At 30.8% G+C, this 230,686-nt stretch carries 156 protein-coding genes and 2 pseudogenes (1 of these 158 cut by a window edge); 78 read left to right on the top strand and 80 right to left on the bottom strand.

Annotated elements, in window-relative coordinates; translation table 11 throughout:
* The 10 genes and pseudogenes from H527_RS21285 to H527_RS0102540 all read left to right on the top strand — a co-directional run.
* A pseudogene (locus tag H527_RS21285) lies at positions 1-255 on the top strand (IS4 family transposase); the annotation flags it as partial.
* 149 nt (positions 256-404) lie between these two features.
* Positions 405-2,351 (top strand): threonine--tRNA ligase, encoded by a 1,947-nt coding sequence (thrS, locus tag H527_RS0102495; RefSeq protein WP_027411240.1) that lies wholly within the window; start codon positions 405-407, stop codon positions 2,349-2,351.
* A 68-nt stretch (positions 2,352-2,419) separates the two neighbouring features.
* Entirely contained in the window at positions 2,420-2,938 is a 519-nt protein-coding gene (gene infC, locus H527_RS0102500; protein WP_081414534.1) for a translation initiation factor IF-3, read from the top strand.
* Positions 2,939-2,999: 61 nt separating this feature from the next.
* Entirely contained in the window at positions 3,000-3,197 is a 198-nt protein-coding gene (gene rpmI, locus H527_RS0102505) for a 50S ribosomal protein L35 (protein WP_027394180.1), read from the top strand.
* A gap of 117 nt (positions 3,198-3,314) precedes the next feature.
* Complete coding sequence (gene rplT, locus H527_RS0102510; protein ID WP_027411242.1) at positions 3,315-3,659, top strand: 50S ribosomal protein L20; 345 nt, start codon at positions 3,315-3,317, stop codon at positions 3,657-3,659.
* Between the two features lie 1,131 nt (positions 3,660-4,790).
* Positions 4,791-5,600 (top strand): TrmH family RNA methyltransferase, encoded by an 810-nt coding sequence (locus H527_RS0102520; protein ID WP_027411243.1) that lies wholly within the window; start codon positions 4,791-4,793, stop codon positions 5,598-5,600.
* An 86-nt stretch (positions 5,601-5,686) separates the two neighbouring features.
* A complete protein-coding gene (locus H527_RS0102525; protein WP_027411244.1) occupies positions 5,687-6,919 on the top strand; it encodes a M48 family metallopeptidase in 1,233 nt (410 codons plus the stop codon).
* Between the two features lie 106 nt (positions 6,920-7,025).
* On the top strand, positions 7,026-9,233 hold the full coding sequence (locus H527_RS0102530; protein WP_027411245.1) for a RelA/SpoT family protein: 2,208 nt from the start codon (positions 7,026-7,028) through the stop codon (positions 9,231-9,233).
* A 154-nt stretch (positions 9,234-9,387) separates the two neighbouring features.
* Positions 9,388-9,855 carry a Fur family transcriptional regulator gene (locus H527_RS0102535; RefSeq protein WP_027411246.1) on the top strand — a complete coding sequence of 156 codons (468 nt, stop codon included), beginning with the start codon at positions 9,388-9,390 and terminating at the stop codon, positions 9,853-9,855.
* A 3-nt stretch (positions 9,856-9,858) separates the two neighbouring features.
* The gene (locus H527_RS0102540; protein ID WP_027411247.1) at positions 9,859-11,130 is read left to right on the top strand and encodes an adenylosuccinate synthase; all 1,272 of its coding nucleotides are present in this window, start codon (positions 9,859-9,861) and stop codon (positions 11,128-11,130) included.
* 853 nt (positions 11,131-11,983) lie between these two features.
* Here H527_RS0102540 and H527_RS21290 read toward each other — a convergent pair.
* Positions 11,984-13,132 carry a TolB family protein gene (locus tag H527_RS21290; RefSeq protein WP_051316602.1) on the bottom strand — a complete coding sequence of 383 codons (1,149 nt, stop codon included), beginning with the start codon at positions 13,130-13,132 and terminating at the stop codon, positions 11,984-11,986.
* Positions 13,133-13,524: 392 nt separating this feature from the next.
* Between H527_RS21290 and H527_RS21295 the strand changes: the two genes are divergently transcribed.
* The 7 genes from H527_RS21295 to H527_RS0102580 all read left to right on the top strand — a co-directional run bounded on the left by H527_RS21295 (position 13,525) and on the right by H527_RS0102580 (position 23,357).
* The gene (locus H527_RS21295; protein ID WP_155837791.1) at positions 13,525-15,366 is read left to right on the top strand and encodes an OstA-like protein; all 1,842 of its coding nucleotides are present in this window, start codon (positions 13,525-13,527) and stop codon (positions 15,364-15,366) included.
* A gap of 61 nt (positions 15,367-15,427) precedes the next feature.
* On the top strand, positions 15,428-16,618 hold the full coding sequence (locus H527_RS0102555) for an aspartate aminotransferase family protein (RefSeq protein ID WP_027411248.1): 1,191 nt from the start codon (positions 15,428-15,430) through the stop codon (positions 16,616-16,618).
* Between the two features lie 313 nt (positions 16,619-16,931).
* Complete coding sequence (locus tag H527_RS0102560; RefSeq protein ID WP_027411249.1) at positions 16,932-18,323, top strand: tetratricopeptide repeat protein; 1,392 nt, start codon at positions 16,932-16,934, stop codon at positions 18,321-18,323.
* Between the two features lie 85 nt (positions 18,324-18,408).
* Positions 18,409-19,374 (top strand): DUF368 domain-containing protein, encoded by a 966-nt coding sequence (locus H527_RS0102565; protein WP_027411250.1) that lies wholly within the window; start codon positions 18,409-18,411, stop codon positions 19,372-19,374.
* A 3-nt stretch (positions 19,375-19,377) separates the two neighbouring features.
* Positions 19,378-20,397, top strand: a complete 1,020-nt coding sequence (locus H527_RS0102570; protein ID WP_027411251.1) for a DUF368 domain-containing protein — start codon at positions 19,378-19,380, stop codon at positions 20,395-20,397.
* A 2-nt stretch (positions 20,398-20,399) separates the two neighbouring features.
* On the top strand, positions 20,400-21,131 hold the full coding sequence (locus H527_RS0102575) for a shikimate dehydrogenase family protein (protein ID WP_027411252.1): 732 nt from the start codon (positions 20,400-20,402) through the stop codon (positions 21,129-21,131).
* A gap of 141 nt (positions 21,132-21,272) precedes the next feature.
* Positions 21,273-23,357 carry a DUF349 domain-containing protein gene (locus tag H527_RS0102580; RefSeq protein WP_081414535.1) on the top strand — a complete coding sequence of 695 codons (2,085 nt, stop codon included), beginning with the start codon at positions 21,273-21,275 and terminating at the stop codon, positions 23,355-23,357.
* A 294-nt stretch (positions 23,358-23,651) separates the two neighbouring features.
* Here the strand turns inward: H527_RS0102580 and H527_RS0102585 are convergent, their stop codons facing one another.
* From H527_RS0102585 to ruvX, 13 genes are all read right to left on the bottom strand, one after another.
* Complete coding sequence (locus tag H527_RS0102585; RefSeq protein ID WP_027411254.1) at positions 23,652-23,861, bottom strand: hypothetical protein; 210 nt, start codon at positions 23,859-23,861, stop codon at positions 23,652-23,654.
* Positions 23,862-24,205: 344 nt separating this feature from the next.
* The gene (locus H527_RS0102590) at positions 24,206-25,666 is read right to left on the bottom strand and encodes a RagB/SusD family nutrient uptake outer membrane protein (RefSeq protein WP_027411255.1); all 1,461 of its coding nucleotides are present in this window, start codon (positions 25,664-25,666) and stop codon (positions 24,206-24,208) included.
* A gap of 19 nt (positions 25,667-25,685) precedes the next feature.
* Positions 25,686-28,760: a SusC/RagA family TonB-linked outer membrane protein gene (locus tag H527_RS0102595; RefSeq protein ID WP_027411256.1), complete on the bottom strand. Its 3,075-nt coding sequence runs from the start codon at positions 28,758-28,760 to the stop codon at positions 25,686-25,688.
* A 799-nt stretch (positions 28,761-29,559) separates the two neighbouring features.
* The gene (locus H527_RS21300) at positions 29,560-31,077 is read right to left on the bottom strand and encodes a helix-turn-helix domain-containing protein (RefSeq protein ID WP_155837792.1); all 1,518 of its coding nucleotides are present in this window, start codon (positions 31,075-31,077) and stop codon (positions 29,560-29,562) included.
* A gap of 287 nt (positions 31,078-31,364) precedes the next feature.
* Entirely contained in the window at positions 31,365-32,141 is a 777-nt protein-coding gene (mazG, locus tag H527_RS0102605; RefSeq protein ID WP_027411257.1) for a nucleoside triphosphate pyrophosphohydrolase, read from the bottom strand.
* A gap of 11 nt (positions 32,142-32,152) precedes the next feature.
* A complete protein-coding gene (locus H527_RS0102610) occupies positions 32,153-33,097 on the bottom strand; it encodes an NAD(P)H-dependent flavin oxidoreductase (RefSeq protein WP_081414536.1) in 945 nt (314 codons plus the stop codon).
* Positions 33,098-33,133: 36 nt separating this feature from the next.
* Positions 33,134-34,321 (bottom strand): tRNA 2-thiouridine(34) synthase MnmA, encoded by a 1,188-nt coding sequence (gene mnmA / locus H527_RS0102615; protein ID WP_027411259.1) that lies wholly within the window; start codon positions 34,319-34,321, stop codon positions 33,134-33,136.
* A gap of 132 nt (positions 34,322-34,453) precedes the next feature.
* On the bottom strand, positions 34,454-35,143 hold the full coding sequence (locus H527_RS0102620; RefSeq protein ID WP_051316613.1) for a toxin-antitoxin system YwqK family antitoxin: 690 nt from the start codon (positions 35,141-35,143) through the stop codon (positions 34,454-34,456).
* Between the two features lie 145 nt (positions 35,144-35,288).
* On the bottom strand, positions 35,289-37,172 hold the full coding sequence (yidC, locus tag H527_RS0102625; protein WP_027411261.1) for a membrane protein insertase YidC: 1,884 nt from the start codon (positions 37,170-37,172) through the stop codon (positions 35,289-35,291).
* A 99-nt stretch (positions 37,173-37,271) separates the two neighbouring features.
* The gene (gene pyrG, locus H527_RS0102630; RefSeq protein WP_027411262.1) at positions 37,272-38,906 is read right to left on the bottom strand and encodes a CTP synthase; all 1,635 of its coding nucleotides are present in this window, start codon (positions 38,904-38,906) and stop codon (positions 37,272-37,274) included.
* A 205-nt stretch (positions 38,907-39,111) separates the two neighbouring features.
* A complete protein-coding gene (locus H527_RS0102635; protein ID WP_027411263.1) occupies positions 39,112-39,537 on the bottom strand; it encodes a DUF5606 family protein in 426 nt (141 codons plus the stop codon).
* Between the two features lie 180 nt (positions 39,538-39,717).
* Positions 39,718-40,308, bottom strand: a complete 591-nt coding sequence (def, locus tag H527_RS0102640) for a peptide deformylase (protein WP_027411264.1) — start codon at positions 40,306-40,308, stop codon at positions 39,718-39,720.
* 26 nt (positions 40,309-40,334) lie between these two features.
* Complete coding sequence (gene ruvX / locus H527_RS0102645) at positions 40,335-40,745, bottom strand: Holliday junction resolvase RuvX (protein ID WP_027411265.1); 411 nt, start codon at positions 40,743-40,745, stop codon at positions 40,335-40,337.
* A gap of 127 nt (positions 40,746-40,872) precedes the next feature.
* Between ruvX and H527_RS0102650 the strand changes: the two genes are divergently transcribed.
* The 3 genes from H527_RS0102650 to H527_RS0102660 all read left to right on the top strand — a co-directional run bounded on the left by H527_RS0102650 (position 40,873) and on the right by H527_RS0102660 (position 43,629).
* A complete protein-coding gene (locus H527_RS0102650; protein ID WP_027411266.1) occupies positions 40,873-41,688 on the top strand; it encodes a 2,3,4,5-tetrahydropyridine-2,6-dicarboxylate N-succinyltransferase in 816 nt (271 codons plus the stop codon).
* 75 nt (positions 41,689-41,763) lie between these two features.
* Positions 41,764-42,825 (top strand): glycosyltransferase family 9 protein, encoded by a 1,062-nt coding sequence (locus H527_RS0102655; RefSeq protein WP_027411267.1) that lies wholly within the window; start codon positions 41,764-41,766, stop codon positions 42,823-42,825.
* A gap of 24 nt (positions 42,826-42,849) precedes the next feature.
* Positions 42,850-43,629: a glycosyltransferase family 2 protein gene (locus tag H527_RS0102660; protein ID WP_035087257.1), complete on the top strand. Its 780-nt coding sequence runs from the start codon at positions 42,850-42,852 to the stop codon at positions 43,627-43,629.
* A 3-nt stretch (positions 43,630-43,632) separates the two neighbouring features.
* Here the strand turns inward: H527_RS0102660 and H527_RS0102665 are convergent, their stop codons facing one another.
* A complete protein-coding gene (locus H527_RS0102665; protein WP_027411269.1) occupies positions 43,633-44,412 on the bottom strand; it encodes a protein kinase family protein in 780 nt (259 codons plus the stop codon).
* 211 nt (positions 44,413-44,623) lie between these two features.
* Between H527_RS0102665 and H527_RS0102670 the strand changes: the two genes are divergently transcribed.
* The 8 genes from H527_RS0102670 to H527_RS0102705 all read left to right on the top strand — a co-directional run bounded on the left by H527_RS0102670 (position 44,624) and on the right by H527_RS0102705 (position 52,259).
* Positions 44,624-45,697: a glycosyltransferase family 4 protein gene (locus H527_RS0102670; protein ID WP_027411270.1), complete on the top strand. Its 1,074-nt coding sequence runs from the start codon at positions 44,624-44,626 to the stop codon at positions 45,695-45,697.
* A 489-nt stretch (positions 45,698-46,186) separates the two neighbouring features.
* Positions 46,187-46,756, top strand: a complete 570-nt coding sequence (locus H527_RS0102675; RefSeq protein WP_027411271.1) for an L-threonylcarbamoyladenylate synthase — start codon at positions 46,187-46,189, stop codon at positions 46,754-46,756.
* An 8-nt stretch (positions 46,757-46,764) separates the two neighbouring features.
* Entirely contained in the window at positions 46,765-48,189 is a 1,425-nt protein-coding gene (locus H527_RS0102680; protein ID WP_027411272.1) for a CCA tRNA nucleotidyltransferase, read from the top strand.
* 65 nt (positions 48,190-48,254) lie between these two features.
* Entirely contained in the window at positions 48,255-48,611 is a 357-nt protein-coding gene (locus tag H527_RS0102685) for a four helix bundle protein (protein ID WP_027411273.1), read from the top strand.
* Positions 48,612-48,679: 68 nt separating this feature from the next.
* A complete protein-coding gene (locus H527_RS0102690; protein WP_027411274.1) occupies positions 48,680-49,696 on the top strand; it encodes a COX15/CtaA family protein in 1,017 nt (338 codons plus the stop codon).
* A gap of 42 nt (positions 49,697-49,738) precedes the next feature.
* Positions 49,739-50,248, top strand: a complete 510-nt coding sequence (locus tag H527_RS0102695) for an IS1096 element passenger TnpR family protein (protein ID WP_027411275.1) — start codon at positions 49,739-49,741, stop codon at positions 50,246-50,248.
* A gap of 106 nt (positions 50,249-50,354) precedes the next feature.
* Complete coding sequence (locus tag H527_RS0102700) at positions 50,355-51,413, top strand: nucleoid-associated protein (RefSeq protein WP_027411276.1); 1,059 nt, start codon at positions 50,355-50,357, stop codon at positions 51,411-51,413.
* 72 nt (positions 51,414-51,485) lie between these two features.
* Positions 51,486-52,259, top strand: coding sequence for a sulfite exporter TauE/SafE family protein (locus H527_RS0102705; protein WP_027411277.1), 774 nt, complete (start codon positions 51,486-51,488; stop codon positions 52,257-52,259).
* A 630-nt stretch (positions 52,260-52,889) separates the two neighbouring features.
* Here H527_RS0102705 and H527_RS0102710 read toward each other — a convergent pair.
* A complete protein-coding gene (locus tag H527_RS0102710; protein WP_027411278.1) occupies positions 52,890-53,957 on the bottom strand; it encodes a hypothetical protein in 1,068 nt (355 codons plus the stop codon).
* A 206-nt stretch (positions 53,958-54,163) separates the two neighbouring features.
* Between H527_RS0102710 and H527_RS0102715 the strand changes: the two genes are divergently transcribed.
* The 7 genes from H527_RS0102715 to H527_RS0102745 all read left to right on the top strand — a co-directional run bounded on the left by H527_RS0102715 (position 54,164) and on the right by H527_RS0102745 (position 60,638).
* The gene (locus tag H527_RS0102715; protein WP_027411279.1) at positions 54,164-55,063 is read left to right on the top strand and encodes an ABC transporter ATP-binding protein; all 900 of its coding nucleotides are present in this window, start codon (positions 54,164-54,166) and stop codon (positions 55,061-55,063) included.
* Positions 55,064-55,067: 4 nt separating this feature from the next.
* Positions 55,068-55,904 carry an ABC transporter permease gene (locus H527_RS0102720; RefSeq protein ID WP_027411280.1) on the top strand — a complete coding sequence of 279 codons (837 nt, stop codon included), beginning with the start codon at positions 55,068-55,070 and terminating at the stop codon, positions 55,902-55,904.
* A 243-nt stretch (positions 55,905-56,147) separates the two neighbouring features.
* Positions 56,148-58,154 (top strand): excinuclease ABC subunit UvrB, encoded by a 2,007-nt coding sequence (gene uvrB / locus H527_RS0102725; protein WP_027411281.1) that lies wholly within the window; start codon positions 56,148-56,150, stop codon positions 58,152-58,154.
* A gap of 58 nt (positions 58,155-58,212) precedes the next feature.
* A complete protein-coding gene (locus H527_RS0102730) occupies positions 58,213-59,232 on the top strand; it encodes an adenosine deaminase (RefSeq protein WP_027411282.1) in 1,020 nt (339 codons plus the stop codon).
* Between the two features lie 108 nt (positions 59,233-59,340).
* Positions 59,341-59,685: a 5-carboxymethyl-2-hydroxymuconate Delta-isomerase gene (locus H527_RS0102735; RefSeq protein WP_027411283.1), complete on the top strand. Its 345-nt coding sequence runs from the start codon at positions 59,341-59,343 to the stop codon at positions 59,683-59,685.
* 33 nt (positions 59,686-59,718) lie between these two features.
* A complete protein-coding gene (locus H527_RS21305; RefSeq protein WP_051316604.1) occupies positions 59,719-60,042 on the top strand; it encodes a winged helix-turn-helix transcriptional regulator in 324 nt (107 codons plus the stop codon).
* Positions 60,043-60,116: 74 nt separating this feature from the next.
* Positions 60,117-60,638 (top strand): flavodoxin family protein, encoded by a 522-nt coding sequence (locus H527_RS0102745; RefSeq protein WP_027411284.1) that lies wholly within the window; start codon positions 60,117-60,119, stop codon positions 60,636-60,638.
* Positions 60,639-60,657: 19 nt separating this feature from the next.
* Here H527_RS0102745 and H527_RS0102750 read toward each other — a convergent pair whose 3' ends face one another.
* Complete coding sequence (locus H527_RS0102750) at positions 60,658-63,042, bottom strand: TonB-dependent receptor (RefSeq protein WP_027411285.1); 2,385 nt, start codon at positions 63,040-63,042, stop codon at positions 60,658-60,660.
* 261 nt (positions 63,043-63,303) lie between these two features.
* On the opposite strand from H527_RS0102750, the gene H527_RS23005 reads away from it, so the two are divergent.
* From H527_RS23005 to H527_RS0102765, 3 genes are read left to right on the top strand one after another with little or no spacing between them, the layout of a single operon-like run.
* Positions 63,304-64,353: a sensor histidine kinase gene (locus H527_RS23005; protein ID WP_051316605.1), complete on the top strand. Its 1,050-nt coding sequence runs from the start codon at positions 63,304-63,306 to the stop codon at positions 64,351-64,353.
* Positions 64,354-64,383: 30 nt separating this feature from the next.
* Positions 64,384-65,142 carry a LytR/AlgR family response regulator transcription factor gene (locus H527_RS0102760; protein ID WP_027411286.1) on the top strand — a complete coding sequence of 253 codons (759 nt, stop codon included), beginning with the start codon at positions 64,384-64,386 and terminating at the stop codon, positions 65,140-65,142.
* A 9-nt stretch (positions 65,143-65,151) separates the two neighbouring features.
* Positions 65,152-65,754 (top strand): DUF2306 domain-containing protein, encoded by a 603-nt coding sequence (locus H527_RS0102765; RefSeq protein ID WP_027411287.1) that lies wholly within the window; start codon positions 65,152-65,154, stop codon positions 65,752-65,754.
* Between the two features lie 84 nt (positions 65,755-65,838).
* On the opposite strand, the gene H527_RS0102770 is transcribed toward H527_RS0102765, so the two are convergent.
* The 3 genes from H527_RS0102770 to H527_RS0102780 form a co-directional block, all read right to left on the bottom strand.
* The gene (locus H527_RS0102770; protein ID WP_027411288.1) at positions 65,839-66,024 is read right to left on the bottom strand and encodes a type II toxin-antitoxin system antitoxin; all 186 of its coding nucleotides are present in this window, start codon (positions 66,022-66,024) and stop codon (positions 65,839-65,841) included.
* 3 nt (positions 66,025-66,027) lie between these two features.
* Positions 66,028-66,882 (bottom strand): SPFH domain-containing protein, encoded by an 855-nt coding sequence (locus tag H527_RS0102775; RefSeq protein WP_027411289.1) that lies wholly within the window; start codon positions 66,880-66,882, stop codon positions 66,028-66,030.
* 166 nt (positions 66,883-67,048) lie between these two features.
* Positions 67,049-67,483, bottom strand: a complete 435-nt coding sequence (locus tag H527_RS0102780) for an Hsp20/alpha crystallin family protein (RefSeq protein ID WP_027411290.1) — start codon at positions 67,481-67,483, stop codon at positions 67,049-67,051.
* A gap of 358 nt (positions 67,484-67,841) precedes the next feature.
* Between H527_RS0102780 and H527_RS0102785 the strand changes: the two genes are divergently transcribed.
* Positions 67,842-68,105, top strand: coding sequence for a DUF1456 family protein (locus H527_RS0102785; protein WP_027411291.1), 264 nt, complete (start codon positions 67,842-67,844; stop codon positions 68,103-68,105).
* 119 nt (positions 68,106-68,224) lie between these two features.
* Complete coding sequence (locus H527_RS0102790; protein WP_027411292.1) at positions 68,225-69,829, top strand: class I SAM-dependent methyltransferase; 1,605 nt, start codon at positions 68,225-68,227, stop codon at positions 69,827-69,829.
* Positions 69,830-70,046: 217 nt separating this feature from the next.
* Here H527_RS0102790 and sucC read toward each other — a convergent pair whose 3' ends face one another.
* Together sucC and H527_RS0102800 are read right to left on the bottom strand one after the other, a co-directional pair.
* Positions 70,047-71,240: an ADP-forming succinate--CoA ligase subunit beta gene (gene sucC, locus H527_RS0102795; protein WP_027411293.1), complete on the bottom strand. Its 1,194-nt coding sequence runs from the start codon at positions 71,238-71,240 to the stop codon at positions 70,047-70,049.
* A gap of 151 nt (positions 71,241-71,391) precedes the next feature.
* The gene (locus H527_RS0102800) at positions 71,392-72,027 is read right to left on the bottom strand and encodes an LON peptidase substrate-binding domain-containing protein (RefSeq protein ID WP_035087293.1); all 636 of its coding nucleotides are present in this window, start codon (positions 72,025-72,027) and stop codon (positions 71,392-71,394) included.
* A 152-nt stretch (positions 72,028-72,179) separates the two neighbouring features.
* Here H527_RS0102800 and lysA point away from each other — a divergent pair, with 152 nt between their 5' ends.
* Positions 72,180-73,412: a diaminopimelate decarboxylase gene (gene lysA, locus H527_RS0102805; protein WP_027411295.1), complete on the top strand. Its 1,233-nt coding sequence runs from the start codon at positions 72,180-72,182 to the stop codon at positions 73,410-73,412.
* A 247-nt stretch (positions 73,413-73,659) separates the two neighbouring features.
* Here lysA and H527_RS0102810 read toward each other — a convergent pair whose 3' ends face one another.
* The 4 genes from H527_RS0102810 to guaA form a co-directional block, all read right to left on the bottom strand.
* On the bottom strand, positions 73,660-73,884 hold the full coding sequence (locus H527_RS0102810; RefSeq protein ID WP_035087260.1) for a DUF3820 family protein: 225 nt from the start codon (positions 73,882-73,884) through the stop codon (positions 73,660-73,662).
* Between the two features lie 14 nt (positions 73,885-73,898).
* Complete coding sequence (locus tag H527_RS21315) at positions 73,899-74,435, bottom strand: DUF922 domain-containing protein (protein WP_035087263.1); 537 nt, start codon at positions 74,433-74,435, stop codon at positions 73,899-73,901.
* Between the two features lie 403 nt (positions 74,436-74,838).
* Positions 74,839-76,995, bottom strand: a complete 2,157-nt coding sequence (locus tag H527_RS0102820; protein WP_081414537.1) for a LysM peptidoglycan-binding domain-containing protein — start codon at positions 76,993-76,995, stop codon at positions 74,839-74,841.
* A gap of 50 nt (positions 76,996-77,045) precedes the next feature.
* Complete coding sequence (guaA, locus tag H527_RS0102825; protein WP_027411298.1) at positions 77,046-78,575, bottom strand: glutamine-hydrolyzing GMP synthase; 1,530 nt, start codon at positions 78,573-78,575, stop codon at positions 77,046-77,048.
* Between the two features lie 372 nt (positions 78,576-78,947).
* Between guaA and H527_RS0102830 the strand changes: the two genes are divergently transcribed.
* On the top strand, positions 78,948-79,232 hold the full coding sequence (locus tag H527_RS0102830) for a hypothetical protein (protein ID WP_027411299.1): 285 nt from the start codon (positions 78,948-78,950) through the stop codon (positions 79,230-79,232).
* Positions 79,233-79,251: 19 nt separating this feature from the next.
* Here the strand turns inward: H527_RS0102830 and bshC are convergent, their stop codons facing one another.
* Positions 79,252-80,847 (bottom strand): bacillithiol biosynthesis cysteine-adding enzyme BshC, encoded by a 1,596-nt coding sequence (gene bshC / locus H527_RS0102835; RefSeq protein WP_027411300.1) that lies wholly within the window; start codon positions 80,845-80,847, stop codon positions 79,252-79,254.
* A gap of 222 nt (positions 80,848-81,069) precedes the next feature.
* On the opposite strand from bshC, the gene H527_RS0102840 reads away from it, so the two are divergent.
* The 6 genes and pseudogenes from H527_RS0102840 (at position 81,070) to H527_RS0102870 (ending at position 89,480) form a co-directional block, all read left to right on the top strand.
* Complete coding sequence (locus H527_RS0102840; protein WP_027411301.1) at positions 81,070-83,556, top strand: M14 metallopeptidase family protein; 2,487 nt, start codon at positions 81,070-81,072, stop codon at positions 83,554-83,556.
* Between the two features lie 16 nt (positions 83,557-83,572).
* Positions 83,573-85,744 (top strand): M3 family metallopeptidase, encoded by a 2,172-nt coding sequence (locus tag H527_RS0102845; RefSeq protein WP_027411302.1) that lies wholly within the window; start codon positions 83,573-83,575, stop codon positions 85,742-85,744.
* A gap of 940 nt (positions 85,745-86,684) precedes the next feature.
* Entirely contained in the window at positions 86,685-87,419 is a 735-nt protein-coding gene (locus tag H527_RS21320; protein ID WP_051316606.1) for a hypothetical protein, read from the top strand.
* Between the two features lie 141 nt (positions 87,420-87,560).
* Entirely contained in the window at positions 87,561-88,283 is a 723-nt protein-coding gene (locus tag H527_RS0102855) for a hypothetical protein (RefSeq protein ID WP_027411303.1), read from the top strand.
* A 151-nt stretch (positions 88,284-88,434) separates the two neighbouring features.
* Positions 88,435-88,813, top strand: a pseudogene (locus H527_RS24525) (M3 family metallopeptidase); the annotation flags it as partial.
* Positions 88,814-89,291: 478 nt separating this feature from the next.
* Complete coding sequence (locus H527_RS0102870) at positions 89,292-89,480, top strand: hypothetical protein (protein ID WP_027411306.1); 189 nt, start codon at positions 89,292-89,294, stop codon at positions 89,478-89,480.
* A 185-nt stretch (positions 89,481-89,665) separates the two neighbouring features.
* On the opposite strand, the gene H527_RS0102875 is transcribed toward H527_RS0102870, so the two are convergent.
* Positions 89,666-91,459: a hypothetical protein gene (locus H527_RS0102875; protein ID WP_027411307.1), complete on the bottom strand. Its 1,794-nt coding sequence runs from the start codon at positions 91,457-91,459 to the stop codon at positions 89,666-89,668.
* 191 nt (positions 91,460-91,650) lie between these two features.
* Between H527_RS0102875 and H527_RS0102880 the strand changes: the two genes are divergently transcribed.
* Positions 91,651-92,286: an acetyltransferase gene (locus tag H527_RS0102880; protein ID WP_323054102.1), complete on the top strand. Its 636-nt coding sequence runs from the start codon at positions 91,651-91,653 to the stop codon at positions 92,284-92,286.
* A gap of 60 nt (positions 92,287-92,346) precedes the next feature.
* On the opposite strand, the gene rimO is transcribed toward H527_RS0102880, so the two are convergent.
* Positions 92,347-93,663 carry a 30S ribosomal protein S12 methylthiotransferase RimO gene (gene rimO, locus H527_RS0102885; RefSeq protein WP_027411309.1) on the bottom strand — a complete coding sequence of 439 codons (1,317 nt, stop codon included), beginning with the start codon at positions 93,661-93,663 and terminating at the stop codon, positions 92,347-92,349.
* Between the two features lie 177 nt (positions 93,664-93,840).
* Here rimO and H527_RS24380 point away from each other — a divergent pair, with 177 nt between their 5' ends.
* On the top strand, positions 93,841-93,978 hold the full coding sequence (locus H527_RS24380; protein WP_155837793.1) for a hypothetical protein: 138 nt from the start codon (positions 93,841-93,843) through the stop codon (positions 93,976-93,978).
* A gap of 250 nt (positions 93,979-94,228) precedes the next feature.
* Here the strand turns inward: H527_RS24380 and H527_RS0102890 are convergent, their stop codons facing one another.
* From H527_RS0102890 to H527_RS0102935, 10 genes are all read right to left on the bottom strand, one after another.
* Positions 94,229-95,902 (bottom strand): amidase family protein, encoded by a 1,674-nt coding sequence (locus H527_RS0102890; protein ID WP_027411310.1) that lies wholly within the window; start codon positions 95,900-95,902, stop codon positions 94,229-94,231.
* A 101-nt stretch (positions 95,903-96,003) separates the two neighbouring features.
* The gene (gene ftsY / locus H527_RS0102895; RefSeq protein WP_027411311.1) at positions 96,004-96,957 is read right to left on the bottom strand and encodes a signal recognition particle-docking protein FtsY; all 954 of its coding nucleotides are present in this window, start codon (positions 96,955-96,957) and stop codon (positions 96,004-96,006) included.
* Between the two features lie 130 nt (positions 96,958-97,087).
* A complete protein-coding gene (locus H527_RS23445) occupies positions 97,088-97,240 on the bottom strand; it encodes a DUF4295 domain-containing protein (protein WP_081414538.1) in 153 nt (50 codons plus the stop codon).
* 6 nt (positions 97,241-97,246) lie between these two features.
* On the bottom strand, positions 97,247-97,429 hold the full coding sequence (rpmG, locus tag H527_RS0102905) for a 50S ribosomal protein L33 (RefSeq protein ID WP_027411312.1): 183 nt from the start codon (positions 97,427-97,429) through the stop codon (positions 97,247-97,249).
* Positions 97,430-97,454: 25 nt separating this feature from the next.
* Complete coding sequence (gene rpmB, locus H527_RS0102910) at positions 97,455-97,694, bottom strand: 50S ribosomal protein L28 (protein WP_027411313.1); 240 nt, start codon at positions 97,692-97,694, stop codon at positions 97,455-97,457.
* A gap of 636 nt (positions 97,695-98,330) precedes the next feature.
* On the bottom strand, positions 98,331-99,572 hold the full coding sequence (locus tag H527_RS0102915) for a competence/damage-inducible protein A (RefSeq protein ID WP_027411314.1): 1,242 nt from the start codon (positions 99,570-99,572) through the stop codon (positions 98,331-98,333).
* A 2-nt stretch (positions 99,573-99,574) separates the two neighbouring features.
* Positions 99,575-99,913 (bottom strand): Hpt domain-containing protein, encoded by a 339-nt coding sequence (locus tag H527_RS0102920; RefSeq protein ID WP_027411315.1) that lies wholly within the window; start codon positions 99,911-99,913, stop codon positions 99,575-99,577.
* Positions 99,914-100,525 (bottom strand): fumarylacetoacetate hydrolase family protein, encoded by a 612-nt coding sequence (locus H527_RS0102925; RefSeq protein ID WP_027411316.1) that lies wholly within the window; start codon positions 100,523-100,525, stop codon positions 99,914-99,916. It lies immediately after the preceding gene.
* A gap of 24 nt (positions 100,526-100,549) precedes the next feature.
* Positions 100,550-101,326 (bottom strand): 3'-5' exonuclease, encoded by a 777-nt coding sequence (locus tag H527_RS0102930; protein ID WP_027411317.1) that lies wholly within the window; start codon positions 101,324-101,326, stop codon positions 100,550-100,552.
* Positions 101,327-101,407: 81 nt separating this feature from the next.
* Positions 101,408-102,094, bottom strand: a complete 687-nt coding sequence (locus H527_RS0102935) for a metal-dependent transcriptional regulator (protein WP_027411318.1) — start codon at positions 102,092-102,094, stop codon at positions 101,408-101,410.
* A gap of 51 nt (positions 102,095-102,145) precedes the next feature.
* Between H527_RS0102935 and H527_RS0102940 the strand changes: the two genes are divergently transcribed.
* The 7 genes from H527_RS0102940 (at position 102,146) to H527_RS21325 (ending at position 107,935) form a co-directional block, all read left to right on the top strand.
* On the top strand, positions 102,146-102,940 hold the full coding sequence (locus H527_RS0102940; RefSeq protein WP_027411319.1) for a transporter: 795 nt from the start codon (positions 102,146-102,148) through the stop codon (positions 102,938-102,940).
* Between the two features lie 8 nt (positions 102,941-102,948).
* Positions 102,949-103,866, top strand: a complete 918-nt coding sequence (locus H527_RS0102945) for a metal ABC transporter solute-binding protein, Zn/Mn family (RefSeq protein WP_051316607.1) — start codon at positions 102,949-102,951, stop codon at positions 103,864-103,866.
* A gap of 47 nt (positions 103,867-103,913) precedes the next feature.
* Positions 103,914-104,654, top strand: coding sequence for a metal ABC transporter ATP-binding protein (locus tag H527_RS0102950; protein ID WP_035087267.1), 741 nt, complete (start codon positions 103,914-103,916; stop codon positions 104,652-104,654).
* Positions 104,655-104,738: 84 nt separating this feature from the next.
* On the top strand, positions 104,739-105,119 hold the full coding sequence (locus H527_RS0102955) for a four helix bundle protein (RefSeq protein WP_027411322.1): 381 nt from the start codon (positions 104,739-104,741) through the stop codon (positions 105,117-105,119).
* A gap of 99 nt (positions 105,120-105,218) precedes the next feature.
* Positions 105,219-106,349: a metal ABC transporter permease gene (locus H527_RS0102960; protein WP_027411323.1), complete on the top strand. Its 1,131-nt coding sequence runs from the start codon at positions 105,219-105,221 to the stop codon at positions 106,347-106,349.
* On the top strand, positions 106,342-107,502 hold the full coding sequence (locus H527_RS0102965) for a metal ABC transporter permease (protein WP_027411324.1): 1,161 nt from the start codon (positions 106,342-106,344) through the stop codon (positions 107,500-107,502). The genes H527_RS0102960 and H527_RS0102965 overlap by 8 nt, the downstream gene beginning before the upstream one ends.
* Positions 107,503-107,581: 79 nt before the next feature.
* Positions 107,582-107,935 (top strand): hypothetical protein, encoded by a 354-nt coding sequence (locus tag H527_RS21325; protein ID WP_051316608.1) that lies wholly within the window; start codon positions 107,582-107,584, stop codon positions 107,933-107,935.
* Between the two features lie 10 nt (positions 107,936-107,945).
* On the opposite strand, the gene H527_RS0102975 is transcribed toward H527_RS21325, so the two are convergent.
* From H527_RS0102975 to recR, 6 genes are all read right to left on the bottom strand, one after another.
* Positions 107,946-108,677, bottom strand: a complete 732-nt coding sequence (locus H527_RS0102975) for a GNAT family N-acetyltransferase (RefSeq protein WP_027411325.1) — start codon at positions 108,675-108,677, stop codon at positions 107,946-107,948.
* The gene (locus H527_RS0102980) at positions 108,674-109,123 is read right to left on the bottom strand and encodes a DMT family transporter (RefSeq protein ID WP_027411326.1); all 450 of its coding nucleotides are present in this window, start codon (positions 109,121-109,123) and stop codon (positions 108,674-108,676) included. The genes H527_RS0102975 and H527_RS0102980 overlap by 4 nt, the downstream gene beginning before the upstream one ends.
* Positions 109,120-109,749, bottom strand: coding sequence for an NAD(P)H-dependent oxidoreductase (locus H527_RS0102985; protein WP_027411327.1), 630 nt, complete (start codon positions 109,747-109,749; stop codon positions 109,120-109,122). Before H527_RS0102985 ends, H527_RS0102980 begins: the two co-directional genes overlap by 4 nt.
* A gap of 73 nt (positions 109,750-109,822) precedes the next feature.
* Positions 109,823-110,422, bottom strand: coding sequence for a Crp/Fnr family transcriptional regulator (locus H527_RS0102990; RefSeq protein WP_027411328.1), 600 nt, complete (start codon positions 110,420-110,422; stop codon positions 109,823-109,825).
* Between the two features lie 205 nt (positions 110,423-110,627).
* Complete coding sequence (locus H527_RS0102995; protein WP_027411329.1) at positions 110,628-111,962, bottom strand: dihydrolipoamide acetyltransferase family protein; 1,335 nt, start codon at positions 111,960-111,962, stop codon at positions 110,628-110,630.
* Positions 111,963-112,191: 229 nt separating this feature from the next.
* The gene (gene recR / locus H527_RS0103000; protein ID WP_027411330.1) at positions 112,192-112,812 is read right to left on the bottom strand and encodes a recombination mediator RecR; all 621 of its coding nucleotides are present in this window, start codon (positions 112,810-112,812) and stop codon (positions 112,192-112,194) included.
* A 151-nt stretch (positions 112,813-112,963) separates the two neighbouring features.
* Here recR and H527_RS23845 point away from each other — a divergent pair, with 151 nt between their 5' ends.
* From H527_RS23845 to secA, 4 genes are all read left to right on the top strand, one after another.
* Positions 112,964-113,125: a hypothetical protein gene (locus H527_RS23845; RefSeq protein WP_155837794.1), complete on the top strand. Its 162-nt coding sequence runs from the start codon at positions 112,964-112,966 to the stop codon at positions 113,123-113,125.
* Between the two features lie 5 nt (positions 113,126-113,130).
* The gene (locus H527_RS0103010) at positions 113,131-113,706 is read left to right on the top strand and encodes a cob(I)yrinic acid a,c-diamide adenosyltransferase (RefSeq protein WP_027411331.1); all 576 of its coding nucleotides are present in this window, start codon (positions 113,131-113,133) and stop codon (positions 113,704-113,706) included.
* 136 nt (positions 113,707-113,842) lie between these two features.
* Positions 113,843-114,064, top strand: a complete 222-nt coding sequence (locus H527_RS0103015; RefSeq protein ID WP_006989959.1) for a DUF2795 domain-containing protein — start codon at positions 113,843-113,845, stop codon at positions 114,062-114,064.
* A 234-nt stretch (positions 114,065-114,298) separates the two neighbouring features.
* Positions 114,299-117,655: a preprotein translocase subunit SecA gene (secA, locus tag H527_RS0103020; RefSeq protein WP_027411332.1), complete on the top strand. Its 3,357-nt coding sequence runs from the start codon at positions 114,299-114,301 to the stop codon at positions 117,653-117,655.
* A 128-nt stretch (positions 117,656-117,783) separates the two neighbouring features.
* On the opposite strand, the gene H527_RS0103025 is transcribed toward secA, so the two are convergent.
* From H527_RS0103025 to H527_RS0103045, 5 genes are all read right to left on the bottom strand, one after another.
* Positions 117,784-118,656 carry a type IV pili methyl-accepting chemotaxis transducer N-terminal domain-containing protein gene (locus tag H527_RS0103025; RefSeq protein WP_081414539.1) on the bottom strand — a complete coding sequence of 291 codons (873 nt, stop codon included), beginning with the start codon at positions 118,654-118,656 and terminating at the stop codon, positions 117,784-117,786.
* A gap of 485 nt (positions 118,657-119,141) precedes the next feature.
* Entirely contained in the window at positions 119,142-119,789 is a 648-nt protein-coding gene (locus H527_RS0103030; protein ID WP_155837795.1) for a hypothetical protein, read from the bottom strand.
* Positions 119,790-120,168: 379 nt separating this feature from the next.
* Positions 120,169-121,545: a hypothetical protein gene (locus tag H527_RS0103035; protein ID WP_027411335.1), complete on the bottom strand. Its 1,377-nt coding sequence runs from the start codon at positions 121,543-121,545 to the stop codon at positions 120,169-120,171.
* The gene (locus tag H527_RS0103040; protein ID WP_027411336.1) at positions 121,529-122,134 is read right to left on the bottom strand and encodes a hypothetical protein; all 606 of its coding nucleotides are present in this window, start codon (positions 122,132-122,134) and stop codon (positions 121,529-121,531) included. Before H527_RS0103040 ends, H527_RS0103035 begins: the two co-directional genes overlap by 17 nt.
* On the bottom strand, positions 122,118-122,663 hold the full coding sequence (locus tag H527_RS0103045; protein WP_027411337.1) for an RNA polymerase sigma factor: 546 nt from the start codon (positions 122,661-122,663) through the stop codon (positions 122,118-122,120). Before H527_RS0103045 ends, H527_RS0103040 begins: the two co-directional genes overlap by 17 nt.
* Before the next feature lie 257 nt (positions 122,664-122,920).
* Here H527_RS0103045 and H527_RS0103050 point away from each other — a divergent pair, with 257 nt between their 5' ends.
* Complete coding sequence (locus tag H527_RS0103050; protein ID WP_027411338.1) at positions 122,921-123,475, top strand: DUF2911 domain-containing protein; 555 nt, start codon at positions 122,921-122,923, stop codon at positions 123,473-123,475.
* 62 nt (positions 123,476-123,537) lie between these two features.
* Entirely contained in the window at positions 123,538-124,614 is a 1,077-nt protein-coding gene (meaB, locus tag H527_RS0103055; protein WP_027411339.1) for a methylmalonyl Co-A mutase-associated GTPase MeaB, read from the top strand.
* 136 nt (positions 124,615-124,750) lie between these two features.
* On the opposite strand, the gene H527_RS0103060 is transcribed toward meaB, so the two are convergent.
* From H527_RS0103060 to H527_RS0103075, 4 genes are read right to left on the bottom strand one after another with little or no spacing between them, the layout of a single operon-like run.
* Positions 124,751-125,044, bottom strand: coding sequence for a hypothetical protein (locus tag H527_RS0103060; protein ID WP_027411340.1), 294 nt, complete (start codon positions 125,042-125,044; stop codon positions 124,751-124,753).
* A gap of 27 nt (positions 125,045-125,071) precedes the next feature.
* The gene (locus H527_RS0103065; RefSeq protein ID WP_027411341.1) at positions 125,072-126,049 is read right to left on the bottom strand and encodes a deoxyhypusine synthase family protein; all 978 of its coding nucleotides are present in this window, start codon (positions 126,047-126,049) and stop codon (positions 125,072-125,074) included.
* Positions 126,036-126,974, bottom strand: a complete 939-nt coding sequence (gene speB, locus H527_RS0103070; protein WP_027411342.1) for an agmatinase — start codon at positions 126,972-126,974, stop codon at positions 126,036-126,038. Before speB ends, H527_RS0103065 begins: the two co-directional genes overlap by 14 nt.
* On the bottom strand, positions 126,964-128,364 hold the full coding sequence (locus H527_RS0103075; protein ID WP_027411343.1) for an arginine decarboxylase: 1,401 nt from the start codon (positions 128,362-128,364) through the stop codon (positions 126,964-126,966). Before H527_RS0103075 ends, speB begins: the two co-directional genes overlap by 11 nt.
* A 454-nt stretch (positions 128,365-128,818) precedes the next feature.
* Between H527_RS0103075 and H527_RS21330 the strand changes: the two genes are divergently transcribed.
* Both H527_RS21330 and H527_RS0103090 read left to right on the top strand, forming a co-directional pair.
* Positions 128,819-130,342 carry a BCCT family transporter gene (locus tag H527_RS21330; RefSeq protein ID WP_051316609.1) on the top strand — a complete coding sequence of 508 codons (1,524 nt, stop codon included), beginning with the start codon at positions 128,819-128,821 and terminating at the stop codon, positions 130,340-130,342.
* A gap of 39 nt (positions 130,343-130,381) precedes the next feature.
* Positions 130,382-132,628 (top strand): transglycosylase domain-containing protein, encoded by a 2,247-nt coding sequence (locus H527_RS0103090; RefSeq protein WP_027411344.1) that lies wholly within the window; start codon positions 130,382-130,384, stop codon positions 132,626-132,628.
* A 120-nt stretch (positions 132,629-132,748) separates the two neighbouring features.
* Here the strand turns inward: H527_RS0103090 and H527_RS0103095 are convergent, their stop codons facing one another.
* The 9 genes from H527_RS0103095 to H527_RS0103135 form a co-directional block, all read right to left on the bottom strand.
* Positions 132,749-133,327: a phosphatase PAP2 family protein gene (locus H527_RS0103095; RefSeq protein WP_035087272.1), complete on the bottom strand. Its 579-nt coding sequence runs from the start codon at positions 133,325-133,327 to the stop codon at positions 132,749-132,751.
* Positions 133,328-133,336: 9 nt separating this feature from the next.
* Positions 133,337-133,564, bottom strand: coding sequence for a hypothetical protein (locus tag H527_RS0103100; protein ID WP_027411346.1), 228 nt, complete (start codon positions 133,562-133,564; stop codon positions 133,337-133,339).
* Positions 133,565-133,640: 76 nt separating this feature from the next.
* Positions 133,641-134,726, bottom strand: a complete 1,086-nt coding sequence (locus H527_RS23010) for an OmpA family protein (RefSeq protein WP_027411347.1) — start codon at positions 134,724-134,726, stop codon at positions 133,641-133,643.
* Between the two features lie 103 nt (positions 134,727-134,829).
* Complete coding sequence (locus tag H527_RS0103110; protein ID WP_248601255.1) at positions 134,830-136,239, bottom strand: MATE family efflux transporter; 1,410 nt, start codon at positions 136,237-136,239, stop codon at positions 134,830-134,832.
* A 111-nt stretch (positions 136,240-136,350) separates the two neighbouring features.
* Entirely contained in the window at positions 136,351-136,992 is a 642-nt protein-coding gene (locus H527_RS0103115; RefSeq protein WP_027411349.1) for a hypothetical protein, read from the bottom strand.
* A gap of 10 nt (positions 136,993-137,002) precedes the next feature.
* Positions 137,003-137,689: a HupE/UreJ family protein gene (locus tag H527_RS0103120; protein WP_027411350.1), complete on the bottom strand. Its 687-nt coding sequence runs from the start codon at positions 137,687-137,689 to the stop codon at positions 137,003-137,005.
* Between the two features lie 12 nt (positions 137,690-137,701).
* Positions 137,702-137,920, bottom strand: coding sequence for a hypothetical protein (locus H527_RS0103125; protein ID WP_035087274.1), 219 nt, complete (start codon positions 137,918-137,920; stop codon positions 137,702-137,704).
* A 113-nt stretch (positions 137,921-138,033) separates the two neighbouring features.
* On the bottom strand, positions 138,034-139,422 hold the full coding sequence (locus tag H527_RS0103130) for a M20/M25/M40 family metallo-hydrolase (RefSeq protein ID WP_027411352.1): 1,389 nt from the start codon (positions 139,420-139,422) through the stop codon (positions 138,034-138,036).
* Between the two features lie 9 nt (positions 139,423-139,431).
* Positions 139,432-140,310, bottom strand: coding sequence for a PPK2 family polyphosphate kinase (locus H527_RS0103135; protein ID WP_027411353.1), 879 nt, complete (start codon positions 140,308-140,310; stop codon positions 139,432-139,434).
* A gap of 518 nt (positions 140,311-140,828) precedes the next feature.
* Between H527_RS0103135 and H527_RS0103140 the strand changes: the two genes are divergently transcribed.
* From H527_RS0103140 to H527_RS0103160, 5 genes are all read left to right on the top strand, one after another.
* Positions 140,829-141,644 carry a helix-turn-helix domain-containing protein gene (locus H527_RS0103140; RefSeq protein ID WP_027411354.1) on the top strand — a complete coding sequence of 272 codons (816 nt, stop codon included), beginning with the start codon at positions 140,829-140,831 and terminating at the stop codon, positions 141,642-141,644.
* A gap of 77 nt (positions 141,645-141,721) precedes the next feature.
* Positions 141,722-142,096, top strand: coding sequence for a VOC family protein (locus H527_RS0103145; RefSeq protein WP_027411355.1), 375 nt, complete (start codon positions 141,722-141,724; stop codon positions 142,094-142,096).
* A gap of 603 nt (positions 142,097-142,699) precedes the next feature.
* Entirely contained in the window at positions 142,700-143,011 is a 312-nt protein-coding gene (locus tag H527_RS0103150) for a YciI family protein (RefSeq protein ID WP_027411356.1), read from the top strand.
* A 12-nt stretch (positions 143,012-143,023) separates the two neighbouring features.
* The gene (locus H527_RS0103155) at positions 143,024-143,416 is read left to right on the top strand and encodes a nuclear transport factor 2 family protein (protein ID WP_027411357.1); all 393 of its coding nucleotides are present in this window, start codon (positions 143,024-143,026) and stop codon (positions 143,414-143,416) included.
* Between the two features lie 675 nt (positions 143,417-144,091).
* Positions 144,092-144,877: a hypothetical protein gene (locus tag H527_RS0103160; protein WP_027411358.1), complete on the top strand. Its 786-nt coding sequence runs from the start codon at positions 144,092-144,094 to the stop codon at positions 144,875-144,877.
* A gap of 89 nt (positions 144,878-144,966) precedes the next feature.
* On the opposite strand, the gene H527_RS0103165 is transcribed toward H527_RS0103160, so the two are convergent.
* On the bottom strand, positions 144,967-147,018 hold the full coding sequence (locus H527_RS0103165) for a dipeptidyl-peptidase 3 family protein (RefSeq protein ID WP_027411359.1): 2,052 nt from the start codon (positions 147,016-147,018) through the stop codon (positions 144,967-144,969).
* Between the two features lie 92 nt (positions 147,019-147,110).
* Between H527_RS0103165 and H527_RS0103170 the strand changes: the two genes are divergently transcribed.
* The 3 genes from H527_RS0103170 to H527_RS0103180 all read left to right on the top strand — a co-directional run bounded on the left by H527_RS0103170 (position 147,111) and on the right by H527_RS0103180 (position 150,198).
* Positions 147,111-148,145 carry an SRPBCC family protein gene (locus tag H527_RS0103170; protein WP_027411360.1) on the top strand — a complete coding sequence of 345 codons (1,035 nt, stop codon included), beginning with the start codon at positions 147,111-147,113 and terminating at the stop codon, positions 148,143-148,145.
* A gap of 149 nt (positions 148,146-148,294) precedes the next feature.
* Positions 148,295-148,660: a fluoride efflux transporter CrcB gene (crcB, locus tag H527_RS0103175; RefSeq protein WP_027411361.1), complete on the top strand. Its 366-nt coding sequence runs from the start codon at positions 148,295-148,297 to the stop codon at positions 148,658-148,660.
* 434 nt (positions 148,661-149,094) lie between these two features.
* Positions 149,095-150,198 carry a porin gene (locus tag H527_RS0103180; protein ID WP_035087276.1) on the top strand — a complete coding sequence of 368 codons (1,104 nt, stop codon included), beginning with the start codon at positions 149,095-149,097 and terminating at the stop codon, positions 150,196-150,198.
* Between the two features lie 81 nt (positions 150,199-150,279).
* Here H527_RS0103180 and H527_RS0103185 read toward each other — a convergent pair whose 3' ends face one another.
* Positions 150,280-150,894: a DUF1684 domain-containing protein gene (locus H527_RS0103185; RefSeq protein WP_027411363.1), complete on the bottom strand. Its 615-nt coding sequence runs from the start codon at positions 150,892-150,894 to the stop codon at positions 150,280-150,282.
* Positions 150,895-151,023: 129 nt separating this feature from the next.
* Here H527_RS0103185 and H527_RS0103190 point away from each other — a divergent pair, with 129 nt between their 5' ends.
* Positions 151,024-152,247: an MDR family MFS transporter gene (locus tag H527_RS0103190; protein WP_027411364.1), complete on the top strand. Its 1,224-nt coding sequence runs from the start codon at positions 151,024-151,026 to the stop codon at positions 152,245-152,247.
* A gap of 559 nt (positions 152,248-152,806) precedes the next feature.
* Here the strand turns inward: H527_RS0103190 and H527_RS0103195 are convergent.
* From H527_RS0103195 to H527_RS0103235, 9 genes are all read right to left on the bottom strand, one after another.
* Positions 152,807-154,459 carry an MBL fold metallo-hydrolase gene (locus H527_RS0103195; protein ID WP_027411365.1) on the bottom strand — a complete coding sequence of 551 codons (1,653 nt, stop codon included), beginning with the start codon at positions 154,457-154,459 and terminating at the stop codon, positions 152,807-152,809.
* Entirely contained in the window at positions 154,434-155,144 is a 711-nt protein-coding gene (locus H527_RS0103200; RefSeq protein WP_027411366.1) for a thioesterase II family protein, read from the bottom strand. Before H527_RS0103200 ends, H527_RS0103195 begins: the two co-directional genes overlap by 26 nt.
* 291 nt (positions 155,145-155,435) lie before the next feature.
* Complete coding sequence (locus tag H527_RS0103205) at positions 155,436-156,350, bottom strand: cupin-like domain-containing protein (protein WP_051316610.1); 915 nt, start codon at positions 156,348-156,350, stop codon at positions 155,436-155,438.
* A gap of 405 nt (positions 156,351-156,755) precedes the next feature.
* Positions 156,756-182,330 carry a non-ribosomal peptide synthase/polyketide synthase gene (locus tag H527_RS0103210; protein ID WP_027411368.1) on the bottom strand — a complete coding sequence of 8,525 codons (25,575 nt, stop codon included), beginning with the start codon at positions 182,328-182,330 and terminating at the stop codon, positions 156,756-156,758.
* 244 nt (positions 182,331-182,574) lie between these two features.
* On the bottom strand, positions 182,575-185,682 hold the full coding sequence (locus H527_RS0103215; RefSeq protein WP_027411369.1) for a cyclic peptide export ABC transporter: 3,108 nt from the start codon (positions 185,680-185,682) through the stop codon (positions 182,575-182,577).
* 237 nt (positions 185,683-185,919) lie between these two features.
* A complete protein-coding gene (locus H527_RS0103220) occupies positions 185,920-186,834 on the bottom strand; it encodes a dimethylarginine dimethylaminohydrolase family protein (protein ID WP_027411370.1) in 915 nt (304 codons plus the stop codon).
* A gap of 51 nt (positions 186,835-186,885) precedes the next feature.
* The gene (locus tag H527_RS0103225; RefSeq protein WP_027411371.1) at positions 186,886-204,480 is read right to left on the bottom strand and encodes a non-ribosomal peptide synthase/polyketide synthase; all 17,595 of its coding nucleotides are present in this window, start codon (positions 204,478-204,480) and stop codon (positions 186,886-186,888) included.
* Positions 204,481-204,573: 93 nt separating this feature from the next.
* Positions 204,574-216,015, bottom strand: coding sequence for a hybrid non-ribosomal peptide synthetase/type I polyketide synthase (locus H527_RS21340; RefSeq protein WP_035087278.1), 11,442 nt, complete (start codon positions 216,013-216,015; stop codon positions 204,574-204,576).
* A 2,794-nt stretch (positions 216,016-218,809) separates the two neighbouring features.
* On the bottom strand, positions 218,810-219,274 hold the full coding sequence (locus H527_RS0103235) for an Lrp/AsnC family transcriptional regulator (RefSeq protein ID WP_027411372.1): 465 nt from the start codon (positions 219,272-219,274) through the stop codon (positions 218,810-218,812).
* 231 nt (positions 219,275-219,505) lie between these two features.
* Here H527_RS0103235 and H527_RS0103240 point away from each other — a divergent pair, with 231 nt between their 5' ends.
* The gene (locus tag H527_RS0103240) at positions 219,506-219,889 is read left to right on the top strand and encodes a hypothetical protein (RefSeq protein WP_027411373.1); all 384 of its coding nucleotides are present in this window, start codon (positions 219,506-219,508) and stop codon (positions 219,887-219,889) included.
* 615 nt (positions 219,890-220,504) lie between these two features.
* Here H527_RS0103240 and H527_RS0103245 read toward each other — a convergent pair.
* Positions 220,505-223,951 (bottom strand): methylmalonyl-CoA mutase family protein, encoded by a 3,447-nt coding sequence (locus tag H527_RS0103245; RefSeq protein WP_027411374.1) that lies wholly within the window; start codon positions 223,949-223,951, stop codon positions 220,505-220,507.
* Between the two features lie 280 nt (positions 223,952-224,231).
* On the opposite strand from H527_RS0103245, the gene purU reads away from it, so the two are divergent.
* Positions 224,232-225,086 (top strand): formyltetrahydrofolate deformylase, encoded by an 855-nt coding sequence (gene purU / locus H527_RS0103250; RefSeq protein WP_027411375.1) that lies wholly within the window; start codon positions 224,232-224,234, stop codon positions 225,084-225,086.
* Here purU and H527_RS0103255 read toward each other — a convergent pair.
* Complete coding sequence (locus H527_RS0103255; RefSeq protein ID WP_027411376.1) at positions 225,081-226,037, bottom strand: MBL fold metallo-hydrolase; 957 nt, start codon at positions 226,035-226,037, stop codon at positions 225,081-225,083. The genes purU and H527_RS0103255 overlap by 6 nt on opposite strands.
* Positions 226,038-226,210: 173 nt before the next feature.
* Between H527_RS0103255 and H527_RS0103260 the strand changes: the two genes are divergently transcribed.
* Both H527_RS0103260 and H527_RS23850 read left to right on the top strand, forming a co-directional pair.
* On the top strand, positions 226,211-226,924 hold the full coding sequence (locus H527_RS0103260) for a DUF4197 domain-containing protein (RefSeq protein WP_027411377.1): 714 nt from the start codon (positions 226,211-226,213) through the stop codon (positions 226,922-226,924).
* Positions 226,925-227,246: 322 nt separating this feature from the next.
* Positions 227,247-227,423 (top strand): Lacal_2735 family protein, encoded by a 177-nt coding sequence (locus tag H527_RS23850; protein WP_155837796.1) that lies wholly within the window; start codon positions 227,247-227,249, stop codon positions 227,421-227,423.
* A gap of 12 nt (positions 227,424-227,435) precedes the next feature.
* Here H527_RS23850 and H527_RS0103270 read toward each other — a convergent pair whose 3' ends face one another.
* The 4 genes from H527_RS0103270 to H527_RS0103285 form a co-directional block, all read right to left on the bottom strand.
* Complete coding sequence (locus H527_RS0103270; protein ID WP_027411378.1) at positions 227,436-228,218, bottom strand: alpha/beta fold hydrolase; 783 nt, start codon at positions 228,216-228,218, stop codon at positions 227,436-227,438.
* 84 nt (positions 228,219-228,302) lie between these two features.
* The gene (locus H527_RS0103275) at positions 228,303-229,100 is read right to left on the bottom strand and encodes an ABC transporter substrate-binding protein (protein WP_027411379.1); all 798 of its coding nucleotides are present in this window, start codon (positions 229,098-229,100) and stop codon (positions 228,303-228,305) included.
* Between the two features lie 358 nt (positions 229,101-229,458).
* Complete coding sequence (gene pyrF, locus H527_RS0103280; RefSeq protein ID WP_027411380.1) at positions 229,459-230,280, bottom strand: orotidine-5'-phosphate decarboxylase; 822 nt, start codon at positions 230,278-230,280, stop codon at positions 229,459-229,461.
* A gap of 24 nt (positions 230,281-230,304) precedes the next feature.
* Positions 230,305-230,686, bottom strand: the end of a protein-coding gene (locus H527_RS0103285; protein WP_027411381.1) for an NAD(P)-dependent oxidoreductase. The gene runs 827 nt beyond the window's last position; 382 of the gene's 1,209 nt are visible here — the last part of the coding sequence; its start codon lies off the right edge, out of view; it ends in the stop codon at positions 230,305-230,307.

Consider the following 230,686-nt stretch of genomic DNA (forward strand, 5'->3'; position numbering starts at 1 on the left):
CAACAACTACATATTAAATCTTTTATCGGAACTACCCAAAATGCCGTGATGATACAAATTTGGACTGCTCTGATCACAATTCTTATCTTAAAAGCGTTAAAAACACAAGCAAAACATCCTTGGTACTTGTCTAATTTAGTAGCCTTCATAAGACTTAACCTTTTTGTAAAGGTTAACCTCCATAAATGGCTCGACAATCCGTTTCAGAAAAAGCAACCTCCGCCAAATCAATATATACAAGGGGTTCTTTTTTGAATATTTACTTAAATATAGCGATAGGTATGTAAAATGGCTAAAATTTTTATGATACAAATTTATTTAGGACAGGATTGGAATTAAATACATATATATATTGTATGAGGTTTATTATCGTATTATCTTTGTGTCTTTAATAATTCGAAAAAATGATCAAGATTACGTTACCAGATGGTTCAATTAGGAACTACGACAATATTGTTACAGCAATGGATGTTGCAAAAGATATTAGTGAGGGATTTGCTAGAAATGTAATTTCTGCGAAGTTTAATGAAACTACTATTGAGACCTCTACTGAATTGACTACTGACGGTACTCTTGTTCTATTTACGTGGAAGGATGATGAAGGTAAAAATGCTTTTAGACACTCTACTTCTCATGTTTTGGCTCAAGCTCTTGAAGAATTATACCCTGGAGTTAAATTATCTATTGGACCTGCTATTGACAATGGTTTTTATTACGATGTAGACTTAGGGGAAAAAATGATTTCTGAAAAAGATTTTAAGTCTATAGAAGATAAAATGCTTGAGATCGCAAGAGGTAAGCATGAATTTAAAATGAGATCCGTATCTAAAGATGATGCCTTAAATAAATACAAAAAAGAAGGTAATGAATATAAGGTTGAACTAATCGAAAATCTTGAAGACGGCACTATTTCTTTTTGCGATCATGATACTTTTACCGACTTATGCCGTGGAGGACACATACCAAACACTGGCCTTATAAAAGCTGTAAAGATCATGAGTGTTGCAGGAGCATATTGGAGAGGAGATGAAAAGAACAAACAATTAACTCGAGTTTATGGGACTTCTTTTCCTAAGCAAAAAGATTTAAAAGAGTATTTAGAATTACTTGAAGAGGCTAAAAAACGTGATCATAGAAAATTAGGCAAAGAACTAGAACTTTTTACTTTTTCTCAAAGAGTTGGTCAAGGTTTACCTCTTTGGCTCCCAAAAGGTGCTGCCTTACGAGATCGCTTAGAACAGTTTCTGAAAAAAGCACAAAAAAAGGCGGGGTATGAAATGGTAATAACTCCACACATAGGTCAAAAAGAATTATATGTTACTTCTGGTCATTATGCTAAATATGGTGAAGATAGTTTCCAGCCGATCAATACTCCTAATGAAGGGGAAGAATTTTTACTAAAACCTATGAACTGCCCTCATCATTGCGAGATTTATAATAGCGGTCCTTGGTCCTATCGAGATTTACCTAAACGATATGCGGAATTTGGTACTGTATACCGATATGAACAAAGTGGTGAGCTTCATGGGTTAACTAGAGTAAGAGGTTTTACTCAGGATGATGCACACATTTTTTGCACACCAGATCAACTAGATCAAGAATTCAAGAAAGTAATAGACTTAGTTTTATATGTTTTTGGATCTTTAGGGTTTGAAAACTTTACTGCTCAAGTATCTGTAAGAGATTTAGAAAACCCTGACAAGTATATAGGAGATGTAGAAAACTGGGAAAAAGCAGAAAATGCTATTATAAACGCGGCAAAAGACAAGGGTCTTAACTATGTAATTGAAAGCGGCGAAGCAGCTTTTTATGGCCCTAAACTTGACTTTATGGTTAAAGATGCCTTAGGAAGAAGCTGGCAATTAGGAACTATACAAGTAGATTATAATTTACCAGAGCGTTTTGATTTAACTTATAAAGGTAGCGACAACGAATCACATCGACCTATTATGATCCATAGAGCTCCTTTTGGTAGTATGGAACGATTTATTGCTATTCTATTAGAGCACACTGGAGGTAATTTCCCATTGTGGTTAATGCCAGAACAGGCTATTATACTATCTATCAGTGAGAAATATGAAAAATACTCCGAAAAAGTTTTAAATTTGTTAGAAAATGACGAAATTCGCGCCCTTGTAGATAATAGAAATGAAACTATAGGAAAAAAGATTCGAGAAGCAGAAATGAATAAATTTCCGTATATTATCATTATAGGAGAGCAAGAAGAAAACAACAACACCATCTCTGTTCGCAAACATGGAGGCGAAGATCTAGGTACTATACCTATTGATGAGTTTTCTAAAATGGTAAGTAAAGAGATTAATAGTACATTAAAACCGTTTAACGGATAGTAATAAAATATAAGTTTAATTTAAATTATTAAGTCATAGCAATTAGAAGAAGAAGGTCTCAAAAACCACTGAGAGTAATCAAAGAAGATGCACACAGAATCAATCATAAAATTCGTGTTGAAGAAGTACGTCTTGTAGGTGATAATATAGAAGTTGGTGTTTATCCGATAAAAAAGGCTCTACAATTTGCCGAAGAGCAAGAACTTGACCTTGTTGAAATTTCACCTAAAGCAGTGCCTCCTGTTTGTAAAATAATGGATTATAAAAAATTCCTTTATGAGCAGAAGAAGAGAGACAAAGTCTTAAAATCAAAGGCTACTAAGGTGATCATCAAAGAAATTAGATTTGGCCCCAATACAGATGAACATGATTACGAGTTTAAGAAAAAACACGCAGTTAAGTTTTTATCTGAAGGAGCTAAATTAAAAGCTTACGTATTTTTTAAAGGACGTTCTATTATATACAAAGATCAAGGGCAAATTTTGTTACTTAGATTAGCGCAAGAATTAGAAGAATACGGAAAGGTAGAACAAATGCCTAAACTTGAAGGTAAACGAATGATTATGTTTATCGCACCAAAAAAATAAAATATTTCTGGAAACAGAAATTATTTAAAATAATAAGTGAGATTATAAAAACAAGGATACAATGCCTAAAATGAAAACCAAATCTAGTGCAAAAAAGCGTTTTAAGCTTACTGGCACTGGTAAAATCAAAAGAAAGCACGCTTTTAAGAGTCATATTCTGACAAAAAAATCTAAAAAGCGTAAGCTTGCTTTAACGCACTCAACATTAGTGCACAAAAGCGATGAAAATAGTATTAAAGAGCAATTACGTTTAAAGTAATTTACACTTTTTAATCAGGTTAAAATTAATACAAACCAAGGAGTTAGGCTATTTAAAAGAATTCAAGTTTTATGTTTTTTAAATTATTGAATCGCCTACTACTAAAAAATTTAAATTATGCCAAGATCAGTAAATTCTGTTGCAAAAAGAGCTAGAAGAAAAAAAGTTCTTAAGCAAGCTAAAGGTTACTTCGGAAGACGTAAAAACGTTTGGACAGTAGCAAAAAATGCGGTTGATAAAGCGATGCAATATTCGTACAGAGACCGTAGAAATAAAAAGAGAACCTTTCGTGCCTTATGGATCACTCGTATTAATGCAGGTGCCCGTATGTACGGTATGTCTTATTCTCAATTCATGGGTAAAGTAAAAGCTAATAATATCGAGTTAAACCGTAAGGTTCTTGCTGATTTAGCTATGAATAATCCAGAAGCTTTTCAAGCAATTGTTGAAAAAGTAAAGTAATTTTCTCTTTTAGTAATATAATACTCATCTCACTTATAAAAAAAATCTCGCATTTAATGCGAGATTTTTTTATATCTACTTAGTAAAAAACACTTCATCGTAAAAACTACATTTTAACGACTACTAATAAAGATAATCGCTTTTTTTATTATTTTTTAAAAACAATAACCATGGAAAGAAATAGTTATCTACCCATATCTATAAAATTCTTTACTAGTCATAAAACATTATCATAAATTGCAAAAACTCTAGTACGATTCTATGATTAATCGTTTAATTTTGAAACACATTATTATAAATAAAATAGAGTTTACAAAATAACCCTCGTTAGATGATAAAGAAACGGTTTAAAACAATAATTCTCTCTAAAAAAACTACGTTTCAGAGAAATCAAGAAAAACATGAAATTATAGATCTAATTGATTTTTTTATGGAAAAAAGTTAATAGCTCTTCTAATCCATCTAATTTAAAAACCAAAATAAAAATTTTTAAAGCCTCTCCCCTTTCTAAAAGAATCAAAAAACTTACTAAAAATATATTTATCCGTAGAAGAATTTATTACCAGAAAAAGTTTAAACAACGATCATGAAATTATCCGAAGTGTTCTTGATATTTTTATAGAAGAGACTACCAAAGGCTATAGTAAATTAGAAGGAGATTTTAAAGAAAATGATATTGATGAAATAGAAGAAATTTCACAAATAGCACATAATACCATTTGTAGTTTGAATTTATTGGAAAAGAAAATTAATATTTTTTTGTTTCAGTGAAGAAGAAAAGCTTATGCTAGACTCGATCTGGTATTAAGCATAGCAGGGCTACGGTTTATTTTTATTCTGATACTGAGGCGGAAAAAACATTTTATTACGGTAAATTCAAATTATAAATGGTATAAGGTCAAATCTAGTTTTAAAACAATTGGGTTTCAAAAAAGAAGCTTCTGTTTTAGAAAAAATAGAACACCTGGTTAAAAATGAAACAGAATTTAATATCCTATTAAAACATTTTAATAAATTAAATAAACCTTATCCCAAAATCATTCAAGAAGTTAAACAATTCATTAAAGATTTATCTTCTTGAAATATCTAAAAAAGAAAACATCTTTTTTAGATATTAGTATATTTGCTATTATGCAAAACCAGATAAAAAGCTTACAGAATGATAAAATAAAATTTCTCACCCAACTTAAAGAAAAATCAAGAGTTCGTAGGAAAGAAAAACTTTTTATTATTGAAGGCAAACGTGAAATTATTTTAGCTATACAAGGAGGGTATGAGGTAACACAACTATATTATTGTCCTTCTATTATTAATGTTAAAGAAGTTTTATCTATAGTTACAACTTTCAAAAATAAAGTTGAGCTTTTTGAAATTACTATAGAGATATACCAAAAGTTGGCATATAGAGTAACTACAGAAGGAATAATAGCATTGGTTGTTAGTAAAGATACTAGTATCGAAAACTTTGTCTTGCCATCCAAAAACCCACTTATTCTAATAGCTGAAGCTCCAGAAAAACCAGGTAACATAGGTGCGCTACTTCGTACAGCAGATGCTGCTCAATTAGATGCTGTATTGATTGCAGATCCAAAAACCGATATCTATAATCCTAATATTATACGATCTAGCGTAGGGTGTATATTTACTAACAATATAGCTACAGGATCGACTTTTGATATTATAAATTTCTTAAAAAAACAAAAGATACATATTTATGGTGCCGCTTTACAAGCATCTGTAGACTATCATACGCAAGACTATACACAACCTACTGCTATAGTCGTTGGTACAGAAGCCACTGGCTTAAGTAATTCTTTTTTAGAAAACACTACACAAAACATTAAAATACCAATGAGTGGTATTATAGATTCGATGAATGTTTCTGTAGCTGCTGGAATACTCATTTTCGAAGCAAAGCGACAACGTGGTTTCAATAATTAAAAGATAACAATAATATTTGAAATAAATTAAAATTCATTATCTTACGATTTCCTACATCCCCCAAATCTTTAAAACCTTTAAAACTAATGACCCCATATTTCCTGTTTTGTTTATTAATTACCATTATCCTCATTGTATTTTTAATAGATTCATTATTAGATATACTTAATGCTCGACATTATAACAATCAAATTCCTGAAGAACTTATAGATGTTTATCCTAAAGAAGAATATGAAAAATCTATTGCTTATAAGCACGAAAATTTTAAGTTTAAATTAGTTTCTTCTACAATTTCACTTATAATAATGCTCCTATTTTTTTTTCTTGATGGTTTTGCTTGGGTAGATAGTATTTCAAGAAGCTTTTCAGATAATCCAATTATTATTGGTTTAGTTTTTTTTGGAATAATAATGATCGGTAGTGATATTCTCTCTACACCTATCATTTATTATAAAGTTTTTGTCATTGAAGACAAATTTGGGTTTAACAAAACTACGATAAAAACCTTTTTTATTGACAAAATAAAAAGCATCATAATGACAGTTATTGTTGGTGGTGTACTTCTAGCATTAATTTTATGGTTTTATGAAATTACAGGAAAATATTTCTGGATATATGCATGGATATTAGTTTCTATATTTACATTAATAATGAATATGTTTTATGCCAAACTTATTGTTCCTATCTTTAATAAACAAACTCCTTTAGAGCCAGGAGAACTTAGAGACACTATAAAAGCATATTCTAAAAAAGTTGGTTTTCAATTAAAAGATATTTTTGTCATTGATGGTTCTAAAAGAAGTACTAAGGCAAATGCATATTTCTCTGGTTTTGGTAGCGAAAAGAGGATTACTTTATACGACACTTTGATTAAAGATTTAAATAACGAAGAAATAGTAGCTGTACTAGCACATGAAGTAGGACATTATAAGAAAAAACATGTTATTGTTAATTTACTCTTATCAATAGCCGTTACAGGATTAACATTATGGTTTTTATCTCTTTTTATATCTAATCCTCTTCTTTCTGAAGCTCTTGGAGTAAAAATTCCTTCTTTTCATATTGGACTTATTGCGTTTGGAATTTTATATAGTCCGATTTCAGAAGTTACAGGATTAATAGTGAACATGGTATCTAGAGCTTTTGAATATCAAGCAGATAATTATGCCAGAGATACTTATAACAGTGAGGCTTTAATAAATAGTTTAAAAAAATTATCTAAAAATAATTTAAGCAACCTTACACCGCATCCTGCTATGGTATTTATTCATTATTCACACCCAACACTTTTACAAAGAATTAAAAACTTAAGGAAATAAATCCATTACTTAAGTACTTGGTGGTTACATTTCTTAATTGTACTTTTAATTATGAGAAATACTAATACTCGATACTTAATAGGGCTTTATTAAAAAACTTTATGTTATGACTGAGGCTGCTATAGACGAAGAAAATAAAAAAATTGCTAAGCAATATAAAGAACTACTCCGTATAAGCTATAGAGATTTATCTAAAGAAGATAAATCCCTTATACGACAAGCATTTGATATTGCTGTAGATGCACATAAAGATCAACGCCGAAAAAGTGGAGAAGCTTATATTTTTCATCCTATTGCGGTTGCAAAAATCGTTGCTAGCGAAATTGGATTAGATGCCACATCTATAGCTGCTGCATTACTCCATGATGTTGTTGAAGACACCGAGTACACACTGGTAGATATTGAACAAATGTTCGGGGAAACTGTTGCTAGAATTGTAGACGGTTTAACTAAAATTTCTTCTTTAAAAAAGGATAGAGATATATCCTTACAAGCAGAAAATTTTAGAAAAATGCTTCTTACTCTTAATGATGATGTAAGAGTTATTATTATTAAAATAGCAGATCGTTTACATAATATGCAAACTATGGATTCTATGCGTGCTGACAAACAAGTAAAAATCGCATCAGAAACATTATACATATACGCCCCACTAGCACATCGTATAGGTCTATATAATATTAAAACAGAGCTAGAAGACTTAGGACTAAAATATACAGAACCCGAAGTATATAAGGATATTCTAGAAAAAATAAAAGAAAGCAAAGAAGAGCAAGACGACTATATAGAACGCTTTTCAAATAAAATAAAAGAAGGACTCGACAAAGAAAACTTAAATTATCAGATTAAAGGAAGACCAAAATCCATTTTTTCAATACGAAGAAAAATGGTTAAACAAAACATAGCTTTCGATGAAGTATATGACAAATTTGCCGTACGAATAATATACAAATCAGATATTGAAAATGAAAAATTCTTAGCTTGGAAAATATATACTGTAGTAACAGATTACTACAGACCTAATCCTATTAGATTAAGAGACTGGATTTCTCAACCTAAATCTACAGGTTATGAAGCACTACATATAACAGTTATAGGTCCGGATAGTAAATGGGTTGAAGTACAGATTCGAAGCGAACGCATGCACGAAATTGCAGAAAAAGGATATGCCGCTCATTATAAGTACAAAAATAACGAGGAAAAGCAAGATCAAGAAGGTTTAGATGGATGGTTAGATAGATTACAGGAAGCTTTAGAAAACTCTGAAACAAATGCTGTAGATTTTGTAGAAGAGTTTAAGCTTAATCTATACGCTAAAGAAATATTCGTTTTTACCCCAGAAGGAGACCTCAAGTCTTTACCTAAAGGTGCTACTGCCCTTGATTTTGGTTTTAGTGTGCATACTGAAGTTGGTTTAAAAACTCGTGGAGCAAGAGTTAATGGTAAATTAGTACCTTTAAGTCATCTATTAAAAAGTGGAGATCAAGTAGAAATCATCACCTCTTTAAAATCAAAACCATCTTCTAATTGGCTGGATTATGCTACTACAGCAAGAGCTAGATCAAAAATAAAATCAGCTTTACGAGATGAGAAAAAACAAATTGCCGAAGATGGTAAAGCTATCTTAAAGCGTAAACTTCGCTCTCAGAAAATAACAATGAGTGAAAAAGTAGTCAATGAACTCGTTCTTTATTTCAAACTCAAAACAAGTTTAGATCTATTTTACAGAGTAGGAATAGGAACTATCGATAATCAAAAAATCAAAGAGTTCGCTACCACCAGAAGTAATGTTTTTATGAATTTTATTAAAAATAGAATTCGACGGGGTAACGTTAAAGACATAGATAAAGAAGAAATTACATCTAAATATGATCTTCTAGTTTTTGGTAAAGATTCAGAAAAATTAGAATACAAATTATCTAACTGCTGTAACCCTATCCCAGGAGATGATGTTTTTGGATTTATAACGGTCAATGAAGGTATAAAAGTTCATAAAAACGATTGTCCAAATGCTTTACAGCTACAAAGTAATTATGCCTATCGTATTATTTTATCAAAATGGATTGATTCTAGCCAAGAAGAATTCAAGGCTGTCATCAAACTTAATGGAATTGATAATATCGGAGTAGTAAATGAAGTTACTCAAATTATTTCAAATAATATGCATCTTGCCATTTACAATATGAATTTTGATACTAATGATGGTGTTTTTACAGGTAAAATTACTGTAGGAGTTAAAAATAAAAATACTTTAAAGACAGTCATGAAAAACCTTTCTAAGATTAGCGGTATTGACAAAGTTGTTAGAGAATAGAATAATTTTATGAAAAAGTATAAATCATAAACCATTAAAGCTTAATATTAATAACATGTATTTTTAAAACTGCTATTTTTAAAAGGTTAAAATAATCGTTTTAAAATCGCAGCATCCCTAATAAAAAATAATGTAACTTTGCCTTTTTAAACGTATGAGTACTAAAGCAACTACACAGAACGATCAAATTATTGTTAAAAACGTGTTTACCAGCTTCCTAGAAGAAAATGGACACAGAAAGACACCCGAAAGATACGCTATACTTCAAGAAATCTATGAAAGTGATGAACATTTTGATATAGAATCTTTGTATATCAAAATGAAAAATAAAAACTATCGGGTAAGTCGTGCTACACTATATAACACTATAGAATTATTGCTAGATTGTAAATTAGTGAGAAAACACCAATTTGGTCAAAATCAAGCTCAGTACGAAAAATCTTATTTTGATAGACAGCATGATCACCTAATCCTAACAGATACAGGCGATGTATTAGAATTCTGCGATCCTAGAATTCAATCTATAAAGAAAACAATCGAAGAAATTTTTGATGTAGATATTACAAATCATTCTTTGTATTTCTATGGAACTAAAAAGAAATCAACTAATCAAGACAACTAACTAATGGCAGTAAATTTATTACTTGGTCTTCAATGGGGAGACGAAGGTAAAGGAAAAATTGTAGATGTTCTCACAAAAGATTATAATATAATAGCACGATTTCAAGGAGGTCCCAATGCTGGGCACACGCTTGAGTTTGATGGAATAAAACATGTATTACACACTATTCCTAGCGGTATTTTTCATGATAAAGCAATTAATTTGGTTGGAAATGGCGTAGTAATAGATCCTGTTATTTTCAAAAAAGAACTAGATAACCTAGATAGGTTTAATTTAGATTATAAGTCTAAATTATTAATTTCCAGAAAGGCTCATCTAATACTTCCAACACATAGAATATTAGATGCAGCTTCTGAAGCCTCTAAAGGAAAAGCTAAAATCGGATCTACTCTAAAAGGAATTGGCCCTACTTACATGGACAAAACAGGTAGAAACGGTATTCGAGTAGGAGATTTAGAACTTAACGACTGGAAAGACCGTTATCGTTCTTTAGCTAATAAACATGAAGCTATGATTGACTTTTATGACGCTTCAATCGAATATAACCTAGAAGAGTTAGAAAATGAATTTTTTGAAGCTGTAAAAACATTAAAGACATTAACTTTTATTGATAGTGAAGAATATTTACATCAAGCACAAAAAGAAGGTAAAACAATTTTAGCAGAAGGAGCGCAAGGATCTTTATTAGATATAGACTTTGGAACCTACCCTTTCGTAACTTCCTCAAACACAACTGCAGCAGGAGCCTGTACTGGCTTGGGTATCGCTCCAAACAAGATCAAAGATGTTTTTGGTATATTTAAAGCATACACTACGCGAGTTGGCAGTGGACCTTTTCCTACTGAATTATTTGATGAAGATGGGGAAACAATGGGGCGTATAGGCAATGAATTTGGAGCAACAACAGGAAGAGCAAGAAGGTGTGGCTGGTTAGATTTAGTAGCCCTTAAATATGCTGTACAAATAAATGGAGTTACACAATTAATAATGATGAAAGGGGATGTCCTAAGTGGATTTAATACCCTAAAAGTATGTACCGCATATAAATATCAAGGAAAAACAATCACCCACCTACCCTACAATATAGAACCTGAAAATATAACACCTATCTATACTGAAATAAAAGGATGGGCAGAAGACCTCACTGGTATGACAGAAGCTTCTCAATTACCTAAAGAACTAAACGACTATATTTCATTTTTAGAAAAAGAGCTAGAAACACCAATTACAATTGTTTCTGTAGGACCAGATAGAAAACAAACAATACATCGGTAAAAAAAGATTAATATAAAAATGAGGTATTGAAAATTCAATACCTCATTTTTATATTAATTACTAAATGTTGAGGATAACGCTCAAAAGATTGATTTGAAGCTCCGTTATTTAGGATTATATTATTGATCATGTATTCACTGCTAATCCTGTATTTTTGTTTCTTATAGCCAACGTTACTCTTCTAAAACCCTCTACCCCATTTTGTATGCATTGATTAGAAAAAAAACTGTAAAACTATACCTATAATTTTCACTATTTAAAGCTGTTCCTGTAGGATGCTTTAAAACTCTATTTGTTGCATTAGGTAAGTTTGTAGAATTAAACTATCCCATTACAGAAAACCTATCCATTGGATTAAAAATCAATTATATTGCAAAAATAGTTTTGTTCTCATAAATATAATACATGCTAGTAACATCATTTAAATTTACCGTAATAAAATGTTCTTTTTTCGCCTCAGTATCAGAATAAAAATAAACCGTAGCCCTGCTATGCTTAATACCAGATCGAGTCTGGCATAAGCTTTTCTTCTTCACTGAAATAAAAAAATCTTAATTTTCTTTTCTAGTAAATTCAAATTATAAATGGTATAATGTTTTTTGAGTTTCTATTTTATATTCAAAAAAATTCTTTAATTTATTACATAGTTACTTTCCTATATTAGGAAATTCGAAATCAAAAATTATTGATTTCTTACTCAAAAAAAGATATAGAATCATATACCAGTTTAAGGAAAGCTTTATCTAATTAATTAACTAAACCAACTACCTTAGAACAAATCTATAAGACATTAAATCATCGCGAAAAAAATTTAAGAATTAAACTCTCTCTATAATAGATAAAACAGTTAAAGTTATAAAGATGTTGTAGCCTCTTTACTAGGTTTCAATTCTAATATGCGTTCTAACTTTTGAACACCTCTTAATTCATAATGATTAGGGAATGAATCTATTTGCTTAAAACTGTAAATATCATCATCTCCTTTACCTCCTCTTCGATTACTTGCAAAATACCCCGTTCTACTTTTTTCATCAATAATAAAAGTAAAATCATCTTTTGAGCTATTAATTGGTTTTCCTAAGTTGTATACCTCAAAAAAATCATCCTGATACGGCATGACCATAAAAACATCCAACCCACCAAGCCCTTTATGCCCATCACTTGCAAAAAACAGTTTCCCTTGATCACTAACATATGGAAAAGTTTCCCTACCAGAAGTATTTATTTGACTTCCCAAATTTCTAGGCTCTCCAAAACTTCCATCTCTGTTTATCTCTACAACATATAAATCCGACTTACCAATACTACCTGGCATATCGCTAGCAAAATATAAAAATTTTCCGTCTGGAGACAAAGCAGGGTGTGCTATTGAATACTCATCACTATTAAAAGGCAATTCTTCTATATCATCCCATTTTCCATTTATATAACTTGCCTTATATATTTTTAACAAAACAACACCATTAATACTGGTTATAGATTTATTTTTAGAATAATTATTTCGAGTAAAATAAACTGTTTCCCCATCTTTACTGAAAGTCGCCGAAGATTCATGGAATTTAGTATTTATATTTCCTTTTAACCTTAAAACATCATTTTTATTAGAAATATTGGCAATAGAAATAGAATACAAATCTAAGAAAGGTTGATTATTAGATTCATCAACTATGTTTAAAAAATTATTAGTATTTCGGGAAGAAGCAAACACCAACTCTCCATTAAAAAAACTAGGAGCATAATCAGAATATTTAGAGTTAATCGACAGTTTATTCACAACAAACTTATCCACTAATTGCTTTGCTCTTTTATCAATACTTCTTTGTTCTTCTAAATTCTTAACTGATTTGAGCGTTTTTTTTTCTTTATCAAACTCCCATATTACATCTATAAAACCACCATCTTTAAAATTCTCATTTGTTCTTTTAAACTGTTTTCCTTGAGAAAATACAGTACCCCAAAAAAACAAAAAAAATAGAGCCCCATAGTTTTGATTTAAAACCATCTATTCTTTTTTATCCTGTTTTACCACAAAACCACCTCTTATTAAAAAAACAGAGGCTATACTATCCCCATAGCGTACATTGTAGTTCTTTATTATTTTCGCGATGCAATTTACTGATACTTAAGTAGATCAAATGTTAAATAATTTCCAATTTTTCAATTAGTTTTCAACTAATGGATTTCTCTAATTTACCTGAACATCTTAACTCTTTTTTATTGTTTTATTATAGTTATTAACAAAAAAGCAAGCTTGTTTTTTGTTAATTACATGATTAAATGTAACATAAAGAAACACTCTTGGTTATTAAATAAAAATAACAAAGTTTTATTTTATCTCACTAGCTACAATCATTAGATACAATTTTCGTTATTTTGCATACAAATTTAAAACACTTGAAAAACAAATTCTTCTATATAACACTTACTATTTTGTTTTCTGCGGTAGCTTTTTCGCAAGAAGGTAAACAAATAAAAGTTCAGTCTGATCGAACAATAAAAGATCAAAACAGATTTCCTGGAGCTACCATTTTAGCAAAGGTAGACAAACAAGTATACATGCAACATGAAGGTATCGAAATATGGTGTGATCAAGCGGTTCACTATGGGGAAGATAAATTTGTTAAAGCTTTAGGTAATGTAATTATAAAGCAAGGAGACACCCTTACTATGACTAGTAAATATGCCGAATATAATGGCAATACACAATTCGCCTATGCTAGAGACAATGTATTTATGGAAACTCCTTCAAATACATTAAGTACCGACACCTTATTCTTCGATCGGCTTAAACAACAAGCCTATTATCGTAGTGGTGGAACGGTAAAAGATTCGTCAAACATCTTGACTAGTATGATTGGTCGTTATTTTATGGATAGAAAACAATATTCATTTAATACAAAAGTAAAAATTGTAAATCCCGAGAACACCATAGACTCAGACCGATTAGACTATTACACAGATGATGGTCATGCTTACCTCTACGGCCCTTCTACAGTAAAAGGAAAAGAAAGCACACTGTATTGTGAACGTGGTTTTTATGATACTAAAGTCAAAACAGGGTATGCTATAAAAAATGCAAGAATAGATTATGATAAACGTACCGTTTTTGGAGACAGCATCTTTTACAATAGTGCTGCTCGCTTCGCTTCTGCCACCAACAACATAAGAGTTTTGGATACTGCAAACAACTCTGTAATCACAGGGCATTATGCCGAGGTTTTCAAAGAAAAAGACTCTGTTTTTATCACTAAAAGGGCTCTTGCTGCTACTTTACAAGAAAAAGATTCCATTTTTATCCATAGTGACACCCTTATGGTAACAGGAAAACCAGAACGTAGGATAATGAATGGCTTTTATGATGTAAGGATTTATAAGAGCAACATGAGTGGTAAAAGTGATTCTATAAATGTAGATCAAACTACAGGATACACTAAAATGATTGGCCGCCCTATTATCTGGACACAAAGAAATCAAATGACCGGAGACACGATTAAGATTATCTCTGATACTAAAACAGACAAATTAGATTCTCTTATTGTATATCAAAATGCTTTTCTTGCTCAAGAAGACACTTTAAAAGCTGGATTTAACCAAGTTAAAGGACAGTCTCTCTATGGCTTATTTAAAGATAATGAAATCTACCAAGTAGATATAGATAAAAATACCGAAACTATATTTTTTCAAAGAGAAAGTGAAGGAGAATTAAAGCTTATTGGAATTAACAAAGTCCTTTCTAGTTCTATTAGATTACTACTTAATAATCGAGAAATAGAAGAAGTCTATTATTATCAAAATGTAGATGGCACATTATATCGTGAAATAGATTTGCCTGAAAACGCAAGAGAACTTTCTGGTTTTAATTGGCGAGGAGATGAACGTATAAATAGCAAATCCGATCTTTTTAGAGGAGAATCCCCTCCTAAACTCACTAAAATCAAAGGAATACCTTTACCCAAAGTTGAAGCTGACTTTTTTGATAAAGAAACAGTAAAACGCATAGAGGAAAACAAATCTGAAGGTTCCAGATTATTAGAACAAGAGCTAAAAGATGCAGAATTAAAAGAGACTAATGAACAGTTAAATTCTAAACCTACTGTAAAAGAAAACAATAAAGATTCATCAACAGAACTAAATCCTAATCCTTCTTCTAAAAAGAAAGATAACAAACCAGATAGCTCTTTTCAAAAGACGAAAGAAAAATCTAAAGACAATCATGGCTCAGACCAAGAGTATTAAATCGTATTTTTACTTAATCGTAAGGAAATAATTTATTATTTATATCATAAATAAATTAAGTTTGAAACAGGATTTTTTCAAATATCAGGCGCAAACCACTCCTCACCCATTAGCAATGGAAATTTCTCATGCTAATGGCAGTTATATCTATACCACCGATGGTAAAAAGCATCTAGATTTTGTTGCGGGGGTATCTGCTTGCAGTTTAGGACACAGGCATCCTAGAGTAGTACAAGCAATTAAAGGACAATTAGACAAGTATTTACATGTAATGGTATATGGAGAGTACATACAAAGTCCTGCAGTAGAGCTTTCTAAGCTTTTAGCATCTCATCTTCCAGATCCTTTAGAAAAGACATATTTAACCAATTCTGGAACAGAAGCTATAGAGGGATCTTTAAAATTAGCAAGAAGAGTTACAGGTCGCAGTCAAATCATTTCTGCAAAATTAGCATACCATGGTAATACCATGGGGTCTATGAGTGTGATGGGTTATGAAGAACGTAAACAAGCATTCCGGCCTTTAATACCCGATATAACTTTTATTACTTTTAATGAGGATGAAGATATTAAATATATCACCAATAAAACTGCTGGTGTTATTTTAGAAACAATACAAGGAGGAGCTGGCTTTATTGAACCTAAAAAAGAATATTTAAAAAAAGTAAAGAAAAGATGTGAAGAAGTCGGAGCCCTTTTAATACTTGATGAAATACAACCAGGTTTTGGCAGAACAGGCAAATTATTTGGTTTTCAGAATTACGATATTATTCCAGATATTATTGCAATGGGTAAAGGAATGGGTGGAGGCCTTCCTATTGGTGCCTTTACAGCATCTTCTGCCATAATGGACAAACTTCAAGATAACCCAAAACTAGGTCACATAACCACCTTTGGAGGAAACCCAGTAATTGCAGCTGCCGCTTTGGCAACATTACAAGAACTTACAGAAAGTGACTTAATGGCAGCTACACTAGAAAAAGAAAAACTATTTAGATCTTTATTAATTCACCCTTTGATTAAAGAAATAAGAGGCTTAGGCTTAATGCTTGCTTTTATAACACCTTCTGCAGAGATCACAAATCAAATTATTTTAAAATGTAAAAATAAAGGATTGATTCTTTTCTGGTTGCTTTTTGAACCTCTTGCAGTACGTATAACTCCTCCTCTCACTATATCAAAAAAAGAAATAGAAGAAGGTTGTCAAATTATTCTTGAGGTTTTAAACGAAATTCTAAACATCAAAAAATAGATCAAAACAATAAAGTTTGGTTTAAAAGACGTATATTTAATACATTATCTTTTCTATTCTTAATTGTACTCTGGGCTTTTTTAAAATTAAACTTTAAACCATTACTAAATATAATGGTACATATTTTGTTAATTAGTTTGTTAAAAACAATTGATTTTTGAAGTTTAACTATTCAATTTCATTTGTAATTTTAAAACTGAGGAAATCAATAATGCAGAATATAAATTAAGTCATTAAATACTCATATTTGTTGGAAAAACAAAAAGATTGTTTATAGTACTTTTAATTTATTAAGCATCTTTAATCAACGTGTATGAAATTTAACCACGAAGAAGAAGACAACAATATCTCTATTACTCGATATGAGTCTATGCTGAGATCTAATGATCTTAAGTTTTTTGATTCAGATGAGTTTGAATCTATTATTCATCACTATCTGGAAAATGGAAAAATTGCTAAAGCAAAAAAAGCAATTTCTCTTGGTCTTTCCCAACACCCATCTTCTGTAAATCTTAAACTTCTACAAGTCGAAGTCCTTGTTTTTGAAAACCGTTTAGAAAAAGCAAATAATCTTTTATCACAATTGTATGCTTTAGAACCAGAAAATGAAGAAATATATATTCAAAAAGCTAATATTCTTTCCAAACAAAATAATCATATAAAGGCAATAGAGCTATTAAATATGGCTCTTGGTTACACAGATGATTCAGCAGATGTTTATTCTCTTATAGGAATGGAGTACCTCTTTATGGATGATTTTGAAAATGCAAAGACCAATTTCATGAAATGCCTTGAAGCTGATGATCAGGATTACTCTGCTTTATATAATATAATATATTGTTTTGATTTTCTAGAGCAGCATGAAGAAGCCATAGAATACTTAAATATGTTTTTAAATAAAAATCCATATTGCGAAGTCGCTTGGCATCAAGTTGGAAAACAATATTTTGACTTAAAAGAATACGAAAAAGCACTAGCAGCGTTTGATTTTGCTATCATAAGTGATGACTATTTTATTGGTGCATATCTAGAAAAAGGTAAGGTATTAGAAAAGCTAAAAAAGTATAATGAGGCTATCGAAAACTATAGAATAACCTTAGAGTTAGATGACCCTACTTCTTTTGCTTTATTAAGAATAGGAAAATGTCATGAAAAACTAGGTAATGATGAGTTAGCAATTCAACATTTTTCTAAAACAGTCCATGAAGACCCTTTATTAGACAAAGGATGGATAGCGATTACTGATTTTTATTTACGAAAACGTGACTATCAAAAAGCTCTTTATTATACCAATAAAGCTATAAATATAGATAGTGAAAATGTTTTATACTGGAAACGGTATGCCAAAATAAATAATCATCTTTCTTTTTTTGAAGAAGCAGAAAGAGGATACCGAAAAGCATTAGAGTTAGGTAATTATGAAATAGAAACTTGGTTAAATCGTTCTGATACACTTAGACACCTAGGAGAATCAGATACCTCCATTCAAAATTTACATCAAGCTGTAGAATTTTATCCGGATAATGCAGAAGTGCATTTTAGACTTGCTGGTTTATACTATGAAATACAAGATTATGAAAAAGGAGAATATCATATTAGAAAAGCTTTAGATCTTGATTATGAATATCATATTATTCTAGAAGAGCTTTTTGATAAAATCTTTAATCTAACCCTTGTTAAAAATATTATTTCTGAATACAAATAATTCTAGAAAAGACTTTTTTTTTCTAATAGAATAGATGCAAAAATCCATACATTTGTTTTGAACAAAAACATCTAAATCAATACGGATGCGTAGAAATTTCAGAGATTACCTTACTATTGCTATAAAAGGATTAGCAATGGGCGCAGCAGATGTCGTTCCTGGGGTTTCAGGAGGAACAATAGCTTTCATATCAGGTATTTATGAAGAATTAATCAAAACTATCAATGACCTAAATACCTCCTTTTTTTCTGTATGGAAAAAAGAAGGGTTTTTATCTTCATGGAAAAAATACAATCTTTCTTTTTTAACTGCTCTTTTTTTAGGAATTGCTACAAGTATTCTTTCTCTTGCCAAACTTATAAAATGGCTTCTACATAATGAACCTTTATTATTATGGGCTTTCTTTTTTGGGTTAGTTCTTGCTAGTATCGTTCACATTGCGAAACAAATTACCACCTGGAAACCAAAAGTGTTTCTAGGAATTTTTCTAGCAGCTATATTATCTTATTTTATAACAATAGCAGAACCTCTAGCATCTCCTGATAGTAATTGGTATCTTTTATTTTGCGGTTTTATAGCAATTATTGCAATGATACTTCCTGGGGTTTCTGGTGCTTTTATACTATTACTCTTAGGAGCTTATCAAACATTTATTAATACTCTTAATCAATTGCGTGATGGGTTAATACATATGAATCTTGAACTTTTGTGGCAAGCACTATCTAAGATCTTAATTATTGCTATAGGTGCTATATTAGGACTAAAACTATTTTCTAAAGTATTAAACTGGATGTTCAAGCATCACAAAAACATGACTTTAGCTATACTTACAGGATTCATGATAGGTTCTCTTAATAAATTATGGCCATGGAAAAAAGTAATCTCCTGGAGAACAAATTCTGAAGGAACAGAAGTTCCTTTTATAGAAAAAAGCATTTTACCCTCACAATTTGAAGGAGATCCAAGAATAATATGGGTATTGTTTTTTATTACTATAGGTTTTTTATTAATCTTAATATTAGAGCGACTTTCTATCAAAAAAGAAGACTAATCAATGCAACAAAGTACCCGAACTTTTACAGATAGATTTTTTCTTGTCATCAAAGGTCTTGCAATGGGTGCTGCAAATAAGGTTCCAGGAGTTTCTGGAGGAGTGGTTGCATTTGTTGCTGGGTTTTATGAAGAATTTATTGCTTCTCTCCAAAGAATAAATTTTAAAGCTTTTAAACTTTTTATAAATTTTAGATTCAAAAGCTTTTGGAAATATATTAACGGAAAATTTCTTTCACTATTAATTCTAGGAATGCTAATTAGCTATTTTAGTGTTTCTAAAATTTTAGATTACCTAATTATTCATTATGAACTATATGTTTGGTCTGCCTTTTTTGGTATGATCATAGGATCAATCTACTATATCTTAAAAGGTTTTGATGATTGGAGTAAAAGGAATATATGCCTTATTTTTATAGGCATAACTGTCGGAATAAGTATTAGCTTATTAGATCCTGCTAAAGAAAATGACAATCTCTGGTTTGTATTTATTTGCGGTATAATTGGAGTTTCAGGAATGACCTTACCTGGTTTATCTGGTTCTTTCATATTGATATTATTAGGTAATTATGTGCTTTTATTAGTAGACTCTGTAAATGCTCTATATGATACCATAGCGAACATTATTCAATGGGATTTTTCGTTTATAGAAGACCCAAAAAGAATACGTTTACTACAAGTACTCACAGTCTTTAGCATTGGATCTTTAACGGGTTTAGTTACATTATCTCATTTTTTGGGCTACGTTTTAAAACATTTTAAAAACGCAACCTTTGCAGCTATTATCGGTTTTATAGCTGGTTCTTTGGGTGTTGTTTGGCCTTGGAAAAACAAAGTTTATAAAACAGATATTCTTGGCAACACCAAGTTAGACGCACTAGGCAATCCAATTCTGGATAATTACGATCGTTATTTTCCTGACTTCACTACTACAGAAACTTACATAGGCATATTTTATATCCTTACAGGAATTGGTGTAGTTTTATGGTTAGAATGGTATGGTAAACGATTGACAAAAACTTAAAAATGAAAAAAACATACGGGTTATTAGGTAAAAATATTGGTTACTCTTTTTCAAAAAGTTTTTTTTCTGAAAAATTTGAAAATGAAAGTTTAAATTGTGAATATATAAACTTCGATATTACAGAGATAAAAGATATAGTTGACATAATAAAAAATCCGCAAGTACAAGGCTTAAATGTAACTATCCCATATAAAGAAGAAATAATTTCTTATTTGGATGATCTTGATCCAATTGCTAAAGAAATAGGAGCTGTAAATGTTATTAAATTTAGCAAAGATCAAAAAATAAAAGGATACAACAGTGATTACTATGGCTTTACAGAATCTTTAAAACCATTATTAAATAAAAAAATAAAAAAAGCACTAATATTAGGAACTGGAGGAGCTTCAAAAGCAATTTCTTATGCTCTAAACCAATTAAATATAGAACATACATTTGTATCTCGTAATCCAGATTTTAATGAACTTAGCTATTCGGATCTTGATGAAGATATAATGAGTTCGTATACATTAATTATTAATTGCACACCTTTGGGGACGTATCCAAATGTCCAAAACTACCCAGATATACCTTATGAATATGTTACGAAAAATCATGTTTTATATGATTTAATATATAATCCAAAAGAAACTGCATTTATGAGTAAAGGCAAAGAAAAAGACGCTAAAGTATCTAATGGATTACAAATGTTAATCCTACAAGCTAAAAAAGCTTGGGAGATATGGAATAATTAACAAGGATATTTTAGTTTTGAAATAAATTTCTTACAATAAATAATCTATATACTCTTAAAACTCTTCAATAACTTTGAGGTTTTCTAATATGTTAGTATCTTAGTCAGGCATTTAGTCTAGATAAACAAAAAAGCGCATACGATGTCCACACGTGATAACCTGCCAAAGGCAGATGGAAACAAAGATAATAAAACCGAAATTTTAGATATTAACTCTGAGACAGAAAACTTAGAGTCATCTGCACCAGAGATCACTAAAAAATCTGATGAAATATCTATAGAACAAACTGACGAAAAAAATCTTTCTGAAGAGCCTACTAATATCGATAACTCAAAAATTACCGATGTTGTAGAAAATAATTCTGTTTCTATTAATGATGGTAATACTGTCTCCGATAAAAAGGAATCAAGTACAGATAGTACTCTAAAAAAAGAGGATCAAATTCAAGATCAAATGGATGAGGCTGTTGCAGAGGATAGTGAAGATGAAAGTACGATGGAGCGCCATAATATCGAGAAGAAGGATTATCACGCTATGAATAAGGAAGAATTGATCAAAGAACTTAAAGAATTGATCAAGAATGAAAAAATTCAGGCCATTAGAGAGCATGTTGAAGAGATTAAAAATGAGTTCAATGAAAAATTTAATGAAGAAGTTGAGCAAAAGAAGGATGAATTTTTAAACGAAGGTGGTGATATTATTGATTTTTACTACTCTACACCTATAAAGAAAGAATTCAATTCTGTTTATTTTGATTATAAAGAAAAAAGAAATGCATATTATCAAAATTTAAAAAAGGATCTTCAAGAAAATTTAAAAAGACGATTAGAACTTATAGAAGAGTTAAAAGGACTACTTAATGTAGACGAAAATATAAATACTACCTATAATCATTTTAAAGACATTCAAGAAAGATGGCGTAATGCAGGAGCTATTCCTAGAGATAAATACAATACTGTATGGAATACGTATCACCATCACACAGAGAATTTTTATGATTTTTTACACCTAAATAGAGAGTTTAGAGATTTAGATTTCAAACACAACCTGGAACAAAAACTAAAAATTATAGAACGTGCTACAGAATTAGCACAAGAAACAGATGTTAACAGGTCTTTTAGAGAGTTGCAATTACTCCATAAAATGTGGAAAGAAGATCTAGGACCTGTTGAAAAAGAATACAGAGAACCTATATGGGAAAAATTTAGTGCATTAACTAGGCAAATTCATGAAAATCGCCAAAATCATTTTAAAGACTTAGATAAAGTTTTCGAAAAAAATCTTGAAGTTAAACAAGAGATCATCGCTAAAATTACTCAAGTTGCTTCTAGTAACGCAAAGAATCATAGTGGTTGGCAACAAAAGATAAAAGAAATAGAAGTTCTTAGAGATGCTTTTTTTAATGCAGGAAAAGTACCTTCTAATGTAAACGAACAAACATGGAGTGAATTTAAAACAGCTGTAAGAGAATTTAATCGTAATAAGAATTCTTTCTATAAAGGACTTAAAAAAGATCAATTCGATAACCTTAACAAAAAGATAGAATTAATTCAAATTGCAGAAGATAATAAGAACAGTGATGATTTTACTACTGTTACTCCTCTTATGAAAAAAATTCAATCAGATTGGAAGAAAATTGGTCATGTACCTAGAAAAGACAGTGATAAAATCTGGAAACGATTTAAAGACGCTTGCAACTTTTATTTTGATAGAGTTCATGCAGAAAAAAATGAGCTTAATAAAGAAGAAGAAGCTTCATTAGATAAAAAACAAGCACATATAGAAAAACTTAAAGAGCTAAAACTATCTGGTGATCCAAAAAATGATCTTGCTACTATAAAAGAAAATATTGTCGTTTGGAAAACATTAGGAAGAGTGCCATATAAAGGCAAAAGCATTGAAGATACTTATAACAACATACTAGATGGTTTTTTTAAAGAACTTAACCTAAGTCGTAAAGAAACAGAACTGATCAAATATGAAAATAAATTAAACACTCTGTCTAGCCAAACAGATGATCGCGCACTTAAGAATGAACAAAACTTTATTCGTAAAAAAATTGATGAAGTACATGCTGAAATACGACAGTTAGAAAACAATCTTCAGTTTTTTAAACATGCTAAAGACGATAACCCTTTGGTAAGGGATGTACAAAAAAATATTCAAAAACACCGTGATAACCTTGAGGTTTGGAAGGCTAAATTGAAAAAAATAAAACAATTATAATCTATTTTTGATTTATATAATACTTCTATAATTCAGAAGCAATTATAATACATTTTTAATTTTTATATTATAACTATATATAAAAAAAGTGTTTTATAGAAACCTAATGCTATCTGCTACCCTAAAAACTGACCTAAGAATAATTGTTATGTTTTTAGTAAACGTTATAGGCAGAAAACATAAAATTTTCAAAGATCAAGATTGTCACATAACAATCAGACCTTAGAGCATCTACCTTTGATGTGACGCTTTATTTAAGTCCATAAATCTATTCGTTTATCATCTTTCTATACTCTATGGAATTTTCTTACATAAACTCTCTACCAAGGTATTATCAGGCCTGAACCAAGCATTGTCTACCATTCTGGTTTGCCCCATAAAAGCTATCAAATGGATGATGTGAATTACCTCTTTTTTATTGGGATTACACCCTTTAGCACCACTTTGTTGTTCCCCAAATCTGGTAATGACAATACTATCAAGGTATAATAGTGATATTGACAACTTCCTATCTGATCTAAAAAACCAATGTTGCCATTGTGGAAAAACATCCGCACGTTATGAGCTTGGGAAAACTTTGCAAAAGAAAATAAACATACCCCTTATCAGAACCAATCTACAAAAAACAAATCTCATACCTATTAGAGTGTCTAGCAACAACGAAACATTATTACTTTTATAAATATGGGCGCTTAAGTTAACGCTAAAGATTACTGTTTTTTTTAATACGATGCAAGCCTCGGAGTATTAAACCCTAATAGAATAAAAACAAAATTACCCATTAGAAAAATTTTTCTAATGGGTAATTTTTATTAAAACTGAACAAAACCTAACTAGATAACTTTAAATTAGTATCCTGGATTTTGTTGCCCAGCAACTGTTGGGTTTGCATTAATCTCTGCAGTTGGAATAGGAAATTGGAATCTGAAATCACCTGCAGCAAGAATTGGAGCTACAGGAGTAGTTCCTGTACCATCAATAAGATCTCCACGAGTTGGATTACGCTCTATACTTTCTCCTCTTCTTTTTATATCAAAGAATCTATGACCTTCACAAGCTAATTCAACTCTTCTTTCAAATTGAATAGCATCTTCCAAAGCAGTACCTGTTTCTGTTCCTGCTACAAAAGAACTGTATCTTTCTTGTCTTAACAAATTTAGAGTAGTTAAAGCAGCTCCTTCTTGTCCTAATTCAAATTGTGCTTCTGCTTTATTTAAAAGCACTTCTGCTGCACGTAAAACCTTCACATCAACTTTTCCGTTTACTTGACCAGGTTCTCCTAAAAACTTTTTAATTGCGTTATAGTCATTCCCTTTATTTGTACCAACAAATTGTAAAACATCTTTTCTAGCATCATTAGCATCAATACTATTAAAGAAATCAAAATCAAGCACATACTCCGAAGTTGTAATCCCACGTGAAGATTGACTATAAAGAACACCTACACTATTACCTCTTGCTTCTGAAGAAGTATTAATAGAAAGCTCTATAATAACTCCTGCATTAGTTACATCTGTATATACATCAGGAAGTTCAGAAGCTGTAGCCAATCCTGCAGTTACTTTATTAGCTGCATCTATAGATTTTTGATATTCTCCATTATACAGATAAACTCTTGATAACAAGGCATATACTCCATTTTTATTTAATCTACCTTCTATATTATCTTTATCAATTAATAAAGCTGCACGCTCTAAATCATCAATAATCTCCAAGTAGTTTGATGCTATAGTTTCTCTTGCTGGTTGAGCATAAGGATCCCCAGAGTCACCATCTTCTACCTTAATATATGTTACACCTAATGCACTATTTGCATCAGAACTTTGCGTAGGAATTGGTCCATAAATTCTTGCTAGATCAAAATGAGCCCAAGCTCTTGCTGCTAATGCTTGACCAAGAATATTATCTTGTTGAGATTCTCCATCTATATTATCAATTTGTCCTATAATTAAATTAGCTCCATTAATAGCTTCATAAGCTTCACTATAATATAAAGGAATAGCACCTAAAGTACTCGCTACATATCTTAAATCATGATAATCATCATTAGAGTTTCTACCAGTCTGAGCTTGTATAACGTTATCTGAGATAATATCAGGAATACCCTGTAAGCCTGAGTCAGGATTTGAGTAATACAACCATAACTGTCTGTAAACACCATCTACTCCTATTTGAAAAGTCTCTGGAGTATTAAAAAAGGTCTGTGGACTACCTTCTGTAAAAGGCTGTAAATCATTTAATTCATCATCACAAGCTAAAAAACCTAGCGAAAAGAATAAAATAATTACTATGTAAATTTTATTGTTCATGTCTTTTTTTTATTTTAAATTAAAATCCTACTTCAATTCCAAAAGTATAAGATCTAGTTTGTGGGTAGCTAAATAAACTAAACTCTCCTGGCACGAAACCTGGATCTCCTTGCTCTCCACTTTCTGCAGAACCTATACCTATTTCTGGATCACCTTGATAATCTGTTAATGTCCAAATATTTTGACCAGTAACAAAAAGTCTTAGAGATTCTAACTTTATAGCGTCTAAGAATTTTCTAGGCATATTATAATCAAAAGTTAATGTTCTTAATCTAATAAAATCACCTTTTTCTAAAAATCTTGTAGTTGCTGCTTGATCTGCAGTATCTTGAAATCTAGGGCTAGGTAAAACACCTGTATCTCCTGGTTGTTTCCAATAATTAAAAGCACTAGTGTATAAATTTGAATCAATATTACCTATAGCTTCACCTGCTGCTCTTTGTCTATTTAGAATATAATTACCGCTTCTGTATACAAAATCTCCTCTTAAACCAAATCCTTTGTACTTTACAGAAGTATAAAAACCTCCTTCTACATCAGCTATTGGCGATTTTCCTTCTTGAATTTTTTGGAAACTATCACTATAAGTTTCTGTAATATTACCATCTAAATCTACATATTGAGGCGCTCCATTATCTGGATTTACTCCTGCATATTCTACTAGATAGAAAGAATTGATTTCCTGACCTTCACGGAGAATAATATTTCCAAATGTTCCTCTTACTATATCTTGTCCATTTATTAATTTCTTAACTTCGGTATCTAACAAGGTAATATTACCTCCAAGAGATAAACGAAAATCTTCTGTTCTTATAACATCTGCATTTAAAGAAATCTCTACTCCTCTATTTTCTACTTCTCCAATATTTTGAAAAATAGCATTATCTTCATCTCCTGCTGTATAAGAGATAGGTCTATTAAGAAGAAGATCTTTTGAATTCTTTTTAAAATAATCTACAACTCCACTAAGTCTATTATTAAAGAAAGCAAACTCTACACCAATATCTAAAATTGCTTGAGACTCCCATTGAATCAATGGATTTGGTGCATTTAAAGAAGAACCTGTGGTTCTACCATTATAAGTAGAATTAAATCCTAACAATTCTACGAATTGAAAATCTGGTATATTCTGATTACCTGATGTTCCATAAGATGCACGAAGTTTTAAATCGCTAAAAAATGAATCATCCATAAAGCTTTCTTTAGCTATATTCCAAGCTAAACTACCACTTGCGAACGTACCATATTTATTTTCAGGTCCAAACTTAGTAGAACCATCTCGTCTTATAGAAGCGGAAGCAATATATTTTCCATCATAATCGTAATCAAGGAATAATGCTTGAGAAAATAAAATTCTTCTATCCTCATCAGAACCAGCATTAGTAGCTTCTGCAGAGACATCTAAGTATGGTATTTCTGCTGAAGGAAAACCTCTAGCATCAGCAAATAAATCAGTTCGTATATTTTCATTATATTCTAAAAGAAAACTAGCTGATAAATTATGTACATCATTAAAAGTATCATTATAACTAAATAAATTAGATACATTATACTCAAAATCTAAGGCATAATTTTCTGTTTGAGTCCCTGGAAAATTTTTATCTCCAACAAACCCGTCTAAAACACCTCCTTGAAGAGATCTACTTGTTCTATTGAAACGGTTACTTACAAGACCTATCGCAAAACGATTTGAGAATTTATCTGATAAAGTTATATTCGCTGCAACATTACCAATAACTAAAAGGTTACGGCTACTTTCTTGTTCTGTTAACAAAGCTCTTGCTATTGGAAAAGAAGTTGACGTTGGATTAAATACAGGGTTTCCTTTTGTATCCAATAATACATTACCTTGTGCATCTCTCGAAAAAAGAGGCTCATAAGGGTTATAAGAATAAAGAGCTCTAAATGGATTCTGCACATTGTTTCTATCCCTAGGAAGATCCGTAGCACTTCTAGCATAAGAAACGTTAGCATCTATACCTAGCCAATCTTTTGCTTGATAAGAAGTATTTAATCTAGCTGTAATTCTTTCAAAACCATCTATTCTATCTATTACACCAGTGTTTTTATCATATCCTAAAGATAAAAAATAAGACAAACGCTCATCAGCACCTGATATAGACAATGAATTAGATTGAATCACCGAAGTTCTTAAAAGTTCCTCTTCCCAATTTGTATCCAAACCTATAAGTGTTTGTAACTCTTCAGGAGTTGAAACTGCTCCAGGAAGTTTTGTGGCAGCTCCAATCCCTAATCCTGCATATTGACGCTCTATCTCTAATTTTTGAGAAGCATTCATTAAATCAAAAGAATCTGGAATACGCTCACCAAAACCATATGAAGAAATGAATCTAATTTTAGCATCTCCTCGTTTTCCTTTCTTTGTTGTTATCAAGATAACACCGTTTGCTCCTCTAGATCCATATTTAGAAGCTGAAGCAGCATCTTTAAGGACAGACATAGATTCAATATCATTAGGATTTAAACCTGCTAATGGATTGAAATTATTGTTTGCTGTATTATCCGTAATAGGAATAGGAACACCATCTATAACGTAAAGAGGAGTTGTACTTGCATTTAAAGAACCAACACCACGTATTTGAACAAATGCCGTATTACCTGGTCTTCCATTAGAAGCTGTAACTTGTACCCCTGCAGCCTGACCCTGAAGTATATTATCAATACTAGTAGAAGGGACAAAATCCTGTAGATCTTGTGATCCTACAGTGGATATAGCAGAAGTTATGTTTGACCTCTTGGAAACTCCATAAGCAGTAACAACAACCTCTTCTAATTCTGAGGAAGAAGCTATCAATTTAACATTAACTGCTGTATTGTCTCCTACAACAATTTTTTTAGTTTCAAAACCGACATAACTAAAAGAAATTACTGCACCTCGACTAGCAGATATAGTGTATACCCCATCAAAATCAGTTTGGGTTCCTCTATTTGTATTTTCGATAAGGACGTTAACGCCAGGAAGCGGTAAGCCTTTATCATCTGAAACGGTTCCTGATATACTGTTTTCTTGAGCAAACGACATACTGCAAGTAAAGAAAAACAACATTAAGAACTTGTAATAATGTACTTTCATAGATTAAAGTTTTCAAAAATTATATTTAACATAGTTACTAGTGTAATCATGGTAGGAAGGTAAGAATATTTTGATGGCTAACTCAATTTTACTTTCATAAAACTTCGAACAAAGTTTAAATGGATTATAGTAAAAAAACTTACCTTCCCTTTATATGATTATAAAGACAAATAAAAACGTGAACCGATAAAAAACAGGTAATCCCTATAATATCTTACCTTTCCCGAAGAATATTTACCTTTTAATGTCCTAAGATAAACTTTTATGAAACAATATACAAACCTATAATTCCATAAAGCACCTACAAAAATTACTACAGCATTAAATTAACTCTAAAAACCTATTCATTCTTCCCCCTATAAGCCACTCTTCTTTACAAATCCTAACTTATCTTAATCTCTAATCACAAAAAATAAAATATAAAAAATGACTTATAGTCTTTAATATCTAATAAAAATCTAAATCTTATCTAAAAATGAAACACCTGAGCTGGGTTTACAGTCATTCATGTTATTTGCTTTTTAAATTCTAAATCTATTAAATACAAATATATGAGGAAGCTTATTGCATTATTTTGAAGAAATGGAAATAGTAAAAAACCTAAATGCACAAACTATTTTATCTTGATAAGTCTATCTGAATAAACAAATCAACTGTTTCCGAATATTACTTTTTTTTTAATACAATAGTCTTTCTTGGTAGATATAAAAAAGAAATGATGATTTTAACAAAAGAAAACTAAGGATGTTTTATTGTTTTCTAAAAAACTTATTTTATAACATTAAAATAAAAACTTTCATTACAAAACAAATAGTTTCATGTATTCTGAAGGAGTAATCTGATTATACTTTTTGAATGATTTATTAAATGTTACTTTATTATTAAAACCTACTTCATATGCTATATCTATTATAGCATAATCTTTATATTTTTTATTTTTCAAAAGCTCCTTTGCTTCCTCTATCCTATATTTATTAATCAATTCAAAAAAATTCAACCCGAAATGTTCATTAACAATCTGTGAAGCATTATGCCTTGTAGTATTTAATGATTCAGAAAGTTTTTGAAGTGTTATATCATTTTGCTTATAAATTTTTTCTTCGTCTAACAAATACAATAGTTTTGATTTAAGCTCCATAGACAAACTTGATGTAAGCCCTGATTTTTCATATTTACTGTTATTTCTTTTTACAATCCCTTTACTAGCTATCACTTTGACTTTCTCAAATAGAGACGGCCTTACAAATGCAGAATAACTAACATACAACACTATAAACGCTGTAGAAGATATTTGTAAATAAAAAGCATAATCACTAAAAACATATTGTTTAATCGAAATCACGTACATCGCGTACACCACTACATATATTAAGCAAAAAATAATTATTCTTGTTTGCCAATTATTCATTAGCTTCGATATCTTCACTTGCTCTTTTTTATTTCTAACATATATTAAAATCAAAAAGATGCTGTAGGCTAGTAAGGAAATTAATTTGCTTATCATTATCAACACTAAATATGGATTTTCTCCTTCTAACAAAATCCTTAACTTCTCTTCTCCTGTAAGTGTATAAACAGAAAATAATAAAGCCCCTAATAAAAAAGTAGGTGCTAAATGAAGTAAATCTTCTTTCTTTAAACTGTACTGTGATGTTATTCGCTTAAAGTAAAAATAAATCAAAGGACCATACAAAAGTGAAAATATGGTAGACATATAATAAACATGAGGATAATAATATGAATAATTCATTAAATAGACACCTATATGAATCATAAATAAGGAATGGCAAAATAAAAATCCTCCCATCAAAAGACCGGATATCTTATCTGTTTTTTTTCTAAGATTTAAAACAATAGATACAAAAATACCTACAAAAGCTACGTAGAAACAAAAAATACCCCACCAATCTATTTTTTTTACATATTTATTTGTTAGTTCTCTATAAGGTTTTGAATGTGCTATTTGATAAAAATGGCTATGAGTTATAAAAGCCATATCTAAACTAGCCTTAACATATTTTTCTATAAACTCACATGCTAAGCTTGGCTGAGCAGATGTAGCATAAGAAAATGCTAATTCTTTATATACAGCAATAGAATCTTTATTATTTTCTGCTATCCTAAGGTTTTCTATCGAATTTGTCTTATCTGACTTTTTAATAGTATAAAAATTGTTTTCAGAAAACAAAAACATAAGAGATGCTATATCCTGTTTTTTTTTACCTACTCCATTTTCAAAACTATATGAATTTGAAGAAGTAAACAACAGAAAAATACCGAATGAAAATGTTATTATTATTTTATGAATTAGCCGCAAAATTATTTTTTAAAATAATTAATTACGCTAAATTAAGCTTTTTTTCGCTTCAACTTTTAAGCAAGTAAACCTTACTTTGCAATAGTGTTGAAAAAATTTCCAAAAAGACAGTTATTCAAGCATTTACAAGAAGTATAAAATTATGTTAAAGATCTATAAAAAAAGCCATAATACATTATTTAGGTAAGTTTTAATATTTTTAACACAACAAAAGGACTATTTTTCTTACATAAAATCTACGACAAACAGGAATGTTACTAAATCAAAAAATCTTAGTAGACATAGTATTAAATTATATTTTTAGCCTCTTCCCAAAAAACATCCATTTCAGCAAGAGTCATATCTACGAGATCTTTATTGTTTTCTTTTGCCTTTGATTCTAAATATTGAAATCTTTTTATAAACTTTTTGTTAGTTCGCTCTAATGCATCTTCTGGATTTACTTTAAGAAATCGAGCATAATTGATTATAGAAAAAAGCACATCTCCAAATTCTGATTCTATTTTATCTTGATCTTGTACATTTATTTCATGTTGTAATTCGTCTAATTCTTCTTTCAATTTTTCAAATACTTGATACGGTTCTTCCCAATCAAAACCTACTCCTGCAACTTTATCTTGTATTCTACTTGCCTTTACCATTGCTGGTAACGATTTAGGCACCCCTTCTAAAACACTTTCTTTACCTTCTTTAAGTTTTAAATTCTCCCAATTACGCTTAACATCTTCTTCGTTTTCCACAACGACATCCCCATAAATATGAGGGTGTCTATGAATCAGTTTATCACAGATCTCATTAGCTACATCTGCAATATCAAAATCTTTCGTTTCACTACCTATCTTAGAATAGAATACTATATGCAGTAATAGATCTCCTAATTCTTTTTTAATTTCGTTAAGATCATTATCTAAAATTGCATCTCCTAGCTCATATGTTTCTTCTATCGTTAAATGTCGCAAAGATTGTAAGGTTTGTTTTTTATCCCAAGGACATTTTTGTCTAAGTTCATCCATGATAGTTAATAACCTATCAAAAGCTTTAAGCTGGTTTTGTCTGGAGTTCATATATAATTTGGTTATATAGAAATTGCTTCCATTCTATTTTTGGTAGCATTAAATTCTTTTATCATGTCTTCTAATATAATCCCTGCTGGTTTTATATCATTAATTAATCCTGATACTTGACCGATCTCTAATTCTCCTTCTTCTAAATCCCCTTCAAACATTCCTCTTTTTGCTCTAGCTCTACCTAATAATGCTTTTAGTTCTTCTATAGATGGGCCTTTAGTGTATAATGCTGCCACATCCTGATAAAATTTGTTTTTAAGCAATCGAACCGGAGCTAATTCTTTTAAAGTCAACTGTGTATCTCCTTCTTTAGCATTTACTACCATATTTTTAAAATCTATATGGGAGGATGCTTCATTACTAGCCACAAAACGGCTTCCAACCTGAACTCCATCTGCGCCCAACGCCATTACAGCATACATTGCTTTACCTGTAGCAATACCTCCTGCAGCAATTAACGGAATATGCATTTCATTTTTAACCATCGGGATCAAAGCAAGAGTAGTAGTTTCGTCTCTACCATTATGCCCGCCTGCCTCAAATCCTTCTGCCACAACTGCATCAACACCTGCTTGCTGCGCTTTTAAAGCAAATTTAACACTACTAACTACATGTACTACTGTAATTCCTTTTTCTTTAAGATAAGCTGTATAGGTTTTAGGATTACCCGCTGATGTAAATACTATTTTCACTCCTTCTTCGATGATGATTTGTATAATCTCTTCGAGATTTGGGTACAACATAGGAATATTAACTCCAAAAGGTTTATTAGTCGCTTTTTTACATTTTTGGATATGCTCTCTTAACACATCCGGATACATAGATCCTGAGCCAATAAGCCCAAGCCCTCCTGCATTACTTACTGCACTCGCTAACTTCCATCCACTTGCCCAAATCATTCCTCCTTGAATTATTGGGTATTGAATATTAAATAATTCTTTAATCTTATTCATCAATTTTAAATCTAAAAAATATTTAATGTATTTATTTTATGAAATCACTCCAGATCCCACTAATTCTTCCTCTATATACCAAGCCACAAACTGACCTTCAGTTATAGCACTTTGTTCGTTTTCAAAAACCACATACATTCCTGATTCTACCATATATAATCTGGCTTTTTCTAAAGACTGTCTATAGCGAATTCTTGCCATTACTTCCAGTTCTTGATCTACATCTAATTTAAGATCTTTTCTTACCCAATGTAGTTCTTCATTAGATATAAACAATGCTTTTCTGTATAGCCCTGGGTGTAATTTTCCTTGTCCTGTATAGATGGTATTAGTTTTTACATCTGTCTCTATTACAAAAAGAGGTTCTGGAGTACCACCAACTCCCAATCCTTTACGCTGTCCTTTTGTATAATAGTGCGCTCCTTGATGTTTTCCTACTATTTTACCGTCTTTAACATCATAAGGGTACTTACTGGATAGAAACTCTAATTTTTCTTTCTTAGATGCAAATTTTGGCTCTATACGCTTATATTTTTCTTCAAAAGAAGATATTTCAATAATATTTCCTTGTTTTGGTTTTAATTTTTGCTGAAGAAATTCTGGCAAACGAACTTTTCCGATAAAACATAATCCTTGAGAATCTTTTTTATCGGCAGTAACTAAATCTTGCGCTTTAGCTATTTCCCTAACTTCGGGTTTTAACAATTCTCCTACAGGAAATAATGTTTTTGCAAGTTGTTCTTGGGATAACTGACATAGAAAATAAGATTGATCTTTGTTTGGGTCTTTTCCTTCTAATAATCTATGTATTTTTTCACCATCTTTTTCAATAGTATCTTTTCTGCAATAATGCCCTGTAGCCACATAATCTGCACCAAGAGATAACGCTATTTTAAGAAAAACATCAAACTTAATTTCGCGATTACACAACACATCTGGATTAGGAGTTCGTCCTTTTTCATATTCATTAAACATATAATCTACAATACGTTCCTTATACTCCTTACTTAGATCGACAGTCTGAAAAGGGATGCCTAGTTTTTCTGCAACCAATAATGCATCATTACTATCATCTAACCAAGGACATTCATCGGATATTGTAACAGAATCATCATGCCAATTTTTCATAAACAATCCAATGACTTCATACCCTTGTTTTTTAAGTAAATATGCAGCGACACTAGAATCGACTCCTCCTGATAACCCTACGATTACTCTCTTCATCAAAAAATACTTTATTTATTTAAAAATTTACTATTTTGCAAAAGTAATAAATAAAAAAAGCAATGCTTGTGCATTGCTGTATGGTTTTATCTATACATATATTTTTAAAATCGATTTGAGTTACATTCTTTTTTAAAACCCCCTTTTTTGAACTGGAAATAATTTTTGTTCTGATAATTTTCCTTTTTCATAATAATTCCAAATTCCATCTTTTCGATCCCTTTTGTAATTTCCTTCTATAAGTAAATCTCCGTTGGTATCATAGTATTTAGTAGGGCCATGCAATTGATCGTTTTCATACGTAAACTCTTTTATAATTACACCTGTATTGGAATATATAAACCTTTTTCCATTTCTCTTACCATCAAAATAAGTTATTTTTTCTGTTAATTGACCATTTTCAAAATACGTAAGTTGTTCTCCATTTAACCTACCCAACTTATATTGTTCTGTCATCATAATCTTTTTATCAGATCCATTATGATAATATTCCCATAAACCAATACGATCTTTACCTATCATATTCCCTTTACTTATTACCTGTCCGTTTTGCGTAAAATATTTTATTTTTATGGTATCACTATCCTTAGCGAATGTTTTTATAGCTGTAGGGAATTTATCGCTATTAGGTTTATAGAATTTAAACTCCCCTACTTCTTTTCCATGTTCGAAAGTACCCTCATAACGAAGTTGGTCACTATTTTCATATGTCTTTCGCCATTTACCATGCCTCTTTCCCTCTACATCAAATTTATTGTATTCTTGTGCTAAAGCATTAAAACTCACAAATCCTAAAACACAAAACAAAACTCTAATTCGCATAACTGTCATTTAATTTGGGACTCTATCTTAACGAATATGATATTCAAAAAGTATACCAATATTATAAAATAAAAATGGAGAAATAACCTTAAAAACACAAAAAAAGCTCCTAAAAAGGAGCTTTTAAATTATATGGTAATGTTTTTTATTTCTTTTTCCCTTTTTGTTGTTCAGCTTGTTCCATTAATTCTTTCATCTTAGTCTGAAACTTACCTTGTTTTTTAGGTTTCTTTTTATTTTCCTGAATTTTAGCATGGATTTTATCCTCATCGATAATAACATTTTTAATCACTAACATTATCCCAATAGTAATAAGGTTCGAAATAAAATAATACAGAGATAATCCACTTGCATAATTATTAAAGAAAAACAACATCATTAGTGGAGATAAATACATAATAAATTTCATGTTAGGCATTCCTGGTTGTTGCGTTTGCATTGTTTGCCCTGTAGTCATCATCATATAGATAAATATCGCTATCGATGCCAATATTGGAAACAAACTAATATGATCTCCATAAAAAGGTATAGTAAAAGGCAATTCGGCTATAGTATCATAACTAGATAAATCATCTGCCCATAAAAAACTTTTTTGTCTCAATTGAAATGCACTAGGAAAGAAATTAAACAATGCATAAAATACTGGTATTTGCATTACCGCAGGCAAACAACCACTCATAGGGTTTACACCTGCTTTACCATAAAGAGCCATTGTTTCTTGCTGTCTCTTCATTGCATTATCTTTGTGCTTTTCGTTAATCTCTGTAATTTCGGGTCGTAAAACTTTCATTTTTGCCTGTGACAAATATGATTTATAGGTTACAGGAGACAAAACAATACGAACAATAATAGTCATTACTACAATTGCAATACCATAAGGTAGAAAGCCACTCAAGAATCCAAAGAATGGGATAAACAAATATCTGTTTATAACTCCAAAAATTCCCCAGCCTAATGGCACAATCTCATCTAAATTACGATCATATCCATTCAAAATTTTATAATCTGTAGGACCGTAATACCAATCCATCGTATAATTAAGTTCTCCTCCCTTTAACTCTAAAGGCATTGTTGCAGAAAACTCTTTTGTTACTTTTATTTCTTTATCATCCAAATCGGTATTACCAGCAATATTCTTAGAAATAAAGGAAGCTGTTTTAAATGGTGTATCCGTAAGTAATATCGAAGTAAAGAAATGTTGTTTAAAGCCTATCCAGCTTACTTCTTCTTCTTGGTCATCTGTTAGCTCTCCTTGTCCAGAAAAACTATCTTTATCCCCCTCATATTCATAATGAATATCTGTATATCTATTTTCATAAGAAGCGCTCTTTGCATGTCTTATACCTTGTAGTTTCCAATCTAGATTAATAGTTTGGCCATTATTAAATACTTGTTGTAGCCCTTGAGACCTAATAGCAAAATCAACCATATACTCATTAGGTTTAAGCTCATAACGGTACTCTAAAAATTTAGAATCTGACACTTTAAGTTTCATAGATAAAACTGTGTTCTCTCCATTTTTAGAAACCGAAGGCTCAAAAAATAAATCTTTAGTATTTAAAATTCTGTTATCGGTTGTTCCAAAATTAATATTGAAAGAAGCATTTTTACCATCTTTAATTAAATAAACAGGTACAGAATCATATGTTTTAAAGTTTTTCAACAACGCTTCTGATATATACCCTCCTCTATTATTTATTTTTAGGCTTAAAACTTCGTTTTCAATTTTTGTGAATTCTTCTTTTGCAGAAGATAAACTAGCAGAATATGCAAATGCTCCTAATTGAGATTTAGCATTAGATAATGCGACAGAGTCTTTGGGGTTAACCACAATCGCTTCACTTTCTGTTACAAAATCTTTAGTGTTTTCGGTATTTGTTTTTTTCTCTGATTCTACTTGCTCCTTTTTAGCTTTTTCAGCCTCTATTTCTTCTGGTGTAGGTTGGTTTAGATAAAACATCCAAACGATAATTCCAAAAATAAGTGCAAATCCAATTATCGAATTGAGATCAAATTTCTTTTCTTCCATGTATTAACGTATAAAAAGCCTTTTATTTTAAGAATTTAAAAAAGGCTTTTATTATTATATATTGCTTTGTAATTTCAATTATCTAGCCAAGCCATATCACTATGACACTTTGGCGCTTTTTTTATTCTTTGAATATTCTACTGAAGCTTTTACAAAAGCTATAAACAGAGGATGTGGGTTTGCAACAGTGCTTTTATATTCAGGATGGTATTGCACCCCTACAAACCAAGGGTGCTCCAAAAGCTCTACAATCTCTACTAAGCCTGTTTTAGGATTAACCCCTGTTGTTCTGAGTCCTGCTTCTTCTAATTGCTCTCTGTAATCATTATTATATTCATAACGATGGCGATGGCGCTCTGTTATTAGAGATGTCCCGTAAGCTTCAAGCACTTTGCTATTTTCAACTAACTCACAATCCCAGGATCCCAATCGCATTGTTCCTCCCATATCTGTAATATTCTTTTGTTCTTCCATTAAACTAATAACAGGTTCAGAAGTGTTTTCATCTACCTCTACAGAAGTGGCATCTTTTAACTTTAATACGTTACGAGAATATTCGATAACCGCCATTTGCATTCCCAAACAAATACCAAAAAACGGTAATTTATTTTCTCTTGCATATTGCACTGCTTTTATTTTCCCTTCTGTACCTCGTTCTCCAAATCCTGGAGCAACCAATACTCCATCAAGGTGTGCTATTTTTTTCTTAATAGTATTTTCATCAATATACTCAGAATGTATACTTACTACATTTACTTTTACTTCATTTTCTGCCCCAGCATGAATAAATGCTTCTAAAATTGATTTATAAGAGTCTTGCAGTTCTACGTACTTTCCTATAAGACCTATAGTCACTTGGCATTTTGGATTTTTATGTCTTTGCAAAAACTTATTCCAGTTTTCTAAATCTGGTTCATCGTCATCCTGTAATACTAATTGTTTAAGCACTACCTTATCCAGACCTTCTTCTAGCATCAAATTAGGTACATCATAAATTGTAGATGCATCTATAGATTGAATTACTGCTTCTGGTTTAACATTACAAAAAAGTGCTAATTTTCTACGTAAATCTTCTGATAATTCGTGTTCGGTTCTACACACCAAAATATCTGCCTTGATCCCACTCTCCATTAAAGTTTTTACACTGTGTTGTGTGGGTTTTGTTTTTAATTCTCCCGCAGCAGAAAGGTAAGGTATCAGAGTTAAATGAATAACTAAGGCATTCGTATCTCCTAATTCCCATTTTAACTGACGAACCGCCTCTATATAAGGAAGAGATTCTATATCCCCAACAGTACCTCCTATTTCTGTAATAACAATATCGTAGTTTCCACTTTTTCCTAAAATCTGGATTCTTTCTTTAATCTCATTAGTTATATGTGGTACTACCTGAACTGTTTTACCTAAAAATTCTCCACGTCGTTCTTTTTCTATAACACTTTGATAAATTCTACCTGTAGTAACATTATTTGCTTGAGAAGTTGGAATGTTTAAAAATCGCTCATAATGTCCAAGATCCAGATCCGTTTCTGCTCCATCATCGGTTACATAACACTCTCCATGCTCATAAGGATTTAAAGTTCCAGGATCTACATTTATATAAGGATCCAATTTCTGAATTGTAACCCTGTATCCTCTTGCCTGCAATAATTTAGCCAGAGAGGCTGCTATAATTCCTTTTCCTAAAGAAGAAGACACACCTCCGGTTACAAAAACATATTTGGTATTAGCCATGAAAACTAAATATTTAGTAAGATTGTATTAAAATTTTGCGCAAAAGTACGAAGAAGTAACGAAAATCATATCTCAAAAAGATATCAATATCAAACAACTTATACATATTCCATTAACAATTTAAAATATTGAAAATGAAACCCTAAGGCTTTAAAAAACAAAATCCTGTCATAAAACAGGATTTTACTCTAAAAAAAAATATTTTTTACTCCTCTTCATCAGAAGGTTTTTCTTTAGCTTCTGGTTCAGAGAAATCTGTCATCCCTTTCGATTGCAAAATATTATACCACTGTATAACCTTTTTCATATCACTTGGATACACTCTATCCTCATCATAATCTGGCAACACTTCACTAAAATATGCTTCTAATTTATTCTTAGATTCTTTATGGTTTATTGCTTGCTCTCCATTTTCTTTTTCATATATCTTTTTAAAAATTTCTCTTAATGGAACTTCTTCTGTGAAGGTATAAATTGCAATTTCACTCAACACACTTACGTTATGCCGTATGCTTACAGATAACCTCTTACCATCTATTAAAGACTCTGCCAAAAAACCGCTTCTAGTTTGTGTTTTTAACTCGTATAAACCGGGTTTACCCGCAATTGCTAATATTTTATCTAAACTCATATATTTTTATTTTTGATATAATCTTTTCCGAAAACAGAGTAGAAAACCTAGTAATAAATAACTTGGATGAATAAAAATTATCTATAAATTTCCAATTTCTTCCTAAAGTTGGCAAATATCAGTAGTTCTTTTAAAAAATCAAACAGTAACCAACATAAATATTAAAAAGTAATCTCTAAATTATCTTCCTTTTTTCATAGAAGGAAAACGCATACGGTATTCCGAATTAATTTTACCTTTAGAAATATTAGATAATTTCCCTTTGATTAAACGCTTTTTTAGACTCGATAGTTTATCTGTAAACAAAATCCCTTCAATATGATCATACTCATGTTGAATCACTCGTGCTGCCAAACCATCATAAGTTTCCGTATGCTCTACAAAGTTTTCATCAAAATAGTTTATTTTGATTTTTTCTTTACGAAAAACATCTTCTCGTATATCCGGAATACTTAAACATCCTTCCGTAAAAACCCATTCTTCTCCTGTTTCTTCAAGAATAGTTGCATTTATAAATACTTTTTTGAAGTCTTTTAACTCTTTCTTTTCTTCTTCCGACAATTCTTCATCTTCAGAAAAAGGTTCTGCATCTACCAAAAACAACCTAATAGGAAGTCCGATTTGAGGAGCTGCTAATCCAACTCCATGAGCATTATACATGGTTTCGAACATATTTTCTAAAAGCTCTGAAAGATTTGGATAATCTTTCCCTATTTCTTTAGCTTTTTTCTTCAATACAGGATCTCCGTATGCTACAATTGGAAGTATCATATTTTATTTTTCTTATTTCTTATTACTCATTGATTATACAGATAATCTTGCAATATAATTGTTGCGCTAATCTGATCTACTAGTGCTTTATTTCTACGTTTCTTTTTTGAAATTCCGCTAGCAAGCATTGTATTAAAAGCTATTTTAGAAGTAAAACGTTCATCTATCCTTTTTACAGGAATATCAGGAAAGACATCTGCTAACTTCAACAAAAAAGGCTGAATTAACTTTTCGCTTTCTGAGGCTTCGCCATGTAACCTTTTGGGTTCACCTACTATAAAAAGCTCTACCTTTTCATTAGGCACATAGTCTTTTAACCACGATAATAAGTCTTTTGTATCTACGGTGGTCAATCCCGAAGCTATTATTTTAGATTCATCTGTAATTGCTATTCCACAGCGTTTTCCTCCATAATCAATTGCCAAAATACGTGCCATACTTTTTTTTTGCAAAAATATAATATTATTACAAAAATTACCGTATTTATTAATGGTTTCCTAAAATATGGTTTATCCGTATGTTTTTAAAAGGAAGCTATTATCTTTACCAAAAATTTTAAAATCCATGAACCAACTAAAAGAAATCATAGAGAAAGCCTGGGAAAACAGGGAACTTTTAAAAGAGTCCGACACTCAAAAAGCTATACGTGAAGTTATTAACCTATTAGATTCGGGTAAACTTAGAGTAGCGGAACCTACTGAGAGTGGCTGGCAAGTAAATGAATGGGTAAAAAAAGGAGTTGTATTATACTTCCCTATCCAAAAAATGGAAACTTTGGAGGCTGGAATATTTGAATATCATGATAAAATACCTTTAAAAAGAGGATATGAAGCTAAAGGTATTCGTGTTGTTCCTAATGCTGTTGCCAGACATGGTGCATATATTTCCTCTGGCACTATATTAATGCCTAGTTATGTAAATATTGGAGCTTATGTAGATCAAGGAACAATGGTTGATACTTGGGCAACCGTTGGTAGTTGTGCACAGATAGGAAAAAATGTTCATTTAAGTGGCGGTGTTGGAATTGGTGGTGTATTAGAACCACTACAAGCAGCTCCTGTAATTATAGAAGATAATGCTTTTATTGGATCACGATGCATTGTAGTTGAAGGTGTGCGAGTGGAAAAAGAGGCTGTACTTGGTGCTAATGTAGTCTTAACTGCTTCCACAAAAATTATTGATGTAACAGGAGACACACCAATAGAAAGAAAAGGATTGGTGCCTGCTGGATCTGTCGTAATTCCAGGAAGTTACACTAAGAAATTCAATGCTGGTGAATATAATGTTCCTTGTGCTTTAATAATAGGAAAACGTAAAGAAAGTACAGACAAAAAGACTTCTCTTAATGATGCGCTTCGAGAATATGATGTAGCGGTATAACCACGCATAGTAAACATAAATATTGAGATTGCTTTAGTTAAAGCAATCTTAATATTTTGACCCATAAATCAGTATATGAAAATCTTAGTTATTCAACAAAAAATGATCGGTGATGTACTCACAAGTACTATTATTTGTGAAGCATTAAGAAAAGTATATCCTAATGCTACTATTGATTTTCTTGTTAACTCTAATACTCGACCTGTTATTGCAGAAAACCCTTTTTTTGATAACATTATAGAGTTTAAAAATGAATACAAAAGCAGTAAAAAAGAGTTCTTTTTTTTCCTAAAACAAATACGTCAATATAAATACGATCATGTAATTGATGTGTACGGAAAACTAGAGAGTAATCTCATTACTTTATTTTCTGGAGCTTCAACAAAAGTATCTTTCTATAAATGGTATACACAGTTTTTATATACTAAAACGATTAAAAGAAACTCTCAGTCTATAACAAATGCCAGTATCGCGATAGAAAACAGGTTACGACTAGTTTTTCCTGAAGACAGAATAACTTCTGAAATAACGAAACCAAAAATATTTTTAACCAAAGAAGAAAAGGAAAAAGCTAAAGATTTTTTAGAATCTAATAATATTTCAACAAACACCCCATTAATAATGATAAGTGTTTTAGGTAGTGAAATAAAAAAAACATTACCTTTTGAATATATGGCAAAAGTAATAGACACCATTGTTAAAGATACTGGAGCTTGTATTCTTTTTAACTACATCCCCGATCAGGAAAATGATGCTCGCACTATTTATAACCTAACAAATTATAAAACACAAAAGCATATTCATTTGGATGTATTTGCTAAAAGTCTGCGAGGGTTTCTTGCTATATTATCCCACTGTACTGCTTTAGTTGGTAATGAGGGGGGGGCTATAAATATGGGGAAAGCATTAGGAGTCCCTACTTTTACTATTTTTTCACCATGGATACTAAAAAAAGATTGGAATATGTTTGATGATGGTGAAACACACATATCTGTTCATTTATCAGACTATTTCCCAGAGCTATTCTTACAGAAAAACTCGAAAGAACTCAAGAATGAATCTTTAGATCTTTACCCCCTTTTAAAACCAGAATTATTCATTAATCAATTATTAATTTTTTTAAGTAAAAACTTGTAATTTGCACTTTTAAACTAAATTATCATAGAAAAAAATACATTACATAGAGAAAAAGTTACGGCTATTGTCCCTTGCTTTAACGAAGAACATAATATTAAAGAAGTATTAGAATCTGTATCTTTTGCTGATGAAATAATGGTTGTGGATTCTTTTAGTACAGATAGAACCGTAGATTATGCAAAAGAGTATACCGATTTTATTATCCAAAGAAAATTTGACTATCCTTCAACCCAAAAAAATTGGGCTATTCCACAAGCAACACATAGATGGATATTGTTGGTTGATGCCGATGAAAGAGTTACGCCTGAGCTTAAAAATGAAGTACTCGAAATTTTAAAAAATCCAGGGAAAGATGATTTTGTTGCGTATTGGATAAAACGAATGAATCATTTTATGGGGGAGCGTATTCATTATAGTGGATGGAGAAACGATAAAGTTATTCGATTATTTCATAGAGATAAATGCAAATACGATAACAGGCATGTACACGAAGAAATTGTTACTGAAGGAAAAGTTGGGATGTTAAAAAACAAATTTTACCATAACACTTATACTACTTTTGATGCCTATATCAACAAACTAAACAGGTATGCTACTTGGCAAGCAAAAGACTATCATAAAAAAACTAAATATTTAACTCCTTATCATTTCATCATTAAGCCACTTTGGAGTTTTTTTAAACATTACATCATACAAAGCGGGTTTAGAGATGGTGTCCCTGGTTTGGTTATAGGCTATGTACAAGGATATGCCGTATTTATGAGATACGTAAAACTTTGGTTATTTCGAAGGGATAGAAAATAAAATTTAGGAATTTCTATATTTTTTCTTCCAAAAAAATATTTTTCTTTTTAAAGCTATTTTACCGTGGTATTTCTTTTGAAATGCTTCTGTAAGCCCCCACATTTTTTGGTAAATTTCAAATTCATCCTCTCCTGTTAACCTAGCATACTCGTTAGACATGACCGCTACCATTTCTTTTTTTGGAGTTAATCTCGAAAAGTTACGAATTCTAGTATCCATATCTAATTCTTTAAATTCCATCCTATTAAGATCTACTAAATAAAAGTCGTATCCTGAGTCAGTTTTTACAATAAGCGTGTTTCCTGGTGAGTGGTCTAAAAAAAGAATTCCTTTTTCATGTAAATCATAAGTAAATCTCGTAAAAGCTCTTAAAATTATTTCATGATCTGGATAGTCTGGTTGATGTACCAACTCTCTATAGGTAAGATTACATTCTAGCAATTCGCTAACATAATAACTTTTTTTAAATAAAAAAGAAGTCGTGTACAAGTCAAAGGCTAATGGAAATGGTGTTTTTATTCCCAATTCTAATAACTTATTAGCATAAGTATAAGATCGTTCTGCTTTTGATTTCCTAAAAAATCGATATACTATCTGATTTATAAAATTAGGAACTTTAAATGATTTAATTGTATACTTTTCATCATTGATTTCTACAATTTTTATAACATTTCGCTCTGCATCGCCTAGAACATCTTGATATAGGTCAAAATTAGCTATAGTTGCTTTTACTTGAGTCTTAATAGATATACAGTCTGGATGTATCGTGAACTTATTTTGCATTTTATTTCTATAATGTAATAAACAAAGGTACTTATTTATGATTTCAAGAATAGTCATACAACAATAAAAAATTTGAATACAAATTAATTTATTCAAAAAAAATAGTTCCAATCGAAATCTTAATTAGGCAAAACATTATATTTGAGCACAAAACTTACGTTTTTTTAAGGTCAAGATATACCTGAAAAGTAATATATGAAAGTTAATTATAATGAAAAAAATATTTCTAGAAACACATAACATTAATAATCAATATACAGGCTTCGGACAGTTTAATTTACATTTATTAAAAGGGTTATATCATCACCAAGAAAAAGATATAGAATTTACTGTACACACAAAAAAAATAAAGCCTTTAAAAAAAATATTCAAAAACTATTTTAAATACAAACGCTACTTTGGATTCAGAAGATACAAAGAAACTCGAATAAGAAAAAAATATAACATTTGGCATTCTTTAAATCAAAATACCAAAATCGAACCTTATTATAATATTCCATATGTATTAACTATACATGATGTTAATTTCGTGGAAGAAATATCTGACGATCATAATCACCCTAGAAATATACGTTTTAAAGAAAAGCTAGATCGAGCTAATGCTATAACGTATATTTCTGAATACGCTAAAAGAAAAACCCACCAACATTTTGAGATTCCAAAAGTTGATGAATATGTTATATACAATGGTAATCCTTCACAAGAAAAATTAGATTTAACAAACCATATTCCAACTATAAATATCAAAGAAAAATATTTTTTTGCTTTAGGAGATTTTCATGAAAGAAAAAACTTTCACTTGCTCGTAGAAATGATGTTACACCTTAAAGAGCACAAGTTAATTATTGCTGGAAACGACGAAAGACCTTATGGGGAGAAGGTAAAAAAACTCATAGAGTCTCTAAATCTGAAGGATCGAGTAATACTAGCTGGAAAAATATCTGAAATAGAAAAACAATACTATTTTAAAAACTGTACCGCTTTTCTTTTCCCTTCTATAAGAGAAGGTTTTGGATTACCTCCTATAGAAGCGATGGGATTTGGCACACCTGTTTTTCTTGCTAACGAAACTTCTTTACCAGAAATAGGAGGAGAACATGCGTTTTACTGGCTAGATCTTGACCCTAAAAACATGGCTAATGTAATTCAAAAAGAATTAGTTACTTTCAATAAAAACAAAAAAGAATATCAAAAAAAAATTATTGAACAGGCTTCTTTATTTGATTGGAATATTGCAAGTAAAAAATATTTAGAAGTCTATAAGATTTTATTGAATCAAGACTAGTTTTTTCACTATAATAAGCTTTCTAAAATTACAATTAACTATAAACACATCAAATAATCATTCATCGTACAAAAAAATAAACGAGTATCTATTCTGTAAAGAAAGAGTTCTTACAAAAATTTCTTTCTTTACAGAAAAAGATTTAATCTAACTTTACCCTACACTAAACTACAAATTAATCCCCCTCTACCCCCTTGCTACATCTGTCTTCTCCATACTTGTTTTGAAAATTTCAAATAAAGCCCCTTGAATCCACTCTAATCTTTAAAAAAATATTTTTTCTATAATATTAAAGTTTTAAGATTATTTTTGTGCAAAATTATTTCTATCATGCATTCAAAACTTCGTATAGTATAACTGGACAATTATATAAGTAAATGTCATCAATAATGAATTTGTTACCAAACAATAACTACAGCTACTTTAACCTCTCTTACAACACAAGATCTAAAGTAGCACTTTTCATAATCATCTATTAATTTAAAACTAATGTCAGATCCACAAATAGAATTAGAAAATGCACTTACTGTACTAAAAAAAGGAGGTATTATCCTCTACCCCACAGATACAATTTGGGGAATTGGTTGCGATGCTACTAATGCTGAGGCTATTGATAAAGTATTCGCTCTTAAAAAGCGCCAAGAAAGCAAATCAATGATTTGTTTAGTAAGTGATTTTAAAATGTTACAACAATATATAGAAGAAATTCCTGAAGTCGCTTATGATATTCTAAAATTTGCCACTAAACCCACAACTATTATTTACGATAGACCATTACATGTGGCAGAAAACGCAATAGCTCCCGATAATACTATAGGGATACGAGTGGTAAGAGATCCTTTTTGCAATAAATTAATTAAAAAATTAAAAAGACCCATAATTTCTACCTCACCAAACATTAGCTCCGCATCCACTCCAAAAAACTTTGAAGAAATATCAAAAGCTATTTTGGAAGGCGTAGACTATATTGTAAATTTGCCATTACAAAACAAAGGAACTAAACCTTCTTCAATTATCAAAATTGGTGGGGATAGTACCGTTAAAATTATTAGGAAGTAAATTGATTCATGTCGGAAGTTAAAAACTACAAAGAAGCATTAGATTACTCAATTTTTAATACGATCACAAAAGCTTCAGAAAACATAAATACAGATAGTTATGTTATTGGTGGATTTGTAAGAGATTATATCTTACAAAGAGGAACTGCCAAAGACATTGATATTGTAGCAATAGGAAGCGGAATAGAACTGGCTAAAGAGGTTTCTAGACTTTTGCCTGGTAATCCAAAAATACAGGTTTTTAAAACCTATGGCACAGCAATGTTAAAAATTGAGGATATTGAAGTAGAATTTGTTGGTGCCAGAAAAGAGTCTTATACAGAAGATAGTCGAAACCCTACTGTAGAAAACGGAACTTTGGAAGACGATCAAAACAGACGAGACTTTACTATTAATGCCCTTGCTTTGCGATTATCTAATCAAAATTTCGGAGAAATCTTAGACCCTTTTAATGGCCTTAAAGATTTAGAATCAAAAATAATTCGCACCCCTTTGGATCCAGATATCACTTATTCTGATGATCCCTTAAGAATGATGAGAGCAATTCGTTTTGCTACACAACTTAATTTTAAGATAGAACCTAAATCATTAAAAGCTATTACTGGTAATAAAGATCGAATCACGATCATCACCAAAGAACGTATCATTGATGAATTAAATAAAATTCTTTTGAGTTCCAAACCTTCTGTTGGTTTTAAATTACTAGAGCAAACAGGGCTTTTAGATTTTATTTTACCTGAACTTGTTGCTCTTAAAGGAATTGATGAAGTAGAAGGTCAAAGACATAAAGATAATTTTTATCACACTCTGGAAGTTGTAGATAATATTTCTGAAAACACGGATGACCTTTGGTTACGATGGGCTGCATTACTACACGATATTGGCAAAGCTCCAACAAAACGGTTTCATAAAAATGTAGGATGGACCTTTCATGGTCATGAGTTCGTAGGCTCCAAAATGGTATATAAGTTATTTAAACGCTTAAAAATGCCGTTGAATGAAAAAATGAAGTTTGTTCAAAAAATGGTCTTAATGAGTTCTAGACCTATAGTAATAGCTTCTGAAGTCACTGATTCCGCCATCCGACGATTGGTATTTGATGCTGGAGATTATATCGAAGAATTAATGACACTTTGCGAAGCAGATATTACTACAAAAAACCCAAAACGTTTTAAAAAATACCATAATAATTTTAAAACCGTTCGACAAAAAATGATAGAAGTAGAAGAACGGGATCAAGTTCGTAATTTTCAACCACCAGTTACAGGAGAGCAAATTATGGAAACTTTTAATATCAAACCCTCTCGCGAAATTGGAATCATAAAAGAAGCCATAAAAGAAGCAATTCTTGAAGGAGAAATCCCTAATGAACATGAGGCGGCTTATACCTTTATGCTTAAAAAAGGAGAAGAGCTAGGACTAAAGAGTAGCTAAGGGTCTAAGTTTTAAAGGCTATAAAACTATAGTTTTTGAAACTTTCATTTAATACTAAATCAATTATGAGTACATTCAGAAACCTGATAATTTGGCAAAAATCGATGGAATTGGTCACTAATATATATCTTGAAACAAAAACATTTCCTAAAGAAGAATTATATGGCTTAACTTCTCAAATAAGAAAAGCATCAATTTCAGTTCCTAGTAACATCGCTGAAGGTTATGGAAGATTAGGTAAAAATGATTATTTAAGATTTTTAAATATTGCTATCAGTTCACTTTTTGAATTACAGACTCAATTAGAAATAGGAAAGAACCTTTCTTTTATTCAAGAAAACAACTTCAATATTTTGTTTGAAAACACTAGAGAAATTGAGCGTATGTTAGTTAGCTATATCAAAAAAATCAAAGATTCTTAATAAAATTTATACTTTTCTTAGATTCTAATATCCCTCATGTCTTAGATTCTTCTTAACAAAAAAAAAAAATGAAAAAAGATAGCAAAAGTGTAATATACTGGTTACTTACAGGATGTTTATTGATTTTTATAATGGTAGTAGTAGGTGGTATTACCAGACTTACTCATTCTGGATTATCTATATCCAATTATAAATTAATTTCAGGAACAATACCTCCTTTGAATGAAGCAGAATGGAATGTCGCTTTTGATTTATATAAACAATATCCTGAATATCAAAAAATAAACAACCAATTTACTTTAGAAGACTTTAAAGACATCTATTTCTGGGAATGGTTACACCGCGTTATCGGAAGATTTATCGGAATTGTATTCATGATTCCTTTTGCTTATTTTTTAATCCGAAAACAGCTTACCAAATCCACTATAAAAAAATGTTTAATACTAATGCTTTTAGGTAGTTTTCAGGGGTTTCTAGGTTGGTTTATGGTAAAAAGCGGACTAACCGACAGACCCGACGTAAGCCACTATCGACTTGCAATGCACCTTACAGCTGCATTTATAACTTTTGCATATACTTTATGGGTTGCTTTAGATTTAATATACCCTGAAAAGAAAAAAATAGATTTCAAATTCCGAAATCTAATTCGATTAACTTTAATTATTCTTTTACTTCAAATTATATATGGAGCTTTTGTGGCAGGTCTTGATGCAGGGTTTTTACATAACCACTGGCCACTAATGAACGATGGAGCTTTAATTCATGAATCTGTTTATATCGAGCAGTCCCCTATTATAAAAAATTTCATTGAAGGAAAAAGTGGTGTTCAATTCGTTCATAGATATTTAGCATACATAGTCGTTGCACTTATCTTTATGATTTGGTACAAAGGTAAAAGAATCAAAAAAAATAATACTCAAAAAAACACATTGAACATGTTACTAATTATTGTTAGTGTTCAATTTTTACTTGGCATATTTACGTTACTCTACAGAGTACCTATAACATTAGGGGTGTTACATCAGGTAGTTGCTTTTTTTCTTCTTGGCACAATGACTTTTTCATTACACCGTTTTAGTAAATAACAATGCATTTATAGTATCTTTGCATTTTTAAATTAATTAAGAATGATTTACCGTTTCAGAGTTATACTAGACACAGAAGAAGATGTGTTTAGAGATATCGAAATTGAACAAAATGACACTTTAGAGCAATTTCACAATGTAATTACTCAATCTTTTGGGTTTGACGGAACCGAAATGGCTTCCTTTTACATTAGTGATGATCAATGGAGCCAAGGCGAAGAAATATCCTTATTTGACATGAGTGATAGTAGTGACCCTGTTCGATTAATGAATGAGACTACGCTTATAGATGTAGCAAATGAAAATTCTCCTAAATTAATCTATATCTACGACTTCTTAAATATGTGGACATTTTTAGTAGAATTAGCAGAAATAGCAGAACATGAAACTGGCAGAGAGTATCCAAACGTGATGTATACACACGGGCAAATACCTGACGAAGCTCCTGAAAAAGAATTTAAAACAGATGATTTAGATAATTTTAATGATCCAGAAGATTTTGTAGACTTGGATGAATATGATGATCTCGGATTTAATGAAAACTGGAATTAAGCCTAAATCTTAATATACTATTATTTTTATTACAATATATTTCATGCTTAGCCTAAAAAAACTGTAATACTCACTTTGCTACTCTGTAGCTTTGAAACCCAAAAACATGATCAATCTATATAGCACTCAAATAGAATCCTTATCAGTTCATAAAATAGGGAATAAAAACAAAAGTGAAAGTATATTCTTATCAGAATCACCCTATGCTCTTAATGATGAAATAACTGCATTATTAAAAGAATATTTCTTTAAACCTTTTCGAGAAAAAGAAGAAAACTATTTTCAATTTGTAAATGAAGTAGATGTTGAATTTAATCCGTTATATAAAATTGTAACTGAAATTTTTGAACAACCATCTTCTGTTCATGAAAAATCTAAGCAAATAGCTTCATTGCTTTATGAACAATCACAACATCCACATATCAAAAGTGGCGAGTTATATGTTACGTTCTTAGACAATGTAACTATCGACAATGAAAAAGTAGATGCTATTGGAATATTCAAATCAGAATTAAAACATGATTTTCTTCAATTTGATGAAAAAGAATCTACTATAGATTTATTAATTCAGCAAGGAGTAAATCTTAATAAATTAGACAAAGGGTGTTTAATTTTTAATCATAAAAAAGAAGAAGGGTACAAAATCCTTTCTGTAGACTCCAACCGATATGATACCAAATATTGGTTAGAACATTTCTTGGGGGTAGATGCTTTTGCTGATGAGAATTTTTACACAAAAAAGTACATGAAATTCTGCCAGGACTTTGCCAAAGATGTTGTACTTCCTGCCGAAGACAAGAAAGAAGAAGTAATGTTTATGAATCGTGCAGTTAATCATTTTGCAAAAAACGATACTTTTGAAGAATCCGCTTTTTTGAATGATGTCATCGACAATCCCGATTTAATACCAGAATTTAAGCATTATAAAGAAGAAAAAGCACCAAAATACCATATAGAAGACCTTACTTCTTTTCCTATTGCAAATAATGCAGTAACCGCAGCTCGTAAGAAAATGAAAAATGTTATAAATCTGGACACCAATGTGCAGATAAAAATGGATTTTATAAATCCTGAATCCGCAGAAAAGTTTGTAGAAAAAGGCTGGGACGAGGAAAAACAGATGTATTATTATTTAGTATATTTTAACAAAGAGCAAAAAAGCTAAAATAGCCTGAAGCTGGATATCTATTTTTTTGTATGTAGCATAAAAAATGGCATTTAAAATAAGTATCTGAAAATGGATTTTATTCTGGTAGGTATTGTCGCTTTATTAGGATCAGGATTAACCTTTTTTTCTGGTTTTGGACTAGGCACATTATTGCTTCCTGTATTTGCTTTATTTTTTCCTATAGACATTGCGATTGCTTTAACCGCAATAGTACACTTACTTAATAACCTGTTTAAATTAACTCTTGTTGGCAAAAAAGCGGATATTCAAACTATTATTCGTTTTGGACTACCTGCAATTTTATTTGCTTTTCTAGGAGCATATACGCTTACCAAACTTACTTATTTAGAGCCTGTATACACCTACTCCCTTTTTAACGAAATGCATGAAATAACGATAATAAAAATATGCATTTCCGTTCTACTTATCTTTTTTTCACTTTTTGATTTAATTCCGAAATTAAAACGATTAGAATTCGATATAAAATACCTGCCTCTTGGCGGTGCACTTAGTGGTTTTTTTGGAGGATTATCTGGTCATCAGGGAGCTTTGCGAACTGCTTTTTTAATACGAGCAAAACTTAGCAAAGAAGCTTTTATAGCAACAGGAGTATTCATTGCTTGTTTTATTGATGTTTCTAGACTAGCTGTATATGCAAAAGATCTTTTTTTGTTAGGAGACAAACTTAATTATCCAATGCTAATTACTGCTACTCTAATGGCTTTTATAGGCGCATATCTAGGGAATAAGTTTCTTAAAAAAGTAACCATACATACTATTCAATTAGTAGTAGGGATTTTATTGATCATTTTTGCTATTCTTCTTGGCATTGGAGTTTTATAAAGTTTAAATCGGGTATCGGAGGTTGGAAGTCAGAGATCAGGAGCAAAAACAAACTTTCAGCATAATTTAAAAAATTCAGAGGTTTGGTGTCGGAAGCTAGGTGTCGGAGGCACGAAGTACGAAGATCAAGATCAGTAAACGTGCAATATAGTTTTGCCCGACAGTAAATACTCATTTTTTAAACATAAGTGTATATTTTCTTACTGTAAACACTTATTTCTTTTGAATGTAAGTGTGTATTTGACGATATCTGGTCTTCGAATGCCGCATCCCACAATGTATTACCATAAACCCTGAGCTTCGAACATCTCAGCCTGCTATGCGATCCTTATAAAAGGCACCTTTAAAGTCCCCCTGCCCTTGATATACTTGCCCCCGGCAGCCGGGAAGATACTTTTGATTGCCGGGAAGGGGTACTACACCACCGGGAAAGGGTTTTATAGTGCTGGGAGAGTATTATTAACCGCCGGGAAGGGTCTCTGTACTTACGGGAAAGGTAAACATACCTACGGGAAGCATTTTTTATTGCCGGGAAGGGGTTTTGTATAACCGGGAAAAGGTTCTATATAGCCGGGAACATAAAATAAGCTACGGGAACGGTGAAAAACAACTTCGAACACCCGTCTTCCATCATCCTTCTAACAACCGTTTCATATTTACATTTTCATAATTACGGCGTACAAAATCCATTGCTGTCTTTAAAACTTCTCCCATAGATTTACTGCGCCGAAATTTTAAATCCAAAGTAAAATTATACAAATGTTCTCGTAGTTCTTTTATATTTTCTTTTGTAGAAATAGTATCTGCACACATACATTCGATAAGAACTTCATAACGATCCCTTGATGTGAGTATACGTTTTGCCAAAATAGAACGCTCCTCTTTTTTATATTGCTCTATAGAACTTGGCTGCAACCTACTCATTACAACTGCAACCATATTAAAATTTTCTTTAAAAAACTGTGGCTGATACACTTTCAGTTTTCCTTCAAAACACTGCTGATCAAAATCAATAGCTCTTATTTTATATTCTACATGATCAAAATCATGAATAGGTATGATCACATAATTATAAGACCTCATATCCCCAAGTAATCGCAATTGACAACGCTCATTAAACTTTACAAATTCTTTAGCTATTTGGGATTTAGCCTGATCACTAAGATCTGGTAAAAAATCCTTAATAAATATATCTCCTGCAATCCCTGCAATATGTTCTTCTATCAATGTGTTTTTATATACCAAAAAATTAATCCTGTTTGGAGAAAACATGTGCTCTAACTCTAATCCATAGATTCGCGAAGCATCTGCTTTTTTTACATAGATATAGGTATAATTGTCGTTAAGTATATTTCTAACTTTTATTCTAAAAGGTTTAGAATTTCCAAAAGTGCAATAATCTATAGCATCAATATTTAAAAACTCTATAGCATCTTCATTACCATCAGAATGCAAAATAGTATATACTTTTTTAAGACTAGACTCTAGCTCAACTCTCTCATGCTCTTCATAATAAACCCGCACCCACAAAGTATCTTCATCATTATTATCATACACTACTATAGAACCAGAAAATCGAAGCAGATCATCATAAAACACAGGTATCTTAATTTTACGATTATATTCTTTTAAGTACGCATCTAATTTATCATTTATAGGATACGTAGGTTTTTTTTTAGACATCAACTTTTCTTCCATAGTAACTTTCTGTAAAAAAAGCAATTTACAAATTTCGAATTGTAAAAAATAAAGATTTTAGATAATCTAAATTTAATCTTAACCTACTTCATTATAATAACTATAAGGTTTCAATCATCAACTTCGAACTTTTCTTATTGAGATAAAATTGTAACAAAAATTGATATTTATCGTCTTGTTTAATATAACTGCCAAAATATTCGCAATTGGAAAATATTCTCACTATAAAAAACCTCACTAAAAAATTTGGTGCCTTAACAGCTGTAAAAGACCTTTCTTTTTCTATAAAAAAAGGTAATGTATATGGTATTCTTGGACCTAATGGTAGCGGTAAATCCACCACTCTCGGTATTGTACTCAATGTAGTTAATGCAACTTCTGGAAAATTCATCTGGTTTGATGGCAATACCTCTACGCATGATGCTCTTAAAAAAGTTGGGGCTATTATTGAGCACCCTAACTTTTACCCTTATATGACTGCTACCCAAAACCTTAAATTAGTGTGTCAAATAAAAGGAGTCTCTTCTCCTAAAATTGAGGAAAAATTAGAGATTGTGGGATTATTAGATCGCAAAGATAGTAAGTTTAATACTTTTTCTTTAGGTATGAAACAGCGATTAGCGATAGCATCTGCACTGTTAAATGACCCTGAGATTTTAATTCTGGACGAACCAACTAATGGCTTAGACCCTCAAGGAATTCACCAAATTCGTGAAATCATCAAAAAAATTGCTTCTCAAGGTACTACTATCCTTTTAGCATCGCATTTATTAGATGAAGTTGAAAAAGTATGCAGTCATGTAGTGATTATAAGAAAAGGAGTGAAACTATATTCTGGACGTGTAGATGAGATGAACGCCAGCTATGGTTTTTTTGAACTTAAAAGTAACCAAAACTCTATATTAAAAGAGTGGTTATCTAAACATAAAGATTTTAAAAATTTTAAAGAAGAAGAGGATAAAATTACCGCATTTTTGGCACATGAGTTAGATGCAGAAAGTCTTAACAGACAACTATTCAAAGAAGGAATCGTTCTCACACACATTGTAAAACGAAAAGAAAGCCTAGAAGAACAGTTCTTACAACTAACCAACAATCTAAACTAAAGCCATGTTACGACTACTTAATATAGAATTTCAAAAATTAAAATATAACAAAGCTGCCAAAATAATTGTTATAACTTATTTTGTACTAATAACTTTTATTGCCTTAATAGCCTCTATAGAGTTTAATTTTGCAGGAATTAATTTTAGAATTGCTGATCAAGGAATCTTTAATTTTCCTTATATCTGGCATTTTAACACGTATATCGCAGCATGGGCCAAATTATTCCTGGCAATTGTTATAGTTTCTATGATGGCCAATGAATATAGTCATCGAACATTAAAACAGAATCTAATTGATGGATTAAGCAAAAAAGAGTTTATAGCATCTAAATTTCTTACCGTAGGAGTTTTTGCAATAATCTCTACCCTATTCCTATTTATTGTATCTCTAATTTTAGGATTAAGTTTTTCAGATTACAATGAATTTTCTATCGTATTTTCTGATTTAGAATATGTCCTTGCGTATTTAGTAAAACTAATCGGGTTTTTTGCTTTTTGTATGTTTCTCGGGATTTTTGTAAAACGATCTGCTTTTGCTCTTGGATTTCTGTTTATATGGTGGGTAATTGAAAATATTATTTATGCCCTATTAAAATTTAAAATATTTAAAGGCACACAAATAGCAGATACTATTGTACAATTCTTTCCTTTAGAATCTATGTCTAATTTAATTAGTGAACCTTTTAGCAGATTAAACTTTATTCAATCTGCCGCTAATCAATTAGGAGAATCTTTACACAGAGACTATGTTGTACACTGGTATGAAATTCTAATTGTATTGGCATGGACTACAATTTTTGTGAATTTTTCTTATAGACTACTCAAAAAGAGAGATTTATAACACCCCTAGTCTCTCTATTTAAAATAACGAGATAACTATCCTGTAAAATGATACATCTTAACGAATATTAAGTTTAGTGTCAGTAAAAAAATGATAAAAAATATATGGATAAACCTCCCGTCTTTAATTCGCTAGTATAATTCTTCATTTTGAAAATAATTCTTTATAAAATCATAATTTTTTATAGGATTAAAAAAAAGTAAAGAGTAGTTTCCTATCTTTATTGTGAAAAAGAAAAGATACATGAAGTTCGAACTGGAATCTAAATTTAAACCTACAGGAGATCAACCAGAAGCTATACGACAACTCGTTAATGGGATTGAATCTAATGAAAAATACCAAACTTTATTAGGAGTAACTGGATCAGGAAAAACCTTTACCGCTGCCAATGTAATTGAAAAAGTACAACGGCCCACTTTAATATTAGCACATAACAAAACGTTAGCCGCTCAATTATACTCTGAGTTTAAGCAATTTTTCCCAAAAAATGCGATAGAATATTTTGTTTCCTACTATGATTATTACCAACCAGAAGCATATATTCCAACTTCTGGAACCTATATAGAAAAGGATTTATCTATTAATGAAGAAATCGAAAAAATGCGACTAAGCGCCACTTCCTCTCTGCTTTCAGGAAGAAGAGATGTTTTGGTAGTAGCCTCTGTTTCTTGCTTATATGGTATAGGTAACCCTGCTGAATTTCAAAAAAATATAATTTCTATACAAGCGGGACAATTGATATCCAGAACTGCTTTGTTACACAAGTTAGTACAAAGTTTGTATTCCAGAACTGAAGCAGATTTCAAACATGGAAACTTTAGAATAAAAGGAGATACCGTAGATATTTTTCCAAGTTATGCAGATGATGCTTTTAGAATTCATTTTTTTGGAGATGAAATTGAAGAAATTGAAGCATTTGATGTACAAACCAATGCAATTATTGAGAAATATGACAGACTAAATATCTACCCTGCAAATATGTTTGTTACCTCACCTGATGTATTACATGGCGCGATTGATCAAATCGCATTAGATTTAGGAAAACAAGTAGAATATTTTAAAGAAATAGGAAAACACTTAGAAGCTAAACGACTGGAAGAGCGTACTAATTTTGACTTAGAAATGATCAAAGAATTAGGATACTGCTCTGGTATTGAAAACTATTCTCGCTATTTAGACGGAAGACAACCTGGAACAAGACCCTTTTGCTTGTTAGATTATTTTCCTGATGATTATCTCATGATTATTGATGAAAGTCATGTTACGGTGCCGCAAACCCATGCAATGTACGGAGGAGACAGATCCAGAAAAGAAAATTTAGTAGAATATGGTTTTAGACTTCCTGCCGCTATGGACAACAGACCTTTGAAATTTGAAGAGCTAGAAGCAATACAAAACCAAGTATTATACATTAGTGCCACGCCTGCAGATTATGAGCTACAAAAAAGTGAAGGTACATATGTAGAACAAATTATTAGACCTACAGGATTATTAGATCCTGTGATAGAAGTTCGCCCTAGTTTAAATCAAATCGATGATTTGATTGAAGAAATGCAAAAAAGAATTGATGCAGATGAACGTATTTTAGTAACCACTCTAACAAAGAGAATGGCAGAGGAGTTAGCTAAATATCTTACTAGAATCAATATTCGCTGTAGATATATCCATAGTGATGTAGACACCTTAGAACGAGTAGAGATCATGCAAGATCTACGTAAAGGTATTTTTGATGTATTGATAGGTGTAAATTTATTACGAGAAGGGTTAGATCTTCCTGAAGTATCTCTTGTAGCTATTTTAGATGCAGACAAGGAAGGTTTTTTACGTAACAAAAGATCCTTGGTACAAACTGTTGGTAGAGCCGCAAGAAATATAAATGGAAAAGCAATTATGTATGCTGATAAAATTACAGATAGCATGCAAAAAACTATAGATGATACAGAATATCGCCGACAAAAACAGATTGCATATAATACCAAGCATGGTATTACCCCTACTGCAATTAAAAAATCTATGGATAATGCACTATATGGCAAAAAAATACAACCTTATACCTTTGAAAATGCTCCTACACTACAGGCCGCAGAAGAAGAAACTGCTTATTATAGCAAAGAACAACTAGAAACCAGAATTCGAAATGTTCGTAAAGAAATGGAAAAATATGCTAAAGAATTAGATTTTATAACAGCTGCTCGATTAAGAGATGAAATCAAAATGCTGCAAAACAAGATACAAGATCAAAAAGTATAATTTATTTATAACACAAAAATAATAGCATTCATTTGATAAGATAAAAGCACAAATTACTATGAATAATATTTCAATTGAAAAGTTTATTGAAGAGATCCCTAAAGCAGAGCTTCACTTACATATTGAAGGAACATTCGAGCCTGAACTACTATTTGAAATTGCAAAAAGAAACAATAAAAAAATCAAATACTCTACCATTGCTGATTTAAAAAACGCATATCGTTTTAACAATCTTCAGGAATTTCTGGACATCTATTATGCTGGTGCAAATGTCTTAATAGAAGAGAAGGATTTTTATGACTTAACTTGGGCTTACCTTATAAAGATTCATACACAAAACGTGGTTCATACAGAAATATTCTTTGATCCGCAAACCCATACGGATCGAGGTATTCCTTTTAATACAGTTATCAAAGGAATTTATCGTGCATTAGAAGACGGTAAAAATAAATTAGGAATTACCTATAAATTAATCCTTTCTTTTTTAAGACATCTAGATGAGGCTTCTGCTTTTAATACCTTAAAAGAAGCTCTCCCTTATAAAAAATGGATTAGTGGTGTTGGTTTAGATTCTTCTGAGGTTGGAAATCCGCCTTCAAAATTCGAACGTGTTTTTGCAAAAGCAAAAGAAGAAGGTTTTTTAACTGTTGCACACGCAGGCGAAGAAGGTCCAGCAGAGTATATCTGGGAAGCATTAGACATACTTAAGGTAACTCGTATCGATCATGGCAATCGCTGTTTAGAAGATGATAAATTAGTACAACATTTAGCCAAATTAAAAATACCACTTACTCTTTGCCCCTTATCCAATCTGGAGTTAAAAGTTGTTTCTGATCTAAAAGATCATCCAATAATCAAAATGATGGATAAAGGCTTATTAGTAACCGTTAATTCTGACGATCCAGCTTATTTTGGAGGCTACATGAATGAAAATTATTTGGGTATTACTAAAGCACTTGATCTTTCTAAAAAACAAATTACAGAATTAGTCAAAAACAGTTTCAAAGCTAGTTGGTTAACCAGCAAAGAAAAAGAAGAAAAGATTTTACAGGTGGAAGAATATTTTAAAAAAAATTAGTGTATTCAGAAAACTTAAATTAGCACTAATACTGTATTCCAATACCTTTATTCGTAATAACAACAAAACTATTCATCTCTATTTGATTAGTTACATTTATAAAAAAACATGCCACATTTTGTATTAGATTGTTCGGAGAACATTATTCAATTGAAATCCCCTCAAGAAATCATTCAAGCAGTAAATGATACTGCCGAGTCTACAGGGCTTTTTAGTAAAAATGATATTAAAGTAAGGATTAATCCTTTTAAATATTATTCTACCGGAAATACTCAGGATGATTTTATTCATGTATTTGGTAATATTATGGAAGGAAGAAATGAAGCGCAAAAAGCTGATCTTTCAAAAAAAATAATACGTACTCTAAAAACTATGTTTCCTTATGTACCTATCATTTCTATAAATATCAGGGATTTTGAAAAATCATCGTATTGTAATAAATCTATGGTATGATATTATTTCTAACATGAAATCACTTTATAAAAAATGAGTTCATACCAGCGTAAAACACCAATAAAAAGCGATTGCTCTATTGAAAAGACTTTACTTGTCATTTCTGGCAAATGGAAACCAGCTATCTTAAGTGAACTTTTAAAAAGATCTGTTAGATTAAAAGATATACAAGAAGGATTACCCGAAGCTTCAAAAAGAGCATTAACACAACAACTTAAGGAAATGGTAGAAGATGGTCTTATTCAAAAAAAAGATTTTAATCAATTTCCTAAAAAAACAGAATATTCCATGACTCCTTTAGGTAGTAAACTTTCTTCTGTTTTCAATATACTTACAGAATTTGGAGATCGATTATAATAGTGCAAAATTCACCCCTTATTGGATAACTAAAATAAACAAAATAGCTTTGCTCTGAATTTAATTATCTAAAAATGAAGAATAAAGGAGTAATACTACAAGGAAGTTCAAGAAGCAATGGAAACACCAATACAATAGCACTATTTGTAAAAGAAAAAACCGGATTTGATATTATTGATTTAAAATCAAAAAACATTGGTGCTTTTGATTATGGTTTTAAAAATAGAAATGATGATTTCATTCCATTAATGAGAGATATTGTAGATAACTATGACACTTTTATTTTTGCTACTCCTGTATATTGGTATACCATGAGCGGGATACTAAAAAATTTTATAGATCGAATATCCGATTGTCTAAAAACAGAAAAAGAGATAAGATACAAATTGAGAGAAAAAAAGATGGTTGTAATAAGTTGTGGTTCTGACTGTGAAATAAAAGAAGGTTTTACCATGCCGTTTATAGAAGCTGCAAATTATCTGAATATGGAATATTTAGGAGATATTCATACATGGATAGAATATGGAATAATTACTAAAAAACTAAAGAAGGACTTGGATGTTTTTATAGAGCAAAAAAACATCCAACTCCTTTAAACAAATAGAACGGTACTGCTTAAAATTGAAAACGATATCCAAAATCAGGAAAAAACCCTATTTGATCTACCTGATCTACTTTATTTGTTAAACGGTTATAACGTCGCGTAAATATATTTTCATTATTTGTTACATTTTGAAAGTCTACATAAAACTGATGGGAATGTTTTTTTGATTTACTATTGATTTTATACCCAAACTTAACATCCCATCTAAAATAAGCATCATTTTGTTTACTAAAAGCCAAATCTTCTTGTAATATCTCAAACCCTGCCTGTCGAGAAGCTTCCAAATTTACTGGAGTATAATATCTTCCTCCAGACACGGTAAGTTTTGTGTCAAAAAATAGCATATCTTTCTTTGCTTTTCCAATCGCAAATTCTTTTCCAGCAAGAAAGTTTACTACATACTCATTATTAAAAGGTGTATTTCGTTCTATACCATCACTTCCTTTGTATTTACTTTCAAACAGCGAAGTAGTTAATAATCCATAATATCCTTTGTTAAAAAACTTTTCTAAAGTGAGTTCTATACCCTGATTAAAACCTGTTCCTTCATTAACTAATGACACTCTATCATTTTCAAATCCAAAATTTGCTCCTTCTGTTAAAGAAGAATAACTCGATGAAAAAGACTCTACCGCGGCATTATCAATATCTTGATAGTACACCTCAACTTTACCTCTCCACCCTTTACTTATTCTTACATCATAACCTAATACATAATGATTACTCCTTACAAAATCTAAATCTTTATTTGTCTGCACTAACTTTCCATTAATTTCTTTGTTCAAAAAAAGTAACGGCAAAGAAACTGGTTGATGATGTATTCCGTACCCAAAGCTAAAACGATGATTTCTCCCTATCTTATATGAAAGTCCTGCTCTGGGCTCGAATACAAACTGCTCATTTAAAGTACTGTATTGGCTGTGTACTCCCGTATTTAAAGTTAGTTTTTCTGTAAGCCTAAATTGTGCTTGAACATAAGGCTGGATGATATTTAAATTTTTATTTATATCCAAAAAAGTAAATAGATCTGGATCTCCATCCTCATTAGTATCTGGCTGTTTTTCTCGATCTCGTTGTAAAGCTTCAATTTTAAAATTCTCAATCAAAATCCCTGTTCGCAAAGTACTTTTACTACTCAATTTAGAATTAAAAAGTGTAGAAAAGGTAAAACGTGATTCGTTATTATCTATCTCAGTATATTTCAATATACGTTCTTGCGGAGTGTTTTTATCTATAAAACGATCTACTTTAAATTCATTGCTAGTAAAAGATCTAGATACTATTGTTTTTAAAAAAGAGGAGGAACCGATACTAATTTGATGTTTTAGTCCTACTACCCCAAAACCGGAATCCGCAATTGAATTTTCATCTTCGGCAGCAAACAGATCATCTTCATCAATATCATCTCCCTTAAACTCGATGTCCGAAAAACCTATAATTCCAAATAGCGAAAAATTACCTAATTTGCTTTTTCCAAAATCTATGTTATATGAAATATCATAATAATTTGGTGTCGCTGATGTTCCTCCTGCTCCAATTCCTAATATACTAACTAATGAATACCTTCCTGACACCAAAAACGATCCTTTGTTTTTTCCTAAAGGTCCTTCTGCCATTGCTTCTACTCCACTAAAAACACCTACTTGCCCTGTAAATTCATAATCATCTATATTACCTTTTCTAAATCCAAGATCAAACACTCCTCCAATTGCATTACCATATTCTGATGGAAATGCAGAGGTTATAAAATCCGAATTTTTTAATAAATTTGAATTAAGTGCGGATACAGGCCCTCCTGTAGTTCCAGCAGTTGAAAAATGATTTGGGCTAGGAATAGGTATTCCTTCTAATCGCCATAACAATCCCACTGGGGAATTACCTCGTATTACAATATCATTTCTACTATCATCTGGAGAAGAAACACCTGCATAATTTGCCGCTAAACGACCTACATCACTTCTACCTCCAGAAAAACGGGTTACTTCCTCAACTCCAAATTGTCGTGCAGAAACCGATGCAAGTTTATTAACTGCCTGAACTTTGTTAGTTTCTGAAGTAATAATTATTTCGTCCAGTTTATCAAATGACTCTATTAGTGCTATATTAACTACAGCATCTTTACCCGAAGTGACTACTATATTAGGCAGAGTAATGGATTCGAATCCAATAAAACTTACCCGTATTGTTTGCCGACCTAATGGCACTTTTTTTAATGTAAAATAACCATCCATATCGGTTATTACCCCTATTTTCTGTTCTATATTTAATAACTCAATTGTAGCACCTGCTAAAGGTATTTCTGATTGTTTATCTATCACATGTCCTCTAATTATTCCTGTTTGTGCATTTGCTATATATCCTAATATTATAATAAATATAAAAGTGATTTTTTTCATAATTTGATTCCTTATTTTGGGCAAATCTGTGACTTCTTTTTGTTTGTCAAAATGAAAAAAAAGTGAATTGATACTTTTATTGCTGAAACGTCAAATATAAGTTTGAACAGTATAAAACCAAATAAGATATGAGCCAACTAGATCCAGCCTTATTTAAAACAATTCAGCTTCTAATTTAACAATTGAATATACCCACAAACAATTATCGAATACCAGTTATGTATATTTACCAATACTATTTACTGAAGAAGTATTATTTATATGATTTCAAAAGCATATATAAAAAAATTTACATTACGTTTTATTGTCATAAACGTAGTTTTTTTTATTATCAAATTAACTATAGATCATAGTGGTGACACTACAGAACTTGATGCTACAAGCTTGTTTTATTATTCTAGTGCATTTTTTCTTTTTATGTTTACATGGGAGACTAATGATTGGTTAATACGCAGAGAAGTAAAATCTAATCTTGGTGAAACCCTTGACTTAAATAATGGGGTGAAAATTATTGCTATCAATATGGCTATTTTCATTCCCTTAACCGCTTTTTTGTATTACATGGCCATTTTCAAATTTCATGATTTATGTAAAATTGAAGCAAATAATCCCTGGTTACAATTTAGAATCGACTTTTTCAGAGCAACACTATTAGGGTTTTCTGTTATCATTTTTAATCTTTTTTATCATTCTTTAAAACAGAAAAAAGAATTAGAACTCACTATGAATAAACTTAAAAAAGAAGTAATAACGTCTAAATACAGATCGCTAAAAAATCAAATTAGCCCTCATTTCTTATTTAATAGTTTAAATACACTTACATCCCTTATGTATGAAGATAGAGATTTGGCTTCTGATTTTGTATCTAGATTAGCCACATGTTATCGATATATTTTAGACAATCGAGAAGAAGATTTGGTTAGTTTGGAAAAAGAATTAAACTTTCTAGATTCTTTTATATTTATGATGAATGTTAGGCACGAGGAAGCTTTGAGTATTACAACTCATATTTCTATGGATACAAGAGACTATCTAATCCCTACATTATCTTTACAAATGCTTGTAGAAAACGCTTTAAAACACAATTACTACTCTAAAGAAAACCCTTTAGAAATCAGCATTATATCTATTAAAAAAAATAGTATTATGATTCGAAATAATCTAAGTACAAGAAAACAAAAAGAAGAATCTACCCAATTAGGGCTTAAAAACATAAAGAAAAGATATTCTTTCTATACCAATCAGGAGGTTATAATTAAAACAAAAGACGCGTATTTTGAAGTTACAATCCCCTTATTATCAAAAACATAAAAGAAATCGCAATAGTAAAAGTTTCATAGAATGACTGCCATAATTGTTGAAGATGAAAATATAGCCTCCAGGCGTTTAGCAAATCTTATAAAAGAGTTAGCTCCAGAAATAGAAATCACTGGTCAAATTACTTCTGTCGAAAACGGATTACATTGGTTTAAAAATAATCCATTACCTGATTTAATATTTTTAGATATTCAATTAAATGACGGATACGGGTTTGATATTTTGGATACTCTGGAAGATCATCCTCCAGTAATATTTACCACAGCATATAATGAATATGCTATAAGAGGCTTTAAATATAATGGCTTAGACTACCTATTAAAGCCTATTGATAAAAATGATTTAAAAAACGCATTGGTTAAATACCGAAAAAATAATACCGATGTTCATAAATCAATAGATGAATATAAATTTGAACATATAAAAAGCTTATTTTCAAAAGAATACAAACGTCGTTTTATGATTAAAATCGGAAATCAATTTAATACATTTAATGTAGATGATATTGCATATTTTAAATCTCATGAAGGCGTTATTTTCTTACACTCTCATTTAGGTAAAAAATATCCTATCGAATACAGTATAGACCAACTTGAAGATATTCTTAATCCAATTCATTTTTTTAGGATCAATAGAAAGTTCATGGTTTCTGTAAAAGCTGTCATCGAAATCCATAGTTATTTTAATAGTCGCTTATTATTAAAATTAAATCCTCAGAATGAAGATCAAATTATCGTTTCCAGAGAGCGAACATCAAATTTTAAAAAATGGTTAGATCTTTAATTCAATAAAATGAAAAAGATTACTACTTTAATTTTTTCTATACTAAGTATACTTATAGGATTATACCCTTTTCTATATTTTTTTATTCCCCGGGATTTTGGGTTATTAGAATCTAAGAGTACCGAATTACTAGCTGATACCCTATGGAATATATCTTTTTATAGCCATATCATAACGGGAGGCATTGCATTATTAATAGGATGGATACAGTTTAATGAAAGATTAAGAATTTCTCGCCCAATAGCGCATAGATGGATTGGAAAAATTTATGTTATTACCGTTTTTATAAGTGGGGTTTCAGGAATTTATATTGGTTTCTTTGCCACTGGTGGAAGTATCGCTTCTTTAGGGTTTATTAGTCTTGGCATCCTTTGGTTATATACGACCCTAAAAGGGTACTGGTATGCTAAAACTGCTCAAATAGTGCAACATCAAATAATGATGTACTATAGCTATGCATTCTGTTTTGCCGCCGTAACTCTTAGAATATGGCTACCTATACTTGTAATACTAATTCATGACTTTATAATTGCCTATAGAATAGTTGCTTGGCTTTGTTGGGTTCCCAATCTTATACTAATACATTATATGATTAGAATCAAATCTAAATAAATGGAGTATTCTTTTTAAGTAGTATACTATAAAAAACACTCTTTTTAATATGAAGAGTGTTTTTTATAATAATCAATTCTTTCTCTATTTTTCTAAAGAAGTATCATCTGGCTTATTTTTATTATTTAATCGTTTTGCATCTTTAAGGCACTTGTGCATCATCCATTCTAATTGACCATTAACACTTCTAAATTCATCATCCGCCCATTTTTCAATCAACTTAAAAGTTTCTGGATCTATTCTTAAAACAAATGATTTTTTCTTACTCATAAATTATGAATGTAAAGTTCCTGTATTTATAACTGGAATAGCTTCTTTATCTCCACATAAAACAACCATTAAGTTACTAACCATAGAGGCTTTTTTATCTTCATCAAAATCAATTATATTATCTGTAGATAATTTAGCCAAAGCATCTTCTACCATACCAACAGCCCCTTCTACTATCTTTTTACGAGCAGCAACAATAGCAACGGCTTGTTGTCTTTTTAGCATAGAACTTGCTATTTCTGGAGCATAAGCCAAATATCCTATTCTTGCTTCCATTACTTCTATTCCTGCTATAGCTAAACGTTCTGTTATTTCATTTTCTAAAGCTTCATTTACTTCATCCATACCTGATAGCAGTGTAAGTTCATGTTCTCCGTCTGCAAAATTATCATAAGGATAAGAACCTGCAAGTTTTCTTACCGCAGCATCTGTTTGTACACGAACAAACTCTTCGTATTGATCTACATCAAAGGCTGCTTTATATGTATCACTTACTTTCCAAACCAAAATTACATTAATCAAAATTGGATTACCAATCTTATCATTTACTTTTACTCGTTCACTATAAAAATTTCTAGCTCTTAAAGAAAGTCTTTGCTTTGTGTAAAAAGGATTTGCCCAAAAGAAACCATTACTTTTTACGGTTCCTTTATAAGCACCAAATAACACCATTACTTTAGAGCTATTAGGCGTCACAATAAAAAAACCTCTTCCTATAAATAGTATTGGCAACATAAATGTCAAAAACAATGGATTATCCATAACAATTAAGCCTACTACCATGGTTATTACAATTAATGATAACACGATTAACATTAAGTAACCACTACTTGCTTTTATATTTTTTTCATATTTCATAATAATATCATTTTGATATCACAATGATACAAAAAAATATTAAAAAAAACATTAAAAGGATAAAAAATGACATTTGTATTATTATTTAAAAGCAAAAAAACGCTCTTTTTGATATAAAGAGCGTTTTATAAAAAATCAAATTAGCTAAATAAAATTTCAACTTAGATTATGAAATTTCAATCCACCTTTTAGGTTGTACTTTAGCTTCTTCCTTTTTAGGTAGTTTAATTAATAACATTCCATTTTCATAAGATGCTTCAATCTTATCTGCATTTGCAGTTTCTGGTAAAGTAAACGATCTCTTAAAAGAGGTATAACTAAACTCTTTTCTCGTATACCTACCTTTTTCTTCAGATTCATTTTCTATTTTTTTTTCAGAAGAAATTATAAGTAAATCGTTATTTAATTCAATATTAAAATCTTCTTTAATTAGTCCAGGAGCCGCCAGTTCCAATGTGTACTCATCATCTGTTTCTTTGATATTAACAGCAGGAGTATTAAATCCTACCTTATTAACATTAGTTGTTCCACCAAGCCAATCTGTAGTAAATAAATCATCAAAAAGGAAAGGTAATCTGTCTGATCTTTTTATTAAACTCATTGTTTTATGTTTTAAAGGTTATTTTAATTTTTAACTTCAATGAGTATATAGCAACTTAAGTTCCAATCTTAAATCAATGCCAAAATGTCATTAATTCAAAAATAATAAAAGACAAAATGTCACTTTTAGCTTAATCAAAATGACAAAAACACATAAAAAAACAAGTCTTACCTCACTGCCCAGACTATACCTCCCTTAAGTAAATTCTAGTAGTGAAATTACTTTACTAGGATAGTAATGTGTTTTATCAAAAAAAAGCATCAATTGTCTCAGGCCACAACTCAGTGGTTATTTTTTTAAAAAAATTCCTATCTTAATTTTACTCTTATTTTACATCTAAAAAATATACCTTTGCAAAATGGGATTAACAAATAATGATATTTTCAAGAAATTAAGAGTCGCACACAAATTACGTGATGATGATATTATAAAAATCTGTGCTTTAGTAGATTTTAAGGTTAGTAAAAGTGAATTAAGTGCGCTCTTTAGAAGCGAAGACCACCCAAAATATATGGAATGTGGTGACCAAATTTTACGTAATTTTTTAAATGGTCTAGTAATTCATCTTAGAGGTCCGATGCCTAAAAAAGGTGAAAAATCTTCTGCTAAAAAAACTGAATAAAAAAACATCATTAATACATTTTTAAAACATCTTCTTTCATTTTTTTAAATGCTGTTTTCCAAATAATTGCTTAGATTTGGTTGTGTTTACATTTATATAGACATTCAACAACTATCCCTATGCTTACTACCACAGAAAAACAATTATTCAGAAAAGAACTTTTTTATCATTTGGATGGGATTGCTGTTGCTCCTGTTGCCTACTCTCTTTACAAAAATAAAGTTACGGATTATCTTCTTAAAAAAACTGAGGCTTCTATCTCTGAAATTGCAACAATAAAAAATGCTAATGAAGGATATCTAAATGTAGCTTTACGAATATTAAGCGCACAAGGCTGGCTAGATTACAAAACAAATAATGGAGATGTTATTATAAAGATCAATGAAATGTCAAAAATAGCTTTTGAATATTTTTATTTATATGAAGACGTTATTGATTTATTAGAATATTCTGCAAAATTTCATCCTAGAAAATTCGAATTAGATCCTTTTCATAAATTAGAAAAACTATTTAAAAAATATGAGAATCGTTTTTACCTAGAGACGAACATAAACACTATTATTACAAGCATTCAAAACCAAATATTAAAACACATAGAAGGTATTTTAACTGGTCCAACAACAGTTCATTTAGGTATGGGAGGAATGTTTCATAAATATTTTATGGAAGCATCTTTTAGTGCAGATGAATATCACAAATTTCCTGAAAGTTTTGATTCTATTCTTACTTTTTTAAGCAACCTTGGCTGGTTTAGTAAATCGAATGGTAATTACACTTTCACAAACAAGGGTTTATTTTTTGCAAAAAGGGCATCCGCTTATGGCGTTACAGTTTCCTACATTCCTATGTTTAGACAAATGGATGCTTTATTATTTGGGGATCCAAATACTTTATGGAATTCAAAAACAGAAGCTGAAACACACGTAGACCGAGAAATGAATGTATGGGGAAGCGGAGGCGCACATACAACTTATTTTAAAAAAATTGATGAAATCATCATTAGCATATTCAATAAACCGCTAGAGGAACAACCAAAAGGAATTTTGGATATGGGATGTGGTAATGGTGCTTTTTTAATTCATCTTTTTGAGGTTATTGCAACTAAAACTTTAAGAGGAAAACATTTGGATGATTATCCGCTTTTTTTAGTTGGTGCTGATTACAACAAAGCTGCCCTAAAAGTCACCAGGGCTAACTTAATTCAGGCAGATATTTGGGCAAAAGTTATTTGGGGAGACATAAGTGACCCTGATTTACTTCAAAAAGATCTAAAAGAAAACTATGCTATCGAATTAAAAGATTTATTATCTGTAAGAACATTTTTAGATCATAACAGAATATGGAGCACTCCTTCCTCTCTACTAGACACTCCTAGTACATCTACAGGCGCATTTGCTTATCGAGGAAAAAGACTACATAATAACGACGTAGAACGTAACCTAAAAGATCATTTTAAAAAATGGGAGCCTTACATTACCAAATTTGGCTTAATCGTTATAGAATTACACACAATTAATCCTAAATTAACCTCTAACAACTTAGGTAAAACTGCTGCTACTGCCTATGATGCTACTCATGGATTTTCTGATCAATATATTTTAGAGATCGACTCTTTTCTTAAAATAATTAACGAAGTAGGATTACAAAGTGACGAAAAATATTTCTCAAAATTTCCGAATTCTGAGCTTGCAACAGTAAGTATTAATTATATCGTAGGGAAATAAAATTATATCCTTATATAACATTAATTTCTGGTAAATTGCGTTACCACCTCTTTGTGTTTTGGAAAGTTTAGAGTCACAATCTTTTCTTTTTGCTAGTTCAAAATCTTCAAAACTAAATCAGACAAAACTCTATATTTAATAGCAAACACCTATAGAATTGCAACAAAAAAGCGACCTTATAAAAGGTCGCTTTTTTTATTACAAAAATATTATTTTATTATGCTAATACTGCTTGCACTTTATCCGCAGCTTCTTGAAACTGTACTGCACTTTGCACATCTAACCCACTATTGTCGATTAATTCTTTTGCTATATCTGCATTTGTACCTTGTAAACGAACTATAATAGGCACTTTAATCGCATCTCCCATGTTTTTATAAGCATCTACGACACCTTGCGCTACTCGATCACAACGAACAATACCTCCAAAAATATTAATAAGGATTGCTTTTACATTTGGATCTTTTAATATAATTCTAAAAGCCGCCTCTACGCGTTTTGCATCTGCTGTACCTCCTACATCCAAAAAGTTAGCTGGCTCTCCACCCGCTTGCTTAATTAAATCCATAGTAGCCATTGCAAGACCTGCCCCATTTACCATACACCCTACATTGCCGTCTAGATCTACATAATTAAGACCAACTTCTTTTGCTTCTACTTCGATAGGGTTTTCCTCACGTATATCTCGCATATCGACATAATTTTTATGGCGATACAATGCATTTTCATCCAAAGTCACTTTGGCATCAACTGCCATAATTTTATCATCACTTGTTTTAAGAACAGGGTTGATTTCGAATAAAGAAGCATCCGATTTAGTATAGGCTGTATATAACGCCATTACAAATTTGGTCATTTCTTTAAAAGCTGTACCACTTAGCCCTAAATTAAAAGCTATTCTTCTTGCCTGAAAAGGAAGTAATCCAACAGAAGGATCTACTTCTTCTGTAAAAATTAAATGAGGAGTTTCTTCCGCTACAGTTTCAATATCCATTCCTCCTTCAGTGGAATACATAATCATATTACGACCAGAAGTACGATTTAACAAAACAGACATATAAAACTCATCTGGCTCACTATCTCCTGGATAATATACATCTTCTGCCACCAATACCTGGTGTACTTTTTTACCTTCAGCAGAAGTTTGAGGAGTGATTAAATTCATTCCAATAATTTGCTCTGCTACAGATTCTACTTCCTTAAGGTTTTTAGCTAGCTTAACTCCACCACCTTTTCCTCGTCCACCAGCATGAACCTGTGCTTTAATCACATGCCATCCTGTTCCGGTTTCGGCAGTAAGTTGTTTTGCTGCTGCAACAGCTTCGTTTGCATTTTGCGCTACAATACCACGCTGAATACGCACGCCAAAGCTGCTTAATATTTCTTTACCCTGATATTCGTGTAAGTTCATAATGTTTTTTTTTGCCTTTTTTATAGGAGTTCCAAAAATAGCAAAAGTGAAGTTACTGTGCCAATCTTTTATCGTAAAAAACTAGGAAGAAATTCAAAACAAAAAAAGAAACCAAAAACTTATTGAACTAATTAAAGAAAATTCTTAAAAATTATAATTGAAAATTCTTAAAATCCAAAGGATCAAAATTCTTAAAATGCCCGTTCATTTTAATCACTTTCTTAGTTCGATTCATCTCTCTAATTATTGGAATAGTAACTTTGAGATGTTCTATAAGATATTGTAATCGTTCTGATTCATTTCTAAGTTTTAATAAATGATATTCTTGATGCAAAGATAAACCTATTTTGTGAGCTACTTGATAGCTTACAAAGGGGACAGCTAACACTGGAGGGTTATCTATAGCTAATTCTATATATAGCTTTGTTATGCTTCTAAGTAATTTTTCTTGTAACTCCTCAGTATTCTCTTCTTTATTTTTAAGAAATTGAACATCTCCTCCTGAATATAACTTACCAGGATATTGCTGGTTAAAATTACTGATTTTAAAAACTCTTGTTCCTAAGCATACAACATCGCTTTCACCTTTGGGATATTTTTGAGCTACTTCTTGAAGTTTTACTTCTGTTCCATACTCTAATTTCCCGTCAAGAAAAGTAGGTATCCCGAATAGGAAACCTTCTTTTTGACAGTCGGCAATTAGTTGCTGATATCTTTTTTCAAAAATATGCAAAGACAAACGCTCTCCTGGATAAACTACAGTTTGCAATGGAAAAAGAGGTAACATATTTTTTTTATTAAAAATACTAATTACTCTTTTTATAGACATTAAGTACAAGTTAAAAATATTAAAATCTATTGAACAATAGATTTTTTCTTAATAAGACGATAATATCTCTAATTTTATTGATAATTTCGTAAGCTTAAATTTGTGACACAATGGAAAATAAAAATTTATTAGCAATTGCAAATGAATTTGGGAGTCCTGTTTATGTATACGACTCCTCAAAGATTATTTCACAGTACAATCGCCTTTCTGATGCTTTCAAGGAAGTCAAACAGTTAAAACTTAATTATGCAGTTAAAGCACTGTCTAATCTTGCTATTTTAAAGCTAATAAATTCTTTAGGAGCAGGACTAGATACAGTTTCTATACAGGAAGTAGAATTAGGATTAAAAGCAGGTGTCAAACCAAAGAATATTGTTTTTACTCCTAATGGGGTTTCTCTTGAAGAAATAGAAGAGGTTTCCTCTTTAGGCGTACAAATAAACATAGACAATCTTTCTATTTTAGAACAGTTTGGCACAAAACACCCTGATACCCCTGTGTGTATTCGTATGAATCCACATGTAATGGCTGGCGGAAACAGCAAAATATCTGTAGGGCATATCGATAGCAAGTTTGGAATTTCAATTCACCAAATTCCTCATATTCTTAGAATTGTACAAAATACAGGGATGCGTATTAATGGAATACACATGCATACAGGTAGCGACATTTTAGACATTGAAGTGTTTCTGCGTGCTTGCGAAATACTTTTTGAAACTGCAATGAATTTTAAGAATCTTGATTTTATAGATTTTGGAAGTGGTTTTAAAGTGCCTTACAAGTCAGGAGATATTGAAACTAATATAGAAGAGTTTGGTTTTAAAATGACTAAACGCTTTAACTCTTTTTGTAAAGAATATGGTAAAAATTTAACATTAGGATTTGAACCTGGTAAATTTTTGGTTAGTGAAGCAGGATATTTTTTAGCTAAGGTAAATGTAATCAAACAAACTACATCTACTGTTTTTGCAGGGATAGATAGTGGTTTTAATCATTTAATCCGACCAATGTTTTATAATTCGCATCATGAAATTATTAACATCACTAATCCTGAAGGAAAAGAACGATTCTATTCTGTAGTTGGATATATCTGCGAAACAGATACTTTTGCTACAAATCGAAGAATTTCTGAAATCACAGAAGGAGATATTGTAGCTTTTAAAAATGCTGGAGCTTATTGTTTTTCGATGTCTAGCAACTACAACTCTCGCTACCGTCCCGCAGAGGTTCTATGGCATGAAGGAGAGGCTCATTTGATTCGCAAACGCGAAACATTTAATGATCTTATAAAAAATCAAATAGACATTGATATTTTCTCTAAAACAAAAGAAACTGTATCATAAAATATTCATGCAATAATAAATAGCGTTAGATTCTGTCTAGCGCTATTTGTTATAAAAATCTGAAATAAAAATAAGAATTCTGTTTAAAGAGATATTATAATTATTTAATTCAAAGATAATTTTAGCACATAATATTATTAGATTTCTTCAAAAAAGCAATCATTAATAAGGCTTTACCATAAATAAAAAGGTCTTAAAAAAGAAATCTCGAAATTCTGTTTATAAAAAATGAGATTTCAGAATACATTTATAGATTTTTAATGTTTTTAATTAAGTATTCTAAGCCATTAAGTTTTAATTCGTAAACTGTTTGTAACTGCTGCCCTAATAGACCTTTAGGAAAACCTTTATTATGATACCACACTACATAGTACTCTGGAAGATCTATAAGGTATCTATCTTTGTATTTACCAAAAGGCATTTTAGCATAAGCCAATTTGGTTAAAAAATCCTTTTGAGGTTGGATTTCCATAAATTAAAAAGGGATTATTTGGTAAAGTTTCTATAATACCACATTAATGTTTCTACCTTTTTTTCCCATTTTTTTTGTGCTTCTTTATTTATTGAATGATCTGTTTCTTCATCGTATCTTTCTTGCATATTAATTCTCATTCTTTCTACCAACTTATACATTTTATTAAGATCTCGACGTATATTATCCCCTGCCTTATATTCTTTTAATCTTTTTCGCATTATTCGTGCATGTAATTCAGAAATATCAAAATGTAGTTGCTCGTGAGACAATAGTCCATCAGACATTTGCCCCCTCTTTACCCAAGATAATGATGGGTAGCAAAAACTATCTACTTGATAGTTTAATTCAATCTCTCCTTTATCTTTACCATAAGACCATTGATAGGTAATACCTGTATTTACACTAGCACCAAAAGCGCTATTCATATTAGGTTTCCCTCTAAAATCTGACCATGCCAACTCACTCCTTTCTGTATAAGAGAATTTGCCTACATAACCATTATTATTGGTAATAAATAAAAATAAAATAATAGTAATGTACTTACTCATAATTGCAAACAATTATGCCCAAATAAAGTTATATTTACCTATTTCTGAAACACTAAGGGATACAATATGGGGCAAATATTGTTAGCGCTTTACAAAATAGTGTTACTACTTCCTAGCTTTTAAATATACGTATTTTTAAAGTATATATGTTACTATAAAACCAGCGTTTTGTTTTCCTTGATATTTGAAACCTATCAATTACAATGCCATAGAAATTATTTTCTTCAAAAAACAGAAATTACATAACCTCTACAAAATCAAAGATATATAAAAAATACTTTTTTTTATATATCTAGAAGCATTTTTTATTCAGTATTAATTTATACCCCCACTAATACTTGTGTCGATAAGTTTATGTTTTCTGTCTTTAGAAATCTTAAATATTTTATTCCTTACTACAAAATTATTCTACTATATTTAATTTTAAATCATCATCAAACTTAATGAGATATACTGCTTCATTAGAGTATCCTCCTAAAAGTTTTTTAGAATAATTAAATTTATTTTCAACATATTCTGTTGTTCCATCAAAAGAAGCTTTATATAAATCATCTGCTGTTCCTAATCGCATTAAAATATCATATGCTATATCAAAACCTCTGATAGCCCATTTATTGGGATCAGAGCCATATTCTCTTTTATAACGTTTTACAAATGGAGCTATTTCTTCTCCTTCTTCTATTTCTTTATTATCAAATTCTTTATCTACAGATGGATAATGCATATGTAATTTTGATAAATGTTCGTTTTTTATATTATCATTATCAAAGGCATTATTTTTATCTGTAGTAAATAAAGTTATCTTATGACTTTCTGCTTTTGCATTAAGCAAAGGAATAACATTACTAATCATTGCTACGTCATTTGATTCTAGAAAAATCCAATTTGGTTTGTTTTTATCTAACGCTTTATTAAGTCGAACTTCATAAAGGTAATTTCCTTCTTCTATCTTAGCAATTTTGGCATTAGGAAACTTAGCTATCAATTTCTTTTTCACCTCTTCATATTTACCACCTTTCTGAACTATAATTACTATATTTTTGCTTATAGAATCTTTTTCTACAAACGATATTATTTTATCTTGTAATATTTTATTTGTAGGGCGCGTTTGAAAGAAATTATCATGTAATTTTGACTCTTTTCTTGAAGCTGGCGAGAATACAGGGGTGTTATATTTTTTAAGTTCTGAGGCTACTATTTCAGCATTACTTTGGTATAATGGTCCGATTATAGCATCTGTATTTTCAAAATCATTTTCATGTATTAAATTTTTGATATGCTCTCTATTATTATTTCTGTGTGTATCAAAAACAGTTAATTCAGTAGTAATCCCCCTAGTTTTAGCAGAATCTATTGCTATCAAAACTCCACTATAAAGGTCTAATGCTATTCTTAAACTTTGTTTACTCTTTAGGTAGCTTTCTGTTTGTTTTCTAGCTTCAAAATTCAAAGTATCCAAACTAAAAGGGAGCATTACTGCTACTTTCTTAGGAGTAAAATTATATAAGTTTTTTCCTAAATCTACATATTTTTCTTTAGACAACCCTTTACTTATACTTATTGTGTCTTTAGGAATTGTAATTACCATACCTGCTTTTAAGCCTTCCCGTAGATAAGGGTTCATTTTAAATAAAGAATCAGAAGAGATCCCAGTACGTCTCAAAATACGAAAAATAGTTTCTTTAGGTTTTACTTGATATAATTCAAACCCAGGCTGAACCGCATCTTTTAAAGAAACAAATACACTTGTAGGAACTGTTATTTGCATTCCTACAGGGAAACCTGAGCTCATATTAGGATTAAGCTGTTCTAGCTCATTTATAGTAACCCCATGTCGTCTGGCAATACTATACTTTGTATCTTTTGGTTTTACCGTATACCGAGTAGTGGTAGATAATCTAGAATCCGTTAAGACTTTTGATGTCTCATTACCTACAGGGTCATTTGCAAATACAGGTATCCTTAATTTATCTTTTTTTCTGATCTGCTCAGAGTATAGTCTTTTGTTATTTTTCTTTATGTCTTCTACTGTTATTTTGTAATTTTTAGCTATCCCGTAAAGAGTTTCTTTTTTCTTAACCTTATGGGTTATATATCGTATTATTTCTTGTTCTTTTGGAGCTATTTTCAAACTATCTAAAACAGCATCTTTTCCTTTCTCTTTATTAACATCTACAGCTGCCACCTCTTTTTCCTCCATTTTACCTACATTAAGGATTTGACCAAGATTAATCCCTTTATCTGCCTCTGGATTCAATAAATAAATAGTTTCTACACTGATATTATATTTTTTTGAAAGACTATATACCGTATCTCCTTTTTCTACAACGTGAATTTTATATTCTTGATTACCTAACACTGGAACGGCTAAAATTTCACCTTCACTGATCCCATCTTTTGCTGTTGGATTTATTTTATATATAGCCTCTGGAGTGGTATTATAACGTTTTGCTATCCTGTATACATTCTCTCCTTTTGCCACTTTATGACTCTTATATTGCTGTGCATAAGCTATACCTGATACCATCAGCAACAGAAAGATCAATAAAAACTTTTTCATGTATTATCTAATTATTTTTTTTTTTAATTCCCCTTATATAAAACCAAAACTTACTCCCACTCTATTGTTGCAGGAGGCTTAGAACTTATATCATATACTACTCTATTAACGCCTTTTACTCTGTTTATTATTGCATTAGAAGTTTTTTGTAAGAATTCATAAGGCAAATTTACCCAATCTGCGGTCATCCCATCTGTACTCTCAACTGCTCTCAATGCTACACAGTTTTCATAAGTTCGCTCATCTCCCATTACTCCAACACTCTGTACTGGCAATAAAATAGCTCCTGCTTGCCATACTTTATCATACAATCCATCTTCTTTTAAGCCATTTATAAAAATAGCATCTACTTCTTGTAAAACGGCTACTTTTTCTGGGGTTATATCCCCTAATATTCGAATTGCTAGCCCTGGTCCGGGAAAAGGATGTCTCCCTAGTAACTCTGGATCAATTCCCATCGATGCACCAACTCTTCTCACTTCATCTTTAAACAACATGCGTAATGGTTCTACTACTTCTAATTTCATAAAATCGGGCAATCCTCCAACATTATGATGAGATTTAATAGTTGCAGAAGGCCCATTAACCGAGATAGACTCTATTACATCAGGATATATAGTGCCTTGACCTAACCACTTTGCATTTTCTATCTGATGCGCTTCATCATCAAATACTTCTATAAAAATTTTACCAATTATTTTTCTCTTTCCTTCGGGATCACTTTCTCCTGCAAGAGCATCCAAAAAACGTGCCGAAGCATCTACTCCTTTTACATTGAGCCCCATTCCTTCGTACTGATCTAATACTGCAGAGAATTCATTTTTACGTAACAATCCATTATTTACAAAAATACAATGTAAGTTTTTTCCTATTGCTTTATGTAATAACACTGCTGCAACTGTTGAGTCTACCCCACCGCTTAACCCTAATACTACTTTGTCGTTCCCTAATTTTTCTTTTAATTCTGCTACTGTTGAGTCTACAAAAGAATCTGGTGTCCAATCTGGTTGAACATTAGCTATCTTAATTAAAAAATTCTCTAACAATTTCTTTCCATCGGTTGAGTGATATACTTCTGGATGAAATTGAATAGCATACGTTTCTTCTCCTTCTATTCTATAAGCAGCATTTTCTACATCGCTAGTACTTGCTAATTTAACCGCTCCTTCTGGAAGTTTCTTGATGGTATCACTATGACTCATCCATACTTGGGATCCTTTACTTATACTTTCAAAGAACTGTTCTCCTTCTTGGATAAAAGATAAATTCGCTCTACCATATTCTCGTGTATTTGAAGGAGCAACTTCGCCTCCACTAAAATGAGCCAGATATTGTGCTCCATAACAAACTGCCAGCAAAGGTTTTTTACCTCTGATTTCTGATAAATCAGGATGAGGGGCATCTTCTCCTCTTACTGAAAAAGGAGAACCTGAAAGAATTACGGCTTTAAAATCAGAAACATTTTCTGGTAAATTATTATAAGGGTGTATTTCGCAATATATGTTTAACTCTCTAACTCTTCTTGCTATAAGTTGTGTGTATTGCGACCCGAAATCTAAAATAAGTACGTTGTTTTGCATAGGCAAAAATAAAATTAAATTATAACCCTCGAAATCCTAAATAGAATAATTTTTAACTACGTCGTTTATTTTATAAACAACTTTGGTGTTTGGCTTATAAAAAATCTAAAAACTGTTTTTAAAAAACTTGCTTTAACCTGATGATTATTCTTATTCAAATCACCCATAAACTACTATAAAACAGACTTTTTACATAAAAAAACTAAACAAAAACCATTCATCTATACAAAATAACGATTGATCGACACAAAATAACCAATAATCGATCACTTAAAATAGTTTATTCTTATTTAAATAATTTTAATCATGCAACAATTTAAAAAACATAATAACCTATAGAGCTTAAATCATAACTCCTTAAAACCAAAAAATATGAAAAATCTTGTTTTTATTTTTTTATTCTTTTCAAGTATAGCTTGTTTTTCTAAAAACACTCCGTATCAAAAAAAAATTCCTAACACTAATACAATTGTTAACACTTTAGCACAACAACTAATTAATCCCCCTAACAATGTAATCTTTATATCTATGTCTATTTTAGACCTGATAAGAGAAAATACAGATCCCTATAAAAAGAAAAATGAAGCTACTGGGAGTTGGGTTAAAAGCACTATATGGATTAAAAACCCTAATTGGATCAAAAAAGAACTAGTATAATCTTTAAAATCCGCACTAGTTAATCTTTTATAATTAAAAATTCTTCTCTTAATGGATTTAAGTTTTTAATTAATTCAGGAATTAATTCTTGTCCATACTCTAAGTATAGTTCAGAAAAATTCTTGTTTCGTTCTTGTAAGCTATGATTAGGAAAAAGTTGATTTTGTATATCTGTAAGTCGTTTCACATGATCACTAAGCTTTCGCCTTTGTGCTTTTAACAATCGATTTTCTAAAACATCTAGTCCTTTAAGTTGTTTTATTTCTTGTGCTTTTACTGCATTAAGAAAAGTAACATCTGTATGGCTTGCTAGCTCATACATCGCTACAAACTGCTCCTTTATATGTTTACGTTGTGTATCAAAGTTTATATCTATATTGGATATTTGTCGAACTTTTCGATTAATTAATTCATGTTGTTTCAAAAACAACTCGGTATCTGAAACATTGAGCTTCTCGATTTTTTCGGCTTGTTTTTTAGTTTGAATCAATACTGAATTTCGAAGTAATAATATTGGAAAAGGAATATCCACAGATTCGAAATAATCTTTTAATTCTAACCAGTATGCAAGTTCCCCTCCTCCTCCGATATAACAAAGATTTGGCAAAATTACTTCTTGATATAATGGTCGCATCATTACGTTAGGGCTAAACCTTTCTGGAAACTCAGAAAGCTCTTTTAATATCTCACTTTTGCTCCAGCTAATATCTGTTTCATTAACAAAATATCTTTCTTCTTTTTCTACTATACGTTCTCGTAATCCATCTGCCAAATAAAACAAGTTAATTTCTCTAGGATTTACTTGTACTTTATATCCTGCTTTTTCTAGTTTTTGTGCTTTTGGTAGCACCTTAGAAAACGCTACTTGCTCGACTAATTCTTTTTCTACATAAGGGATAAATAATCGTTTTAATTCTCTATCATTTCCATCTATGATTACCAAACCGTATTCTCCAAATAATTCATTAGCTATATATCTGGTTGCTTCTGTTAAGTTTTTATGTTTTATATATGCTTTTTCGAAAAGAGATTTAAGTCGTTCTGCATTTTGTCCTTTTCCTATTTCAGCAGAAAAAACATCAAAAACTTTATCTAATCCTTCGGTATTAAATACTCCTACAGCTCCTCCATCTTTACGACTCCATTGTATTTTTTTACCAAAAAGATTAAAATAATTTATTTCTTCAAAATCATGATCTTCTGTAGCCATCCAATACACTGGCACAAAATTAAACTCAGGATATTTCTCTTTTAAAGTTTTGGTAAGATTTATTGTGGAAATAATTTTATATAAAAAATATAACGGCCCTGTAAAAAGATTTAATTGATGCCCTGTAACTACTGTAAAAGTATTTTGTTTTTCTAAAGCCTCTATATTATCCTTAGTTTCCTCTAAAATAGCTACCTCTTTATATTGCTTTTTTAAGGTTTGTACTAAAACTTCTCTATGGTGGTTAGAAAATGATTGTTGCTTTTCTTGAATTTGATCTTCAAAATTTTCTAATTCTGGATATCGATTATAAAAAGGCTGTAATTCAGACTTTTGATCTAAATAATCACAAATAAGAGAGGAAAAGTAATTCGTGTCTCTAAATGGAATACAGTCACTAGGCATATTATTTTTTTTTGAATGGTTAAATATACATTAGATTGTTATTAGATATATATTTTTATATTTTTTTTAATAGTCTACCAAAATTTTACACAACTCCTTATAACAAAACTTCCAAGCTAACTATGTGCTATATTATTTTTTCAAATCCTAAATTTTAGTTAATACAGATTACAACCTAAATTTAACTCGGTATTTTACCATTTAAATGAATAGCATTTATCGATGAAAAAATTAATTACTACACTATTTGTCGTACTTATAACGACTAGCTTAGCCTATTCTCAAAACAAATTACAATCTCCTAAAGATTTTTTAGGTTATGAAGTAGGAGACCAATTTACACGTCATGCCGATGTTGTAAATTATTTTAACCATGTTGCTAATAATTCCAACATGGTAAACTACCATACCTATGGCAAAACTAATGAAAGAAGACCTCTAACTTATGCCATAGTTTCGTCTGAAGAAAACTTGAATAATATTGAAAATATTAGATTAAATAATTTAAAAAATATAGGTGTTGCAGAAGGAACTGCAAATTCAGAAATTGCAATTGTTTGGTTGAGTTATAATGTACATGGCAATGAAGCTTCTAGTACAGAAGCTGCTATGAAAACTATCTATAAATTAATTACACAAAAAGAGACTTGGTTAAAAAACACAGTAGTTATTATAGACCCATGTATCAACCCAGATGGTCGTGATCGTTATGTAAACTGGTATAATCAGGTAAAAGCTACACCATACCAAATCAATCAGACTGCTACAGAGCACAATGAACCATGGCCAGGCGGACGACCAAATCATTACTTGTTTGATCTTAACAGAGATTGGGCATGGGCAACCCAAGTAGAATCACAACAACGTTTAAAAATTTATAATACATGGATGCCACATGTACATGTAGATTTTCATGAACAAGGTATTAATGAACCTTATTATTTTGCTCCAGCAGCAGAACCTTTTCATGAAATTATAACTCCTTGGCAAAAAGATTTCCAAACACAAGTTGGTAAAAACCATGCTCGTTATTTTGATGCAGAAGGATGGCTCTTTTTTACCCGAGAGCGTTTTGATCTGTTATATCCGAGTTATGGAGATACGTATCCTACTTTTATGGGAGCTATTGGTATGACTTATGAGCAGGCAGGACACGGAAGAGCAGGATTAGGTATCCAAACAGATGAAGGTTTTGTATTAACATTAAAAGATCGTGTCTTGCACCATACTACAACGGGACTATCTACCGTAGAAATTTCCTCTAAACAAGCTTCAAAATTGAATACCGAGTTTAAAAAGTTTTTTAACACTAGTAATCTAAAATATAAAAGCTATATCCTAAATGGCGAAGCAGATAAAATAAATACTTTGACCAAATTATTGGACAGGCACGAGATTGTTTACGGATTTACAGATAACGAAAAAGTGAGTGGATATAATTTTAGAGAGAATAAGCAAGGAAGTATCAATGCAAAAGGAGCACTTGTAGTAAGTACTAATCAACCAAAAGGTAAAATGGTAAAAGTACTTTTCGAACCAGATGCTAAATTAAATGACCCTCTTACTTATGATATTACCGCTTGGAGTATCCCCCATGCATATGGATTAGATGCTATTGCCTCAACAACATTGATTTCTGCTAATACAAATAAAAAGAATAGTACTATTGGTAATACAACCAATCCTGCTGGACCAGGATATATCGCCAAATGGAATAGCATGAATGACGCAGCTTTTATGGCGGATTTACTTAAACATAATATACGTGTACGGTTTAGCGAAAAAGACTTTAGCAATGGCACAGAAAGTTTTAAAAAAGGAAGTCTGATAATTACAAAAAGTGATAATCAAAAAAACAGCACTTATGATAAAACTGTTATAGATATAGCCAATGCTCATAAACGAAAAATATATACAGCCTCAAGTAGTTTTTCTAATAGCGGTGTAGACTTTGGTTCGCCAGATGTAAAATTAATTAACAATCAAAAAATTGCTGTTGTAAAAGGTAAATATACTTCTTCTTTGAGCTATGGTGAGATTTGGCATTTCTTTGAACAACAACTTAAATACCCTATTACCTCAATAGATACAGATTATTTTAAAAATACTAACCTTAGTAATTTTGATGTATTAATACTACCTAACGGATATTATGATGACTATTTAAATAACGATATTATAAAAAATCTAAAAAAATGGGTGCAAAAAGGAGGAAAACTAATAACTATAGGTACTGCCGTAAATACTTTTGCTAACAAAGAAGGATTTGACTTATATAAAAACAAACCAGAAGAAAAAGAGAAAGACTCTACAGGAAATCTTATAGCTTATGACCAAAGAGAAAGGGAAAGCGTAAAAGATTTAATTACAGGAAGTATTTTCAAAACAAAAGTAGATTCTTCTCATCCTATGGCATTTGGATATAACGACACTTATTTTAGTTTAAAATTAGGAAGCGATTCTTTTAAATTTCTTAAAAAAGGATATAATGTCGCCTACGTAGAGCAACAACAAAACATATCTGGTTTTGCAGGAACATCTGCCTTAAAAGGATTAAATAATTCACTAGTTTTTGGTGAAGCAAGAATAGGTCAGGGTAGTGTTATTTACATGGTAGATAATCCTTTATTTCGATCTTTTTGGGAAAACGGAAAGCTTTTTTTCGTGAATGCAATTTTTTTTACCAATAATAATAAATTTACACTTTAAATCACATTAAATAATTATGATACCTCCAAAAATACGCACAACTTTTAAGGCTATAACAATATTAGTTGTATTACTTTTAGCCAGTTGTAATCCAAAGAAAGAAAAAGAAACAGTGACAGCAAAGACAGAAATTGAAAAAAGCGAAAATATTTTATTAAAAGAATGGACTGGTCCTTATGGGGGAACTCCTGCTTTTGATAAAATGAATATTACAGATATAAAATCTGCCCTTGAAAAAGGAATGGAGCTTAATCTTATTGAAATCGAAAAAATTGCTAATAACCCTGAAGCTCCTACCTTTGAAAATACTACTGTAGCTATGGAAAAAGCTGGAGCAGAACTTGAAAGAGTGTATACCTATTACGGTATTTTAAGTAGTAATATGTCCTCTGCCGAGTTTAGAGAAATCCAAAAAGAGATGGCTCCTAAACTATCTGAATTTAACTCTAAAATATCCCAAAATAAAAAACTGTTTCAGCGCATTAAAACTGTTTATGAAAACTCACAAAAAACACCCTTAGAAACAGATCAACAACGCGTAGTAGATCTAAACTATAAATCTTTTGCCATGAATGGTGCGGAACTTGATGAGGAAAAAAAGAAACGCTATGCAGAAATTAATAAAGAACTATCTGGTTTATACACTACTTTTTCGAATAATATTCTTGCAGATGAAGAAGGATATGTTATCTATCTTACTAAAGAACAATTAAGCGGCTTATCTGAACCATTAGTTAAATCATACGCTAAAGCTGCAAAAGATAAAGGACAAGAAGGTCAATATGCAATTACTAACACCAGATCCTCTATGGATCCTTTTCTTACGTATTCTGATGAGAGAGATTTGCGAGAAAAAGTATGGAAAAACTACTATTCGCGTGGGGATAACGGAGATGATAAAGATAATAACGAGATTATTGCCAAGATACTTAAATTAAGAAAAGAACGAGTAGGCTTATTAGGTTATGAAAACTATGCAGACTGGAGATTACAAGATCGTATGGCTAAAAAACCTGAAAATGCTATGCAATTAATGAACGCTGTTTGGCCTGCTGCAATTGCTAGAGTAAAAGAAGAAGTAGCTGATATGCAATCAATAGCAAACTCAAATGGAGATAATATTACTATAGAACCATGGGATTATCGATATTATGCTGAAAAGGTAAGAAAAAAGAAATACGACCTAGATTCTGACGAAGTAAAACAATATCTACAATTAGACAAATTAACAGAAGCTATGTTTTTTGTAGCAGGGGAATTATTTAATTTTAAATTCACCCCTGTTAAAGAAGGTACCGTAGCTGTTTTTCATGAAGATGTAAAAGTATGGGAAGTAAATGACAAAACAAGTGGAGAACATATAGGGTTATGGTATTTAGATCCTTTTGCCAGAACGGGAAAACGATCTGGAGCATGGGCGACAACCTACAGAAGTCATACTACTTTTAATGGTAAAGAAACCGTACTTGCTTCTAACAATTCTAATTTTGTAAAACCTGCTCCAGGAGAACCTGTATTAGTGTCTTGGGATGATGCTACTACATTTTTTCATGAATTTGGTCATGCATTACATTTCTTTGCTTCAGAAGTAAGGTATCCAACTCTTGATGGTGGAGTTAGAGATTACACAGAGTTTCAATCGCAATTATTAGAACGTTGGCTATCTACAGACAAAGTAATTGACAATTATCTTGTACATTATAAGACAGGAGAACCTATACCTAAAGAATTAGTAGCCAAAATAAAAAAATCTTCCACTTTTAATCAAGGTTTTGGAACTACAGAATATTTAGCCTCTGCAATTATGGATATGAAATTACATATGGCAGATCCTACAAATATAGATGTAGACACTTTCGAAAAAGAAACTCTAGCAGAGCTAAATATGCCTAAAGAATTGGTAATGCGTCATCGCACACCACATTTTGGACATGTATTCTCTGGCGAAGGGTATGCTACCGCATACTATGGATATATGTGGGCAGATGTACTTACCGCAGATGCTGCAGAAGCTTTTGCTGAAGCTCCTGATGGTTTTTATGACAAAGAAGTAGCAAAAAAACTGGTAAAATACCTTTTCGCTCCTCGTAATGCTATAGATCCTGCAGAAGCGTATCGAAAATTTAGAGGGCGTGATGCTAAAATTGAAGCATTGATGAAAGACAGAGGTTTTCCTATATCTAAATAACATATAAGCTCTTACACACAGGGAGAACTATTCTAAAACTCAAAACAAACTCCTCCAAATTGGGGAGTTTGTTTTTATCTAAAACGATCTCCTCCTATCAGGAATGAATTCTATGTTTAAATGCTATACATCTAAGAGTTCATTTAACCCAGATTATGCAATAGAAAATCTATTTCATCTGTGATCTACTGCAAACACTGTCGCCTTGCTTTGTTTTTCACTTTAACCATAGCGATGCTATGCTAAAAGTAAGAAAACAACAGTGTTCATTGTATCTCAAAGCTTCATAACGAAGTTCTATTGCATAATCTGGGTTAAATTATTCAGGTATGTTATGAAAATTCAATTTATAACAATGCACTATAAGATGAAATCGTATTGATTTCGATTACGTTTAAACTAGACCAATCCACTCTCTTTTTACTCTTATACATTACTAAAAATGAATTATTTATGCTTTATTCATGTGGTTTTTCTAGTGCAATACAATGAAATATTTTTTAAGATTTTTCTTCATAAATTTATGTAGTAATTAAAACTAAATATTTGGTTGAGTAGCTACTATCACTTTTGATTACGATTTAGAATTCAAACTTATTAAAAATTCAACAGATGTATATGGGATAAACAATTCCTAAATCTAATAAAAGATACAATCATATTCGAATTTTAAAGAGTTTTGATAGCTAAAAAAATAGCATAAGATTCACAAGTGCTAAGTTTTAGGGAACTCAATCGATATATTGAGGACAATAAAAAAATGATCGTTTAATCAAGAGATGTGATGTTAATTTTATCGTCTTAGATACATGATAAGTGTAATTAAGAGATAAAGAAAATTACACAAAAGATCACTAGAGAGTCTAGTGGCTTTCAAAAATTGTTTATAGACTGCAAACTAACAGTTCTATGATATTTTATAATAATCAAAAAAAAAATTATGGCAACTAAATTCAGTACAACAGTAAAAATGACTCCAGAGACAGTACAAGCTCTAAAAGATCAAGGATATTCACTATATGGTTTTAAATCGGTAGAAGCATCTGGTTCTGGGGAACCTACGGTTTGGTTTAAATTAGATCAGAATAAATTATTAACCAACACGTTAATCACTTGGGAAGAAGAATTTCAAGGGTATAATTCTACATCACAAGTATCAGATAATGTAACTATTACAGCAAGTAATACTATAAATACAAACATAAATGATTTAATTACCATTAATGCAGCTGGTAATTTAAGCTCTACTAATAATGGTCCTCAGGGAGCAATATCTTTTTTAAATATGGCCCCTCAGCAGTTTACTGTTGGTATTAGTCAAAAAGTAGATAACGAAACTAATGTTTTGTGTGCATTTCCTATTTTAGGTAATGGTGCAGCAAGGGCAATTACACCAATTACAACGATTGCTCTTATTTTTTCTACAAGTGTGATAGAAACAGCCACCGTAATAACAAGAGCCATGTCTTCTGGGGCTTTAATTAGCCTTACAGGTGCACCCGGAAACTCTCGAATAGTTAATTTTGGTTTAGATACTGGCTGGAGTGCAGAAGGAGCTACTTGGCTTACTAATTTCAATGCCTTCACTAGTATGAGTAGTTTGTTAATTCAATCACCATCCAACAGTAATGATAGAAAACTGGAAAGTGAGCATAGCCTATTAGAAAAAGTATAAGAAAAAGATTAGTAAATAAAATTAACCCTCCTATGACTTTATTTTTCATTGGAGGGTTAATTTCTAATTATAAAGACTTAGACTATATTCATTATTAATTAACTCAACTCTCCTTATCCTTCTTATGTTTTTCAAAACAGTATGCCCAACTATACAATAACTATTCATATTTCTCCAGATGATGTAGATACATTGATAAAAGGTAAATATGCATTATATGCTTTTAAAGCGATTGCCTCAAATGGTATGGGAGGCTTCCCTATTTGGTATAAATTAGATACATCTCAATTGTCAACCCAAATTGTAGTGGATTGGATAGATGAATTTAAGGCATATAATTCTGTAAGCAAAATCGAAAATGGTGAAGAAATTTTTATTGGTAATAGTCTGAGAACAGAATTAGGCTATATAATCGATATTGATAAATATGGAAACCTGAGTAGTTCTTCTAAAGGATTTGGTGATTTAATTGCATTTAGAAATAATTCTAACATCGAATACACAGTTGGTTTTACTCAAACTGCGCTACACTCCAATGGTAAAGAAAATATAGTATGTGCATTTTATCTTTTTGGAGGTGGAACTGCTAGAGTACTTACTCCAGTTAATAAAGTAGCCCTTATTTTTTCTTCAGAAAATTTTCAGATGGGTACTGTAATTGAAAGAGCAATGTCTGGAGGTATTTTGGTTGATTTGGATGGCGCAGATAATAATAATAGGGAAATTAATTTCTCTGTAAATAATGGGTGGGCATCAAATAACTATCCCTGGGTCGAAAACTTTAATTATAATACTGATCTGAGCCTCTTATTAACCGAAAATATAGCTACAATATATGTAGAAGATATATGGATTATCATATAGATCTAATTAAAAATCAAAAAGTAGTAATTAAAACACATAAATATCCGAAAATCTCTTCATACCAGCATTTGAAAGAATAAAATTAAAAATGTAGATATATTTTATTTTATTAACTGCCTTTGTAAATGCAATGTATGTTTCTTCTGATTTAAAAGGTTTTGGAGCTACAGAACATTTAGTTTCGCCAATTATGGGTATGAAATTACATATGGTGGATCCTACAAAGATAAACGTAGATACTTTCGAAAAAGAAACTCTAGCAGAATTAAATGTATTCTCTGGAGAGGGATATGCTACTGCATATTATATATGTGAGTAGATGTACTTACCCCGCCGGATCCTGCAGAAGCTTTTGCAGAAGCTCCGGATGGATTTTAGGGCAAAGAAGTAGCAAAGAAGCTGGTAAAATATCTTTTTTGCCCCCTCGTAATGCTGTAGACCCTGCAGAAGCTTATCGAAAATTTAGGAGTCGTGATACCAAGATTGAAACACTAATGATAAACAGAGGTTTTCCTGTACCAAAATCTTAACAAAATACTCAATTATGATCCCTATATATTTCAAACAAATATATGGGGATTATTAAATCTATTTTGAATCATTGTAATCCTTAACAACAAGTTTTATCACCTTATACAAAACATGAATTATTCTCAACAAATAACTAAAAAATAATGTGAATTCATAAAAAAAATAACCACATCCTCTCAAACATTAACAAAATGTTAATTATTTATTTTTTTAGCATCATTTCATTTTTCATTATTCCTCAATAAAACTCTCCAAAATATACTAAAAATAAGGCTGTTTTAATACTTAATTGAATTATTCAAATCCTCCTCCTCGTTATTATTGAAAACTTCTTAGTTCAAAAACATCAAAATACCTAGTTTTCAGAACCTTGAACATAACACTTAGTGTTTTTATTTCAATTTTTTAAATACATTTGCACCCGATTTAAACAAACAAGATAAAAAATTGAATTACCATAAAATAAAATTGAATACGATGATTAAAAAACTACCATTTCTACTTGTAATTGTTACTATCTTATTTTCATGTGAAGCAGAATCTTTTGAAGAGAGTGATTTCACTACAGAAAATACTACAGAAAATACTCCAGAAGACACTCCTGCTATTGAACAGGATAAGATCATTGATTTATATAATGAGAGTGACGGAGGATTAGGTAAATAAAGAGTAAATCTAATTCATCAAAGAATATAGAAGAACTAGTCTAAAATAAAGTAAATATTAATTTAGAAGCCCATTTGCAGATGGGCTTCTTCTTTTTACATATCATTATTACGAATAAACAATAAGTCTCTACACTATTAACTGTATCTTTTAAATTCTCTTTTATATCCTAAAAACATCTAAATTTACAGATTATCTATTTCTAAATTTATTTGGTTTATACTATCTTTACTCTTTATCAAATCAAATAATACCTGTGATTTAGAAGCCTTAAAATCTATTTCCAAAGAGTTAAACATATTTTCATAATAAGAAACTCCTTCTTTTAAATTTTTTATAAATACGGATAAATATTTTTTTTGCTTTTCATCTACAGAAAACTTTGTTTCTTCAAGCTTATTTTTTAAATAATCAATATAAATTGTAAGTTCTTTTATAAACATATTAGGACGATCTATTCTTTCAACCTCATTAGAATTGCCATAAATATGACTTGTAATTTCTTTTAAACTCATGATTTTAGAGAAATATGCCATATTTGGTCCAGGGCATACAGATACTCCTTCTCCCTCTGTTTTAGTATCTAAATTATATTTTAATAATGCAGAAGTACCTAAACCAACACAAGCACATGATTTTTCAACAATTTTATTATATTGTATTTGATACTCTTGTTCAGAAAGTTGCTTCTTTTCTAATTCTTTTATTTTTATATGTTGATATTGTCGGGATGCTGTACAAATTGCCTTTTCTGTAAACTCCTTATTTAATGCTACATATTTTTTAGGGCAAGAGCTACCTGGTCTGTTTTTATCTATTAAAGCTAACTTCTCTTGATCCTTGGTATTTCCTTTAAGACTATTAAATGGGACTCCTAAAGGGGATATATTACTTAAATATAAATCTTTTTCTTTAGCTTTTACTAATTTATCTAATGTCCCATTATCTACTGTTGTTGCTTCTGGCACCAAAAGAAAAGGGCTTCCCCATCCAACAGAATCTACCTTATAATGTTCTAACAAAAATTGATGTTCCTCCGCTGTACCAACTCCTCCTTGAGCAGTAATCTTAATGGATAGAGAGGATTTAGGAATACTACGTTTTTTATGAGACAATGCTCCTATCATAATACCTTGTAATTCAGAAATTAATTCTTTTCTTTTATCCCTAAATTGAGCTAGTATTGGCCCCATAAGGTGTCCATCTGTTGCAAATGCATGTCCTCCACAATTAAGCCCCGATTCAATTCTATATTCTGAAACCCACAATCCTTTTTTAGCTAAAAATTTACCTTGTATTAAAGCCGATCTATAATCACTTACTTTTAAGACTATTTTCTTTTTGATTTCTCCATTTTCATTCGGATAAAAATCTTCAAATTCTTCTATATAACTATACAACCTAGGATTCATACCTGCAGAAAGTATCACAGAGGATGACAAATCACTATTAGCATAACCTCTAAGCGCAGCATGGGCATCATTATACTCTGTAGGTAATTTCTCCTTTTTTCGATAGTTTTCTTTATCTACTTTAGTCATAATATTAACATCAATACTCCCCATAGATAAGTTTGTATCTATGAAATTTCTAACTCCTTTAAGGCTGAAATCATTCGACGTTATATTTTTAAATCGTTGTTTTAATTCTGAAGTATCTGGTAAAATATTAAAATATTGTTTTAACTCATTACTATATTCATTAGTTATATTTTTGAGTTGATTAAATTTATTTTCTGCCAGATTATTGATCAAATTAAGATATGAAGTAATCCTTTTTGCTCTAAAATCTTCTATACTTTCTGAAATTTCATTATAAGGTATTTCAAATCTCTCACAATACATTTTTCTTAATTTTTCTAATAGAATATCATCTACCAAAGAAATAACAGAGTCTATACCTAAATAAGAAACTTTTAATGGAGTATCAATAGTAAAGCCTATCCCCATGACAGGGATATGAAATGAGTGTAATTTCATTATAAAAAAATTAAGATGACTAATAATTAATAAATACTTTAATGTATATGTCAAAAATCACGAATGGAATCAGAAATTAATATGATAATTATCATATTAATAAGAAAGATTAATAAATACTTTTGAAGAATTGAAGTATAATTAGTTACCATAAAGATGATAATTTTATTTTTAGCTAATAAATCTTTCTTATGATGAAAAATCCAAGTAAAGTAAGGCTCTATGGCGCTGGAGGGCACTCTAGGATTATACAATCAATTTTGAAGCAAAAAGGTACTGTAATTACAGAAATTTTTGATGACAACCCTTCTTTTTATCAATCTACATATAACAATGCTGTTTTGGAAGGAAGAAAAATAGCTAAAAAGTTTCCTCACAAAGGAAATCCTTTTATTATTGCCGTAGGAGATAATTTTCATCGATTTGAAATCGCAAAATTCTTACAAAGTGATTTTACAAAAATAATACATCCATCTGCTGTAATAGAAGAAAATGTAAAAATAGGAAACGGAACTGTTGTTTATGCTGGTGCTGTAATTCAACCAAATACCACAATTGGGCAACACGTTATCATAAATACTTTAGCTAGTGTAGATCACGATAACATACTAGAAGACTTTGTACACATATCTCCTAATGCTACTCTTTGTGGGCTTGTTCATATTGGTAAAGGCACTCATATAGGCGCTGGCGCAGTTGTTATACCAAATATAAAAATAGGAAAGTGGTGTACCATTGGTGCAGGATCTGTCATTATAAAAGATGTCCCTGACTATGCTGTTGTAGTAGGCAACCCTGGAAAAATAATTAAGTATAAATCACCTTAAAAATAATTCTAAAAAAACACGAACTAGAACAAACTACTTATTACTAATAAGATACCCAAATTACTCTTGATTCAATAAAACAGGTTCTCCATATAAATCAAAATCTTCTGCTTCGTATATTTTTACCATAGCAAAATCGCCTGTTTTTAGATAATGTTTAGATGCATCAATTAATACCTCATTATCTACATCTGGGGAATCAAACTCGGTACGGCCTACAAAATGGTTTCCCTCTTTTCGATCAATTACTACTTTATATTCTTTACCAATTTTTTGTTGATTTAACTCCCATGAAATCTGAGATTGTATCTCCATAATTTCATTAGCCCGTTCCATTTTTATTTCTTCGGGTACATCATCTTCTAGATTAAACGCATGTGTATTTTCCTCATGCGAATATGTAAAGCAACCTAAGCGCTCAAAACGCATTTCTTTTACCCAATCTCTTAAAACCTCAAAATCCCCCTGTGTTTCTCCTGGATATCCAACGATAAGAGTTGTTCTAATTGCCATTTCAGGTACTGCTTCTCTAAAATCTTTAAGCAATTTAGTTGTCTTTGCTTTTGTGGTACCACGACGCATAGATTTTAATACCGGATCAGAAATATGCTGTAATGGTATATCGATATAGTTACATATTTTAGGCTCTTGCTTCATTACCTCTAACACTTCCATAGGAAATCCTGTAGGAAAAGCATAATGCAAACGTATCCACTCAACACCATCTACTTTTACTAATGCTTTTAATAAATCTGCTAGTTTTCTTTCTTTATAAAGATCTAATCCATAATACGTTAAGTCCTGAGCTATAAGAACCAATTCTTTAACACCATTTGCTGCTAATTTCTCTGCTTCTGTTACTAAATCTTCAATTGGAGTCGATTTATGCTTTCCTCTCATTATTGGGATAGCGCAAAATGAACAAGGACGGTCACATCCTTCTGCTATTTTAAGATACGCATAATTTTTAGGAGTTGTAGTTAGCCTTTCTCCTATCAACTCATGTTTATAGTCTGCTCCTAATGCTTTTAAAAGCCCGGGGAGTTCTGTAGTTCCAAAATACTGATCTACATTTGGGATTTCTTCTTCTAAATCTGGCTTATATCGCTCTGATAAACATCCAGTAACAAAAACTTTATCTACTACTCCTTCTTCTTTTTTCTGTACATATTCTAGAATAGTATTTACAGACTCTTCTTTTGCATTGGCTATAAAACCACAAGTATTAATTACAACAATATTTCCTTCTTCTTCATGAACTACTTCTTTATTATTAGCTCGTAATTGCCCCATCAACACTTCACTGTCGTAAACATTTTTACTGCACCCAAGTGTTACCACATTAATTTTATTCTTCTTCGTTGTCTTTGTTCTCATATCTTATGGATAAATCTAACCCAGTTTCAAAGTGGGGTGTGCAAAGATACAAGGATTAACCAAAGTTTAAATCGAATACCGATAAAGATTTTATTTGTATTAACCCTTTTATATATTACTTAGTCGAAATCAACCAACACAATAAAAAAATCAATGTTTTTGTAAAATTTTAAATAGATGAAAAAATATGCCACATTAAGCCTATTGCTATATTTTAATCCTTGCTATGATAATGAATCTTTGGACACTAACAATAACGAAGTAGTTATACCAAATCCAGATCAAAATAGCACCTTTTTATATTTCTTCCTATAAATTCAGATACTTGAGATACTTTATCTACAAAAGAACTAGGCTGGGACACCAGTAAAAAACAACCACTTTATGATTTTCTTGAAAAATAAAAAAACCAAAGCTTTAGATCTCTTGAGTTTGAAACAGAGTTTATAGAAAAACTAATCCTTATGATCTTACTGGCCAGGCTTTGTAAAAATGACTAAAAACTATATATAATACCTTCTTAAAATTTAGTAATTGTAAGAATAAGAGAAAATAAATCTGATAATCAATTCAAATAATTAACTGGTTGTTTTCTTTCTTTTGTCTCTTGCTCATATCCATAACCTAATTGTAATAACAATTTTTCAGAAAAAGGTTTCGCTATAAAAGTAAGCCCTTTTGGCTCTCCTTTATCGGTATATCCCATAGGAATAGTAATTGCTGGATATTTAGCGACAGCAGCATATCCTGCATGATAGTTGTTAATAGATAAAATTGCATCTAGTTCATGCTTATCTAAAAACATATCAAAATAATTACGTGCTATTGTTTTTAAATTTTCTTTTATCTCACTTAATTCTTGATTTGTAGTACTATCTACTACAATACCTTCAAATAACTGTTGCCCATATGGAATACTAATTATTGTATCCGTCAAATTAAATGCTATAACATCTTCTATATTTTTAACGGTAACTCCTCCTTTTGATTCAGAACTAATATATCTAGGAAGGTCATTTTTCATATCTATATTTAAAATATTCAAAAAACCTGGTAACTCTACTTCTTTTGGTTCTATCTCAGTAATTTCTCCACCAGCTTTTCTAATTTTCTTAATAGCTTTATTATATAAAGAATCTTCTAACAATTCTTTAACCACTCCAAAACGTTTTCCTTTTAAAGAGGATTGCTTTATTGCATTCACAAAATCTACATCAATATCTACAGAAACATTATCTTTAAGATCTTTACCTAACAAAGCATTAAGTAAAATAGCTGTATCTATTACATTTTTAGACATTGGCCCAGGAGTATCCAAAGTACTAGAAATAGGCACTATACCTGTTCTACTTAACACTCCAATAGTTGGCTTTAAACCTACTACAGAGTTCTGACTGGATGGGGATAAAATAGAACCACTGGTTTCTGTTCCTACCGCTGCTACACAAAAATTAGCTGCCACTGCAACTCCACTACCCGAACTAGACCCTCCTGTTTCAAAAACTAATCTACCGTAGGGGTTAAGTGTTTGTCCTCCTATAGCACTATATCCAACGGGACACCCTGAACATAAAAAATAAGCCCATTCGCTTAAATTAGCTTTTCCTAATATCAATGCATTTTCACCCACTAACCTACTTGTTATATATGCATTGTTTGTTTTATTGTCTTGCAACGCAACTGCACCAGCTGTAGTTACCATATCTTCTGTACCTATATTATCTTTTAATAAAATTGGCATCCCAAAAACAGAATAAGCGTCTATATTCTTTTTATCTACTTTATCTAATGTCCTTGCTTGTTCTACAACTTTTGGATTAAGAGAAATCACAGAATTTAAAGACACAGAATTATCACTTTCGTATTTTCTGATACGATAGATATAAAAGAGAGTAAGCTCCTCATACGTAAACTCTCCATTTTTTATATACTGCTGGATAGTAGGAATATCTTTTTCTAAAATAAACCCCTTAAGTTTATTATATTTTGTTTCAGAAAACAAGTTTAATTCTATTTCTAAAGCACTCCATATATTATTTTTATCTTGCACTTTAGAATTAATCAACTTAAGATGCATTCTATTTTCCTCAAGTTTTTGAGTTGTTGCAATATCTTTTGTTTCATCATAGGATTGCCAAACTACCTTAGATTGTTTTTCTTGGTGTAATTCTGATTGTTTTTCTTTCTTACAGGAAATAAAAAAGAAAATTGAAATTAAAAGATAAAATGCTTTTCTCATAATCAAGATGCCTAAAATTTGTTTATCAATATTGTAAAATATAAAAAAAGGCACTGAGAATGATTCTCAATGCCTTTTTTAACTATTCTGTAACAGATATTTTATTTAAAAAATGAATCTACAAATTCATATTTATTAAATACCTGAAGATCCTCTATACCTTCTCCTACTCCTATATATTTTACAGGAATTTTAAATTGGTCGCTTATTCCTATTACCACACCTCCTTTTGCGGTACCATCCAATTTTGTTACTGCTAATGAGGTTACTTCTGTTGCTGCCGTGAATTGTTTTGCTTGCTCAAAAGCATTTTGACCTGTAGAACCATCCAAAACCAATAATACATCATGAGGTGCGTCTCCTATCACTTTTTGCATTACTCGCTTTACTTTAGTCAACTCGTTCATCAAATTAATCTTATTGTGCAACCTACCTGCTGTGTCTATAATAATAACATCAGCATTTTGGTTTACACCAGATTGCAAAGTATCAAAAGCAACAGAGGCTGGATCGCTCCCCATTTCCTGTTTTACAATAGGAACATCAACACGATCTGCCCAAACCTGTAATTGATCAATTGCAGCAGCTCTAAAGGTGTCTGCTGCTCCTAAAACAACGTTTAGCCCTTTGTTTTTTAACTGATATGCTAATTTACCTATAGTAGTTGTTTTTCCAACTCCATTTACTCCTACAACCATCAATACGTATGGTTTTTTATCTTTAGGAATATCAAAATCTGTAGCTTCTCCTACGTTAGTTTCTGAAAGTAAACCTGCAATTTCTTCACGCAAAATTTGGTTTAACTCATCTGTTCCTAGATATTTTTCTTTTGCTACGCGATTCTCTATACGCTCTATTATCTTAATAGTAGTTTTAACCCCAACATCACTCGTGATCAGAATCTCTTCTAGATCATCCAAAACATCATCATCTACTTTAGATTTTCCAGCTACAGCTTTACTTAGCTTAGAAAAAAAATTAGTTTTAGATTTCTCTAATCCTTTATCTAGCGTTTGTTTTTTCTCTGAAGAAAATATTTTTTCAAAAAGCCCCATTTGTATTATTGAATGTGGTAAAATTTAAAAACTAAAATATTTAGTTATTATATTATATAAATATAAAAAGAAAGAGCCATTTCAATGCAATTGAAACGGCTTCTTTTTAAAATATCGTGTATGCGGTATTTTACTTTTTGCTAAAAAAATCATTAACTGCCTCTGGCGTCATAATTGATTCTACAAAAGTATAAGCTCCGCTTTTTGGAGATTTCACCATTTTTATGGCTTTAGTTAATCTCTTTGATCCAGTCTGTAACGACGCTACTGATTTCTTTGCCATCTCTTGTTATTTTATTTCTTTATGAACAGTCATTTTCTTAAGAATAGGATTAAATTTCTTTATCTCTATTCTATCAGGAGTGTTCTTTTTATTCTTAGTTGTAATATATCTTGATGTACCTGGTTGACCAGTAGCTTTATGCTCTGTACATTCTAATATTACTTGAACTCTATTACCTTTCTTTGCCATTATAAGTATCTTTTAAAAAAGAAGATTATTTACTTAAGAAACCGTTAGCTCTAGCTTCTTTTAAAACAGCTGAGATTCCATTCTTATTTATATTTTTTAACGCTCTGGTAGACAGCTTAAGTGTTATCCATCGATCTTCTTCTGGAATGTAAAAACGTTTTTTTATTAAATTCGCATTGAATTTACGTTTTGTTTTATTCATCGCGTGAGAAACATTGTTTCCTACCATTGCTTTTTTACCTGTAAGCTCGCAAACTCTTGACATCTTTCTTAATTTTGGTATTATTTCAAAACAGGGTGCAAATTAACGAATTATTTACCGAACAACCAATAATAGTTCCGTTATTTTTTTCTTCTTTTTTAAATTTTTATTTTGCTACTTAGCAGAAAAGAAAAAAAAAGTAGTTTAATAAGATTCTAAAACACAATAACACATCTGTTTTACAATAGCTAATTTCACAAATACAACACTTCCTAACATGAATACAACTAACTAATATACAGTCTAAAACTCTTTTTTGTTTTTAATTTAAAACTTATATCTACCCCCCTATCAGTCCAAAATTTATCTGACAAAAAAAGCAACAAACCTATCTCTTATTGCTGTTTTATATTACATATTAGAGTCTATAAATTTATAAATTGTGTGACGTAAATAAAAGAAACTTTTATTTTAAATTTTGAGAAAGCTTCTGAACTATTTATACTTCGCAAAGAATATTAAGGAAAAATCTTTTTTTTAAATCTACAGCTCCTAACTTAGAATATAATACTATACAGTAATTATCTTTAGGGTTATTATCAAAATTGTAATCTGTTTTTTTCTTAAAAACAAGTCTACGAATAGATTTAACGAAGCTATTACATGAACATAACTTAATCATCTTACTCTAATAAAATTTCATAATAACTCCCTTAACAAAAGTTCTAAAGACTTATTAACTGCTTTCCCTATATTTCGTTCTCTAAAACTTCCAAACACATATTTTTTAGAAAAAACAGTTGTTGGCGTAGCTATTCCTATAAAAATAGTACCTACTTCAACATCTCCATCTCCTTTTGATGGCCCTGCATTACCAGTTGTACTTATCGCATAATCAGACTTAAATTTCTCCTTTACTTTTAAAGCCATAGCCTTTGCTACCTCTTCGCTCGTTACTGTATATTTTTTTATAATTTCGGAGTCTATACCTAAAACATCTATTTTAGATTGCGTAGCATACGTTACTGTCCCCCCTACAAAATAAGAAGAGGCCCCTGCATTTGCTGTAAAAGATTCTGCTACTTTTCCTCCTGTACAACTTTCTGCTACAGAAAGAGTCTTTCCTTTATTTGTTAGTAATTTACCTATTCTAAACTCTATAGTTTCATTTTCTTCATAACCTACAATAATATCTCCTATAATCTCTCTTAGTTTTATTACTTCGCTCTCTATAGTGTCTTCTAATAGCTTTTCATCTTTGCCTCTTGCAGATAAACGTAACCTTACGCTTCCTAAATTAGGCAAATACGCTAATTTAATATATGCAGGTAAATTATCTTCCCAGTTTTCAATTTTTTCGGCTATAACACTCTCCCCTACTCCATAAGTGAGTATGGTTTTATGAAGAATATATGGCCTATCAAATCGTTTTTGTATCCTAAGTAAGACCTCATCCTTCATTAATCCTTTCATTTCGTAAGGAACCCCTGGCATAGATACAAAAACAGTATTTTCTTTTTCTAACCACATACCCGGTGCCGTACCATAATGATTCATTAATACTTTACAGGTACTTGGTACTAATGCTTGTTGTTTATTTATTTCGGAAATTGGTGTAGAAATATATTTTTCAAATAATTTCTCTATGTGTACCAATACTTCTTTATTTAGAACAAGAGTATCTTTAAAATACTCACAAATGGTATGTTTTGTAATATCATCTTTAGTAGGACCAAGCCCTCCAGTAATCAAAACAATATCCACTCTTTTAGATGCTTCTTCCAAAGCACTAAGTATATGTTGTTTATCATCTTTAATAGAAGTGATTTGGTATACATCTACTCCGATTTTATTAAGTTCCTTACCCATAAAAGCAGAATTGGTATCGATAATTTGACCTATCAAAATTTCATCACCTATAGTAATAATTTCTGCTAACATATCTACTTAAAATCGGCTTTCAGGTCTTCTATAGCTCCATTAACAATGGATACGATATGATCCAAAACAGGTATTATTTGCTCTTTAGGTTTTTTGGTTTTTGACCAAGCTTCTACTTGTTTGATTTGTGCCAAAAGATCAATATCAAATAATTGAAGGTTTGGTTTCATCTTATGGGCATATTGATATGCTAATTGTGGATTATCAGAGTTTACCGCTTCCACCATACTATTAATATCTGGTGGTATTTCTTCTAAAAAAGTTTGTACTAATACTGCTGTAAATTCATCATCTCCTCCTGATAATTCATTTACATTTTTTAGACTATATCTTTTATTCATCTATTTTACTTTTATTGAAAAAAATTGCTGATTTTTTATATATCCTGTCAAAACATCCTCAGGTTTAACAGATCCAACTCCTGCTGGTGTTCCTGTAAATATAATATCTCCTATCTTTAAAGTAAAATATTTTGACACATATTCTATTAATTCGTTAATCTTCCACAACATAAGTTTTGTGTTTCCCTGCTGAACAATGTTAGCATTTTTTTCTAAGCGGAAATCAACTGCATCTATATTTTCAAAGGTATCTTTAGACACCCATTTTCCGATTACTGCTGCGCCATCAAAAGCTTTAGCTTTTTCCCAAGGCAACCCTTTTTCTTTAAGTTTTGTTTGCAAATCTCTAGCAGTAAAATCTATTCCTAAACTAACTTCTTCATAATATTTATGAGCAAATTTTCGATCAATATGCTTTCCTACTTTATTGATTTTTATCAATATTTCTACCTCATGATGTATATCATTAGAGAAATCTGGAATAAAAAAAGGTTGTTTTTTAAGTAAAATAGATGTGTCAGGTTTTATAAAAACCACAGGGTCTTTGGGTTTTTCATTCTCTAACTCCTCAATATGATCGGTATAATTACGACCTATACAAATAAGTTTCATAGTAAAAAATGGTAATAAAAATGCTTACAATAAGCTATTATTTAATTTACGTAATCTAATTGCTGTGAGTACTTTTTTTGTATACAAAGGAAAATCTGCTTTTTGTATCCAACCAAAATACCCTGGCTCCTCTTCCATTATTTGCTCTACCAGCTTACCTTTATGCTTACCAAAAGAGAAAACCTCTTTTCCGTCTTCATTATATGTTATAAAGCCTGCAAAATCAGCAAACTGTTTTCTAGAACTAAATTCTGCTAAAAACTTAGTGTCATTTTCTAATTCTGGGTACTTATCTAATTGTGATTTTAAAACTTCGTAAGTAGCTAGCGTATCCGCTTCAGCAGAATGTGCATCTGTTAAATCTTTATCACAATAAAATTTATATGCCGCTGACAATGTTCTTTTTTCCATTTTATGGTAAATAGTCTGAACATCTATTGCAACTGTATTTTTCATATCAAAATCCAGTCCTGCTCTTAATAATTCTTCTGCCAAAAGAGGTATATCAAATCTATTAGAATTAAACCCTCCCAGATCGCATCCTTTTATCATTTCATTAACTTTACTTGCTAATGTTTTAAAAATAGGTTCATTTGCCACTTTAGCATCATCTATCCCATGCACAGCAGTAGTCTCTGCTGGGATTGGCATTTCTGGATTAACCAACCAGGTTTTACTCTCCTGAGTCCCGTTTGGAAATATTTTTAGAATAGAAATTTCTACAATTCGATCTTTCGAAATGTTTATGCCGGTTGTTTCTAGATCAAAAAAACATATCGGTCTTTTTAAATTAAGCTCCATAAATTGATTGTGTGATACTCAAAGATAACTTCTATTATTTAACATTCTTATAGCTTATCTCTATTTTAACATTTGCAAAATTTATACTACCTTCTTTACGAAGACATTATCTGCAAATTTTCTTGTTATAGTTTCTATTGCTTCTCCAAATTGAATACGAATAGATTTATCAAACTCTCTTACTTCTAATATTTTTATCTCACTACTTAGCGCCAAACCTATTTCTGAGACATATTTTAAAAAATTAACAGAACCATCATCTACAGCAATTAATCTACAAATATCGCCTTCCGACAAGGAAGAAAGCATAACTTTTGGTATAGCCAAATACTCTCCATCTGCGTTGGGAATCATTTCACCATGAGGGTCTTTTGTAGGAAATTCCATAAACCTTTCTAATTCATTGATTAATTTTTGAGATTTAATATGCTCTAATTGCTCTGCTACATCATGAACTTCATCCCATGTGAAATTTAAGTAATTATATAAAAAAGTTTCCCACAATCTATGTTTTCTTATTAATCGCACAGCAATATACTCCCCTTCTTTTGTCAAATCCAATTTACCATACTTTTCGCTAACTACATATTGTTTGGTTTTTAGCTTTTTAATCATATTGTTAGTGGATGCTGGAGAAACTTTAAGATATTCTGCTAATTGATTATTTCCCACCTTCGCTGATTTGCCTTCTACAAGCAACTGAAATAAGGCTTTTAAATAATCTTCTTCACTTTTTGTTAAATTATTCGAATTTAATTTGTTAGTCATGCCTAACTTTTTTAGTTTTGCGTCATTAATGAAACAAAAATACTAAACCTAATGCAATTTTATAAAAACATATCTCTGACTTTTTTTATTAGTCTGATTTTTAACAGCGTTTTTTCTCAAGAAAAAACAAACCTAGGAGCTTTGATTACCGATAGACCTGACCAAACCGAATCTCCCTCTGTAGTACCTAAAAGATATCTACAAATTGAAACTGGAAGTTTTTATAAAAACTCTGGAGAAAAAACGCTAAGAAAAAAAACTACTACTTTTAACACTACTCTTTTACGCTATGGATTATTAAATAACTTAGAAATAAGAGCAGGATGGGATTTTTCAGAAACTAAAACAGAAATTAATGGAGTAGAACTTGATAATACAACAAGTGGATTATCTCCTTTACTATTAGGGGCTAAAATAGGAGTTACAGAAGAAAAAGGTATATTACCAGAAATCGGATTCTTAGCACACCTGTATTTACCATTTACTGCAAGTACAGATTTTAAACCAAAAACTACAGGTGCTGATTTTAGATTTTCATTTGCACATACCTTAAATAAAAAATCTAGTCTATCCTACAATTTGGGAGCTTCGTGGGGAGATGATTCGCCAGAAACATCTTATGTATACACATTAGTCTACGGGTATAGTATTATAGATAAACTAGGGATTTATGCAGAACTTTATGGAGATTTTCCCGAAAACAATAGAGCAAATCATCTCTGGGATGCTGGATTGACCTATTTACTTAGTAATTCTATTCAATTAGATGCTACAGTTGGTTCAGGAATTTCCAAAGGACAAAATTTATTATTAAGCGCAGGATTAAGTGTACGTTTACCTAATTAAAACTAAAAATGATAAAACAATTTTTAACAGTACTAGCTTTTACTTTCTTTTTTATTTCTTGTAAAAAAGAAAATAAAAATGACAACAAAAAACTTAATGTAGTTACTACCACCTCTATGATTACTGATCTTGTAAAAAATATTGGTGGTAATCTAATTGAAATTAACGGATTAATGGGCAGCGGTATAGATCCTCATTTATACAAAGCTAGTGAAGGTGATGTATCTAAATTAGTAAATGCTGATGTGATTTTTTACAATGGTTTGCATTTAGAAGGTAAACTTGTAGAAGTATTTGAAAAAATGGGGCATCAAAACATCAAAACTATAGCGATTGGAGAAAGTTTAGAAAAAAACACCTTGATCGGTTCTGATTATTTTGCTTCTAATTATGATCCACATATATGGTTTAGCGTCGAAAATTGGAAAACTATAACTAAATTTGTTATAAAAAAACTTATAGAAGTAGATCCTAAAAACGCCAAAGCTTTTGAAGCTAATGGAAAAGAATACCTAGCACAATTGGAAGCATTAGAAGCTAAATTAAAAAATACGATAGCTACTTTACCTAAAGAAAAACGAATTTTAGTTACTGCTCACGATGCCTTTAGCTATTTTGGCAAAGCATATGGTTTTACTGTAGTTGGTCTTCAAGGTTTATCAACTGCTACCGAAGCTGGTGTACAAGATGTACAAAAGTTAGCGAAATTTATTATAGAAAAAGAAGTTAAAGCAATTTTTGTAGAAAGTTCTGTTCCTAAACGAACTATAGAAGCCTTGCAGGCTGCTGTAGAATCTAAAGACCATAAGGTAACTATAGGTGGAACTCTGTTTTCTGATGCTCTTGGTAACGCAAATACAAAAGAAGGCACTTACATAGGCATGTTTGAATACAATGTAAATACTATTATAAATGCTTTAAAATAATGCTCGGGATCTTGAGTTTAAAATAGCAGTGTATAAATGATTTTATTATGGAAGAACAAAAAATTGCAGTTCAAATAGATGATTTAACCGTAGCATACAATTACAAACCTGTATTATGGGATATTGATCTCGCCATCCCAGAAGGGGTATTAATGGCAATTGTAGGGCCAAACGGAGCTGGAAAATCTACTCTTATAAAATCAATTTTAGATATTATCAAACCTATTGCCGGAAGCGTAGAGATCTATGGCAAACCTTATAAAAAACAACGCTCTTTAGTGGCTTACGTACCTCAAAAAGGAAGCGTAGACTGGGATTTTCCTACAACAGCTTTAGATGTAGTAATGATGGGCACTTATGGCAGCTTAGGTTGGATAAAAAGACCAGGACAAAAAGAAAAAAAAGCAGCACTTGAAGCACTAGAAAAAGTAGGAATGCTAGCTTTTAAAAATAGGCAAATCAGCCAACTTTCTGGAGGACAGCAACAACGTATTTTTTTAGCCAGAGCTTTAGTCCAAAATGCGGCTATCTATTTTATGGATGAACCTTTTCAAGGAGTGGATGCCACTACCGAAAAAGCGATTATAAACATTTTAAAAGAACTTAGAAAAGCAGGAAAAACAGTTATTGTTGTGCATCATGATTTACAAACAGTACCAGAATATTTTGATTGGGTAACGTTTTTAAACGTAAAAAAAATTGCAACTGGCCCTGTTAAAGATATTTTTAATGATGACAACCTCACAAAAACATACGGCATTAACTATAAAGTAAGTGTACAACAATAGCAGTTAGTCTTTTAGCGGGTAGTTTTTTAGTAGATAGTGGGATAGTTTTTTTTTAGGGAGTAGAAATAAGTTATAAAATATGGTATGCAAGAAGTAAAGTTTAATTTTGAAGATTTAATAGTATATCAAAAATCTCTTGATTTTGTTGATTTAGTATATGATACTTGTGACAAATTTCCGAAAATGGAAACATATATTCCTGTATCCCAATACATCCGAGCTGCAAATTCTATTGCTTTAAATATTTCTGAAGGAGCCGGAGCTTCTGATGCTCAATTTAACCGATATCTTCAAATAGCGCTAGATTCTACTAGAGAATGTGTAGTATGTTCAACAATAGCTACAAGAAGAAAATATATTTCTGATGGTCAAAACAAAAACACCAGAATTAAATTAGCTGAACTTTCAAAAATGATAACCAGTTTACAAAAACATTTAAAAAATAAAAAGAAAACTAACTACTAACCATTATTTATTATTTTACTAACTACTAAAAGCTAATCTCTATTTACTATTTCACTAACTAAAACTAATTTCTAAAAAAACTAACTACTATTAACAACAATGAACTTAAAAGAATACTTAGAACTTGTTTTTACCGATTACACTCTGCGTACCATTACATTAGGAACCGCTGTACTAGGTGCAATTTGTGGTATGTTAGGTAGTTTTGCTGTTTTACGCAAACAAAGCTTATTGGGCGACGCAATCTCTCATGCTGCATTACCTGGTATTGCTATTGCATTTTTGATAATAGGAACCAAAAATAGTTCTGTTTTTTTACTAGGGGCATTAATTAGTGGATTAATAGGTACTTTTTGGATTCGTGGTATTACCAGTAAAACACACCTTAAATCAGATACCGCATTAGGATTAATCTTGTCTTTATTTTTTGGTTTTGGAATGTTACTACTCACTTACATTCAAAAAATGCCAAACGCAAACCAAGCTGGTCTAGAAAGCTATCTTTTTGGACAGGCAGCCACACTTTTAGAAAGTGATGTCTGGTTAATGATTATCATTACAGGAATAAGCCTAATCATACTATTATTGTTCTGGAAAGAATTGAAATTATTATTATTCGATGCTGATTACACTAAAACATTAGGATTCAATACTAAATTTTTAGATATTCTCATCACCTCGTTTATTGTGATCGCAATTGTACTAGGGCTACAAACTGTAGGTGTCGTATTAATGAGTGCTATGCTATTAGCTCCTGCTGCTGCTGCAAGACAATGGACAAATAATCTTGCTACCATGGTTGTTATAGCTGCAATTTTTGGTGCATCTTCAGGGGTTTTAGGAACTGCAATTAGTGCTAGCCACAACAACTTATCCACAGGGCCTGTTATCGTATTGGTAGCAGGAGTTTTTGTATTATTCTCTTTTATATTTTCACCAGGACGAGGATTATTATTTAGAGAAATACGTTTTAGAAAAAACAGAAATGACCTTCAATTACATAAAACACTATCTTTTATGTATGATATTGCCCGCACTCATGAAAACATTAGTCATCCACATGCCATTAAAATACTAAATAATTTTCAAGGGTTTACTAGAAAATCATTACAAGAACTAGAAGACAAAAACTATGTAACGATTGAAGGTACTATGTGGTCTATGACTGAATCTGGATTTCGTACTGCTTCCAATCTATATAATCAATTAACAAAAGAAGGTAATGAGTAGTGCACAGATAGAAATACAGTTAATCGCTAGCATGGTTGCTATAGCTTGTGCTATACCAGGAGTATTTTTGGTATTACGAAAAATGGCATTAATTACAGATGCGATAAGCCACTCTATACTACCAGGAATAGTTATAGGTTTTTTTATTACACAAGATTTATCTTCTCCTCTACTTATTATTCTAGCCGCAATTAGTGGTGTAATAACTGTTGTTTTAGTAGAGTTTATTCAAAAAACAGGTTTGGTTAAAGAAGACACTGCAATTGGTCTTGTTTTTCCTGCTTTATTTAGTATAGGAGTTATTCTTATTGCTCAAAATGCAAATGATGTACATCTAGACATAGATGCTGTACTATTAGGAGAACTTGCTTTTGCACCTTTTGATAGACTTACTATAGGAGGGCAAGATGTTGGCCCTAAATCTTTATGGATTATCGGCACTATAGTATTAATCACCCTTGGACTATTACTAGCATTTTTTAAAGAACTAAAAGTAAGTACATTTGATGCTGGGTTAGCTTCTGCTATGGGTTTATCACCTGTAATTATGCATTATGGCTTAATGACAATTTCATCGATCACAACTGTTGGTGCTTTTGATGCCGTAGGTGCCATTTTAGTAATAGCATTAATGATTGCTCCGGCTGCCACCGCATATTTACTAACTAATGACTTAAAAAAAATGTTATTACTTTCAGTTATTTTTGGAGTAAGTAGCGCTATAATGGGCTATTGGCTAGCCCACATATTAGATACTTCAATTTCTGGATCGATGACCACTGTATTGGGACTAATTTTCTTATTAGTATATCTATTCGCTCCTAGCAAAGGATTATTTTCTGTTTTATATCGACAAAAACAACAACGTATCGAAGTCTCTCTACTTACGTTTCTGTTACACTTAGGAAATCATCAAGAAGAAGAAGAACGACATGTAAAACACTTAAATGAGCATATTAATTGGCAAAAGGTACAGTCAAAATCTGTTTTAGATCTTGCTCTAAAAAACAATATGATCACTATCCATAAAGATATTGTTACTTTAACTAAAAAAGGAGAAACCTTTACCACAGAAGCTATTGATTATATTGTAGATAATAAAAATTCTGAAATCGAAAACATGAAGGATCGATTTTTCTTGTTTAGAGGCTAGTTTTATTTCATCCCATTTGCATTAAAAAATTAAGAATAAAGAATTTTTCAACCAATCCATAAATTGTATCTTTGATTACATGAAAATATTTATTCCTCTCTTTGTATCCCTTTTTTCTTTTACTATTTCTGCTCAAGATAAGCCTGTTCGTTTGGTAGAAGAAAAACAAAAAAAACGAACTATTCTTTATGTTAAAAATGATACTAACGAAGACAAAAGTGTTTTCTTAAAAGTGAACCCTACTGGATATAGAAGAAGTGCACAACGACCTATACTTAAAAAAATTCCTCCAAAAAGCAAGGTACAGATGTTAATATTAATTCCGTTAACAGATACAGAATCTTATTATACCCATACCTTAATTGTTAATGACACATTACAAGCTATTGATGTCGATCGTAGCAAAAGGCTAAAAAAAGGAGATAGTCTTTAACTCAAAAAAACTATCTAGCAACATAATTCCTTATCTCAAACAGCTCTTTGAAGCCTAGTTTTAGATATACATTCTTACCCATATCAGATGCCTGTAGCATTACGTAATCCATATTATTTATAATCGCTACATTTATTAATGATTTCATTATTTGTGCTGCAAAACCTCTTTTCCGCATTTGAGGAACAACCCCTACGCCATGTACACCTACAATATTATTAGTTTGAAATAGTATAGCTGTCCCTATAGGCTCGTCATTATAATAAGCTAAATAATAGTGAATATCTTTATATGTATTTACCAGTATATTTTCTGAAATCTTATATCTAAAAGCCTTTGGATATAAATCTGTCCACATCTTCATTTCAAGCGTTTTATGTATCCGCTTTATTTTTATCTCATTTCCTATTTCAAAATATGTATCTGGCTTAAGATACATAGCTACTTGTTTAAACTTCAACTCAAAATGATTTTTCAAAAAAAGTACATCCTCATTTTTACTTTTAGTATTCCAATATGGAATAGTTAGGTTACCAGATCTTATTATTTCTTTAACTAGATCTATATCATTCTCTTTCAAATTCCTAGAAAACCATAACCTATTAGGCCAATCACTATCTTTTATTTTACAATACTCAAACCCTGGAGTTTTATAGTAAGAATCAAAAGGAACGCTTGCTGTTTTCCATAAAGAGGTTAGGTTTTCGATATTGGCATCTATAATACTAGATATTTCTTTCATTTTAAATTAATTAATAATATTCCTATAAGCATTGTAATAACACCTACTATTTTTTTTATTGTTATCGGTTCGGTTGGTAAACTTAACCATCCAAACTGTCCTGCTATAATCGAAAAAATCAACTGCCCAGATAATCCTAACGAAATCATTGTTGCTATTCCTAATTTTGGAATAGTATAGTAGTATAAGCTAACCCCTATTACACTACAAAGACCACCTGTAAACCATAGATATATCGGAATTTCCTTTATCTCCACTAAACTTGGAACACTTTTAGTGGTAAAGACAATAAATATAAATGCAAAAATCAGACTACTCGTAAAAGCTACTATCGACGCCAATAATGGGTTTTTTAACAAAACTCCCAAATGAGCATTCAACCCACCTTGGGCAGCCAGAAATGCTCCTCCAAAAAATGCAATGACAGATAATATGTATGTGTTCATATTTCTTCAAATAATTTATGGATTGGCTTTCTGGTTTTTGAATAATATTGAGTTTTATCTTTATCAGAACGGTATCCAATGGCAGCAATCACAGATGCACTAAGACCTTGTTCGGAAAGTTTCAAGATATCGTTATATTTTTCTGGAATAAACCCTTCCATTGGGCAAGCATCAATTTTTAGTTCTGCGCAACTATACAACAAATTACTAAGAGCCAAATATGTTTGCAAAGCTGTCCAATGTTGGTATTCTTTTATAGACTTTTCTTTTATTTTAGTCTTTATAAAATCACCGTACCCTCTTAAATCTTCTATACTACTCTGTTCTGTGTATGATTTTAAAGCTATAAACTCATCCACATGTTCTTCGCTTTTTTTGATATAATTACAAAAAACAACAATATAAGAAGCGTCTGTTATTTGATTCTGTTGCCATGAGAATTTTTTTAGTTCCTCTCTTAACTCTTTATCTTTAATAAATAACACCTTATATAACTGAAGGCCAAATGAAGAAACAGATAACTGTATACTTTCTTTTAAAACATCTAAACTGTGATCTTCAATTTTTCTTGAAGGGTCAAATTTTTTTGTAGCGTAACGCCATTTTAAATTTTCTAATACATTCATAATTTTCTTTTAAGATTCATTGCGAAAATAAATCCAAGAAATAGGATGCACATTTACATATGTTGATTCTACACTATTTTTTTAATTCTTTTCTTATTCTACTTAGTTGGGTGGGTGTAATACCCAAATGAGAAGCAATATACATTTGTGGTATTCTTTGATCTAGATTTGGATGTTGATTTAATAATTTCATATACCTTTTAGTTGCGTTTTCCATTACTATAGAAACCTCTATTTGCTCCTTTTCTATCACCCAATTTTTCTCTAAATATGCTATATAGAAATTTTTTAAATCTTCATGTTTAAAAATAAGTTCTCTATACTTTTTATAATTAATACTTATCAACACCACCTTTTCTAATGTTTCTAAAGTAAATGTAGAAGGTGTCTGTAAAAGATTTGAAACGGTAGACCCTGCCAAATCATTTTCTAAGAAAATATTTTTAGTATACACATCACCTCTATCATTGGTAAAATAAGCTCTTAATGCCCCTTTACAAACAAAATAAATGTTTTTTGCTATTTGCCCATTCCTTAACAGAACCTCTTCTTTATTTAAAATCTTAAAGGTAACAATAGATTGCATAAACTGCCAAGAATCAATAGTTATTGGAGAATAACTATCTAATTTTGTTTTTAGTTTACTCATATATTTTTCTTGATCAATCTCCATTTTGGTTTTATGTTTAAAAAAAATAAGTATAAATCTAAAAGTAAAAAACCACAATACTTGTCTGTATTGTGGTTTTTTACTTTTGATAAAAGAACTCTTTTACTTGTTAGAACTAAGCAACCTATCCATCATGGATTTCAACTCTTCAATTTCCTTTTGCTGCTAAATAGTCTACAATGTTAATTCTTCGATTTTTTTAAGAATATTAGAACTCCCTATTCGCATCCCAAGTCTCTAAATAATCTTTTACACGTTGTACAAACTGTCCTCCTAGTGCTCCGTTTACTACTCTATGGTCATAAGAGTGAGATAAGAACATTTTATATCGAATACCTATAAAATCTCCTTCGGGAGTTTCTATAACCGCAGGAACTTTTCTAATTGCTCCCAAAGCCAAAATACCTACTTGCGGTTGATTAATGATTGGTGTTCCCATTATACTACCAAAGGTACCTACATTAGTTACGGTATAGGTTCCTCCTTGGGTATCATCTGGTTTTAAAGCTTTGGTACGTGCTCTGTTAGCAAGGTCGTTTACTGCTTTGGTCATCCCTACTAGATTTAATTGATCTGCGTTTTTAATTACAGGAACGATTAAATTACCATCTGGCAAGGCTGCTGCCATACCAAGATTTATGTTTTTCTTTTTAATTATAGTATCTCCAGAAACAGAGATATTCATCATCGGGAAATCTTTAAGTGCTTTTGCAACTGCCTCCATAAATATCGGAGTAAACGTAAGGTTTTCTCCCTCTCGCTTCATAAACCCGTCTTTTACCTTTTTTCTCCAGTTCCAGATATTGGTTACATCTGCTTCAATAAACGATTGTACGTGTGCCGAAGTTTGTACAGATTCTACCATGTGATGCGCAATAAGCTTGCCCATTCTGGTCATTTCGATAATCTCATCTTCTCCCGATGCTGCTATTGGTGTAGCTTTAGTAACTTCTGATTTTTTTGCAACCGATACGGATTGTGGTTCTGTTTTACCTACTGATGGAGAGACTACTTTTCCATTTTTACGATCCTCTACAAACTGTAAAATATCATTTTTGGTAACTCGCCCATCTTTACCAGTTCCAGAAATAGCTTCTAGTTCTTGTAAAGAAACACCTTCTGTAGCAGCAATATTTTTTACTAACGGAGAGTAGAATTTACTACTTTCAGAAAAATCAACTTTACCCGCTGTAACTTCTTCTGTTGTTTTAACGATTGCAGTTTCTATAGCAACTGCTTCTTTTGGAGTTTCTTCTACTTTTGAAGTAGTTTCTTGAGTAGCTACCTCTGCACTACCCTCACCTTCGGTTTCTATTACAGCAATAACCTGACCTACCTGTACTACATCATCTACTTCAAAAAGTTTTTCTATAAGTACACCTTCTACCTCACTAGGTACTTCACTATCTACTTTATCTGTTGCAATTTCAACAACTGCGTCATCCAATTCAATAGTATCTCCAACTTCTTTTAACCAAGTTGTTATTGTTGCTTCTGCAACACTCTCACCCATTTTTGGAAGTTTAAGCTCAAATTTTGCCATATCCGTAATTAAAAGTGTTTATTAGTTATAGTTTTTGCGAATTTAATCAAAATTCAACTCAAACGTTATTTTTTCTTTATTAATTTTGTCTGAAAAATGTTTTTCAGCAGGTAACCCTCTTTTTTTTCTCTTGATATATCTTTTTAAATATAATATTATATCTAAAAAAACAATTCTTTCTCAATTAAAATAAACTTTAATTTTTTTAAAAAAAACAGCTTATAATTCTTTATCCATTTCTCAACGCATTTACAAAAGGTATTCTATTAAGTATACTTCTACCCAAAGTAACCTCATCAGCATATTCAAGTTCATCATTAACACCTATACCTCTTGCAATAGTAGACGTTTTTATATCCACTCCTTCTAATTGTTTATATATAAAAAAATTGGTTGTGTCCCCTTCCATAGTTGCGCTTAATGCAAATATTAATTCTTCTACATTATCTGATTTAGCTTTTTCTATCAAAGAATTAATATGTAACTCTTGCGGTCCAACACCATCCAACGGGCTTATTTTCCCTCCCAATACATGATACAAACCTCTATATTGCCCTGTACTTTCTATTGCCATTACATCTCTAATATCTTCTACAACACAAATAATTTTACGGTTTCGAACTGGATTACTACAAATTTCACAGGTATCCATATCACTAATGCTATGACAAACCTTACAAAACTTAATTTCTTTTCGCAATGTTCCTAATGCATTAACCAAATGTTGCGTTTGGGTTTCTGGTTGCCTTAGTAAATGCAATACTAATCGTAATGCAGTTCGTTTTCCTATCCCAGGTAACTGAGACATTTCATAAACAGCGTTTTCTAATAATTTCGAAGAAAATTCCATAATGCAACAAATGTACTATTTTTTGATTATTTAGATAACTAGTGTTTTCTTAAAAACAACATGCTTACTAAAAGCATCTTCTTTAATTTATATTATCTACCTTATAAAAACACACAAAACTATTTACTATTTTTACTTCAAAAGTACAGTAATGTTTGAAAGCTTTTCAGAAGAAACTCAACTTATTCTAACGGTAATTGCCATTGCAATCCTTTTTGCTGCGGTATCCTGGAATACTAAACGAAATAAAAATAAGTTGTATAATCGCGGTAGCCGAAATTTTAAGAAAAATTATTTAAAAAAGAAAAAATAGCCCTAATGAAAATATACACAAAAACAGGAGACAAAGGAACTACCGCACTATTTGGTGGCACAAGAGTACCTAAACATCATATCAGAATAGATAGTTATGGCACCGTTGATGAGCTAAATTCACATATAGGACTTATTAGAGATCAAAAAATTGACAATATTAGCAAAACAGTTTTAATAAATATACAGGATAAACTTTTTACTGTTGGAGCTGTTTTGGCTACAGATCCTGAAAAAGCTATTTTAAAAAATGGGGAAAAAAGATTAAATATCCCTACAATTTCTATAGAAGATATTGAGTTATTAGAAAAAGAAATGGATAGAATGAATGAATCCTTGCCACCAATGACACATTTTGTATTACCAGGAGGACATCAAACTGTGTCATTCTGTCATATTGCTCGCTGTGTATGTCGAAGAGCAGAGCGTTTATCCACTGCTTTATATGAAATAGCTCCTTTTGAAGAAAAAACATTACAGTACTTAAACCGACTATCTGACTATCTTTTTGTACTGGCACGAAAGTTGTCTCACGATCTTAAAGCAGAGGAAATTGAGTGGATTCCTAAAAAAAATTCTTAAATTTTTAATGCTAAAAAATCAGTATGGGAAAGCCCTAAAAAATCACGTTCTTATAATTATTGTTTAAATAATTAATTTTTTACTTGACTTTTTAAACTAAAAAATTATTTTTGCAAAAAACAAAACCAGTAAACATATGTATTGGACTTTAGAATTAGCATCTTACTTAAGCGATGCGCCTTGGCCAGCTACAAAAGACGAGTTAATAGATTACGCAATTCGTACTGGAGCACCTTTAGAGGTTGTAGAAAACCTACAATCCATTGAGGATGAAGGAGATTCGTATGACTCTATTGAAGAGATATGGCCAGATTATCCTACGGATGAAGATTATCTTTGGAATGAGGATGAATATTAAAAAACCAAATAGTATTAAAAGTCTCGAAAGAGGCTTTTTTTTTGCGTAAATTACGTCAGTTTTATGGTTATTTATAACGCATAAAATATTGTATAACGACTAAGTTAGGTTCTGAAATAATGAAGCAGACTCTTAATAAGTTAAGAATCTGAGTTAAATATAATCTTATTATAGATGAAAGACCGATTAATTTCGTTTTGAAATTAGATCTAACTAAACACACAACCATAAATTATGGGAATTTTAGATTCTGTATTAAAAGTATTTGTTGGAGATAAATCCAAAAAAGACATAAAAGAAGTTCAACCAAAGGTTGAGCTAATCAAAAACGCGGAGAAAGCACTTGAAGGTATTTCTCATGATGAACTTCGTGCCAAAACTGTTGAATTTAAAAACAGGATAAACGAAGCACGAACAGAGATTAACACCAAAATAGAAGCTCTTAAACAAGAAGCCAATAGCGAAGAAGATATTGACAAAAAAGAAGACATTTACGCAGAAATAGATGCTCTAAAAGAAGAAGCCTATAAAGTCACTGAAAAAGCTTTAAACGATATTCTTCCTGAAGCTTTTGCTGTGATAAAAGAAACTGCAAAACGTTTTACGAGCAATGACACTATAGAGGTTACTGCTTCTGCCTATGATCGTGAACTTTCTGGAACTAGAGAGCATATTACTCTTAATGAAGAAAAAGCTATCTGGTCTACAAGTTGGGATGCGGCTGGTAAAGAAGTTAAATGGGACATGGTTCATTATGACGTGCAATTAGTTGGTGGTATCACTTTACACGAAGGAAAAGTAGCAGAGATGCAAACAGGAGAAGGAAAAACTTTGGTTGCAACATTACCCGTTTATCTTAATGCGCTATCTGGCAATGGTGTTCATTTAGTAACAGTAAATGATTATTTAGCTCGTCGTGATAGCGAGTGGATGGCTCCTATTTTTCAATTTCATGGACTAACTGTAGACTGTATTGATAACCATAGGCCTAATTCCCCAGAAAGAAGAGCTGCTTATAATGCAGATATTACCTATGGTACTAATAATGAATTTGGATTTGATTATCTACGAGATAACATGTCACATGCTCCAGAAGATTTAGTACAACGTCCCCACAACTATGCTATTATAGATGAAGTAGACTCTGTATTGATTGATGATGCTCGTACACCATTGATTATCTCAGGCCCTATACCAAAAGGAGATATACATGAGTTTGATGAATTAAAACCAAAGATTGCCGATATAGTATCTGTACAACACAAATACCTGACTACTGTCTTTGCCGAAGCTAAAAAACTCATTAAAGAAGGGGATACTAAAGAAGGTGGTTTTAAATTATTACAAGTATACAGAGGTATTCCAAAAAACAAAGCGTTAATCAAGTTTTTAAGTGAAGAAGGAGTCAAAATACTGCTTCAAAAAACAGAAAACTTTTATATGCAAGACAATAACCGCGAAATGCATAAAGTAGATGCAGATTTGTATTATGTTATTGAAGAAAAAAATAATCAAATTGATCTTACTGATAAAGGTGTTGAATATCTTTCTGGTAAGGATGACCCTGATTTTTTTGTATTACCACAAATTGGTATGGAAATCGCTAAAATAGAGAAACAAGAATTATCTAAAGAAGAAGAAGCGGAACAAAAAGAAGATCTTTTTAGGGATTATAGCGTAAAAAGTGAACGTATCCATACCCTTAGGCAATTACTTAAAGCATATTCATTATTCGAAAAGGATGTAGAATATGTCGTAATGGACAATAAAGTGAAAATTGTTGACGAACAGACAGGGCGTATTATGGATGGCCGTAGATATAGCGATGGATTACACCAAGCTATTGAAGCAAAAGAAAACGTAAAAATTGAAGATGCAACACAGACTTTTGCTACGGTAACACTTCAAAATTACTTCCGTATGTATGGCAAGTTATGTGGAATGACAGGTACTGCTGTAACAGAAGCCGGAGAACTTTGGGAAATCTATAAATTAGACGTAGTAGAAATACCAACTAACCGACCTATAGCCAGGCATGATAGAGAGGATTTAGTATACAAAACGAAACGTGAAAAATACAATGCTGTTATAGAAGAAGTAACAGAATTATCTCGCGCAGGAAGACCTGTGCTTATTGGTACTACTTCTGTAGAGATTTCTGAATTATTAGGGAGAATGTTAACTATTCGAAAAGTCCCTCACAATGTATTAAATGCTAAACTACATAAAAAAGAAGCGGATATTGTCGCTGAAGCCGGTAACCCTGGAGTGGTAACTATTGCTACCAATATGGCGGGGCGTGGTACTGATATTAAACTAACCGAAGAAGTAAAAGCAGCAGGCGGTCTTGCTATTGTAGGTACAGAACGTCACGATTCTCGTCGTGTTGATAGACAATTACGTGGTCGTGCTGGTCGTCAAGGAGATCCAGGAAGTTCTCAGTTTTATGTTTCTTTAGAAGACAATTTAATGCGTTTATTTGGTTCTGAGCGTATTGCAAAAATGATGGATAGAATGGGTCTAAAAGAAGGAGAAGTAATACAACACTCTATGATCTCTAAATCTATCGAAAGAGCACAGAAAAAAGTAGAAGAAAACAACTTTGGGGTTCGTAAACGACTACTTGAATATGACGATGTAATGAATGCACAACGAGAAGTAGTATACAAACGTCGTTATCACGCATTGTTTGGAGAACGCCTTCGTGTAGATATCGCCAACATGATCTACGATACTGTCGAAGTAGTTACCGAAGGTAATAAAGCTGCACAAGATTATAAAAATTTTGAATTTGAGTTGATTCGATACTTCTCTATGAGTAGCCCTGTTTCTGAAACAGAATTCGAAAAAATGGATTCTCTAAAAATTGCAAAACAAGTATACAAAGTTGCTTATGAGCATTATCAAGATAAAATGAAACGTAATGCAGAGGCTGCTTATCCTGTAATTAAACAGGTATATGAAGACCCTAGTAGCAAGTACGAAAGAATTTTAGTTCCGTTTACAGATGGTGTAAAAAATATAAACGTGGCTACAGATCTGCAAAAAGCTTATGAATCTGAAGGTAAACAGTTAATTACTGATTTTGAAAAAAATATTACTCTAGCTATTATTGATGATGCATGGAAAACCCATCTTCGTAAAATGGACGAATTAAAACAAAGTGTACAGCTGGCCGTTCATGAACAAAAAGATCCATTGTTAATCTATAAATTTGAGGCTTTCGAACTTTTTAAAGCAATGATTGAAGAAGTAAACAAAGAAGTAATATCATTTTTATTTAAAGGAGAGTTACCAACTGGTAATACTCAAGACATATCTGAAGCAAGGCAAGTTCAAAGAAAAGAAAGATTAGAGACTTCTAAAGAAGAAATCCCTAATATGGATGAGCGTGCAGCACAAAATAGAGCTGCTGGTCAAACACAAGAACAACCTCAAATCACCGAAACTATTGTACGCGAACAACCAAAAATTGGACGTAATGACAAGGTTACTATCAAACACATAATGAGTGGTGAAAATAAAACAATGAAATACAAACAAGCTATACCTCTAATCGAAAAAGGAGAATGGGTAATAGTTAATGAATAAAAAAGTATTTTTATTGAAAAGCATAAAGCCTGAAGCCATAGCTTCAGGCTTTATGCTTTTCAATAAAATCAATAACCTCGGAGCAAGCTCACGAGGTATGTATGACATTATATACAACTTATAAAAAATCAAACATTAACTTTTTCATATAGTAATGTTATTTCGTTAAATACTTTAGTCAATTCATTACTTATTCTATAAACTTCGTCTTCTTCAAGTTTTTGACTCATTAATATAGATTTATTTTTTTTAATTGCATTCCATTTAGAAAATGCAACCCCAATTTTTTCATCAATCTTTGGGGTATTAAATTTAGATATCAGAAGTTTATTAAGTGCTCCATCTAATTCATGAAAAACATTATTAAGCATTTGAGTAGAGTTTTTATTTTTAAGCTCAACTCTATTTGCAAAATAATAAAAAGCTAATCTTTGTGATAACATCCGTTGTCTTCCTGAAATATTGATTAAACTCTCTAATTCTAATTGATCTTCTCCTGCTCCCGATTCATCTAGACTATTTTGAATATCTTGAACAGATTTTTTAGATTCAGAAATAATAGATTCTACTACTGCATTTGTTGCTTTTAGAAAATCTGTATTTATATCTATAAGTTTTTTAGCATTATCATAGTTTGGCTGGGTTTCGACTATCTCTTTAAAATTTTTCCATAGCTCATTAACCGCTTTCAGCCTATTATTAATCTCTATAGATTTACTGTTCTGAATAAGAATTCTATTTTGCTCTTCAAAAATAATTTGACTGGATGCTAAATCTTTTTTAGCCTGTATATCATTAGTATTATTTAGTAGATACAAATATGCTTTAGATATTTTTTGAGTAAACATACGTTGCTTACCAGATACATTTATTGCACTTTTAAATGATAATGACCCATATTTTCCGCTTTGTTGTGCGTAAATATTATTAAAGATAGGATAAACTAATCCGATCATAAAAATCATTAACATTTTTTTATTCATATACATTTTGCTTTTCATTTATATAGGTTTTAAGGTTTTACAGTAGATCTTTGGTTATAAGAACTGCATCAACAGTCATTGCTGCTATATATTACTGTTAATTGAAGTACAAAAGTATTCTAGACTACACTTAATAAATATGATTTTTATCAGTTTATAAGTTCCCTTAAAAAGTATACCTAAATAGTTCTTCTTTATTCATAAGGATTACTCTTATCTTATAGTTTAAAAATCTATTATAGGTCTTTTTTAAATATATTGAAATGTTACACGATTCAGGATGGTCTAGTTCGAAGAAAAAACAACATCAATCTACAACAATAAAAGACCACATTTATCAAACTATATGTTGACTCCATTAAAAATGCATCAACAACAAAAAATCAAAAGAAAAACGTATCAATAAAAAAAGCTGAAGAATGATATCATTCTTCAGCTTTAAATAATTAATTTTAATCCCTATTAATCTGTATCGATTATTTAGGGCTAGACAACTATTTTTTCTACATATCCACTACAAGTTCTTTCTTATTCAAAAACTTCTCTACTATAACAGATTCTCCTTTATTATTTTCTAAGACATAAACACCTGTAGGTAATTGACTAAGATCTATGTAGTTTGTGGTTTTTGACAAAACGTGTACTGTGTTTTTTACTTCAAATAATTTTATCTTATCTCCTACTTCGAAATCAACTACTGTCACGATATCGCCTTCTCTTATGATTTCTAATAAATTTGTTTCTTCATTTTCGTAATACTGAATATATTCTTGTTCTACAGTAGTTTCTGAAGACATATATAACCTTTTACTATCCTCTTCTACAACAAAATCTTGTTCTTCATTATCTACGATTCCTCCTTCTATAATAACCTCGCCTTCTAATCTTTGTATCACTATAGACTCTCCAATACTATTTTCAAGTAAATATGCTCCCATTGGTAACTGACTTAAATCTATTTGTCCGCGAGTCTTAGATAAAACATGATCTCCACTTTCTACTTCAAATAATTTCAGCTTATCCCCTTCTTGAAAATCTATAACTACTACTATCAGTCCTTCTTTTTCTACTTGTAAGGATTGTCCCAAGCCATTTGCATAACTATTTAAGAATAAAAATAAACTAAAAAAATATGCTATTGATCTCATCATTTGTATACTTTACAATTAAAGCTTTATCACTTTATTACGGTTTTCCCATACAATAGTATTACTTAATTATAGTTAAACAAATTAAAAACCAGACTTTTAGACTAAATGATTATGATTTTCGACAAATAACACAAAAACTGTTAAAAAACAACTTATAAAACCATAATTAATTGATTTTAAGCTATCTAAAAACAAGAGCTTGTTAAAAAATCAGATAAAATGCTTTTTTTAGCAGGCAAAAAGAACTTACCTGTAATATTCTTACGTTTTTACCTTTCTGCAATGTTAAGGGAATTAAAAAATTATGTTACTAAAAAAGCCCTATTGATTTGACCAATAGAGCTCTCCTATAATTAACACTACATTACTACGAAAAAACTTATTTATTATTTAATACTACCTCACTATATTTAGCATTTATAGTAATCATTTTATCTGTACTTCGGCTATTTTGAAATCCATTAACAAGGACATTACCAAAATTTTTCCTAGTGCTTATTTCCATTGTTTTAGGTAAAGCAATTATACTTTGCGCTCCATTATAAGATAAATTAAAAGCTATTTTGGGTAAATTAAGTTTAAAATCACTATTCTGTACTACTAAATCCAAAGTAGAAAAAGACTCTCCTAAGTTAGCGATAGTAATTACACCAAAGCTTGCTGAAATAGCTCCTTTTTTATCAAGTTGTTGAATAAATATATTACTAGAATCTGCGTTCACAGTAAGGCTTTTTGCTTTTTGTATCCTACAATTCTTAACATAATTTATAACTAATCTACCATTATTCCATTGACGAACAAATACTGGAGAATAAGAAGCTTTTATAAAAGTTTGATCTCCATCTATAACATTAGCAGAAAGCTTAGTATGAGATAATGACGCCTTAACATTATTAGACTTTTCGGCCAATTGTACATCTCCATGTCTAATATTAAGTCTTAATTTAGCTTTTACTGGTATATGTATTTTAATGGTTTTTGCACTAGTGGAATTATTATTTACTCTACTAGAGCTATAACGATATACCGTAACATTTGTTAAACCACTTTGTTGACTTTGTATATCTTTTATTAATTGTGATGCCCAAGCATCCATCTGTTTTCCGTATTGCTCTCCCCATGTTTCTAAACGAATATCCTTTTTTCCTTCTGGGATTTTTATACCTTTATTTTCAAATTCCTTAGCCCATTTCTGCTTTTTTTCTCCTATATCTTCTTTAAACTTTTCACGTATCTGGCTTTCCCATTGTTTTATATATTTTTCATTTTTTTCTTTAAATGGGGAGTTATCATAATTAACATTAGCTTTGCTTTCAGAAAGAGCATTTGGCATAGGGTTTTTAGCTATATTTTCCATAAGAGGACCTAACATATTTGTTATAGCAGGGCCTAACATCTTTAATTCTTGTAGGTTTCTATCTGTATTAATATTGGATGAACTAATATCTGTACTCCATAAATTACCTGCAACAGAATTAATAGTTACCTCTTTATTATCTCCAACTACATTTACTTGCCAGCTATCTAACACCCGTTTATTGTTTTCGTCAGAAAGATCTCCTTCCAGATAAGCGTCTACAGATACTGTGTTTTTGTTCCAAGTTTCAAAAACAATATTAGTATGACTTGTATTAAGATTTATAGTAACATCATTATTTACAACAAGTTTTTTGTTTAACTTACTTTGTTTTTCCTGCGCAAACACTCCTGTACAACACAGTACACTAAGCGTAAAAATATTAAGCTTGTACTTCATTATAATTTTCGTTTTCTATTTGCTCTAATTCTTTCAGTTTATCTTTTAATCTATTTAGAAGAGATAATCTTATTGTTAAATTTTCCATCATAGCCTCTACACTTTGTACATTTGGACCTACCTCTATTAACTCTTTATTAAGTCGTTGATATTCCTTGTCTAAATTATCTAATCTATCTCTAAAACTATCAACTAACTCCCTGTTACTGTCATCAATTGTAATCTTTGATAATTGAAACTTTATACTTGTAAGTATACTATTCTCCACTTTTTCATATTCTGGAGATATTTCAGCCAAAGGAGAAGACTGTTTAGATAAAATAACTGATGAATTTTTTACTGTTTCACTATCTACAATCTGAGTACCCTTAGAAGTACTAGTATTTAGTTGATTATACGTAAGTAAAGAAACAGAAAGAATAACAACAATACTAGCCGCAATATTAAGCCAATGGTATTTTAAACTTCGTGTCTTTTGGGGCAGTTCTTTTTCTAATCGAGATATGAACCGTTGTTGATGACCTTCTTTTATTTTTTCAGAAGGAATCTGCTTATCCTGTTTTAGTAACTCTCTAATATCCTGTGCCATCATTCAAATATTTTAATTGTTCCTGTAGCTGTTTTTTTCCTCTATGTACTAATGTTCTTGAAGAAACTGGAGTAATATTCAATATTTCACTAATCTCTTTATGATCATATCCCTCTATTAAAAATAACATAACTGCATATCTATATTTTTCTGGTAGTTTTTCGATTTCTTTTTTAACTTCATCTACCGTAACAGAATCCGAAACCGACCAATCTTCTTGTTCATCTACAGTTGCCATAACCTGCTCATTAATGGCTACCATATTCATTTTCTTAGCCTTAAGCATATCAATACTTTTATTAATTACTATTCGCTTAAGCCAAGCTCCAAAAGTTACATCTCCTGTAAATTGGTGAAGTTTTGCAAATGCTTTAATAAAAGACTCTTGCATAGCTTCCTCTGCCTCAAACGGATCTTTAAGAAAACGTAATGCAACATAATACATACCATCACAGTATTTATTATAGAGTTTCATTTGCGCTCTACGATCGTTAACTCTACATTGCTCTATTAGCTCGCTTTGTAACAAACTTTTTTAACTTTTGGTTAGTGATATTGTTTAAAAACTTTTTAAATCGTGTACATCTATATAGACGTACATATATATTACTTGTTGCAAAATTATATACAAAAAGTATGATCAAAAAAAATAAAATACTATTTATCAATCTGTTAAACCCATAAAACCTTAATATTCTTTTCTGTATATAGTTTTTTTTTATTTTATAGAAATCAAATTATAAACTTAATTTGTAAAAAGAATTATCTTTAAGAATAAAAAATATCATGCCTAAGTTTTTAAAACAAATAATACTTATTTTATTAGGATTAGTAACAATTGGAGTTTTGGGAATGTTTTTTATGAAACAAAATACTAAAAAACATAGCCCTGAAGAAACAATAACTCATACTATTAAAGACGCCTCTTTTAGTATATTTTATAATAGACCGTATAAAAAAAATAGAAAAATTTTTGGTTCTCTAGTTCCTTATAATGAAGTATGGAGAACTGGAGCTAATGAAGCCACTACTTTTACTACTACAAAAAACATTATGGTAGATGGAACTACTCTTAAAGCAGGAACTTACACTTTATGGACCATTCCAAACCCCAAATCTTGGAAAGTAATTTTTAATAGCAAAAAATATGATTGGGGGGTACATATGAATGGTAATCCAAAACGAGATCCTTTATTTGATAATCTTATTGTAGAAGTTCCTACTCAACCACTATTAAATATAGTAGAACAATTTTCTATATACTTTGAAGATGCAAATGATTTTACCATACTATATATGGCATGGGACAGAACAGCTATTGCTGTTCCGATCAAAATATAGAAACCTATATTAATGATAAGTTTTACAAAAGGAATTTATAACTTTGCTATAAAGCCTATTCTGTGTCAAAAGATTCTTCTCCATATAATAACCCATCTTCTAAAGCTCCTTTAAATACGAGTTTTTCGTCTATTAATCGTTTTAAAAAATTACAAAAAAAAGAAATTTCAATTGCCCATATTTTTAATTCGATTATTACTAAAGATACGTCTGCATTAAGCAGAGGTATTACCTTAATTGAAAGCACCCAAGAAAGCCATTTAGAAAAAGCACAACAACTTGTTGAAAAATGCTTGCCTTATGCCAATAATTCGATTAGAATAGGAATAACAGGAGTTCCTGGTGTAGGGAAAAGCACTTTTATTGAATCATTAGGTAATCTATTAATTCGAAAAGGAAAAAAAGTAGCTGTTTTAGCTGTAGATCCTAGTAGCACTATATCACATGGCAGTATTCTTGGAGACAAAACAAGAATGGAATCTCTGGTTAGGTCTACCAATGCTTTTATACGACCTTCTCCTTCAGGAAAATCTTTGGGAGGAGTAGCGCAAAAAACCCGAGAGTCGATTATACTTTGTGAAGCAGCAGGGTATGATGTTATTATAATAGAAACAGTAGGCGTAGGACAAAGCGAGACAGCCGTACACAGCATGGTAGATTTCTTTTTATTACTAAAACTTGCAGGTGCTGGGGATGAGTTACAAGGAATCAAACGAGGTATTATAGAAATGGCAGATGCCCTAGTTATCAATAAAGCAGATGGAGACAACACTTTACGTGCACAAAAAGCAAAAAATCAATTTAGCAAAGCATTACACTTATACCCTCTTGCACAAAACAGTTGGTCTCCAGAAGTTTTAACCTGTAGCGCAATAGAAGGCTCTGGAATAGAAGAAATATGGCAACTAATACTTAAATATATAAAAATTACTTCTGAAAATGGTTTTTTTGAAAAAAACAGAATTCAACAAAATAAATTTTGGTTATTACAAACAATAGAGGAACAATTAAAAAGCTCTTTTTACAATCATTCAAAAGTCAAAGCTGAATTAACTACACAAATCAAAGCTGTACAACAGCATAAAATAACCCCTTTTGCTGCTGCTCGATATTTATTAAAATTAAGTTCTTCTACATAATAGCTTAAAAAAAAAGTACTTTATCATACTTTTATAATAAAAAAGCAGGAGTTTACAATTCCTGCTTTTTTATTATAAAGTATCGTTTATTTCAACACTGAGTATAAACTATTTAATGATATTACACTATTTGACTTTAATCCATATCATCTTCATCGCTATTTACTTCCTCAGGAATATCAGCATCTGACCCTGTATTGTCATCATCATCGTCATCATCAAAACTTTGCATAGTATCTGCCAAACGCTTACTAATCTTAACCAGATAAATAGTCTCTTCAGTTCTTACCTCAACAGCTTCAATGGTTTCATTATGTTGATTCTTAAACGCTATAATATCACGGTCTTCATACCCATCTGGAAATTTCTCTACCAGAAGATTTAAAATATCTTTATTTAACTTTTTATAGTCAACAATTACTCTTTTCATGGATTAGTAGGTTTTATGAGTTTAAATTTACATATCTAACAAATAGGCAAATAATAAAGGGGCTACTATAGTTGCATCACTCTCTATTATAAACTTTGGAGTATCTATATCTAACTTACCCCAAGTAATTTTTTCATTAGGCACGGCTCCAGAATAAGATCCATAACTGGTTGTCGAATCTGAAATTTGACAAAAATAACTCCAAAACGGAGTATCTGTTCTCTCCATATCCTGATATAACATTGGTACTACACATATAGGAAAATCCCCTGCTATTCCTCCTCCTATTTGAAAAAAACCTATTCCCTGTTTTGAGTTATCAGTATACCAATCTGCAAGAAAAGTCATATATTCTATTCCTGATTTCATAGTACTGGCTTGAAGTTCTCCTTTTAAGACATACGAAGCGAATATATTTCCCATAGTACTATCTTCCCAACCAGGAACTACTATTGGCAAATTTTTCTCTGCAGCAGCATACATCCAAGAATCTTTGATATCTATTTCATAATACTCTTCTAAAACTCCTGAAAGCAAAAGCTTATACATAAACTCATGAGGAAAATATCGCTCTCCTTTTGCTTCGGCGTCTTTCCATATCTTAAAAATATGCTTCTGTAATCTCCTAAAAGCTTCTTCTTCTGGGATACAAGTATCTGTTACCCTGTTTAATCCTTTTTCTAACAAATCCCACTCTTCTTTTGGAGTAAGGTCTCTATAATTAGGCACACGTTTATAGTGTGAGTGAGCAACAAGATTCATTATATCCTCTTCAAGATTGGCTCCTGTACAAGATATAATATCTACCTTATCCTGACGGATAACTTCTGCAAATATCTTCCCTAATTCGGCTGTACTCATTGCTCCCGCAAGAGAAACTAGCATTTTAGCACCATTATCAAGTTGATCCTCATATCCTTTTGCTGCATCGACTAACGCCGCCGCATTAAAATGCAAATAGTATTTTTGGATAAAATCTGATATAGGTCCTTTAGTTTTCGTCATCGTATAAATTTAATTTCTTAGTTTTCGAAGAGTCTTTTTCTGTTTGAGCACCTTCATATTGTTGATCTGCTTTCTGCCCCATGAATTTATAACTCAACATCTTATAATATAATTTTGCAGCTAAGAAATCAGAAGATTTATCAACTTCATTAGGACAAAGCTCTACGATATCAAAACCTACTACATTTTTTTCTTTAAAAACTTCTTTTAAAAATTCTAAAGTTTCGTACCAAAATAAACCTCCTGGTTCTGGCGTTCCTGTAGAAGGTAATATAGAAGGATCAAATGCATCTAAATCAAATGTTATAAACACATTATCTGTCATTTGTTCAATAGCATTATCCATCCAATATTCATCTGTTACCATATCGTGCGCAAAATAGGTTTTATCCTCATTCATTACACTTCGCTCCAAAACATCCATACTACGAATCCCTACTTGGATCAGATTAGTCTTTTGGCTTGCTTCATACACAGCACAGGCATGATTACATTTTGTACCTTCATATTCTGATCTTAAATCTGCATGTGCATCGATATGCAAAACAGTAAGATTATCAAAACATTCATCAAAAGCACGAATAGTTCCTATTGAAACGGAGTGTTCTCCTCCAAAAACAGTTACAAACTTGTTTCTTTTAATATACTTTTTTGTCATTTCATGAACAGCATCCACCATAGCTTCGGGAGAACCATTTTCTTTAATTGGATCTACAAGAAACACCCCTTGTTTGTATACCTCGGTATCTGTTTCTATATCATATAGCTCCATGTTTTTTGAAGCTTCCAAAAACGCTTCTGGACCTTTGTCAGATCCTTTTTGCCAGGTACTTGTTCCATCATAAGGAACAGGGATCAATACCACTTTGGCGTTATCTAATTTAGCATGTTTGTCGGGAATACCCGCATAATTATTAGTTTCCATTATAACCTAATATTTGTAATAAATCTTCGCTTTTTTGTTGTTCGCTGAACAATTGTGTTGTTAAATTACCACTTTTATCTCTATCTATCAAAATATGTTTTGGTTGAGGGATCAAACAATGTTGTAATCCTCCAAATCCACCTATCGTTTCCTGATATGCTCCTGTATTAAAAAAACCAATATATAAAGGTTTATCCTTTCTATATTTAGGTAAATATATAGCATTCATGTTTTGTTCACTATTATAATAATCATCACTATCACAGGTCAAACCTCCCAACAAAACCCGTTCATACTCATCATTCCATCTATTAATTGCTAACATCACAAAACGTCTGTTTATTGCCCAAGTATCTGGCAAAGTTGTAATAAAAGAAGAATCAATCATATTCCACTTTTCTCTATCATTTTGTTGTTTCTGATACAAAATTTCATAAATAGCCCCTCCGCTTTCTCCCACTGTAAAACTTCCAAATTCTGTAAAGATATCTGGTACAGGGACATTTGCTTCTTGACACGCAAGATTAATCTGGTTTATGATTTCATCAATCATATATTGGTAATCATAATTAAATGCAAGAGAGTTTTTAATAGGAAAACCTCCCCCTATGTTTAAGCTATCTAAAGTTGGACATACTTTTTTAAGTTGTACATATACTTTTAAGCACTTAAGTAATTCGTTCCAATAATATGCAGTATCACGAATTCCTGTATTAATAAAAAAGTGAAGCATTTTTAGCTCTACTTTATCATTCCCTTTAATTTGTTTATTAAAAAAAGGAACTATATTCTTATATCCTATACCTAATCGAGAAGTATAAAATTCGAACTTAGGCTCTTCTTCTGATGCTATCCTTACTCCAATCTGAAATTTGCCATCTATCTCTTCTGCAAGTAGATCGATCTCTTCATAATTATCTATTATAGGAATACAATTACGATGTCCATTATTAATCAATCTTCCTATATTGGTTATATATTGATCTCTTTTAAAACCATTACAAAGTATAAAAGTATCATTAGATATTTTACCTTTTTTCTTTAGTTTTTCTACAATATCTATATCAAAAGCAGATGAGGTTTCAATATGGACATCGTTATTAAGAACTTCATTTAGTACATGCTCAAAATGTGAGCTTTTAGTACAATAACAGTAATGATAAGATCCTTGATAATTGTTTTTATCAATAGATGTACTAAACCATTTTTTTGCTCTATTGATATTTTCAGATATCCTAGGTAAGTAGGTAAATTTTAAAGGTGCCCCGTATTTTTCTACAAGTCCCATTAAATCTATTCCATGAAAAGATAATTTATTGTTATTTAAGTCAAATTCTTCTTGCGGGAAATAGTATGTTTGATCAATTAGATCTATATATTTTATATTCATTATTATTATTAAACATGCTTAAAAAAAGCGTTAAAAAAAACAGATATCCAAACTAAAGAATAACAAATATCAAACTCTTATCAACTTACATGTAGTTGGTAAAAAAAAATAGTCATGCTGACTTGAAATAATAGTAAAAACAGAAGTAAAATCTAAGTTTCGGGGGCTTATCCAATAAGCCATACTTGAAAGTAACTTCCTGCCATTCAAGACTCCGAATCTAAAAACACTTGTCATAATGTCTAGCTATATGCTATTGCAATTCTAAACAAAAAAAATGAGACTTTGAGATATTGACAAAAAAAAGTGTACTATTTTTTTATTTTTATTACTTCTGAAAAAAAAAGAAGTTTTTTACTATGTACAAGACCTTTCTCAAAACTTTTTAAGACATTTATAATCTTATATCGCATTTTTTTATCTAAAGCTATGTTGCAAAACAAAAACAAATTCTATGAAATTTGATATTAAAAAAAATAGTTTACTATTCATTTCTATAGCAATACTACTATTTTTTTCTTTTTTCTTATACTTTTTTACTCTTGAGTCCTATGACTATATCGAATCTTTTTCAATACATATAAGACAACTATTTGGTAGATTTTACCTATGGCTAGGTCTTTCATGTGTTTTATTATTAATTTTATTAGCTTTTTCTTCATGGGGCAAACATCGATTAGGTAAAGCTTCAGACAAACCTCAATTTTCCAGATTGGCATGGATATCTATGCTATATAGTGCTGGAATGGGAGCTGGAATATTGTTGCGAGCGATACAAGAACCTGTATTTATGATGCACAACCCTCCAATTAAAAATAATATCAGTACAAAAACCATCGCATTAGAATATACATTTTATCAATGGGGATTTACGGCTTGGGCATTTTATGCCGTTTTTGCTATTGCAATGGGTTATTATTTGTTTGTAAAATCTAAGAAGGTATTATCTAGTAGCGCTTTCTCCTCTATAGAGGATTTGATTAACTCTAAAAGATCTAAAAACATTATCTTTGGAAGTATCGATATTCTAGCTATCTTAACTACTGTTTTTGGATTAGTTGCTGCCATTGGTTTAGGAACCACACAAATTGAAGGTGGATTAAATCATCTTTTTAATGAAAATTTTGGACTTAAAGGAACCATTTTAATTTTATTAATTATTTCTCTTCTAGCTTTTACATCTGTTTTTAGGGGCGTTAATAAAGGTATCAAAATAATATCCACCTGGAATATTTATATTACCATAGGTCTTTTGATTTTTGTGTTTTTACAAAATGATGTTTTATCTATTATAACTCAATTTTGCACTTCGCTGTATCATTATATTATTGATTTTATACCTTTAAGTTTAGCATATGGAGAATATAATCCCGGAGAAGCTTTTTTAACAGATTGGACCTATTATTATTGGGCATTCTGGTTAGCTTGGGCTCCTTTTACAGGTATTTTTATTGCTCGTATTTCTAAAGGTCGTACAATACGCGAGGTTATTATAGGTGTATTATTAGTACCCTCTATGGGAACATTTTTTTGGTTTACCACTTTTGGTCAATCTGCTTTTGAGATTATTGAAAGTTTTGAAGTGTACCAAGGGCAATTCGATAATGTGTTTAGTTCTATTTTTGTTTTCTTTGAAAATTATCCATTTCAAGGGTTTATAAATACACTTATCATATTACTTTTAATAAGCTTTTTAGTTACTTCGCTAGATTCTGCTATTTTTGTATTAAGTATGTTTACAGATAACGGAAAACAAGAACCATCAAAAAAACATCGAATTTTATGGAGTATAATCCTTACTGTTTTTTCTATAGCAATTATCTTATTAGGAAATGCCAAAGCAGATATTAATGTATTAATAGCAATGCAAAAGCTCCTTATTATAACATCTCTACCTTTTTCGTTACTCATGGTTTTAATGATTATATTATTTTTTAGAGATTACAAAAAAAACCTACATACTAGCTATTCCAAATAATCTTTTATTTTAGGCGTTATCTATTTCGTTATTACAATTATGATAAAAAAAATATTACAAAAAAAATGGGTCAAATGGTTTTTCTTTTTACTAGTTGGATTCGTTTTCTTAGGCTCCTGTTTTTATGCAAGTATTTATTTTGGTTTTTGGGGAAAACTACCCAATAAAGAACAATTAAGTTCTTTAAAACAATCTGAAGCTACACAGGTACTAGATAAAAACGGTCGTATGATTGGTAAATATTATATTTACGACAGACAACCCATAACTTATGAGGATCTACCTAAACATCTAATCGATGCCCTTATCGCTACAGAAGATATCCGTTTTTACGATCATGATGGAGTAGACAACACTAGTCTCTTACGGGTATTTTTTAAAACGATTCTTTTACGCGACAAGTCTTCTGGAGGAGGTAGTACTATTACATTACAACTAGCTAAAAATCTTTTTGGAAGAAAGAAATACCCCGTTTTTAGTACTGTTATAAATAAACTAAAAGAATCTTTTATCGCTAAAAGAATAGAAGATATTTACTCTAAAAAAGAGATTCTTACTTTGTATTTTAATACGGTTCCGTTTTCTGACAATACATACGGTATTGAGAGCGCCGCACAAAAATTCTTTAATAAAACCACACAACAGTTAACCTTATCCCAAGCCGCTACTCTTATCGGAACATTAAAGGCTAATCATAGTTTCAATCCAAGACTTTTTCCTGAAAGAAGTCAATTAAGAAGAGATGTAGTTTTACAACAAATGGTAAAATATAACTACATCAGTACAAGTCGTTCTAATCAAACAATGAGCCAGCCTATCCGCCTCGATTATCAGCATTTTAATCATGATCTTGGATTAGCTCCTTATTTTAGAGAAGAGGTTAAAAAAGAACTTGTTAATATTCTAGAAAAATACAAAAAAGAAGATAGCACCACTTATGATATTTATAAAGATGGTTTAATCGTTTATACTACTATAGATCACAAAATACAATCTATGGCAGAAGAAGCTCTAAAAGAACACATGGTAGTTTTACAAAAAGAATATGAAAAATCCTTTGGCAATGATGCTCCTTGGAAAAACAACTCTGATTTGGTTAAAAATACTATAAAAAACCTTACTACTTACACCCTATACAAAGAACAAGGATTAACCGAATCTCAAATTGAAGATTCTCTTTCTATAAAAAAAGACATGGAGTTATTTGAATGGAAAGGAAATATTACTAAAAAAGCATCTTCTTTAGACAGTATACGTCATTATTTAAAATTTTTAAATGCTGGGATGATTGCTATAGAACCAACTACAGGTGCTGTACAAGCTTATCTTGGCGGAATTGATTATCGCTATTTTAAATACGATCATGTTTCGCAAAGCGAACGGCAAGTGGGCTCTACTTTTAAGCCGTTTGTTTACACTGCTGCTATAGAAAACGGTATGAAACCCTGTACTTATTTTTCTACCAAAGAAATTACTTATACCAACTTGGGTAACTGGACTCCTAAAAACTCTTCGAAAGAAGAGGATTCTCATCTTAATTTTACTTTAGAAAAAGCTTTAAGTACTTCTGTCAATACCATAGCCGTAAAAGTATTAAATGAAGTAGGCATACCTAAAGTTGTAGAACAAGTAAGAAAATTAGGAATCAAAACTAAACTATCTGAAGAACCCGCCATGGCATTGGGTACAGATGGCATTAAATTAAATGAATTAGCTGGAGCTTACGCTAGTTATGTAAATAATGGTAAAGCAGTAAAACCGTATTATATTTCTAAAATAGAAGACAAAAAAGGCAATCTAATTGCTTCTTTTGAACCACAAATAGCAGAAAAACCTGCTTATAGTGAATATACTAAGCAAGTACTTTTAGAGATGATGAAATCTACTGTAAAAAATGGTACTGCTGCTAGACTTAGAACGTCTTATAATCTACAAAATGAAATTGCAGGAAAAACAGGAACTACACAAGATAATAAAGATGGTTGGTTTGTTGGTATTACACCTAATTTGGTAACTGTTACTTGGGTAGGAAACGACAACTATAATATTGGATTTAAAACCACTACTTTAGGGCAAGGAGCAAATACGGCTTTACCTATATTTGCAAAATTATATCAAAAAATGAATCTAGATAGTACTTTTGATTCTATTACTAAAAGTAAGTTTGAAGAAACTCCTAAAAATATCCTAAATGACTTGGATTGTAAACCTGAAAAAAGAGATAATTTTTTGAAACGTATTTTTGGAAAAAAGAGAAAAAACAAAAAGTTTGGTAAAGCTACCTAATGATATACTATAGCTAATAGAAAACATTAAAATCAATACCCTCGGAGCAAGCTCACGAGGTTACTTCTGAAAATATATTTTGCGAGGCTAGCCTCGGAGAATTAAACTCCACAATGTGGATTAAACACTTGCTTCTCCGTATTTTTTTACCAATAATGTATGTAACTTAAATGCCCCTACTCCTAATAAAATACCTATAGCCATACCTGTAATAATATCTCCTGGATAATGCACTCCTATATATATCCTGCTATAACTTACAACAATAGACCAAACTACCATAAATGGAAAAATATACTTTAGATGTTTTTTTAAAGCTAATCCTGCAAAAAAAGCCAATGCCATAGAATTTGCAGCATGACCAGAAAAATACCCATGTCGTCCACATCTCTCTGCTATAAAACGTGTAAAGTCAGACACTCCATCAGCTCGACAAGGCCTAGGCCTCATAAATAAAACGTTCTTAAATAAATTGGATAACTGATCTGTAGCAGTAATCATTAATGCTACAACAATCAATGTAATAATAGTTCCTCTTACACCAAAATATTTGTAAAAAAACAGTAGCAATACTGCATACAAGGGAATTTGATAAAACTTCTCAGTCATAAATAACCAGAACCCATCCCATGCTGGAACTCCTAGATTATTAAGGTATAAAAAAAGATCTTTATCTAATTGTATAAGCTCATCCATCATTGTTATATATTAATCTTCGTAACGTTTTATCTCTCGATCATAGAAATTATTGGCTGCTTCAAAAAGATTTTCTGCTTCTTCTAAAAGTTCTTTTTCTTCACTTTTATCAAACTCCTCCAACCATTCTACTTCATCATTCTCCAAATTGATTATAAATCTAGGAAATTCTGTATGAATTACAAAAATAGCATCTGGGAAATCTGTATTATCTCCTAATAAAAATTTTGGAAAGCTCATAATAGGTGCTTAAAATTATAAAGCGTCAAAGGTACTATCTTTTTTATGTAAATCAGGAAAATTTATTGCCTTGTAGTTATTCTATCTTAATTTCTACTCTATTATTAGATTCTGGGTCCAAATTAGAGTCTTTAGTAACTATGGGCTCTGTATTACCCAAAGCGATTACCTCTATTAAAGATTCATCTATCCCTTTTTCTATAAAATATTTTTTTACATTAATGGCTCTCATAGCAGACATAATCTCATTTTCAAAATCCGAACCTGCATCGTCTGCATGACCTATAATTTTAACTTTATTTACTTTAAATATAGTTACATATTGAATATAAGAATCTAAAAGTTTTTGGATTTCTTTATACGCTTCACTTTCTCCTACTAAAAACTCTACAGGAAGAAAGTCAAGAGCCATATCACAAACCTGACTAGATACTAAGTTTTTAGGGTTCCGCATTTCCATTAGTAACACATCATCAATAAAATAGTAGGCAGTATCAAATTCTCCTCCTTTTACGGATTTGCCTTTTGGACTGTCTGAAAAATATCCTAGAGATATATACTTTTCTGTTCCTTTTGCTTTATAAACCCCACAAACTTTTTTCCAATTTTTGGTGTCACACACCATTTTTGAAGATTCAATATTTAAAGGAAATTTTGAGGTACTTGTTATTTTTGGGCTTCTTGCTGTAAAATAAGATCCTATAGATGAAGTACAGGAATTAGAAATCCCTTCAGCTAAAGAAACATACATATGATAATAATAATATTTACCTTTAGATAATGGTCTTTTTAATTTAGCAGTAACTCCTTCTTTATAAGCACCACCTGCTATATACATACCAACTTTACCTTGTCCTGTTCTTGGCTCTTGCTCTCCAAATTGTTTTAAAAAATTAGGCGATTTATGTATAAATTTAATGTCTTTTAATTTTGGATGGTAAGCATCTGGAGAATTAATAGCTGGTTTCCAATCTTTTATAATACCAAAATTTTGCATCTCCATATCTAATCTGGCTATGGCTGCATTAGTCATTTCAAAACTAGGATTAGGAACAAGGTTTTCGTTTATACTATGAACAAAGTTTTGACTTATACTACTTTGTGTTACCAGTAAGAAAAATGCAACAAGCAGTAGACAAAATTTAGAGTTTGGGACTTTCATTTTTGTATTCTGTTTTTTTGGAAAGATAGTTAATTATTAGTTAATACCAAATAAACGTAATAACTACAAAAATGGTATTTGGTATCTCTTTTTATTTAATATTTCAGTTTTTCTTAATCAAATCTTTGGTTAAATAATCAAATCTAATATAGAGCAATACTGCAGAAACAGTTAGACCTGCTAATAGACCAATCCAAATTCCAGAATTTTTGTATTCGGTATGTAATCCTAAATAATAACTAATAGGAAAACCTATTACCCAATATGCTATAAAGGTAATAAATGTTGGAATTTTAACATCTTGTAATCCTCTTAAAGCGCCCAATACTGTAACCTGTATTCCATCTGAGATTTGAAATAATGCTGCAATAATTAACAGTTCTGCTGCAATACTAATCACTTCGGTATTGTCAACCAGGTTTTCTACATCTTTTACATCTAAATATATTTTAGGCAGCATTTCGTTACATAAAATAAAAAATATAGCAAAAATGACTTCTAACAAAAAGGTAAGTAAGAATATAGAAATTGCAATTCTTCGTAAATCTCTAAAATGCTGAAGTCCTTTTTGATTACCTACTCTAACCATAGCAGCAACGCTTAACCCCATTGCAACCATAAAGGTCATCGAAGCAAGGTTTAATGCTATTTGATTTGCTGCTTGCGGGTTTTTACCTAAAATCCCTGACAACCAAATAGCTGCCGTAAAAATTGCTACTTCAAAAAACATCTGTAGTGCTGATGGAAATCCAAGCGACACTATTTTATGTATCATTTTGTTTTCTAAAACAAAAAACTTGATGTTTGATACATATTGTTTTGATTTTTCTTTATACCTAAGAAAAGCCCACATAAGTGCTACCATTGCAAATCTTGAAACTAATGTTCCTATAGCTGCACCAACTATTCCCATCTGCGGAAAACCAAATTTTCCAAAAATCAATAGATAGTTTAAAGCTATATTAACCACATTTGCCACCAGAGTAGCGTACATAGGATATTTAGTCATCGACAACCCATCTGAGAATTGTTTTAATGCCTGAAAACTCACTAATGGTATTAAAGAAAAAGCTACTAAATCTAAGTAAGGTATTGCCAATTCTACAACTTCTGGAGGCTGTTTCATTAAATACATTAATGGCTTTGCTGCCAGAATCACTAAAAACAATGCTATTCCTATTGTAGTACACAAAAATAAACCGTGCTTATATGCGGACTTACCATTTTTAAAATTATTTTCCCCATCTGCTTCTGCTACTAATGGGGTTATTGCTGTAGAAAAACCAATTCCTAAAGACATGGCTATAAACATAAAGCTATTACCTAAAGATACTGCTGCTAATTCTGCAGTACCTAATTGTCCTACCATAACATTATCTACCAGCCCTACAAAAGTATGACCAAGCATGCCCAACATCACTGGTGCTGCCAATTTTAGATTATACCGAAATTCTTTAGTGTAGTTTTGTAACATTTTACAATTTTGAAGTCGTAAAGGTATTAGAACCTTCATAAATTAAATGACTCTTATCGTATATTTAACTTTATAATATTATTATTTTTTCTAAACGAGAAATATATTAGAAAATTTGTGATAGTAATTTTGATTGTTAATATCATCTCATTACTTATCAAACAATTTATATTGACCTTTAAGTCTTAGGGTAACTATTATGTTTTTTTTAGTATCATTTCTAAAATACCAACCATGTTTCCCTTCAAAGGGAACTGTTAATGTTCCTGCCATATTGTTAGAATAGGCTAGAGTATAGCTTTCATAAAATACATTTTCTGGAGGGTTATCTTGTTTAACTTCTCCATGAAAATCAATATAAACAACTTTATCATTTGCGGTAGTCCATTCATATTTTACACTACCATACTTTAATGCTTTAAATTTGTACTCTATTCCTTTACCAGCAGGAACTTCTACTAAAATAGTATCACTTTGTTCGATATATTGTTCTACTGGTGGTGGATTGTTTGCCTCTAATGGTTTGGAAACACTTGTTGGAGAACCTAGTTTTTCTAATTTTAATTTTTTAAAACTTAATGGAACTTCTTGTAGTGCATCTTTATTAATTTTTGAATCATCTGCTATATACAGTTCATTAAATCCAAATAGTTTTCCTGTTCCTAATGGATCCATACCGTACTCTGCAGGTAAAACAGCAGTTATTAAAACAACGGCACCAATAACTAATGCTATGCATATTGATTTTACTAATTGTTTTTTACTCATCACTGGCTGATCATGTGTTGTCATACTATTCATATTAAGCAATAAAATAACCTGTTAATTGAAATCCTAGCAAAAGAAAACCTGCTGCCATAAGCAGTATATTAGTTAGGTTAGAAAACTTGATATAGCTATCATATCTTCTCCAAACATTTATAACTAAAAGAACTAACCCTAGAGCTAAAAATTGTCCTATCTCTACTCCTAAATTAAATCCTAAAAGATTTACAAAAAGTCCATCTTTATCAAATTTAAATTCTTGTAATTTGGTTGCTAATCCAAAGCCATGGAATAATCCAAAAATTAATACTGCTAATTTTGTATTAGGTTGTTTACCTAAAAACTGTTTAAATCCACCTAGATTATCAAATCCTTTATACACTATTGATAATGCTATTATGGCATCTATCAAGTATGCATTTATACTAATATCTGCCATCACCCCCAATAGCAATGTTACACTATGTCCTATCGTAAAAAAGCTTACGTATAATAGTATTTCTTTGGGTTTATATAAAAAGAAAATAACCCCTACTAAAAAAAGCAGGTGATCGTATCCTGTAATCATATGTTTTGCTCCAATGTAAAAAAACGGACCAAAAGCAATACCTTTATTTCCTAATAAAAAAGACTGTGTTTCATCATCTACACCATGTGCGTACATGACTACAGAAACAAAACATAATATGATAAATACGGGGAGTGTTACTGTTTTTTTAAACATAAACAATTTTAATTAATGTGCATGTCCATGCTCTTTTACTTGTCTAATACTATCTAGTTTTCTTTTTTCTGCTTCAGAAATTTCTGTAGTTTGTGTATCTATATCTGAGGTTACTTTTTGTTCTGTTTCATTTTTAACTACATTTTGATCTTCTTTCTTTTTATCTGTACAAGACGCTAAAACTCCTAATGCTAAAACAGCTATACTGTATATTATTTTTTTAAATATCATGATTGTGTTATTTTAAGGTAACCAGAATTTGTTAACTAGCTATTATTTTTTATCTGTTGTAATTTATTACACTTATTGTTTTATAATATGTATTTACTCAATAGTGTATGTATTTATTTTACTCCATATTTATCAAAAAGATACATAAAACTAGCCATAGTTGCTGCTCCTAGTTCTAGCTCCCGTTTGTTTACTGCATCAAAAGTATCATTTTTTGCATGATGATAATCAAAATAACGTTGCGAATCTGGTCGAAGCCCTGCTAAAACCATTCCTTCTTTTTTGAGTGGTCCAATATCTGCTCCACTACCACCTTTAGCAAAAAAGTGTATTAGATATGGTTCAAAAAGGGGTTTCCAACTTTGTACTTGCTCAAAATTATCTGCATTACAATCTAAAGAAAAGCCTCTTGGAGTAAATCCTCCTGAATCACTTTCTAGAGCAAATACGTGATTTTCTCCTTTATCTTTTGCTACTTGTGCATATTTTTTACCTCCTCGCAATCCATTTTCTTCATTCATAAAAAACACTACTCTAATAGATCTTTTTGGTTTATACCCTATTTCTTTAAATAATCGTAATACCTCCATAGATTGCACTATTCCTGCTCCATCATCATGAGAGCCATCTCCTAGATCCCAAGAATCTAGGTGTCCTCCTACTACCATATACTCTTTAGGGAATTCACTACCTGTTATCTCTCCAATTACATTATAAGATTGTACATCTTTCCATGTACGGCAATTCATATTAATATGAAACTTAACATTAGGGTCTAGTTTTAGCATAGAGCTCAATAGGTTTGCTCCTTTGGTACTAATTGCTGCTGCGGGAATTTTGTCTGTATCCTTAAGATCCCCGTAACTCATTGCTCCTGTATGGGGGTAATCGTCTAACCTAAGATTCATAGATCGTACTATAACTCCTATTGCGCCAAATTTAGCTGCTTCGGCTGCACCAGAGTATCTTTGATCTACACATCCTCCATATGCCATAAATGTTTCTATAACATCTGCTTGCATAGGGCGATTATAAAATACTATTTTCCCTTTTATTTTATCAATTCCTATTTTTTTAAGTTCATCTAAGCCTTTTACTTCAATAACCTGTGCTTTTATTCCTCCAATAGAGGTTGGAACAGACCCTCCTAAAGCACATACAGGCACATTTGTAGTTACCCCTGGTTCTGTCTCTATATATGCATATTCTGTAACACCTCTAGTCCATTTAGGAACCATAACTGGCTGTAACCACACTTTATCTATCCCTAACTCTTTTAATTCTTTTTCTCCCCACTCTACAGCTTTTTGTGCATTTAAAGATCCTGATAATCTTCCTCCTATCTGATTAGATAAATAGTCTAACCATTCATAACTTTTTCCGTTTAACAAAGAGGTATTATAGAGTTTTTTTAAGGTTATCGAATCTTCTTTACTATTATTTTGAGCAAAGCAATTAAGCGATAAGATTGCGAAAATGAGTATTATTATTTTTCTAGACATATTTTGTTTTTATTCTTTTTCTAATTGCTCTTTATATAATTCCAGATTAGCCTTTGTTTCATCATCTAATTCGGGTTCTTGTATATCTTTATATTCTTTTAGACTATCGTATATTGTTTTTGCTACAATATATCTTGCTACTGGCTTATCATCAGCGGGGACTATATACCATGGTGCATGTGGTACAGATGTTTTGTTTATGGCATCCTGGTAACAGTTTTGATATTGATCCCAAAGCTTTCTTTCTTTTAAATCTCCTGCTGAGAACTTCCAGTTTTTTTCTTTTTTTTCGAGCCTGCGAAGTAATCTATTTTTTTGTTCTTTTTTGGATAAGTGTAAGTAGAATTTATAAACTAAAGTACCATTTTGAGCAATATGTTTTTCAAAATTTCTGATTTGCTCAAAACGTGTATCCCAAAATGCATCGTCAATATCCTCTACTGAATTAATATTAGGGATATTCTCTCCCATTATATATTCTGGATGGACTCTGGTTACTAGAACATTTTCATAATGTGTCCTATTAAACACCCCAAATTTACCCCTCTGTGGCAAAGCAATATAATGACGCCATAGGTAATCGTGGCTACTTTCTAACTCGGTTGGCACTTTAAAACTATGCACAATGATTCCTCGAGTATTAAAATCTTTAAAGACTTCTCTTATCAAACTATCTTTACCCGAAGTATCCATTCCTTGAAGACATATCAAAACGGCATATTTATCATGTGCATACATGGTATCCTGAAGTTTCCCTAGTTTTTCTCGTACTTCTTCGAGTTCTTTCTCAATTTTATTTTCACTCTCTTCCAGATCAAAAGTGGTCGGTATTTTAGATAGTTCTATTGGAGTAACAACTTTAAAATCTTCGTGACTTATCTTCTTCATACAACAATTTGTGTTATTCTCGAAAGATACTAAAGTTTTCTATTCTCTAAAAAAATAGTTCGACCTTACATTTTTTTTAATTTAACCCGCTTTATGCAGTAGAACTTCGTAATGAAGCTTGAAAGCACCATAAACACAGTCATTTTCTTGATTTTAGCATAGCTCCGCTATGGTTAAAGTCAAGAACCTCGGAACAAGCTCGTGAGGTATGCTTCCGAAAATATATTTTGTTTTCGAGGAAAGCCTCGGAGAATTAAACTCCTCAATATGGATTAAAAAACGAAGCAAAGCGTCTGTATTTGTAGCAGCTACAACTTCGGTTTAGTTGGTAAACAAACTTGTTTAGATACTATTGCCAATTTTTACATATTAATTGTAATCGCTTAGATTTGTATAACAAGAGCTGTATGAAATGAGAGATTCAGGGAGAGGATTGAGGCAAAACCTCCTTGCCTACTCGATCACTGAACGTTGTACATCATACTCAAGAAACTGACTAAACAAAAATAAAACACCTAATGAATCATAGAATATTTGAACCACAACAGAATTTGGCAGAATGGATAAAATGCTATTGGACATTAGAAAGTGCTTTTGAAAATACGCCTTTAAGGAATACCATTATTCCAGATGGAACAATGAAACTAATTTTTCATTATGGAGATACTTACAAACATCACCCAAACGATAAAGAAAGTATAATTTTACCAAAATATTTTTTAATAGGTCAATTGACACGTCCGTATGTCGTAGAACCACTCGGTACTACTGGTTCTTTTATTGTTCGATTTCGACCCAACGGATTTTTACCTTTTGCAAACATAGATGTAAAAAAAATTCAAAATACAGCTGTACCACTAGATAAACTTTTTGGAAAAGATGGAGAAGAAATTGGAGAACAAATTTTAAATGCTAATTCTACTTCTGAAAGAATAGAGTTAATCGAAACATTTTTACTAAAAAGATTAATCGACAAAAATACTATTGACAATATTGTAAAATCTACAGTTGAAACAATTTTCAAAACTAATGGGCAATTTTCAGTAAATAAACATTCAAAGCAAAGCAATATTAACAGGAGACAATTAACCCGTAAGTTTTCGTCAACAATTGGATTAAGTCCTAAACAACTTTCCAAAACTATAAGAATTCAAAATACTCTGAAAACACTATTAAATAAAGAAGTTGCTAGTCTTACCAATTTAGCTTATGAAAATGAATATTTTGATCAAGCACATTTCATTAAAGATTTTAAAGAATTTACAGGACTAACTCCTAAAGAGTTTTATGGAGATGATTTAAAAATGTCAATGATTTTTGATAATATAGACTAACCTTGTCCCATTTTTACAATTTTATATTTTAATGTCATCTCATATTTGCATTATAATAACGCAATAAAATTGTAAAAATGAAAAACGTAAATCCTGTAAGCTGGTTCGACATCAATGTTTCAAACCTAAAGAATGCTAAAGAGTTCTATGAAACTGTTTTCAATATCAAACTTGTAGATTTTCCTATTGAGTTCGGTAAACAATCTGGTTTCCCTTTTGACCCAAAAGGTTTAAATATTACTGGTGCATTAGTAGAAAAGAAAGACTTTGCACCAAACAACAACAATACCATTATTTACTTTGAATCACAAGACTGTACAACTGAAGAAAATTTAGTTGAAAAAGCTGGAGGAAAAATCATTAGGTCTAAAATATCTATAGGGGAATTTGGTTTTGTATCTATCTTAATGGATAGAGATGGAAATACTATTGGACTATATTCAAAAAAATAATTTCTGGAAAGTACAAATATACAACGAGTAGGAAAAGAGGGATCCCCCCTAAACCTCCAATACCATTAAATTAACTGATAACCTAATCCCCTATGATAAAACATATCTGGATAATATCTTCTAATACGTCATAACCATTTTACAGCTAAGACCCGAATTCTTGTGAAGTGTTTACACTTGTTCAAAACCCATTTAAGAATTCGATGATAGAGTTAATAAAAAAACAGGTTTTAGTGGGTTACGCTTTATTTTTCCATAGCAATCAATCCTTATTAGAATTTAGCAGTAATGCCAAATCTTGTAAATTATATTAGGTTTTAGTATGAAGTTGCATACCTCTATAAGCTTCTTAAATATTCGACTCATTTTACAATCATATTGTAAAAAACATCCTCCTTTCTTTGGATGTGTACGGAAAATTTGTTTCAAAAAGTAAAATACCAGATGTTGTTCTTGATACTTCGATAGAAATATGACAGAATAAAGACATTAAAGAAGCTTATAGAGTTGATTTTACTATCCACAGGAAAAAAATATTAGAATAGAGACAATGACGAAGTTGAAACTTTTATATCAATTAAATAGCAAAAAAACACAGTAAAAATGTTTATCATAAACTTAACATATAAAACGAAACTTGAGATAATTGACTTTTATATAAAAGAGCATACAGCTTTTTTGGACGAACAATACAAATTGGGGAATTTTATTATTTCTGGACGAAAAACACCAAGAACTGGTGGGATAATATTATGCCAGGTTCATAATGAATTAGAACTAGAAAAAATCATACAAAAAGATCCTTTTAAAGTAAACGATTTAGCTGATTATGAATTAATTGAATTTGTACCAACCAAGGTTTTTGATGAAATTAAATTTTCAAAACTGATTTTTAAAATTAATAAGCAAAAATAAATGTTATTTATTATGGATATGAGAAATTCAAATAACCGAAATGTTATAATTACTCTTGAACAGGAATTATTAAATTCTATGAAGACTTGTAATGTCCAAAAATTAGACGAATTAATTCATGAAGATTTACTTTTCAATATACCTAATGGACAAACAATAAGTAAATCCATAGATTTGGATACCTATCGATTAAAAAGTATAAAAATAGATGAAATCTCGTCAAGCGAACAAGTTATTAATTTAATTGACTATACTGCAATTGTTTCTGTAATAATTGAGATGAGAGGAAAGTTTCAAAATCATATTCTTGATGGAAAATATCGTGTTTTACGAGTCTGGAAAAAAATAGATTGCAATTGGAAAATAATTGCTGGTAGCAGTATTTTTTTGTCAGAAGCCCCCTAGTTCATCAGGTTCGAATAGGTGTTATTCAATAAATGACGATATTAAATAATAGAATAGATTGTCTTTAGAAACTAAAACACCTCCTACATATATCGCTAGCTAAGACTCTCGAAACCCTATAGTATATTTACTTTCCCGCAACTTATTTTATGTCCCCTTCTATATATAACCTCTTCCCGTAGGTGTATTTATTATTCCCGTAAGTACAAAGACCCTTCCCGGCAGTTAGAAATGCTTTCCCAGCACTATAAAACCCCTTCCCGACGGTATAGTACCCCTTCCCGGCAATCAAAAGTATCGTCCTAGCTGCTGGGATCAAGTATATGGCAGGCTGAGGCGCCCTAAGCTCCTTTTTGGAGAGTATGGAGAGGTCAGTGCTATGTGTTATTCAAGTTACAGGTCATAAAAATGAGTGAATTTATCATTTTATAGCAAAACGAAATCTATTGGTAATAATCCTAATGCTAAATAGATCCCATACTTTAGTTTACCACGAGCTTGCTGAAGGGCTGGAATGACAAAAATTAGATATATCGTACTTAAAAAAACAACCGTTTTCTATGTACGGTTGTTTATCATTATAAACCTGTAAACAAACACAATATACCCTGTTACGGGTATTCTTTTGCGCTGGATTGTTAGGTAGTTTTGAGTACTATCTAAAACACTACAATCATGAAAAAAATTACACTTATTTTAATACTTAGTCTATGTTATCTCTTTTGCTGTAATGCCCAAGATTTACAATCAAGTTACATCTTCAACACAAACTATACTGATACAATCACAAAATTAAATTATAAAAAAGGATATAAAATTAAAGTAATAGATATTAAACCTGCGCTGGATGGCAATGAGAAAAAAGACAGCATTATATTTACTGTTAATAGATTTAAAATTGATACTTCAAACGAAAACAAAAAAGGAATTAAATTAAATACTCTTTTTTATGAAACAGAAAATAACTCTTCTATTCAACACATTATGGTTCGTGAAGTATTCAATAAATACACAGATCCTATCTATTCCTGTTTTAGAGGAGTTAGAGCTGGATTTTATACTATTCCATTTAAAATCAGAATAGATAATTTTGATTTTGAACAAAATATAAATTTTGGAATGAATATCGGCTTCCAATTTAGGTTTAATAAAAAAATTGAAGATAGCTGGTTATACGAACCTTCTATTGGAATAGGGATATCCTCTATAAATTTGAATAGTAAAAATAGTAATGTTTCAGAAGAAAGAACAGCTAGTGCTTTTAGTAGCTCTATAGGTCTTATTCTTCATTTTGACAAAAACATCAATATTGGTTTATTTTCAGGCATGGATTTTTTAGGAAATAGTGACATTGAAGCAGACTGGAAATACAACAAAAAAATATGGTTTGGTATTGGTGTCAATATAGGGTTTTCTCTTTCAGAAAGTAAAGGGGAAAGTTCAAATAATAAACCCGAATAGAATTACAATAATATTTAAACTACAAACAAAAAGCCACCATATTCTAAATAGAAATGGTGGCTTTTTATATGTTTTATACTAGATAAAAATTAATTCACTTCTGGTAAGAAATTATAATTCTTACTATAAAATAACATTTGTGAAACAAAATCTTCTGGTTGTGTAACCTCTATTTTTGTTATCTCTCCACTCTCGTTCATTTCAGGAACTAAAACAGGATTTACAAAACCACTGTACGGTGCAGATGTAAATTGCTTATTACGCTCTAATACTTCTGCATGAATCGCCTGATCTACTTTTACACCATATCCTTCTACTAATTCTTCTGCTGCTTTATAATCTCCTTCCGATTTAATACGTTGTGTTTCTCTTAATAATCGTCCAAAAATCTCTCTTAGTTTAGCATAATCCTTAATATCAAAATAGGTCTTACCATCTCTGGTAACTTTTTCTATTACATTATCCTTTTTTCCTTGCTCAAAAGCCCAGCCACTTACCCACTGGCGGTTACGCATGTGTGCTTCTTCTACATCATCCCCCAGGTTTAAACGTATTAATTGTGTCATTAAACCATTACGGATATATCCATCATAGGCAGCTTTTCCTGTTTTTTCCCAATCTTCAACCAATCCTAATTCTTGTAATTTTGGATCCATTAAATAGTATAATCCTACTAAATCTGCACGACCTTCTTCCATAGTAGAAGCATAGTTTTTTAACGTCTCTTTAGTTTCGCCTACTCCTGGATTTAATTGTCCAGATGCATGTCCTACTACTTCGTGTAAGGCAGTGTGCAGTTTATCTCCTAACTGTCCATATTTTTCTTCTAATACAAACTCTTCTTGATCATGAACAAACTCTTTTAAACGACCAGAACCACCAGCATTACTATATGCTTCCGTAATATTTCCTAAAGAAACAGATTTTGATCCTACTGCGGCTCTAATCCAGTTTGCATTAGGTAGATTTACTCCTATTGGCGTACTTGGCGAAGCATCTCCTGCCTCTCCTGCAACTGCTACCACTTTATAAGAAACTCCTACTACACTGTCTTTTTTGTGCTCGTCCATTAACGGAGAATTATCCTCGAACCATTGTGCATTTTCAGATAATACAGACATTTTTTGAGACATATCAAAATCTTTGATCTGTATGATACTCTCATAAGATCCTCTGTATCCTAATGGATCGTTATATACCTCGATAAAACTATTAATATAATCTATATTTCCTTCGGTAGCGGCTGTCCATGCTACGTTATAGTCATCCCAAGTTTGTAAATCCCCTGTTTTGTAATATTTTATCAACAAACCAAGAGCATCTCCTTGCGCTTTATTTTCTGCTACTCCTTGTGCTTTTTCTAACCACTTAACTATTTCGTCGATTGCAGAACCATATAACCCACCTGATTTATATACTCTTTCTTTAAGCGCTCCATTTTCTTTTACTAATTGAGAGTTTAAACCAAAAGATAATGGTTTAGCTGGATTAGGTGATTTCATTTTTCCGTAAAAAGAGGTTACATCTTTATTAGTTACACCTGGTCCATAAAAATTAACCGCAGATACTGCTACATTATCTACTCCTTTTGCTTGATTTACTTTTTTAGTGTCTGCCTCATCAAAGATTACTTCATACGCTTCTTTTGGCATCTCGGTACTTGTTGCAGCTAGTAGAGAACTTAAATAATCTTTACTGAATTCTGGTTTGATTTTATCATTACTATAGTGGTGATGGATACCATTAGAAAACCAAACTCTTTTTAAGTACGTTTCAAAAGCTTTCCATTCTTCTAAATTTTTATCTCCTTCATACGAAGTGTAGACTTTTTCTAACGCTTTTCTTATAGTAAGATTATGGCGATAGTTTTGATCCCACATAATATCTCTTCCGCTTAAACCTGCTTGCGTAAGATAATACACTAATTTTTGTTCTTTTAAAGTAAGATTTTCCCAACCCGGAATTTGATATCGTAAAACTTTTAAATCTGCAAACTGTTCTACAACATAATCAAATTTTTCCTCTGTTATCTCTTGTTTTTCTTCTTGATTATCGATTTGATCTTTAACCTTCGGATCTTTCTTACATGCTATCATTATACCAGAGATAGCTATAAAAAACACTATTTTATTAAGCTTCATTTGTTATATTTTATTGTTTTGACAAATGTAACAAAATAAAAGGATGTTAAAATTGTTTATATTAGCTGACCAAACAATATAAACTAACTAAAATGAAAATAGTAAAGTATTTATTTTTTCTATTATTATTAGTAATAATTGGTGGCGCTGTTTATATAGCTACTATAGATGGTGATTATCAAGTAGAAGAAAGCAGAGTAATAGATGCTCCTGATGAATTATTATTTAGTACTATTAATGAGTATAAAACATGGGACAAATGGGGACCATGGATGGATGAGTCTGACGACTTTATTATGGAATATCCTGAAAAAACAAGTGGTGAAGGAGCTTCTTATTCCTGGAAAAGTAAAACACAAGGAGATGGTAGAATGGAAACCAAAAAAGCTTCTCCTTTTAGTAGTATAGATCAAGGAATAACATTTATTACCCCTACGGGAGAAAGTAAAAGTGATGTATACTGGAAATTTGAAAAACTGGAAGGTAAAAAAACTAAAGTTACCTGGGGAATGAAAGGCACACAGTCTTTTATGGAAAAGGCTTTTTGGCTAACTCAGGATAGTACTCTATCCCAAGCGATAAAACCTATGTATTCTCGTGGGCTCGAAAAACTAGATGCCTTTGTAAATGAAAAAATGAAAAAATATTCTATCCATGTAGATGGTATAACCGAACATGGTGGAGGGTTTTATATGTATAGCGCTACAGCTTCCTCTATAACAATTATTCCTGAAAAAATGGCACAAATGCTACCTGCGGTAAGTACCTATATGAAGCAAAATAACCTTCCTCAAACAGGAATGCCTTTTACCTTATATAATGAATACAATGAAGAACAAGGAACAGCTATTTTTTCTACCGCTATCCCAACAAGAGATAAAGTAGTTACTCCAAAAGAAAGTTCTATTCTTTGTGATTTCTTACCAAGACAAAAAGTGGCTAAAACTACACTGAATGGGGATTATATAAATCTAAAAGAAGCATGGGAAGCCGCATATAAATATATTAACGAAAATAATCTGGAACTAAATACAGAGTCTGCTCCTTTTGAGGTATACCGTATAGATCCAGAATTACAACCAAATCCAGCAGAGTGGATAACTGAAATTTATATTCCAATAAAGTAAAGAAACTATTTGATACGCTACATTTTATATCTTAATAAAATGCAGCGTATCAAATTAAATAACACTATAAATTACACTTAAATCCTTCTCAAAGAGATTCTTTAGCAGTAACTAAGACCTAAGCAAAACATAGCTTTTAAATTATAATAATGAAACAGATATTTTTGGTATTTATTGGTGGTGGTACTGGCAGCATTGCTCGCTACCTTATTAGTAAATACCTTAATAACTCCTCTACAGGAATCCCTTATGGTACATTAACCGCCAATGTACTTGGTTGTCTTTTAATTGGTATTATCTTAGGCCTTTCTCTTAAAAACAATATCATATCTCAAAATACAGTTCTTCTTCTTGCAACAGGGTTTTGTGGTGGATTTACAACCTTTTCTACTTTTGCTTATGAAAACCATGTATTATTAAAGTCAGGAGATTTTATAAATTTCATTTTGTATGCAATAGCATCTCTGGTTATTGGGCTTCTTTTTGTTTTTTTAGGAATGTTTATTACCAAATAAACTATCCCATTTTTCTATTTATAATAACCTTTCCAAAAGGTTTATAAAAAAATTGAAGCAACTTACGCTCAGTAAAGTTAAATAAGTATTGAATTCTAAAGTCAGAAAATAAGATTAAGCACTACCTCTTAATATTTTATCTACAAAGTAGAGATAGACAACTCAAAGCCTTTTTGCTTTTATATTAGATGCTATTTAATATTATATAAAGTTTAGACTATTAAAAAACCTACAAATTTTATTTTAAAAATACGTATTGATTTTTTTTATAAACAACCTTTATTGTATATCGATTATTGTTTGAATTTACTGTAATAAAATGTTCTTACAATATTCTACCCCTTATCTCCTTCTTAGTTACCTTTCTTTTATATAGTTTTACACACTCAAAATTGAAATATTATTACGGATAACTAAAATTAATAATGAAAATAATGACTATCGCAAACTTTTTAAAAAGAGCTTCTCTTATAACTTTAACTTTTTTAAGTTTTCATACTATAGCACAAGAGGAAAAACAAAAATCAAACTTAGAAGAGTTATTCTCTAAAATCAACTTATCTGGATCTATAGACACTTATTATAGATATAATTTTGATGCTCCTAATAACAATTTAGTGGCTCCACAAACTTTTTTTGCTAATCAAAGTGGCTTTGCCTTAGGAATGGTAAATACCGTTTTAGCATATGAAGGAGAAAAAATTGGATTTGTCGCTGATCTTGTATTTGGAAAAAGAGGAGAAGAAGCTGTATTTAACTCTGAAGGAACATCACAAATCATCAATCAACTATATGTATATTGGCAAGTAAACCAAAATGTTAAGTTTACCTTTGGTAATTTCAATACTTATATAGGGTATGAAATGATTTCGCCTACTAACAACTTCAATTACTCCACATCTTATATGTTTACTTATGGTCCTTTATCTCATACTGGTCTAAAGGCTGATTTTAAGCTTAATAAAAAATGGTCTGCGATGCTTGCCATAATGAATCCATCGGATTATACCGATAGTAATCCTTTTGACACCTATATTGTTGGTGCGCAATTAGGATATGAAGTAGATAAACTTAGTACATATCTTAATTTTAGATATGGCAACGAAGGCTTTCCTGGAGAAGTAGGTCCTACTTTCCAAGCGGATCTTACTACAACTTGGAATTTAACAGAGGATTTTAAACTTGGTCTAAATACTACTTATGTAACTACTGAACCTGAAGAGAACGGAGATACTTCTGGATTTTATGGGGTTGCATTATACCCACAATATAAAACATCTGAAAAATTTTCTATTGGATTAAGAGGGGAATATCTATCTGTATATAACGATGGTCTCACAGATGTTATTGGTTTAGATAATCAAGGCGACGGAGATGTTATAGCTACTACCTTAACAGGAAATTATACTATTGGAGATCTAACTCTTATACCAGAACTAAGATTAGATACAACTTCTGAAGATTTTTTTATCAACAAGGACAGAAAGCCTACAAAAAACCTTTCTTCTTTTGTATTAGCTGCGGTATATAAATTCTAAAAAACAATTATAATGAGATCTAAGAAGAGGTTTTAAAAATCTAAATCTTTTCTTAGATCTTATTATTATTCTTCAATAAAATCACTTGTTTTCTGATTCGTTTTTAAATTTTTTGACTCCTACAGGAATCTTTATCTCCAAATGATTATCCTCTGGAGGAATAGGACAAGAATAACGGGGATTATATGCACAGTAAGGATTGTAAGATGTATTGAAATCAATCAAAACCGAATCTCCTTCAGGAATTTTGAGATCAATAAAACGTCCCCCAGAATAACTAGATTCTGCATTCGTTAAATCTGTAAATGGCAAAAACAGATATGTATCATATTGAGGTTCTGTTGTCAATCCTTGATTTTGATATACATTTAATATAAATACCTTAGATTGAAGTACAAAATGTACCTCACCATACTTTACATATAATGGTTCTGTACCTGTTGTTGTTTTCATAACAAAAGGAGTCTCGTAAGGAGTACGTACAAATTTTGCTGTAACACAAAATGAAGTATCTATTTTAAAAAAATCTAAGGATTTAAAACGCTCTAAATCTTTTGGTATAAGAGGCGAAGTTTCTTCAGATGTAAAATCTTTATTAAGCTCTTGCTGAAAAGATAATATCCTCTTTATGGCAGTAGAATCCTGAGCAAATAGATTGTTAATCAAGAAAATAAATAAAATTGATAATCGAAACACTTTCCTTTTTTTGCAAAAATACAATTTACAATTAGTTAACTAATTAATTTTGGTAAAATTGTACTCAAATAATAGATAAAAAATTACTTTTATCTATTATTTGGGTATAACTTATAAATTCTATACACATTGCTAAAAATTATACTTTCCTATTTTCAATCTTTTTCAGGACTATCCAAAGAAGTCTGGTGGCTAGCTTTAATTACTTTAATCAACAGAGCTGGGGCCATGGTTATTCCATTTCTATCATTATACTTAACTGATAATTTAGAATTTTCGTTACAACAAGTGGGTTGGATTATGACTAGTTATGGTTTAGGTTCTTTTTTAGGAGCTTGGCTTGGTGGTAAATTAAGTGATCAAATTGGATATTACAAAGTAATTCTAGGTTCTCTTTTTCTTACTGGTATTTCATTTATGGCAATCCAATACTTTACTAGTTTTTGGAGCATTTGCATTGGTTTTTTTGTGTTGATAGCTGTTGCAGATATGGCAAGACCAGCGTTTTTTGTTGCGTTAAGCGCATATAGTAAACCAGAAAACAAAACCCGATCCTTAACATTTATACGATTAGCTATTAATCTTGGATTTTCTGCTGGGCCTGCATTGGGTGGAGTAATTATAGCTACTATAGGGTATTATGGAATATTTTGGATAGATGGTATTACCTGTATTATTGCTGGGTTGGTAATGATACAAACTCTACACCCTAAAAAAGCTAAAATATTAGATCAAGAAGTAGTCATTAAAAACCCTCTAAAAGCTCATAAAGATGGTATTTATATTCTGTTTTTAATTGCATTAGCTTTATTTGGCTTCATATTTGTTCAATATTTTTCTACAATTCCTTTATACTATAAAAAAATACATCATTTATCGGAAGAAAAAATTGGTCTATTATTAGCAATGAATGGTGCACTAATATTCTTATTCGAAATGCCTTTGATTGCCTATTTAGAAAAAACAAATATAACTAAAATAGGAAATGTTGCAGGCGGATTTATACTTACTGGTATAAGTTTCGTTTTGTTTTTAATTACTCCTTGGGCAGGAATATTAATTATAGGAATGATTATAGCCACTCTAGGCGAAATGGTATCCTTTCCATTTGGAAACGCTTTTGCTTTAGACAGATCTAAAAAAGGAAGGCAAGGTGCATATATGGGGTTATACAGTATGTCTTTTTCTGCCGCACATATTTTTGGTCATAACTCTGGGATGCAACTTATCGATAAATTTGGCTTTAACAACACTTGGATTTTTATGGCTTTGATATCTGTTTTAGGAATATTTTTGCTATACGTTGTAAAACAAAAACTGAATAACGAAAAACTAGTATCAACTGACTCATGAATAACACATCCAATAAATAAAGGCGGTCATATTTATACATACTTACTATTGTATTAACTTCTGAATATACCAAGCAAAATCCTATACAAAGACATTATTTAAAAAGAAAGAAGTTTTTTAAAACTAGGTGTTCTACTCTATTCATACCACTTTAACTTTGAAATCGTGCGTATATAAATTGAATTCATTAGTGCTATTTCAAAGTTAAAATAATATTAGTCTTAAAAATTAAGCATAACATTTACTACAATTCATTTTTGTTATGAAGTAGAAATAAAAAAAGAGTGTTTTATTACGATAAATTCAAGGTGTAAATGGTATTATACGATTTACGAATAAAAATCTCGCATATAGTCGCATTCTTTTTCTACTATATTTTCTTCATAAAATGAAACAATAGCTATGGCTATTCTTTAATTTGATTCATCAATCTAGCGAAAAACCTTTGCAATTATTTATACGTAATTCTCATCCGTAAATCGTATTAAATCTAATTTCTTAAAAAAGAATATAAAAAATATTTTTTTAAGAAATTTTGATCGCTAAAGCTAGTTCATCTTTATAATAAATTACAATCAACGACTGAGACCTCTTCACTTTTTTCAATTAACTTATAATAATCATAAAAAAGCTCTTTTTCGCCGTACAATCTTTCTGCTATCATTTTTTTCTGTTTACATTTCCTAATTAATTCATTAGACTGCTTTATCGGATTGGATTCATTGGTATATTTTATACTACTAATAAACTCTACCCAAGGCTCTTGTCCCATTGCATATACATAAGCTTCCTTAGGGTTAAATATATCTATTAACGACATTCCTTTATCACAATCTGAACCAGAAAGTCTCCTGCTTTCGTCTTTATTTCTAGGCAAATTATCAGAAAGTAATGGCCCGTATAACCAAGTCATAGGTGCTCCATCACATTCCATCCCTAAAAACAGAATGTCTATATCTCCCATTTGTTGATGTACATGGTCATAAATCTTTGATTCCATCACTCTAGAATCTGCTACAAAAAGTAAAGAAAATCCTCCAAATTTAACATGAAAACATGTTTTAGCTCTAATATTAAGATCCGAATGTTCTCCTGTAAACGGAATACTCGTTATTGTGGCATCTTCAAAATTAACAGCATCCATTTCATCTACTTCCACAACGTTATTAAATCCAATATTTTGAAACATTAATTTAAGACTAGGATCTTGTAGTGCTCCCGAATTTGTTCTTGGTACAATGACATTTTTTGTTTTATGTCTTAATGGTAATAAGGTTTCGAATAATACATGATCTTGGTGATTGTGAGTAATTAAGATATAATCTATAACCTCAGGAAGGTCTATATCAGAAAAATGTGCTACATCTGTATCATAACCGTAATAACTTATTAATGGATCTACAAGAATACTTACATCTTTTGTTTCTACCAAAATACAGGCATGTCCAAAATATCGCATCCTTACTTTGTCTCCTGTATATTTTTGGTATTCTGGAGGCTTTTCCTCTGTAAAAAGAGTTTTAAAAAGTGATTCATCTTCTTCTTTTATCCCTAACAGTTCTTTTATGAAATCATATTGATTTCCGATTCGCTTCATTTTACTTAGAGCATCAATCCCTTCGTGTTTAAAAGGTATATCCAAGTGTAAAACATGATCTTCCTTTAATCTTGGAGTACTTAGACAAAATGGTCGTTCATCATTTTGAGTTACCCATAAAGATATACTCTGGGAAGCTGTATTATAATATTTACTTGAGTATAAAAAGTGTTCAAAAAATCTAAATGATGGATTATTATTAAGATCGTATATAAGTTCAACATATCCTTTTAATCGTTCAGGAACCTTATCATATAGTGGTTCTAATGACATTCCTTTATCATGAGATTTAAGTAATGCTTCTAATTCTAAAATAGATTCTGACAAAGCTATAAGCTCTGCTTGATTTTGTTTGGTTTGTTCTTTTAATTCTTTAACCTCATCTACACGTTTCTTATCAAAGTCCATAAAGGGTCCTCCTAACATTTTAGGGTTTTTTACCGCTATGGTATGTATTTCTGGTGCTTGTATGTAAGAATCAATAATTTTTAAATGCCGTCTGGTAACATTCATCGCAGCAGTTGCTGGGGATATTAGGTGTGCCCAAGCATACCATTTTTCTACCAAAGGCTCTATTACCACATTAGGTTTAAGATAAACTATATTGTTTTTCATATTTTATAAGTTTATTTTCAATAATTTTTACCACTTCTTTTTGATGATTATAAATAAAAAAATGATTTCCTGTAAATTCAATGACCTCTATAGGAGCTTGGGTTTCTTTCCCCCAAGCCATAGCATCAATTTTTGTAATGTTTTCATCTTTTCCTATCATTACTGTAATAGGAATATTTAAAAGAGATGATTGTTTATATTTATAAGTTGCTACCGCCTTAAAGTCTGATCGTAATATAGGTTCAAAAATATTCATCAAAGCATCATTATTCAAGACCTCTTCTGGGCTTCCTCCAAGTGTTCTTATTTTTTCAAAAAACTCTTTTCTTGGTAGGTCATGCTTAATAATATGTTTATCTCTTAAAGAAGGTGCTGTAGCTCCTGAAAAAAAAAGATGTTTAGGCTGATTGAGGTTTTCTTGAACTATTTTTTGGGTTATTAGATATCCCAATATACTTCCCATACTATGCCCGTATATAGCATAAGGGGTTTTTAAATTGTTTTTAATTTGATCAAAAACATCCTCTGCAATATCATAGACATTTGTTAAAAGTTTTTCTCTTATTCTTCGGCTTCTTCCTGGAAGTTCAATAAAAATGAAATTTAAAGAATCTGGTTCTATTTTTTTATAATCTAGATAAGAATACTGGTTACCTCCTGCAAAAGGTAGACAAAATACATTCATTATTACATCCGTATTTATTATTTTATTTTAAAAAATTACTATTAACTTAAGTTGATTAATCTGAAATGCGTCAGTCTGATTGATTGGATAGTATTTTTTCCGTTTTTAATTAACTAATTCTTTGTAAACAGAATCTAAAGGAGTCAAATTCTGTTAAGAATTTTGTGTCGAAAACCAGCATTTCAACACTAATAACTTATTCTCGATATTATTTTTCTCCATTTCAATACAAAAAATCATTCGAATTGGTGGTTTTTATGGTGCATCCAAATATTAATCGACTCCAAGCTATTATGCTATAAAGTCAAAATATGATTTATAGTATGGAAATATATATTTTGCTGGCACTTTGGCATTTAAACCTAACGATAGTAAAACATTATAATAAATATTAGGAAAAGATGCTCTTCCTGTTATGGAGTTTAGCAATCCTTTTCTAACCGTTTTTTTGGTATGCCAGTCAATGTTGAATGAAATTGAGCTTGTTAAACTTCTAACTTGATGAAAAGTTCCTGATGGCATATAAAGAATATCTCCATCTGACACTTTAAATCTAAGTGGTTTTGCTTCTTTATACTTAGGGTATTTTTCATAATCTGGTTTATCTGGATTAATTTTAGACCATTTCCATGCATATCTATAGCATTTATCCATGTCTTCTGGTAGTACTATCAAAAATTCTTTTGTTCCTGAAACTTGAAAAAACAAGTTATTGGTCAATAATGTATCAATATGCATAGGTGTTGAATTATTGGATGTTCCCATAAAAAAACAGATATAATTCCACCATTCATAAGAATACCATTTTGGAAATAAGTGTAATGGAAATGGTCCTATATCATGTCTTAATTCTGGCATTACCTGAAACAATGGAAAATCATGTAAGTAATATGGTGGTTTCCCTTTTTTTCCTGAAAGCTCATATGCTTGCATCAAAGCAACGTATTCTGACAATTTCATTGCTTCTACATTTCCTTTTTTTACATTTCCTTTTTTAGCAACAATACTTTGATCTGTATTTAGGTTACTAAAATATTGATTGCTCCAAATATTCTTAGCTGGCCATTCGTCCATTAATCCTTTAATGATTACTGGCTTGCATTTATTGACATATTCTTTATAAAATTTCTCTCTAGAGATATTATGCTCTACAGCTATTTCTGCATGAGCAGCTTCCTTACTAGGCTCTAAAATAGTATATCCCATTCTGATTTGTGATTATTGGTTTGTATTAATGAATTACGTTTTTGTGATTTATCTAAAAAAATGGTTTGAGATAGATGTTCATAATGTGAGTTCGATATAAAAGCTTAGAAGGTTATAAAAGCCGCCTACCTAATCAAGCTCTTTTCGAAATGAAATGAAGAAAAATTATATCGATATTATGTTTTTGTTCAAGAAACAACTTGTTCTCCATATATTTTCTTGTTTTTTAATCGAAGAAAAAACTAGAACTAATACAATTTTCTTATATCTAATACGGTTTACAGAGTGCGTCGAAATACTAAATAAGTCTTTAGGTTCTTCTATCTATACTCTAAATTTATTCATGAATTTAGAGTCCCTCTTTTTATTATAGAGGGACTCTGTAACTTTAAAAACAAAAAATTACTATTCTGAAATAGAAATATTAATTGTGTTTAATATTTCTTCAATAATGATTGCATTGGTTTCAACATTTCCTTGATCTACCATATCTTCATGAGGGCCTTTGCCATCATATACAAAAAACTCTTTTGTTGTTAGTTTTTTCCATTCTTCTTTCATTTGATGTAATACCTCTGGGGTACTTCTTACATCTTCTGCAGTAATAAGGTGGATATTTGCATTAATCTTATCATTCATCTGTCTTTTTTGCATATCGTTTCCATAAGCAACGACTTTACTTAAGTATGTTTTTCTAATCTGCTTATCAGGAATTAACTCTATAAGTTTTTGCTCTGCTTCTTTTTCTAAATGCTCCATTTCTTCTTCTGTTTGTGTCATCATTACAGAAGGTCTGGAGTCTAATAGAATAAGGTCTGAAACATGTTTTCCTTGTTTTTCTAATTCTAAAATAATGTGATAAGAAAGCACCCCTCCCAAAGAATGTCCAAATAATACATAAGGCCCTTCTTCCTGAATGTTTACAATAGTATTTGCATAAAACTCTACATTGTTACTATCCTTTATGTAATTAAAACCGTACAAGGCTAAACTATCAAAAGATTTAGACAATTGCATATAAGCAGCTCCTAATGTACTTCCCGGAGGTAGACAGAATAGTTTTTTGTCGTTTTCTTTATTAAGCAAAAGTACTTCGCTATTCTCATTATTTTCGAATAATAGTATTGCTAATGCTTCTATTGTAGGGTTCAAAAATATTTTCTCTATAGATAATTCTATTTTCAGTTGTTCTTTGATCTTAAATAGTAATGCTATTAATTTCATTGAATTTCCTCCCAAGTCAAAGAAATTATCGATCACTCCTACTTTATCTAATTCTAATATTTCTTTATAAATCCTTGCTAGTTCTTCTTCTACCTCGTTTCTTGGTGCCAGATATTCTACATTCTGTAAATGTGCTCTGTTAGGTAATGGAAGTTCTTTTCTATTTATTTTTCCGCTAGAGTTAAGAGGCATTGCCTCTAGATGTATAAAATGTGTTGGCACCATATACTCTGGCAAATCTTTCTTTAAGAAATTTTTGAGTTGGTCTACTTCTATTTCTATATCTGAAATATAATATGCTATAAGATATTTATCTTGATCTTTTCCTTCTCTGGCTATCACGATAACATCATTAATTTTAGAATGTTTATGTAGATTGCTTTCTATTTCTCCTAGTTCAATTCTAAAACCTCTGATCTTTACTTGGTGATCTTTTCTGCCTAAAAATTCGATTTCTCCATCGGGTAACCATTTAGCTAAATCTCCTGTTTTATACATTTTTTTATTGCTATAAAAAGGGTGGTCTACAAACTTACTGGATGTTTCTTCTTCTAAATTAACGTATCCCCTTGCTAGACACTCTCCTGATAAACATAGCTCCCCTACTATTCCTACTGGTAATAATTGCATTTGCTCATCTACTATATATGCTTGATTATTTTTTAATGGTCTTCCTATCGGAATATTGGATGGAATATTAGTAGAATTTATATTATATCTGGTTGCATAAACAGTATCTTCTGTTGGTCCATAAATATTATCTAATTGCGCAGAAATACCTGTCTCATAATATTTTGTAGCCATCTCTTCTGTTACTACTTCTCCACATAAACAGATATATCGAAGATCTTTTAGTTTTTCTGAGATTTTTTCTAACGAAACATGTTCTACAAATAATTTAAACATCGATGGTGAAAAATTAAGGTGTGTTACCTTATTATCTGACAGTGTTTGTACTATTTTTGATGGATTTTTCTCATCTCCTTCTTCTAGAATTACCAATTTTCCATTTCCTACAAACCATCCAAATAATTCTGGAACAGATACATCAAAGGTGTAGTTTGTTTTTAATAAAAATGCATCTGTTTCTTGCATTGGATATAGCTCTTCTAAATTTGTGAGTAGATGAACTACTGATCTGTTTTCGATCATTACTCCTTTTGGATTTCCTGTAGATCCTGACGTATAAATAATATATGCAAGGGATTTTGGATTGTTTATTTGTTTCCACTTAATAATTTCTGAGGGAACATTAAAGGGTTTTGATATATCAAGAATATCAACAGAAATATTTGATGACACCTCATCATCTACCAATATTATTTTCATCTCACTATCCTTACTAATATAATTAACTCGTTCTTCTGGATACGACGGACTTATTGGCACATAGGCTCCTCCTGATTTCAATATTGCCAGAATACCTATTATCATTAGTGGGGAACGTTTTACCATCATTCCAACACAAACTTCGGACTTAACTCCTTTTTCTCTTAATATTGATGCTAATTCGTGTACTTTATCATAAACTTCCTGATAACTTAATTCTTCTTCTTTATATACTAATGCTGTTTTATTTGGAGATACTCTATATTTCTCTTCGAATAATTCATAAACACTTTTTTCCTTAGGGTCTATACATATTGTATTAAATTCATGAAGTATTTGATCTCTTTCTGAAGGTTGTAATATTTCTATTGTTTTTAATTGTACTGATGGTTGTTCAGTAATACTTCGCAATACTTCTATAAAATGTGTAATAAAACGTTGTATCGTTTCTTCTTTGAATAGACTGGTACTATATTCTATAGCTGCACATAATTCATTTTCATTTTTTGTGCAGGTAAGGCTTATATCAAATTTTGAAACTTCATGAGCTATATCAAAAGGTGTAAATAATATATCTTCTGAAATTATTTTTTCGGAGCTTCCATTTTCCATTATAAACATTACATCAAACAATGGGTTTCTGCTCATATCTCTTCTTAAATTGAGATCTTCTACCAAAGCATCGAATTGGTAATCCTGATTTTCAAACGCAGCCAGAGCATTACTTTTTATGTTTTCTAAAAACTCAATAAACGTTGTGTTTTCATCAATTTTATTTCTTAGTGCCAGAGTGTTGACAAACATTCCTATGACATTTTCTAAATCAGCATGTCTTCTTCCCAAAGCTGGGCTACCCACTACTACGTCTTTTTGATTGGTGTATTTATAAAGAAGTACATTAAATGCTCCTAATAATACCATAAATAGTGTTGCGTTGTGTTTTTCTGCTAATTGCTGTAATGCTTCACTTAACTCACTATCTAAATCAAAATCAATTGTTTTTCCTTCAAAACTTTGTATTACTGGTCTAGCATAATCTGTTGGTAGGTTTAATATTGGTATTTCTCCATCAAATTGTTGTTTCCAATATTGTTTTTGTTTTTGAGCGGAATCCGTATTTAAAATACTATTATGCCAAACAGCAAAATCTTTGTATGTGATTTGTTGTTCTGGTAATCGATTATTTTCGTAGATCAGACTAAGTTCGTTTATAAAGATATTCATAGAAGCTCCATCTGCAATAATATGATGAATATCAATCATTAAAAGACATCGATTTGTTAAGTCTCCTTCTAGTCTTACTAATTGAACTCTGAACAAAGGTGCTTTTTCTAAATCAAATGGTCTTACAAATTGATCAAAAACCAATTCTAAATCTTCTAGTTTTGACGTCTGCTTTACTATCTCAAATGCAACTGTATCTTGTATAATCTGTACAGGTTTATTGTTTTGTAACTTAAATGTAGTTTTAAATGCTTCATGACGATCTATTAGTGTCCTAAATGCTTTTTCTAACCTGTTTATATCTACATTTCCTTCGATCCAAATTGCATTAGGTATATTATAGCCTGTACCTTGTTGATCAAACTGATGCAATGCATATATACGATTTTGTGCCGCAGAAACATTATAATATTCGCTTTTCTCTATACGTTCTATAGAAATATATTCGCTTTGATCTGCTTCTTCAATATACCTTGCTAATTCTTTTATTATACGTTTTTCAAAAATTTGAACTAACGATACTTCTACCTGAAATATCTTTTGAATTTCGGAAACCATATAAATAGTCATTAATGAATGTCCTCCTAATTCAAAAAAGTCATCCTCAACACCTATATTATCTATATCTAATAACTTGCTCCATATGGATGTTAGTTGTATTTCTGTATCTGTTGTTGCGATTACACGTTCTTTTTCCTTATCCTGCGTTTTTCCTTCTTTTTCTAATTGTTTTCTATCTAATTTACCATTAGATGTTATAGGAAAAAATGGTAAAGTAATAAACTTAGTTGGTACCATATATGAAGGTAAATAAATACTAGCTATAGATTTTAACTCTTCTTTATTTACAATTGCATCATCTTTTTCTATATAAGCAACTATTTGTGGGTTATCTGTGTTTTGATTCTGTACCATAACGGCTACATTTTTAACCTCAGAATGTTTTAGTAATATAGATTCTATCTCTGATAATTCAATACGATATCCTCTTACTTTTACTTGTCGATCTATTCTCCCTAAATATTCAAAACTTCCATCTGACAAACATCTGACCAAGTCTCCTGATTTATATAGTTGTTCTTTTCTATTAAAAGGGTTTGTGATAAATTTTTGATTTGTTAAATCTTTTTTGTTTAAATAACCTCTAGCTAATCCTGCACCTCCGACATGTAATTCTCCTGCAACACCATTTGGCAACAGATTTAAATCTTGGTCTAAAACATAACAACTTAATGTAGGGATTGGTACTCCAATATTACTTATTCCTTTATCAATGTCTTCTTGCAATACTTCTTTATAAGTAACATGTACTGTTGTCTCTGTAATACCATACATATTAATTAATTTACATGCTGGATATTGTGTTTTCCAACTTTGTAATCTTTCTAAACTTAATGCTTCTCCTCCATAAATAATAGTTCTAACATTAAGTTTTAGTTGATTAGCAATAACATAGTCCTGAAGCTTATAGAATACTGAAGGGGTTTGGTTTAAAATCGTAACTCCTTCTTTGGATAACAAGTTAGCAAATGCAATAGTATTTGGAGCTATTTCTTTTGGGACTATGACTAATCGCCCTCCATAAAGTAATGCTCCATACATTTCCCATACCGAAAAATCAAAACAAAACGAATGAAACATTGTCCATACATCCTTTGTATTAAAATCAAACAATGGTGTTTCTGTAATATATAATCTAACAATATTTCTATGTTCAATAAGTACTCCTTTTGGTTTTCCTGTAGTTCCAGAAGTATAAATCACATATGCCAAATTATTTGGTGCAATGTTAATTTTTGGATTGTCAGTAGGTTTTTTAGCAATAGCACTCCAATCATCCAAACAAATAATAGTGAACGATTCTTCTATTTCTATAAAATCTGTATATATTGATTTTGTAATACAAATTTTTGCATTGACATCTTTCATTATATATTCGATTCGCTCTTTTGGATATGCAGGATCAATAGGAACATAAGCTCCTCCTGCTTTTAGGATTCCAAGTAATCCAATCATCATTTCTAATGATCTGTCTATACAAATAGGAACTAAATCATCTGCAACTACTCCTTTTTCTATCAATAAGTTTGCTACTTGATTCACCTTTTTATTTAACTCATAATACGTGAGTGATTCATCTTGATAAGTGACTGCTATATTTTGAGGTGTTTTATTGACTATTTTTTCAAATAGACTTACTATGGTTTCTGATGTAGGATAAGTTACGTTTTGTATAGATGTATTAGTTGTTATTATTTCTTCCTCCTCTTCTTTAGAAAGTAATATTATGTTTTTTAGATTTATTTCTGGTTTTGCGATTACCTGATCAATCATCTGCATTAAATGCTGTGTCATTGAAACTATACTAGTTTCATTATAAGCAGATCGATTGTAACTGAAATTAAAAAACAATTCATCTGCTGGACTAATTATAAGGTTTAGGTCATAATTAGTTTGTGTAAACTGGTCCTCAATCTCTATTGTATTATTTCCTTGATCATTGACTCCTTGTAATCCTTCTGCTATAGGGAAGTTTTCAAAAGCCATAATATGATCAAATAATTGGCTTCCTAATTGACTTTGTGACTGAACATCAGCTAATGTTAGATGTTGATAATTAGATGCTTCCAAAGAGCTATCTCTAGACTGCTGTATTAATGTATTAAAAGATGTATCGCTGTCTGCAATTATACGAATAGGAGTTGTATTGATAAATATCCCAACAATTTCCTCTGTTCCTTCTATTTCTGGGGGTCTACCAGATACAACTGCTCCAAATACAACATCATTAGTATTATTATATTTTTGCAACAAAACTCCCCATAAACATTGTATAACGGTATTAAGTGTTACTTGATTATCTGTTGCCAGTTTATTTAATCGCTTTGTTTTATCTTCTGGAATAGTCAGGTAATATTCTGCTACTTCATAAGTATTATCTGTGATTTGCTCATTTTTATACTTAGGCAGCCCAACCATCTGATCATAGTTTTCTAAATATGAGTTCCAATAAGATAGTCCTTGTTTTTTATTTTGTTTCTGTAACCATTTTATATAATTACTAAAAGGATATGTTTCTTTGGTTATAAATGATGTGTTAGAAATAATGGCGTTATAAATTGTAAAAAAATCAAGAGAAACAATTCCATTACTCCATCCATCAATAACAACATGATGAGTTGTCCAAATCACACTATAGGTATCGATATCTTTTTGTATTACAAATAGCTTAGTTAACACGTCTTCTGTTAAATCAAAACCTGTTAAGCGCTCTTGTTTTTTAATATTTTCTTCATAGCTTTTTTGTGCTTCAATCGATAAATGGGATATATCTTGAAATTGTACTTTTCCTTTTCTCGATTTTAGAACAATTTGCAATGGTTTAGAAACTTCATTGTATATAAATACTGTTCTTAATACTGCATATTTTTGAATAAGTTTATCCAGCGCTTCTTCTATTGCGGGTATTTCAATATTTCCTGATATTGAATATACGGATTGATCTACATATCCTTCTGCGCTTTTGTCATTATATAAAAAATAGAATAACATATTTTCTTGCATTGGAGAAAGTGAATATATATTCTCGATACCCTCTCCTTCTTCTGCTAAGCGTTTTGTTTTAGAAAGAATTAAATCATACTCTTCTAAGGATATAGATAAGCCAAGATCTGAAGGAGTTTTCTCTGGATACTTCTTATCTAAACAGTGATCTATTACTTGTATAAGCTGTTTTTGAAATAGTTTACCAAATCTAGAAATACTTTCTTCTAAAAATTCATTTTCATTGTATGTAATATTTACATGAAATTCATCGTCTACAATTACAGCATTAATATCTAGACTAATTTCATTATGTTTTTCTGCTGAAATTTGTTCTCCTGATGATATTGATGACATCTCAAAAACTCCCTTTTCCTCTTTACTTTGACTGTTGATTTGTCCTAAATAGTTAAAACTTATTTCTTTATTTATAGGTATAGAAATAGTTTTATTTTGTGCTATATATTTTAAAATTCCAAATCCAATTCCTTTATTAGGGATTGCTCTTAGGTTTTCTTTTACTTCTTTAATTTGTTGTCCAATATATATCACTTCTGTGGTATCCAATACTACAGGAAATTCACTTGTAAACCACCCTACGGTTCTTGTTATATCTACATTTTCTATTATTTCTTCTCTTCCATGACCTTCTAGATTAATAAAGAATTTTTGTTGACCACTCCATTCGTTTAATGCAAACCCTAGCGCTGTTAACAAAATATCATTCATCTCGGTATGATAAGCTTCATGAACCGTAGTCATTAAATGATTTGTTTGCTCCGGTGATAATGAAACCGAATAAGTGTCACTATCTCCATGCCTGCTATATGAAATTTCTTTGTCTTTTGGTAAAGGTGGGCATTGAATATTTACAATTTCTTCCCAATATTTTTGTTCTTCTTTTAATTGATCATCATGCAAAGCATATTGATACAATGCTTCGGACCACTCCTTATAAGAAGTACTTTTTTCTTCTATAACCGTAGGCTTTTCGTTTACTATCTGGGTGTATAGTTGTTCAAAATCTTCTAAAATGATTCTCCAAGAAACTCCATCTATTAATAAGTGATGTATCGCTAATAATAAATGATCTCCTTTATTTGTTTTAAATAATGCTATATGTATTAATGGCCCGTCTGTAATATTGAGACTACTTTGTATTTCTGTAGCTTTTGTTTCTATTTGTGCTTCGTATCCATCATCGGTTTCTATATCAATACTTGTAAAATCAAAAACATCTTTTTCTACTCCTCTATTATATGCTGTATAGCTTACTTTATTTGTTTCTTCACTTTTTTCTGCTTTAAAAACCGTTCTTAATGCATCATGATGTTCTACTATTTTAGTCATCACTTCTTTTACCATAGCTGCATCAAATCCTTCTTTTTTATATAACATCATCGATTGGTTATAATGATGTAACCCTTCGTCGATATTTACAAAAAACTCTTGTTGTATTGGTGTAAGGTTTACTTCTCCTTCTACAATATTCTGATCTGCTTTTATCTGCCCTACTTCTTTTACATGCTTAGCTAAATATTGAATTGTTGGATACTCAAAAAGATGTCGTATTGCTAATTTAAGTCCTTGTTTTTTTAATCGAGCAGCAATCATAATGGCTTTTATAGAATCTCCTCCGCTAATGAAAAAATTATTTGTTATCCCAATTTTCTCAATATCTAGTACTTCTTCCCAAATAGCAACTAATATTTTTTCTGTTTCTGTTTTTGGTGGTACATATGCTGTTTTATCTTCTAATTTCCATTCTGGTAATGGCATTCCTTTTCGATTCACTTTACCATTTGGTGTAAGTGGCATCTCTTCTAATTGCATAAAGTATGCAGGAATCATAAAGTCTGGAAGTATTTCTGACAAATACGAACGAAGTTTTTCTACTTCAATATTAATTGGTTCTGCTTCATTTTTATTTACAGTATAATATGCACATAAATAAATATTTTCTAAACGATCTTTATGTGCCACAACAACTGTTTCTTTAATATCAGAATAGTGTAGTAACTTATCTTCTATTTCTCCTATTTCTACTCGATATCCTCTAACTTTTACTTGAAAATCTTCTCTTCCTAAAAAGGACAGGTTACCATCTGGAAGCCATTTGGCAAGATCTCCTGTTTTATATAATTTACCTTCAGTAGCGAATGGGTTTTCTACAAATCGTTCATTTGTTAATTTAATAGCTTCTTCAGGGTTTATTTCATTTAGGTATCCTTTTGCAACACCTGTACCTCCTATATATAATTCTCCTGTAACTCCAATTGGCTGCGTGTTCATCATTGAATCTAATACATATAATTGCATATTAGCCATTGGTTTTCCTATTGGAACATTTCCTCCTTGTCCCATATCACTAATTGTTGCTTCATAAAAACTAGAATCAATTGTTGCTTCTGTTACTCCATAACTATTAATGACTCTCATCTGTTTACCAAATCTGGCAACAATTTCTTTAAATCCTTCCATAGGACAGATATCCGAACCTAAAATCAATAACTTAAGGCTATCCACTTGTAATTGATTCTCATAAATATGATTCATAAATGGAATAATTAATGCTGGAGTAGATTCAAATAATCCAATAGAATACGTATTGATTAAATGATATAAGGCATCCCAATCTAAACGCATCGTTTCTGGACAGAGCACTAATTGCCCTCCATTAGTGAGTGCTCGGGCTAAATCACTACAGAACACGTCAAAAGAAATCCCAGCCATCTGTAAAATATTAGGTTGGATCGCTGGATCATCAAGAAAATCCTTTCTCCATGCATATGTATTATTGATAAAGTTTTGGTGTGTAACCATTACTCCTTTGGGTCTTCCTGTAGATCCTGATGTGTAAATAACATAAGCTAAGTCATCTGCCTGTCTTTCTATCGTAAGATTTGGGCAAACCTCATCTGACCATTCGATATCTTGTATTGATATACATTTTATCTTATCAGAAATGTTTTGATTTAATGTTTTTCCGCACAGCACTAATTCTGCTCCACTACTTTCGATCATGTACTTAATTCTATCTTCAGGATAAGAGGATGCTAATGGTAAAAATGCTCCTCCTGATTTTAAAATTGCTATTACTGCTATTATGGTTTCTATAGATTTTTCTGCATAAACACCTACAATACTATTATTGGTTACACCTTGATCTATTAATTTTTGTCCTAAATAATTAGCTCGTTGATTTAATTGTAAATATGTGATTTTTTCTTCGGTTCCCCCTAACACAACTGCTACCTGATTAGGTATTTGCTCTACTTGAGCTTCAAAAAACTCAATAATAGATGTTTTTTCTTCAAAAATACTTCTGCTATTATTAAACTCTCTTACTAACAAATGTATTTCATCTTCTGTCACTAATTGTATAGTATCTATCGATTTTTCTGGATTCGTAACAATTTGTTGTATAACATTTTTAAAATGCACAATAAATCGGCGCATGGTAGATTCTGCAAATAATTTTGTGCAGTAATTAAGTCTTCCTTTTATAGTACCTGCTTCTTCATAACAATCGAGTGATATATCAAACTGCGCAGATTTAGTATCAAACTCAAAAGGTGTTACCAAATTATTTTCAATCTCTTTTTCTTCATCTCCAAAATTTTGAAGCGAAAACATTGTATCAAATAATGGATTTCTACTGGTATCTTTTTCTATGTTTAGTTGATCAACTAAGTCATCAAATTGATATTCTTGGTACTCAAAAGCATTCATTGAGTTTTGTTTCACCTCTTCTAAATATGTAATAAAAGATTTTTCTGAAACAATGTGATTTCTCATCGCCAAAGTATTGATAAACATTCCTATTATCCCTTCTAATACTTTGTGTTTTCTTCCTGCTGATGGGGTTCCTACAATAATATCCTTTTGCCCAGTATACTTATATAACAACACATTATAGATTGCCAATAATAGCATATATAGTGTTGCTCCGTTTGTTTGAGCTAGTTCTTTTAATTTTTGAGATGTTAATATCTCTAACTCAAAAATTATTGTATTTCCTTCTGAACTTTGCATCACTGGTCTGTTATAATCCAGTGGCATATCCAGTACTGGTATTTTCCCTTTAAAACGTTCTAACCAATATGCACTCTGTTTTGCTACATTTTCTGTAGATAATTGCTCATGTTGCCATGCTGAAAAATCTTTATATTGAAGAGGAAGGTCTACTAATTTTTCTCCTTCGTATAATAATGCAAATTCTCTAAGTAAAATATCCATCGATAAACCATCAGAGATACTATGATGCATATCAAAAACCACTAAATACTGTGGACCTGAAGCATCTGTAATTTCTAATAATGTTACTCTTAATAACGGTACCTTAGAAAGATCGAATGGTTGGATATGAGTTATTGCATAATCGTACAAATCCTTTTGCAATATTGTGTCGTACTGAATTTGAAAATCTATTGAATCATGTACTATTTGTACTAATTCATCCTCAATTAAGTCAAAGGATGTCCTTAAACTTTCGTGTCTTTGAATCAATTTTTCAAAAACTTTCTGAAATTGAACTTTATCTACATCTGTATTTAATATAAAAGCTCCTGGCATATTATAACCAGTACTTTCTAAATCAAATTGTTGTAAAGCATATAACCTGCGTTGCGCGGAGGATACTTTATAGTAAGGTTTCTTTTCTACAGGAGTTATAGTTACTATAGATATTTTTTCTGCTTTATCAATAAATGAAGCTAATTCTTTTAATACTGGATGCCTAAATACATCAGGAACTGTTACTTCTACTTCTAAAGTTCTGGTTATTTTAGAAATAAATAGAATTACTTTTAATGAATGACCTCCTAGTTCGAAGAAATTATCTAAAATACTTACTTGCTCGACTTGTAAAACCTCTTTCCATATATCAACAAGTGTTGCTTCTATTTCATTTGATGGTGGAACATGTATTTTTTGTTCTCGTTTTGGTGTTTTGAGTTCTAAAAGACTTTTGTTATTAATTTTTCCATTGGCCGTCAATGGGATTTCTGATATCTCAATAATATGAGAAGGTATCATATACTCTGGTAAGTGCGTACCTAAATATTGTTTTATTCCTGATAACTCACTTCCTTGATTTAGTACTACAAATGCTACTAATTCTTTTGAACCAATATCTTCTTGATTTTGAAGTAAAACGACGCTTTGTTTTACCTGCTCACATTGCACTAGTGTTTCTTCTATTTCTTTTAATTCTATTCTATATCCTCTTAATTGTACTTGTTGATCTTTTCTACCTACAAATGCAATGATTCCATCTGAATTCCATCGTGCTAAATCTCCTGTTTTATATAGTCGTGTTTCCTTTTTATTTATTGTATGATATATAAATTTACTTGCTGTAAGTTTCGTGTCATTATAATATCCTTTGGCCAAGCCTTTTCCTGCAAGATATAATTCTCCTATTACACCAGGTGGCAGAACGTTAAGATGCTCATCTAATATATATGCTTGGGTATTTGCAATTGGTCTACCTATAAAAGGAAAATCATTCTTGTCCTTTTCTTGTACTTCATAAGCTGTAGCAACCACAGTATTTTCTGTAGGCCCATAATTATTCACTACTTTATAATCCAAGTCGGCAACCTTAATCCTAGCTAAACTATCTCCTCCTGTTAATATATAGGCAAGAGGAGTGGTTTTATATCTTGTTAGTTCGATAAAATCCGGAACTAATGCTGTTGCGATAAAACTATGAGAAATTTTATTGGAGACGATATAGGATACTAACTTTTCTAGATTAAGTTTTGTTTCTATTGGAACAATATTTAATGTTGCTCCTGCACATAAATACGGCCATATTTCCCAAGTAAAAGCATCGAATCCTACTCCTGCCATAACAGATGCTATACTTTTATTGGTTACTTTATATGCTTGTATATGCCATCCTATTAAGTTTGCAATAGAATGATGTGTTATCATCACTCCTTTTGGTTTTCCTGTTGTTCCTGAAGTATATATAACATACGCAATATCTTCTGAATTGATTTTTGGTAAGTCAAACTCTATTTTTTCCTGTGCTATTACATCTCTTTGTTCCTCTAATATTATGTTTTGAACAACTATGTTTTTAGGGCAAGAAGCTGTATTAGTTACCAACAATACTGCTTCTGAGTTTTCAATAATATAAGAAATCCTATTATGAGGGTATGTAGGATCGATTGGTACATAAGCACTTTTACACTTTAAGATGGCTAGTAGCGTGATAATCATATCTGCAGAACGATCCAAACATACCGCAACAAGACTGCCTGGTATTACCCCTTTTTTATGTAAGTATGCGGCTAATTTATTTGATGCCTCATGTAATTCTTTGTAAGTGTATGTTTCTTCTTCTGTAACTATTGCTAATTGATCTGGTGTTTGATGATAATAGGTTTCAAATACTTCACAGATATTGCTTAATCCAAAATTTTGAATTGGTGTATTAAACTCATTAAAAACCTCTTGTAATTCTGTATTAGTAATTAACTGAATTTCTTTATTCTTTTTATCTGGTAGGCTGGCTACATTTTCTAAAATATGTATAAAATGCTTTATCAGCCTTTCTATAGTATTTTTATGAAATAAAGCTGTAGCATACTCTACTTCTCCAAGAATTTTTCCTTCTTTTTCTTGACAAGTAATCGTTATATCTACTTTTGATGTAACCCCTTCTGATTCATAAGGCTCTATTTGTAGTTCTCCTTGTTGTTCTACTTCTTCATCTAAATTCTGTAAAGTAAAAATAGTATCGAATAATGGGTTTCTGCTTAAATCTCTAGGAATATCTAATGCTTCTACCAATTCATCAAATTGATAATCTTGATGATCAAATGCTTGTATACTATTTTCTTTTACCTCTTGTAATAACTCTCTAAATGTTTGATTTGGATTGGGATGGTTTCGAATCGCTAATGTATTTACAAACATTCCTATAACTCGTTCGATATCTAATTGTGCTCTACCTGATATTGGTGTACCAACAATGATATCTTCTTGCCCTGTATATTTATGTAACAAAAGAGTATATCCCGCCAGTAATGTCATAAAGAGAGATGCTGATTCTTCTTTTGCTACTGTTTTAATACTTTGTACTATCGTTTCATTAATTTCAAAAGCAATAGTTGTTCCATCAAATTGCTGTACTGCTGGGCGTGGATGATCTGTTGCTAATTGTAATACAGGTAATTCTCCTTCAAATTGTTTTTGCCAATAGTTTTTTTGGTTTGTTATTTTATCTGAGTTTAATAGCTCATTTTGCCAAACTGCATAATCTCTATACTGTATATGTAATTCTGGTAATTGAATACCATCATAAAGGGCTCCTAATTCTTGAATTAAAATCCCCATAGATACTCCATCAGAAATGATATGGTGCATGTCATAGAACAATACTGCTTGGGGGATATCCAAATCCTTTAACACAGCTAATTTCATTCTAAAAAGACCTGGTTGGGTTATATCAAAAGGAATTACAAACTCTTGATATATGTCTGATAATTCTGATTCTGTTGTAGTAATACTGTCTAGTGCAAATGGTACAGTTGCATGAATAATCTGAGAAGGACGATCTTCAATAATACTAAATGAAGTTCTTAATGATTCGTGTCTTTGTATTAGTTTTATAAATGCTCCTTCTAGTCGTTTAACATCTATTTCACCTTTGATTATAACTGCATTTGGCATATTATAATTAATTCCTGCATCATCGAATTGTGATAAAATAAAAATTCTTTTTTGAGCAGAAGAGACTTCATAATATTCTTGATCTGGGGCTTTTTTAATCTCCTTATATAGGCTTACATCTAATGTCGCTATGTATCTTGCTAATTCTTTAATAGTTGGTTTCTCAAAGATCTTAGCTATTGGCATTATTATATCAAACTCTTTACTTATTCTTGAGTTTAGATAAATTGCTTTTAATGAATGTCCTCCAAGTTCAAAGAAATTATCTCCTACTCCTATTTGCTCAATATTTAATATATTTTGCCAAATCTGAACTAATGATTCTTCTACGTTATTAGATGGGGCTTCATATACTCTTTCTTTAAATTGAGGTTCTGGTAATGCTTTTTTATTTATTTTACCATTAATTGTTAGCGGGAGTTGATCTATTTTAATGAAATAACCAGGGATCATGAATATAGGAAGAGATTTGGTCATATATTCTTTTATATCATTAACCGATACTTCTTCAGAATTAGTGACATAATATGCACAAATATGTGGATTATGTTGAGGGTCAGACCAAACTTTAATTACTGCTTCTTTTATTGGTTCATAACCAATTAATTGATCATAAATCTCTCCTAGCTCAATCCTAAACCCTCTTATCTTTAACTGATCATCTGTTCTTCCTATAAATTCTATATTTAAATCTTGTGACCACCTTACTACATCACCTGTACTGTAATACCTTCCTATACCTAATTGATCTATTTTAGTGTCAAAATCTAATTTAAACTTCTCTTCTGTTAACTCTTTATTTTTCCAATATCCATCAGCTAAACCATCACCAGACAATAACAATTCTCCCAAAGCCCCTTTTGGTTGTATATTTCCCCATTTATCTACTACTACTGCTATAGTATTTGATAATGGTTTTCCTATTGGAATTGTAGTTTCATAATCGCTAATGGCATTAACTGGGTAATATGTCGCATATACTGTACTTTCTGTTGGTCCATATACATGGATAATTCTATTTTCACCAAGAGCCTCAAAAGCTTTTTGTACATGTTTTATGGATACATTTTCTCCTCCAAACAAAATTTTACGAACTTTGTTAAGGCAACCTATATTTACGTCTACAATTGTATTAAACATTGCAGTGGTGACAAAAAAGACGGATATATTGTTATTTTGAATAGAGTTAGATAAGCTATTAATATCTAAAAATTCACTCTTATCAATCATAACTAACATAGCTCCACTTAAGAGCGCTCCATAAATATCAAATACAGAGCCATCAAATGCATAATTTGATAATTGAAGAATTTTGTCTTTTTTATTAATATCTATATAGTTTGTCGACTGTACTACACGAGTAACATTATAATGTGATGTTAATACCCCTTTTGGTTTTCCTGTAGATCCTGATGTATAAATCATATAACAGAGATCCTTAGAACTTCCTGTATGTTCTGGGTTATGTTCTGGATATTTTTCTAAATCTATATCTTCAAAAACAATAGTATTTATTTTATTAGCTATAGAGTTACTGAATTTCTTTTGTGTCAATAATATCTGTGTACCACTATCTTCTAATAGGTATTGTATTCGTTCTTCAGGATACTGCGGATCTATAGGTAAATATGCTGCTCCAGTTTTTAAAATCCCTAATATCGTAATTATCATTTCTGGAGATCTATCAAAAAGCATTGCTATGACATCCCCATTTTTAACTTCGGATTCTAATAATAGATGCGCTATACGATTCGCTTTATCATTAATTTCTTGATATGTAAAATCTATTTGGTGATACCTTAGTGCAATACTAGCTGGATCTATCTCTACTTGTTCTTCAAATAATTGATGAATAGTTTTATCTTTTGGATATGCTGTCGTTGTATCATTAAGAGATTGTATTTCTTTTTCTTCAACTTCTGTTAGCAAACTATGATCATGGACAAAATTAGTCGGATTTTTTAGTATTCCTTCTACCAACTGTATAACATGGTCGCCTATGGATTGTATTGTTTCTTCTGCATATACAGTACTATTATAACCGATATTAAAAATTAATTCATCTCCAGGAATTACGGCAATTGTAAAATCATAATTGGTTTGCCAAAAATGATCTGCATACACCATCTCCACATCACTATCTTCTGGCATTTCTAAATCATTCTTTTCTTGATATACCGGATAATTTTCAAATACCAATAAGTGATCTAAAAGATTATTCGTTAATACTGTTCTCGACTGAATATCTGCTAATGGAACGAAATCATATTTCTGAGATTTTCCTATTTGTTCTTGTAGTTTCTGCAATATCTCAGTAAATGATTGATTGTTTTGAGATGTTACTCTAACTGGAATAGCATTGATAAATAACCCTACTGTTTGCTCTATATTTTTTACTTCGGGTGGTCGCCCAGAGACAATGGTACCAAATACTACATCATCTGTATTGTTATATCGTTGAAGTATAGTTCCCCAGAGTCCTTGTATTACGGTATTTAATGTTGTACTATTTTCTTTAGCAAGATTCTCCAGATCTCTTGTTACAGTTTTATCAAGTTTAAAAGTATACTGGTTTGCAGTATAACTTTGGGTTGTTTTTTTAACAAAAGATGGTAAGGTTGCTGTTTCTTCATATCCTTCGAGATAATTTTGCCAGTACTGTAATGCTTCTTCTTTATCTTGACTTTCGAGCCATTTTATATAATTTCCAAACTGCCCATTGGTTTCTAAAGAAATTTCACTACCCGCATTTAAGGAGTTGTAAATATGAAAGAACTCTCCCATAATAATACCTAAACTCCATCCATCCATAATAATATGATGCAAACTAATAACAACTTCATAATGATTACTACCATAATCAAGTATTGCCATTCTTATTAATTGATCTTTTTCTAGATCAAATCCTCGCTCTCTATCCTTACTTAAAAATTGTTCTTTAAATTGTAGTTTATCCGTATCCGATAGGATTTGAATATCTTGATAATTGACTATTGATGGTCTTTCTTTAATAACTACTTGTAGTGGTTTTGGGATCTGAGATGATATAAATAATGTTCTTAAAACATCATGTCTCTTTATCAATATATTGAAGGCTTTATTGATAAAATCTTTATTTAGTTCTCCCTTAACTTCCATATTAGATTGCTCAAAATACATTGTTTTTGAGGCTTCATATAAGGCATGAAAATACAGTCCTTCCTGCATTCCTGATAACGGGTATATTTTATCGATATAAGATTGCTGACCTATTAGACCTTGCACTGTATCATTAATCTTAGCTAAAGTCGATAATTCGATATCTAAATTATAATCTGAAGGTGTTGCTATTGTTTTTTCTTGTAAAGCACAATGCTCTATAATTTCTTTTAAATTCTTTTTAAATTGCTTTGCTAGTTTAGATATTGTGGTATTTTTAAACTCTTTAGAATTAAACAAAAAGTCTATTCCTAAACTATCATCAGCGATCATCCCTGAAACTTCTAATGCGTATTTAGCAGTATTATCCTCACTTTCTTCGTCTCCAGTTTTTAATGGAGAAATATCAAAAAGGTCAGAAGATGCTTCTTCATTAAACTGTCCGAGATAGTTGAATACGATTTCTGGTTTTATAGTAAAATCTATACTATTCTCTTGTTTCAGATATTTTAAAAGTCCGTAACCTATTCCTTTATTTGGTATTCTTCTACTATTTTCTTTTGTTTGAGAAATGAGCATCGGAAGATCTAATTCTTCTACCGTAAGGTGTAATGGATACATGGATGTAAACCAACCTATTGTCCTGCTAATATCTACTGTGTCTATTATGTTTTCTCTACCATGACCTTCCATCATTATACACACCTCTTTTTCTTGTGTCCATTGTGCAATTGTTTTACTTAGAGCTGCTAATAGAATATCATTTACTTCGGTTGTGTATGCTTTGTTTGCTTTTTTTAATAAAGCATTTGTATCTTTTTTTGAAAGCTTTATGGATACAACTTCTGTATCTCGAAGTGTTTTTGTTTCAGGTTTATAATCTTTTGGTAAAGTGGCAAAATGTGTGTTCTCTATTTTTTTCCAGTAGTTGACTTCTTTTTGTAATTCTTTACTGTTTTCTGCATATTCAGACAAAGACTTAGACCATTGCTTAAATGAAGTTGTTTTGTGTTGTAATATAATCTTATCTTCATTACGTTTTTGCTCATACGCAATTGAAAAATCTTCTAGAAGAAGTCTCCAAGATACTCCATCAATTACTAAATGATGTATTACTAATAAAAGGTGATCTCCTTGATTTGTTTTAAACAAGGTAATCTTTATTGGTGCTATTGATAGATCTATACTTTTCTGAATCTTTTGTGCTTCTTTTTCTATAGTATCATTAGGGGATTGATCCTCTGTTAAATCTATTACCGAAACCTCATAAAGATTTTCTGTTACTGGTTCTATTTTTTGTACTGGTAATATCTCAGATGAGTTTTTTGCAATAAATACTGTTCTTAACATATCGTGATGTGATACGATTTCTTTAAAAACAGTATTTAGAATCTCTAAATCAAACCCTTCCGCTTTAAATAACATTATGGATTGATTAAAGTGATTCTCATCTATCAAATCTTCTTTAAAAAACCATTGCTGAATTGGTGTTAATGATACTTCGCCTGTTATTTCTCCCTGCTCTGCCAGTATAGACACACCAACAACGACACATTTACTTAACTCTTTTATAGTTGGATACTCAAATAAATCTCTAACCTTAATTTGAAGATTTACCTTTGCTAATTTAGCGGTAACCTGAATTGCTTTTATAGAGTCTCCTCCAATATTAAAGAAATTACTATTGACACTAATTTTCTCTATACCTAAAACCTCTTCCCATGCCTTTGTTAACTGTATTTCATGATCTGTTACTGGTGCTATATAGGTTTCTTCTTGTGACACTTCTGGTATTGGTAATGCTTTTCTATCTACTTTTCCATTGGCGTTTAATGGTAATTGATCTAATGCTACAAAAAACGATGGAATCATATAATGTGGCAGATGTTCCGAAAGATACTTTCTTAAAGCATCTCCAGTAGTTGTTTCTTTAGATACATAATAAGCACATAAGTACTTGTCATGTTCACCCGCTACAGTAACAACACATTCCTTAATAGATTGATGATTTAATATATGATGTGTTACTTCTTCTGGTTCTATTCTAAAACCTCTTATTTTTACTTGATTATCAACTCTACCCATAAAATCTATAGTACCATCGGGTAACCATCGCGCTAAATCACCAGTACGATATAGTTTTTCATTTTCTTTAAAAGGACTCTCTATAAATTTTTCTTTGGTAAGAGCTTTATTATTTAAATATCCTCTTGCAACTCCATCTCCTCCTACTAATAACTCTCCTACCACTCCAATAGGCTGCAATTGTATTAACTGGTTACATATATAAGCGGTAGAATTACTTATAGGTTTACCGATAGGAATAGTATCATTGTACTGCTGTTGTATAAGATGGGTTGTAGAAAATGTTGTATTTTCTGTTGGACCGTATCCATTTATTAATTTTAGTAAAGGATATGCTTTTCTTACTTTATTTATATGATTAGGAGATAACTTGTCTCCTCCGACCAATAGATATTCTAAAGTTTTAAAAATAGTGTGATCTTGATTGACTAATTGATTAAATAGTGACGATGTTAGCCACAATGTATTTATTGCATATTTATCAATAGATTGCCCTAAATCTTTTACATCCAACAAAGTATCGTCGTCCACCATGAAAAGACTACCTCCATTTAATAAGCTCCCCCATATCTCTATTGTAGTAGCATCAAATACAGGTGCACCTGTTTGTAAAAATCTTGTTTCTTTATTTAATCGCATGTAGGTACAATTTTTAACTAATCGTACCACATTTTTATGTTCTATTAGTACCCCTTTAGGTTGTCCTGTGGATCCCGAAGTATACATAATATAGCAAAGATCACCTCCATTAATAAGGTCCTTACATTTATATTTTGTTGGATATTGCAAATTATTATCTGTATAGAATAATAGTTCTCCTTTATACCAACTACTTTCTTTAAATATTTGATCATATTGCTGTTCTAAAACCACTACTTTGGTTTTAGTATCTTCTATAATATATCTTGTTGTTTCTTTTGGTGATTTGGGAGATAAAGGAAGATATACAGCTCCTGTTTTTAAAATCCCAAGAATCGTTACAATCATTTCTATAGATCTATTAAACATTAGACCTACAGTTTCTCCTTTTTTTACTCCTAATACTGTTAGCGCATTTGCTACTTGATTAGATTGTTGCTCTAACTCCTTATAAATCAGTGTTTTTTCATAATAACCTATAGCGATTGTATCCGGAGTTTTATGCGCCTGCTCTGTAAACAGTTCCTGAATAGTTTTATCTTTTGGATATTGAACTGTAGTATTATTAAACTCATGAAGAATACACTTAGTTTCTTCTTTAGATATCATCTCTACTTCATCCAGTTTTCTAGAAGGATCACTTATAATTGCCCGTAAAACATTCTTAAAATGTTCTGCAAGTCGAATAATGGTTTCTTCCTTAAATAATTGTACGCAGTACTCTATATTTAACCAAATTTGGTCTTCTACCTCTGCACAAAAGACACTTAGATCAAAATTAGAAGTCGTTCCTTTAGCCTCATATGGTTTAATCTTTATCTGGTCTAATGTTATATCTTCTTTTGCAAAATCCTGAATAGTAAATAATGTATCAAACAACGGATTTCTACTACTATCCCGTTTTACATCCAAAGCTTCAACTAATGCATCAAAAGGGAAATCCTGATGATCTAACGCATTCGTTATTTTTTTCTTAACCTCATCAAGAAATGTAGTAAATGATTTCTCTCCAGATGGAAATGTTCTAATAGCAAATGTATTAACGAACATTCCTATCATATTTTCTATATCTACATGATTTCTTCCTGATGTTACAGAACCTACAACAATATCTTCTTGATTTGTATATTTTGATAATGTAACATAATAAGCTGCAAATAAAACCATAAAAGATGTCGTCCCTTCTTGGTTTGCTAATTTTTGTATCCCATATACGAGAGATTTATCCAACTCTATCGTATGCTTTTCTCCTTCGAAACTTTGGATTGCAGGGCGAGGAAAATCTGTAGGTAATTCTAATACAGGTATTTCATTTTTAAACTCTTCTAGCCAATATTTTTGGTGTTTTATAATAGCTTCTGTACCATATAATTCATTCTGCCATTTTGCAAAATCTTTATACTGTACTTTTAATGGCTTAAGAATTCCTCCTTCATATAATGTACACAATTGTTCTATTAAAATTGCAGACGACACCCCATCTGAGATGATATGATGCATCGAAATAACAAGCAGATATTGAGTTATTTCTTTATCATTTATTTCTACAATTTTAACTTTAAATAATCCAGGGCTTTTAAGATTAAAAGGGGCTATAAAATCGGAAACAACTGTATCTATTTCTAATGATGTAGTCTTTTCATAATCCAGTTTAAAATCAACTTGTTTATGAATATATTGTACTGGACGATTTTCTACAATATCAAATGAGGTTCGCAACGTTTCATGCTCATCTATAATTTGAATAAAAGCTTTTTCTAACGTATCAATATCTAAATTTCCTTCTATTAAAGCAAAATCTATAGTATTGTACACTGTACTTTCTTCATCTATTTGCTGTAAGGCGTACATACGTTTCTGAGCAGAAGATAATTCATAATATTCTTGTACTGGTAATGGTAGAATATCTATATATTGACTACTATCTGCTCTAGTAATATATGCCGCTTGTTTTCTAATAGTTCGTAGTTCAAAAAGGCTGGATATATTAATTTCTATTTCAAATTCTTTCTTGATTTTAGAAGAAAGGGTAAGTATTTTTAAAGAATGACCTCCCATTTCAAAAAAGTCATTATCAATACCTACATCGTCTATATTTAGTAGAGATTGCCATAATTGTACTAGTTTTTCTTCTGTATCATTGGTAGGTGGAATAACCGTTTGTGACTGCCACTGCATTCCTGTTGGGAGTGGTAATTGCTTTCTGTCTATTTTTCGATTAGCTGTTAGTGGTATCTGTTCTAATTGCATAAAATATGCGGGCACCATATAATCTGGCAAACTTTTTTCTAAAAATAAACGAACAGATTCCTGTATATTTGCTTTTTCTTCATCAGTAACCGTATTGTTTATAAGCTCATAGTATGCTGTTAAATAATAAAGTTCATCATTATCTTTTGTAGCAGTTACCACAGTTTGTACAATATCGGGATGTTTTAAAAGTGTATCTTCTATTTCTCCTACTTCTATTCGATATCCTCTTACTTTTACCTGAAAATCTTCTCTTCCTAAAAAAGCGACATTGCCATCTGGCAACCATTTAGCTAAATCCCCAGTTTTATATAATCGAGTTCCTGATATGTATGGATTCGGTACAAATCGATCTATTGTTAGCTTTTCTGTTTCTTCTACATATTGCTTATTCAGGTATCCTCTAGCCACTCCTTCTCCTCCAATATATAATTCTCCTACTACTCCTATCGGAAGCATATTCATTGCTTTATCTAGGATATAACACTGCATATTACTCATAGGTTTACCTATCGGTACATTACCTATACTATCCAGTTCTTCTGCTGGCTTCTCATAGTATGTGGTATCTACCGTGGCTTCTGTAACCCCATAACTATTGATTATTCTAATATCATTACCAAAACGAGAAACTACTTCTTTAAAATCTTTCATTCTACACACATCTGATCCTATACTTACTAGTTTAAGATGTTCCAGATGCAACTTATTCTCATATATATATTCCAAAAATGGAATCACTAAAGCTGGTGTTGCTTCAAAAAGAGTAATTTTATGGCTATCTACTAATTGGTATAATGCTTTCCAATCTAATTTTAGGTGATCTGGACAGATAACTAATGTTCCTCCATTCAAAAGGGAACGCCCTAAATCTCCACAAAAAACATCAAAAGAAAAACCTGCCATTTGAAGCAGATTAGGATTAATGTCTCCTAACTTGAAATCGTTTCTCCATGCAAAAGTGTTATTTACAAAATTGCGATGCTCTACCATAACTCCTTTTGGTTTGCCGGTAGATCCAGATGTAAAAATAACATAAGCAAGGTTATGGGAGTTTACTGCACTGGTTACTTCTGCTACCTGTTCTTTAGACCATTCTATTGTTCCTACATTAATAAAATCGCCCTTATAGTTTATTGTATCACTTAGCTCTGATTGGGTCAAAATCTTATTTGTACCACTACTTGCAATCATATAAGATATTCTATCTTCTGGATAAGAAATATCTAATGGAAGATATGCTCCTCCTGCTTTTAATACTGCAAGAACAGATACTATTGTGGTTATATTCCGTTTTGCATAAATTCCGATTATTTCATCAGGTTGCACTCCTTTTTTAAGTAATACTGCTGCTAATTGATTTGCTCTGTTATTTAATTCATTATATGTAAGTTCTTCTTCTTCAAATACTACTGCAATTTGCTCTGGTGTTTTAATGCATTGCGCTTCGAACAACTGATGAAACGTAATCTCTTTATCTACTTCTAGATACGTTTGATTAAACCCTAATTGATGGGTTACTTCCTCGTCAGAAATAATGGAAATATCCTGAACTACAGTATTTGGTTTATCTATAATAGTAGCTATTATTTTAGCTAATTGTTCAGGTACTTGGCTGGCGATACTGCTATCATATATTAGACTATTATAATATATTTCTACTACCAAATTCTTTCCTGGAACAACTGTTACATCAAAGTTATAGCTAGTTTGGGTAAATAATTTAACATCTTCGATTTTAAGGCTTAGTGCTTCTTCTAATCCCATTTTACCTACTTCTTCTGATAAAGGATAATTCTCGAATACCAAAATATTATCGATCAACTCATTTTTTAATTCACTTGCTATCTGGATTTCATGAAGTGGAAAATACTCATAGGATTGCGCTGCTAGTGTTTGTTGGTTGATTTCTTTTATTAAGTCAATACAAGTTGTTTCTGAAGTTGCAGTTACTCTTACTGGAATTGTATTAATAAAAAGCCCAACCATTTCTTCTACTCCTGATACTTCTGGATTTCTTCCAGATACAACATTTCCAAAAAGAACATCATTTGTATTATTGTACTTCTGCAATACTATTCCCCATGCACATTGAAATAAATTGTTTACTGTAATTTTATTTTCATTAGCAAAGTCACTGATTTTCTCATATAAGGATTTCTCGAATGTATAATTCGCTATTTTTAGTTCTGCAGCATCTTTAGTGTTTGTATGCTTTTTGGGCATAGTAGACTGTAACGTATAGTCTTTTATATAATTTTTCCAAAAATTAAGTCCTTCTTCTTTATTCTGAGTATTTAACCAATTAAGGTATTGGTCAAACTGTATGATTGGCTCATTATTTACAGGCTTATTTTGCACTAATGCGCCATACATTTCAAAAAAAGAATTTAATACAATACTGTTACTCCATCCATCTAAAATAATATGATGAGTACTCCAAACCACTACATATTCTTGTTCGTTCTTTTTTAGAATAGATAAACGTGTCGGAATCTCTTTTTCTAAATCAAACCCTTGATTAATATCATCTTGTATAAAATTTTGTTGGTAGGTAGTTTTCTCTTTTTTTGATAAACCATCAATTTCTTTATATATAATCTTTGCGTTAACTTTTTTAAGAACTACTCTTTTTGGTTTTTCAATATTCTTATATATAAAAATGGATCTAAAAAGATCATATTTCTCTATAAGAAGATTAAAACTCTTCTCACACTTTTCTATGTCTAATTTTCCTTTTAAGATAAAAGACATTTGTTCAAAATAGGCACTAGAATTTTTGTTATATATATGCTCAAAGAACATTCCTTCTTGCATAGAAGTTAACGGATATATTTTTTGAATTTCAAGTTTCTTCTTCATGAATTTGATTCTTTTGTGTGATTATTTTTAGCATAACTACTTCACTATTTTTAGAAAAACAGTGAAAAGTGTTTTGCTTAGACACATTATGCTTTTAGTCTAGTGCCTATTGAAGATATTTATTGTATTGCTATTTTTTTTAGCAGATTTGCTTTTAATAAGAGTACTATTAATGTGATAACTAAAACGAATATCACATTACAAAATCAGATCTATAAATATTGTGGCTCTTTTGATGGATTTACTAATCCATTAGTAAAGGTTCTTCTTTTTTGTAATGTAACTCATCTACTTTTCCCATATCAAGTTTTACTATCTTATCTGCTACGTCAAAATAATGATCATCATGAGTAATAGCTATTACGATTTTCCCTTGATTTTTCATTTCAATTAGTAACTCTCTGTAGAAAAATTTTCTAAAATTAGGATCTTGATCTGCTGCCCATTCATCAAATAAGTATATAGGTTTATCTTCTAGATAGCAACGTAATAAAGCTAATCTTTTTCTTTGACCTCTTGATAGGTCAATTGTAGAAAACTGCCCATTTTTAATCTCTACTTTTCCTTTTAATTTTAGAACATTTAAATAATACTCTATCTTTTCTTCTTTTCCTTCTAAGTTAACGTCATATAATTTCTTAAACATAAAAAAGTCATCAAAAACAGTAGAGTAATATTCTCCTAACTGATTACTATTTAACTTATTATCATTAACCATGATTTCTCCACTGTGTGGTTCATATAATCCTGTTAAAAGTCTAGAAAATGTTGTTTTTCCACTTCCATTACCTCCTACAATAAAAATAATTTCTCCTTTGTTTAACTCTAGGTTAATAGGTCCTATAGAGAAAGGAGGTTCTCCATCTTTTTGCTTATACGTAAATTCAATATTTGATATTTTAAGGCTCTCAACGATAGGTGAGGTCACGTTCTCTATTAAAAGTTCTTCTTCATTTTCTTCATTTCCTTTTAATTCTTCTAAAAATTCAGTTACTCTATTCCAAGAAATTTTAATTTGAAATATTTGAGGAATGGAGGACAGTAATTGGGATATTGGAGTGATGAGATATAATACTACCATTGTAATGGACAACATAACTGTAAGACTTGTTTCTGGAAAAATAACTGGTACTATAAAACATGTAAATCCTAATACCGCAAATATTAAGGTATTTCCTATGATATATGCATTAATTAATTTTACAGCTCCAATCGCATTTTTATCTCTAAAACTTTCACATACCTCTTTTAGGTCGTTTTTATAATGCTCTCTCTTTTTATGTTGTAAACTAAGCTCTTTGAAGCCATCTATTAATCCATTTACTTTAAATAAATAGTCATCTATTGTATCTCTTGCATTTTCTAAATACTCTTCTGCTTTGGTACTTATTGTTACATAAATAAATGCAATTACCGATGCTATTGCAAAAATCATTATAGTGATCCAAAATGCTGTTATAATAAGATATGATAGTACTATTAATATGGTAAAAGAACTAATAAAAACCATAACTAACATATCTGCCATACCACCTATTTTAAAAGTATCATCATTTAAGGTGGATAAGATTCTGCCTCTATTCATTTTCTCAAATCTTTGATAAGATGATGAAAGAACTTTATTAGCCAAAATCATACGTTTTTCATATATAAGCTGGTTGGTTAACCAAATTAATCTGGTATGTGCTATCTTATGAGTAAATACATATACTGCCATTACCACTACAAATAGAGCTATCATATAAATTGGGTCTATACCAAAATGAAAAGCATTAGTTATAATTAATACAATTGCAGAATCTGAAAGCCCTGCAAATAAGCTTAAAATAATTAATGTAGGAAGTTTACTTTTTATTTCATTTTCTGATGGAAAAACGGTAGCCACAACATACACCCCATATAATCCTATTATGTTGAGAGCAACCATCCATAAAGCAGGTACTAAACTAGTTGGTGACCAACGAAGGATATACATTTTTAGGGATTCTAAAGGTATGTTCATTGTCAACCAAAATCCCCCTATCATTGTAATCAAAATAAGACCTATAATAATTACTTTTGAACGCGTTTTCTTAGAAATCGCATGGTATCTTTGTTTTTTTCTAGTTACATTAAATACCGTATATAAAACGTATCCTATACTTACTGCTAGAAAAAATGCTAATACCAATGAAATAATAGTATATACGTCTGCAGTCATTTGATTATCTTCTATCAAAGCTACCTGATATTCTTTTTCCTGTATTTTTTCTAGAATAGATACTCCTATTTCGCGTGTTATCCCACTATTTATATTTGCTAATATCCCAACAGAAACGTTATCCTTTTTATGAAATAACAAATAACTAGAAGATGCTGGATTTTCTCCTCTTTGATACATCAATCCATTACCTGTTATTGAAACATTCCATCCCATGTTATATGTATAACCTGCAGATGGATTACTTGATTTTATGTCTAAGTCTATTTGTTGTACTTGTAATATTATTTTTTGTAATGGTCCATTTCTTTCTCCTGATTGTAATTGTAACCATGTAGCCAGATCAGCTCCAGACATTCGTACTCCCCTAGCAGGAAGTTCATAACTTTGAAATTCTGTATTATATATACTTACTCCAAAAAAACCTTTCTTATACCCTGTAGAATCTGTAGAATCTTCATTAGATTTTATAAATCCACTATCATGCATTCCTAATGGTTTGAAGATAGCGTCTATAATATAAGTTTCATAAGATTTCTTGGTTACTTGTTCAATAATAGTTGCTAAAACAAATTCATTGATATCAGATTCTGAAAATACTTCTCCTGGTATACTAACTAAGTTTAGCTTAGAAGTTGTAATGACTCTTTTAAGATATTGTTCTCTGGTTTCTTCTTCCTTTTGTGTTGTAAACAGTAAGCTTTCTGAACTAAATCCACTATTTTGATACAATAAATGTTTGATCTGTACTTGTTGTACTGTTTTATTATAAGAAGTAGCAAACCAAGGTAAATATTTAGATACTCTATCATTAATATTGATTTTACCTTTACCTTCTAAATCTAATATTGCCAAAGCACAAAAAGTTTTACTCAGCTCTGCTATTTCAAAAGTTGATTTAGAATCGACAGCTACTTTTTGTTCTTTATTTAAATATCCAAAATTTCGAATCGTTTTCTGACCATTTTTTACAAAAACAACACTCATACCCTGAATATCGCCTTCCTCCATTTGTTCTTTTATAAAAGTCTCTATTTCGTCTGTAAATAGTTTATGATCATTAGCTTTATTTGCATTAATCTCTATCGAGAACAGCAAGACTATTAATACATAAAATAGGTTAACTTTTTGCATTATTTTAATTTGTTTCATTTACTTATCCTATTGTTATATTCTCTTTTTTGAAGTTATATTTCTTAAGTATGCAAAGAACTATAGTTAAAGCAATTATTTAAGAGCTATAACTTCTAAAAAAGGAATTGTTTTTAATCTGAGTTATTGTATTTGAAATGCTATAATCATGAGATGTCTATAACAAATATTGTGGATGAATATCGACTCAACACCCTCCACCATGTAGAAATTGATAATTAGGTAATCTATATTATCCTAATCTCTTAATAATGGTAATGTAGAGCAACGAATCAAACCTTCTTGTTTCGCTATTTCTGCATAATTAACTTCTTCTACAGTAATATTAATACTTCTTAACCAATTGTTTAGTCTTGTGAAGTTTTTCTCAGAAATGACTACATTATCATCGATTGAGAATACATTAGAGTTCATATGATACATTTCTTTTTTAGTAATATGAAATAGATTTTCGTTTCCAAAAAAATCAACTAAATACTGATAATCTTCTTTATTCTTAAATGCTTCTTTATGAATTATTGCCTTGTTTTTTCCTACTGGTTGAAAACAACAGTCCAGATGTAATGCATTATTTTTTGGATCAATCGTAGATTTTTTGAGATCAAATTCTTTTACTATTTTATTAGGAAAAAGTTCTCGTATATATGCTACTCCGTTCATATTTGTCCTGGCAACAATACAATTATCATAATCGTCTCCTTTATAAGTTCCTATAAATATATGATCGTTATGTAATACAATATCTCCTCCTTCAAAATGAGTATTTCCTGATACCGCTGTACATACATTATTAGGGGAGATATCATCAATCAAGTATTGAATACCGTCTATTTCTTTAGATCGATCAGGTATCATATTTGATTTGATAAACTTATCTTCAATTACTATTGCAATATCTCTTGTAAAAATCTGATTATAATCTTCAATTGTTTGGGGACGATATACATCTACATCATATTTTTCGAATATTCTGGCAACGGCATTCATTTCTGCAATCATATCTAATTCTTTAGGATAAGTACCTGCCTTTATATGTTCGATTGATTTTGGATCGTATGCTTCTTCTATTTTTGGCTCTCCTCCTGTACTATTGGCTGTGCCTAAAACTACCGATCTTAATCGGGATGTTTCATTTTGTATATTAAGTTTCATTAGTTTACACCTGTTAGTTGTAGTATACTATTTTATTTTTATTGGGTTTATTTATATTTCTATTTCCAGACCTTCTATAACATCCTCTATACTGCCTAGTTCATCTAATGTTATATCCGTTGCTCCATAGTCTGTAGGAGAATATTCTACTTGATTATTGTTTAGACTAAAATCAATAATACTAGTCAAATACATTTTATACTTCTGAGCAAGTAATTCTATGGTTTCTTTTTGATATTCTTCTTTACTGTAATCAAAACTAAATTTTAGTTTTCCTTCCATAATAAACCCTGAGATATCCAAAACAAATTCATTTTTTTGTTTAAGATCAACATCTACTCCTGAAGTAATTGGTGAAATCTCAAAAAGACTCTTTTTTATATCTTGATCAAAATCTCCTAGATAGTTAAAGCTGATTTCTGGTTGTTTATTAAATATTTTTCTACCTCCTTCTGTCATATACTTTAATAATCCATATCCTATCCCTTTGTTTGGTATATTACGCAAAGTTTCTTTTATAGATTTTATAGTATAACTCATATCATCTGATTTATACATATCGAGGATGATTGGATAATCTACTGTAAACCATCCTACCGTTCTCGAAATATCTACGGTATTTATGATTTCTTCTCTACCATGTCCTTCTAGATTAATTATTATTTTATCCGAATCTGTCCAATCTTTTATGGTTAGTCCTAGTGCAGATAATAAAATATCATTGATTTCGGTATTAAACTTTTGATTTACCTCTTTTAATAATTTCGAAGTTTCTTCTTCTGTTAATGAAACAGATACTTCTGTAGATTGATCAAAATATCTATCTGTAATTTCATTATCCTTTGGTAAAATAGCCGTTTCTGTATTTACAATTTTTTCCCAGTATTCTCTTTCATTACCTAAGGCTTTACTAGTATGGGTATATTGATCTAATGCTTGTGCCCACTGCTTAAAAGAAGTTGTTTTTTGTGGTAACTGTATATGCTCTCCGTTTTCTAATTGTGTATATACTGTTGTTAAATCTTCAAAAATAATTCGTAGAGAAACTCCATCGATTACTAAGTGATGAAATACTAGTTGTAAATGATCTCCTTCTGAAGTTTTATAAAGTGCTATTGCAAATACCACTCCTTTCGAAATGTCTAAACTTTTTTGTACTTCCTGAACTCTGGTTTCTATTACTGATTGAGGGTTTTCTTGACTAGTTAGATCAAACACCTTAAAATCATAGGTTTTTTCTTCTATTCCTGCATTATACTGAGTATTATGTGAAGAGATATCAAATCGCATTCTAAGTGCATCATGTTGCACTACCAGTTGCGATATTACTTTATCAAGAATATTTTCGTCAAATCCATTTGCTTTATACAACATAACAGACTGATTAAAGTGATTATATCCATCAAAGTGATCAAAGAACCATTGTTGAACAGGTGTTAATTTTACTTCTCCTGTTACAATTCCTTGTTCTGTCAAGATTCGCACACCTTCTTTAATATAAGGACTGAGTTCTTTTATTGTGGGGTGTATAAATAAGTCTCTAATAGTTAATTTTAATCCATGTTGATTTAATCGAGAGGCTACTTGAATAGCTTTGATAGAATCTCCACCACTAGCAAAAAAATCATTGGTTACCCCTATTTTTTCTATTCCTAAAACCGCTTGCCAGATACTCGCTAAAACTTCTTCTGTTTTATTACTTGGTTCTGTATATGTGGCATCATCTAATAAACTACTATCAGGTTTAGGTAATTGTTTTCTGTCGATTTTACCACTTGGTGCTAATGGTAATTTATCTAGTTCTACAAAATATGCTGGCACCATAAAACTTGGTACTTGTTCTGATAAAAATGCTCTTAGGTCATCTGCACTTTTAACTTCTTCTTTTTCCTGATTAGTTATACTGTAATATGCTGCCAAATAATAACCTCCTGACGCATCAGTAAATGCTACTACTGCTACTTCTTTTACGGTTTTGTATTTTAATAAAATATCTTCAATCTCTCCTATTTCTACACGATACCCTCTAATATTTACTTGAAAATCTTTTCTTCCTAAAAATGCTAAATTTCCATCTGGTAGCCATTTAACTAAGTCTCCTGTTTTATAGAGTATGTTACCTTTATGAAAAGGGTCTTCTACGAATTTTTCTTGATTAAGAATTGATATTTCCTCAGGATATTTGTTGTTTAAGTATCCACGCGCTACTCCAGGTCCTCCTATATACATTTCTCCAATAGTTCCTTCTGGTAAAAGATTCATGGTATCATCCAACACGTACATTTGCATATTAGGCATTGGTTTTCCGATTGGAACATTACCATTACTATTCATGAGTGCCAAAGGTTCTTCATAAAAACATGTATCGACTGTAGCTTCTGTTACTCCATAACTATTAATAACCCGAAATTGATTTTCAAAATTATTAGCTATTTCTTTAAGATCTTCCATTCTAAAAATATCTGATCCTATAATCAATAGATTCAAAGAATCTAATTTCAAATCATTTTCAAACACATATTGCATAAAAGGAATAATCAATGCAGGTGTAGATTCAAAAACAGTAATTTGTCGTTGCTGTAATAGTTTATACAATTCTTCCCAATCTAAACGAGTATCCTCTGGACAAATAACTAAGCTTCCTCCATGCAATAAACTTCTTCCTATATCTCCCATAAAAATATCAAAAGAAAAACCTGCTATCTGTAATAAATTAGGAGTTACTTTTTCATATCCATAATCTCGCCTCCATACATAGGATACATGAACAAAACTCTTATGCTCTACCATTACTCCTTTTGGGTTACCTGTTGTACCCGAAGTAAATATAACATAGGCTAAATCTGATGGGCTGTTAATATTTTCGAGGTTTGGCACTATTTCTTGAGACCAGGAGATCGAATTTAATTCAATAACTTCTCCTTCATAAAACATACCCTCTTTTAGGGTTGATGTTGCAATCAATGTGTTTATTCCACTTGCTTCAATTGTATAATTAATACGTTCTGCAGGATAGGCTTTATCTAATGGTACATAAGCTGCTCCAGCTTTTAGGATTCCTAAAATAACAACTATAGAAGAGATTTCTCTGCCTGCATAAATTCCTACTATCGTGTTTCTTGTTACCCCTTTATCCCGTAACACTTGTGCTAACTGATTTGCTCTACTATTTAATGTTTCATAAGTTAATGTTTCTCCTATACCATCTCCATAAATTACTGCTTCTTTATTTGGGAATTGAGCAGCCTGTAATTCAAACTCTTCTTGAATTGTTTTTTCATAAGCAAAATCTTCATAAGAGTGTTTGTTTAATAAATTTTGAACTTGATATTCAGGAATTAGGGTTACATCTTCTATTCTAGCCTCAGGATTCTTAGCTACTTTTTCTGTTATACTTAAAAAATGTCCTTTAACTTGTTCGATAATACGTTGATCATATACCAAACTGTTATAGCAAAAATCGATCTCTACATCGTCTCCTAAATACACATCTATATAAAAATCGTAATTGATATGATCATACATTTTAGCATTTCCTAATATAAATCCTAAATGTTCTTTTGCAGAAGGGTCTTGTGTTTCTTTTGGCAGATTGTCAAAAATAATTACATGATCAAGTAAGTTGTTTTTTAATGCTGTTTGAGATTGAATATCTACCAAAGAACAATGTTCGTATGTTCTAGCATTAATTAGATCCTTTTTTGTTTTCTGAAGCATTTCCAGAAAATTACTTTCCTTTCTAATTCTTACTGGAAGTGTATTAATAAATAACCCCAGCATTTCTTCGATTCCTTCTATTTCTGATGGTCGACCTGCTACAACTACTCCAAACACAACATCATCCGTATTGTTATAGGCTTGTAATAATGCTCCCCAAATTACTTGTAAAACAATACTTATAGTTAAATTATTTTCTACAGCTATTTTTTCTATCTGAACAAGGGTATCTTTATTTAATGTCAATCGCTCTGATCTAAGCTCATATCCTTCCTGAACATTACTTTGTGACTGTTTTGGAAGTGTAGCTATGTCTTCGTAATCTGATAAATAATTACTCCAGAAATCTAATGCTTTATTTTTTGGCTGTTGCTCATACCATAAGATATAATCTTGATAAGGTCTGGCAGTACCAAGCAATGGTTGGTTATTACTTTTTAATTGTTTATAAATTGTAAAAAAGTTATCATACATAATAGAGGTACACCATCCGTCCATAAGGATATGATGAAAACTCCAAACTACTTTAAACACCTCAACATCTGTCTTAAATATAGTAACCCTCATTAATGAATCTGCCCATAAATCAAAACTCTGTTGATTATCAGACTTCATAAAGTCTGCTATTATTTTTTCTGTACCCTTTTCTTCTGTAATATCATGATATTGAAGTCCTACAGATGATTCGCTTAACACTACTTGTAATGGTACAGTTACGTTATCATAAATAAATCGAGTACGTAGAATATCATAGTGGTTTACTAAAATACTAAAAGATTTTTCCCATAAATCAAGATCTAAATCTCCTTTAATATCAAAGGCTAATTGAATAATATAAGCACCAGCCTCCTGATTATACATATGCTCAAATAATATCGCCTCTTGCATCGATGATAGTTTATACACTTTTTCTAGCGATGCTCCTGAGGTAAGTGTACCTACTCTTTGTTTTACATAATCTAATTCTCCTAGAGTTATATCTGTTTTATAATCATGTGGTGTTGTTTCTACTTTTTCTCTAGATATACAATGAAAAACTACGTCTTCTAAAGCTTCCTGAAATAACTGAGAAAATCTAATAATACTTTCTTTATTATATTCTTTTTCGTTATAGCTTATGTTTACGCTTAATTGTTGATTCTCTACAATACTATTAATATTTAGAGCATATAAGTTTTCTAAATCAAAATTCTCGAAATTTTCTAATACTATATCTGATTTCCTAAAATTATCTAAGGTAACATCTTGATCTATCTGTCCTAAGTAGTTAAAACATATTTCTGGCTGTATACTCCAAATAGGGTTTTCTAGTTCTTCTGCTTGATATCCATATTTTAATATCCCATAATTCATTCCTTTTTCTGGAATTCTCCTAAGTGTTTCCTTTATTATTCTTAATTGATATGAAATATCTGAAGTATGAGACATATCTAGTAATACAGGAAATATAGATGTAAACCATCCTATGGTTCTGGTTATATCCGTTTGTTCTAAGATATCCTCTCTACCATGACCTTCCATAGAAATCAAAAACGTATCTTCTTTTGCCCATTTTTTTAAAGCTAGCCCTAATACCGTTAGTAAAATGTCATTGATTTCTGTTTTATAGGCTTGATGTACCGTAGTTAATATCTGGGTGGTTATCTTTTTTGAAAATGTAAACTCCATACTTCTTACATCTTTATAGGTGTTTTCTGTAATTATATGGTCTTTTACTAATGGATTAACTTTTGTGACATCTATACTTTTCCAATATTCAATTTCTGAAGTATGCCAATCTTTATAACTTTCATCAATACCACTACCATACTTTTGTAATTCTGTAGCCCACTGCTTGTATGATGTTGTTTTTGATGGTAATTTTGCTTTGCTCTTTGTTTTTAGCTGATCATATAGTGTATTTAAATCTTCGAGTAAAATTCTCCAAGAAACCCCATCAATAATCAAGTGATGTATTCCTATAAACAAATGGTCTCCTTCTGCTGTTTTAAATATCCCTATTTGTACTAATGGTCCCGTTTCAATATTTAAACTCAGTAATAACCTATTAACTTCTTCTTCTATTTTTTCTTTCTGTACCTCTTTAGCTTCTTTAGAATAGTCAAATACAGTAAAGTTATATTGCCCATCAATAGACTCTTCAATATATTGTGATATTATATCTCCTTTCTTTTGATATTTAGTTCTTAAGATATCGTGATGCTGTAAGATGATATCTATAGATTCTTTCATAAGTTCAGGATCTAAAGAGTCCTCATTAAAAAGAAGTAAATGTTGACTCAATTGATTGTAATATGTAGGGTATGAATCGAAAAACCAATTTTGTATTGGACTTATAACAACTTCTCCTGTTACAATTCCTTGATCAATTTCGAATTTCTGCGTCTCTTTGACCATTTTGCTTAATAGTGCTATATTAGGTTGTTCAAAAACATCCTTTACTACAAGGTTATAGCCATATGCTTTAAGTTTAGATACAATCTGAATTGATTTGATAGAGTCTCCTCCTATCTCAAAAAAGTTATCTCCTACCCCTATTTGTTTTGCTCCTAAAACTTCTTCCCATACACTTACTAATATTTCTTCTATTTTGGTACTTGGAGCGATATAATCTGATCCTTTAAATTCTGGATCGGGTAGTGCTTTTCGATCTATTTTTTCATTAGAGTTAAGAGGAAATTCTTGCATCCAAACAAAATATGATGGTATCATATGGTCTGGCAATGTAGCCGATAACATTCCTTTAAATTCCTGAAAACTAAATTCATTTTCTGAAATATAATACGCACATAAAAATGGTTGATCTTGTTTGTCTTTCTTTGCTATAACCACAGCTTTTTTAATACAATCTATTGCCAGAAGTTCGTTTTCTACTTCTCCCAATTCTATTCTAAATCCACGAATTTTTACTTGATGATCTATTCTACCTATATATTCTAATTCTCCGTTTGTAGTCATTCTAGCTAAATCGCCAGAGCGATATAAACGTTCTTCTGGATTATATGGATTTTGAATAAAACGTTCTTTGGTAAGTTCCTCTCTATTAAGATATCCTTTGGCTACTCCCGGACCTCCAACATACAATTCTCCTATGCAACCTTTTGGGGTTAACTTCCTGTTTTTATCAAAAATATACATTGTTAATGTTGGAATCGGAGTTCCTATATTGCTGATATTATTTTCTATTTCATATGCTCCAATTTCCTTATAAGTTGCATGTACAGTTGTCTCTGTAATTCCATACATATTAATAAGTTTCGTATTTGGATATTGTAAAAAGAATTCTTTTAACAATGCAGGTTTTAAGACATCCCCACCAAAAGTAACATATCGCAAAAACAGTTCTTTTTGGTTATCAATTATTTCTGGAATAAGATTATAAAATGCGGATGGGGTTTGATTTAATACTGTTACTTTCTTATTTGCCAACAGATTACCGAATTTTGATGGGTCTCTAGATATTTCTTTTGGAACAATAACTAATTCGCCTCCTCTTAACAAGGCTCCATACATTTCCCAAACCGAAAAATCAAAACAATAAGAATGAAATAAGGTCCAAACATCTGTATCACTAAAATCATATTGAAATTTATCATTAAAAAGTAAGCGTATTACATTTCGATGATTTATCATAACCCCCTTTGGGTTCCCCGTAGTACCCGAAGTATATATTACATAAGCTACTTGATCAGCTGCAATATCAAACTCATTTTTATAGGTTGATTCCTTATCTAGTTCTAACTTATTAATTTCTATAAGAAGTAATTCTTTTTTGGTATGTTCGGTCTGATGTTTGGTAGTACTATGTACTATTATTGCAGAGGCATTACTATCTTGCAATATATAGTTAATTCTAGCTTCTGGATATTCTGGGTCTATTGGTACATATATAGCTCCTACCTTTAGAATCGCCAGGATACTAACAATCATATCTGTAGATCGATCCAAGAGTACTCCTACAATGTCCTCTGAAACTACTCCTTTACTGGTCAAAGCTTCTGCTAGGTTATTGGCCCTTTGATTTAATACTTCGTATGTTATTTCTTCATCTTCCCAGCTTACTGCTGTATGATTTGGTGTTGCCAATGCTTGTTCCTCAAACTTACCATGAATAGTTTGATGATAAGGGTAATTAGCCTCGGTATCATTAAAACTTCCTTTTAATAATTCTTGCTTTTCTACCGGAGTAATAATTTCGATATCGTTAAGTAGTATCTCTGGTGTTTGTAGAATTACATCTGTAATCTGTTTAAAATGAGTACACACTTGATCTATTGTCGAAGATTCATACACATTCTCATTATAATTAATAATTATTTCTAGGTGTTTACCTGGTAAGACACTTAGATATAAATTATAATGTGTTTCTTCATAAGAATCATAATTTGATACAGAGAATCCTAAACGAGTATCTAAATCCATATTATACAAGGACTGGTCTATAGGGAAGTTCTCAAAAATCATTATATGATCAAACAAGTCTCCTTTTAATTTGGTGAGCCCTTGTATTTCTGATAATGGAATATATTCGTTGGATTGTACTTTTAGAAATTGACGTTGTGTTTCTTGAAGCAATTCTACAAAACTAACTTTACCTGCTTGGATTCGAACTGGTACTGTATTAATAAAAAGACCTACCATATCTTCTATTCCTTGAATTTCAGAAGGTCTTCCTGAAACTACAGCTCCAAAGAGTACATCATTTGTATCATTATATTTCTGTAATAAAATCCCCCATAATGCCTGAATAATTATATTTTTAGTAATATTATATTGACTAGATAACTCATCAAACTGTTTTATAATGGTTTCATCTAATATAATTCTACGTTCGCCTAATTGATATTTATCGGTTGTATTTACATAATCAACAGGAATACTTGATTGTTCTTCATATCCTTTTAAATACGAATCCCAAAAATTCAACATCTCTGTTTTATTAATTTTATAAAACCAATCAATATAGTTTCGATATGGTTTTATTTCTTTAAAGTCAGGGTGTACATTATCTTTTAATGAAATATAAATATTGAAGAAATCGGTGTACATCAATGATAAACACCACCCATCCATCAAAATATGATGGAAATTCCAAATTACTTTATATCTATTTTCACTTAATTGAATTAAATGAACTCTCATTAATGGTTCCTTAAAGATATCAAAACCTCGTTCTAGATCTTCTCTAATTATGGTTGCTACTCTTTTTTCTAAATCATAAGGTTCTTCTTCTATTAAGGATATATTATGTACTGGAGCAACTCTATCGCTAAAAATGATTTGTACAGGATGAGAGATTCCATCATTAAAAAACCCTGTTCTAAATATTTCGTGTCTTTCGCATAATTTGTTTATACTCTTTTCAAAGAGGGTTGTATCTAGTTCTCCTTCTAGATCAAAAATAGACTGAATACAATATGCTTGTTTACTATCATCAAATAAGTGATGAAACAACATTCCTTCTTGCATAGGAGATAAATGATATATGTCATCAACCTCTCTATTATCTTCACTATTTTTTATATATTCTTGTACTAAATCATATTCTGATAAGGATAACGAAACTCCATAATCACTTGGTGTTTTTTCTGGTATTGCTACTGTAATACAGTGAGAAATAATATCTGCTAAATAATTCTTGTAAGAGTATGATAAACTTTCTATCGTACTCTCATTATACTGATGCGTATTATAACTAATACTAATCTTTAGCTTTTTATCAACAATCCAACTATTTATAAGAAGTTTATATTTGTTGTTTGTTGTTTTACTTTCTGAATCTCCTCCAGAAAGGTCTGAGATTTTAAATAGTCCAATTGGAATATCCTGATCAATTTGTCCGAGATAATTAAATACTATTTCTGGATTACATGCAGTTAATGGATGTGATGATAAATAATTTATAATACCATATCCAACCCCTTTGTTAGGTATTTTCCTAAGGTCTTCTTTTATTGTTTTAATAGCTGTAACTAAATCGCTATTTATTTCTGGCATTTTTAATAATACAGGAAAAAGCCCTGTAAACCAGCCTATTGTTCTGGTAACATCTATATCTTTAAAAAGGTTTTCTCTTCCGTGACCCTCTAGGTGTAATAAAACCCTATCAGATTTACTCCAATTTTGAATAGACAATCCTAATGCGGTTAATAGGATATCATTGATTTCTGTATGATATGATTGATTAACATTTCTTAACAAATCAGTTGTTTCTTCTACTGTTAATTCAACAGAAGTAGAAACAATATTTTCATAATTATTATTCTGGACAGTACCATCTGTTGGCAGTGCTGTTACGTGTTCATTTACTACTTCATTCCAATACGTTAATTCATTCTGCAGCCTCGTCCCTTTAGCATATTCTTGTATTGCTATAGCCCAATCCTTAAATGAATTGGTTTTTAAAGGTAATTTTGGGGATTCTGATTTGAGTATTTGTTCATATAATGTTGCAAAATCTTCTAGTAAAACTCTCCAAGAAACACCATCAATAACTAAATGATGAACAATTACTAACAAATGATCTCCTTCATCTGTTCTAAAAATACCTAATTGTATTAAAGGGCCTTTTTCTATATTCAAGCTTGCTTGTAAAATGTTGGCCTCTTTTTCTATATCTGCTTCGGGATGGCCTCTAAAATCAAAAACTTTTATATCAAAAGAAGAGCATGCATCTTTGGTATATTCAATTAATACATTAGAGTCTACTTGCTTTACAAAATTAGCTCTAAGGATATCATGATGTAGTATTAACTCTTTAAACGAATTATAAACTACAGTTTCATCAAAACCATTCTCTCTAAACAACATAACATCTTGATTGAAATGATTTGGTTTTGTATGATTATTCTCAAAAAACCATTCTTGAATAGGTGTAAGAGGACTCTGACCTTCTACCAAGTCTTGATCTATTTGCTTTGGTGTAACTTCTTTTATTCTTTGACTTAACTTAGTAATTGTGTTATATGCGAATACATCATCTAATTCTAATTGATACCCATATTCTGCCATTCGTACCACAATCTGAATTGACTTTATAGAGTCTCCTCCTATATTAAAGAAGTCTGTATTTGTATTAATATTCTTAATTCCTAAGACTTCCTCCCATACCTGTATTAATTTTTCTTCTATCGCATTAACTCCCTTGGTAACTTCTTCTTGTAGCGTTGGTTCAGGAAGTGCTTTTTTGTTGACTTTACCGTTGGTTGTTAATGGTATTTGTTCTAAGTGTATATAAAAACTAGGAACCATATACTCTGGTAAAGACTCTTTCATATGGCTCTTTAATTCCTCTGCATTAATCTCTCCATTTTTACCTACATAATAACTACATAAATATTTGTCGTTATGCTCGTTGGTTCTGGTAATGACAATACCTTCAATAATATCCTCATGTTCTAACAAACGGTGTGTTATTTCTCCCAGTTCAATTCGATAACCTCTTACTTTTACTTGTTGATCTGCTCTTCCTGCAAATTCTAGTACTCCTTCTGGTAACCATCGTACTACATCTCCCGTTTTATATAAACGCTCGGTTGGTTGAAAAGGATTTTCTATAAATCGCTCTTTTGTTAATTCCTTATTATTAAGATAACCTCTGGCTACACCATCTCCTCCAACATATAACTCACCAAATACTCCTATAGGCTGTATTTGATGATTTGTATTAAGAACATAGGCAGTAGAATTAGCTATCGGTTTACCAATTGGTATATTACGGTCATGTGTTTTTGTAATAGCATATATTGTAGAAAAAGTAGTGTTTTCTGTCGGTCCATATCCATTAAATAATTGTAGGTTAGGAAACATCTCTCGAACGCTATTGATATGTGGTGGGGATAATGCATCTCCTCCTACTATCAAATATCTCAATGGTTCAAAAATTGTTAGATCTTGATTTACTAATTGATTAAATAAAGGAGAGGTTAACCACATTGTATTAATCTGATATTCCTTAATTTTTTGTCCTAATTTTTTTGCATCTAATAAGCTATCATTATCGATTAGATATAAACTTCCTCCGTTTAATAAACTACCCCATATTTCTATAGTAGTAGCATCAAACACGGGGGCTCCTGTTTGTAAGAAACGTGTTTGTTCATCCAAATTAATATAAGTGCAGCTTTTTACTAGTCGAATAACATTACGATGCATAATTTGTACTCCTTTTGGGGTGCCTGTAGAACCAGAGGTATACATTATATAACATAGTTGATCACTAGGTATCTTTGCTTCTATATTTGTAGTGGAGTAATTAGCTATTTCGACTTCTTCTAGCCTAAGTACAGTTCCCATAAAATCTTCTGGAGATTCATGAGATCCTGATACAATCATTAGCTGAGCGCCTGTATCCGTTAGCATATGATCTATACGACCTTTAGGATATGCTGGATCGATTGGTAAGTAAACTCCTCCTGATTTAATAACCCCTAAGATGGCAATTGTTGTTTCTAAAGAACGTTCTCCGTATATCGCTACAATATCTTCTTTACCTATTCCTTTTGATTGTAATGCATGAGCTAGTTGATTTGCCTTATTATTTAATGTCTGATAAGTTAATGATACTTGATCAAACGATATAGCTATATGTTCTGGGTGTTGTGCTACTTGCTCTTCGAACAAAGAGGCTATATTATCTGTAGATGGATAAGGAATACTTGTATTGTTATATAATTCTAATTGTATTTTATCTGCTTCTGAATTAAGCTCTATATTCTTAATATCAATTTCTGGCTGCGATAATACCGTATTTAGAATTTTCTGAAAATGTTCGCCTAATCTATCTATTGTTTCTGATTCATATACATTTTGATCATAACTAAAGATAACCTGATATGTTGCTCCTGGAATTATGGTTACATAAAAATCATAATCCGTTTCTTCATAAGTTTGATGATTAGATACTTTAAATCCTAGTTGCTCATCAATTTCGAGATTGGACAAGGCTTCGTCTACGGGATAATTTTCGAACATCATGATGTGATCAATCAATTCATTTTTTAATTCAACTTGTCCTTGAATTTCTACAAGTGGTAAATACTCCCGTTCCTTTATTTCTAAAAATTCTTGTTGTGCCTCTTGTACTAGTGTTTCGAAATTGGTAGACTTGTTTCTAATACGTAATGGAACTGTATTGGTAAACAGCCCTACCATTTCTTCTATTCCTTTTATCTCTGTTGGTCTTCCTGACACAACAACACCAAAAACGACATCATCTGTATCATTATATTTTTGCAGTAAAATGCCCCAAATTGACTGGATAAGGACATTAGAAGTTACTTGATATTTTTGAGATAACTCACTAAATTTATTAACGATTTCTTCCTCTAAAATAATTGTTTTTCGATCAATACGTCTGGATTGCTCTCCTATAACTATTTTGTCTTTTGGAATAAGTGCTTTTTTATCATATCCTGTAAGATATTCTTTCCAAAAAGATAACATTGCGTCATTATCTTGCTTCTCTAACCAATAAATATATTCCTGAAATGGTGTGACTTCTGTTAAATTAGCTTCTCTTCCTTCTTTTACCTCTAAATAAGTACTAAATAAATCATTATATAAAATAGATAAACACCATCCATCCATTATGATATGATGAATGTTCCATATTAATTTATATTTGTCTTTTTCTGTTCTAATTAATTGTATCCTAAACAATCCTTCTTTCTCCAAATCAAAACCTTTATCAAGATCCCTCTTAATTAGCATATTGACTTGTTTTTCTGCTTCCTCTTTTGAAAAATGGGATACATCTGAAGAAGTAAATTCTAATGATCTTTCATCATAAACAAATTGTATGGGATTTGATATATTTTCGTGTATAAAATTGGTTCTTAAAACATCATATCTTTTACTTATTCTATCAAGACTTTCTTCTAGAATAACCTCATCTATTTTACCTTCAACATCTACAAATGATTGTATAGAATACGTTTTTGATTTTTTACTACGTAAAAAATAGAAAAACAATCCTTTTTGCATCGGTGAAAGATTATAAATCTTTTTTATGTCTTTTTTAATACCATATGCCAAAACACTTTCTTGTACCGTAGTTAGCTCATCGATGCTAATACTTGCTCCATAATCTGATGGAGTCATTATTGCATTATCACGCTCAATACAGTGTTTTATGATATATTTTAAATTTTCTACATAATTTTTTGCCAGCGTAGTAATTGTATCTTCATAATGCTCTGTGGCATGATAATTAAAATTTAGTACTAATTGATCGTTTTTTATAATCCCATCTATCATAATCGAATATGGTGTTTCCATATCCTTACTCATATATTCTCCTCCTTTTCTAGAGGATACTTCAAAATGTTCAGAAGTTGTATCTTGATCTATTTGTCCTAAATAATTAAAAGCAATTTCTGCGTTAGTAGTTTCTACTTTTTCATCAGATAAATATTTTAAAATACCATATTCGATTCCCTTGTTTGGTATTTTTCTAAGGTTTTCTTTTACACTTCTTATAGTATATGATAAATCCTGCTCTTCTTCAATATTAATCACCACTGGAAAAATAGTGGTAAACCATCCTATTGTTCTACTGATATCAATTCCTTCAAAAATATCTTCTCTTCCATGCCCCTCAAGATTAATCCGTAATTTATTGCTTTTTGTCCATTTACTAAATGATATTCCTAAAGCAGTAAGAAGGATATCATTTATTTCTGTATTATATGCGTGATTTACTTGTCTTAATAATTGTGTAGTTTCTTGGTTTCCTAAATTAACCGTTATCGTTGCTAGATCTTTAAAAGTTCTATTATTAACAATCTTATCTTTTGGAAGAGGTTCTACTTCTATTTTTGAGATAGAATCCCAATACTTAATTATATTACTATTTATCCCCTTCTCGATATATTTATATAATGTATCTATCCAAAACTTATACGAATTTGTTTTTAGAGGAAGTTTTATTTCCTTAGTATTAGTGATTGCTTGTGCATAAATCTCCTGTAGATCTTTTAATAAAATACGCCAAGAAATACCATCGATTACCAAGTGATGTACTATAATTTGTAAATAATCCCCTTTTTGTGTACGAAATAAACCTACATGAACAAGAGGACCTTTGGATAATGAAAAACTACTATGAAGCTTAGTAACCTCGGCTTCTATACTACTATCAAAATTATCGATATCTAACAAATCAAAAATTTCGTATTTAAATAATTTATCGGTTACTTCTCCTCTATTATAAGCAATTATTTCCTCTCCTTCACTTTTAAATAGAATCCTCAATGCATCATGATGTGCCAATAGTTTTCTAAAAGTTATTTCTAACGCCTCCTCATCAAAACCATTTGCATTATACAGCATAACATCTTGATTAAAATGATGTCTGTCGGTTTGGTGTTTTTCAAAAAACCATTTCTGTACAGGAGCTAATTTGATTTCTCCTTCTACAGTTCCTTGTTCGCTATTAACAAATGATATGGGTTTAATCTGCTTACTTAACGCTTCGATAGTTGGATATTTAAATACATCCTTCATATCTAGTTTGAAACCATAATCGATAAGACGCGATACAATCTGAATAATTTTTATAGAATCTCCTCCTGTTTTAAAAAAGTTATTCTTTATCCCAATACCTTTAATTCCTAATACTTCTTCCCATATTTTAACTAATATAATTTCTTGATCATTTGTTGGTTCTACATACTCATTATCAATACTAGGTAATGGCAATAATTCTTTATCTATTTTACCATTAACGGTAAGAGGTAGCTCCTCTAAAGGGATAAAAAATGAAGGAATCATATAATCTGGTAGTATTTCTACCAAATACTCACGAATAGAGGTTTCTGATATTTGATCTTTTATTGTATAATATGCGCAAAGATATTTTTGTCCCTGATCTCCTGTTTTGGCAACAACTATTGATGATATTATGCTTTGATGTTTTAATAAGCTTTGATTTATTTCTTCAGGCTCTATTCTATAACCATTAATCTTTACTTGATGATCTATTCTGCCCAAAAATTCTATATTACCATCAGGGAGCCATTTGCCTAAATCTCCTGTTTTATAGAGATATTCATACTCCTTTTCTGAGTACGGATTTTCTATAAATGCCGCTGCTGTAAGTTCCTCGTTATTAAGGTATTCTTTTGCCAAATTAACCCCTGCAATACATATTTCACCAGCTATCCCCTCTGGAACTAATTGCCCATATTTATCTAATATATATGTCTTAACATTAGCAATAGGTTTTCCTATTGGAATACTTGTACGGTTTATATCTTCTACTCCTACCTTATATGTACTTACACATACAGCACATTCTGTTGGGCCATAAGCATTATAATACTCTAAAAATTGACTGTATTTTACCGCTTCCTCTACATTTGCAGCTTCTCCAGCAGTTATCATTACTCTTAAAAATGATAATTCATCAGAATCTAATCCTGATAAATACACTGGTGGTAACGTAACTACACTTACTTCTTTTTCTTTTATATACTGAGTGAATATCGCGGGATCATTAATAGTTTCTCTATCTGCAATAACCAGTGCTGCCCCTGTATATAAAGCCATGAATATTTCATAAATAGAAGCATCAAACGATAGTGATGCAAACTGTAGTATATGATCATTTTCTGTAATAGAAAATTGTCTGATTTGATCTAATGCCATGTTTACATTACTAATATGCCTCAATACAACTCCCTTTGGTTTTCCTGTTGAACCAGAGGTATAAATAATGTACGCAGAACTGCTAGGTAGAATGTCTAATTTCGGTTTTTGATCACTCGTCTGTAAGTTTCCTAATTCGTCTTCTATAAGAAATGATTTTCCTGTATAAAAATCTACTGCCTCTAATTGTTTTGTATCCGTTATTAGCACACTAATATCGGCGTCATCAATAATATATTTTTTTCTATCTTTTGGATAATCAGGATCTATCGGTAAGTACGTACCTCCAGCCTTCATTATGGCCAAAATACTAATCATAGCCTTTTCAGAACGATTAAGCATAACTCCAATTATACTACCGATCTCTATGTTATATTTTGTTATTAAACAATTTGCTAATTGATTAGCTTGTTCATCAAGACTCTTATAAGTGATCTTTTTATCCTTATATATTATTGCTTCGTTATCTGGTGTTCTTTGTACTTGTTCTTCAAATAATGATACAATAGTACTAGCAGAAGGGTATAATGTTTTTGTATCGTTAAAAGATTGAAATCTTACTATTTCTTCATCTGTTAATATACTTAATGTACTTATAGGTTTTTCTATTGCATCTGTTATTACTGAAATCCAATGGGCAAAATGAGATGCTAAACTTTTAACAGTTTCCTCTTTATATTTATTATCGTTATACAGTATACTACACTGAATCTCTTTTTCTACTCGCTCAAAAGAAAATAATAGTTGAAACCTGACTGTATCCAAATAGTTCTCATCATGTATGTTTTTTAAAATAAAACCAGTATCCAATACAAGTTGATCCTTAATTGTTTTTCCAGATATTTTTAACAAATGTTTTTCTACTGGATAATTCTGTTTTTGAGATGCATCTATAATAACATCTTTCATTTTAATAATAAGCTCTTTAAAGCTGTTTTCTGCTCCTATCTCGGCATATAATGGTAACAATGTGTTTATAAAATCAACTTCCTCTTTTTGTCTAATAATAGGAGAAAATAACAAACTCTTCTTTTGATTCGTATATTTAAACAATAGAGAATTAACGGCAGCCAACAAAATCATAAATAGTCTCTGATCTGAATTGCCACTTATAGAAACTATATCATTTCCTGTTTTTTCTGGTAATACAAACGTGTATTGTTTTTGATTGTATGTATTGTCTTCTGTATTATTTTTTGAATATGGGAAATAATTTTTATTGATAATTAAGGATAAGCGATCTGTCCAATATTGTTTCAATTGGTTTAATTCATTTTCCATTTTTGATAATTAAATTAAAAGAGTGGTTTATTAGTTTATTGCGCACAAAGGCTATTAGTAGTGTGAGTTAGGCTAGAAATGTTTGGACATCTCTTAGAAATTAAAACTTCCTGATTCTTCGTCTATTGACATAGCCATTAAGCGTTTTCCTTTTTCTGTTCCAATAGCACTAATTGGCTTAGAAGGATCTTTTAACAATCTTTTCAAAATATTTATGTAATTTTCTGAAAACACCTTGATTGTTTCTTGTTTAAAACATTGCGTTCGATATTCAAATCTACATTCGATTTTTCCACCAATCTCTTCTGCTTCTAATGTTAAATTAAAAGCTGATTTCCCAATTGGGAATTGATATTGAATAGCCTTAAAGCTATCTCCAACAACAGATTCGCTATTAGTGCTTTGTAACACAAAGGCTGCATCAAATAATGGGTTATTACTAGAGTTTTCATGAAGTCCAAGATTCTTTACTAAATCTTCAAATTGATACTCCTGATTTTCTAATGCTTCTATAACACTTTGTCTTACTTCGTTTAGAAATTTTAAAAAATCTTTATCTTCCTCAGGAAAATTTCGCAATGCTAGCATGTTTATATACATACCAATAATATCATGCAATTCAGAAACGGGTCTGCCTGCTACAGGAAATCCTATGACTATATCTTCTTGTAAACTTTGGCTTTGTAATAAAATGTAGTATGCAGATAATAATGTGATAAATAAGGTTGTTTTGTTTTCATTTCCAAAATCCTTAATTTCTTTTGTTAATTCTTCATCTATCTCAAAAATATAATCTAGACCTTTGGTAGTAGTATTTTCTGGAGTAGGAAAATCATATGGCAATCGTAATGACGCTACAGGTTGTTCGAATTTAGAAACCCAATATTTTTCTTGTTTTTGGTACGTTTTACTTTCTTTTAATTGATTATTCCAGAATGCATAATCTTTATATTGTATTGTTAGTTTTGGTAACTCCTCTCCATTATATAACTTTAAAATATCCTTTGAAAATATATTGAATGAATACCCATCTGTAATGATATGATGCATATCTATCAAAAACAAACATATTGGACTCTTGCTAACTGTAGTTTTAACCAGTTTTCTATCAACAACCTCCCAATTACCTTGTATTTGGAGTAGTTTTACCCTAAGTAAAGGACCTTTTTCTAGGTCAAAAGGATGAATAAACTCATGTATTTTACGCTGAATAACTTTTTCTGCTTCTTCTACACTTATATCGTTAGATAATATGATCTCTTCAGCTTTTAGAGGTATTACCACTTCTTTCTTAATTACCTGAACAGGTATTCCTTTTTCTAACCTAAATACTGTTCTAAGAGATTCTTGTAATTCTATCAACTTTGATAATGCATCTTGAAAACGATCAACATCTAATGTTCCTTGAATTGTTAAAGCAAAAAACTCATTGTACGCTAGACTTTCTTTTTCTAACATATGCACAAAAAACATCCTTTTTTGTGCGGCTGATACTTCATAAAAATCTTGGGGTTTAACAGGTTGTATTTCCTGACTTTTACTTGTTTTTGAATGGATAATAAAATTACTTATAGAAGTAATAGAGGAGTTTGTAAAAAACATTGCGATAGGTATTTCTACATCGAATTGCTTTTTTATTTTGGCTGCAATAAGTCCTGCTCTAAGAGAATCTCCACCGATTTCAAAAAAACTTACATCTAATGGAATTGCATTTACTATTTGTTTTTCTGTGAACGATAAAACCTCTTTCCATATTTCTACAAGTTTTTCTTCTGTTTGATTCTTAGGAATACTGTTTTCTTTACCAAAAACTTTTGAAAAATCTGGATCAGGCAAACCTTTTTTATCTATTTTTCCATTAGGAGTAAGTGGCATTTTGTTTAATTCAACCCATAACCTAGGTATCATATATTCTGGCAGCTTAGATTTTAGATGTTCTTCTAGGGCTTGTTTATCTAATGGATCTTTTGTTACTACATAAGCGATTAAACGTTTACCTCCAGAAGAATCCTCTTTAGCCAATACGCAACAACTCTTTACTATAGGTTCTTGAGATAATACACTTTCTATCTCTCCTAATTCTATTCGATACCCTCTTATTTTTACCTGATTATCTTTTCTTCCTACAAATACCATATTTCCATCTGGTAACCAATGTGCCAGATCACCCGTTTTATACACTAGCTCTTTTGGATTAAAAGGATGTGCTATAAACTTGCTCATGGTTAATGCTGGTTTATTCAGGTATTCTTTTGCTAATCCTTCTCCTCCTATATATAATTCTCCTACAACTCCAATTGGCACCAACTCCTGTGATTCATCAAGAATATAAAAACTAGTATTATCTAATGGTTTTCCTATCGGAACATGAATCAAATCATTAAAACCTTCTGTATTATCTAATTCAAAATAAGAACTATCAATAGTACTTTCTGTAGTACCGTAACTGTTTAAAATCCGCATAGAACTTCCAAAACGCTTATTCAATGTATCAAAATCAAATACAGAACAAACATCTGATCCTAAAACCAGTAATTTCATCCAAGATATATCTAATGAATTTTCATAAATATAATCCATTAATGGGACTGCTAATGCTGGGGTTATTTCTAAAAAATTAACTTTTGAAGTTTCTATTACTTTATATAGTGCTTCTGGATCTAGTCTAGTATCTGATGGGCAAAGTATTAATTGTCCTCCAGACAATAACCCTCTGCATAAATCTCCTGAGAAAACATCAAATGAAAAACTTGCCATTTGTAATAAACGGAGGTTCTCATCTAACTGGTACTTTCGTTTCCAGCACATTGCCATATTCAATAAATTGGCATGAGTAATTACTACTCCTTTTGGTTTTCCTGTAGAACCTGAAGTATAAATAACATACACTGGTTGGTCTAAATTTATAACTATGTCTGGTACTGTTTTTGAAGCTTTCTTTATTTTTGAAGCCTCTGTATCTATTGCTATAATGGTTACCTTATCATTGGTGATTAGTTTTTTATATGACTTAGTAGTTACAAAAAACAATGCTTTACTGTCTTCTATTATATGATGAATTCGATCCAAAGGATAATCCGGATCAATAGACACATATGCTCCACCTGCCTTTAGAATTGCAAGCACCCCAGTAATCATTTCTAAAGACCGATCCATACAAATTGCAACTAAATCTTTTGAAGTAACTCCTTTTTTTATCAAATAGTGAGCTAATTGATTCGACTGCTCATCTAATTCTGTATATGTTACTGTCTTTTCCTTATAAACTACCGCAATATTATCTGGTGTTTTATGTACTTGATCCTTAAATAAACTTAGTATCGATTTATCTTTTGGATATTCAACTGCTGTTTCATTAAAATGAACCAATTGCTGCGTTATTTTTTTATCAGATAGTAAGTTTATTTGCTGTAATGTTGGATCAGAACCGCTCGTGATTTGATTCAATACAGTGGTATAAGTATCTAGAAATTCTAATGCTATCGCATCGCTTATAAAAGACTTACGATAATCCAGACTTATTATCAGTTCTGCATTATCTTCTATAACATTAAGAATAAGATCAAAATCACTATACAGTGGTTTATACTCTTGTAGATTTAAGGAAACATCTTTCATTTCTAGTTCTCCGATGCTTACATCAAAATTTATAATGGTATTGATAAAATTATCGTTACTAATACTAGTTTCTCTCTGCAACAATTCTACAAAATGTGCAAATGGATAGTCTTGATGCTCATACGCATCAAATAGTCTACGTTTTAATTCTACAAAATATAAGGACAATACGGCTTTATCATCGTAGGATGACGCCAAAGGAATATAGTGTGAAAAATCTCCTATAGTTTTATCTATATCAGACATAGATCTTCCTCCTACGGGTAGTCCTATGACAAGTTCTTTTTGTTTACTTAATTTAAAAAGTACTAACTCAAAAGTAGCCAAGAATGTCATAAATAAAGTAAGCCCTTGTTCTCTGCTCCATGTTTTCAACAAATCAACCTTACCTGATTCAATTCGTATAACTTGGGAGCCACTTGTATTTCCTGCTTTCAAAACATTAGTTTCAAAAGGTAAGTTCAAGTATAATGTCTTTCCTGAAAAATTATTCAGCAAATATTCTTCATGATCTTTCCATGCTTTGGTTTGTTGCTTTCTTTTATACCATTTTACATATTCTGAAAACTGTATTTTTATCGATGGTACATGAGGTTGGCCATTCATTAAAGTATTATAATTATGAACCAGTTCTCTAATAATTATTGCACAAGACCAACCATCTGCAATTATGTGATGCATCACTATAAACAAAGTAAAATCTTCATCAGAAAAGCGAACTAAAAATAATCGTATTAATGGCCCTTCTGAAAAAGAGAAAGTTGTGTTTAGGTTTTCTTCTACTAATTCTTTATATTTTTGTTCTTGTTTTTCTTTTGGTTCTTCAGATATATCTATGTGTTTCAATACTAACTCCATAGATGGATCAAATAATAATCTTTTTCCATCTTCTGAAATTTTACTTTGTAAAATTTGATGATCCTGAATAATATGTTGGATTGCTTTTTCTAAAACAGGTACATTCATACTACCTGTAATCTGAATCCCAAAAGATTGCATGTATGCTAAGGATCGCTGTGGGTCAATTTGATATAATAGGTTAAACTTTTCTTGAGTTAATGTAACTGGTGATGAAACAATCCCTTTTTCTAATTGTAATGCATTTTTGTCTTCTAATGATGTAATTGAGGAAGATACATACCTATCGGAATTATGAGTAATATAAACACTTTCACAGATAGCTTCATATATACGAGTTATATCTTCATCTGTATGCGCAAAGGTTAAAAAATAATTATTTGAAGGTAATGCATAAATGCCTCTTTCTAACAAATGGAACAATAATAGTTCAAAATCATTTTTATACTTAAATGAAAATAAGGATCCAAAGCATACCATCTCAACTGGTAAGGCTTCCTGTTTAAAAAAATTATTTAACCGATCTACTAAATCTTTGGTTTTTCTATTTAGTTCTAAATATCCGTCGTGTCCTATCTTTTTTATTTTATTAAGTACTGCCTTAGCAGCTGCCATTGCTAATGGATGTCTTGTAAAAGTACCCGCTACAAAAGTTCTATTCTCCATTGGGTAAGATTCATCTCCGTAGTACCATATTCCTCCATCTACAGAATCTAAATACTTACTTGATCCAGCCACAGCACCAATTGGCATTCCGCCGCCAAGTATTTTACCATAAGTAGCCATATCAGCCTTTATCCCAAAATATTCTTGGGCTCCTCCTGGCATTATTCTAAATCCAGTAATTATTTCATCGAATATCAGCGGAATATCTAACTCTTTTGTCAACCTCCTCAATTCTTTTAATAGCTCTTTTGGCTGAATCCCCGGGTATCTGCTTCTTACAGGCTCTATAATAATTCCTGCAATCTCGCTCGCATTATTCTTTATTTTTTGAATGAGATCCTCATCATTATAATCTAATACAATTAGATCTTCTACCATTTTTTTTGTAATTCCAGGTGTCATAGGCTCTATGGTGTTTTCTATCTCTCCATTCGCTCCGAGTACAATTTCTGAATGCCCGTGATATGACCCTGTGAATTTAACAATCTTCTTTTTTCCTGTTACATTTCTAGCAAAACGCATTGCAAAGGATATAGCTTCTGTTCCTGTATTAGCAAAACAAACTCTTTCCATTCCTGTCTGTTCTGTTATTAAGCTTGCCACCTCTCCCGATAGTTTTGGTAATGGCCCGATATTAATTCCCTCATGCAATTGCACTTCGATCGCTTTTATAATATCATCTGGTTGATGTCCAAAAATACAGGAGCCAAATCCATTTACAATATCAATATATTCATTACCGTCTATATCTATAAACCTAGATCCCGAAGCTGTATCATTTACTATAGGATAAATCATTTCTTTGGTGGCAATTTTAAACCTAAAGCTAGAGCGATAATCTGCTAAGACCTTACGATAATCTACTGCATATGACTTAGATTTTTGTGTTTTAACTGTATAATTATCTATCAGATCTGGCAGTTGTAACTCTTGATTTTTTGGCAATTCTCCAAAGAACAAATACTGCTCATCAAAAGAGGGTAATATCTTTTTTCCTTTGATATGAATAGTTTCTTGTATATCTGTAGACTTATTCTTTTGTTCTGAAATTATAGTTTTTGTTTCTGCCCCCTTAGAAGATACTTGTGTAACTCCAACGGTACTCTCCTGCATAGTTATATTTCCAAATTGCATTAGCAGTTTATTCTGTGATTCAAACTGCTGCATTAATAGTTGGTTTTGAGTAGCGAATTGTCCCACTAATACCTGTAGGGCATCATTACCAATTTCTTTATTTACAGATACATTAATATTGTTATTTGTATTACCAGAACTATTTACTATTGAACTTTGATCTAGATTAGAATTTACTGTTGGATTAGATATCATTTCGTCTTCCAAAACAGTTTCTTCTATGATATATTTAATAATAGAGGCTAGATTTGTTAAATCATCAAATAATCTTCGAATAGGCAACTCTACTTTATACTCTTTTTTAATTTTGGTTACAATTTCAGATAAGACAAGAGAATCTGCTCCTAATTGTAATAACGGATCATGTAAAGAAATTTCATCTGCATTCATTTGCAATGATCCCGAAATAATTTCTTTTAAACGTTTTTCTATATCGTTAGAAATTTTACTTGTAGTAGTCATTTGTTGGTTTTCCTTTAGGATTTGATTAACGTCTAGTTCTTTTTGTACAATACCATTTTCTTGAATCCAATGTCTTTTTCTTTGAAAAGCATAAGTTGGACATGATATCTTTTTTGCTGTTCTCCCTTTATAAAAGGATTGCCAGTTTATATTCTTTCCTGCTTGATATACTGTGTTAATACATTTTAGTAGCTCTGAATCCTCACTTTTACCTCTTCTCATCGTAGCTCCCCATATAGCTTTAGTATCATCTAGTACACATTGTTTTCCTAAGGAGATTAATACAGGGTGGGGACCTATTTCTACATACACATTAACACCTCGTGTTTCTAATGTCTGCATTCCTTGTAAAAAATCTACGGGTGCACTAATATGTGTTACCCAATAATCTGCTGTTATAATCTCATCTCCTGCAAGTTTTCCTGAAACATTACTTATTAATTTCTTTGCTGGTTTTTTATAATTTATTGTTTCAGCTACTTTTTTGAATTCGGCGAGCATTGGTTTCATTAGTGGAGAGTGAAAAGCATGAGAAACTTTTAGCTCTTTATACTGTATTCCTTTTATTGCTAAAGCTTCACATATAGCAAATACTGTTTCTTTATCTCCTGATATAATTGTTTGATTAGGGCTGTTGATTCCTGCAAGACTAACTTTTTCTTTATGTATTTCAATAAATTCTGATACTGCTGTTACCCCACATTGTAATGACGCCATTGTTCCTACTTCTGGCAATTCTTGCATTAAACGTCCTCTTGCAGCAATTAATTTTAATCCTTCTTCTAAAGAAAACACGCCTGCTATACATGCTGCTACCAATTCTCCAACACTATGTCCTAGCAATACATCTGGTTCTATTCCCCAACTTTCCCATAATTTATAGAGTGCATATTCTAGAGAAAATAATATAGGTTGTGTATATAGTGTTTGGTTTAATAGTGCTCCTTTTTCATTTTCTGCATCTGCTAATAAAATTGATACAATATCTTCTTCTAAATAAGCTTTCAATATAGATGCACACTGGTGTAATGTTTCTTTAAAAACAGGTTCACTTTGATAAAGAGATTTCCCCATATTTATATACTGAGAGCCTTGTCCTGTAAATAAAAATGCTGTTGATAGTGTAGCTATATTTTTGGGTTTTTCTAATAGAAATTCTTCTTTATTATTAAGCTTTTCTTTAAGATCTTCTATGTCTTTAGAAAGGATTCCTATTCGATTTGAAAAATGACTTCTGGTGACTGATAAACTGTATGCTAAATCTCTTAAAGATAACTCTGGATTGACTTCTATATATTTTGATAAATTCTCTATTTGAGAATTCAGTGCTTCTTTATTTTTTCCTGATAATGGTATCAATTCCAGAGAACGTGATATCCTATCCTCGCTAAAGTTTTCTTTTTTTATTGGAGCTTCTTCTAATATAATATGCGCATTTGTTCCTCCAAACCCAAAAGAACTTACTCCTGCTTTTATGCTACTATTTTCTTTTTCTTTTAATTCTAAATGTTTGTCAGGAATCACTACATTAAGTGTACCCCAATTAATATTAGTATTAGGGGTTTTATAATGCAATTGTTTTGGAATCTGGCGATATTTCAAACACAATATGGACTTAATAACCCCTGCTATTCCCGCTGCTGCTTCTAAATGTCCAATATTTGATTTAACAGATCCTACAATTAATGGATTGGTTTCGCTCTTTTGTTTTCGATATACATTATTAAGTGCATTAATCTCTATTGGATCTCCCAAAGGAGTACCTGTTCCATGAGCTTCTACATAAACTATTTCGTTGGGTTCAATATTTGCTGATTCTAAAGCTGTTTTAATAACATTTTCTTGTGCTAATCCGTTAGGAGCGGTTAACCCATTACTTCTACCATCTTGATTTACAGCAGATCCTTTTATAATTCCTTCTATTTTATCTCCATCTTCTATGGCTTTAGATAGTGATTTTAATAATACCAAACCACAGCCTTCGCTACGTACATATCCATTAGCAGAATCATCAAAAGTTTTGCATCTACCATCTTTAGACATCATATTTGCTTGGGATAATGCAACTGTAACATCTGGAGACAGTAATAGATTTACTCCTCCTGCAATAGCCATAGTTGACTCGCCATTTCGAATATCCTTAACAGCCATATGAATACTTGTTAAAGAAGCCGAACAAGCAGTATCTATTGATATACTTGGCCCTCGGAAATCATAGAAATAGGATAACCTGTTTGAAGTCATGTTCAAAGCGAGACCTGCTCCTGAATAGACATCTTTTGCTGTATCTTTTATAATTGTACTATAGTCGACTTGCTCTACTCCTATATAAACACCTGTTTTTGTACCTTTCAAGTCTGATGGGATATATCCTGCTCTCTCTATCAATTCATGACTTAACTCTAGTAAAATACGCTGTTGGGGATCCATAAATTTTGCCTCTCTGGGTGAGATCTCAAAAAACGAAGCGTCAAACATATCTACATCGTCTATAAACCCTCCCCAACGGGTATTCATATTATATCCATCGGTAGTATCTTTGTAATATTTATCTATATCCCATCTGGTTATAGGCACTTCTGTTATTGCGTCTTTTCCTGATTTCAAATTTTCCCAGAATTCTTCAATGGTATTTGCTCCAGGAAACCTGCATGCCATACTGATTATGGCAATAGGTTCATTTTTAGATAAAACATCAGGCCTTATCTCATTTGAATCAGATATCTCGGGTATGTTTTTTAAATAATTAGCTAAGCTATTGATATCAGGATAACTGTAAATTAATACTGGAGATATTTCTTCTCCCATAAATTCTGACAACATTCCTGACAAGCGAATTCCTTGTATTGAGGTAATACCTAACTCGGCAAAAGATTTATAAATACTTACCCTAGATATATCTATTTTTAATTCTTCACTAATTGTCTTTTGCAACCATTCTTTAAGTAAATCCGCAGAGTGATCTGTTGTTTTGGGTTCTTGTTTATTCTTAACGGATGATTTCTTTTTTTCTTTAATAACTTCTCCTGTTACCCATCGATCAATAACTCCACTTATAGTATCTGATTCGAATACTATTTTTGTAGCTACTCGTTTTATTTTTCCGCTTGATGTTTTAGGAACATTACCTGGACTCACTAAAACAATACTGTGTATTGCTAATTCATGCTCCTGAAAGACGGATTCATATATAGATTTTATTATTGCTCCAAAATCATAACTTCGTATACTAGTTCTTTTGATTTCCTGTACCATTGCTAATTGCTCTTTTCCATCTACTGTTATAGAAAATATAGCACCTGCATTATTTTGTAAATCTGAATGAGAACGTTGTACTGTTTGTTCAATATCTTGTGGAAAATGATTTACTCCATTAATGATCATCATTTCTTTTAGACGACCCGAAATATAAAGCTGTCCCTTATTTAAAAAACCCATATCTCCTGTTCTTAAATAAGGCCCTTTATTTTTATCTACTATGTTTTTATTATCTCGAATATATGCAGAAAATATTTCCTTAGATAGATCTTTCTTATTCCAATACCCTTTAGTAACACTAGGGCCACTAATCCATATTTCACCTATAGCATTTGCCTCGCAGGCTTGTTTTGTATCAGGGTTAACTATTATAACATCTAAGTCTTCTAAAACAGGCCCGTTACCCACAAATTCTATTAGATCTGCTTCTGGAGTTTTTTCGTTAAAAAGGGCGATTTTACCAGAACTAAAATTAGCTTTATCTAGCTTTAAAGTTTCAGGAACTTTTTTAAAAACACAAGAACTAACTATCAAAGTTGTTTCTGCCATTCCGTAGCACGGCGTTAGAGAAGTCCTTTGAAAACCCAAGTGTTCGAAACTATCTGCAAAATTACCCATAGTTTCTGTACGAATAGGCTCTGATCCATTGTAAGCAATAAGCCAACTACTTAGATCTATCCCAATAAGATCTTCCTTTTTAATTTGATTTACACATAGATCATAGGCAAAATTAGGACCACCACTTAATGTAGCTTTATATTTAGAAATTGTTTTTAGCCACTTAACAGGTTTTTGAACAAATGCTGTTGGTGGCATAATAATCATCTCAAAACCTACATAGAAAGATTGAAGAATGTTTCCTATAAGCCCCATGTCATGATAAATTGGTAACCAGCTAACCCCTATAGTTTGTGAGGTATGATGATTACAATTTTGGATAAGCTTACTATTATGAATAATATTAGAATGGGTAACCATAACCCCTTTAGGATCGCCAGTAGAACCTGATGTATATTGAAGAAATGCTACATCTTCTTCATTAACCAAAGGAAATTTTTTATCTATATCTTCTTCTAAAACATTAGTTTTAAGCCATTCTACTTTTGCAAAAACCTCATTATTATCAAACCAACTATTACTCTTACTATAGATATCTTCTGTAGTCATGATTAGATTAGCATCACAATCAGAAACAATTTTCTCTAGTCTACCTATTCTTCGTTTTCCTTGAGGAGGAAAAGCGGGAACTGCAATAACACCTGCTAGCATACAACCAAAAAAAGCATCTACAAAATCTAACCCTGAAGGGTATAATAATAAGACTCGATCCCCTGGATTTACATGAATCAAAATATGAGAAGCAATTCTTTTAGATCTATTATATAGTTCTAGATAAGTTCTTGAATCACTTTCTGCCTCTCCATCTAACAAAAAACGGTATAAAACCTTATTTGGAGATTGTGTTAAATGATTTTCGAATACTTGTATTAATGTTTTTGCCTCCTGAGTATTCTTAAATATCTGATTTGTGTATGACATTTTAAAAATTGTTTGTTCTTTAAGTGGATTCTATTGTTGTTGTTAAACATTCTTTCGGATCAGTTAAAAAATGTCTAAATATTACTTCTATATAGTCTAAGAAGTAGATTTTAAAGAAATAAATAGTATAATATAGCTTGAATGACTTGCAGGATATTATCCTCTTGGTCATAAATAAAAGCAGAAATATTAAATCCTGAATAACCTAATATTCAAAGTAAAATTCTACTGAAAAATGAAAAATGAAATTTTTATTATAACATCATTATTATATCACTTTAATAAGTAGATGATGTTATAAGATATAGATGAAATAAATATTTTAAACTACCCTAAGTTTAGAATAAATGTAATAAATATCATGGCTATAATATTTTGGGTAATTGAACCAATATGCATGATATTTTCGAAATTTATACTTTATAATTTTAATTGCTCTATTTGTTTAAGTTTATTTACTTTAAGCTCTTGATTGAAACTTAATACTTATACTGCAATGTTCTTTTTATAAAAATATTATTTGATTCTACTTCATAGTCTTTAATCTTATCTATCGTATTTTTATTACTCTATCTGTTTTTTGATTTTCCTTTTTGTAGTATAAACGTATACACACTAAATACTACTAATTAGTATCACTATTCTTGATATTATTATATTAAGTATATTGATTAAAAGTTACTTGATTATTGGAAAGGCTTCGCCATTTGACTCACAATTTTTTCTATTTTTCAAGAATTTCATGAATCAATATTATCTATAAAAAATAATGTTGAATAGTAGACTAATTAAGTAGAAAATCATTTCATTCAATTAGTCTTTTTACAAAAAATAAGGAGTAAATAATCCTAATAAGCTATTAAGAATAAATCTTTCTCTCTTTACTCTAAATCTAAAAGTTTTTCCAAATATACAAATCTTAATAAATAGAAAAATTACGGTTAAACCATAAACATAAAAGTAACCATAATCAAATTACTGTTTATCAATATATTAAAAATATTTCAATGCTTGTTTCTAAAAACAATTAACAAATAAATAACACTCGGCTAACCAAAAGGAATCTTTAAAAATTGTTTCTATATTAAATATAGTGGATCATCAAATTTAAATTACTTTAAATAACACATCTATCCTCTTGAATTTACGTGGTAATATCTACAGAAAATTCAAGAATACACATTCTTAGCTACTAAGATTCTATCTCTTATTTAGCCGTCTCTCCATCATAAAAAAATGATTTAAATAAAGATGTTGGTGTTTCTGAACTTCCTATTGAATCTATCAATATTAAAGATAAATTTATCTTATTTGATAAGAAATTTAAAATAAGATAACCTATAATACGATTTACGAATAAAAATCTCGCATATAATCGCATTCTTTTTCTACTATATTTTCTTCATAAAATGAAACAATAGCTATGACTATTCTTTAATTTGATTCATCAATCTAGCGAAAAACCTTTGCAATTATTTATACGCAATTCTCATCCGTAAATCGTATAAGAATCGACACCTAAACTATAATAGACAATAAACTATTTTATATGTCTTAAGAAGATTCTAAATTTATTGTGGATCAAATTTTGTTCTTTTATCTGAAGATAATAGTTTAAGGTTGGTATAAATATTAAAAGCACTCTTTAGCTAAAGAGTGCTTTTAATATTTAGGGCAAAATTATGTACTCTCTTTAGTTCAAGATTCGGGGTCTTTTTACTAATGTCCTCACACTTAATTCGACCCTGATGTATTCCAAACTAATATTTTAAATCCATATCGTCATACGAGCTAAAATATTAGTTTTTTATCATACATCAAGTTTTTTATTATATTGTAAATGTAATGTAAAAAAACTATTAAAACAAAAAAAATTACGATAAAAAACATATAAAATCGATGAAATACACAAAATATTCACTTTTCAGTTTAAATTGAAAACAAAAATTCAAAAAAAAGATTGTTTTTTGAGTTTTTACCCTACATTGATGAACTATTTTATTTTTTCATGTTTATCGTATTTTTATATTAATTAAAAAACCTGAATCTATATAAAGAGATATGCTTAGAAATGGAAATAAAAATAAATGTCTTAGAAATAGATATAGACGTACTGTAGAAAAAAATTATAAGAATCCACTCCTAAACTATAATAGACAATAAACCATTTTATATGTCTTAAAGAAAATTCTAAATTTATTGTGAATCAAAATTTGTTCTTTTATCTGAAGATGATAGTTTAAGGTTGGTATAAATATTAAAAGCACTCTTTAGCTAAAGAGTGCTTTTAATATTTAGGGCAAAATTATGTACTCTCTTTAGTTCAAGATTCGGGGTCTTTTTACTAATGTCCTCACACTTAATTCGACCCTGATGTATTCCAAACTAATATTTTAAATCCATATCGTCATACGAGCTAAAATGTTAGTTTTTTATCATACATCAAGTTTTTTATTATGTTGTAAATGTAATGTAAAAAAACTATTAAAACAAAAAAAATTACGATAAAAAACATATAAAATAGATGAAATACACAAAATACTCATTTTTCAGTTTAAATTGAAAATAAAAATTCAAAAAAAAGATTGTTTTTTAAGTTTTCACCCAACATTGATGAACTATTTTATTTTTTCATGTTTATCGTATTTTTATATTAATTAAAAAACCTGAATCTATATAAAGGGATATGCTTAGAAATGGAAATAAAAATAAATGTCTCAGAAATAAATATAGACGTACTGTAGAAAAAAATTATAAGAATGTGCTTACTTAAAATTTACCTCTATATTAGAGATCAAATTTTGACACGATCTAATTGTGTATAATTTGTAATTGGATTATTTTCTATAAGATTAGAAAGTATTATATGTGTTTTCACTTCTCCATAAGTGATTAACCTATCTATAAATTCTTGTAAATGTATTTGATCTTTTAAAACTACCTCCATTATTATGTTTTCATTACCTGTAATCCTATAACAATTTATAACTTCTTTAAACTCGGATACTTTAATCAAAAAAGGTTGTAAACGCCCCATAAATGCTCTTAGGGTTATCATTGCTTTTAATTGATATCCTGTTTTAGTATGAGATACCTCTGCTATATATCCTTTTAAAATACCATAGTCTTCTAATTTTTTTATTCTTTCTGCTACTGCTGGAGAACTTAAGCCTACTTTTCTTCCTATTTCGGCATTAGATAATCTTGCATTTTTTTGTAAGCACTTTATAATATCCCAATTTTTAACATCTATTTTCATACAATTCTATCTAATTATTATTCTTGACTTTATAATACCCCTAATCATTTAGCTAGTATTACATTTTTACTCTATAAATTTAATATAGTAATATACTCAAATTCTAAACACTGTTGTTTCTAAATAAAAAACAATGATATTCATTAATTATTAAGGTAAAATAATCAATTAGCTTTAAATTAAAAAGAAAAAATAATAAAAATAGCTTTATTTTTGATATAACTAATTGTTATGAGATCACAACCAAGAAATAAAAGGTTATATAAGAAAGCTCTCGAAATATTATCTCTTTCCAGAAATATCTCAACCTATCTTATTCATGATTTAGCTCCATTACAGAATAATGGGAGCGAAAATCCTCATATTTATTTTACTGGTGATATTATAAGACAATCTGATGCTTTGGCTCCTAAAATTATAAGTGCCGAAAATCAAATATTTCAGGATGACCGTATAAAACATGCAACTTCTTTGTTTCATATCACAAACAGGCTTTATAAACATTGTGAACGTTTAGAGCAATCAGAAAGCAATGGTAAAGAGTTTTTAATTCTTTTACGTAAAGAACTCCGCAAGTTTAAACGTCTACAGCGTTCCTGGAGAATGACTTTGTAATCTTTTATATGATATATACTCAATGATTACAATTTGTTTTAGGCTATAAAACTCCTCTGAAAGGTTTGAAAAAACACTTAAGAAGTTTTGTTTCCAAATTAGTAGATTATCCATTAAAAGTATTATTAGAAGTCAAAACTAAATAAAACTATTTGGCTTTGTAAAATACATACTATAAAAAAACAGAATTCAAAAATCATGAAATATATTTTATACGATTTACGAATAAAAATCTCGCATATAATCGCATTCTTTTTCTACTATATTTTCTTCATAAAATGAAACAATAGCTATGACTATTCTTTAATTTGATTCATCAATCTAGCGAAAAACCTTTGCAATTATTTATACGCAATTCTCATCCGTAAATCGTATTACATCCACTATAGCTTTAGCTTTTTTATAATAGTCATCGCTATATTAGAAGCTAATTATAGCAAAGATTATATGTTTGAAGCTACGTATAAAATACAACAGTGTGTAACTTATGATGAAGAAGATTGAAAAAATCATGAAGAAAATGTCATCCTAAGCTTTAAAAGAAAACAACCAACATTTTGAGCTATAAAATGTTGGTTGTTTTTTTATCAATTTAATTTTGAAATAGGTATACCATTACATATTACGGCGATATTGCCCTCCTACTTCAAACAAAGAAGCAGTAATCTGCCCTAAAGAGCATTTTTTTGTAACTTCCATTAAGGCTTCAAAAATATTTTGATTGGTAATTGCCTTTTGTTGTAAATCTTTTAAAAGAGCTGCCGTATCTTTAGAATTCCCTTTATGAAATTCACTTAGCATTTTAATTTGATATTCTTTTTCTTCTTCGGTTGCACGAATTACTTCTCCTGGTGTTACCGTAGGGGATCCTTTAGAGCTTAAAAATGTATTTACCCCTATGATCGGAAATTCTCCATTATGTTTTAACGTTTCATAATACAAGCTTTCTTCTTGTATTTTACTACGTTGATACATAGTCTCCATAGCTCCTAATACCCCACCTCTTTCCGTAATTCTATCAAACTCTAATAAAACTGCTTCTTCTACAAGATCCGTAAGCTCTTCTATAATAAAAGACCCTTGTATTGGGTTTTCATTTTTAGCTAACCCCAGTTCTTTATTAATAATTAACTGTATTGCCATTGCTCTACGTACAGATTCTTCGGTCGGCGTGGTTATTGCTTCGTCATATGCGTTGGTATGCAATGAATTACAGTTATCATAGATCGCGTACAATGCTTGTAATGTTGTTCGAATATCATTAAAATCAATTTCCTGCGCATGCAAGGATCTTCCCGAAGTCTGGATATGATATTTCAACATCTGTGCTCTCGAATTCGCTCCGTACTTTCCTTTTAGTGCTTTTGCCCATATTTTACGAGCTACACGACCAATAACTGCATATTCAGGATCGATCCCATTAGAGAAAAAGAAAGATAAGTTTGGTCCAAACTTATTAATATCCATTCCTCTGCTTAAATAATATTCTACATAGGTAAAACCATTAGATAAGGTTAATGCTAATTGGGTTATTGGATTTGCTCCTGCTTCTGCAATATGATATCCTGAAATAGAAACAGAATAAAAATTACGAACCAGCTTATTTATAAAATACTCTTGTACATCCCCCATTAATCGCAATGCAAATTCTGTAGAAAAAATACAGGTATTTTGTGCTTGATCCTCTTTCAAGATATCTGCTTGTATGGTACCTCGAACTGTATTTAATGTTTGTGTTTTAATATCTAGATATACATCTTCTGGCAAAACCTGATCTCCTGTAACTCCCAAAAGCATCAATCCTAAACCATCGTTACCTTCTGGCAGATCCCCTTGATATTCTGGACGTACAGTTCCTCTTTCGGTATAGATAGCTTTAATTTTCGCTTCTACTTCAGACTCTAAATTATTTTCTTTAATATATTTTTCACAGTTTTGATCTATTGCTGCATTCATAAAAAATGCTAACATCATCGGCGCAGGACCATTAATAGTCATACTCACCGATGTCATTGTATGGGTTAAATCAAATCCTGAATATAATTTTTTAGCATCGTCTAAACAACAAATAGAGACTCCTGCATTACCTATTTTACCATAGATATCGGGTCTTAAATCCGGATCGTTTCCATATAAAGTAACAGAATCAAAAGCTGTAGAAAGACGTTTTGCATCCATTCCTAAACTTACATAATGAAAACGACGATTGGTTCGCTCTGGCCCTCCTTCTCCTGCAAACATACGGGTTGGATCTTCTCCTGTGCGTTTAAAAGGATACAATCCAGAGGTATAAGGAAACTCCCCTGGTACATTTTCTTGCAAACACCATTTTAAAACATCTCCCCAAGCTTCATATTTTGGTAATGCCACTTTAGGAATTTGAGTATGCGATAGAGATTCGGTATGTGTATCTATTCTAATTTCTTTATCCCTAACTTTAAAAGAGTAAATAGGGTCTTTATATTTTTGGACTTTATCTTTCCAGTTTATTATAATTTCCCAATTATAAGGATCCAGATCTAGTTTTATTTTATCAAATTGATCCAATAGCAGATTTAGGAAAACTTTGGTGGAATCTTCCTTAACATTACTAAAAATAAGATCCTGATCAATCCCTGATTTTGTCAATATTTCGGTTCCGTTGGATTGGATTTCTGCTACAGATAATATGGTCTGAAATATCCCAAATAATTTTTGTGCTACTATTGCTTGTGTTGTTGCTTTATCATCATAAGCTCTGTTGTTTTCAGAGATTTCTGATAAATATCTCGTTCTATTTGGTGGAATAACAAATACTTTTTCAGACATTTCTTTAGAGATAACAAATCCTGACTTTAATGTTGCTCCCGTTTTTTCTACTACCTTATCCATTATTGCTTTGTATAAGGTGTTCATACCAGGATCATTAAACTGGGAAGCAATTGTACCGTATACAGGTAAATCTTCTTGTGGTGTATGCCATAAATTATGGTTACGAACATACTGCTTTTTTACATCTCGTAACGCATCTAAAGATCCTCGTTTATCAAATTTGTTAATTGCTACAAGATCTGCAAAATCCAGCATGTCTATTTTTTCTAATTGTGTAGCTGCTCCAAATTCTGGAGTCATTACATACAAAGATGTATCACTATGCTCTAAAATTTCGGTATCGGATTGCCCAATACCAGATGTTTCTAATATAATTAAATCAAACTCTGCTGCTTTTAACACCTCTATAGCTTGTGCTACATATTTGGATAATGCCAAATTAGATTGTCTTGTAGCCAGAGAGCGCATATAGACTCGTGGAGAGTTAATTGCATTCATTCTAATTCGATCTCCAAGTAGTGCTCCTCCTGTTTTTCTTTTAGAAGGATCTACCGATATTAATCCAATGGTTTTTTCTGGAAAATCTATTAAAAATCTACGAACCAATTCATCTACCAAGGATGATTTTCCTGCTCCACCTGTTCCTGTAATTCCAAGTACAGGTGTTTTTGAAGTTTTATTTTTTTTATGTATTTGCTCTAAAGCATCTTTTGCTATCTCAGGAAAGTTTTCTGCCGCAGAAATAACCCGTGCAATTGCTCCTATTTGTTTTTCAGCTAAATGATCTACCTCTCCATTAAGACTATCTCCTACAGGAAAATCTGATCTTTGTACCAAATCATTAATCATTCCTTGTAAGCCAAGCTCTCTACCATCATCTGGAGAATATATACGAGTTATTCCATAATCCATTAATTCCTTAATTTCTTCTGGAAGGATTACTCCTCCTCCTCCTCCAAATATTTTTATGTGCGTCGCTCCTTTTTCTTTTAGCAAATCATACATATACTTAAAATACTCATTGTGCCCTCCTTGATAAGAAGTCATAGCAATTGCATTAGCATCTTCCTGTATCGCGCAATTCACTACTTCTTCAACACTACGATCATGTCCTAAATGTATAACCTCTACTCCTGTAGATTGTATAATACGGCGCATAATATTTATTGCTGCATCATGACCATCAAATAATGAGGCTGCAGTAACAATTCTTACTTTATTCTTTGGGGTATATGGTGCTATTTGTTCCATTATCAATAAAAAGTGAATTTAACGATGCCAATTTACGAAATATGCATCAAAAACGAGAGTTTATTTAGAATTATATAATTTATTTATACAATTTTATCTTTACGTTGTTTTAAGTTCAAATTTAAGGCAAATTATCTATGCTTTTTTGACAATTATACATGTATCGACTCTCTAAATTTATAATCTACTAAAAAGAAGAAGATTATCGAAATCTAAACTAAGGTAATTACTAAAAATGATTTCAATAGTAGTAAGTTTATACTCTTAAATTTATGCTACAATGAAAAAAACAATCGTATTGATTAACTGTCCTGATAAAAAAGGAATTATTGCAACTGTTACTAATTTTATTTTAGCAAAAAAAGGAAACACAACCTATGTGGAGCAACATGTAGATCATGAGTTAAAAGGTTTTTTTATGCGATTAGAATGTGAATTCGATCAAGACGAAAAGAAACTAGCTTTATTTAAAAAATCTTTCACTACCAATGTTGCTAAAAACCACCATATGCATTGGGAAATGTATAATGCTGAGAAAACACCCAAAATGGCTCTTTTTGTTTCTAAATATGATCATTGTCTTTATGATATTTTAGGAAGATATGCTTCAGGAGAATTAAATGTAAAAATACCTGTAATTATAAGTAATCACAAAGATCTTAAACCTATAGCTGATGCTTTTAATGTTCCGTTCGCATATATCCCTGTTACAAAAGCTACTAAAGAAAAAGCAGAATCACAACAATTAGAACTTCTTAAAGAACATAAGATCGATTTTATTGTTCTTGCAAGGTATATGCAAATTCTTTCTGCAAATTTTGTAACACAATATCCACATAAAATTATAAACATACACCATTCCTTTTTACCTGCATTTCCAGGGGCAAAACCATATCACTCTGCATACGAAAGAGGTGTAAAAATCATTGGAGCAACTAGTCATTATGTAACTTCTGATTTGGATGAAGGACCTATTATAGAGCAAGAGGTTGTTCGGGTATCTCATATACACAATGTACAGGACTTTATTCTTAAAGGCAGGGATCTTGAAAAAATAGTATTATCCCGTGCTATTAAACATCATATTGAAAGAAAAGTACTCGTTTACAATAATAAGACTGTAATTTTTTCATAAAGAAAAAATATCTCCTGTATTAGCAATACGATATCCCTGTTTTTCGAGTTTTATTCTTTCTTTAGACACTTTTTGTAAGATTGGATTAGAATGATTAAAGTGAATAAATATAATTTTGGATTTTACTTCTTTTGATTCTTTGTTGAATAATTTGATAGTTTCTTCTATAAAAGGATGCGGAACTTCTGCCATTGGTCTAGGGATCTCGCCATTCTTAAAAAATGTTGCGTCAATAAATGCATAATCTACTTTTTTTACTTCTTTTACTATATCCTTTTTCCAGAAGGACCATTTATTAATATCTGGTATAAAAAGTGCTTTTTTATTGCTACCTATAATTTTATATCCAACAGTCTCTGAATATTCATCTCTATGGGGAACTAAAAAAGGAGTAACCTGTATGGTTTCTGTTATTTGTAATAAAACATCTGTTTTTATCGGGTGGATAGTTATATTCTGTAAAGAAACTAATTGTGACCATGGGCCATTGTTTTCAAGAAAAGATCGCATTCTTGGCATTGCATACACAGGTATATTTTTTGCCCCCATTGCCTCTCTTCCAAAATACATTAACCCTGTATAGTGTCCAATATGGGCATGAGTCAAAAACACTCCATCTATTATATTTTTATTTTTTAAATGGTCACTTTCTAAAATCGATAATTGTTCTGGCATATCTGGTGTGGCTTCAAAAATAAATTTCTTATTATTATTTTTATCGACCACCCCCAAAGATGTAACTAGCGCTTTATGAACCTTATTTTCTTTAACAGCTTCAAATTCTTTACTATTATTTATATGAGGAAAACCACCATCCTGAGCCACTCCTAAAACAACAATATACGTATCTGCTGTGTTCTGTAAAAAGGATTTGCTTTTCATCGATACTTTATCTCTTTTACAGGAGATAATCAAAATAGATACTAATAAAAAAATAAAGTTTCGTTTCATCTGCTTATATTTATTGTTTTTTAACTCTCATCATGAGTTTACCACCTTTCGAGGCTTGCCTCGAAAATAAAATATATTTTCAGAAGCATATTAGCTTATCTATTATTTAGTAAATTGGCATTAACTTTGCATTCATTTAACTCTAATTACAATCTCAAACCTAACAAGAAATTATGAAACAAATTTTTATTATACTTACTGTTTTTTTGATGTCCAGTTGTGCCGAATTACAACAAGTTGTAAATAATCTACCACAGGCTACAGGGGGTGGATTTGGAATAAGCAATCTAGATATTGCAAACGGACTTAAAGAAGCTTTAAATAACGGGGTAGATAAAGAGGTTACTAAATTAACCCAAAAAGGTGGTTTTTATAATAATCAACTAGTAAAAATACTTCTTCCGCAGGAATTACAAAAAGTAGATAAAGCTTTAAGAGATATTGGATTAGGCAAACTTGCAGACGAAGGCTTAAAAGTTCTTAATCGTGCTGCAGAAGATGCTGTGAAAGAAGCTACACCTATATTCGTAAGTGCGGTACAACAAATTACATTTAATGATGCCAGGCAAATTCTATTAGGCAGTGATAACTCTGCTACCAAATATCTGGAAAACAAAACCCAAACTCAACTTTATCAAAAATTTAATCCTGTAATCAATAAATCTTTTTCTAAAGTAGGAGCTGATAAAATATGGTCTAATATCATCCGAAAATACAACACTATCCCTTTTACAAACAACGTAAATCCTGATTTAACAGATTATGTAACAAGTCAAGCTCTTAAAGGTGTATATACAATGATCGCTGTTGAAGAAAAAGATATTAGAACCAAACTAAACTCCAGAACATCTGATTTATTAAAAAGAGTATTTGCTCTACAAGATTAACAAAACAAAGCTGTACACAATATTACTATCTTAAATCAATAACCTTGGAGTAAGTTCACGGAGGTATAAGTTTTCGAAGCAAGTCTTGGGGAATTAATCCCTTTTATTGAGGGTTAAAATAAAAAATTAAATTTTCTTATGGGCTGCCAAGAACAGGCTTAACTTCACCGCTTCTACTATAGCAAATTTATAGTAGAAAGGACGTAGCTACTTTTATTTATTTTAAACATTTATAACAACTTTAAATTATGTTAACTAGGTATTAAGATCTTGTTTCTTGCATATCTATTATTTTTGTGATATATAATGTAAGAATATAAAAATGTTTCCTTGGTTAAAAAATAAAACTGAATTACAAAAATTACAATATCACTATTGTAAACTAATGAAAAATGCTTATAAATTGGCGCTTACCGATAAAGACAAAAGTGACCAACTCCACAAAAAAGCAAATGAAATTTTGGTTAAAATAAAAAAAATAGAAAAGCAATTAGCTTAAAAAAAAATATTTTCACAAGCTATTACTTATAAATGCAATAGATTGTTGGTTAAAAATTTCTGGTTGCTCTACATTTACTACATGCCCAGAATTTTTGACAATAAATAAGTTAGAAAATTGATGGGCTGCAACTACTTTCTCTACAGATGGTAAAAAAAGATAATCCTCTTCTCCCATCATATACAATGTAGGAATACTAATATCTTTTGACCTAAAAAATCGAAGTAATGGATTAATTTCTGAAGTTAATTTATACCATTTTATAAACTCTTTTTGACACAATTTCTTAGCTTCATTAGCAAATAGCAATCTGGATTTTCTATGATTTTTTTTAGGCATTATAATAAAAGCAAAAAGCTTATACAACATCATATATGGGATTACTGATTTAAATATAACCCCTAGTCGCATTAATATTTGAGACCTAAGATTAAGCTTCATTATCGCTCCACCCATGATCATACTCGATACACGATTCGGATATTTTTCCGCCAGACTTCTAATCAAAATAGTACCTAAAGATATCCCTACAAAATGAGATTTTTCTATTCCTTCTTTATTAATAACTTCAACTATATCTTCAGTTATTGAATCAAAAGTGTATTTAGAATTAAAAGCATCTTTAAAAACAGGTTTTGATTTACCATGTCCTCTAAGGTCTAACAAAAGTACATTAAAATGATTTCTAAATTCTCTAACTTGTTTATACCAAATAGAAGAACTACCTCCTGCTCCATGAACAAAAGTCACCCATTTTTCGCTATCAGGATGTTTATATATTGAATAATTAAGCAATACCAAAAATTATTTTAGATATTCAAAAATAGGAACTTATTTTTGATAAAAGAGCATGTTTACCTTATTTATAGAAACGTTTATTTATTCTTCTTTTAATTCACAAGACTCATGAAGTGTTTTAAAGTAAGAAAAAGCATCTACCAAACGTGATCCATACCAAGAAAAATATTCCCCATCTACCAAAAGTGTTTTAGTATTATTGTTTAGTTCTACAATATGTTTGTTTGTAAAAGGAAAAGGTTCTGAGGATAACATAATTAAATCTAAATCCTTAAAAACATTAAGTTCCTTTAAAAGAATTTCTGGATAGCGATCTTTATCTCCAAAAACATTTATGAAACCAGCAGTTTCCAACATATAATTTATAAATGTTCCTTTACCAGCTACCATCCAAGGGTTTTTCCATATAAAATAAGCAACTTTTTTTAGAGGTATATCTTTTATGAAAGAAGCGAACTTCTCTTTCTCTAATTTAATTTTAGATATCAATAAGACTGCTTCTTTCTTTTTTTTAAAAAGATCTCCATATTGTTCTATCATTACAAAAGTTTCTGAAATAGAACAAATACTAGAGACATGCACTTTATATTCTTTTTCTAAGCGCTCTACTATTTCTTTTGTGTTTTCTTCTTTATTACAAAGGATTATATCTGGATGTAACTCTTTTATCTTCTCATAATTAATTTTTTTGGTCCCTCCTACGATAACTTTCTGTTTTCTTATATTTTCTGGATGCACACAAAATTTAGTAACCCCTACAATCTTATCTAACAACCCTAAATCTACCAATAATTCGGTTTGAGAAGGAACAAGAGAAACAATACGCTCTATAGGTTTGGTTATATTAATTTCTCTACCCATTTGATCTTTACTTATCATAATCTTCCGTATATCCTAACTAAAAAAAACATAAACACTTAAATATTAACGTTTTAAATTTCATATTATTAAAAATAATGGCTAAATTAGAAATTATTAATATTTAAACTTTGGGGCTATGAATTCAGTACTACTAAGTATTACCATTTACAGTATAATGGTATTTTTCGTTGTTTTTATTGCATACAGTCTTTACGGATATGCAAAACAAGTCTTTAATGCTAATAGACGTTAATTCGATTTTTAAAAAAAGCTGTCTGAAAAGATTTACGTTATTCTACTTTAGATTAAATTTGGATATTAATTTTTCATATAATCTAATGACAAGTATATAAATACTTTTTAGACAGCTTAATTTTTATTTTATTTCTTCTAAAATTTGCTTCATTTCTTCTTGAAGCTCTAACGCTTTACTTGCGGCAGACTTTGCAAAATCAGCATCATTAGATGCATATATAATACCTCTGGAAGAGTTTATTAACAACCCCACCTGCGTATTAAGTCCATATTTACATACCTCTTTTAAATTTCCTCCTTGCGCTCCTACTCCAGGAACTAATAAAAAACTATTTGGTACTATCTTTCTTATATCTGATAAATACTCTGCTTTTGTAGCTCCAACTACATACATTAAATTTTCAGAATTCTTATATGCTATAGAGGTTTCTAAAACTTGTTTATACAGTTCTTTTCCTTCCACCTCTTTTGTTTGAAAATCAAAAGCCCCTTGATTAGATGTTAACGCAAGAAGTATGGTGTGTTTATTTTTAAAAGCAAGAAATGGCTCTACAGAATCCTTACCCATATAAGGAGCAACCGTTACCGAATCAAACTCCATATCTTCAAAAAAAGCTTTGGCATACATCGTACTTGTATTTCCTATATCTCCTCTTTTAGCATCTGCAATAGTAAAAATATCTGGATAATTAGAATTAAGATACTGTATTGTTTTTTGAAGAGATTGCCAACCTTTGATACCATAAGCTTCGTAAAAAGCTGTATTGGGTTTATAGGCAACTGCTAAATGATGTGTAGCATCTATTATTGCTTTATTGAATTCGAAAATAGGATCTTTCGCATCTAATAAGTGCTTTGGCATTTTATGTAAATCCACATCTAAACCAATGCATAAAAACGATTGTTTTTTATAAATCTGTCCGACAAGTTCTTGAGTTGTCATATTAAATCTTGCATTTATTTATAATTATTCTTTTCCTTCTACATAATCCTGAAGATAGCTGTATCTGGTAGTTAGTTTACCGTTTTCTGTCATTTTAGCTCTTTTAAGAACTTCATCTTTATCATTATTAAAAAATGCAGGTATTACATGTTCTAAAAACATTTCTCCAAATCCTTCACTTGCATCCTTGGGCAACTCACAAGGTAAATTATCTACTGCCATTACTGCAATAGCGTTAGAGCCTTTAAAATCTACTTCACTTTCTGTCTTTGGATCATATCCATATATTGGATCTGCGATAGTAGAAGATCTAATTGTACTAGCTACTGGCCCATCAATATCACAAGAAATATCAGCGACTACTTTAATATTAAAATCTTTAGATTTTGCATCTTCTCTTGTAAAA

The organism is Aquimarina muelleri DSM 19832, assembly GCF_000430665.1.
Classification (GTDB): Bacteria; Bacteroidota; Bacteroidia; order Flavobacteriales; family Flavobacteriaceae; genus Aquimarina; species Aquimarina muelleri.

What these genes read in the sequence shown, in the direction of transcription:
- thrS (WP_027411240.1), top strand. Translation starts at nt 405, where the DNA reads ATGATCAAGATTACGTTACCAGATGGTTCAATTAGGAACTACGACAAT.
- rpmI (WP_027394180.1), top strand. Translation starts at nt 3,000, where the DNA reads ATGCCTAAAATGAAAACCAAATCTAGTGCAAAAAAGCGTTTTAAGCTT.
- rplT (WP_027411242.1), top strand. Translation starts at nt 3,315, where the DNA reads ATGCCAAGATCAGTAAATTCTGTTGCAAAAAGAGCTAGAAGAAAAAAA.
- H527_RS0102520 (WP_027411243.1), top strand. Translation starts at nt 4,791, where the DNA reads ATGCAAAACCAGATAAAAAGCTTACAGAATGATAAAATAAAATTTCTC.
- H527_RS0102525 (WP_027411244.1), top strand. Translation starts at nt 5,687, where the DNA reads ATGACCCCATATTTCCTGTTTTGTTTATTAATTACCATTATCCTCATT.
- H527_RS0102530 (WP_027411245.1), top strand. Translation starts at nt 7,026, where the DNA reads ATGACTGAGGCTGCTATAGACGAAGAAAATAAAAAAATTGCTAAGCAA.
- H527_RS0102535 (WP_027411246.1), top strand. Translation starts at nt 9,388, where the DNA reads ATGAGTACTAAAGCAACTACACAGAACGATCAAATTATTGTTAAAAAC.
- H527_RS0102540 (WP_027411247.1), top strand. Translation starts at nt 9,859, where the DNA reads ATGGCAGTAAATTTATTACTTGGTCTTCAATGGGGAGACGAAGGTAAA.
- H527_RS21290 (WP_051316602.1), bottom strand. Translation starts at nt 13,132, where the DNA reads ATGGTTTTAAATCAAAACTATGGGGCTCTATTTTTTTTGTTTTTTTGG.
- H527_RS0102560 (WP_027411249.1), top strand. Translation starts at nt 16,932, where the DNA reads ATGAAATTTAACCACGAAGAAGAAGACAACAATATCTCTATTACTCGA.
- H527_RS0102565 (WP_027411250.1), top strand. Translation starts at nt 18,409, where the DNA reads ATGCGTAGAAATTTCAGAGATTACCTTACTATTGCTATAAAAGGATTA.
- H527_RS0102570 (WP_027411251.1), top strand. Translation starts at nt 19,378, where the DNA reads ATGCAACAAAGTACCCGAACTTTTACAGATAGATTTTTTCTTGTCATC.
- H527_RS0102575 (WP_027411252.1), top strand. Translation starts at nt 20,400, where the DNA reads ATGAAAAAAACATACGGGTTATTAGGTAAAAATATTGGTTACTCTTTT.
- H527_RS0102580 (WP_081414535.1), top strand. Translation starts at nt 21,273, where the DNA reads ATGTCCACACGTGATAACCTGCCAAAGGCAGATGGAAACAAAGATAAT.
- H527_RS0102590 (WP_027411255.1), bottom strand. Translation starts at nt 25,666, where the DNA reads ATGAACAATAAAATTTACATAGTAATTATTTTATTCTTTTCGCTAGGT.
- H527_RS0102595 (WP_027411256.1), bottom strand. Translation starts at nt 28,760, where the DNA reads ATGAAAGTACATTATTACAAGTTCTTAATGTTGTTTTTCTTTACTTGC.
- mazG (WP_027411257.1), bottom strand. Translation starts at nt 32,141, where the DNA reads ATGAACTCCAGACAAAACCAGCTTAAAGCTTTTGATAGGTTATTAACT.
- H527_RS0102610 (WP_081414536.1), bottom strand. Translation starts at nt 33,097, where the DNA reads ATGAATAAGATTAAAGAATTATTTAATATTCAATACCCAATAATTCAA.
- mnmA (WP_027411259.1), bottom strand. Translation starts at nt 34,321, where the DNA reads ATGAAGAGAGTAATCGTAGGGTTATCAGGAGGAGTCGATTCTAGTGTC.
- H527_RS0102620 (WP_051316613.1), bottom strand. Translation starts at nt 35,143, where the DNA reads ATGCGAATTAGAGTTTTGTTTTGTGTTTTAGGATTTGTGAGTTTTAAT.
- yidC (WP_027411261.1), bottom strand. Translation starts at nt 37,172, where the DNA reads ATGGAAGAAAAGAAATTTGATCTCAATTCGATAATTGGATTTGCACTT.
- pyrG (WP_027411262.1), bottom strand. Translation starts at nt 38,906, where the DNA reads ATGGCTAATACCAAATATGTTTTTGTAACCGGAGGTGTGTCTTCTTCT.
- H527_RS0102635 (WP_027411263.1), bottom strand. Translation starts at nt 39,537, where the DNA reads ATGAGTTTAGATAAAATATTAGCAATTGCGGGTAAACCCGGTTTATAC.
- def (WP_027411264.1), bottom strand. Translation starts at nt 40,308, where the DNA reads ATGATACTTCCAATTGTAGCATACGGAGATCCTGTATTGAAGAAAAAA.
- ruvX (WP_027411265.1), bottom strand. Translation starts at nt 40,745, where the DNA reads ATGGCACGTATTTTGGCAATTGATTATGGAGGAAAACGCTGTGGAATA.
- H527_RS0102650 (WP_027411266.1), top strand. Translation starts at nt 40,873, where the DNA reads ATGAACCAACTAAAAGAAATCATAGAGAAAGCCTGGGAAAACAGGGAA.
- H527_RS0102655 (WP_027411267.1), top strand. Translation starts at nt 41,764, where the DNA reads ATGAAAATCTTAGTTATTCAACAAAAAATGATCGGTGATGTACTCACA.
- H527_RS0102665 (WP_027411269.1), bottom strand. Translation starts at nt 44,412, where the DNA reads ATGCAAAATAAGTTCACGATACATCCAGACTGTATATCTATTAAGACT.
- H527_RS0102670 (WP_027411270.1), top strand. Translation starts at nt 44,624, where the DNA reads ATGAAAAAAATATTTCTAGAAACACATAACATTAATAATCAATATACA.
- H527_RS0102675 (WP_027411271.1), top strand. Translation starts at nt 46,187, where the DNA reads ATGTCAGATCCACAAATAGAATTAGAAAATGCACTTACTGTACTAAAA.
- H527_RS0102680 (WP_027411272.1), top strand. Translation starts at nt 46,765, where the DNA reads ATGTCGGAAGTTAAAAACTACAAAGAAGCATTAGATTACTCAATTTTT.
- H527_RS0102685 (WP_027411273.1), top strand. Translation starts at nt 48,255, where the DNA reads ATGAGTACATTCAGAAACCTGATAATTTGGCAAAAATCGATGGAATTG.
- H527_RS0102690 (WP_027411274.1), top strand. Translation starts at nt 48,680, where the DNA reads ATGAAAAAAGATAGCAAAAGTGTAATATACTGGTTACTTACAGGATGT.
- H527_RS0102695 (WP_027411275.1), top strand. Translation starts at nt 49,739, where the DNA reads ATGATTTACCGTTTCAGAGTTATACTAGACACAGAAGAAGATGTGTTT.
- H527_RS0102700 (WP_027411276.1), top strand. Translation starts at nt 50,355, where the DNA reads ATGATCAATCTATATAGCACTCAAATAGAATCCTTATCAGTTCATAAA.
- H527_RS0102705 (WP_027411277.1), top strand. Translation starts at nt 51,486, where the DNA reads ATGGATTTTATTCTGGTAGGTATTGTCGCTTTATTAGGATCAGGATTA.
- H527_RS0102710 (WP_027411278.1), bottom strand. Translation starts at nt 53,957, where the DNA reads ATGGAAGAAAAGTTGATGTCTAAAAAAAAACCTACGTATCCTATAAAT.
- H527_RS0102720 (WP_027411280.1), top strand. Translation starts at nt 55,068, where the DNA reads ATGTTACGACTACTTAATATAGAATTTCAAAAATTAAAATATAACAAA.
- uvrB (WP_027411281.1), top strand. Translation starts at nt 56,148, where the DNA reads ATGAAGTTCGAACTGGAATCTAAATTTAAACCTACAGGAGATCAACCA.
- H527_RS0102730 (WP_027411282.1), top strand. Translation starts at nt 58,213, where the DNA reads ATGAATAATATTTCAATTGAAAAGTTTATTGAAGAGATCCCTAAAGCA.
- H527_RS0102735 (WP_027411283.1), top strand. Translation starts at nt 59,341, where the DNA reads ATGCCACATTTTGTATTAGATTGTTCGGAGAACATTATTCAATTGAAA.
- H527_RS21305 (WP_051316604.1), top strand. Translation starts at nt 59,719, where the DNA reads ATGAGTTCATACCAGCGTAAAACACCAATAAAAAGCGATTGCTCTATT.
- H527_RS0102745 (WP_027411284.1), top strand. Translation starts at nt 60,117, where the DNA reads ATGAAGAATAAAGGAGTAATACTACAAGGAAGTTCAAGAAGCAATGGA.
- H527_RS0102750 (WP_027411285.1), bottom strand. Translation starts at nt 63,042, where the DNA reads ATGAAAAAAATCACTTTTATATTTATTATAATATTAGGATATATAGCA.
- H527_RS23005 (WP_051316605.1), top strand. Translation starts at nt 63,304, where the DNA reads ATGATTTCAAAAGCATATATAAAAAAATTTACATTACGTTTTATTGTC.
- H527_RS0102760 (WP_027411286.1), top strand. Translation starts at nt 64,384, where the DNA reads ATGACTGCCATAATTGTTGAAGATGAAAATATAGCCTCCAGGCGTTTA.
- H527_RS0102765 (WP_027411287.1), top strand. Translation starts at nt 65,152, where the DNA reads ATGAAAAAGATTACTACTTTAATTTTTTCTATACTAAGTATACTTATA.
- H527_RS0102770 (WP_027411288.1), bottom strand. Translation starts at nt 66,024, where the DNA reads ATGAGTAAGAAAAAATCATTTGTTTTAAGAATAGATCCAGAAACTTTT.
- H527_RS0102775 (WP_027411289.1), bottom strand. Translation starts at nt 66,882, where the DNA reads ATGAAATATGAAAAAAATATAAAAGCAAGTAGTGGTTACTTAATGTTA.
- H527_RS0102780 (WP_027411290.1), bottom strand. Translation starts at nt 67,483, where the DNA reads ATGAGTTTAATAAAAAGATCAGACAGATTACCTTTCCTTTTTGATGAT.
- H527_RS0102785 (WP_027411291.1), top strand. Translation starts at nt 67,842, where the DNA reads ATGGGATTAACAAATAATGATATTTTCAAGAAATTAAGAGTCGCACAC.
- H527_RS0102790 (WP_027411292.1), top strand. Translation starts at nt 68,225, where the DNA reads ATGCTTACTACCACAGAAAAACAATTATTCAGAAAAGAACTTTTTTAT.
- sucC (WP_027411293.1), bottom strand. Translation starts at nt 71,240, where the DNA reads ATGAACTTACACGAATATCAGGGTAAAGAAATATTAAGCAGCTTTGGC.
- H527_RS0102800 (WP_035087293.1), bottom strand. Translation starts at nt 72,027, where the DNA reads ATGTTACCTCTTTTTCCATTGCAAACTGTAGTTTATCCAGGAGAGCGT.
- lysA (WP_027411295.1), top strand. Translation starts at nt 72,180, where the DNA reads ATGGAAAATAAAAATTTATTAGCAATTGCAAATGAATTTGGGAGTCCT.
- H527_RS0102810 (WP_035087260.1), bottom strand. Translation starts at nt 73,884, where the DNA reads ATGGAAATCCAACCTCAAAAGGATTTTTTAACCAAATTGGCTTATGCT.
- H527_RS21315 (WP_035087263.1), bottom strand. Translation starts at nt 74,435, where the DNA reads ATGAGTAAGTACATTACTATTATTTTATTTTTATTTATTACCAATAAT.
- H527_RS0102820 (WP_081414537.1), bottom strand. Translation starts at nt 76,995, where the DNA reads ATGAAAAAGTTTTTATTGATCTTTCTGTTGCTGATGGTATCAGGTATA.
- guaA (WP_027411298.1), bottom strand. Translation starts at nt 78,575, where the DNA reads ATGCAAAACAACGTACTTATTTTAGATTTCGGGTCGCAATACACACAA.
- H527_RS0102830 (WP_027411299.1), top strand. Translation starts at nt 78,948, where the DNA reads ATGAAAAATCTTGTTTTTATTTTTTTATTCTTTTCAAGTATAGCTTGT.
- bshC (WP_027411300.1), bottom strand. Translation starts at nt 80,847, where the DNA reads ATGCCTAGTGACTGTATTCCATTTAGAGACACGAATTACTTTTCCTCT.
- H527_RS0102840 (WP_027411301.1), top strand. Translation starts at nt 81,070, where the DNA reads ATGAAAAAATTAATTACTACACTATTTGTCGTACTTATAACGACTAGC.
- H527_RS0102845 (WP_027411302.1), top strand. Translation starts at nt 83,573, where the DNA reads ATGATACCTCCAAAAATACGCACAACTTTTAAGGCTATAACAATATTA.
- H527_RS21320 (WP_051316606.1), top strand. Translation starts at nt 86,685, where the DNA reads ATGGCAACTAAATTCAGTACAACAGTAAAAATGACTCCAGAGACAGTA.
- H527_RS0102855 (WP_027411303.1), top strand. Translation starts at nt 87,561, where the DNA reads ATGCCCAACTATACAATAACTATTCATATTTCTCCAGATGATGTAGAT.
- H527_RS0102870 (WP_027411306.1), top strand. Translation starts at nt 89,292, where the DNA reads ATGATTAAAAAACTACCATTTCTACTTGTAATTGTTACTATCTTATTT.
- H527_RS0102875 (WP_027411307.1), bottom strand. Translation starts at nt 91,459, where the DNA reads ATGAAATTACACTCATTTCATATCCCTGTCATGGGGATAGGCTTTACT.
- H527_RS0102880 (WP_323054102.1), top strand. Translation starts at nt 91,651, where the DNA reads ATGATGAAAAATCCAAGTAAAGTAAGGCTCTATGGCGCTGGAGGGCAC.
- rimO (WP_027411309.1), bottom strand. Translation starts at nt 93,663, where the DNA reads ATGAGAACAAAGACAACGAAGAAGAATAAAATTAATGTGGTAACACTT.
- H527_RS24380 (WP_155837793.1), top strand. Translation starts at nt 93,841, where the DNA reads ATGAAAAAATATGCCACATTAAGCCTATTGCTATATTTTAATCCTTGC.
- H527_RS0102890 (WP_027411310.1), bottom strand. Translation starts at nt 95,902, where the DNA reads ATGAGAAAAGCATTTTATCTTTTAATTTCAATTTTCTTTTTTATTTCC.
- ftsY (WP_027411311.1), bottom strand. Translation starts at nt 96,957, where the DNA reads ATGGGGCTTTTTGAAAAAATATTTTCTTCAGAGAAAAAACAAACGCTA.
- H527_RS23445 (WP_081414538.1), bottom strand. Translation starts at nt 97,240, where the DNA reads ATGGCAAAGAAATCAGTAGCGTCGTTACAGACTGGATCAAAGAGATTA.
- rpmG (WP_027411312.1), bottom strand. Translation starts at nt 97,429, where the DNA reads ATGGCAAAGAAAGGTAATAGAGTTCAAGTAATATTAGAATGTACAGAG.
- rpmB (WP_027411313.1), bottom strand. Translation starts at nt 97,694, where the DNA reads ATGTCAAGAGTTTGCGAGCTTACAGGTAAAAAAGCAATGGTAGGAAAC.
- H527_RS0102915 (WP_027411314.1), bottom strand. Translation starts at nt 99,572, where the DNA reads ATGTTAGCAGAAATTATTACTATAGGTGATGAAATTTTGATAGGTCAA.
- H527_RS0102920 (WP_027411315.1), bottom strand. Translation starts at nt 99,913, where the DNA reads ATGAATAAAAGATATAGTCTAAAAAATGTAAATGAATTATCAGGAGGA.
- H527_RS0102925 (WP_027411316.1), bottom strand. Translation starts at nt 100,525, where the DNA reads ATGAAACTTATTTGTATAGGTCGTAATTATACCGATCATATTGAGGAG.
- H527_RS0102930 (WP_027411317.1), bottom strand. Translation starts at nt 101,326, where the DNA reads ATGGAGCTTAATTTAAAAAGACCGATATGTTTTTTTGATCTAGAAACA.
- H527_RS0102935 (WP_027411318.1), bottom strand. Translation starts at nt 102,094, where the DNA reads ATGACTAACAAATTAAATTCGAATAATTTAACAAAAAGTGAAGAAGAT.
- H527_RS0102940 (WP_027411319.1), top strand. Translation starts at nt 102,146, where the DNA reads ATGCAATTTTATAAAAACATATCTCTGACTTTTTTTATTAGTCTGATT.
- H527_RS0102945 (WP_051316607.1), top strand. Translation starts at nt 102,949, where the DNA reads ATGATAAAACAATTTTTAACAGTACTAGCTTTTACTTTCTTTTTTATT.
- H527_RS0102950 (WP_035087267.1), top strand. Translation starts at nt 103,914, where the DNA reads ATGGAAGAACAAAAAATTGCAGTTCAAATAGATGATTTAACCGTAGCA.
- H527_RS0102955 (WP_027411322.1), top strand. Translation starts at nt 104,739, where the DNA reads ATGCAAGAAGTAAAGTTTAATTTTGAAGATTTAATAGTATATCAAAAA.
- H527_RS0102960 (WP_027411323.1), top strand. Translation starts at nt 105,219, where the DNA reads ATGAACTTAAAAGAATACTTAGAACTTGTTTTTACCGATTACACTCTG.
- H527_RS0102965 (WP_027411324.1), top strand. Translation starts at nt 106,342, where the DNA reads ATGAGTAGTGCACAGATAGAAATACAGTTAATCGCTAGCATGGTTGCT.
- H527_RS21325 (WP_051316608.1), top strand. Translation starts at nt 107,582, where the DNA reads ATGAAAATATTTATTCCTCTCTTTGTATCCCTTTTTTCTTTTACTATT.
- H527_RS0102975 (WP_027411325.1), bottom strand. Translation starts at nt 108,677, where the DNA reads ATGAAAGAAATATCTAGTATTATAGATGCCAATATCGAAAACCTAACC.
- H527_RS0102980 (WP_027411326.1), bottom strand. Translation starts at nt 109,123, where the DNA reads ATGAACACATACATATTATCTGTCATTGCATTTTTTGGAGGAGCATTT.
- H527_RS0102985 (WP_027411327.1), bottom strand. Translation starts at nt 109,749, where the DNA reads ATGAATGTATTAGAAAATTTAAAATGGCGTTACGCTACAAAAAAATTT.
- H527_RS0102990 (WP_027411328.1), bottom strand. Translation starts at nt 110,422, where the DNA reads ATGGAGATTGATCAAGAAAAATATATGAGTAAACTAAAAACAAAATTA.
- H527_RS0102995 (WP_027411329.1), bottom strand. Translation starts at nt 111,962, where the DNA reads ATGGCAAAATTTGAGCTTAAACTTCCAAAAATGGGTGAGAGTGTTGCA.
- recR (WP_027411330.1), bottom strand. Translation starts at nt 112,812, where the DNA reads ATGGAATTTTCTTCGAAATTATTAGAAAACGCTGTTTATGAAATGTCT.
- H527_RS23845 (WP_155837794.1), top strand. Translation starts at nt 112,964, where the DNA reads ATGTTTGAAAGCTTTTCAGAAGAAACTCAACTTATTCTAACGGTAATT.
- H527_RS0103010 (WP_027411331.1), top strand. Translation starts at nt 113,131, where the DNA reads ATGAAAATATACACAAAAACAGGAGACAAAGGAACTACCGCACTATTT.
- H527_RS0103015 (WP_006989959.1), top strand. Translation starts at nt 113,843, where the DNA reads ATGTATTGGACTTTAGAATTAGCATCTTACTTAAGCGATGCGCCTTGG.
- secA (WP_027411332.1), top strand. Translation starts at nt 114,299, where the DNA reads ATGGGAATTTTAGATTCTGTATTAAAAGTATTTGTTGGAGATAAATCC.
- H527_RS0103025 (WP_081414539.1), bottom strand. Translation starts at nt 118,656, where the DNA reads ATGAAAAGCAAAATGTATATGAATAAAAAAATGTTAATGATTTTTATG.
- H527_RS0103030 (WP_155837795.1), bottom strand. Translation starts at nt 119,789, where the DNA reads ATGATGAGATCAATAGCATATTTTTTTAGTTTATTTTTATTCTTAAAT.
- H527_RS0103035 (WP_027411335.1), bottom strand. Translation starts at nt 121,545, where the DNA reads ATGAAGTACAAGCTTAATATTTTTACGCTTAGTGTACTGTGTTGTACA.
- H527_RS0103040 (WP_027411336.1), bottom strand. Translation starts at nt 122,134, where the DNA reads ATGGCACAGGATATTAGAGAGTTACTAAAACAGGATAAGCAGATTCCT.
- H527_RS0103050 (WP_027411338.1), top strand. Translation starts at nt 122,921, where the DNA reads ATGCCTAAGTTTTTAAAACAAATAATACTTATTTTATTAGGATTAGTA.
- H527_RS0103060 (WP_027411340.1), bottom strand. Translation starts at nt 125,044, where the DNA reads ATGAAAAGAGTAATTGTTGACTATAAAAAGTTAAATAAAGATATTTTA.
- H527_RS0103065 (WP_027411341.1), bottom strand. Translation starts at nt 126,049, where the DNA reads ATGACGAAAACTAAAGGACCTATATCAGATTTTATCCAAAAATACTAT.
- speB (WP_027411342.1), bottom strand. Translation starts at nt 126,974, where the DNA reads ATGGAAACTAATAATTATGCGGGTATTCCCGACAAACATGCTAAATTA.
- H527_RS0103075 (WP_027411343.1), bottom strand. Translation starts at nt 128,364, where the DNA reads ATGAATATAAAATATATAGATCTAATTGATCAAACATACTATTTCCCG.
- H527_RS21330 (WP_051316609.1), top strand. Translation starts at nt 128,819, where the DNA reads ATGAAATTTGATATTAAAAAAAATAGTTTACTATTCATTTCTATAGCA.
- H527_RS0103090 (WP_027411344.1), top strand. Translation starts at nt 130,382, where the DNA reads ATGATAAAAAAAATATTACAAAAAAAATGGGTCAAATGGTTTTTCTTT.
- H527_RS0103095 (WP_035087272.1), bottom strand. Translation starts at nt 133,327, where the DNA reads ATGATGGATGAGCTTATACAATTAGATAAAGATCTTTTTTTATACCTT.
- H527_RS0103100 (WP_027411346.1), bottom strand. Translation starts at nt 133,564, where the DNA reads ATGAGCTTTCCAAAATTTTTATTAGGAGATAATACAGATTTCCCAGAT.
- H527_RS23010 (WP_027411347.1), bottom strand. Translation starts at nt 134,726, where the DNA reads ATGAAAGTCCCAAACTCTAAATTTTGTCTACTGCTTGTTGCATTTTTC.
- H527_RS0103110 (WP_248601255.1), bottom strand. Translation starts at nt 136,239, where the DNA reads ATGAAGGTTCTAATACCTTTACGACTTCAAAATTGTAAAATGTTACAA.
- H527_RS0103115 (WP_027411349.1), bottom strand. Translation starts at nt 136,992, where the DNA reads ATGACAACACATGATCAGCCAGTGATGAGTAAAAAACAATTAGTAAAA.
- H527_RS0103120 (WP_027411350.1), bottom strand. Translation starts at nt 137,689, where the DNA reads ATGTTTAAAAAAACAGTAACACTCCCCGTATTTATCATATTATGTTTT.
- H527_RS0103125 (WP_035087274.1), bottom strand. Translation starts at nt 137,920, where the DNA reads ATGATATTTAAAAAAATAATATACAGTATAGCTGTTTTAGCATTAGGA.
- H527_RS0103130 (WP_027411352.1), bottom strand. Translation starts at nt 139,422, where the DNA reads ATGTCTAGAAAAATAATAATACTCATTTTCGCAATCTTATCGCTTAAT.
- H527_RS0103135 (WP_027411353.1), bottom strand. Translation starts at nt 140,310, where the DNA reads ATGAAGAAGATAAGTCACGAAGATTTTAAAGTTGTTACTCCAATAGAA.
- H527_RS0103140 (WP_027411354.1), top strand. Translation starts at nt 140,829, where the DNA reads ATGAATCATAGAATATTTGAACCACAACAGAATTTGGCAGAATGGATA.
- H527_RS0103145 (WP_027411355.1), top strand. Translation starts at nt 141,722, where the DNA reads ATGAAAAACGTAAATCCTGTAAGCTGGTTCGACATCAATGTTTCAAAC.
- H527_RS0103150 (WP_027411356.1), top strand. Translation starts at nt 142,700, where the DNA reads ATGTTTATCATAAACTTAACATATAAAACGAAACTTGAGATAATTGAC.
- H527_RS0103155 (WP_027411357.1), top strand. Translation starts at nt 143,024, where the DNA reads ATGGATATGAGAAATTCAAATAACCGAAATGTTATAATTACTCTTGAA.
- H527_RS0103160 (WP_027411358.1), top strand. Translation starts at nt 144,092, where the DNA reads ATGAAAAAAATTACACTTATTTTAATACTTAGTCTATGTTATCTCTTT.
- H527_RS0103165 (WP_027411359.1), bottom strand. Translation starts at nt 147,018, where the DNA reads ATGAAGCTTAATAAAATAGTGTTTTTTATAGCTATCTCTGGTATAATG.
- H527_RS0103170 (WP_027411360.1), top strand. Translation starts at nt 147,111, where the DNA reads ATGAAAATAGTAAAGTATTTATTTTTTCTATTATTATTAGTAATAATT.
- crcB (WP_027411361.1), top strand. Translation starts at nt 148,295, where the DNA reads ATGAAACAGATATTTTTGGTATTTATTGGTGGTGGTACTGGCAGCATT.
- H527_RS0103180 (WP_035087276.1), top strand. Translation starts at nt 149,095, where the DNA reads ATGACTATCGCAAACTTTTTAAAAAGAGCTTCTCTTATAACTTTAACT.
- H527_RS0103195 (WP_027411365.1), bottom strand. Translation starts at nt 154,459, where the DNA reads ATGAAAAACAATATAGTTTATCTTAAACCTAATGTGGTAATAGAGCCT.
- H527_RS0103200 (WP_027411366.1), bottom strand. Translation starts at nt 155,144, where the DNA reads ATGAATGTATTTTGTCTACCTTTTGCAGGAGGTAACCAGTATTCTTAT.
- H527_RS0103205 (WP_051316610.1), bottom strand. Translation starts at nt 156,350, where the DNA reads ATGGGATATACTATTTTAGAGCCTAGTAAGGAAGCTGCTCATGCAGAA.
- H527_RS0103210 (WP_027411368.1), bottom strand. Translation starts at nt 182,330, where the DNA reads ATGAAGAAGAAACTTGAAATTCAAAAAATATATCCGTTAACTTCTATG.
- H527_RS0103215 (WP_027411369.1), bottom strand. Translation starts at nt 185,682, where the DNA reads ATGAAACAAATTAAAATAATGCAAAAAGTTAACCTATTTTATGTATTA.
- H527_RS0103220 (WP_027411370.1), bottom strand. Translation starts at nt 186,834, where the DNA reads ATGAAACTTAATATACAAAATGAAACATCCCGATTAAGATCGGTAGTT.
- H527_RS0103225 (WP_027411371.1), bottom strand. Translation starts at nt 204,480, where the DNA reads ATGGAAAATGAATTAAACCAATTGAAACAATATTGGACAGATCGCTTA.
- H527_RS21340 (WP_035087278.1), bottom strand. Translation starts at nt 216,015, where the DNA reads ATGTCATACACAAATCAGATATTTAAGAATACTCAGGAGGCAAAAACA.
- H527_RS0103235 (WP_027411372.1), bottom strand. Translation starts at nt 219,274, where the DNA reads ATGAAAATAGATGTTAAAAATTGGGATATTATAAAGTGCTTACAAAAA.
- H527_RS0103240 (WP_027411373.1), top strand. Translation starts at nt 219,506, where the DNA reads ATGAGATCACAACCAAGAAATAAAAGGTTATATAAGAAAGCTCTCGAA.
- H527_RS0103245 (WP_027411374.1), bottom strand. Translation starts at nt 223,951, where the DNA reads ATGGAACAAATAGCACCATATACCCCAAAGAATAAAGTAAGAATTGTT.
- purU (WP_027411375.1), top strand. Translation starts at nt 224,232, where the DNA reads ATGAAAAAAACAATCGTATTGATTAACTGTCCTGATAAAAAAGGAATT.
- H527_RS0103255 (WP_027411376.1), bottom strand. Translation starts at nt 226,037, where the DNA reads ATGAAACGAAACTTTATTTTTTTATTAGTATCTATTTTGATTATCTCC.
- H527_RS0103260 (WP_027411377.1), top strand. Translation starts at nt 226,211, where the DNA reads ATGAAACAAATTTTTATTATACTTACTGTTTTTTTGATGTCCAGTTGT.
- H527_RS23850 (WP_155837796.1), top strand. Translation starts at nt 227,247, where the DNA reads ATGTTTCCTTGGTTAAAAAATAAAACTGAATTACAAAAATTACAATAT.
- H527_RS0103275 (WP_027411379.1), bottom strand. Translation starts at nt 229,100, where the DNA reads ATGATAAGTAAAGATCAAATGGGTAGAGAAATTAATATAACCAAACCT.
- pyrF (WP_027411380.1), bottom strand. Translation starts at nt 230,280, where the DNA reads ATGACAACTCAAGAACTTGTCGGACAGATTTATAAAAAACAATCGTTT.